This window comes from Vibrio mytili (assembly GCF_049563345.1).
Classification (GTDB): Bacteria; Pseudomonadota; Gammaproteobacteria; order Enterobacterales; family Vibrionaceae; genus Vibrio; species Vibrio mytili.
Genome location: NZ_CP110481.1, coordinates 2,420,584 through 2,651,269 on the forward strand (window position 1 = coordinate 2,420,584; position 230,686 = coordinate 2,651,269).

191 protein-coding genes, 23 tRNA genes, 10 rRNA genes, 2 pseudogenes and 1 riboswitch (1 of these 227 cut by a window edge) are annotated in these 230,686 nt (G+C 45.0%); of the genes and pseudogenes, 87 read left to right on the plus strand and 139 right to left on the minus strand.

The annotated features are described in order from the left end of the window. The first annotated feature begins 131 nt into the window (after positions 1-131). Positions 132-761 (plus strand): LysE/ArgO family amino acid transporter, encoded by a 630-nt coding sequence (locus ONE56_RS11080; RefSeq protein ID WP_423839867.1) that lies wholly within the window; start codon positions 132-134, stop codon positions 759-761. Between the two features lie 27 nt (positions 762-788). Further along, positions 789-1,271, plus strand: coding sequence for a YbaK/EbsC family protein (locus ONE56_RS11085; protein ID WP_423839868.1), 483 nt, complete (start codon positions 789-791; stop codon positions 1,269-1,271). A gap of 47 nt (positions 1,272-1,318) precedes the next feature. Here ONE56_RS11085 and mscS read toward each other — a convergent pair whose 3' ends face one another. The 5 genes from mscS to tkt all read right to left on the minus strand — a co-directional run bounded on the left by mscS (position 1,319) and on the right by tkt (position 8,379). Then, complete coding sequence (gene mscS, locus ONE56_RS11090) at positions 1,319-2,185, minus strand: small-conductance mechanosensitive channel MscS (protein ID WP_041153824.1); 867 nt, start codon at positions 2,183-2,185, stop codon at positions 1,319-1,321. Positions 2,186-2,636: 451 nt separating this feature from the next. Next, positions 2,637-3,713, minus strand: a complete 1,077-nt coding sequence (fbaA, locus tag ONE56_RS11095) for a class II fructose-bisphosphate aldolase (protein WP_041153823.1) — start codon at positions 3,711-3,713, stop codon at positions 2,637-2,639. A 155-nt stretch (positions 3,714-3,868) separates the two neighbouring features. Then, positions 3,869-5,029 (minus strand): phosphoglycerate kinase, encoded by a 1,161-nt coding sequence (locus ONE56_RS11100; protein WP_041153822.1) that lies wholly within the window; start codon positions 5,027-5,029, stop codon positions 3,869-3,871. Between the two features lie 162 nt (positions 5,030-5,191). Then, positions 5,192-6,232 carry an erythrose-4-phosphate dehydrogenase gene (gene epd / locus ONE56_RS11105; protein WP_041153821.1) on the minus strand — a complete coding sequence of 347 codons (1,041 nt, stop codon included), beginning with the start codon at positions 6,230-6,232 and terminating at the stop codon, positions 5,192-5,194. A gap of 152 nt (positions 6,233-6,384) precedes the next feature. After that, on the minus strand, positions 6,385-8,379 hold the full coding sequence (gene tkt / locus ONE56_RS11110; RefSeq protein WP_423839869.1) for a transketolase: 1,995 nt from the start codon (positions 8,377-8,379) through the stop codon (positions 6,385-6,387). A 344-nt stretch (positions 8,380-8,723) separates the two neighbouring features. Between tkt and metK the strand changes: the two genes are divergently transcribed. The 8 genes from metK to ruvX all read left to right on the plus strand — a co-directional run bounded on the left by metK (position 8,724) and on the right by ruvX (position 15,415). Next, positions 8,724-9,878 carry a methionine adenosyltransferase gene (gene metK, locus ONE56_RS11115; RefSeq protein ID WP_331439253.1) on the plus strand — a complete coding sequence of 385 codons (1,155 nt, stop codon included), beginning with the start codon at positions 8,724-8,726 and terminating at the stop codon, positions 9,876-9,878. Positions 9,879-10,215: 337 nt separating this feature from the next. Next, complete coding sequence (locus ONE56_RS11120) at positions 10,216-11,013, plus strand: DUF2189 domain-containing protein (RefSeq protein ID WP_041155305.1); 798 nt, start codon at positions 10,216-10,218, stop codon at positions 11,011-11,013. Between the two features lie 77 nt (positions 11,014-11,090). Continuing rightward, positions 11,091-11,588 carry a SprT family zinc-dependent metalloprotease gene (locus ONE56_RS11125; protein WP_041155306.1) on the plus strand — a complete coding sequence of 166 codons (498 nt, stop codon included), beginning with the start codon at positions 11,091-11,093 and terminating at the stop codon, positions 11,586-11,588. 161 nt (positions 11,589-11,749) lie between these two features. Further along, the gene (gene endA, locus ONE56_RS11130) at positions 11,750-12,445 is read left to right on the plus strand and encodes a deoxyribonuclease I (RefSeq protein ID WP_041155307.1); all 696 of its coding nucleotides are present in this window, start codon (positions 11,750-11,752) and stop codon (positions 12,443-12,445) included. Positions 12,446-12,569: 124 nt separating this feature from the next. Then, entirely contained in the window at positions 12,570-13,301 is a 732-nt protein-coding gene (gene rsmE / locus ONE56_RS11135) for a 16S rRNA (uracil(1498)-N(3))-methyltransferase (RefSeq protein ID WP_041155308.1), read from the plus strand. A gap of 13 nt (positions 13,302-13,314) precedes the next feature. After that, entirely contained in the window at positions 13,315-14,271 is a 957-nt protein-coding gene (gshB, locus tag ONE56_RS11140; protein WP_041155309.1) for a glutathione synthase, read from the plus strand. A 114-nt stretch (positions 14,272-14,385) separates the two neighbouring features. Continuing rightward, complete coding sequence (locus tag ONE56_RS11145) at positions 14,386-14,949, plus strand: YqgE/AlgH family protein (RefSeq protein ID WP_041155310.1); 564 nt, start codon at positions 14,386-14,388, stop codon at positions 14,947-14,949. 40 nt (positions 14,950-14,989) lie between these two features. Further along, on the plus strand, positions 14,990-15,415 hold the full coding sequence (gene ruvX, locus ONE56_RS11150) for a Holliday junction resolvase RuvX (RefSeq protein WP_041155311.1): 426 nt from the start codon (positions 14,990-14,992) through the stop codon (positions 15,413-15,415). Positions 15,416-15,485: 70 nt separating this feature from the next. On the opposite strand, the gene ONE56_RS11155 is transcribed toward ruvX, so the two are convergent. Together ONE56_RS11155 and ONE56_RS11160 are read right to left on the minus strand one after the other, a co-directional pair. After that, positions 15,486-16,592, minus strand: coding sequence for a PilT/PilU family type 4a pilus ATPase (locus ONE56_RS11155; RefSeq protein WP_041155312.1), 1,107 nt, complete (start codon positions 16,590-16,592; stop codon positions 15,486-15,488). A gap of 30 nt (positions 16,593-16,622) precedes the next feature. Further along, entirely contained in the window at positions 16,623-17,663 is a 1,041-nt protein-coding gene (locus ONE56_RS11160; RefSeq protein ID WP_041155313.1) for a type IV pilus twitching motility protein PilT, read from the minus strand. A gap of 28 nt (positions 17,664-17,691) precedes the next feature. Here ONE56_RS11160 and ONE56_RS11165 point away from each other — a divergent pair, with 28 nt between their 5' ends. The 7 genes from ONE56_RS11165 (at position 17,692) to hemW (ending at position 22,759) form a co-directional block, all read left to right on the plus strand. Then, the gene (locus ONE56_RS11165) at positions 17,692-18,399 is read left to right on the plus strand and encodes a YggS family pyridoxal phosphate-dependent enzyme (protein ID WP_423839870.1); all 708 of its coding nucleotides are present in this window, start codon (positions 17,692-17,694) and stop codon (positions 18,397-18,399) included. Positions 18,400-18,559: 160 nt separating this feature from the next. Then, positions 18,560-19,378 (plus strand): pyrroline-5-carboxylate reductase, encoded by an 819-nt coding sequence (gene proC, locus ONE56_RS11170; protein WP_331439248.1) that lies wholly within the window; start codon positions 18,560-18,562, stop codon positions 19,376-19,378. 49 nt (positions 19,379-19,427) lie between these two features. Then, a complete protein-coding gene (locus ONE56_RS11175) occupies positions 19,428-19,985 on the plus strand; it encodes a YggT family protein (protein ID WP_041155315.1) in 558 nt (185 codons plus the stop codon). After that, complete coding sequence (gene yggU, locus ONE56_RS11180) at positions 19,985-20,275, plus strand: DUF167 family protein YggU (RefSeq protein WP_041155316.1); 291 nt, start codon at positions 19,985-19,987, stop codon at positions 20,273-20,275. The genes ONE56_RS11175 and yggU overlap by 1 nt, the downstream gene beginning before the upstream one ends. Positions 20,276-20,397: 122 nt before the next feature. Continuing rightward, positions 20,398-20,829: a DUF4426 domain-containing protein gene (locus tag ONE56_RS11185; RefSeq protein WP_041155317.1), complete on the plus strand. Its 432-nt coding sequence runs from the start codon at positions 20,398-20,400 to the stop codon at positions 20,827-20,829. Positions 20,830-20,946: 117 nt separating this feature from the next. Then, complete coding sequence (locus tag ONE56_RS11190) at positions 20,947-21,549, plus strand: XTP/dITP diphosphatase (RefSeq protein WP_331439247.1); 603 nt, start codon at positions 20,947-20,949, stop codon at positions 21,547-21,549. Between the two features lie 34 nt (positions 21,550-21,583). Next, on the plus strand, positions 21,584-22,759 hold the full coding sequence (gene hemW, locus ONE56_RS11195) for a radical SAM family heme chaperone HemW (RefSeq protein WP_423839871.1): 1,176 nt from the start codon (positions 21,584-21,586) through the stop codon (positions 22,757-22,759). A gap of 87 nt (positions 22,760-22,846) precedes the next feature. Here hemW and glsB read toward each other — a convergent pair whose 3' ends face one another. The 3 genes from glsB to trmB form a co-directional block, all read right to left on the minus strand. Next, complete coding sequence (glsB, locus tag ONE56_RS11200; RefSeq protein WP_423839872.1) at positions 22,847-23,767, minus strand: glutaminase B; 921 nt, start codon at positions 23,765-23,767, stop codon at positions 22,847-22,849. 108 nt (positions 23,768-23,875) lie between these two features. Beyond that, complete coding sequence (locus tag ONE56_RS11205; RefSeq protein WP_331439254.1) at positions 23,876-24,904, minus strand: DNA methylase; 1,029 nt, start codon at positions 24,902-24,904, stop codon at positions 23,876-23,878. An 11-nt stretch (positions 24,905-24,915) separates the two neighbouring features. Beyond that, a complete protein-coding gene (gene trmB / locus ONE56_RS11210; protein WP_423839873.1) occupies positions 24,916-25,635 on the minus strand; it encodes a tRNA (guanosine(46)-N7)-methyltransferase TrmB in 720 nt (239 codons plus the stop codon). Between the two features lie 210 nt (positions 25,636-25,845). Here trmB and mutY point away from each other — a divergent pair, with 210 nt between their 5' ends. From mutY to ONE56_RS11290, 16 genes are all read left to right on the plus strand, one after another. Continuing rightward, positions 25,846-26,922 (plus strand): A/G-specific adenine glycosylase, encoded by a 1,077-nt coding sequence (gene mutY, locus ONE56_RS11215; RefSeq protein WP_041155322.1) that lies wholly within the window; start codon positions 25,846-25,848, stop codon positions 26,920-26,922. Positions 26,923-26,941: 19 nt separating this feature from the next. Next, positions 26,942-27,214, plus strand: a complete 273-nt coding sequence (locus tag ONE56_RS11220; protein ID WP_041155323.1) for an oxidative damage protection protein — start codon at positions 26,942-26,944, stop codon at positions 27,212-27,214. 106 nt (positions 27,215-27,320) lie between these two features. Beyond that, positions 27,321-28,460 carry a membrane-bound lytic murein transglycosylase MltC gene (gene mltC, locus ONE56_RS11225; protein ID WP_423839874.1) on the plus strand — a complete coding sequence of 380 codons (1,140 nt, stop codon included), beginning with the start codon at positions 27,321-27,323 and terminating at the stop codon, positions 28,458-28,460. Between the two features lie 100 nt (positions 28,461-28,560). Beyond that, positions 28,561-28,636 (plus strand) — tRNA-Phe (locus ONE56_RS11230). Positions 28,637-28,703: 67 nt separating this feature from the next. Continuing rightward, positions 28,704-28,779 (plus strand) — tRNA-Thr (locus tag ONE56_RS11235). Between the two features lie 7 nt (positions 28,780-28,786). Continuing rightward, a tRNA-Phe gene (locus tag ONE56_RS11240) sits at positions 28,787-28,862 on the plus strand. A 55-nt stretch (positions 28,863-28,917) separates the two neighbouring features. After that, positions 28,918-28,993, plus strand: a tRNA-Asn gene (locus ONE56_RS11245). 70 nt (positions 28,994-29,063) lie between these two features. Continuing rightward, a tRNA-Thr gene (locus ONE56_RS11250) sits at positions 29,064-29,139 on the plus strand. Between the two features lie 8 nt (positions 29,140-29,147). After that, positions 29,148-29,223, plus strand: a tRNA-Phe gene (locus ONE56_RS11255). Between the two features lie 71 nt (positions 29,224-29,294). After that, a tRNA-Asn gene (locus tag ONE56_RS11260) sits at positions 29,295-29,370 on the plus strand. A 253-nt stretch (positions 29,371-29,623) separates the two neighbouring features. Continuing rightward, positions 29,624-31,249 carry a methyl-accepting chemotaxis protein gene (locus tag ONE56_RS11265; protein ID WP_423839875.1) on the plus strand — a complete coding sequence of 542 codons (1,626 nt, stop codon included), beginning with the start codon at positions 29,624-29,626 and terminating at the stop codon, positions 31,247-31,249. Positions 31,250-31,482: 233 nt separating this feature from the next. Beyond that, positions 31,483-31,558 (plus strand) — tRNA-Phe (locus ONE56_RS11270). A gap of 66 nt (positions 31,559-31,624) precedes the next feature. Further along, positions 31,625-31,700, plus strand: a tRNA-Thr gene (locus ONE56_RS11275). A 36-nt stretch (positions 31,701-31,736) separates the two neighbouring features. Then, a tRNA-Asn gene (locus ONE56_RS11280) sits at positions 31,737-31,812 on the plus strand. Between the two features lie 37 nt (positions 31,813-31,849). Next, positions 31,850-31,925: transfer RNA gene (locus ONE56_RS11285), tRNA-Thr, on the plus strand. Positions 31,926-31,959: 34 nt separating this feature from the next. Further along, positions 31,960-32,035, plus strand: a tRNA-Asn gene (locus tag ONE56_RS11290). A gap of 1,231 nt (positions 32,036-33,266) precedes the next feature. Here ONE56_RS11290 and ONE56_RS11295 read toward each other — a convergent pair. From ONE56_RS11295 to ONE56_RS11330, 8 genes are all read right to left on the minus strand, one after another. Beyond that, positions 33,267-33,343 (minus strand) — tRNA-Asp (locus tag ONE56_RS11295). Between the two features lie 30 nt (positions 33,344-33,373). Next, positions 33,374-33,490, minus strand: a 5S ribosomal RNA gene (rrf, locus tag ONE56_RS11300). A gap of 19 nt (positions 33,491-33,509) precedes the next feature. Then, a tRNA-Thr gene (locus tag ONE56_RS11305) sits at positions 33,510-33,585 on the minus strand. 128 nt (positions 33,586-33,713) lie between these two features. Further along, positions 33,714-33,829, minus strand: a 5S ribosomal RNA gene (gene rrf / locus ONE56_RS11310). A gap of 120 nt (positions 33,830-33,949) precedes the next feature. Continuing rightward, positions 33,950-36,839, minus strand: a 23S ribosomal RNA gene (locus tag ONE56_RS11315). A gap of 305 nt (positions 36,840-37,144) precedes the next feature. Further along, positions 37,145-37,220 (minus strand) — tRNA-Glu (locus ONE56_RS11320). A 127-nt stretch (positions 37,221-37,347) separates the two neighbouring features. Continuing rightward, positions 37,348-38,900, minus strand: a 16S ribosomal RNA gene (locus ONE56_RS11325). Together the 16S, 23S and 5S rRNA genes with 3 tRNA genes alongside form the textbook arrangement of a ribosomal RNA operon. Positions 38,901-39,420: 520 nt before the next feature. Beyond that, positions 39,421-40,674, minus strand: a complete 1,254-nt coding sequence (locus ONE56_RS11330) for an HD-GYP domain-containing protein (RefSeq protein WP_041156635.1) — start codon at positions 40,672-40,674, stop codon at positions 39,421-39,423. Between the two features lie 223 nt (positions 40,675-40,897). On the opposite strand from ONE56_RS11330, the gene ONE56_RS11335 reads away from it, so the two are divergent. Further along, positions 40,898-41,572, plus strand: coding sequence for an SDR family oxidoreductase (locus tag ONE56_RS11335; protein ID WP_423839876.1), 675 nt, complete (start codon positions 40,898-40,900; stop codon positions 41,570-41,572). A gap of 1,202 nt (positions 41,573-42,774) precedes the next feature. Here the strand turns inward: ONE56_RS11335 and ONE56_RS11340 are convergent. The 5 genes from ONE56_RS11340 to ONE56_RS11360 all read right to left on the minus strand — a co-directional run bounded on the left by ONE56_RS11340 (position 42,775) and on the right by ONE56_RS11360 (position 49,995). Beyond that, positions 42,775-43,719 (minus strand): bile acid:sodium symporter family protein, encoded by a 945-nt coding sequence (locus ONE56_RS11340; RefSeq protein ID WP_423839877.1) that lies wholly within the window; start codon positions 43,717-43,719, stop codon positions 42,775-42,777. Between the two features lie 1,100 nt (positions 43,720-44,819). Beyond that, on the minus strand, positions 44,820-46,106 hold the full coding sequence (locus tag ONE56_RS11345) for an LlaJI family restriction endonuclease (RefSeq protein WP_186437905.1): 1,287 nt from the start codon (positions 46,104-46,106) through the stop codon (positions 44,820-44,822). Between the two features lies 1 nt (position 46,107). Continuing rightward, entirely contained in the window at positions 46,108-47,580 is a 1,473-nt protein-coding gene (locus tag ONE56_RS11350; protein ID WP_053809393.1) for an AAA family ATPase, read from the minus strand. A 50-nt stretch (positions 47,581-47,630) separates the two neighbouring features. Beyond that, entirely contained in the window at positions 47,631-48,674 is a 1,044-nt protein-coding gene (locus ONE56_RS11355) for a DNA cytosine methyltransferase (protein ID WP_145533564.1), read from the minus strand. After that, entirely contained in the window at positions 48,661-49,995 is a 1,335-nt protein-coding gene (locus tag ONE56_RS11360) for a DNA cytosine methyltransferase (RefSeq protein WP_145533562.1), read from the minus strand. Before ONE56_RS11360 ends, ONE56_RS11355 begins: the two co-directional genes overlap by 14 nt. Positions 49,996-50,654: 659 nt before the next feature. On the opposite strand from ONE56_RS11360, the gene ONE56_RS11365 reads away from it, so the two are divergent. The 4 genes from ONE56_RS11365 to ONE56_RS11380 all read left to right on the plus strand — a co-directional run bounded on the left by ONE56_RS11365 (position 50,655) and on the right by ONE56_RS11380 (position 55,611). Beyond that, a complete protein-coding gene (locus ONE56_RS11365; RefSeq protein WP_423839878.1) occupies positions 50,655-53,531 on the plus strand; it encodes a DNA polymerase in 2,877 nt (958 codons plus the stop codon). A gap of 645 nt (positions 53,532-54,176) precedes the next feature. Continuing rightward, positions 54,177-54,776 carry a hypothetical protein gene (locus tag ONE56_RS11370; protein ID WP_423839879.1) on the plus strand — a complete coding sequence of 200 codons (600 nt, stop codon included), beginning with the start codon at positions 54,177-54,179 and terminating at the stop codon, positions 54,774-54,776. 60 nt (positions 54,777-54,836) lie between these two features. Further along, positions 54,837-55,307, plus strand: coding sequence for a hypothetical protein (locus tag ONE56_RS11375; protein WP_423839880.1), 471 nt, complete (start codon positions 54,837-54,839; stop codon positions 55,305-55,307). A 34-nt stretch (positions 55,308-55,341) separates the two neighbouring features. Next, positions 55,342-55,611, plus strand: a complete 270-nt coding sequence (locus ONE56_RS11380) for a hypothetical protein (RefSeq protein ID WP_423839881.1) — start codon at positions 55,342-55,344, stop codon at positions 55,609-55,611. A 236-nt stretch (positions 55,612-55,847) separates the two neighbouring features. On the opposite strand, the gene ONE56_RS11385 is transcribed toward ONE56_RS11380, so the two are convergent. Both ONE56_RS11385 and ONE56_RS11390 read right to left on the minus strand, forming a co-directional pair. Beyond that, positions 55,848-56,048 carry a hypothetical protein gene (locus ONE56_RS11385; protein WP_423839882.1) on the minus strand — a complete coding sequence of 67 codons (201 nt, stop codon included), beginning with the start codon at positions 56,046-56,048 and terminating at the stop codon, positions 55,848-55,850. A 90-nt stretch (positions 56,049-56,138) separates the two neighbouring features. Then, the gene (locus tag ONE56_RS11390; protein WP_023585706.1) at positions 56,139-56,276 is read right to left on the minus strand and encodes a hypothetical protein; all 138 of its coding nucleotides are present in this window, start codon (positions 56,274-56,276) and stop codon (positions 56,139-56,141) included. A gap of 361 nt (positions 56,277-56,637) precedes the next feature. Between ONE56_RS11390 and ONE56_RS11395 the strand changes: the two genes are divergently transcribed. The 3 genes from ONE56_RS11395 (at position 56,638) to ONE56_RS11405 (ending at position 58,606) form a co-directional block, all read left to right on the plus strand. Continuing rightward, positions 56,638-57,498 (plus strand): helix-turn-helix transcriptional regulator, encoded by an 861-nt coding sequence (locus tag ONE56_RS11395; protein WP_423839883.1) that lies wholly within the window; start codon positions 56,638-56,640, stop codon positions 57,496-57,498. Positions 57,499-57,791: 293 nt separating this feature from the next. Then, a complete protein-coding gene (locus ONE56_RS11400; RefSeq protein WP_423839884.1) occupies positions 57,792-57,917 on the plus strand; it encodes a hypothetical protein in 126 nt (41 codons plus the stop codon). Between the two features lie 230 nt (positions 57,918-58,147). Beyond that, positions 58,148-58,606 carry a hypothetical protein gene (locus ONE56_RS11405; RefSeq protein WP_423839885.1) on the plus strand — a complete coding sequence of 153 codons (459 nt, stop codon included), beginning with the start codon at positions 58,148-58,150 and terminating at the stop codon, positions 58,604-58,606. A 322-nt stretch (positions 58,607-58,928) separates the two neighbouring features. Here ONE56_RS11405 and ONE56_RS11410 read toward each other — a convergent pair whose 3' ends face one another. From ONE56_RS11410 to ONE56_RS11440, 7 genes are all read right to left on the minus strand, one after another. Further along, positions 58,929-59,360 carry a DUF2787 domain-containing protein gene (locus ONE56_RS11410; protein ID WP_423839886.1) on the minus strand — a complete coding sequence of 144 codons (432 nt, stop codon included), beginning with the start codon at positions 59,358-59,360 and terminating at the stop codon, positions 58,929-58,931. Positions 59,361-59,460: 100 nt separating this feature from the next. Beyond that, positions 59,461-59,961 carry a hypothetical protein gene (locus tag ONE56_RS11415; protein WP_423839887.1) on the minus strand — a complete coding sequence of 167 codons (501 nt, stop codon included), beginning with the start codon at positions 59,959-59,961 and terminating at the stop codon, positions 59,461-59,463. 44 nt (positions 59,962-60,005) lie between these two features. Next, a complete protein-coding gene (locus tag ONE56_RS11420) occupies positions 60,006-60,389 on the minus strand; it encodes a hypothetical protein (protein WP_423839888.1) in 384 nt (127 codons plus the stop codon). Positions 60,390-60,491: 102 nt separating this feature from the next. Continuing rightward, a complete protein-coding gene (locus ONE56_RS11425; protein WP_423839889.1) occupies positions 60,492-61,727 on the minus strand; it encodes a tyrosine-type recombinase/integrase in 1,236 nt (411 codons plus the stop codon). Between the two features lie 195 nt (positions 61,728-61,922). Beyond that, on the minus strand, positions 61,923-62,522 hold the full coding sequence (locus tag ONE56_RS11430) for a hypothetical protein (RefSeq protein WP_423839890.1): 600 nt from the start codon (positions 62,520-62,522) through the stop codon (positions 61,923-61,925). A gap of 56 nt (positions 62,523-62,578) precedes the next feature. Continuing rightward, complete coding sequence (locus tag ONE56_RS11435; RefSeq protein WP_423839891.1) at positions 62,579-62,713, minus strand: hypothetical protein; 135 nt, start codon at positions 62,711-62,713, stop codon at positions 62,579-62,581. 217 nt (positions 62,714-62,930) lie between these two features. Continuing rightward, a tRNA-Leu gene (locus tag ONE56_RS11440) sits at positions 62,931-63,015 on the minus strand. A 380-nt stretch (positions 63,016-63,395) separates the two neighbouring features. On the opposite strand from ONE56_RS11440, the gene ONE56_RS11445 reads away from it, so the two are divergent. Both ONE56_RS11445 and ONE56_RS11450 read left to right on the plus strand, forming a co-directional pair. Next, a complete protein-coding gene (locus ONE56_RS11445) occupies positions 63,396-64,664 on the plus strand; it encodes a DUF2254 domain-containing protein (RefSeq protein WP_423839892.1) in 1,269 nt (422 codons plus the stop codon). A gap of 202 nt (positions 64,665-64,866) precedes the next feature. Continuing rightward, positions 64,867-65,346: an RDD family protein gene (locus ONE56_RS11450; RefSeq protein ID WP_423839893.1), complete on the plus strand. Its 480-nt coding sequence runs from the start codon at positions 64,867-64,869 to the stop codon at positions 65,344-65,346. Positions 65,347-65,448: 102 nt separating this feature from the next. On the opposite strand, the gene lptG is transcribed toward ONE56_RS11450, so the two are convergent. Beyond that, the gene (lptG, locus tag ONE56_RS11455; protein WP_041156655.1) at positions 65,449-66,519 is read right to left on the minus strand and encodes an LPS export ABC transporter permease LptG; all 1,071 of its coding nucleotides are present in this window, start codon (positions 66,517-66,519) and stop codon (positions 65,449-65,451) included. A gap of 3 nt (positions 66,520-66,522) precedes the next feature. Further along, on the minus strand, positions 66,523-67,623 hold the full coding sequence (gene lptF / locus ONE56_RS11460) for an LPS export ABC transporter permease LptF (RefSeq protein ID WP_331438885.1): 1,101 nt from the start codon (positions 67,621-67,623) through the stop codon (positions 66,523-66,525). Positions 67,624-67,822: 199 nt separating this feature from the next. On the opposite strand from lptF, the gene pepA reads away from it, so the two are divergent. The 5 genes and pseudogenes from pepA to ONE56_RS11485 all read left to right on the plus strand — a co-directional run. Beyond that, positions 67,823-69,331 carry a leucyl aminopeptidase gene (gene pepA / locus ONE56_RS11465; RefSeq protein ID WP_041156657.1) on the plus strand — a complete coding sequence of 503 codons (1,509 nt, stop codon included), beginning with the start codon at positions 67,823-67,825 and terminating at the stop codon, positions 69,329-69,331. Between the two features lie 102 nt (positions 69,332-69,433). After that, on the plus strand, positions 69,434-69,883 hold the full coding sequence (locus tag ONE56_RS11470) for a DNA polymerase III subunit chi (RefSeq protein WP_041156658.1): 450 nt from the start codon (positions 69,434-69,436) through the stop codon (positions 69,881-69,883). Between the two features lie 96 nt (positions 69,884-69,979). Continuing rightward, positions 69,980-72,838 (plus strand): valine--tRNA ligase, encoded by a 2,859-nt coding sequence (locus tag ONE56_RS11475; protein ID WP_423839894.1) that lies wholly within the window; start codon positions 69,980-69,982, stop codon positions 72,836-72,838. 260 nt (positions 72,839-73,098) lie between these two features. Next, positions 73,099-73,503, plus strand: a complete 405-nt coding sequence (locus ONE56_RS11480; RefSeq protein WP_331438888.1) for a DUF2061 domain-containing protein — start codon at positions 73,099-73,101, stop codon at positions 73,501-73,503. A gap of 66 nt (positions 73,504-73,569) precedes the next feature. Beyond that, positions 73,570-74,043: pseudogene (locus ONE56_RS11485) on the plus strand (GNAT family N-acetyltransferase); the annotation flags it as partial. 16 nt (positions 74,044-74,059) lie between these two features. On the opposite strand, the gene ONE56_RS11490 reads toward ONE56_RS11485, so the two are convergent. Both ONE56_RS11490 and rraB read right to left on the minus strand, forming a co-directional pair. Then, complete coding sequence (locus tag ONE56_RS11490) at positions 74,060-74,860, minus strand: glycosyl hydrolase 2 galactose-binding domain-containing protein (RefSeq protein WP_415679522.1); 801 nt, start codon at positions 74,858-74,860, stop codon at positions 74,060-74,062. Positions 74,861-74,996: 136 nt separating this feature from the next. Continuing rightward, entirely contained in the window at positions 74,997-75,410 is a 414-nt protein-coding gene (gene rraB, locus ONE56_RS11495) for a ribonuclease E inhibitor RraB (RefSeq protein WP_331438890.1), read from the minus strand. A gap of 546 nt (positions 75,411-75,956) precedes the next feature. Here rraB and arcA point away from each other — a divergent pair. The 5 genes from arcA (at position 75,957) to ONE56_RS11520 (ending at position 80,531) form a co-directional block, all read left to right on the plus strand. Beyond that, positions 75,957-77,180 carry an arginine deiminase gene (gene arcA / locus ONE56_RS11500; protein WP_331438891.1) on the plus strand — a complete coding sequence of 408 codons (1,224 nt, stop codon included), beginning with the start codon at positions 75,957-75,959 and terminating at the stop codon, positions 77,178-77,180. A 145-nt stretch (positions 77,181-77,325) separates the two neighbouring features. Continuing rightward, complete coding sequence (locus ONE56_RS11505; protein ID WP_423839895.1) at positions 77,326-78,330, plus strand: ornithine carbamoyltransferase; 1,005 nt, start codon at positions 77,326-77,328, stop codon at positions 78,328-78,330. Positions 78,331-78,602: 272 nt separating this feature from the next. Beyond that, a complete protein-coding gene (gene pyrB / locus ONE56_RS11510; protein WP_331438904.1) occupies positions 78,603-79,532 on the plus strand; it encodes an aspartate carbamoyltransferase in 930 nt (309 codons plus the stop codon). 17 nt (positions 79,533-79,549) lie between these two features. After that, positions 79,550-80,011, plus strand: a complete 462-nt coding sequence (gene pyrI, locus ONE56_RS11515; protein ID WP_423839896.1) for an aspartate carbamoyltransferase regulatory subunit — start codon at positions 79,550-79,552, stop codon at positions 80,009-80,011. A 130-nt stretch (positions 80,012-80,141) separates the two neighbouring features. After that, a complete protein-coding gene (locus ONE56_RS11520; protein WP_041156668.1) occupies positions 80,142-80,531 on the plus strand; it encodes a RidA family protein in 390 nt (129 codons plus the stop codon). A gap of 118 nt (positions 80,532-80,649) precedes the next feature. Here the strand turns inward: ONE56_RS11520 and ONE56_RS11525 are convergent, their stop codons facing one another. The 8 genes from ONE56_RS11525 to mlaF all read right to left on the minus strand — a co-directional run bounded on the left by ONE56_RS11525 (position 80,650) and on the right by mlaF (position 86,076). Beyond that, complete coding sequence (locus ONE56_RS11525) at positions 80,650-81,378, minus strand: 1-acylglycerol-3-phosphate O-acyltransferase (RefSeq protein ID WP_041156669.1); 729 nt, start codon at positions 81,376-81,378, stop codon at positions 80,650-80,652. Between the two features lie 125 nt (positions 81,379-81,503). Beyond that, the gene (murA, locus tag ONE56_RS11530) at positions 81,504-82,769 is read right to left on the minus strand and encodes a UDP-N-acetylglucosamine 1-carboxyvinyltransferase (RefSeq protein WP_041156670.1); all 1,266 of its coding nucleotides are present in this window, start codon (positions 82,767-82,769) and stop codon (positions 81,504-81,506) included. Positions 82,770-82,778: 9 nt separating this feature from the next. After that, complete coding sequence (gene ibaG / locus ONE56_RS11535; RefSeq protein ID WP_041156671.1) at positions 82,779-83,033, minus strand: BolA family iron metabolism protein IbaG; 255 nt, start codon at positions 83,031-83,033, stop codon at positions 82,779-82,781. 3 nt (positions 83,034-83,036) lie between these two features. Next, the gene (locus tag ONE56_RS11540; RefSeq protein ID WP_041156672.1) at positions 83,037-83,357 is read right to left on the minus strand and encodes an STAS domain-containing protein; all 321 of its coding nucleotides are present in this window, start codon (positions 83,355-83,357) and stop codon (positions 83,037-83,039) included. Next, a complete protein-coding gene (mlaC, locus tag ONE56_RS11545; protein ID WP_041156673.1) occupies positions 83,357-83,995 on the minus strand; it encodes a phospholipid-binding protein MlaC in 639 nt (212 codons plus the stop codon). Before mlaC ends, ONE56_RS11540 begins: the two co-directional genes overlap by 1 nt. Positions 83,996-83,997: 2 nt before the next feature. Beyond that, complete coding sequence (gene mlaD / locus ONE56_RS11550; RefSeq protein ID WP_041156674.1) at positions 83,998-84,489, minus strand: outer membrane lipid asymmetry maintenance protein MlaD; 492 nt, start codon at positions 84,487-84,489, stop codon at positions 83,998-84,000. A gap of 2 nt (positions 84,490-84,491) precedes the next feature. Then, the gene (gene mlaE, locus ONE56_RS11555; protein WP_041156675.1) at positions 84,492-85,283 is read right to left on the minus strand and encodes a lipid asymmetry maintenance ABC transporter permease subunit MlaE; all 792 of its coding nucleotides are present in this window, start codon (positions 85,281-85,283) and stop codon (positions 84,492-84,494) included. Next, complete coding sequence (mlaF, locus tag ONE56_RS11560; RefSeq protein ID WP_423839897.1) at positions 85,273-86,076, minus strand: phospholipid ABC transporter ATP-binding protein MlaF; 804 nt, start codon at positions 86,074-86,076, stop codon at positions 85,273-85,275. The genes mlaE and mlaF overlap by 11 nt, the downstream gene beginning before the upstream one ends. 378 nt (positions 86,077-86,454) lie before the next feature. On the opposite strand from mlaF, the gene ONE56_RS11565 reads away from it, so the two are divergent. The 11 genes from ONE56_RS11565 to mgtE all read left to right on the plus strand — a co-directional run bounded on the left by ONE56_RS11565 (position 86,455) and on the right by mgtE (position 95,585). Further along, complete coding sequence (locus ONE56_RS11565) at positions 86,455-87,420, plus strand: calcium/sodium antiporter (protein ID WP_423839898.1); 966 nt, start codon at positions 86,455-86,457, stop codon at positions 87,418-87,420. Between the two features lie 44 nt (positions 87,421-87,464). Further along, the gene (kdsD, locus tag ONE56_RS11570) at positions 87,465-88,436 is read left to right on the plus strand and encodes an arabinose-5-phosphate isomerase KdsD (RefSeq protein WP_041156677.1); all 972 of its coding nucleotides are present in this window, start codon (positions 87,465-87,467) and stop codon (positions 88,434-88,436) included. 85 nt (positions 88,437-88,521) lie between these two features. Next, a complete protein-coding gene (gene lptC, locus ONE56_RS11575) occupies positions 88,522-89,085 on the plus strand; it encodes an LPS export ABC transporter periplasmic protein LptC (protein WP_041156678.1) in 564 nt (187 codons plus the stop codon). Next, the gene (lptA, locus tag ONE56_RS11580; RefSeq protein ID WP_041156679.1) at positions 89,066-89,560 is read left to right on the plus strand and encodes a lipopolysaccharide transport periplasmic protein LptA; all 495 of its coding nucleotides are present in this window, start codon (positions 89,066-89,068) and stop codon (positions 89,558-89,560) included. Before lptC ends, lptA begins: the two co-directional genes overlap by 20 nt. A gap of 1 nt (position 89,561) precedes the next feature. Beyond that, the gene (gene lptB, locus ONE56_RS11585; RefSeq protein ID WP_041156680.1) at positions 89,562-90,287 is read left to right on the plus strand and encodes an LPS export ABC transporter ATP-binding protein; all 726 of its coding nucleotides are present in this window, start codon (positions 89,562-89,564) and stop codon (positions 90,285-90,287) included. Between the two features lie 50 nt (positions 90,288-90,337). Continuing rightward, on the plus strand, positions 90,338-91,807 hold the full coding sequence (locus ONE56_RS11590) for an RNA polymerase factor sigma-54 (RefSeq protein ID WP_331438895.1): 1,470 nt from the start codon (positions 90,338-90,340) through the stop codon (positions 91,805-91,807). A gap of 23 nt (positions 91,808-91,830) precedes the next feature. Beyond that, positions 91,831-92,118, plus strand: a complete 288-nt coding sequence (gene hpf, locus ONE56_RS11595) for a ribosome hibernation promoting factor (RefSeq protein ID WP_331438896.1) — start codon at positions 91,831-91,833, stop codon at positions 92,116-92,118. A gap of 2 nt (positions 92,119-92,120) precedes the next feature. Next, positions 92,121-92,567 carry a PTS IIA-like nitrogen regulatory protein PtsN gene (gene ptsN, locus ONE56_RS11600; protein ID WP_041156682.1) on the plus strand — a complete coding sequence of 149 codons (447 nt, stop codon included), beginning with the start codon at positions 92,121-92,123 and terminating at the stop codon, positions 92,565-92,567. 15 nt (positions 92,568-92,582) lie between these two features. Further along, positions 92,583-93,446, plus strand: a complete 864-nt coding sequence (rapZ, locus tag ONE56_RS11605) for an RNase adapter RapZ (RefSeq protein WP_331438897.1) — start codon at positions 92,583-92,585, stop codon at positions 93,444-93,446. Positions 93,447-93,448: 2 nt separating this feature from the next. Beyond that, positions 93,449-93,724 carry an HPr family phosphocarrier protein gene (locus ONE56_RS11610; protein WP_041156684.1) on the plus strand — a complete coding sequence of 92 codons (276 nt, stop codon included), beginning with the start codon at positions 93,449-93,451 and terminating at the stop codon, positions 93,722-93,724. A gap of 505 nt (positions 93,725-94,229) precedes the next feature. Then, a complete protein-coding gene (mgtE, locus tag ONE56_RS11615) occupies positions 94,230-95,585 on the plus strand; it encodes a magnesium transporter (RefSeq protein WP_331438898.1) in 1,356 nt (451 codons plus the stop codon). Between the two features lie 309 nt (positions 95,586-95,894). On the opposite strand, the gene pmbA is transcribed toward mgtE, so the two are convergent. Beyond that, positions 95,895-97,238, minus strand: coding sequence for a metalloprotease PmbA (pmbA, locus tag ONE56_RS11620; RefSeq protein WP_423839899.1), 1,344 nt, complete (start codon positions 97,236-97,238; stop codon positions 95,895-95,897). A gap of 110 nt (positions 97,239-97,348) precedes the next feature. Here pmbA and yjgA point away from each other — a divergent pair, with 110 nt between their 5' ends. Beyond that, a complete protein-coding gene (gene yjgA, locus ONE56_RS11625; RefSeq protein WP_041156697.1) occupies positions 97,349-97,876 on the plus strand; it encodes a ribosome biogenesis factor YjgA in 528 nt (175 codons plus the stop codon). Positions 97,877-97,963: 87 nt separating this feature from the next. On the opposite strand, the gene ONE56_RS11630 is transcribed toward yjgA, so the two are convergent. After that, the gene (locus tag ONE56_RS11630; RefSeq protein ID WP_331438899.1) at positions 97,964-98,926 is read right to left on the minus strand and encodes a D-2-hydroxyacid dehydrogenase; all 963 of its coding nucleotides are present in this window, start codon (positions 98,924-98,926) and stop codon (positions 97,964-97,966) included. Positions 98,927-98,965: 39 nt separating this feature from the next. Further along, positions 98,966-99,718: a bifunctional tRNA pseudouridine(32) synthase/23S rRNA pseudouridine(746) synthase RluA gene (rluA, locus tag ONE56_RS11635; protein WP_331438900.1), complete on the minus strand. Its 753-nt coding sequence runs from the start codon at positions 99,716-99,718 to the stop codon at positions 98,966-98,968. Between the two features lie 375 nt (positions 99,719-100,093). Here rluA and ONE56_RS11640 point away from each other — a divergent pair, with 375 nt between their 5' ends. Then, positions 100,094-101,365 (plus strand): divalent metal cation transporter, encoded by a 1,272-nt coding sequence (locus tag ONE56_RS11640; protein WP_331438901.1) that lies wholly within the window; start codon positions 100,094-100,096, stop codon positions 101,363-101,365. Positions 101,366-101,452: 87 nt separating this feature from the next. Here ONE56_RS11640 and rapA read toward each other — a convergent pair whose 3' ends face one another. Then, positions 101,453-104,362 (minus strand): RNA polymerase-associated protein RapA, encoded by a 2,910-nt coding sequence (rapA, locus tag ONE56_RS11645; RefSeq protein WP_423839900.1) that lies wholly within the window; start codon positions 104,360-104,362, stop codon positions 101,453-101,455. A 577-nt stretch (positions 104,363-104,939) separates the two neighbouring features. Between rapA and ONE56_RS11650 the strand changes: the two genes are divergently transcribed. Beyond that, the gene (locus ONE56_RS11650) at positions 104,940-106,316 is read left to right on the plus strand and encodes a PhoH family protein (RefSeq protein ID WP_041156693.1); all 1,377 of its coding nucleotides are present in this window, start codon (positions 104,940-104,942) and stop codon (positions 106,314-106,316) included. A 91-nt stretch (positions 106,317-106,407) separates the two neighbouring features. Here ONE56_RS11650 and ONE56_RS11655 read toward each other — a convergent pair whose 3' ends face one another. From ONE56_RS11655 to ONE56_RS11785, 27 genes are all read right to left on the minus strand, one after another. Next, complete coding sequence (locus ONE56_RS11655; RefSeq protein WP_423839901.1) at positions 106,408-106,710, minus strand: hypothetical protein; 303 nt, start codon at positions 106,708-106,710, stop codon at positions 106,408-106,410. 126 nt (positions 106,711-106,836) lie between these two features. Beyond that, positions 106,837-108,282, minus strand: a complete 1,446-nt coding sequence (tldD, locus tag ONE56_RS11660) for a metalloprotease TldD (protein WP_331439106.1) — start codon at positions 108,280-108,282, stop codon at positions 106,837-106,839. An 11-nt stretch (positions 108,283-108,293) separates the two neighbouring features. Then, complete coding sequence (locus tag ONE56_RS11665) at positions 108,294-109,115, minus strand: carbon-nitrogen hydrolase family protein (RefSeq protein WP_331439105.1); 822 nt, start codon at positions 109,113-109,115, stop codon at positions 108,294-108,296. A 38-nt stretch (positions 109,116-109,153) separates the two neighbouring features. After that, entirely contained in the window at positions 109,154-113,035 is a 3,882-nt protein-coding gene (locus ONE56_RS11670; protein ID WP_423839902.1) for a YhdP family protein, read from the minus strand. 11 nt (positions 113,036-113,046) lie between these two features. Beyond that, complete coding sequence (rng, locus tag ONE56_RS11675) at positions 113,047-114,516, minus strand: ribonuclease G (protein ID WP_041157211.1); 1,470 nt, start codon at positions 114,514-114,516, stop codon at positions 113,047-113,049. A gap of 19 nt (positions 114,517-114,535) precedes the next feature. Continuing rightward, positions 114,536-115,105: a Maf family protein gene (locus ONE56_RS11680; RefSeq protein ID WP_423839903.1), complete on the minus strand. Its 570-nt coding sequence runs from the start codon at positions 115,103-115,105 to the stop codon at positions 114,536-114,538. Positions 115,106-115,109: 4 nt separating this feature from the next. Further along, on the minus strand, positions 115,110-115,598 hold the full coding sequence (mreD, locus tag ONE56_RS11685) for a rod shape-determining protein MreD (RefSeq protein WP_041157210.1): 489 nt from the start codon (positions 115,596-115,598) through the stop codon (positions 115,110-115,112). Then, on the minus strand, positions 115,588-116,490 hold the full coding sequence (mreC, locus tag ONE56_RS11690; protein WP_041157209.1) for a rod shape-determining protein MreC: 903 nt from the start codon (positions 116,488-116,490) through the stop codon (positions 115,588-115,590). Before mreC ends, mreD begins: the two co-directional genes overlap by 11 nt. A gap of 155 nt (positions 116,491-116,645) precedes the next feature. Next, entirely contained in the window at positions 116,646-117,689 is a 1,044-nt protein-coding gene (locus ONE56_RS11695) for a rod shape-determining protein (RefSeq protein ID WP_041157208.1), read from the minus strand. Between the two features lie 152 nt (positions 117,690-117,841). Next, entirely contained in the window at positions 117,842-122,407 is a 4,566-nt protein-coding gene (locus tag ONE56_RS11700; RefSeq protein ID WP_423839904.1) for a DUF6701 domain-containing protein, read from the minus strand. An 8-nt stretch (positions 122,408-122,415) separates the two neighbouring features. Beyond that, positions 122,416-122,850, minus strand: a complete 435-nt coding sequence (locus ONE56_RS11705; protein ID WP_423839905.1) for an MSHA biogenesis protein MshP — start codon at positions 122,848-122,850, stop codon at positions 122,416-122,418. Then, positions 122,840-123,547: a PilW family protein gene (locus ONE56_RS11710; RefSeq protein ID WP_423839906.1), complete on the minus strand. Its 708-nt coding sequence runs from the start codon at positions 123,545-123,547 to the stop codon at positions 122,840-122,842. The genes ONE56_RS11705 and ONE56_RS11710 overlap by 11 nt, the downstream gene beginning before the upstream one ends. Beyond that, the gene (locus ONE56_RS11715) at positions 123,547-124,128 is read right to left on the minus strand and encodes a type IV pilus modification PilV family protein (protein ID WP_423839907.1); all 582 of its coding nucleotides are present in this window, start codon (positions 124,126-124,128) and stop codon (positions 123,547-123,549) included. The genes ONE56_RS11710 and ONE56_RS11715 overlap by 1 nt, the downstream gene beginning before the upstream one ends. After that, on the minus strand, positions 124,125-124,607 hold the full coding sequence (locus tag ONE56_RS11720; RefSeq protein WP_423839908.1) for a type II secretion system protein: 483 nt from the start codon (positions 124,605-124,607) through the stop codon (positions 124,125-124,127). The genes ONE56_RS11715 and ONE56_RS11720 overlap by 4 nt, the downstream gene beginning before the upstream one ends. A 111-nt stretch (positions 124,608-124,718) precedes the next feature. Next, complete coding sequence (locus tag ONE56_RS11725) at positions 124,719-124,955, minus strand: pilus assembly FimT family protein (RefSeq protein ID WP_423839909.1); 237 nt, start codon at positions 124,953-124,955, stop codon at positions 124,719-124,721. Positions 124,956-125,022: 67 nt separating this feature from the next. Then, entirely contained in the window at positions 125,023-125,505 is a 483-nt protein-coding gene (locus ONE56_RS11730; protein WP_258692357.1) for a type II secretion system protein, read from the minus strand. Positions 125,506-125,796: 291 nt separating this feature from the next. Continuing rightward, positions 125,797-126,258: an MSHA biogenesis protein MshF gene (locus tag ONE56_RS11735; protein ID WP_423839910.1), complete on the minus strand. Its 462-nt coding sequence runs from the start codon at positions 126,256-126,258 to the stop codon at positions 125,797-125,799. 3 nt (positions 126,259-126,261) lie between these two features. Then, the gene (locus tag ONE56_RS11740) at positions 126,262-127,485 is read right to left on the minus strand and encodes a type II secretion system F family protein (RefSeq protein WP_041157199.1); all 1,224 of its coding nucleotides are present in this window, start codon (positions 127,483-127,485) and stop codon (positions 126,262-126,264) included. An 8-nt stretch (positions 127,486-127,493) separates the two neighbouring features. After that, positions 127,494-129,218, minus strand: coding sequence for a GspE/PulE family protein (locus ONE56_RS11745; protein ID WP_423839911.1), 1,725 nt, complete (start codon positions 129,216-129,218; stop codon positions 127,494-127,496). Beyond that, positions 129,215-130,369: a tetratricopeptide repeat protein gene (locus tag ONE56_RS11750; RefSeq protein WP_423839912.1), complete on the minus strand. Its 1,155-nt coding sequence runs from the start codon at positions 130,367-130,369 to the stop codon at positions 129,215-129,217. The genes ONE56_RS11745 and ONE56_RS11750 overlap by 4 nt, the downstream gene beginning before the upstream one ends. Then, a complete protein-coding gene (locus ONE56_RS11755; protein WP_041157196.1) occupies positions 130,366-131,211 on the minus strand; it encodes an ExeA family protein in 846 nt (281 codons plus the stop codon). Before ONE56_RS11755 ends, ONE56_RS11750 begins: the two co-directional genes overlap by 4 nt. 43 nt (positions 131,212-131,254) lie before the next feature. Continuing rightward, positions 131,255-132,892: a pilus (MSHA type) biogenesis protein MshL gene (mshL, locus tag ONE56_RS11760; protein WP_331439091.1), complete on the minus strand. Its 1,638-nt coding sequence runs from the start codon at positions 132,890-132,892 to the stop codon at positions 131,255-131,257. Positions 132,893-132,912: 20 nt separating this feature from the next. Continuing rightward, positions 132,913-133,245: an MSHA biogenesis protein MshK gene (locus tag ONE56_RS11765; protein ID WP_423839913.1), complete on the minus strand. Its 333-nt coding sequence runs from the start codon at positions 133,243-133,245 to the stop codon at positions 132,913-132,915. Further along, on the minus strand, positions 133,238-133,888 hold the full coding sequence (gspM, locus tag ONE56_RS11770; RefSeq protein WP_331439089.1) for a type II secretion system protein GspM: 651 nt from the start codon (positions 133,886-133,888) through the stop codon (positions 133,238-133,240). Before gspM ends, ONE56_RS11765 begins: the two co-directional genes overlap by 8 nt. Continuing rightward, positions 133,885-135,330 (minus strand): MSHA biogenesis protein MshI, encoded by a 1,446-nt coding sequence (locus ONE56_RS11775; protein WP_423839914.1) that lies wholly within the window; start codon positions 135,328-135,330, stop codon positions 133,885-133,887. Before ONE56_RS11775 ends, gspM begins: the two co-directional genes overlap by 4 nt. A gap of 11 nt (positions 135,331-135,341) precedes the next feature. After that, complete coding sequence (csrD, locus tag ONE56_RS11780; RefSeq protein ID WP_423839915.1) at positions 135,342-137,351, minus strand: RNase E specificity factor CsrD; 2,010 nt, start codon at positions 137,349-137,351, stop codon at positions 135,342-135,344. Between the two features lie 358 nt (positions 137,352-137,709). After that, positions 137,710-138,249, minus strand: a complete 540-nt coding sequence (locus ONE56_RS11785; protein ID WP_041157192.1) for a single-stranded DNA-binding protein — start codon at positions 138,247-138,249, stop codon at positions 137,710-137,712. A gap of 277 nt (positions 138,250-138,526) precedes the next feature. Between ONE56_RS11785 and ONE56_RS11790 the strand changes: the two genes are divergently transcribed. The 4 genes from ONE56_RS11790 to ONE56_RS11805 all read left to right on the plus strand — a co-directional run bounded on the left by ONE56_RS11790 (position 138,527) and on the right by ONE56_RS11805 (position 145,051). Continuing rightward, on the plus strand, positions 138,527-139,171 hold the full coding sequence (locus ONE56_RS11790; protein ID WP_331439158.1) for a LuxR C-terminal-related transcriptional regulator: 645 nt from the start codon (positions 138,527-138,529) through the stop codon (positions 139,169-139,171). 162 nt (positions 139,172-139,333) lie between these two features. Further along, on the plus strand, positions 139,334-140,209 hold the full coding sequence (gene galU / locus ONE56_RS11795; protein ID WP_423839916.1) for a UTP--glucose-1-phosphate uridylyltransferase GalU: 876 nt from the start codon (positions 139,334-139,336) through the stop codon (positions 140,207-140,209). 144 nt (positions 140,210-140,353) lie between these two features. Beyond that, complete coding sequence (gene uvrA / locus ONE56_RS11800; RefSeq protein WP_423839917.1) at positions 140,354-143,176, plus strand: excinuclease ABC subunit UvrA; 2,823 nt, start codon at positions 140,354-140,356, stop codon at positions 143,174-143,176. An 84-nt stretch (positions 143,177-143,260) separates the two neighbouring features. Beyond that, positions 143,261-145,051, plus strand: a complete 1,791-nt coding sequence (locus ONE56_RS11805; RefSeq protein WP_415679528.1) for a PglL family O-oligosaccharyltransferase — start codon at positions 143,261-143,263, stop codon at positions 145,049-145,051. Positions 145,052-145,127: 76 nt separating this feature from the next. Here the strand turns inward: ONE56_RS11805 and ONE56_RS11810 are convergent, their stop codons facing one another. Then, complete coding sequence (locus ONE56_RS11810; RefSeq protein ID WP_423839918.1) at positions 145,128-146,249, minus strand: pyridoxal-phosphate-dependent aminotransferase family protein; 1,122 nt, start codon at positions 146,247-146,249, stop codon at positions 145,128-145,130. A gap of 229 nt (positions 146,250-146,478) precedes the next feature. After that, a riboswitch (Lysine riboswitch) is annotated at positions 146,479-146,656 on the plus strand. A gap of 106 nt (positions 146,657-146,762) precedes the next feature. On the opposite strand from ONE56_RS11810, the gene lysC reads away from it, so the two are divergent. Continuing rightward, entirely contained in the window at positions 146,763-148,115 is a 1,353-nt protein-coding gene (gene lysC, locus ONE56_RS11815; protein WP_041157188.1) for a lysine-sensitive aspartokinase 3, read from the plus strand. A gap of 69 nt (positions 148,116-148,184) precedes the next feature. Here the strand turns inward: lysC and metH are convergent, their stop codons facing one another. Then, the gene (gene metH, locus ONE56_RS11820) at positions 148,185-151,865 is read right to left on the minus strand and encodes a methionine synthase (RefSeq protein WP_423839919.1); all 3,681 of its coding nucleotides are present in this window, start codon (positions 151,863-151,865) and stop codon (positions 148,185-148,187) included. Positions 151,866-152,057: 192 nt separating this feature from the next. On the opposite strand from metH, the gene ONE56_RS11825 reads away from it, so the two are divergent. Continuing rightward, positions 152,058-153,389, plus strand: coding sequence for a cation:proton antiporter (locus ONE56_RS11825; RefSeq protein WP_331439152.1), 1,332 nt, complete (start codon positions 152,058-152,060; stop codon positions 153,387-153,389). Positions 153,390-154,164: 775 nt separating this feature from the next. Here the strand turns inward: ONE56_RS11825 and ONE56_RS11830 are convergent. The 20 genes and pseudogenes from ONE56_RS11830 to dusA all read right to left on the minus strand — a co-directional run bounded on the left by ONE56_RS11830 (position 154,165) and on the right by dusA (position 173,110). Beyond that, positions 154,165-154,241: transfer RNA gene (locus ONE56_RS11830), tRNA-Asp, on the minus strand. Positions 154,242-154,334: 93 nt separating this feature from the next. Continuing rightward, positions 154,335-154,450 (minus strand): 5S ribosomal RNA (gene rrf / locus ONE56_RS11835). 121 nt (positions 154,451-154,571) lie between these two features. Next, positions 154,572-157,461 (minus strand): 23S ribosomal RNA (locus tag ONE56_RS11840). 360 nt (positions 157,462-157,821) lie between these two features. After that, positions 157,822-157,897: transfer RNA gene (locus ONE56_RS11845), tRNA-Val, on the minus strand. 14 nt (positions 157,898-157,911) lie between these two features. Next, a tRNA-Ala gene (locus ONE56_RS11850) sits at positions 157,912-157,987 on the minus strand. Between the two features lie 32 nt (positions 157,988-158,019). Beyond that, positions 158,020-158,095, minus strand: a tRNA-Lys gene (locus tag ONE56_RS11855). A gap of 2 nt (positions 158,096-158,097) precedes the next feature. Then, positions 158,098-158,173 (minus strand) — tRNA-Glu (locus ONE56_RS11860). Between the two features lie 127 nt (positions 158,174-158,300). Then, a 16S ribosomal RNA gene (locus ONE56_RS11865) occupies positions 158,301-159,853 on the minus strand. A 386-nt stretch (positions 159,854-160,239) separates the two neighbouring features. Beyond that, positions 160,240-160,355: ribosomal RNA gene (gene rrf, locus ONE56_RS11870) — 5S ribosomal RNA — on the minus strand. A gap of 121 nt (positions 160,356-160,476) precedes the next feature. After that, positions 160,477-163,366, minus strand: a 23S ribosomal RNA gene (locus ONE56_RS11875). Between the two features lie 288 nt (positions 163,367-163,654). Then, positions 163,655-163,730 (minus strand) — tRNA-Ala (locus ONE56_RS11880). A gap of 39 nt (positions 163,731-163,769) precedes the next feature. Next, positions 163,770-163,846: transfer RNA gene (locus tag ONE56_RS11885), tRNA-Ile, on the minus strand. Between the two features lie 67 nt (positions 163,847-163,913). Continuing rightward, a 16S ribosomal RNA gene (locus ONE56_RS11890) occupies positions 163,914-165,466 on the minus strand. A gap of 595 nt (positions 165,467-166,061) precedes the next feature. Beyond that, positions 166,062-166,841, minus strand: a complete 780-nt coding sequence (locus ONE56_RS11895; protein WP_331439026.1) for a phosphoadenylyl-sulfate reductase — start codon at positions 166,839-166,841, stop codon at positions 166,062-166,064. After that, positions 166,834-168,570 carry an assimilatory sulfite reductase (NADPH) hemoprotein subunit gene (cysI, locus tag ONE56_RS11900; protein WP_415679545.1) on the minus strand — a complete coding sequence of 579 codons (1,737 nt, stop codon included), beginning with the start codon at positions 168,568-168,570 and terminating at the stop codon, positions 166,834-166,836. The genes ONE56_RS11895 and cysI overlap by 8 nt, the downstream gene beginning before the upstream one ends. After that, positions 168,570-170,440: pseudogene (locus ONE56_RS11905) on the minus strand (assimilatory sulfite reductase (NADPH) flavoprotein subunit). The gene cysI and the pseudogene ONE56_RS11905 overlap by 1 nt, the downstream one beginning before the upstream one ends. A gap of 117 nt (positions 170,441-170,557) precedes the next feature. Further along, a complete protein-coding gene (locus ONE56_RS11910) occupies positions 170,558-170,788 on the minus strand; it encodes a hypothetical protein (protein ID WP_041154732.1) in 231 nt (76 codons plus the stop codon). Positions 170,789-170,961: 173 nt separating this feature from the next. Next, positions 170,962-171,618, minus strand: coding sequence for a TIGR04219 family outer membrane beta-barrel protein (locus tag ONE56_RS11915; protein WP_041154696.1), 657 nt, complete (start codon positions 171,616-171,618; stop codon positions 170,962-170,964). A 132-nt stretch (positions 171,619-171,750) separates the two neighbouring features. Then, entirely contained in the window at positions 171,751-171,966 is a 216-nt protein-coding gene (pspG, locus tag ONE56_RS11920) for an envelope stress response protein PspG (RefSeq protein ID WP_041154733.1), read from the minus strand. Between the two features lie 163 nt (positions 171,967-172,129). Next, on the minus strand, positions 172,130-173,110 hold the full coding sequence (dusA, locus tag ONE56_RS11925; protein ID WP_423839920.1) for a tRNA dihydrouridine(20/20a) synthase DusA: 981 nt from the start codon (positions 173,108-173,110) through the stop codon (positions 172,130-172,132). Positions 173,111-173,414: 304 nt separating this feature from the next. Between dusA and zur the strand changes: the two genes are divergently transcribed. Next, complete coding sequence (zur, locus tag ONE56_RS11930) at positions 173,415-173,879, plus strand: zinc uptake transcriptional repressor Zur (RefSeq protein ID WP_041154698.1); 465 nt, start codon at positions 173,415-173,417, stop codon at positions 173,877-173,879. A gap of 8 nt (positions 173,880-173,887) precedes the next feature. After that, positions 173,888-174,349 carry a chemotaxis protein CheX gene (locus ONE56_RS11935; protein WP_041154699.1) on the plus strand — a complete coding sequence of 154 codons (462 nt, stop codon included), beginning with the start codon at positions 173,888-173,890 and terminating at the stop codon, positions 174,347-174,349. A gap of 85 nt (positions 174,350-174,434) precedes the next feature. On the opposite strand, the gene pgi is transcribed toward ONE56_RS11935, so the two are convergent. Further along, the gene (gene pgi, locus ONE56_RS11940; protein ID WP_423839921.1) at positions 174,435-176,087 is read right to left on the minus strand and encodes a glucose-6-phosphate isomerase; all 1,653 of its coding nucleotides are present in this window, start codon (positions 176,085-176,087) and stop codon (positions 174,435-174,437) included. Between the two features lie 298 nt (positions 176,088-176,385). On the opposite strand from pgi, the gene ONE56_RS11945 reads away from it, so the two are divergent. Next, entirely contained in the window at positions 176,386-176,805 is a 420-nt protein-coding gene (locus tag ONE56_RS11945) for a secondary thiamine-phosphate synthase enzyme YjbQ (RefSeq protein ID WP_423839922.1), read from the plus strand. Between the two features lie 90 nt (positions 176,806-176,895). Here the strand turns inward: ONE56_RS11945 and alr are convergent, their stop codons facing one another. Beyond that, a complete protein-coding gene (gene alr / locus ONE56_RS11950) occupies positions 176,896-177,981 on the minus strand; it encodes an alanine racemase (RefSeq protein ID WP_423839923.1) in 1,086 nt (361 codons plus the stop codon). A gap of 4 nt (positions 177,982-177,985) precedes the next feature. Beyond that, positions 177,986-179,386, minus strand: coding sequence for a replicative DNA helicase (locus ONE56_RS11955; RefSeq protein ID WP_041154701.1), 1,401 nt, complete (start codon positions 179,384-179,386; stop codon positions 177,986-177,988). A 318-nt stretch (positions 179,387-179,704) separates the two neighbouring features. On the opposite strand from ONE56_RS11955, the gene ONE56_RS11960 reads away from it, so the two are divergent. Continuing rightward, positions 179,705-180,469, plus strand: a complete 765-nt coding sequence (locus tag ONE56_RS11960; protein ID WP_331439019.1) for a DUF481 domain-containing protein — start codon at positions 179,705-179,707, stop codon at positions 180,467-180,469. A gap of 95 nt (positions 180,470-180,564) precedes the next feature. Here the strand turns inward: ONE56_RS11960 and rplI are convergent, their stop codons facing one another. The 14 genes from rplI to pilM all read right to left on the minus strand — a co-directional run bounded on the left by rplI (position 180,565) and on the right by pilM (position 191,776). Next, positions 180,565-181,017, minus strand: a complete 453-nt coding sequence (rplI, locus tag ONE56_RS11965) for a 50S ribosomal protein L9 (protein ID WP_041154703.1) — start codon at positions 181,015-181,017, stop codon at positions 180,565-180,567. Between the two features lie 33 nt (positions 181,018-181,050). After that, on the minus strand, positions 181,051-181,278 hold the full coding sequence (gene rpsR / locus ONE56_RS11970) for a 30S ribosomal protein S18 (RefSeq protein WP_000090472.1): 228 nt from the start codon (positions 181,276-181,278) through the stop codon (positions 181,051-181,053). A gap of 16 nt (positions 181,279-181,294) precedes the next feature. Continuing rightward, positions 181,295-181,597: a primosomal replication protein N gene (gene priB, locus ONE56_RS11975; RefSeq protein WP_041154704.1), complete on the minus strand. Its 303-nt coding sequence runs from the start codon at positions 181,595-181,597 to the stop codon at positions 181,295-181,297. An 8-nt stretch (positions 181,598-181,605) separates the two neighbouring features. After that, positions 181,606-181,995 (minus strand): 30S ribosomal protein S6, encoded by a 390-nt coding sequence (rpsF, locus tag ONE56_RS11980; protein WP_041154705.1) that lies wholly within the window; start codon positions 181,993-181,995, stop codon positions 181,606-181,608. 232 nt (positions 181,996-182,227) lie between these two features. Next, positions 182,228-182,899: a ribulose-phosphate 3-epimerase gene (gene rpe, locus ONE56_RS11985; RefSeq protein ID WP_041154706.1), complete on the minus strand. Its 672-nt coding sequence runs from the start codon at positions 182,897-182,899 to the stop codon at positions 182,228-182,230. Positions 182,900-183,001: 102 nt separating this feature from the next. Beyond that, the gene (locus ONE56_RS11990; protein ID WP_041154707.1) at positions 183,002-183,841 is read right to left on the minus strand and encodes a Dam family site-specific DNA-(adenine-N6)-methyltransferase; all 840 of its coding nucleotides are present in this window, start codon (positions 183,839-183,841) and stop codon (positions 183,002-183,004) included. A 69-nt stretch (positions 183,842-183,910) separates the two neighbouring features. After that, positions 183,911-185,437, minus strand: coding sequence for an AAA family ATPase (locus ONE56_RS11995; protein ID WP_423839924.1), 1,527 nt, complete (start codon positions 185,435-185,437; stop codon positions 183,911-183,913). Between the two features lie 54 nt (positions 185,438-185,491). Next, entirely contained in the window at positions 185,492-186,592 is a 1,101-nt protein-coding gene (gene aroB, locus ONE56_RS12000) for a 3-dehydroquinate synthase (RefSeq protein WP_423839925.1), read from the minus strand. Between the two features lie 31 nt (positions 186,593-186,623). Then, positions 186,624-187,142, minus strand: coding sequence for a shikimate kinase AroK (gene aroK, locus ONE56_RS12005; protein ID WP_041154710.1), 519 nt, complete (start codon positions 187,140-187,142; stop codon positions 186,624-186,626). Positions 187,143-187,330: 188 nt separating this feature from the next. Further along, on the minus strand, positions 187,331-189,076 hold the full coding sequence (locus ONE56_RS12010) for a type IV pilus secretin PilQ (protein ID WP_423839926.1): 1,746 nt from the start codon (positions 189,074-189,076) through the stop codon (positions 187,331-187,333). Between the two features lie 27 nt (positions 189,077-189,103). Next, positions 189,104-189,619 carry a pilus assembly protein PilP gene (locus ONE56_RS12015; RefSeq protein ID WP_423839927.1) on the minus strand — a complete coding sequence of 172 codons (516 nt, stop codon included), beginning with the start codon at positions 189,617-189,619 and terminating at the stop codon, positions 189,104-189,106. Continuing rightward, positions 189,609-190,202 carry a type 4a pilus biogenesis protein PilO gene (locus ONE56_RS12020; RefSeq protein WP_041154713.1) on the minus strand — a complete coding sequence of 198 codons (594 nt, stop codon included), beginning with the start codon at positions 190,200-190,202 and terminating at the stop codon, positions 189,609-189,611. The genes ONE56_RS12015 and ONE56_RS12020 overlap by 11 nt, the downstream gene beginning before the upstream one ends. Beyond that, the gene (locus tag ONE56_RS12025) at positions 190,195-190,770 is read right to left on the minus strand and encodes a PilN domain-containing protein (protein WP_041154714.1); all 576 of its coding nucleotides are present in this window, start codon (positions 190,768-190,770) and stop codon (positions 190,195-190,197) included. Before ONE56_RS12025 ends, ONE56_RS12020 begins: the two co-directional genes overlap by 8 nt. Beyond that, positions 190,760-191,776 (minus strand): type IV pilus assembly protein PilM, encoded by a 1,017-nt coding sequence (gene pilM, locus ONE56_RS12030; protein ID WP_331439016.1) that lies wholly within the window; start codon positions 191,774-191,776, stop codon positions 190,760-190,762. Before pilM ends, ONE56_RS12025 begins: the two co-directional genes overlap by 11 nt. A 142-nt stretch (positions 191,777-191,918) precedes the next feature. Here pilM and ONE56_RS12035 point away from each other — a divergent pair, with 142 nt between their 5' ends. Next, positions 191,919-194,489: a penicillin-binding protein 1A gene (locus tag ONE56_RS12035; protein WP_423839928.1), complete on the plus strand. Its 2,571-nt coding sequence runs from the start codon at positions 191,919-191,921 to the stop codon at positions 194,487-194,489. A 93-nt stretch (positions 194,490-194,582) separates the two neighbouring features. Here the strand turns inward: ONE56_RS12035 and oxyR are convergent, their stop codons facing one another. The 5 genes from oxyR to argC all read right to left on the minus strand — a co-directional run bounded on the left by oxyR (position 194,583) and on the right by argC (position 201,113). Further along, complete coding sequence (oxyR, locus tag ONE56_RS12040) at positions 194,583-195,491, minus strand: DNA-binding transcriptional regulator OxyR (protein WP_041154717.1); 909 nt, start codon at positions 195,489-195,491, stop codon at positions 194,583-194,585. A 367-nt stretch (positions 195,492-195,858) separates the two neighbouring features. Beyond that, positions 195,859-197,733, minus strand: coding sequence for an argininosuccinate lyase (gene argH / locus ONE56_RS12045; protein WP_041154718.1), 1,875 nt, complete (start codon positions 197,731-197,733; stop codon positions 195,859-195,861). A gap of 239 nt (positions 197,734-197,972) precedes the next feature. After that, a complete protein-coding gene (locus ONE56_RS12050) occupies positions 197,973-199,187 on the minus strand; it encodes an argininosuccinate synthase (RefSeq protein WP_041154719.1) in 1,215 nt (404 codons plus the stop codon). Positions 199,188-199,295: 108 nt separating this feature from the next. Further along, positions 199,296-200,087, minus strand: coding sequence for an acetylglutamate kinase (gene argB, locus ONE56_RS12055; protein ID WP_423839929.1), 792 nt, complete (start codon positions 200,085-200,087; stop codon positions 199,296-199,298). Between the two features lie 21 nt (positions 200,088-200,108). After that, positions 200,109-201,113 carry an N-acetyl-gamma-glutamyl-phosphate reductase gene (argC, locus tag ONE56_RS12060; protein ID WP_041154721.1) on the minus strand — a complete coding sequence of 335 codons (1,005 nt, stop codon included), beginning with the start codon at positions 201,111-201,113 and terminating at the stop codon, positions 200,109-200,111. Positions 201,114-201,258: 145 nt separating this feature from the next. Here argC and argE point away from each other — a divergent pair, with 145 nt between their 5' ends. From argE to ONE56_RS12075, 3 genes are all read left to right on the plus strand, one after another. Then, positions 201,259-202,395 carry an acetylornithine deacetylase gene (argE, locus tag ONE56_RS12065; RefSeq protein WP_041154722.1) on the plus strand — a complete coding sequence of 379 codons (1,137 nt, stop codon included), beginning with the start codon at positions 201,259-201,261 and terminating at the stop codon, positions 202,393-202,395. Between the two features lie 306 nt (positions 202,396-202,701). Next, positions 202,702-205,335 (plus strand): phosphoenolpyruvate carboxylase, encoded by a 2,634-nt coding sequence (gene ppc, locus ONE56_RS12070; RefSeq protein ID WP_423839930.1) that lies wholly within the window; start codon positions 202,702-202,704, stop codon positions 205,333-205,335. Between the two features lie 416 nt (positions 205,336-205,751). Next, positions 205,752-206,291: a PadR family transcriptional regulator gene (locus ONE56_RS12075; RefSeq protein WP_041154724.1), complete on the plus strand. Its 540-nt coding sequence runs from the start codon at positions 205,752-205,754 to the stop codon at positions 206,289-206,291. Positions 206,292-206,362: 71 nt separating this feature from the next. Here the strand turns inward: ONE56_RS12075 and metF are convergent, their stop codons facing one another. The 3 genes from metF to ONE56_RS12090 all read right to left on the minus strand — a co-directional run bounded on the left by metF (position 206,363) and on the right by ONE56_RS12090 (position 211,083). Next, a complete protein-coding gene (metF, locus tag ONE56_RS12080) occupies positions 206,363-207,259 on the minus strand; it encodes a methylenetetrahydrofolate reductase (RefSeq protein WP_041154725.1) in 897 nt (298 codons plus the stop codon). Between the two features lie 239 nt (positions 207,260-207,498). After that, positions 207,499-209,907: a bifunctional aspartate kinase/homoserine dehydrogenase II gene (locus tag ONE56_RS12085; RefSeq protein WP_423839931.1), complete on the minus strand. Its 2,409-nt coding sequence runs from the start codon at positions 209,905-209,907 to the stop codon at positions 207,499-207,501. A 12-nt stretch (positions 209,908-209,919) separates the two neighbouring features. Beyond that, positions 209,920-211,083 (minus strand): O-succinylhomoserine (thiol)-lyase, encoded by a 1,164-nt coding sequence (locus ONE56_RS12090; protein WP_041154727.1) that lies wholly within the window; start codon positions 211,081-211,083, stop codon positions 209,920-209,922. A 225-nt stretch (positions 211,084-211,308) separates the two neighbouring features. On the opposite strand from ONE56_RS12090, the gene metJ reads away from it, so the two are divergent. Then, on the plus strand, positions 211,309-211,626 hold the full coding sequence (metJ, locus tag ONE56_RS12095; protein WP_041154728.1) for a met regulon transcriptional regulator MetJ: 318 nt from the start codon (positions 211,309-211,311) through the stop codon (positions 211,624-211,626). A 119-nt stretch (positions 211,627-211,745) separates the two neighbouring features. On the opposite strand, the gene ONE56_RS12100 is transcribed toward metJ, so the two are convergent. The 12 genes from ONE56_RS12100 to fkpA form a co-directional block, all read right to left on the minus strand. Beyond that, positions 211,746-213,023 carry a malic enzyme-like NAD(P)-binding protein gene (locus tag ONE56_RS12100; protein ID WP_423839932.1) on the minus strand — a complete coding sequence of 426 codons (1,278 nt, stop codon included), beginning with the start codon at positions 213,021-213,023 and terminating at the stop codon, positions 211,746-211,748. 190 nt (positions 213,024-213,213) lie between these two features. Continuing rightward, positions 213,214-213,690, minus strand: a complete 477-nt coding sequence (bfr, locus tag ONE56_RS12105) for a bacterioferritin (RefSeq protein ID WP_423839933.1) — start codon at positions 213,688-213,690, stop codon at positions 213,214-213,216. Positions 213,691-213,787: 97 nt separating this feature from the next. After that, a complete protein-coding gene (locus tag ONE56_RS12110; protein ID WP_041154731.1) occupies positions 213,788-213,973 on the minus strand; it encodes a (2Fe-2S)-binding protein in 186 nt (61 codons plus the stop codon). A gap of 336 nt (positions 213,974-214,309) precedes the next feature. Then, a complete protein-coding gene (gene tuf / locus ONE56_RS12115) occupies positions 214,310-215,494 on the minus strand; it encodes an elongation factor Tu (RefSeq protein WP_423839934.1) in 1,185 nt (394 codons plus the stop codon). 153 nt (positions 215,495-215,647) lie between these two features. Further along, positions 215,648-217,747, minus strand: a complete 2,100-nt coding sequence (gene fusA / locus ONE56_RS12120; RefSeq protein WP_041155024.1) for an elongation factor G — start codon at positions 217,745-217,747, stop codon at positions 215,648-215,650. Between the two features lie 75 nt (positions 217,748-217,822). Then, positions 217,823-218,293, minus strand: a complete 471-nt coding sequence (gene rpsG, locus ONE56_RS12125; RefSeq protein WP_005382796.1) for a 30S ribosomal protein S7 — start codon at positions 218,291-218,293, stop codon at positions 217,823-217,825. A 117-nt stretch (positions 218,294-218,410) separates the two neighbouring features. Next, positions 218,411-218,785 (minus strand): 30S ribosomal protein S12, encoded by a 375-nt coding sequence (gene rpsL / locus ONE56_RS12130; RefSeq protein WP_004399892.1) that lies wholly within the window; start codon positions 218,783-218,785, stop codon positions 218,411-218,413. Positions 218,786-218,964: 179 nt separating this feature from the next. Beyond that, the gene (gene tusB / locus ONE56_RS12135) at positions 218,965-219,240 is read right to left on the minus strand and encodes a sulfurtransferase complex subunit TusB (protein ID WP_423839935.1); all 276 of its coding nucleotides are present in this window, start codon (positions 219,238-219,240) and stop codon (positions 218,965-218,967) included. A 7-nt stretch (positions 219,241-219,247) separates the two neighbouring features. Continuing rightward, a complete protein-coding gene (tusC, locus tag ONE56_RS12140; RefSeq protein ID WP_423839936.1) occupies positions 219,248-219,604 on the minus strand; it encodes a sulfurtransferase complex subunit TusC in 357 nt (118 codons plus the stop codon). Further along, positions 219,601-219,996 (minus strand): sulfurtransferase complex subunit TusD, encoded by a 396-nt coding sequence (gene tusD, locus ONE56_RS12145; protein WP_423839937.1) that lies wholly within the window; start codon positions 219,994-219,996, stop codon positions 219,601-219,603. Before tusD ends, tusC begins: the two co-directional genes overlap by 4 nt. A gap of 2 nt (positions 219,997-219,998) precedes the next feature. Further along, on the minus strand, positions 219,999-220,715 hold the full coding sequence (locus ONE56_RS12150; protein ID WP_041155020.1) for a helix-turn-helix transcriptional regulator: 717 nt from the start codon (positions 220,713-220,715) through the stop codon (positions 219,999-220,001). A gap of 146 nt (positions 220,716-220,861) precedes the next feature. Then, positions 220,862-221,650 carry an FKBP-type peptidyl-prolyl cis-trans isomerase gene (gene fkpA, locus ONE56_RS12155; RefSeq protein ID WP_041155019.1) on the minus strand — a complete coding sequence of 263 codons (789 nt, stop codon included), beginning with the start codon at positions 221,648-221,650 and terminating at the stop codon, positions 220,862-220,864. Positions 221,651-221,775: 125 nt separating this feature from the next. Here fkpA and ONE56_RS12160 point away from each other — a divergent pair, with 125 nt between their 5' ends. Then, positions 221,776-222,771, plus strand: coding sequence for a WD40 repeat domain-containing protein (locus ONE56_RS12160; RefSeq protein ID WP_423840510.1), 996 nt, complete (start codon positions 221,776-221,778; stop codon positions 222,769-222,771). Between the two features lie 254 nt (positions 222,772-223,025). After that, entirely contained in the window at positions 223,026-223,253 is a 228-nt protein-coding gene (locus ONE56_RS12165; protein ID WP_041155018.1) for a SlyX family protein, read from the plus strand. Positions 223,254-223,318: 65 nt separating this feature from the next. Here the strand turns inward: ONE56_RS12165 and ONE56_RS12170 are convergent, their stop codons facing one another. The 5 genes from ONE56_RS12170 to kefG form a co-directional block, all read right to left on the minus strand. Then, complete coding sequence (locus ONE56_RS12170) at positions 223,319-224,260, minus strand: isoaspartyl peptidase/L-asparaginase family protein (protein WP_423839938.1); 942 nt, start codon at positions 224,258-224,260, stop codon at positions 223,319-223,321. 308 nt (positions 224,261-224,568) lie between these two features. Next, positions 224,569-225,144, minus strand: a complete 576-nt coding sequence (slyD, locus tag ONE56_RS12175; RefSeq protein ID WP_041155016.1) for a peptidylprolyl isomerase — start codon at positions 225,142-225,144, stop codon at positions 224,569-224,571. A gap of 91 nt (positions 225,145-225,235) precedes the next feature. After that, positions 225,236-225,436: a YheV family putative zinc ribbon protein gene (locus tag ONE56_RS12180; protein ID WP_041155015.1), complete on the minus strand. Its 201-nt coding sequence runs from the start codon at positions 225,434-225,436 to the stop codon at positions 225,236-225,238. Positions 225,437-225,469: 33 nt separating this feature from the next. Further along, a complete protein-coding gene (gene kefB, locus ONE56_RS12185; RefSeq protein WP_331438940.1) occupies positions 225,470-227,266 on the minus strand; it encodes a glutathione-regulated potassium-efflux system protein KefB in 1,797 nt (598 codons plus the stop codon). Continuing rightward, entirely contained in the window at positions 227,250-227,843 is a 594-nt protein-coding gene (gene kefG / locus ONE56_RS12190) for a glutathione-regulated potassium-efflux system ancillary protein KefG (RefSeq protein ID WP_423839939.1), read from the minus strand. The genes kefB and kefG overlap by 17 nt, the downstream gene beginning before the upstream one ends. A 207-nt stretch (positions 227,844-228,050) precedes the next feature. Between kefG and ONE56_RS12195 the strand changes: the two genes are divergently transcribed. The 3 genes from ONE56_RS12195 to ONE56_RS12205 all read left to right on the plus strand — a co-directional run. Further along, on the plus strand, positions 228,051-229,970 hold the full coding sequence (locus ONE56_RS12195; protein WP_331438938.1) for an ABC transporter ATP-binding protein: 1,920 nt from the start codon (positions 228,051-228,053) through the stop codon (positions 229,968-229,970). After that, positions 229,967-230,455, plus strand: a complete 489-nt coding sequence (locus ONE56_RS12200) for a TIGR02444 family protein (RefSeq protein ID WP_423839940.1) — start codon at positions 229,967-229,969, stop codon at positions 230,453-230,455. The genes ONE56_RS12195 and ONE56_RS12200 overlap by 4 nt, the downstream gene beginning before the upstream one ends. Before the next feature lie 78 nt (positions 230,456-230,533). Next, positions 230,534-230,686: the 5' portion of a hydrolase gene (locus ONE56_RS12205; RefSeq protein WP_331438936.1), read on the plus strand. It continues 855 nt past the right edge of the window; the window shows 153 of its 1,008 coding nt (coding positions 1-153); its start codon is at positions 230,534-230,536; the stop codon falls past the right edge of the window.

The window sequence follows — 230,686 nt, forward strand, 5'->3', positions numbered from 1 at the left end:
AGCACGACTCCAAACTCAAACCGAAATAAGTATTGCTAATAATATATTAAAATCATTAATTATACTTATTTAAGCAAAAGATTTATCTTCCAAACCTCGTTCGTTACATTATTATTTTTTTGAGGTGAGTTGTGAGTTTTTGGGTGTTATTACAAGGGTTTGGTCTAGGTGCATCAATGATAATTCCGATCGGAGCACAAAATGCTTATGTCTTGAATCAAGGAATAAAACGTAATCACCATTTAACGACAGCGACCATTTGTAGCATATTGGATATGTTATTTATTTCGTTGGGTATTTTTGGAGGTGGTGCGCTACTATCCCAAAATGAACTCTTACTTACTTTAGTAACAGTAGGAGGCATCGCCTTTTTAAGTGTTTATGGCTACCTCTCACTTAGAAGTGCACTAAAGCCCACTAAACAGTCTGAGTCGACACATGAAGTGACCGCTCGTGGACGACGCACGGTGATTTTAGGTGCGCTCGCAGTGACCGTACTTAACCCACACCTTTATTTAGATACCGTGGTTATTCTCGGCTCGATTGGAGGGCAGTTTGAAGGTAGTGACCGCTTTGCGTTTGCTATCGGCACCATCATGGCCTCATTTGTCTGGTTTTACGCACTGTCTCTCGGTGCGGCTAAACTCGGCCCTACGTTGTCGAAGCCAAAAGTAAAAAAAGGTATCGACGTTGCAGTAGCCATGATGATGTTCACCATAGCCTGCGTCTTGGCTAACGAGTTGATTGAGAAGTATTGGTAATCACTAGATCTAGAGGACCGTCAATACATGAAGTCGTTAAAACAAATTTATCACCTTAATAGAGAATGGCTTAGTGCGCTTTCTATTCCTTTTAGAGAGTGGCAGCACGAGGCAATTTTAGATTTCGACACGGACGTAAGAATCGCCGAAGAACTCGGTTGGACAGGTACTCACACCAAGAGTTTGTTCATCAAATTAAAAGGAGGGGGATATGCCGTTTATCTGACAGATAAAGACTCTCGTCTCGATGCCAAGCAGATAAAGCGTGTGACAGGAAAACGCCCTTCGATATGCCACGATGAGGAAATGACAGATGTGCTAGGGTGCATTCCCGGTGCAGTATGTCCGATTGGCTTGCCAGAACATGTCTCGATTATTGTAGATACGGCTCTCTACCAACATGAAGAGTTACTTTATACTCCAGGCCTGCCAGAGTTTACTTTTGGTCTTGCTGGGAAAGACTTGCAGCGCCTATTAGCTGCCAGAAACAACGTTCTTTACGAAATATAAAAAAGCGAGGCTTAACGCCTCGCTTTCTAAACACTCAATGCCGTAAATTAAGCATCGACTTTGTTCAGATGAACATCCATTTGCGGGAATGGAATTTCGATACCGTTTTCATCGAGCGCTTCTTTAATGCCTTGCATTGCATCAAAATACACACCCCAGTAGTCCGCAGTTTTAACCCAAGGACGAACAACAAAATTCACTGAAGAATCGGCAAGAGCGAGCACACCGATTGTTATATCTGGATCTTTCAAGATGCGCGGATCTTTTTCCAACGTTTCACGAATCACTTTTTTGGTAAGTTTAAGATCAGCCTTGTATGAGACACCAATCACGAGATCAACACGGCGCGTAGCGTGACGTGAGTAGTTGGTGATTGCACCACCAATCACGCCAGAGTTAGGCACAACAACCATTTTGTTGTCTGGCGTTTTTAGTACGGTTTGGAAAATTTGGATGGCTTCTACACTACCCGCCACACCGCCAATCTCTACGTAATCACCTGATTTAAATGGACGGAATGCAACAATCAGCACACCAGCTGCAAAGTTTGAAAGAGAACCTTGTAGAGCAAGGCCAACAGCCAAACCTGCCGCACCGATAACAGCAACTACTGATGCAGTTTGAACACCAAGGCGACCAAGCGCTGCAATCAACACGATAACGAATAGTAAGTAACGAACAAGACCGTGAACGAACTCCACGACCGCCTTATCCATGTTTTTCTTTTCAAGTACTTTAGAAACGCTTCCTGCCACTGCTTTTACGATCATGTTACCGATAAACAGAATAATCAGTGCGGAAATAATGTTTACACCATACTGAACCAGTAAGTCTGAGTTGTTTGAAAGCCAGCTCTCAGCCTTACTCAAGCCGTCAGTTAAAGTGGTATCGATACCCATCGATTCACCTGCCATAATTCTTATCCTCAAATATAAAGATAGTTCAATCCAATTGCCGCCAACGAATGAGTCCGTTTTTTAAATGACTCTTATCTATAACAACGTTCTATTGTTCTACTGAGCTGTGTCAGATTTTTGTGAACGATATCTCAACTCTGACTTGTTGCATAGACTTAGTTGAGCAAAGACATGCAAAACAAGGTGTTATCAGAAAATTCCTACATCGAACTGTTATAGGTTACGCAAAGTCAATACATTTCGCCACTTCTATTACTCACATTCTCACAAAGCGTTTAAAAAAGAATCTCAAACGCACAAATTTTAATCTTATTCATATGAGTGCATTTACTTGCTAACAACCAAAGCAACATCACTTATACCAGTCACAGCAAATAAGTACTTAGAAATAGAACAAAAAAAAGCCCGCTCAATGAGCGGGCTTTATAAAAACGTTAATTCTTAAGAATTAAAGTACGTCAACAGCGTTAAGGTCGGCAAATGCTTTCTCTAGACGAGCAACCATTGAAGCTTGACCTGCACGTAGCCAAACGCGTGGATCGTAGTACTTCTTGTTTGGTGCATCTTCGCCAGTAGGGTTACCGATTTGACCTTGTAGGTAATCGTGGTTTTCCGCTTCGTACTGACGGATACCATCCCAAGTTGCCCACTGTGTATCAGTATCGATGTTCATTTTGATAACACCGTAACCGATAGACTCTTGGATTTCTTCTTGAGAAGAACCTGAACCACCGTGGAATACGAAGTTTAGAGAGTTAGCAGGAAGACCGAACTTCTCAGAAACGTACGCTTGAGAGTCACGCAGGATAGTTGGAGTTAGAACAACGTTACCTGGCTTGTAAACACCGTGTACGTTACCGAAAGATGCTGCGATAGTGAAACGCGGGCTAACTGCGCTTAGTTTTTCGTAAGCGTATGCAACGTCTTCTGGAGAAGTGTATAGCTCAGACGCGTCCATATCAGAGTTGTCAACGCCATCTTCTTCACCGCCAGTACAACCTAGTTCGATCTCTAGAGTCATGTTCATCTTAGCCATACGCTCTAGGTATTTAGCACAGATTTCGATGTTCTCTTCTAGAGACTCTTCAGAAAGGTCGATCATGTGAGAAGAGAATAGAGGCTTACCAGTTTCAGCAAAGTGTGCTTCACCAGCATCTAGAAGACCGTCAATCCATGGAAGAAGTTTCTTAGCTGCGTGGTCAGTATGAAGAATTACTGGCACACCGTAAGCTTCAGCTACAGTATGAACGTATTTCGCACCAGCTACAGCACCAAGGATTTGAGGACCTTGACCTTCAAGTTTAACGCCTTTACCAGCGAAGAAAGCAGCACCGCCGTTAGAGAACTGAACAACAACTGGAGCTTTCACTTTTGCTGCTGCTTCAAGTACTGCGTTTACAGAATCAGTACCTACAACGTTTACCGCTGGAAGTGCGAAGTTGTTTTCTTTTGCAACTTCAAATACTTTCTGAACGTCATCGCCAGAGATAACACCTGGTTTTACGAAGTCGAAGATCTTAGACATGGATGTAATCCTATTTATCTGTCGTTTTTTAAACAAAACTTGTTAAGTTGAAAATCTTGCAAACGTTTGCTCACAACTAAGGCTATTCTAGCAGAGTTCCTTATGCGTTGCAGCAAACAAGAAAGCGGGTGAATCATTCCCCCGCTTTCTATTAATTATTTAGCGCGTGCTTCTAGCATTTCTACAGCTGGAAGTACTTTACCTTCTACAAACTCAAGGAAAGCACCGCCACCAGTTGAGATGTAAGATACGTCTGCTTTGATGCCGAATTTATCGATAGCAGCTAGCGTGTCACCGCCACCAGCAACAGAGAAACCTTCAGAAGCAGCAATAGCTTCAGAAATTCCTTTAGTACCCGCTTCGAAGTTCTTGAATTCGAACACGCCTACAGGACCGTTCCATAGGATAGTCTTAGCGTTCTTAAGAATTTCAGCCAATGCTGCTGTTGAATCTGGACCAAGGTCGAAGATCATGTCGTCGTCTTGTACTTCAGAAACGTCTTTGATTTCAGCTTCAGCGTTCTCGTCGAATGCTTTTGCACATGCAACGTCAGTCGCAACAGGAATTGCACACTCGTCCATAAGCTTCTTCGCTGTATCAACTAGGTCTGCTTCGTATAGAGATTTACCAACGTTGTGGCCAGCAGCCGCAATGAATGTGTTGGCGATACCACCACCAACAACAAGTTGGTCAGCGATTTTAGATAGAGATTCAAGAACAGTCAGTTTAGTAGAAACTTTTGAACCGCCTACGATAGCAACCATTGGACGAGCTGGCTTGTCCATTGCTTTACCTAGTGCTTCTAGTTCATTTGCTAGTAGAGGACCAGCACACGCAACAGGCGCGTGCATGCCTACACCGTGAGTAGAGGCTTGTGCACGGTGAGCAGTACCGAATGCATCCATTACGAATACATCACATAGTGCTGCGTATTTCTTAGATAGCTCTTCTTCGTTTTTCTTTTCGCCTTTGTTAAAGCGAACGTTTTCAAGAACAACAAGCTCACCAGCATTTAGCTCAAGGCCATCTAGGTAATCTTTTGCTAGCTTAACTTCGCAATCTAGTGCGTCGTTTAGGTAGTTAACAACAGGTTGTAGAGAGAACTCTTCAGCGTATTCACCTTCAGTTGGACGACCTAGGTGAGAAGTAACCATTACTTTAGCGCCAGCTTCTAGGCAGTGCTTGATAGTAGGAAGAGATGCAAGGATACGTGCATCTGAAGTTACTTTGCCGTCTTTAACTGGCACGTTTAGGTCAGCACGGATGAATACACGTTTACCCGCAAGATCCAGGTCAGTCATCTTGATCACAGACATGATTTGTCCTCTCAAATATTTAATAATTAAAGTTTTTGAAAACTCGGCAACCCTGCCAAGCCTGTTAATTCGTTAAACTGGTTATTGATATGGAGATACATCTGATTTATTTCAAGCCTTAAAATAAAAATTCTCCATCACTTTTTCATCATGACGCAAAGCTTATGAAAAAGCGTCCATTGCTAATGCGGTATCCAGCATCCGGTTAGCAAAGCCCCATTCGTTATCACACCAAACAAGCATTTTTACCAATTGCCCGTTACTCACTCTGGTTTGGGTTCCATCAACAATCGCACTATGAGGATCGTGGTTGAAGTCTATGGAAACGAGTGGCGATTCAGTATAGTCAACAATGTCACGTAATGTACACTGAGATGCCTTAACAATGGTTTGATTTACGTCATTAACTTTCACATTTGTACTTATTGTGACGCTTAAATCCATTGCAGTCACGTTAACTGTCGGTACTCGGACAGAAATCGCTTCAAATTTGTTGGAAAATTTCGGGAAGATTCTTTCAATTCCTTTATGCAACTTGGTGTCAACTGGAATAATTGACTGGCTTGCGGCCCGAGTTCGCCGCAGATCACTGTGGTAAGCATCAATGACTTGTTGATCATTCATGGAAGAGTGAATGGTTGTTATCGTGCCAGATTCAATCCCGAAAGCTTCATCCAAAACCTTAATAATAGGAACAATGCAGTTGGTCGTACAAGAACCATTTGAAACCACTTTGTGTTCAGCTTTGAGTGTATCGTGGTTCACACCATAGATAATGGTGTTATCGATATCGGCAGAAGCTGGGTGAGAAAATAGTACTTTTTTAGCACCTGCAGCTATGTGAGCAAGCCCGTCAGATTTTGAACCGTAGACGCCGGTACAATCCAATACAATGTCTACGTCAAGATCTCGCCATGGAAGTAGTTCAATTTCAGCGAGATGAAGAATTCGAATAGAATCATATTCACCCGAGTTCTGCTTTGAGCAGCCATGGTGAATATGTAAATGCTCTTGGTCATGGGTGACTTTCTTGCCAAAACGACCATGACTGGTGTCGTATTGAAGTAAATGGACCATGGCCTCGGGCTGAGCCAACTCGTTTACCGCGACAACCTTTATTTGCTGATGCTTCCCGCTCTCATATACAGCTCGCAGAACATTACGACCTATACGTCCAAATCCATTGATCGCAACCTTTAGCATTTATCCTTCGCTCTAGCAGAAATTTCGTGTCACAAATAGTACCCGATGAGAAACGAAAACGCATTAAGTAAGTGACGTTTACCTTCTCTTCAAACACAAAAAACCGAGCACATGTGCTCGGTTTTTTCATTGCGTTTTTATCACGCTAAAAATTATGCCAGAAGTTCTTTGGCTGTGTTTACAACATTGTCAGTCGTGAAACCAAACATCTTGAATAGTTCGCCTGCTGGAGCAGATTCACCGAAGGTTGTCATACCGATGATACGGCCGTCAAAGCCAACATACTTGTACCAGAAGTCTGCAATACCTGCTTCGATAGCGATGCGTGCTGTAACGTCTGACGGAAGTACTGCTTCACGGTAAGCGGCGTCTTGCTTATCGAACGCATCGGTTGATGGCATTGATACAACACGTACTTTCTTACCTTCTGCCGATAGCTGCGCAGCCGCTTCTACTGCAAGTTCAACTTCAGAGCCTGTTGCAATCAGGATAAGCTCTGGTTTGCCTTCGCAATCTTTCAGGATGTAAGCCCCTTTTGCGATATCAGCAACTTGCTCAGCGGTACGCTCTTGTTGTGCTAGGTTCTGACGAGAGAAGATAAGCGCGGTTGGCGCATCTTTACGTTCGATAGCCAGTTTCCAAGCCACTGCAGACTCAACCTGGTCACATGGACGCCAAGTGCTCATATTTGGCGTAAGACGTAGAGAAGCCATTTGCTCAACCGGTTGGTGAGTTGGACCATCTTCGCCAAGGCCGATAGAGTCGTGCGTGTAGACTTGGATGTTCTGAATTTTCATCAGAGCCGCCATACGCATTGCGTTACGTGCGTACTCCATGAACATTAGGAATGTTGCGCCGTAAGGAACAAAACCACCGTGCAATGCGATACCGTTCATGATCGCAGTCATACCGAATTCACGTACACCGTAGTGGATGTAGTTACCAGAAAAATCTCCGGCTTCTAACGATTTCGAGCCAGACCACATAGTGAGGTTAGAAGGCGCTAAGTCAGCAGAGCCGCCCATGAACTCAGGCATGATGGCGCCAAATGCTTCTAGTGCATTTTGAGACGCTTTACGTGAGGCAATATTCGCAGGGTTTGCTTGAAGGTCAGCAATGATTTGGCTTGCTTTTTCTTCCCACTGTGCAGGTAGCTCACCATTTAAACGACGCTTAAGTTCAGCAGCTTCCGCAGGATAAGCCGCAGCGTAAGCGTCAAATTTCTCGTTCCACGCGGCTTCTTTCGCTGCGCCTGCTTCTTTTGCATCCCACTGCGCATATACGTCAGAAGGAACTTCAAACGGCGCGTAATCCCAACCAAGGTACTCACGTGCTTCTTTGATTTCATCGTGGCCAAGTGGCGCACCATGACAATCGTGTGAACCAGACTTGTTAGGAGAACCAAAACCGATAATGGTTTTAGTACAGATCAGCGTTGGACGTGGGTCTGCTTTTGCGGCTTCAATTGCAGAGTTAATCGCATCAGAGTCGTGACCGTCTACTGCAGGGATAACATGCCAGCCATACGCTTCAAAACGCTTAGGTGTATCATCAGAGAACCAACCATCAACATGACCATCGATAGAGATGCCATTATCGTCCCAGAATGCGATCAGTTTACCTAGACCTAAAGTACCCGCCAGAGAACATGCTTCATGCGAAATGCCTTCCATCAAACAGCCGTCACCGAGGAACACATAAGTAAAGTGATCAACGATGTCGTGGTCTTCTTTGTTAAACTGAGCGGCAAGCGCTTTTTCAGCTAATGCCATACCAACCGCGTTTGTGATGCCCTGACCTAATGGACCTGTAGTGGTTTCAATACCTGGCGCATAGCCATATTCTGGGTGGCCTGGCGTTTTTGAGTGCAGTTGACGGAAGCTTTTCAGATCGTCGATAGACAGCTCATAACCAGAAAGGTGAAGCAAAGAGTAAATCAGCATTGAACCATGACCGTTAGATAATACAAAACGGTCGCGATCCGCCCATTCTGGATTAGCGGGATTATGGTTTAGGTGAGAACGCCAAAGAACTTCAGCGATATCAGCCATACCCATTGGTGCGCCTGGATGGCCTGAGTTAGCTTGTTGAACACCATCCATGCTTAGAGCACGGATTGCATTGGCGAGATGTTTACGAGACGACATGTCTGCTCCTGAGTACATTAAGCGAAACGATAAAATAGAACATAATTCTCTCAAAGCACAGTAGGCTCTGCAAACGTTTTCCTCGCAGAAACTTCACAAATATCGTCGCTTGAGCACCAAATTAACGGAAGTTGCTTAATTTAATAAGAATGGCAGCAAACGTTTGGTTATAACAAAAATCAAAAAAGAGCTTGTAATTAGACCAATCAAATTTAGAATAGCCGTCTAGATGTAGATACACCTGCATATGCCCAGTCATTCTCATGAAGTTTGGGCTTATAAGTATTATTTTCGTTGAAGCATTGATGATGTTTCAGCTTTAAACCAGATAGAGTGGAGCTAACATGGCTAAGCACCTGTTTACTTCTGAGTCAGTATCAGAAGGTCATCCAGATAAAATTGCAGACCAGATTTCTGATGCGGTTCTTGACGCGATTCTAGAGCAAGATCCAAAGGCTCGTGTTGCATGTGAGACTTACGTTAAAACCGGTATGGTTATGGTAGGTGGTGAAATCACGACTTCAGCATGGGTAGACATCGAAGAGTTAACTCGTGAAACCGTTCGTGAAATCGGCTACGTACATTCAGATATGGGGTTTGATGCAGACTCTTGTGCGGTACTAAACACAATCGGTAAACAGTCGCCAGATATCAACCAAGGTGTTGATAAAGCTGACCCTAAAGAACAAGGTGCAGGCGACCAAGGCATCATGTTTGGTTACGCTTGTAACGAAACTGAAGTCCTAATGCCAGCGCCAATTACTTACTCTCATCGCCTTGTGCAAAAACAAGCGGAAGTTCGTAAAAACGGCACCCTACCTTGGTTACGTCCTGATGCAAAATCTCAGGTCACATTCCAATACGACCAAGGTAACATCGTTGGTATTGATGCGGTTGTTCTCTCAACTCAACACTGTGATTCAATCTCGACTTCAGACCTGCGTGAAGCGGTAATGGAAGAGATCATCAAGCCAGTACTGCCTTCAGAGTGGATCAACAAAGAGACTAACTTCTTCATCAACCCAACAGGCCGTTTCGTAATCGGTGGTCCAATGGGTGACTGTGGTCTAACTGGTCGTAAGATCATCGTTGACACCTACGGCGGCGCAGCTCGTCACGGTGGTGGTGCGTTCTCTGGTAAAGATCCATCAAAAGTAGACCGCTCTGCGGCATACGCAGCACGTTACGTAGCGAAAAACATCGTTGCAGCAGGTCTTGCTGATCGTTGTGAAATCCAACTTTCTTACGCGATCGGTGTTGCTGATCCAACATCAATCATGGTGGAAACGTTCGGTACAGAGAAAGTATCTCACGACATCATCATCGAGGCCGTACGCCAGTTCTTCGATCTACGTCCATACGGCTTGCAAGAAATGTTGAACCTTCTTCAACCTATCTACAAAAAGACAGCAGCATATGGTCACTTCGGGCGCGAAGAGTTCCCATGGGAAGCGACTGATAAAGCAGCACTTCTTCGCGATTTCGCTGGCATCAAGTAATCAAGCTCGTTGATAACGCTCCAAGCCCTCGCCTAATGCGAGGGCTTTTCTTTTGTCACTCTCCATCTTCCTATCTCTTTATCATTTCAAACTCAAACGAACAAATTTCCAACAAATAGTTGTAAATTGCCTCAACTCAGCCAATAGTTAAAATAGTGTTAAAACAATATTAACCAAACAAACTGGATGCGAGCTAGTGTCGCGACGATCAAGTGTAAAAGCGACGATAACAATATTGTGGGGAAAACGTTAGTCAGACATCCATCTTTAATGAGATTAAACCCATCTGGGTTAGTCGATGTTTACGAAATACGTAGGAATAAACCAAGGAGGAGTTATGCCTCGAACCGTCAATCCATCCGACTTCCACGGTAAACGAAAGGAAGTCCCGGATAACGAATACGCTCGAACCATTCCGTGTAATACGGTGAACTTGAGTGCCCCATTCCATTGGCTAGCGTTAGGACTGCATGATTTTGTTAAGATGCCCCTCATCAGTGCATTTTACGGCATATGCTTCATGGCGGCAGCCATCGGTATCGTTCTGCTTGTACAATGGCAGGGAACACACCTTGTCGTGATGCCAAGTTTGATCGTCTACATGTTAATTGGACCATTTTTAGCGCTGGGCTTATATGATGCCAGCTGGGAAAGAGAACGTGGGCACAAACCACGACTTTTCCACTCGATGAAAGCGATCGGTCGTAACTCAAGCTCTCAATGGGCTTTTGCCGTACTGCTTGCAGTGTTCATGATTTTTTGGATGCGGATCGCAGCCCTTCTACACGTGCTTTATCCTTCTGTGCAAGGTGCACCTCTCACTGATTTCTTGCCATTCTTAGTGATTGGTTCTCTAATTGGCTTTATCCTCGCAAGCGTCGTGTTCAGTATTTCAGCGTTCTCCATTCCTCTAATGATGGAACGTAGAGTCGATATGATGAGCGCCATTTTTACTAGCTTTAACGCGGTAAAATCCAATATTCCGGCGATGATCGTTTGGGCTGCTATCATCTGCGGAGGCATCCTAATTGGCTTTGCTACTTACGGTATCGGCATGTTATTTACGATGCCGATACTTGGTTACGGGACATGGCACGCTTACCAAGCAATCATTAAGAAAAAGCATACTCCTTAAAGGACTAATGCTATGATCCAAGCCCTCGTTCATACGAGGGCTTTTTATTTGATCTGATTTTATTTATCGGGGGGACCGTGGATATAGAGCTGAGCTATAAAGCCAAGCAAGTACTGGCACATTGCATCGCGTTATCTGAAGAGGCTTTTAAACGCCCATTTCCCATCCCTAACATAACCTTTAATGTGCGTGGCAAAGCGGCTGGAAAAGCCTACCTTCAGCTTAACGAGATTCGCCTGAATCCCGTCCTGTTCAAAGAAAACCCACAAGCTTTTTTGCAAGAAGTCATCCCGCACGAAGTGGCTCACCTAATTACTTTCCAAGTGTATGGCCGGGTTCGTCCTCATGGTAAAGAGTGGCAAGGCGTGATGGAGTCTGTCTTTAAACTCCCAGCCAAAACCACCCATAGTTTTGCAGTCACATCGGTTCAAGGTAAAACCTTTGAGTATCGATGTCATTGTTCAACCTATCCGCTTTCCATTCGTCGCCACAATAAAGTCGTTCGCAAAGAGGCCGTTTACTCCTGTCAAAAATGCCGACAACCACTCTCATTCACTGGGAATCAACTCTCGTAATCTCACCAGAGCAAGCCAGCACCAGTATAATCTCAATAGTTAGATAACCAAACGATAGAGCCTAATTGTACTCACACAATGTAATTATTAACTTACTCATTACTTAAGCTAATATTTGAGTGCTATCATGCATAAAGTCATACTTTTTAAAGACTTTAACCATGAAATACCTTATCTCTTTATTGCTTATTGCACTCTCTGGAGCATCGTTTGCTGCTCCGCCTAGTTCATTTTCTGCTGCCAAACGACAAGCAGTTAAAATCTACCAAGATCACCCAACCAGCTTTTATTGTGGCTGCAGCATTCAATGGCAAGGAAAAAAAGGCCACCCTGATCTCGCATCCTGTGGCTACCAAGTAAGAAAACAAGAAAAACGAGCGTCACGTATCGAATGGGAGCATATCGTCCCTGCCTGGCAATTTGGCCACCAGCGACAATGTTGGCAAACGGGCGGGCGTAAAAACTGCTCACGCAATGATAAAACTTTCCGTTCAATGGAAGCCGATCTGCACAACCTCACGCCTGCAGTAGGCGAGGTAAATGGTGACCGTTCTAACTATAATTTCAGTCAATGGAATGGCATGGACGGCGTCAGCTATGGTCGTTGTGAAATGCAGGTCAACTTCAAACAGCGCAAAGTGATGCCACCGGATCGAGCGCGCGGTTCGATTGCAAGAACCTACTTGTATATGAGTAAAGAGTACGGTTTCAAACTGTCTAAACAACAAACTCAGCTGATGACAGCCTGGAACAAGACCTACCCTGCTGACAAATGGGAATGTGAACGTGATAAGCGTATTGCCAAAATTCAGGGCAATCATAATCCATTTGTTCAACAAGCGTGTCGCGCGCAGTAACGCTCTCTGTCACTATCCGCTTTTTGACGAGGCGTTTCATACATTGAAACGCCTCTTGCCCCTTGTTTTTTCATTAGAATGCATCCATGTTAGGGATTAAGTTTATTCTCTTGCTGGAAATCCCATGCGTATCCCTCGAATTTATCATCCAGAAACCATCTCACAACTTGGAACCCTTGCACTCAGCGAAGATGCTGCCGGTCATATTGGACGTGTACTGCGAATGAAAGAAGGGCAACAAGTTTTGCTCTTTGATGGCAGTGGTGCAGAATTTCCAGCCGTGATTAGCGAAGTCAGCAAAAAGAACGTGATGGTTAGCGTGGCTGAGCGTGTCGATAGCAGTGTAGAGTCACCTTTGGACTTACATCTCGGTCAGGTTATTTCTCGCGGTGATAAAATGGAATTTACCATCCAGAAATCTGTTGAGTTAGGGGTTAATACCATCACTCCGCTCATTTCTGAACGTTGTGGCGTCAAACTAGACCAAAAACGTTTTGAAAAGAAACTTGCTCAATGGCAAAAAGTCGCAATCAGTGCTTGTGAACAATGTGGACGTAATGTCATCCCAGAAATTCGTCCCATTATGAGTTTGGAACAGTGGTGTCAAGAAGAGTACGATGGATTAAAGCTCAACCTTCACCCTCGGGCGAAATACTCGATCAACACCCTACCAACACCTGTTGAAAAAGTTCGTTTGCTGATCGGCCCAGAAGGTGGATTGTCGTCTGAAGAGATCGACATGACACGTGAATATCAATTTGAAGAGACGCTACTCGGCCCACGTGTACTGCGTACTGAAACAGCGGCTCTAACAGCAATTACAGCTTTACAAGTTCGTTTCGGCGATCTTGGTTAAACGGAGAAAAAGAATGATCAAACTCGGTATTGTGATGGACCCAATCTCGTCCATCAACATCAAAAAAGACTCTAGCTTTGCCATGATGCTTGAAGCGCAACGACGCGGCTACGAAATTCATTATATGGAGATGAACGATCTGCATCTTGAACAAGGCGTTGCGATAGCGGATACCAAGGTGGTTGAGTTAAAAGAAGATCCTAGTGGCTGGTACGAGTTTAAATCAGAGCAAAGCATAGAACTTTCAGAGCTTGATGCCGTTTTGATGCGTAAAGATCCTCCATTCGACACAGAATACATTTACGCCACGTACATTCTTGAGCGTGCAGAAGAACAAGGCACACTGATCGTTAATAAACCGCAAAGCCTGCGCGACTGTAACGAAAAACTGTTTACGGCATGGTTCCCAGAATTAACACCAACCACCATCGTTACACGTAAAGCGGAAAAAATTAAAGCATTTCGTGAACAACATGGCGACGTGATCTTAAAACCGCTCGACGGTATGGGCGGAGCATCAATCTTCCGTGTAAAAGAGAACGATCCAAACGTCTCCGTGATCATCGAAACATTGACCAACCATGGGCAAAACTACGCGATGGCGCAGACCTTTGTTCCAGATATCAGCAATGGTGACAAACGCATCTTAATCGTCGATGGTGAACCAATGCCTTACTGCTTGGCTCGCATTCCTGCTAAAGGGGAAACACGAGGTAATCTTGCCGCTGGCGGTACAGGTGAAGCTCGTCCGCTAAGCGAAACAGACTTAAAGATCGCAGAAACCGTTGCGCCAACGCTCAAAGAAAAAGGCTTGGTGTTTGTCGGATTGGATATCATTGGCGACAAACTCACTGAGATTAACGTCACCAGCCCAACGTGTATTCGAGAAATCGAAGCGGCATTTGATATTTCGATTACAGGAAAGCTGATGGATGCCATTGAGCGGCGAGTAAAATGCCTAAAACTGTAGTAGAGTTACTATAGTTAGACCTATCATTAAACGAAGCAAACTCATGCAGATATAACGTACGTCATTAACTGAGTTTGCTTACGTTTTCTACTAGTCTTAAGGATGCCTATGAGTATGAACCTCACAAACCACTTTTTAGTCGCTATGCCAGGGATGAAAGATCCCTATTTCCAGCATAGTGTTGTTTATATTTGTGAGCATAATGAAGACGGCGCTATGGGATTGATCATCAACGCTCCTGTCGATATCACGGTGGGAAAGATGCTCAATCAGGTTGAAGTTCAGCCGGTTCACCCACGCCTCCTTGAGGCAAGTCTTGATAGACCAGTCTACAATGGTGGACCAATTTCAGAAGACCGCGGCTTTATCTTACATAAACCAAAAGACTACTACGAATCGAGTATTAATATGACGGACGATCTTGCCGTCACGACGTCACGCGATATTTTAACCGTATTAGGAACAGAAGCGGAACCCAGCGATTACTTGGTTGCACTTGGCTACTCTGGTTGGAGTGCAGGTCAATTAGAAAACGAGTTAGTTGAAAACTCTTGGCTGACTATCGAAGCAACCCCTGAGATCATATTCAATACTCCTATTCGCGAACGCTGGAAAAAAGCCGTCGAGAAACTCGGCATTGACCCTAGCCACCTATCTGCTGACGCAGGACACGCTTAGGGTCTAAGCATCAAATAGAATTCTTATTAGAGACACTCTTATGTCACGTACAATCATGGCTTTCGACTTCGGCACCAAGAGCATCGGCAGTGCGATCGGGCAAGAAATTACTGGCACCGCTTCGCCACTAAAGGCATTTAAAGCGAATGACGGTATTCCAAATTGGGATGATATCGAAAAGCAACTTAAAGAATGGCAACCCGATCTATTGGTTGTGGGCCTTCCGACGGATCTCCATGGCAAAGATTTGGAAACCATTACTCCTCGTGCAAAAAAGTTTGCTAACCGCTTGCATGGTCGTTTTGGCTTCCCAGTGGAACTACATGATGAGCGGCTCTCCACCACAGAAGCGCGTTCAGAATTATTCAGCATGGGAGGCTATAAAGCCTTATCAAAGGGCAATGTTGATTGTCAGTCTGCGGTAGTGATACTAGAAAGCTGGTTTGAAGCACAATATGGTGACTAGTTGATTTGACTACCCGATAGAATAAAAAGGTTGGCTTCTGCCAACCTTTTCAGTTTTAACGTTTCAACCTCTAATCCATATCTATCTTCACGTTCGCCAGAGAACCTGAAGTCGAAGGTTCACCGCGTTGAGTTTTGAGCATCAAACGTAAATCATTGGCAGAATCCGCACTATGCAGTGCATCCTCTTCACTGATTTTACCTTGCATAACTAGCTTGTAGAGGGATTGGTCGAAGGTCAACATGCCAAATTCATTCGAACGGGACATCGTCGTTTTAAGTTCATGTAAGTCACCACGGCGAATCAAATCGGATACTCGTGGGCTGTTTAATAGTACTTCAAACACTCCATGGCGCCCTTTTCCATTCTTATCTCGAATCAATTGCTGACCAATGACACCTTTTAAGTTCATGGATAGATCAAAGAGAAATTGCTCTTTTTGATCTTTAGGGACCAAATGAAGAATACGCTCTAATGCCTGGTTAGCGTTGTTCGCATGCAAGGTTGCCATACATAAATGCCCAGTTTCGGCAAAGGTCATGGCATACTCCATCGTCTCTCGGCTTCTGATCTCGCCAATCAAGATCATATCCGGAGCCTGACGCAGCGAGTTCTTCAGTGCAATTTCATAACTCTCCGTATCCAACCCAACTTCCCGTTGCGTCACGATACAGCGCTTGTGTTCATGGACAAACTCGATGGGGTCTTCGACGGTTAATATGTGTCCGGTTTTATGCGTATTTCGATAGCCTGTCATTGCTGCCATCGTCGTCGATTTACCTGACCCCGTCGCACCGACAACAAGCACAAGGCCCCGCTTAGCGATAGCCAAATCTTGCAAGACAAGTGGCAACTTTAACTGCTCAAAGGTAGGAATATTCGTCTCAATCCGGCGTATAACAGCACCAGGCAACTCGCGTTGAAAAAAAGCACTAACACGGAAGCGACCAAAGTCTCTGACTATCGCGAAGTTCGATTCTCTTTGCTTACAAAATTCCTGACGGCGATCTGGATCCATGGCGCAATCGAGTAGCTTCTCCACATCATGCTCAGTGAGCTTGTCACCTTGTGGACGCAACTCCCCATCCACACGAAACAAAATCGGAGCCCCTACTGTGATGTAGAGATCCGATGCTTTTAGCGTCAGCATACCTTCAAGAAATTTATTTAGATCCATCTTCCGTGCCTACCATTATCTTTATGAGTATTACGAGAATTGCTGTACTTCGAGCCCGACCTTACTGTCTGCTTCTTCGTGAGACACAATACCTTGAGCCATCAACTGACGAGCATTCTGTTCCATTGTCTGCATGCCGTGTGCCGCACCGGTCTGAATAATCGAGTACATTTGGGCCACTTTATCTTCACGAATCAAGTTACGAATTGCAGGCGTAGCCATCATGATCTCGTGACAGGCAACACGCCCACCACCATTACGCTTTAACAGTTTTTGCGCAATCACCGAGCGCAAAGATTCCGACAGCATGGAACGAACCATATCTTTGTCACTCCCAGGAAAAACATCGATGATACGGTCAATCGTCTTCGCCGCTGAACTGGTATGCAAAGTACCAAACACTAAGTGGCCCGTTTCTGCTGCTGTCAGAGCCAAACTGATGGTTTCTTTGTCACGCATCTCCCCCACTAAAATGACGTCTGGGTCTTCACGAAGTGCACTGCGCAACGCACTTTGGAAGCTATGCGTATCGCGGTGTACCTCTCGCTGGTTGATCAAACATTTATTGTTGCTATGTACAAATTCAATTGGATCTTCAATTGTTAAGATATGCTTATTGTGATTACGATTGATGTAGTCGACAATGGCAGCTAAAGTCGTCGATTTACCAGAGCCCGTCGGTCCCGTAATTAATACCAAACCTTTTTCGGCATTGGCTATCTTAGTAAAGATGTCCGGAGCTTCAAGCCCATCCAAAGTAGGGATGGCGGTTGGGATAGTACGAAATACCGCAGCGCAACCACGAGATTGATTAAATGCGTTGACACGAAAGCGGCCAACATTTTGCAGTTCAAATGAGAAATCGACTTCGAGTTTTTCTTCGAATTCACTTCGTTGTGCATCGTTCATGATTTCAAAAACCAAGCGATGTACTTCTTGGTGTGTAAATGCTGGAATGCCAAGCTTTCTTACATCGCCATCGATACGAACCATTGGCGGAACACCAGCAGAAAGATGTAGATCCGAGGCATTATGTTTTACACTAAAATCGAGTAACTCAGTGATATCCATTTAAAATCCTTAAGTCTAAAGTACAGCTATGAGTAGTATTCAACAAAACATTGAACATATCACCTTTAAGATCCGGAGCGACGAGCAAAAATGCGGCCGTTCTCCTGAGTCCGTGCAACTTCTAGCAGTCAGTAAAACGAAACCTGTCGAGGCTATTCTCGAAGCTCACCAGGCTGGTCAACTGGCTTTTGGTGAGAACTACGTTCAAGAGGGCGTCAGTAAAGTTCAGCACTTTGCACAGTATTATCCAGATAATCGAATAGAATGGCACTTCATCGGCCCTATTCAATCTAATAAATCGCGACCTGTTGCTGAACATTTCGATTGGGTTCACACCATTGATCGCGCTAAAATTGCTCAACGACTAAATGATCAACGTCCAAGCGAACTCAAACCGCTTCAAGTTCTCATTCAAGTCAATACCAGTAATGAATCGTCTAAATCCGGTGTAAACGACAACGAAATATTCGAGTTAGCCGAGTTGATTTCTCGCTTACCCAACCTCACGTTAAGAGGGTTAATGTCAATTCCAGCCAACGTATCAGACTATCAATCACAGTTGGAGGAATTCCGTAAGTTGGAGAAACTCAAGCAAACACTTGCATTGCGTTATCCACACATCGACACATTATCTATGGGCATGAGTGGTGATATGGATGCCGCTATCGAAGCTGGCAGTACAATGGTTCGCATCGGCACCGCTATTTTCGGGGCGCGGGATTATAGCACTCAGTAACACATCGCTCAGTAAGATGTCGTTATGTCGTTTTTAGCAGCTAAATAAAGAGCCCAGTAACCTACATCACTCGGTTCAGCCTTTTACTTAATGTAGGCGATATGCTTTAAAGCGCTATTATGCACAATAATCAGTAAAAATCATGATGGAAATCAGGTAAATGGAACATAAGAAAATCGCCTTCATCGGTGCTGGAAACATGGTAAAAGCCATCGTTTCTGGCTTAGTGAACAATGGATACCCTGCTCAGAATATCGTTGCGACTGCCCCTTCAGAGACTCGTCGCCAGCCATTAGAACAAGAGTTTGGTATTCAAACCTCAAGTGATAATCAACTTGCCGCATCACAAGCCGATGTCGTGGTATTGTCGGTAAAGCCGCAAATGATGGCAGAGGTATGTAAACCGCTTCAATCTATCGACTTTAGCAATAAATTGGTCATTTCTATTGCTGCTGGCATTAATTGTTCACGTTTAGATGAAATGCTAGCGACCAAACTGAATCTGGTTCGTGTGATGCCGAATACCCCTTCCCAACTGGGTTTAGGTATGAGTGGCCTTTATGCACCTCAACATGTTACAGAACAGGACAAAAACTTTGCGGCGGAGCTAATGCAAGCGGTTGGTGAAGTATGTTGGGTAAAGCAAGAGTCTGGTATAAACAACGTGATTGCAGCAGCAGGAAGTGCACCAGCGTACTTCTTTTTGTTTATGGAAGCGATGCAAGCAGAAGCTATTGCGCAAGGATTTGATAAAAAAACGGCCCGCCTTTTAGTTCAGCAAGCTGCTTTAGGCGCCGCAAGTATGGTTGTGCATAACCCAGAGACCGAGCTGTCCACTTTGCGAGAAAACGTGACCTCAAAAGGTGGCACAACCGCAGAAGCGCTGCACACATTCAACGAACACCAACTTTCTGATATCGTAGCGAAAGCCATGCAGGCAGCGGTGGCTCGCGCCGAAGAAATGGAAAAATTATTTTAATTATCTGGAGCGCGTCTAGCGCTTATCCATCACTTATTAAGGGTCCCTTATGAATTCAGTGAGTTTTCTCATCTCAACCCTGTTTGACCTGTATATTATGGTCGTCATTTTACGAATATGGTTGCAGGCTGCCCGCGCAGACTTCTACAACCCATTCTCACAATTTATCGTGAAAGCGACACAGCCTGTGATTGGCCCACTGCGTCGTGTTATTCCTTCGGTTGGTAACATCGATCTCGCCACCGTGTTATTCGCGTACGTCCTGTGTATCCTTAAGTTTGTTGCTTTAATTCTTATTGCGTCAAACGGTTCGGTTTCTTTTAGTGTCGAATTTCTGTTCCTTGGTTTACTGTCTTTAATCAAAGCGGCGGGCGGTTTGCTATTCTGGGTGCTTTTGCTTCGAGCAATTCTAAGCTGGGTTAGTCAAGGTCGTAGCCCTATTGAGTATGTATTCCACCAGCTGACAGAGCCTTTGTGCGCTCCTATTCGTCGCATTATTCCAGCCATTGGCGGTCTCGACCTTAGCGTTTTAGTTCTGTTTATTGGTCTCCAATTTGCTAACTTCTTAATGGGCGATATTGTGGGTCCAATCTGGTTCCAGCTTTAATGTCAGCAGCAGTTTGGCATGAGGGAGAGGACATCGTACTCAAACTCTATATCCAACCCAAAGCAAGCCGTGACAAACTGGTCGGCTTGCATGGTGATGAGCTTAAAATAGCGATAACCGCACCGCCAGTAGATGGCAAAGCCAATACGCACTTGACTAAGTTTTTGGCTAAGCAATTTAAAGTGGCTAAAGGTGGGGTTCACATAGAAAAAGGCGAATTGGGACGGCACAAACAAATTAGGATAGAATCCCCAACTCAGATACCAGCAGAAGTAAAAGCCATCTTATGATGGCTTTTTATTTATAAATTAAACTTACATATACTTAAGTGACCTCAAGATGCAGGATTCAGAGTTGCATCTTGAAGCTGCTTGAATCTTGAATATAGACGCGTCTCTATGAGGAATTCACAATGAGCAAATGGATTACCGCATTAATGATCAGCCTGTTGTCACTACCAAGCTTTGCTGATCAGTTCAAAAATATGAAAGATATCGAAGTTCATTATGTGGCTTTTAATTCGACCTTTTTAACGCCTAAGGTCGCTCGAAGTTATGATATTAAACGAAATGGCTACAACGCGGTCATCAATATTAGTGTTCTAGACAGAGCCTCGCTAGGCAAACCAGCCCTAGAAGCCAAGGTTGGTGGACACGCAAAAAACCTGATTGGCCAAACACAAAAGTTAACCTTTCGTGAAGTCAAAGAAGGCGATGCGATTTACTACTTGGCAGAACTCCCCATTACACATGAAGAAACCTTCGCCTTCGATATTGATGTAAAATCAGGAAACAAAGGCGCGGGCAAACTTAAATTCACTCAGAAGTTTTATGTTGAAGAGTAATTGGGTTGTGATGTTCCAAACGCATTTAGATCTAAGTAAACCAAAAGCTCCGGTAACTTAAAAAATATCAGGAGGAGAACCCGTAACGCTCCTCTATCACTATCAAAAGAGATCCCCATGAAAAAAATTGTGCTAGCAACCGGCAACCAAGGTAAAGTGCGCGAAATGGCAGACTTACTGTCTGACTTCGGTTTTGAAGTATTAGCGCAAAGTGAGTTCAACGTCTCTGAAGTTGCAGAAACGGGCACAACGTTTATTGAAAACGCCATCATCAAAGCTCGCCACGCCGCTCAGGAAACAGGCTTACCGGCCATTGCAGATGATTCGGGGCTAGAAGTCGACTTCCTTCAAGGTGCACCAGGCATCTACTCGGCACGTTATGCAGGCGAGGGAGCTTCTGACCAAGAGAATCTAGACAAGTTACTTAAAGCAATGGAAGGCGTACCAGAAGCAGAACGCACCGCTCGCTTTCACTGTGTCTTAGTATTAATGCGCCACAAAGACGATCCAACACCGACCGTTTGCCACGGAGTGTGGGAGGGGCGTATCCTAACGAAAGCACAAGGTGAAAACGGCTTTGGTTACGATCCAATCTTCTTCGTACCAGAAGACGACTGTGCATCCGCCGAATTAGAGCCTGCGCGCAAAAAGCAGCTATCGCATCGTGGTAAAGCGCTTAAATCGCTGTTTGCTCAACTGTCAGCTAAAGCAGCTCAGTAAGCTCACTGCATAGTCACTATAAACGAGTATATCCATGTTAACTCCCCCAGCACTCAGTCTGTATGTCCACATCCCTTGGTGTGTACAAAAGTGCCCCTATTGCGACTTCAACTCACACGCGCTCAAAGCGGAGATCCCAGAAGAGGAATACATTCGCGCCCTTCTTGAAGATCTGGATAGCGACATTGAGAAATACGATTTGAACGTTACGCCACGTCCGCTACACTCGATCTTCATTGGTGGCGGAACACCAAGCTTGATTTCCGCTCCAGGGATCGCAAGTCTACTCTCAGGCATCGAAGCGCGCATACCATTCAAACCAGATATTGAAATCACCATGGAAGCGAATCCTGGTACCATTGAAGCGGAACGGTTTGCAGGTTATCGCAAAGCAGGCGTTACACGTATTTCCATTGGTGTACAGAGTTTTGAGCAACAAAAGCTTGAGCGCTTGGGGCGCATTCACGGTCAAGACGAAGCCATCAACGCAGCCAAGCTTGCCCATCAGATTGGATTAAATAGTTTTAACCTTGACTTAATGCATGGGCTGCCAGAGCAAAGTATTGAGCAAGCACTCGCAGACTTGGATAAAGCAATAGAATTAGCGCCACCCCACTTGTCTTGGTATCAGCTTACAATTGAGCCCAACACCATGTTCTACTACAAGCCGCCAACGTTGCCCGATGACGATGATTTGTGGGATATTTTCGAACAAGGACATAAAAAACTTGCCGCTGCTGGATATGTACAGTACGAAATTTCTGGTTATAGCAAACCTGGGTATCAATGCCAACACAATCTCAATTACTGGCGCTTTGGCGACTATTTAGGCATCGGTTGCGGCGCCCATGGTAAGCTTAGCTTCAGTGATGGCCGCATCATTCGTACTACCAAAGTAAAACACCCTCGTGGTTATTTGGCTGCTTATCAAAATATGGTTAAACCTTACTTACATACGGAACAATTTGTCGAAGACGAAGACCGTCCGTTTGAGTTCTTTATGAATCGATTTCGTTTAATCGAAGCCTGCCCCAAGCAGGACTTTATCGATACCACAGGGTTACCACTGAGTAGTATTCAAGACACCATAAGCTGGGCGTTAGAGATGGATTATCTGAATGAGACCGAGACACACTGGCAGATCACCGAAAAAGGGAAGCTGTTTTTGAACGACTTACTCGAAGCCTTTATGGCAGAGGAAGACGAATAACGTCGCCAGAACACCAATAGATACGCCATAAAAAATGCCTCTCGATGGTGAGAGGCATTTTTGTTTGTTCTGAGGTTAAGAGCAAGTTTAGAAAATCGACCGACCAATTCGCTCCGACAGTAGCTCAAGAGCCTTTGTACCCGCTAGTGAGTTACCAGCAGCGTTGAGTTCTGGAGACCAGACGGCAATGGTCATCTCTCCTGGCACGACCGCTATAATGCCACCGCCTACGCCTGATTTCCCCGGCATACCAACACGGTATGCAAACTCACCTGCCCCATCATAAAGACCGCAGGTCGCAAGCAACGCATTCAGTTGTTTGGTTTGAACGGGAGAAACGATCGGTTTACCTGTGTGTACAGACGTGCCTTTATTGGCTAAATAACTAAAGGTTTTCGCCAAATCCACACAACTCATCTTTAAGGCGCAAGCGTGAAAATAGTTTTGTAGGACCGGAATGACATCATTTTCGAAGTTGCCAAACGAGCGCATGAGGTAAGCGATCGCGGCATTACGATCACCGTGCATCATTTCCGATGCAGCGACGACTTTATCATACACAATATGGGTATCTCCCGATAACTGGCGAACAAATTCAAGCAATCGCTGACGCGGTGCAGATAAACGACTTTGCAATAGATCTGCCACTATAATCGCACCAGCATTAATGAACGGATTCCGTGGGATGCCCTGCTCCATTTCCAACTGAATGAGGGAGTTGAATGCCTGACCTGATGGTTCTTTACCAACTCGTGCCCAGATTTCCTCTTGCTTATACAAACACATCGCCAGCGTGAGACTCAGCGCTTTAGAAATGGATTGGATAGAGAAAGATTCATCGGCATCCCCGGCTTTAATCACTTCACCTTCGTTAGTGTATACCGCCAGACCTAGCTTATTATTGGGCACTTTTGCCAAAGCTGGAATATAATCGGCGACTTTTCCTTGGCCGATCAACGGACGAACTTCCGCAAGAATTTCTGTCAAAATTTCCGCTGTTGGTTTCATTGTCTACCTTATTCTTATAAGCGCGTTCTTGTTATAAGCGCGTTAGTTCAGAGGTAAAAAAAGCCAACGGAGCGTTGGCTTTTCAAAGAGTCTATATTGAAAAATCGATTACTGTTTCACTGCCACTATAATGTTGCGGTTGATGGATTGATCGACACGGTGAAGATAACCGATATAAGGTTCTTCCGAAAGTACCTTCCAGCCTTGTTCTTCAAACAGTGCCGCGATGTCTTTCCATTTCAACGTAAACTCATTGAAAGACAACACCACAGAGCCCTGTTTTTTCAATACCACTTTCCATGCAGGCAGGGCTTCTTTCAAAAGTTCTAGAGGACTGCGGTTGAGCTTACTGTCTTTGGCATTTTTGCTGCCGTGCTGCACACCATATGGTAAATCGGATACCATCACATCCACTGAGTTTTTCTTTACCACTTGGTCTGCTATGCGGGTATCAGCCGAATACAGCTTCATCGTCTGAAGGTGACCTTGGTTGTAATCTTCTTTTTTCGCTGCGGCTTCAACCACGAAACCATCGGCCACTTTTTTACCACCAGAAGTGCGCTTTTCTTTGCTCACTTTATGCTTAAAGCGACCGTTCTTCATAAACTTAACGACGAAGGTTTGGATCTCTTGAACCCATTTCTGGTTGATCTCAACACCCACCACGCTAAAGCCATGGATCAAACCTTCAAATAGTGTTGTACCCTTACCACACATCGGATCCATTAACGTCAGTTGCGCGCTATCTGTGTTAGCGGCACTCACACCAAGGTTTACCATCAAACGCGTAAACTGTTCGTTTGTTTTTCCGGTATAACGCAGGATCTGACTCATGCTCTCAGGGAAAGTGTTGAACGCAGGCGCCTGAATTGGACGTAGCAAACCGTCTTCACGCACTTCAAACAGCGCGTAATAAATCGAAGATGCCGCGATTTTACGAGCTTGTGCCTCGTTGAGAGCGTCTGCACACGAGAACACCAATGCTGCAGGTAAGCCGACATCTTTACTGCCAATTTCAGTCACTTCAACACCTTCAGAAGCCAGCATTGCTTTTAGCTCTGAACATGCGATGGTCATAGCGCTATCAAAATAAATACGGTTGTGACCCGGATTCGCTAATATCGCATAGTGGTACATCACCAGACTCCTTAAGCAGTACGCTTGAATTTGATGTCCCACACACCGTGACCAAGACGCTGACCGCGAGCTTCAAATTTAGTCAATGGTCGATCTTCAGGACGAGGAACAAAGTCACCGTCTTTAGCAATGTTTTCGTAGCCAGGCGCTTGATTCATAACTTCAACCATATGTTCCGCGTAGTTTTCCCAGTCTGTAGCCATATGGAAAACCCCTTCGTTAGGGATCAGTTTTTGACGTACCATTTCCGCGAACTCTAGCTGAACGATGCGACGTTTGTGGTGACGCTTTTTATGCCAAGGGTCAGGGAAGAACAGTTGCAACGTGGTTAGGCTGTCATTTGGGATCATGTGCTCAAACACTTCAACCGCATCGTGACACATTACACGTAGGTTGGTGATACCCGCTTCTCGAGCATCTGAAAGGCAAGCACCAACACCAGGGCTATGAACCTCGATACCAATAAAGTTTTTCTCGGGTGCATTTTTTGCCATTTCAACCAATGAAGCCCCCATACCAAAACCGATTTCTAGTACAACTGGATTATCGTTGCCAAACACTTCTTTCCAATTAAGAAGTTCTGCTTTGTAATCGATGCCCATTGTTGGCCAGCACTCATTCATCGCGCTCTCTTGGCCTTTGGTTAAACGGCCTTCACGACGAACGAAGCTGCGGATTTTACGGATCAGCTTGCCGTCTTCGTTGTATTCGTTGGTGGTTACTTCACTCATTGATTTTGCCTGCACATTGATTAATCAAAGCGGGGATTATCCAAAGAATTAACTCGGGTGCAAGTTTTTGTTTAACTCCCTCCCATGTCGACGCTCTAAATCCAACATCTTGAGACTATTTGGCAATATCCCCACGGTTTACCAGTTGTACTTATCACCTATTCATGGTGCAATTTTGCTCCTAAACAATAATAGAATATAGAGCAAGTCGTGACCCCTTTCGCCAGCGCCATCTTAGAATGGTATGACGCCTATGGAAGAAAAGATCTTCCATGGCAACAGAACAAAACCGCTTACAGTGTCTGGTTATCTGAAATAATGCTTCAGCAAACTCAGGTCACTACCGTCATTCCATATTATCAGCGCTTCTTGGAACGATTTCCTACCGTGGTCGATCTCGCCAATGCAGAACAAGATGAAGTGCTGCATCTATGGACAGGGCTTGGTTACTATGCGCGTGCTCGCAACCTACATAAAGCAGCTAAAGAAGTGGCGCAAAAATATCATGGTGAATTTCCAGTTAATCTCGAAGAAATGAATGCATTACCAGGTATTGGCCGCTCTACTGCCGCCGCCGTGCTCTCATCAGTTCATAAGCAACCTCATGCGATTCTCGATGGTAATGTAAAACGCACCCTTGCTCGCTGCTTCGCCATAGAGGGTTGGCCCGGACAGAAAAAAGTAGAAAACCAACTGTGGGATATTGCCGAGACACATACGCCACAAACGGACGTAGACAAGTACAACCAAGCCATGATGGACATGGGAGCCATGGTCTGTACACGCAGTAAACCCAAGTGTACTCTATGCCCCGTTGCCGATTTATGCGTAGCAAAAAAACAAGGTAACGTCCTCAGCTATCCTGGCAAAAAACCGAAAAAAGACAAACCAATCAAGCAAACTCGGTTTGTCATGCTTCACCACAGTAACGGTAAAGAGCATGAAGTTTGGTTAGAACAAAGGCCTCAAACTGGCATTTGGGGAGGACTCTTTTGTTTTCCTCAAACCGAACATGTGGATACCGAAAGCGATATAGATTTACTGCTAGAGCAACGCGGAATCCGAGCTAATGACATTAAAGATCAGCAAACGTTGATTACTTTCCGCCACACATTCAGTCACTACCATCTCGATATCACACCGATTTTGATTGACCTGTCAAAGCAACCCAACGTGATAATGGAAGACAACAAAGGTCTTTGGTATAACTTATCTAAACCTGAAGAAGTGGGCTTAGCTGCGCCAGTAAAACTGTTATTGGAAGCACTACCTCATGAACTTCGTTAATTGAATACAAGGAGTCATTATGAGCCGCACTGTGTTTTGTGCTCGACTAAACAAAGAAGCTGAAGGTCTAGACTTTCAACTGTACCCAGGTGAACTAGGCAAACGTATTTTCGATAACATTTCGAAAGAAGCTTGGGCTCAGTGGCAACACAAACAAACCATGTTGATCAATGAAAAGAAGCTCAACATGATGGATCCTGAGCACCGTAAGCTGATCGAAACTGAGATGGTGAACTTCCTCTTTGAAGGTAAAGATGTTCATATCGAAGGTTACACACCACCAAGCGAATAAATAGATTAGCTCCACAGCTAAACTTGTTCAAAAGCATGACATCACAAATCGCTTTGTGATGTCATTTGTCCAATTAGTGCCCACCGTCCCTTAACTATCACTGCTTATGAAAAAAATTGTCTTTATTGCAGCCTCACTTTTCATTGCGGGTTGCAGCCGTGAGTTTGTCGAAAATATCTATGACGTTAATTACGAGCCCACTAACCGTTTTGCTAACCACTTAGCTGAGTTACCGGGACAATTTGAAAAAGACACGGCTGCCCTAGACTCATTAATGAACAGCTTTTCAGGTAATATTCAAAAACGGTGGGGCAAGCGAGAAGTCAAGCTCGCGGGTAAAAGCAATTACGTTAAATATATCGACAACTACCTCAGCCGCGCCGAAGTCGATTTCCAAAAGGGTGTCATCACCATAGAAACCGTTTCATCTACCGAGCCACAAAAACACTTAAAAAACGCCATCACAACCACTTTGCTGACTCCAGACGACCCAGCCAACGTTGATCTCTTTTCTTCCAAAGCCATTAAGCTACAAGGACAACCGTTTTTATATAAACAGGTCGTTGATCAAGATAAGCAACCGATTCAGTGGTCATGGCGGGCTAATCGATTTGCTGACTACCTGATCGCTAATAAAATCAAGACAAAAGACGTCGACTTTAAGAAAGCGTACTACGTAGAGATACCAATGGTGGAAGACCATCTTTCTCAACGCAGTTACCAATACGCTGATATTGTGCGCCGTGCATCGACAAAATACGATATTCCAGAAGATTTGATCTACGCCATTATCAAAACTGAAAGCAGCTTTAACCCGTATGCAGTGAGCTGGGCTAATGCATATGGTCTGATGCAAGTAGTACCTAAAACCGCAGGTCGCGACGTATTTTCTTTGGTAAAAAAACGCTCGGGTCAACCTAGCCCTGAGTACTTGTTTAATCCAGAAAACAATATTGATACCGGAACCGCATACTTCTACATATTGAAAAATCGCTATTTAAAGGATGTGAGTCACCCAACATCTCTGGAGTACAGTATGATTTCCGCCTACAACGGAGGCACGGGGGGCGTACTAAACACATTTAATCGCAATGACCGGAAACGTGCGATGAATGATTTAAATTCACTCCAACCAAATCAAGTTTACTGGGCCTTAACTAAAAAACATCCCAATGCAGAAGCTCGTCGTTACTTAGAAAAAGTTACAAATTTCAAAAAGGAATTTAACTCAGAGCAAACTTTGTAAAGCCATTTGGATAAAAAGCGTTCGAACAGCCACTTTTTTGAAATTATTTATAAAAAGTGGTTGACGCAAAGCGGGAAAATCCGTTTAATAGCGCTCCGTTGCCCGGATAGCTCAGTCGGTAGAGCAGAGGATTGAAAATCCTCGTGTCGGTGGTTCGATTCCGCCTCCGGGCACCACGAATTTAATTTGTTGGTGTCTTAGCAAAACGTTATCACACGAACAAAAGCACAAAGAATAAAGTGTGCCGACTTAGCTCAGTAGGTAGAGCAACTGACTTGTAATCAGTAGGTCACCAGTTCGATTCCGGTAGTCGGCACCATTCTTTTGCCTCGATAGCTCAGTCGGTAGAGCAGAGGATTGAAAATCCTCGTGTCGGTGGTTCGATTCCGCCTCGAGGCACCATTATTTGGTGCGCTTGTTTGATTTTAAATCATTAACAAGACACAAGCAGAATAGTTCCTCCTTAGCTCAGTTGGTAGAGCGACGGACTGTTAATCCGCAGGTCGCTGGTTCGAGCCCAGCAGGAGGAGCCACTTTCTAGAATTTCATTCAGTTGGGATTCTAAAAAAGAAGAGTTCTACTCTTCTAAAAAGAATAAAGTGTGCCGACTTAGCTCAGTAGGTAGAGCAACTGACTTGTAATCAGTAGGTCACCAGTTCGATTCCGGTAGTCGGCACCATTCTTTTTGCCTCGATAGCTCAGTCGGTAGAGCAGAGGATTGAAAATCCTCGTGTCGGTGGTTCGATTCCGCCTCGAGGCACCATTATTTGGTGCTCATGCTCGATTTGAAATAATTGGCAAGACACAAACAACTTTTGTTGTTAAAAGAATAATTCCTCCTTAGCTCAGTTGGTAGAGCGACGGACTGTTAATCCGCAGGTCGCTGGTTCGAGCCCAGCAGGAGGAGCCACTTTTAAAAGCCGTATCATCTGATACGGCTTTTTTATTCACTTCTATTAGCCCCTTACTTCGACTCACTTTTCAGACTATTTCATTCCTTTCTATCATCTCCGAATATAAAACCCGTTTCGGCAAAATACTTATTTTGCGATAAAAATTTAATCCATCTCATACTTTGAGTACGTGTTTGTAGGCGTAACTCTTCTTCTTCAATAAGATGACCTTGTCTATTTTATTATCAATAAATATTTTATGAGCCTTATATGAAATTAAAAACTCAAGCCTACGTCCTGTCTGCGATCATACTCTTCGCCTTGCTAGCCTTGACCGCTACAGGTTTATGGACGTTAAGGGTAGCAAGTAATATCGATAACAAATCTCGTGTTACCGAACTATTCAACAGTGCATATAGCATACTCACTGAAGTGGAAAAGATGGCAGCAGATGGTGAGATGCCTGAAGATGAAGCCAAAGCGTTAGCCACGCGTTTACTTCGCAATAATATTTATAAAGACAATGAGTATGTTTATGTTGCTGATGAAAACATGATGTTTATCGCCGCCCCTCTCGACCCTCAATTGCATGGCACTAGCTTCCATGACTTTAAAGACAGCAATGGCAATAGTGTCGGACAATTAATACTCGATATTTTGGGCGGAAAAACAGGTCAAATTGTTGAGTATACATGGAGTCAAACACAAGCTGATGGAAGCGCTGAAGAAAAACTGTCAATAGCATCTAAGACCCCTCACTGGAATTGGGTCGTTGGCACGGGAATTGGATTTAATGAAGTCAATGCTCGCTTTTGGGCTACCGCGCAGTGGCAACTCGCGCTTTGTTTGATCATAGCAGGCGCTATCCTAGCAAGCCTCATCATCGCCATACGGAAAATGCTGAACATATTAGGTGGAGAGCCTAATGATGTTCGTAACGCGGTCCAAGCCGTCGCTGCGGGCAATATTCAAACCAGCTTTGACACTATCGCCGTAAAAGGCAGCATCTATGAAGCTGTGCAAAACATGAGTCAATCCTTGGCAACAATGGTGAGCAACCTTGACCAGTCTATGCATGCTTTACGTTCCGAACTGACCGCAGTAGAGTCTCGGTCAAAAAGCATTGCTGATTTAACTCACTCTCAGCAGCAATCTACTGCGATGATAGCAACAGCAATGACTGAAATGGCCTCCTCAGCTAATCAAGTCGCGAACTCTGCAAATGATACAGCACAAAATACAGAGGAGGCCGACAAACAAAGTCAGCAGACTCAATCTCTGATCCATAGCACGGTAAGTAATATCCAGGGGCTTGCTTCTCAACTTAATACGGCGAGCAAAGCAGTTTCAGATTTAGACCAAGACGTACATAACATCGTGAAAGTGTTAGATGTGATTGGAGATATTGCAGAGCAAACCAACTTGCTAGCACTGAATGCCGCGATTGAAGCTGCAAGAGCCGGAGAGCAAGGAAGAGGTTTCGCTGTGGTAGCGGATGAAGTAAGGAGCCTTGCGGGGCGAACTCAAGATAGTACCAAAGAAATCCAGAATATGATTGCCAACCTCCAGGAAGGCTCTCGTAATGCGATACAAACAATGGAGGTCTGTGCACAAACCAGTGAGAGTACAGTTTCTGAGTCAATAAGTGCTTCAGAATCACTAGAACAGATAGTCACCTCCTTGGCATCAATTACCGCCATGAGCCAACAGATCGCAACAGCAGCAGCGGAGCAGACACAAGTGAGTGACGATATAGCACACCGTATCAATCTCATAGAAGAGAGCGGATGTCAGTTGAACTCAGTCGTCACAGAAAGTCAATCAAGTACAACAAGTTTAGGCACACTAGCAAACGAACTGGAGGACTGGGTAAATAAGTTTTCCGTAAAGCACTAGTTTAAAGCTAATTGGACAACCTAGAGCACGTTTTCAAGTGTGCTTTAGGTTTACTTTGCATTTATTGAGCAACCAAACTCATCATACAAGTACCTAGAAAGCTCGACTTAACTTACATTAAGATCATAAATGCATAAAAACAGCCCACTCCGACCACAATTTCATCAAACGATATTTTTATTTAAATTTTATTATTGACCTAAGGCACGAAAAACCGTTTAATACACCTCGTCGCCCGGATAGCTCAGTCGGTAGAGCAGAGGATTGAAAATCCTCGTGTCGGTGGTTCGATTCCGCCTCCGGGCACCACAATTAATTCATTGTTGGTGCCTAGCACGAACAATAAAAATGCTCTTGTAGCAAAGAATACAGTGTGCCGACTTAGCTCAGTAGGTAGAGCAACTGACTTGTAATCAGTAGGTCACCAGTTCGATTCCGGTAGTCGGCACCATTTTTTCTTTAAATAGAAAAATCTTAAAAGAATAATTCCTCCTTAGCTCAGTTGGTAGAGCGACGGACTGTTAATCCGCAGGTCGCTGGTTCGAGCCCAGCAGGAGGAGCCACTTTCAATTAACAAGTTAAGACTTGTTAGTGAAACGTGCCGACTTAGCTCAGTAGGTAGAGCAACTGACTTGTAATCAGTAGGTCACCAGTTCGATTCCGGTAGTCGGCACCACTTTCTTTTTGAAGAAGAACATTAAAAGAACAATTCCTCCTTAGCTCAGTTGGTAGAGCGACGGACTGTTAATCCGCAGGTCGCTGGTTCGAGCCCAGCAGGAGGAGCCACTTTTAGAAAGCCGCATCACTTGATGCGGCTTTTTTTATATCTAACTTTTATACCATCTACCGTAAATACGCGTTCAGAAATAGCAAAGATAAAAATGGCTGAGAGTGAGGCAAATATTTTCAATGACTCCTAACTCCACTTCACCTTTTTGCGAACTAAAAGCGGCGCAACTGCCTAGGCTCTGTTGACCAGAGATGATGAATAATGTCCGGTCATTTGCTCCAATTGGTATGGAGATTAGACCACCTTACCTAGTTATTAACACTCAACACAGCGCCTTATAAGCGACCCTCCCTTCCTCACACATCGATACAGCCAAGATCAGCCCCTATCAGTAAAAATTAAATTATGTTTGCTTGCGAAGTGACGATCGTATTTTTCAAAGCAATGAAGATCTAGAATGGATAGGAAGTAATGCTGGTCACAATAACCAATTGTATATAGCCCCTGAATAATCCAACAAAGCGTTTCGTGCTTTTTGATTAGGAGAAGTCAGTATTTGACTTCAAAATCAACAAGAGTGACATTAGCGATGTTTGCCCAAATAGTGAAGATAAGGCTGAAGATTGATATAAGCCGCAGACTGTCTGGGATTGCACACGACCGGGACTTATTCGTCCGAAGGGCGAAACATGCTCACATGAACGTAAAAAGCCCCAGTCTTTCGACTGAGCCTTCGTATAAGTGGCGGAGTGGCTGGGGTTGCACACAACCGGGACTCATTCGTCCAAAGGACGAAACATGCTCACATGAACGTAAAAAGCCCCAGTCTTTCGACTGAGGCTTCGTATAAGTGGCGGAGTGGCTGGGGTTGCACGCAACCGGGACTCATTCGCCCGAAAGGCGAAACATGCTCACATGAACGTAAAAAGCCCCAGTCTTTCGACTGAGGCTTCGTATAAGTGGCGGAGTGGCTGGGGTTGCACGCAACCGGGACTCATTCGTCCAAAGGACGAAACATGCTCACATGAACGTAAAAAGCCCCAGTCTTTCGACTGAGGCTTCGTATAAGTGGCGGAGTGGCTGGGGTTGCACGCAACCGGGACTCATTCGTCCAAAGGACGAAACATGCTCACATGAACGTAAAAAGCCCCAGTCTTTCGACTGAGGCTTCGTATAAGTGGCGGAGTGGCTGGGGTTGCACGCAACCGGGACTCATTCGTCCAAAGGACGAAACATGCTCACATGAACGTAAAAAGCCCCAGTCTTTCGACTGAGGCTTCGTATAAGTGGCGGAGCGGACGGGACTCGAACCCGCGACCCCCGGCGTGACAGGCCGGTATTCTAACCAACTGAACTACCGCTCCGCATTGGTTAAACTTTTGAGTCTAATAAGAACCTGGCGATGTTCTACTCTCACATGGGGAAACCCCACACTACCATCGACGCTACTTCGTTTCACTTCTGAGTTCGGGATGGAAATCAGGTGGGTCCAAAGCGCTATGGTCGCCAAGTAAAATTCTTTTTTGTAAATGGTGCTGATACCCAGACTCGAACTGGGGACCTCATCCTTACCAAGGATGCGCTCTACCACCTGAGCTATATCAGCATTGTGGTATCCCTTAGGACCAAAAAAGCCCGCTTTCTTTACAAACGGACTCTTTAATCGTTGCTCACCTTGTTAAAGGTAAAGACAACTTTATTTCAGGTTTTGAAACCTAAAAATATTAATTTAAAGCCTGGCGATGTCCTACTCTCACATGGGGAAACCCCACACTACCATCGGCGCTACTTTGTTTCACTTCTGAGTTCGGAATGGAGTCAGGTGGGTCCAAAACGCTATGGTCGCCAAGCAAATTCGGGTTAAACTCGCTGCTTAAGCAAGTTTAATAATCTGGAAAGCTGTTTTTATTTCTCATTATCACACATTCAATGTTCTTTCATTGAGTCCATCAAAACCCCTTGGGTGTTGTATGGTTAAGCCTCACGGGCAATTAGTATCAGTTAGCTCAACGCCTCACAACGCTTACACACCTGACCTATCAACGTCGTAGTCTACGACAACCCTTTAGGATACTTAAAGTATCAGGGAGAACTCATCTCAAGGCTCGCTTCCCGCTTAGATGCTTTCAGCGGTTATCAATTCCGAACTTAGCTACCGGGCAATGCGTCTGGCGACACAACCCGAACACCAGAGGTTCGTCCACTCCGGTCCTCTCGTACTAGGAGCAGCCCCTTTCAATTCTCCAACGCCCACGGCAGATAGGGACCGAACTGTCTCACGACGTTCTAAACCCAGCTCGCGTACCACTTTAAATGGCGAACAGCCATACCCTTGGGACCGACTTCAGCCCCAGGATGTGATGAGCCGACATCGAGGTGCCAAACACCGCCGTCGATATGAACTCTTGGGCGGTATCAGCCTGTTATCCCCGGAGTACCTTTTATCCGTTGAGCGATGGCCCTTCCATTCAGAACCACCGGATCACTATGACCTGCTTTCGCACCTGCTCGAATTGTCATTCTCGCAGTCAAGCGGGCTTATGCCATTGCACTAACCTCACGATGTCCAACCGTGATTAGCCCACCTTCGTGCTCCTCCGTTACTCTTTGGGAGGAGACCGCCCCAGTCAAACTACCCACCAGGCACTGTCCTCATCCCCGATGAGGGGACCAAGTTAGAACATCAACACTACAAGGGTGGTATTTCAAGGTCGGCTCCACCAACACTGGCGTGCTGGTTTCAAAGCCTCCCACCTATCCTACACATGTAGGGTCAATGTTCAGTGCCAAGCTGTAGTAAAGGTTCACGGGGTCTTTCCGTCTAGCCGCGGGTACACTGCATCTTCACAGCGATTTCAATTTCACTGAGTCTCGGGTGGAGACAGCGTGGCCATCATTACGCCATTCGTGCAGGTCGGAACTTACCCGACAAGGAATTTCGCTACCTTAGGACCGTTATAGTTACGGCCGCCGTTTACCGGGGCTTCGATCAAGAGCTTCGACCAAAGTCTAACCCCATCAATTAACCTTCCGGCACCGGGCAGGCGTCACACCGTATACGTCATCTTACGATTTTGCACAGTGCTGTGTTTTTAATAAACAGTTGCAGCCACCTGGTATCTGCGACTCCTAGTAGCTCCATCCGCAAGGGACTTCACCGCCAGGAGCGTACCTTCTCCCGAAGTTACGGTACCATTTTGCCTAGTTCCTTCACCCGAGTTCTCTCAAGCGCCTTGGTATTCTCTACCCGACCACCTGTGTCGGTTTGGGGTACGATTCCAACTTATCTGAAGCTTAGAGGCTTTTCCTGGAAGCATGGCATCAATGACTTCACATCCGTAGATGCTCGACGTCGTGTCTCAGCCTTAGAAAGAGCCGGATTTACCTAACTCTTAAGCCTACGCACTTGAACCTGGACAACCGTCGCCAGGCCCACCTAGCCTTCTCCGTCCCCCCATCGCAATAAGTTGAAGTACGGGAATATTAACCCGTTTCCCATCGACTACGCCTTTCGGCCTCGCCTTAGGGGTCGACTTACCCTGCCCCGATTAACGTTGGACAGGAACCCTTGGTCTTCCGGCGAGGGGGTTTTTCACCCCCTTTATCGTTACTCATGTCAGCATTCGCACTTCTGATACGTCCAGCATGCGTTACCACACACCTTCAACCGCTTACAGAACGCTCCCCTACCCAATATACAAAAGTATATTGCCGCAGCTTCGGTTTACTACTTAGCCCCGTTACATCTTCCGCGCAGGCCGACTCGACCAGTGAGCTATTACGCTTTCTTTAAATGATGGCTGCTTCTAAGCCAACATCCTGGCTGTCTGAGCCTTCCCACATCGTTTCCCACTTAGTAGTAATTTGGGACCTTAGCTGGCGGTCTGGGTTGTTTCCCTCTCCACGACGGACGTTAGCACCCGCCGTGTGTCTCCCGGATAGTACTTACTGGTATTCGGAGTTTGCAAAGGGTTGGTAAGTCGGGATGACCCCCTAGCCTTAACAGTGCTCTACCCCCAGTAGTATTCGTCCGAGGCGCTACCTAAATAGCTTTCGGGGAGAACCAGCTATCTCCAGGTTTGATTGGCCTTTCACCCCTAGCCACAAGTCATCCGCTAATTTTTCAACATTAGTCGGTTCGGTCCTCCAGTTGATGTTACTCAACCTTCAACCTGCCCATGGCTAGATCACCTGGTTTCGGGTCTATATCCAGAGACTGAACGCCCAGTTAAGACTCGGTTTCCCTACGGCTCCCCTAGATGGTTAACCTTGCCACTGAATATAAGTCGCTGACCCATTATACAAAAGGTACGCAGTCACACCACGAAGGTGCTCCTACTGCTTGTACGTACACGGTTTCAGGTTCTATTTCACTCCCCTCACAGGGGTTCTTTTCGCCTTTCCCTCACGGTACTGGTTCACTATCGGTCAGTCAGTAGTATTTAGCCTTGGAGGATGGTCCCCCCATATTCAGACAGGATATCACGTGTCCCGCCCTACTCGATTTCACTGAATGTGCGTTGTCAACTACGGGGCTATCACCCTGTATCGCCGGACTTTCCAGACCGTTCGTCTAACGCATATAAAGCTTAAGGGCTAGTCCAATTTCGCTCGCCGCTACTTTCGGAATCTCGGTTGATTTCTTTTCCTCGGGGTACTTAGATGTTTCAGTTCCCCCGGTTCGCCTCGCTACGCTATGTATTCACGCAGCGATACTTACTTATGTAAGTGGGTTTCCCCATTCGGAAATCCCAGACTCAAGTGGCTTTTACTGCCTAATCTGGGCTTATCGCAAGTTAATACGTCCTTCATCGCCTCTGACTGCCAAGGCATCCACCGTGTACGCTTAGTCACTTAACCATACAACCCGAAGAAGTTTCGAATTGACGTTAAACAACCAAAGTTGTCTCTCATTATTTGAATGAGCGAGAGACATTTCGATTTTGCCGGACTCAAATATGAACAACATCTAAAGATGTTATTCCCAAGAACACTTGAATGTGTTTTTAGTTGTATTCCCTTAGGAATACTTTGAGAACTTTACAAACAACAATAAATTGTTGTTTTGTCAGCTTTCCAAATTGTTAAAGAGCTAATCACTTCTACTGAAGTCACCATTTTTAAGAACACTTAAGATTTTCTTTTTGAAGAAATGTGCTTAAAGATGGTATCCCGTAGGGGAGTCGAACCCCTGTTACCGCCGTGAAAGGGCGGTGTCCTAGGCCTCTAGACGAACGGGACACTAAGTCGAACATCTTGGGGGATGTTCTATCTCTTAAACTTTATAAACCATATCAATCTGTGTGGACACTCATCACGACTCATTTGTCTTCACTTTAAAAAGTGAAAGCAAACTATCCATCGTATATAAGGAGGTGATCCAGCGCCAGGTTCCCCTAGCGCTACCTTGTTACGACTTCACCCCAGTCATGAACCACAAAGTGGTAAGCGTCCCCCCGAAGGTTAAACTACCTACTTCTTTTGCAGCCCACTCCCATGGTGTGACGGGCGGTGTGTACAAGGCCCGGGAACGTATTCACCGTGGCATTCTGATCCACGATTACTAGCGATTCCGACTTCATGGAGTCGAGTTGCAGACTCCAATCCGGACTACGACGCACTTTTTGGGATTCGCTCACTCTCGCAAGTTGGCTGCCCTCTGTATGCGCCATTGTAGCACGTGTGTAGCCCTACTCGTAAGGGCCATGATGACTTGACGTCGTCCCCACCTTCCTCCGGTTTATCACCGGCAGTCTCCCTGGAGTTCCCGACATGACTCGCTGGCAAACAAGGATAAGGGTTGCGCTCGTTGCGGGACTTAACCCAACATTTCACAACACGAGCTGACGACAGCCATGCAGCACCTGTCTCAGAGTTCCCGAAGGCACCAATCCATCTCTGGAAAGTTCTCTGGATGTCAAGAGTAGGTAAGGTTCTTCGCGTTGCATCGAATTAAACCACATGCTCCACCGCTTGTGCGGGCCCCCGTCAATTCATTTGAGTTTTAATCTTGCGACCGTACTCCCCAGGCGGTCTACTTAACGCGTTAGCTCCGAAAGCCACGGCTCAAGGCCACAACCTCCAAGTAGACATCGTTTACGGCGTGGACTACCAGGGTATCTAATCCTGTTTGCTCCCCACGCTTTCGCATCTGAGTGTCAGTATCTGTCCAGGGGGCCGCCTTCGCCACCGGTATTCCTTCAGATCTCTACGCATTTCACCGCTACACCTGAAATTCTACCCCCCTCTACAGTACTCTAGTCTGCCAGTTTCAAATGCTATTCCGAGGTTGAGCCCCGGGCTTTCACATCTGACTTAACAAACCACCTGCATGCGCTTTACGCCCAGTAATTCCGATTAACGCTCGCACCCTCCGTATTACCGCGGCTGCTGGCACGGAGTTAGCCGGTGCTTCTTCTGCAGCTAACGTCAAAGATGTGCGCTATTAACACACACCCCTTCCTCACTGCTGAAAGTACTTTACAACCCGAAGGCCTTCTTCATACACGCGGCATGGCTGCATCAGGCTTGCGCCCATTGTGCAATATTCCCCACTGCTGCCTCCCGTAGGAGTCTGGACCGTGTCTCAGTTCCAGTGTGGCTGATCATCCTCTCAGACCAGCTAGGGATCGTCGCCTTGGTGAGCCCTTACCTCACCAACTAGCTAATCCCACCTAGGCATATCCTGACGCGAGAGGCCCGAAGGTCCCCCTCTTTGGCCCGAAGGCATCATGCGGTATTAGCCATCGTTTCCAATGGTTATCCCCCACATCAGGGCAATTTCCTAGGCATTACTCACCCGTCCGCCGCTCGACGCCGTTCACGTCCCCCGAAGGTTCAGTTAACTCGTTTCCGCTCGACTTGCATGTGTTAGGCCTGCCGCCAGCGTTCAATCTGAGCCATGATCAAACTCTTCAATTTAAAGTTTTGTTCGGCTCAATGAATACTGACTTCAAAACTACTAATGTAATTTTAAAGCTATTATCGTTCCAACAGAACGATAATGAATTGACTGTGCTGAATCCGAAGATTCAATGGTCACTTCGTATCATTGAAACCTAATTTGAAACCGAAGTTTCTAATTGGATTATCATCAACGAGTGCCCACACAGATTGATAGGTCTATATTGTTAAAGAGCTTCGCTTTTCGAGATAACTCTCTACAAAGCGGAGGTGAATTCTAGCGAGATAACTGAAAGTGTCAAACACTTTTTTCAACTAATTTTTCTAGAAGATTTTCACCTTATCCAACATTGCTGAAGCCTTATGACGTCTGCCGTGTCGGTGGATGCGCATTATAGGGAGCAGAATTGTTTTAGCAATAAAAAAATCGATTTTTTTCGTAAAAAGAACTCAACCGAACACTTTATGTACAAATTAAAAAATACCCCTATATAACCCTCAGCATTTATACAACTTACCCACAAATACCTGTGGATAATTAGTCATCACTATCAAAAAAGTAGGAAATTCTAGAGCGCGGGTTAAGATACTCTTTTATCTGCTCAGGCAATTTGGCCGGATGAATAGCATTAACTATTTTCAGGCCCTTCTCTGCTAAATTAATAATTGGGGCTTGTGTCCTTGGAACCGATGGGTCATAGACCAACACATTCGGGAATAATAAATTAGAAGCATTAACAGATATGACTAAACCAATCATTTTGTTCGACAGTTGTACAACCGTCCCCGGAGGGAAAACCCCCATAAACTTAATTAAGATATTGAGGTTCTCTTCTTTATATAGGTGTTTACAGTTCTTGTACAAATGAGAAAGTGCAGTGTAAGGAATCTTTTGTTCGGCTAAAACCGAGGTATGACACAAGTTATCGAACGCATTAGCAACGATAATAACTTGTGCAAGCTCATCGATTTCATCCCCTCGGAGTCCCACAGGATAACCAGAGCCATCTCGAAGTTCATGATGCTGAGCGATGACAGTTTTTGCCTCTTCTGGAAACCCTTCAATTTGATTGGCAAGATCCAAACCATACTTTGTATGTAGCTTTAGATAGTTTTCTTCAGGCGTGGTTAGTGCAACTTGTTTTCTTAAAATGGCTGTTGGGATCTTGATCTTACCCATATCATGAAAAAGCGCGGCAAAAGACAGTGCTTTTAACCGTTCTGAGGAATATCCCTTTGCTCGGCCAACCATCATCGCAATGACTGCAACGTTCAACGAATGAAAGTAGATGTCTTCAAATTCATTGTTGCCATTCATTAGATGGAGTGTGACGTTATCATCACTCATTAACTTTTCAACAATATCATCGACCAGCATTTTTGCTTCTTCCACCGCGGCTGCTGGACGATTACGAATTTTAGTCATTACAGCTCGCATACGAGCAAGTGAACGCTCAAACTCCTTTTCACATTGAATAACTCTACGTCGATAGGCACTCAAGCTTTCAATCCGCTTCTGTTTTTCGTTCCACAGCTTCTGAGCCTCCAAATTCAAAGACTCTTCGCTTTTAGAGTGAGTCTCAGACGAACCTTTGGCAGGCAGAGGCTGCGCATCACTTTGCTCTGGGTTGAAGTAGACAAACTTAATACCTAGATGCTTGATTATATCGATCTGAGTTTGATCTTTAATCTTAAAGCTATTAAGTAAGAACGGGTGATCGTTCCACTTTAACGGAAGGCGAATGTGTAGTCCGGGCTGAATACGATCCACTGTAAGTTTAATTGCTGCCACTGTTTTATTACATATAAAGTCATCACTGTAAGTCACGCATAGTAGTCGATTTTAAATGCAAATTCATCAGTAAACTTGGTGCATAAAGACACACTCATTGACCGAATAACCCGTTTGGAAAACATCGTACGCGTATAGAAAAATATACATAGTTCCTTTTCGAGTTCGAAAACCTAGGCATAATGATATGACAGTGTGTTTAAGATCATCATGGAGTAAAGAAATGAAAGTTCTTGTTACAGGGGCAACAAGCGGTATCGGGTTTGAACTAGTAAAACAGTTGCGAGCAGAACAACACGAAGTATTTGCTACGGGTAGAACAACAGAAAAGTTAATTGAACTTCAAGACATTACAGGATGCCACATTGGCGCTTACGATCTTTCTGATTCACAACATGTCATTGATATGTTTAATGATGCCACAAACACCTTGGGCGGATTAGATGTACTCGTCAACAACGCAGGCATGAACAGTGCTAAACGTGCAATTGATGAGATCTCAGTAGAAGAGATCGATTTACAGTACGCGATTAACTTGAAAGCACCGATGATACTTTGCAGAGAAGCGCTTTCACTCATGAAAACTCAGCAGTCCGGTTATATCATTAATGTCACCAGTACCGTTGCAAAACGAGCCAGTGAAACAATGTCGGTTTACACTTCAATGAAACAAGGCCTGTCAGGGTTCACTGGTGTACTGATGAAGGAAGCCCAACCACACGGCATAAAAGTCACCAACTTACTGCCTGGAGGAACAGATACGAACTTCAGAGAAGCAAGCCGTCCACAATACATGAAGCCGGAGAGCGTTGCTCGAACAGTTATTGGACTACTAAAATTACCAGACGATGTCATCGTGCATGAAATGGTATTTAGACCGCAAGTCGAACTTGAGTAATGATAGTGTAGCTACTCTTTATAGAAATGACAGACTAAGTATAAAAAAATGGAGGGCAATAACATGCCCTCCACATATATTCTAAGACTGCAACATTAACCATGTCTGTGATGATTATGATGGCTGTTATGATGTTTGTTATGATATCCATGATTCTTATGAACATGATGGTGTTTATTAGTTTTAACAGCGTGGTGTTTGTTGTGATGATGAAGTGATTTACAACCAGTCAAACTTGCCATCGTCACTAGTAGCGCTGCCATTAATAATTTCTTCATGATGTTTCCTATTAATAAAGTTAGTAAATTAGTTCGCGTGTTTAATCTTTCGTAGTTGTTTATTCAGATCACTTTTTTAGCCGAATGATAAGCACGCATTTAAGCCATTTATTCGTTCAACACATAGCCTGTATTGACGGTTAGAGAATCCATTTATGATTAGATTACTAATATTGCAGTTACATTTAGCCTGTTAAGTAAATGACATGGCGATATCAGACAAAATTCATTTAGCAATACTCGACTCATTAAGATTCGTCATCGCTAACCTCTGAGCTCCATTAAAGATTGCTTCCTTTCTTTTACCCAAGTGCAACCGGATAACTCTTCGGAACAGCAACAACGATACGCACTCACATCACGTTTTAGAAATTATTAAAATTAATCAACAGGAAAAATCAAAGATAAAAAATAAAAACCTTTAAAATCAACATCAAATGACAGCTATAGACTTAAATTTAAAATAGCACTCACCAGTCATTACATAGACTTGCGCTTTAAATTTACATTTTCAACACAGTCAAATTTCCAGTGATGTGCTAGGGTCTGTTCATGTTTTGAGATGATTTTTGCAGAGTAACGTCAACAGACTCTGAGAGTAACTGCGATACACTGTATTAGTGAACTCACAACGGAGAATATTTAGAAAAAATGGATGGTAAGTAAAAAATAAGAAATAGAACTATATTTCAGAAGATCAAATCAATCTCTTTCTTATCGAAAGATAATGTATGATTTAAATACCGTAATATTTTATACCAATCTGGATAGGTAAGTTGTCATTAAAAATAAGGTTAAAGTGATTAATTCTGGTAGAAGAAAGCAACAGAAACGTTGTTATCACCTCCTGATAATTCTATATTGACCAGGAGGTGATATATCTTGAATCGATAAGAAAAATATCAATTCATTACTTACTGGAACTTAGCTAAGCTCGCTGTGACAAATAGCCTCATTTTTTTGAGCCTTTTTACTGGCCCAGAATCCAGCCAGAATTGATCCTGAAATATTATGCCAAACCGAAAATATCGTGCCCGCGACGGCTGAAGCGGGTGAAAAAAACTTCATTGCTAACGCAGTAGCCAATCCCGAGTTTTGTAGTCCGACTTCAAAAGCGATAGTTCGACAAGTCGACTCATTAAAACCCAGGACTCTGCATGCGTAGTAACCCGCGATAAGCCCAAATCCATTGTGCAAGATCACCGCCAATGCAACTAACGGGCCAATAGTATTTAGATTGTCAGCATTTAAGGCGACAACCGTTGCAATAATTAGAACAATCGCAACCATCGAAATTAACGGCAGAACAGCATTGACCTTAGCAACAGCTTGGGGCATGAATGTATTGATAATCACACCAGCCGCCACAGGAAGTAATACGATTTTAATTAAGCTCATCAACATCCCTGAAACGGGCACATCAACACTTTGACCTATCAACCCTTCGACAAGAAGAGGTGTGAGTACGACACCTAATAATGTCGATATCGCGGTCATTGAAATAGAAAGCGCAACGTCACCCTTAGCCAAAAAGACCATAACATTAGATGATGTACCACCCGCTACGCTACCTACAAGCACCATCCCCACAGTAAGCTCGGTACTAAACCCTAATAAAAAACTGATAGTTAGGGCGGCAAGAGGCATAATCAAGAACTGCAAAAGTACGCCGACACCGACGGCTTTTTTATGCTTTAACACATTGAGAAAATCACTCGCAGACAAGCTAATTCCCATTGCTAGCATAATCACTGTCAGTAAAGGAATGATTTGAGATTTCAAATCAATAAAAAGGTGAGGTAAAAAGTACGCAGTTAAAGCGAAAATAACAGCCCAAACGGGAAACAGCTGAGTTAATCTCCCTATCATTTAGATAATCCTTATCTTGTCATTACATAAGTGCCCCGGACTATGCTGTTTGTGAGCGATAAACCGAATGGGACGTGGATATGAGAAGAGAATTTTTTCATATATCCCACTGACAAAAAAGACAGCAAGAGCAATACGGCTTGATATTTCACGCTAAACTCAGAGAGTCAATCATTGCACCATAATGGCGCCCTGTAGCAGTGCAAAGTGTGACAATCCCTGAAAACACCAGTGAATGATACTTATCACCAAATCACTTACACGACCTAAAGGCTGAAGCACCTGTCCTCGCCAAGCTATCTACTCGAAGTAAATGACCGTCCCCAATGCTCTGTTGACGTTTCGCGGTAAAATTTTGTTCGGATGGGACCGCCTAAGCAAAGGCGTTTTAGACAAGGTCCTGATTTGAATACATAGTAATTTGAATACATAGTAATTTGAATACATAGTAAAAAGCAGTAACACTCAGATAATCATGTTGCGCCAAAACGACGAAAGGCCGCTATAAAAGCGACCTTTCTATGTATGGTACCGGTGGGCGACTTGACTGGGCTTGCATCCAACTGGGCAGGCACTCCTGACGCCACGCTGGATTTGAATTCACAAACACCAGAAACAACAAAGCCCCGACTTTCGTCGAGGCTTTGTCATATAGATTATGGTACCGGTGGGCGGACTTGAACCGCCACGCCCGAAGGCAACGGATTTTGAATACAAAATCAGCAAGGCTGATCCGTGTATAAACAATCACTTAAAGTCATTTTCACACCAGAATCCATGGTAACTTATCGGCATGAAATGCACTGTTAGATAACGCAAGTAGAAACCCATCTAACCATCGCGTTTGCCCATAGTTCGCCAAGGAGCTCTCAACAGACTACGGTTCAAAAGCCGGTTTAATCAATCGATATAAATATAGCATTACGTCATAACGGATACAGACTTTAATTCCTACACATGTAAGAATAAATAGTAAGATTTAGTTAGCTATGAACCGCAATCTATATAAACTTAAATAATTCTAATTGGATCTATAAAAGTACATAGAACATTTTAAATCTAGTCGTATTTATACAAACCTTTATTACCTTCCAATTGAGTTAGAAAATTGATCTTTGAATATCATATCCATTCGTTACATCCAATTGACCAAAGTTAATATAACTTTTGATTAAAAGCATCGGATCACAGTAATGGCAGATAATTTCACCGTAATGGTCAATCGAACTCATATCACTAGCAAGTACTTTTCCTTGACCACGATTTCCGACCTTAGCTTTAAGTAAGTTTTGTTCTACTCCTGGAAATATAAAATGTAAAGTGACTGTAACATCGCAACCAGCAACTCCTTCCACGCACGCACTTTTAGCAGCAGTTTTATAAAAAAACTGCTTTACTAAATCTGACCATCCAGGTCCATCAGATGGAAATGAAGCTTTGTAGTATTTTGCATCGATAATTGCCCATCGAGTGTGTTCTTCATTTTTTATGACCGTATCTGTTCTTTGACCTTTTCTTGCAACCTCATGAAAGTAATCGTCTTGAAGGTAATATGGAACTGGTAATTCCTTATTTAAGTTAATTTTATTCGGTAAACATGCATCCAACATACCTTCCCAAACATGGTGAAACTTTCTTGTTCCCACTAATAGCAGCTCACCTTCTACCTCTGAACGACGCTCAATATAATTTTTCAACATTCCTATTAGCCGTATATCCCTCTCTGAGTAACTATTAGTTAATTCACGCTCAAGGTGAGAAAGTTGTACTTCATCATCACCTAAAGGTTCTGCAAAGTGACTTAGACGCTCGTTGAAAAGAGTGTCCTCTCCAAATAGTAGAGCCCCATATATTCGTTGAACTTCTCGGATTATATTGGCATGAATATTTGAAGTTTCGCATTCAGACACATAACTCATACTAGTAGTTTCAAGATCTAAATAAACACCGGACTTCCTTGAAGGAAAAGGAATATGTCGAGAGATAGTTTTGTTCCAATCAACTCTCCCTTGATTAGAGGTATACTGTTTCTTTTTTCGAACATATATACCGTTACTAAAGTAATCTTCAATAAGTTCTGAAGCTAGGGATAAAGAAACACTTCCAATCAACTCACCTTCATTACCCTCATTTACAGAAGATAATTTACCATTATAGTATTGAGTCAGACTATGAAGAAGAGAGCATGCTCCTTCTACACTTTTCCCTCGCTCACCGCTATTCTTAGGTAGAAAAACACTTATCATTCCGTTTTGTGATATAAAACCACAGTATCGGATACTCATATGATCAGGGGCGATTAAACCTCTTTGTTGCATCAACTTTCTAAGAGAAATAGGAAGTTCGGAAATAAGGCCCCCATCGTAATAATACTCAAATGTGGCCATATTAATCCTCTTTTCTCGTACCATTTCCTATAATTAGTTTATCGACCTCATCAGAGAATATACTAATGCTTTCTTCCATAAATAGAGAATGTAACTCACCAAAGGTTTTTACTTTTGGACTGAACAAGCGATTTCTATCTTGTTTTTTATGCCGAAGAACATCGTCCCACAAGTAAACGAATAGTTTGCCACATAAGGCGGAACGTGCGGAACTCCAATCCTCTCCCAAATCAACCTTGTTAAGGAAGAACGGACCAATTAAACGGTCCTCAGCAACGTTAAAGGACTTTAATTGGAAATTGATGACGTCATCTGCAAATTTTCGCCATGAAATATTATATACCCCATCATTAGTTAAAATTTCTAACTGTTTATCGGGTGAATTTATGAAATCTATAGGCAGATACTCAAAAGACCAACGACGCTTAAATGCAGTATCAAGAGGCATAACAGCTTGATCGCTACTGTTCATAGTAGCCAGTATCGATAGGTTTGATGGAATGGACAACTGATTTATTTCATCAAATTCATAATCTCTTAATTGTTGATTAATGTAACTAAGCATATCAGGATCGGCTGCATCTATTTGGTAACAACTATTCCCGGCGTCATCCCGATCCAATAACTGGAATAACTCACCAAATACAGCAGCTGCAGGGGCTCGATTAATCTCCTCAATAACTAAATAAACTTTTTCAGTCGGTTTTATTATTGCTTTGATAAGAGATTTTGTAAATGGTCCAGCTCTATACTGATAGGTTATATCTCTGCCTTCCATTTTTGGCTTTAGAGCACCTACAAAATCACTGTATTGAGTATCTGGATGAAAAACCGTTTTTATACAATGTGCACCAGCAGTTTCAGCTCCAATTTTATAGCTTTTACCTGTACCAGGCGCACCGTAATAAATCTTATTAATACCCTTATCAAGAGTTGTTCGTAAATAGACTCCTGGTTTTTTAGCATTACTTGATCCATTAACACAAAAAACACCTTGATATAGAGGTGTGCTAGTATTCAAAACCAAAGAGTAAATTATATCCCTTTCTCTTTGATGTCGAATAATAATCACCTCATGGCCAGTCTCCCAATCTTGACGTACTTGTGCAACACCATTTCCAAATGAGAGCTGTATATAAGGATACTCGCCTTGTTGATTTGTTACTATTTTTCTACGGTAATTAATATCACCTTCACCAAATACAAGCTCCCCTTTCTTAATATAAAGAGCGTCAACAAAAGCTCGAGTATGAGTGAAGTTTTCTGAGTTTTCTAGAATAGGGAAAAATTTTCTAATCTCACCATTACTATTATCTAAATTCAATTGAACATTAGAGCTACTGGAGTCCCCTGTATAACCCCGATTCACAGGAAATGCTAGAACTCCATAAACCTCATTTTCATCAATACCTAAGGCTTCACACTCATTTGAAAACGAGGATTTTACACGGGTAAACGCTTGAGATAATGTCATAGAAAACTCTCTAAATATTAATCACATTAAAGAGACTATAACTTAAAAAATCAACTAGTTAAATGATTTAAAAGTAGATGATGAATCACAGCTTTAGCTAATGGTACTGGCACAGCATTCCCAATCAGCTTATAGGCTGCACTGTAAGATATTTTTAGACGCTTTCGAGTTTCCTCAAAACGATCATCAAAACCCTGTAGTCTAAAGCCCTCCAAAGGTGTGATTCGGCGAATAGGCTCACTAGTTAGATCAACATCAGGTCTTACGAACGGATCTGAAGAGTTAATATAAGAATCACTAAAGTAGTTATCTTGATTGGCTCTGTGCCACTTAGCCATTGAAGCAGTAATTGGCCTTGCAAGAGCATTATCAATATTAACATCACCTTGCCATTTAGGATTTTTATAAAGAACTGTTTGTCGAGTTTTTTTCGGTATGTAATGTTTACTGTCTACATTGTTTTTTTCCAACAAATGCCAAGCTGTAGGGTACTTTGTCTTAGACAAATCTACTTTAGGTGGGACATTAAGTGCCTTTTTTCTATGATAATTCTTAACTCCAGCAAAAAAAATCCTTCTCCTTTTTTGTGGAACCCCATAGTCAGAGGCTACTAAATCCCAAAGGTAAACATGATACCCACAATCCTCTAGGGCACTCTTCATCTCTTCTAATACACTTCCCTTTTTTAAGGTTGCAATTTTCTGCACATTTTCTAAAACAAAAAACTCAGGCTCATATTCATCTAATAAATGAAGAATATTGTAAAATAATTTACCTCTTTCATCCTCTAGACCTTTTCGATAGCCTACGTTAGAAAAAGACTGACAAGGAAAGCCACCTAATAGCAAATCAAATTTATTTAATTTAAAACCTAAAGGATTTATTACTGTTTTGATATCTTCAACATTATTGACAAATTCAATATCCTTTAAATCTCCATCAAAATAATGCTCAGAATAAAATTTTGATGCACTTTTTTCAATTTCACAAAACCCGGAATGTTCAAATTTGGCAGGTAAGTCATTAATCGCATCTACTGCGGATTTAAAACCACCAATTCCAGAAAAAAAGTCAAAGTACTTAATTTTTTTCATTGTTATTCTCAAATATGTTCTCTAACACCATAAAGCTAGCTAACCCCAAAGCTCTTGAGACTAATGGACTAACTGCATTGCCGATTTGGCGATACCATTCATTAGGCGTGCCTAAAAACAGATAATCATCACTAAAACCTTGAACACGCGCAGCTTCTCTTGGAGTCAACCCCCTTGCACTGTTTGGGTGTATATACATATGGCAATCATAGTACATGTGTGCAGTAATCGTTTTACATGGCTTGTTGAATGGTAATTTGTAAAATTTATCTTTGAAAATATTGTCTCTATTTTTATATGGATTTATATGTTCTATTTTGGGACTATCTGATTTATCACCTTCAGATAAAAGGCTATATATTTCAATATCTCTATCATTGTTATATTTTGATTTATGGTTGAAAACCATTCCAGAATCAGGAGAAAAATTTATTATATTTTTATATTCTGTAGGTTTCCCACTATCTTTCATAAAGGTGCCACCCCACTCATCTATTTCGGAATAGGTAGCATTTCTTTTAGTTTTAGCTTTTATATCAGGCAAATCAAAAATAGCATCCCATAAAGTAAATCTTTTACTAACTTTACTAGATTCTACACTAGTTCTAAATATGTCAAATAATTTATGTGATTTTAAATAAATACTCTTTTGCCCGAAAATGAAAAGCCTTTTCCTTGTTTGAGCTGCACCAAACTCAATAGAATCTAGTATCATAACATCGATTGAGTAACCGATTTCATAAAAATCAGATGATATTTCATCTAAGTGATTTGCAATTCCTACAACGTTTTCCATTATAAATATTTCAGGTTGTACAGAGTTTACTTTTTTAACGAAGTATTTATAAAGAATGTTTCGACTATCATTTTCTTTTTTCTGCTTATTAGCATTACTAAAGCCTTGACATGGGGGACCGCCAATAATCAGAGGAGCATACTCAAACCCATTAGCATCATCATGCTTTGTAATATCATCATTAATAATATCTCTTACGCTTAAGTGAGGTCTATTAAAATGATATGTTTTTATTGCTGAGAGATCTTTTTCAACGGCCTTTACAACAGAAAAACCATTGCTCTCAAATCCGATAGACATACCACCCGCTCCACAAAACAAATCATAAAATCCATATTTAGAATTCGTTATTGGCGCTTTTTTCTTGTTAAAAAAATCCTTTACAGCCTCTAAATCCATAAGTAATTTATTTGACTTATTTAGATATTTAATTTTCGAAAGTAATTCATCAATGTAACCAGCTAACAAATTTTCCGTTGCAACATTACTGGTTCTTTGATGTACTTGCTCGTATTTTTGATACATAACCAAACTTCTAGGTAAATTTTAGAGTATTTTACCATGCTATGTTCTACATGGTAACAACTCAAATGCGTGCTCTTTTATAAGTAAACAAATAGAGCCTGACTCAGAAATGCATGCTGTTGAATAGCTAACCGCCCACCTTCCGAATACTACAATACTTCCTCTACACAGATGCTTGCTTTTATCCGGTTCATAAGCGTACTTTACACCAGCAGCTTGGCGCATACATAGATAAGTAGACCAGCATTACGATCATATAATCAAACAGTAACAAAGACCCGATCCCACTAAAGGATCAGGCTCTCTATACCGCACATACAGTCAGACCAAATCGTTCACCACTTACTATCAGGGTAATACCATATTAAATCGGACCTCCTAGCGGAGTTATTTATATGTTTAGTTACACTCGATGAAAAACAGCACCGTTTTGAGAGTTCCCATGCCCGGCATGGGTTTCTACTTTCATCAATTGCCTCACTCTCCATACCACACATCAAAATCTCAAAATTCACCGTTCTGCCCATCCCACTTTCTACACAACCGTACTGCTCATACACCAAACCAAGACAAAGCCACATTCATCAGTGGATGAGCTCTGTGGTATAAAGAGGGACGCATCACCCACCAACAATGCACTTGGTTTTAAGAGAACAACGATGAACAATGAAAACAAACCTAACCATGTTGAAGCCATAGATAAAGAACTCGACGAATACTTCCAAGCAGAAACCACCGACCAAACCACAGAATCAACCAGCATTGAACTCGACACTTTTCTAGCGCAAGAGCAAACCGATGAATATTCAAGTAAAGCTGTCGATGATGAGCTCGATATCTACTTCGAGAATGAAAAACAATCACCGTGGCAGGCACTTAAAGGTGATGATGAAGCGGTTCACATTGGTATAGACAGTGAGTACGTCTACAACGCCGAGGAAAATCGAAACGACATTCTGTCCTATCAGTATTATCTAATCGCAGGTGAGCATTATATGAGTGATGTCGTGCTTACCCCCGTTGCTGATGTTATCAAGAAGTCCAGAGCCGCTAACAAAAGCCGTGAAGATGAACTCAAGGCGATTAATCGAATCAAGAAACCTCGTAAGAAATTTGAACAGTTCTTGGTTGAAGTACTCCAAACTGCAATGGGGCGCGGATTCATCACAGGATGGCCAAAGAAAATCTACATCTATGCCCACTACCTTAGAGCTGACATGGTGTCATTCGAAGCGTTCTGGGATACCAGTCAGAAAGCGAAACTGGAAGTCGTCAGAAGCACATTAACCTCCACGCGTGGCGCATACGGCATCGACCTCGACGCAGTGGGTAGAACCAAGCAAGCTTCAGAACCCGTCCACTTTACAGACAAGAATGGAAAGAAACGTGAGAGTCGCGTACGCTTTGTAGATACTTTACTTCTAAGTCCAGGACAAAGTGGACTTGATAGTGCGGGAGAACTCATCGGCATACCAAAAGAAGTGATCCCAGCTCCATATCGCAAAGACCGAATGGATGAACTACTAGTAGAAAATGAGCCACTCTTCCTTAGTTACGCATTGAGAGACGCCGAAATCACCGTTAAGTACGGATTGGAAATGCAACGCTTCGCCCTTAACGACATCAAAGAATCATTAAAGGGTAAAATTCCAGAAGAACGGTTAGATAAACTTCAGTTTAAGCACCTACCATCAACACTGGGTAACTTCTCAGTATCACTCTTCAAAGCACTCACGGGTGATAAAGACGCATTAAACCAAGCACTCGGCATGGAAACCAAAACGATTCAATACTGGAATCAAACTCAAGGTCGTGTGATGCAGAAGAAAGAAACTGTCATCACTGCTGGTCGTCGTATCTTCGAACAATTGGCAATAGACTGCTTCCATGGAGGTAGAAACGAATGTTACGTGTTTGGTGGTGCAAACTTAGGCGATTACAACGATTTCGATCTTGCTACAGCGTATGTCAATGCCTTAATGGATATTAAACCTGTTTCATTCGAGAAAAGCTTCACCTCAACAGACATCAATGACTACCTTGGTCATAAAATGGGGTTTGCTTACGTTAAGTTTAAATTCCCAGAGCATACAAAGTTTCCATCTCTGCCAGTAAGAACGGACTTATACGGTCTGTACTACCCATTAGAGGGCTACTCTTACTGCACCGCACCTGAAATAGAAGTCGCATATAACATGGGATGTGATATTGAAATTCAGTTCGGAGTGATCGTTCCATGGATTGAAGATAAAGAGCCACTTTTCAAAGGCTTTACGGAACTCATCAGAGAACAAAGACAAAAATACACGGATGAAGGCGATAAATTCAGAGAGAAGCTCTGGAAGGAGATTGGCAATACGTTATACGGTAAACTAGGGCAAGGGCTGAAGGGAAAGCGGGGCTTCAACTCATCAGATGGATTAAGTAAAAACATACCTCATTCTCCTATCACCAATCCATATTTTGCTGCCAGCGCTACAGGGTTCGTTAGAGCGGTTCTCTCAGAGCAATTAGCAGGGTTATCGACACAGGATGATAAAGGTAATCACGACGACGTTACCGTTGTAAGTGCCACAACAGATGGGTATCTCGTAGACTGTACTGAAGAACAACTCCACGTTTCAGGAACCATTAGCCAACGGTTCTGTAAGATCTGCGAGCAAACGGGTGACGGTAAGATGATTAAGCATAAGCACCATGCTAAACAAATCATCGCAATGAAAACCCGTGGACAAATTACTGGTGAATATGGCGATACCGAACCTGTCATAGCAAAAGCAGGCGTTAAGCCACCGGAATCAGCCTTATCATCGGCAAAGGATGAAAATGCTTATATGGTCGAACTGTTCTTAGACCGTTACCCCGGACAGAAGATCCCAAACAACTCATTGATTTCACCTCGTGACATGTACCTTAAAGACATGGACTTGATAGAAATTCAACGGGAAAAGACGCTCAACTTGGAGTTCGACTTTAAGCGTAAACCCGTTAATCCTCGCATGACTAAAATACGCCACCCTAAAGGTCACATCGTCGAGCATATCTACTTCGATACCGTACCGTGGAAGAACGAGCAAGAGGGACAACAGACCCGCGCATTGTTTGATGGATGGCGACGCGATAACTGTCTTAAAACAATGGAAGATTGGGAGAACTGGATCGACTACAGCAAAACTAAACCACTATTGAAGGGGTCACACATTAAGTATGAAGAAGACGGTTCACACGGTGTCCTGCTAAAACTCGCGTTACGTGCCCTATCTAAAGAGAGCTACGGACTCACCAAAACCATTAGCGGTAAGAAACTTACTATCAAACAGCTCACTGAACTGTTTAACAATGCAGGGTTTGAAATCGCCCCTAATGCTATCAGTAACTCTAGACAAGCAACTTTCCGTCCTAGCGTACTCGCTGCAACCCCAAGACTAATCCCACTATTACGTTGGTTAATTGCAACGTTCCCTGACATGGAGATAGAACACTTTTTCCATAAAGACGAACTGGATGAAGTAAAAATGATGCTGAAGAACTCGTGATAGTGAGTAACGATAGCGAAAAACGTGAAGGGAACTGCTCACATAAAAACATGTAACCAATTGATTTTATAGAATTATATCGATATAAATGGATGTTACATCTTGATAGGAGATTAGGTTAACGATTTCGTGATGGGATTACTGCCGTAATCTGAGGGGAATTGCGTAACCTAATTACACTATCAAGATACAACATCCATCTTTTCTCATAACATGATGATTTAAATATCATTATTCGTTCCTAACCGAGTTAACCATCCTGATCTCTTGCCTTTATCCAATCTTAAAAAGGGGGTCAGTGCTTCAACTTTTTCTAAACCCACATTTTGTGATACACATCACAAAATAAAAGGTAAGAATATTGTTCCAATTTGCTCTTGAAAAATCCGATACATGCCTAGCAGGCTCTTAAACCAATTCTCCCGAGTGGATTAATATCCCTTTTTAGTAACAAGCAATTCGGTAATACCCTCGTTACACGCCTTTTAAACAACGATACGCCCCCTTGTAATCCGCTTTTCATTTTTTCACTACAAAACTCTCAAATCCATAATTAAGTGGTTGTTTTAAAAGAAATTTAACTATTGACCAAAAACTTAAAAGGGGCTTAAATGGAGCTCTTTTTTAAATATGGAGACAAGAAAAATGACTGAAGCAAACAAAGTATTAGAACTTACTAATAGCCGTCTAAAAGAGTTAGCCGATACAGTAATAAACGAGTTGTCGAACGCTGGTGCTGGTCGTGTTGTTGATAAGGAACAGTGTGAGCAAGCTCAGTACGATATTGGTGCTGCAATGCATGAAGCTAGACAGATCTTCCAAGGGAACAAGAATAAGTTCGGTAAATGGCGTGATGTAAATATTATCGGCAACGGTAAACGTACGGTAGATAAGCGCACGCTTACACGTTGGACTAGCTTATGTGAATTCGGAACGCTAGATGAATGTCGTAAAGTAGGATTCACCAAAGTTTACAAGTTATCGAGTAAGCGCTATGCCCCTTTGCGTGAGCAAATTAAGCAACACCTAGAACAACACCCCGATGTTGATTCTGACGCTATCAATGCAATGCTGAAGGATTTTGACTCTCAGTTAAAGTCAGAGAAGAAACAGACCACCCCCGTTGTGAATGATGACTTGGTTAACAAAGTTTCGGATCTGGAAGCTCGCCTCAAAGAGCTAGAGCAGGAAAATGCCAACCTACGTCAACAGTTAGAAGGTCACCCCACTCTTGAAGCTGCGTAACTTGTTGCCGAAACGACATTATGACGTTTCGGTTTTGCTATCGACTATTAAGGAGCATCCATGGCAACCGAAGTAAAAAAGAACACGGTGGCTCTATTCAGTGACAAGCAACAACTGTCAACGACCATCCTGGCATCAATAAACAAGATCAAAAACCACGTAAGTGTCAGAGCAGCGAGTGGTAAACAGCTAGCTCATTTGACTCTTAAAGATGAAAAGAGTGAGCAAAAGTTCGATGCGCTATTTGCTGACCTTGAGAAGCTTTGTATCCGAGACGCGAATTACTGGATAACCCTCCCAACAGGTAGTTGGGTGCGTAAAAATGCCATTCTAGGATATGAATGTCACCTTAGTGAAAAATATCAAGGACTTATCCTGAGAACTCAAGGTAACCGGATTCTTTCATTTATTCCCTGTGATGATCTAGATACACAGTTAATGATTAAACAGGAAATTCTGAAGGCTACAGCAGCCTCATCACCGTCCCGTCGTTACAAACCGACTTGGGATTTTTATCAAACCGCAGTTTAACTGCATCTTTTACTTAACTATTGGAGTATCCATCATGAACATGTCTATCTACGATTTAATCGTTAATGCTTTCACCGCCGAAGCAAATCGCAATAACCAGAACCGTCAAGCTCGCCTTCGTGAGGTTCGTCAAGTTGGTCAGAATATCGAGTCGAAAGGCGGGAAAATTCTGCACTGGGATCAAATCCTTGAGGAGCTTGAAACCGCGCTTGTGCATCCCTATGACCCTAAACGTGATTCTTTCGGTTACAAGGAGACAGCGAAGCGCTTGAAGCAGGTCATTAGCGAAGTCACTGGTCACTAACGTGTTACACCTTACTCTCACTACTTAATAGTTTTTAATAGTACGTTTTTATCAAATAAATTACCCAGACCTTAGCGATTATTTCATGCAAGAATTTCCATATCCTATCTGAAAGGTGTTTGTTGACGGATGTTAGCAAGCATCTTTCAACCTTCTGCTTTCCATTCTTGAAACGACATAATGTCGTTACGAAACTACCAATAAAAAAGAAGCAGGTTCCCCTACTTCTTCCTTTGCTAGGTAACGTCTTTCTCCTCCATGACCCCACCAATCACTGCTCCTGCCAAAAATCCAACCGCACCAAATGCGACCATCCCTCTAGCCCCGGCGATGCGCTGTCCTAGAACGCTGCCATAATGAGCACCTCGAATCCCCGTCGATAGACTCGGCTTAAACCAGCGCTGTTGAGGGTTAGAGTGAAAATGTGTTTTCGCCATAATGTTTTTCCTTTCTCTAGATACATATATGAAAAAGGGCGATAACTTTCGATATCGCCCTTGTTGATAAGCCTAATTTAGTGATGGGACTTAATCATCGTCATCATCAGCCATGAAGTCGCCGCCAAGCCAACCATCGTCGCCCGGCTCCATGTCGAAGTCCTGACTGAAGCCAGAATCTTCTGTACCATCATCATAGTCACCTTGGTCTTCTGTCCAACCGCCCATAACGAATACTCCTTCTTAACTGTAATCCATTGCGCCACACGTATCACATGATCCGCCCTTGCTGACCCAACCGGGGCAACCTAAAAAACGACATGAATAACCTGATGTCATAAGTGGCTTAATGAATGTCACTTGCATTACTTGTTTCCTTTAATTGACGTTGTAGTAAATCTACGTTGTGTAGTATCCCACTGCGCTCGGACAGGATATGTCCAAGACCGCAGAATGAGTGTAAAAATAGTCATCACCATTGCCCTGCCTTATCCGATGAAAGCTATGCCAAATCTAAGTGCGTGACGGTTAGAAACATTTAAAAATGTTTTGCCCTCAACCTGTCCAAGGGAAACCGTACGCTAGTAGCATGAGCGATAAGAGTGAAAAGCTAGCTTTAAGGCTAGGTGACATATTGACGAGATTGTTTATGGGAGAAATGCTCTCCCCTGAGCAGTTGGTAGCGGACTATCAGGTAAGCGAGAAAACCCTGAGACGCGATTTCAATGAAAGGCTAGTCAACGCTCCAATTATCCGCACCAATGAGGGTTATCGGTTAGATCCAGTAACTCGAAATAATGGTAATGCGAATACCCACAAGGTACTGCACGATACGGGTTTGTCTGCGCTACTACCGAATCACTACAAGTTCAACGGTCACACTCCCGTTCTGTTTAAGAATCCACGCTCAGAGCCCATCGAGAAGTTCGATACGCTGTTTAGACAGTTGACCGAAGTTATCACCACTCACTCTGTTATTGACCTTATCTACAATGGCAAAACGTTTGAATCTGTCTATCCCTATCGCTTGGTTAACGATTACGGTCTCTGGTATTTATCGGCGACCTACTGTGACCAGCTACATTCGTACCGACTGCCGAATATTTCACGGATTCACCGCCGGGAAGATAAATACAAACCGAGTCAAAAAGTCCACGAGGAGATATATAAACAAGGAATGGAGTGGCTAACTCCGGATGATGCTGAAGTGCTTGTACAGGTTGATAGGGAAGCAGCTCCGCACTTTCTTGAAAGTATGATTCTTCCCCACCAGCAGCTATTGAAAGAACTGAGCGACGGTAGTTTGTTGGTTAGCAGTCGAGTATCAAGATTGAGCGATATCTTGCCCTTGTTGAAGTCTTGGATACTTCAAGTCGAGGTTCTCTCCCCTGTCAGTCTCAAGCTTGAACTTATACGCGACCTTCACGCTACATTGGATCGTTACAAGTAGTTGCTACGTTAATAAATGACGCCCTAGCGTTCCCTCTAGAAGCACAGCTCCAAACAACAAAGAACCCCGACATAATGTCGTTTCACTACGCCGAGACCGACCGTCCTAACTATCAACTTGCCACTATGTACCAATTTTGAACTTACCTATGCCGGATAAGGGAAAGAGGTGATTTGACGAAACCTCAAACCGATACCGCGCAAGGGAAAACTCAAAATGATGCCGTTTTTGGTCGGATTGAGACTAACTAATAAATAACTCCGCTAGGAGGTTGCTATTAAAGGGGTATTACCATGATGTCTGATGCACGAACTCTGCTCCAAATCACTCAGTCCAGTCCGTATATCTATCTAGTTGATATCGCTAACTTGTTAAGCTTCACCGCCGTTGGCTATCTACTGGGTATGATGACTGGATAAACAGAGCCATGAATTGAACTTGTCACTATAGATCACGGTGACAAGTTCCTTTTTATCACACCTAGTGAGTTCTAGTTGCTCTCTAAAAATAGGCGAAAAGTTAGATTAGAAGTTCATTTGTGACCATCAACTCACGAATATCGTTATAAATCTATCAGTTAGTCTAGTGTTTTATAAATGAAACATGTTTAATCCGCGTATCGAAACTAAAACAAAACAGGTACAAGAACATGTCTATTTCATTCAACAAAGAAGATTGGTTACATAACGGTTGCACGAGTGAAAAGCTAGCTAAATGCAACGCAGCAGCACATGCTCATGAGGCAATTATGGGAATGTGTACGATGGTGGTCGATGCAGATCACTATACGATTGAAGCGGGTTCCGAGTTCCTATCGAGCGTTGATGGTCAAGAAGTTCTGCACTTGGAATTCAAAGCATATAGTGATGATGAAAACTCTCGCTCTATCGCTCTGATTTACGAGAAAGAAGATCTTGTAATGTACTGCTCTGAGTTTTCATTTCCTGGGGAGGAAGAAGTGTACTTTGAGCCTGTTCAGCCAATGACAACTAAAGCTTTCTTCCAGTACTTAAACACTCTGCCAAACATCAAAAAATTCGCTGTACCATCTAGTCTTGATGCAAAACAGCAGCAAGCACTTCAGCTTTTAAAAGAGTTAGCAGAATAAGCTATATATGGCTCCCATTGCTTCGACATAGCAATGGGAGCTTTTAATAACAAAACACCAGTGTAAACCAGACAAACTCGTTAAAATTAAGACTCCCTTCTTTGGTGTTTCCACCGTCCATTGCAATCCAGCAACTTCATCCCCTCTGAATTCCGAAGGCAACGGATTGGGTAAACGTTGCTAAAACTTGCCCCAATGAAAAAGGCTTCCCATCACACCATGATTAACATGGAGCAATGGGAAGCCTTAGTTTCACTAGGAAGTGAGTCGACTATTTTATGGTACATACATGGTGCTTTCTACTTGGTTTGTTGCCGATGGACTAATCCACAGTGACTTTTATCTCATCGAACACGCCCATTTCGACGTAGCTGAGAAAGTTGGATTCCCACATCGAGTAGAACTCCATTACCTCACTACTTGTTATCGGCAGCTCCGGAACATAGGAAAAACTAGCTGTTCCAGATGAGAAGTTAAAATCCACCTCTTTAATCAATTCAGGATAAGGACCACCGCAATACGCAAAGTCAGTGATGTAATCAAAGATCCACTGGTCGTAGAGGCGAACAAGCCTAATTTCAACTGGGTGCCAACCGCCGTTTTCCGAACTGTAGGATGAATCTCGGAAGTTGATCACAACCGATTGGATCATGGGTGTCCATTTGCCTGATTCGCTGATCACTCGGTTTAAAGTATCTTGAAGATCGACACTGACAGGCAGCAGTAATCGCTCAACGTCAAAAGTTAAGTTCATAATAAAATCTCGTTTAGTTTGTTAGGAAAGCACTCTTGTTAAGTACTCGGTATGAAAGCCAGTGTTGGCTTAGTGAGTACGGATTGATGTGGATTTGGGGTTATTCAGCTTTGGCTTCAGAATCCACTAGAGACAGCAACTCATCACGACGTTGCTCGTAGTCTGGCGCAAGAACGTGAAGAAACACTGATTTCTCCGACTGGATGATAAGACCAAGCCCCCTGCAACAAGCAGCCATAAAACCAGCGTTATTCGCTGACTGTCCGGAAAAGACACACTTCATCACAGAGCTCTTGAACGGCTTATCACCCTGCACATCTAGTACAGCGGTGATATCTTTAAGCGGGATCCATTCCTTGCTGTGCAGACCTCCACCTTCATTACCCGACATGCGGATATAGAGCTCGGCTTCCGCATCATTTAAGTCGATTTGATAGAACACGTGGTTCTCCGTTTTCGGACTTAACTTTTTCGCTTTGCCCTCGCGCACGATATGAGTGAAATGGTCTACTGGTTGATCGTCAGTGACCGTGACTTGTTCATTGTCTTCTACAACTTCTGGTAGAACGGCTGCTTGTTTGCTGCTTGGTTTACGTGCCATGAGACACCTCCTTTAAGATGGAATAATTTAGGTTTAGTTTGGTTTTAAGATTCAGCTTGATCAGCTAACTTGGCGACAGGGAACGTTGGACTGTTCATTGGAGCGCAGCAGTAAACACCACCACCTTCCATGGTCACTATGGCGACTGCTAGAAGCCAAGGACAGTCATCGTCGTTTAGTAAAAGAACCCATTCTGGGTAGTTAGTGACAAAGCGTAGGAAGTGCTGTTCTTCCTCAGATTCTTCACTCAAGGTTTCGTCGGTATCGGACTCCTCAATCAAGTACAAGGTCGTACCAACTTCATCCCAAAACGTTTTTGTGATTTCTTCATCACCGAATGGCTCTATCAGGTGCTCTAGCAGTTTTGCTTTCACACCATCCGGCATTGACAGTGATTGAATGTCTTCAAACCTGTTTACTGTTTTCATTTCTAATCTCCGTTTAATAATGAAAAAGCCCCTGTTTAGCTCATCGCTAAACAGGGGCTTTTCTAATGTCATTTCTAAATTAATTGGTTAAACATAACTTCTTCATTCCCAACGTATCTCTGGCTTCGCAGTCACCATATCCGATAAACGAGAGCCAATCTCCCTACGACGCCCTACAGTCAATTTTGAGTAGCGCCTTGTTGATGACAGGTCAGCGTGATTCAGCTGTTTGGCTATGTCGTGTAACGAGACTCCTTGGCTAGCTAACAAACTTCCAACCGTATGACGAGCAGAATGCAGGGTTAGATTCGCTTTATCACCGGGTATGTCAGGCAGTCCCATCTTGGCTTTGATAGCCTTGAAAGCATGCCTAGGTTGCCCTACTGGTTTACCCTTTTTGCGTCCAGGAAAGAGATACGGATTATTCGCCACATGAGGCACCGACCTCAAAATATCAAGCATGTAATCACTTAGGAATAAAACGTGACTACTACCGTTTTTCGTATGTGGAATAGTGAGTGTTTTCTCCTCCCAATTCACATCGGATTTCAAGCGCAAACGCAGTTCCTTATCCCTCGCGCCAGTCAAAAACAGCAAAGCTAGGTACGCGCCAATACTCTTATCCTCATGGTTCAGAGCGTGACCTATGAACTCCTTTAGCTGTGATTCGGACAAGTAACCAGTGCGCACGTTATCTTCTTTCAACAAGCTCACCTTGTCAGCAATAAGTGGCGCGTCCATCAACTTGTATGCTTGACGATTGATCGTTTTCAATAGAGCCAAAACGCGATTAATCGAAGCAGAAGCATACGGTTTACCCTTAATCGTAACGGCGTTTTGCATCTCCATTTGGACTTTGATGATATCGGCGGCGGTTAGGTCGTGAATCGAGATATGGTGTATCGACTTTGCTAAACGAAACCGAGCGACATCATCCTTCCAACTGCGTTTCTGTTTAGCCAGTGGCAGGTACACTTCATCAAAGAACCGTTCTAGAGTCATCGTCTTCTCGGTAGCCTGATTGTCACGCTCAACCTTGGGATCAACACCTTCTATAATTTGCTGGCGATACTCTTTGGCTGTTTTGCGCAATGTGGAAAGATCGGTTTCAGGGTGCTTACCAAGACCAATGCTTGCCTTCTTACCTGTTACCGGACTGGTATAACGCAGCAGGAATCGTTTTCCGCCAGACTTACCCACTAAGCAGCGAACGCCAGTAGGTAAGCCACTATCTTTCATAGCAGATAAATTGACTTCGTAATCGGTGGATTTAGCGTTAGCCGGATTGGGTTTAAGGTTGTTGAGGAAAGTGGTGGTGAGCCGTTGTGATTTACTCATTCAAACCTCCATTAACTAGATATTCAATTAGTTAATATATGTTTGAATGGATTATTGTTACGGCTTTACGCTAATCATCATGGGTGGGACTCCACCAGAGAATCACCACACGGTGTAAATCTGGATAGTCTCAAGCAGTAATGACGCATCACTACTACCATAATCCAGGTTTGAAATTTTCTCAGATTGGGGCGTTTATTGTCCTCGAAAAGGTAGCATCAGGATTTCTACCAACTTCATGACATAAACTGTCACGTTCAAGCTGAAGTCAACGAGCATATTTTTTAGTTCGGGTATAGAAAACACAAAAAGTGCGAACCATGCTAAAGAGAAGGTTAGAGAAAGCAGTGTCATGTTATAGCTAACCGAAGGCTTATATTTTAAAGCTCTAGATTCTATAAGACGGTGCAACCACCCTTTGTCCGAGCTAGGGTTTATACTCTCAGCAACATCGTTATCAGTGATTTCTCTAGTTGTATTAAAAAACTTCAGGTCTTTATCCAGCTTTCTTTCAACTTGTTTTAAACGATGCTCCCATCTAGCTTGCCAGTATTTGCTACCTAAGTTGACTCTGTACCACAAGTGGGAAACGAACAGCCCTAGCAAAGCTAGTAACGTCGCATACAGGCTTTCCTTATCACTAATCCCTCTAAAATATCCAATGATCAAAGCTGAATTGAGCAACAAAAAGTAATTCGAGCGTTGCCAGAATAGACCAATCTCTAAATTTCTAGTTTCTAACGCTATTTTGTATGCTTCAAACTGATCTATTTTTGATGTTTTTCGCCTAAACACAGCTCATTTACCAACTTTGACTTAACCATCTGATACATATGGTAATAAATGGGTGGTTATTTATCCATCGAAAACAGTCTTTCACTCAAGCCAAAACCGCATAGCACCGTAAAGTGACCATGGTCGTACCATGGTTCTGGTAACTCGAAGCCCTTGACGATACTGGCTTGCGCGACGGCTGCTTTTAGCATTTGTTGGATTTACTGGGATTCCCTTGCGCACAGAATCGTCATGCGATGAACCATATATGGACCATGGGAGAAATTTTAAGACGGATAAAGGGAGTAAAATGGAGCGAGAAAAGCGTTGATAACAAGAAAGGAAAACTGAGGTAAGCGCCTGAAAAGTCGAACATTTTCAAACACCTAAAACGACGAAAGGCCGCTATAAAAGCGACCTTTCTATGTATGGTACCGGTGGGCGGACTTGAACCGCCACTCCCGAAGGAAACGGATTTTGAATCCGTCGTGTATACCAATTTCACCACACCGGCATCTTTAGGCTATTGCCTTTTGATGATTGGCATTATACGGAAGCTTTTGACCTGCGCAAGCAGAAAAACCTTAAATAACTATCGTTTGCTGATAATTTCGCCACAAAATGTGATATTTAGGTATTATCCGTTTTAACCTAGGGACCCGTCGACTCCGAAATAGCCATCAGCTTAAAAACGCAGAGCCATAATTGCGGCTAAGATCCTTACCAATACGTAAAAGTTAAGTAAACTTCATCTATGCTTTAACCATTCGACTGTACGCTTTCAGCAAGCCTAGCCAGGTGCTAAGGCGAACTGAAGACATACCTCACAATAGAAGCAACACAGTAAACGCTTTCCAATGTTGACTCGGAAACCGTACAGATAGGAGTACAACAATGACAGGTTCCAAGTGGCAATGGTTATTAACGCGAATAGCACGAAAACTATGGGTTCGCACCTCACTTTTCGCCTTACTTGCTGTCGTTACCGCGTTAATCTCTGTCGTTCTAAACAAGTTTATTATTTTACCTCCCACCATTAACGTCAGCTATGAACTCCTGAACAACATTTTAAATATTCTTGCAACATCAATGCTGGCCGTCACCACTTTTTCTTTGAACATCATGGTATCAGCGTACAGTGCAGCCAGCGCAGGCGTTACCCCCAGAGCGACGCAATTATTAATGGAAGACAGCACAACCCAAAACGCACTGGCGACTTTCCTCGGCTCGTTTTTGTTTAGCTTAGTCGGCATTATCGCTCTGGGCATTGACGCTTATCACGATCAAGCTCGTATCTATCTATTCGTTGTCACTATCGTTGTGGTCGTGATGATCATAATGACTCTACTGCGCTGGATTCAGCACCTATCTGTACTTGGAAGAGTGTGTGAAACGACAGCAAAAGTCGAACAAGCATTGCAGAATGCTATCCAAAAGCGAGGCAATGAACCTTGGCTTGGCGCTCGCCCTTGGAGTAACCCGAAACACAAACCCAAGGACAGTAAGCCTATATACAGCAGAGAGATTGGTTACTTACAACATATCGACATGCAACACCTTGATAGCTGTGCTGAATCAAGCCAGTGCACAATATACATTGAGCGGCAACCAGGCAGTTTTGTGTACCATAACCAACCCTTAGCCTGGATTTGTGGTGAGTTGAACGATGAAAGTGACATAACCGTTGCTTTCACTATTCGCGCCGAACGCACATACGATCAAGACCCTCGCTTTGGCTTCGTGGTACTGGCAGAGATAGCCTCAAGAGCACTTTCTCCAGCCGTCAATGATAGTGGAACAGCGATTGATGTGATTGGACGTTCTATACGAGCACTCTCTTTATGGGGTGAACTCACTAATCAAAGACCAATAAAAACTCGATTTCCAAGGTTATTTGTTCCCTCATTAAGCTGCTACGATTTGTTTGATGATGTGTTTCTACCGATAGCTCACGATGGTGCGGCACACCTATCCGTTCAAATTCGCTTGCAAAAAGCGTTGTTGGCATTGTCTACCATGCATCCGACATTATTTGCTACCCCGGCAACTAAACTCTCTGAGAAGGCATTGCAACTAGCATTAACACAACACTTTACTGAAGAAGAAAAACACCAACTCTCACAGCTATCTAATCAAGTTACCGCTCAAAAAGCACGCTATTGAAAAAGCTAAAATCAGCGAAACTCTTTTGAGCTTGGTTTCTTGTATACTCTTACCGTCAACCGATTAGGCTGCTAGCCATAGCTGTTAGCGGAGAAATCATTTAGATTTCATCATAATTAGGCACTCTGTGCGTTGCGTCTCTTTTCACATTTAAAGGGAATCTATATTCTGAGCAACAATTTTAAAGGTAAGTACAGGTATTATGGCGACTTCTACAACTCTTCCACCCGCAGGTTTATTTCGTCGATTAGCGGCTTTGGTCTATGACACATTGATTATTCTGGCTATAGAAATGATGGCCGCAGGGATCGTGATAGCGATTGTGTTTGCCTTAAACGCGGCTGGCGTATTGAGCTACGGTGAATATGTGGATGCAGCGGACATGCTAAGTAAACATCCGGTCATGAGCCCACTCTTCACACTGTATTTAGCCGTAGTATGGATATATTTCTTTGTCTTTTTCTGGACACGGGCGGGTCAAACTTTGGGGATGCGTGCTTGGAAACTTCAGGTTCGTGATGCAAAAAATGGCGCCCCCATAACCGTAACACAAGCGTTAATTCGTTTAGCAACGTCTGGATTTGGCTTGGCAAACCTAACCGTGCCGATTGATCCGAAGAAGCGAGGCTTTCACGACATGTGGGCCAAAACGGAAGTCATCGTTTTACCCAAGGCGAGATGACGACATTTAGAGTCTAATATAAAAAAGAGGAAGGCTCCGAGCCTTCCTCTTGCTTTATCAACTGACATTCGTTAGAAAACACTTGTCTACGTATTTTTCACGCTAGAGCTTTCTTCTCAATAATCCGACCGCTATCGCTAAAAAGACCAAACTTGGCGCTAAAGCACCGAAGACTGGCGGTATGCCATAAACCAAAGTTAACGGTCCAAAAAACTCGCTGGAGATATAAAAAGTGAATCCGGCCACAACGCCCGATAAAACTCGAGCTCCCATGGTCACACTTCTTAATGGACCAAAGACAAATGACAACGCCATCAGCATCATAACGGCTATTGACAGCGGTTGACTGAGCTTACGCCAGAAAGCAAGTTCATAGCGTGATGCATCTTGTTCTGAAGCTTTAAGATAGGTGACATAATCGTATAAGCCACTTAGTGACAGCTCTTCTGGCTTCACAGTCACAACGGCAAGTTTATCCGGAGCCAATGTTGTATCCCACTCCATCTGATCAACCTCTTGCTTGGCTATCACATTTTCATTTTCCATATCGGTAATCTGAACATCACGCATTACCCAAGTATTGTCTTGACGGTAATCCACTTCCTCAGCAAAAATGACTTTCTTCAAGTTCTTATCTTCATCGAAACGCCACATATTCAGTGCGTACAGCTTGTCGTCTTCCACTTTTCCAATAAAGATAAAGTCATTCGCATCACGCGCCCATACCCCAGAACGCACCGAAACAATATTACCGCCAGAAATAGCAAACGTACGCAAATCACGAGCCATTTTCTGCGCTTCTGGTGCTCCCCATTGACCCAACGCCATGACGATAAGCATCAAAGGTACAGCAGTTTTAAGCACAGATAGACCAATATCCAGTTTGGAAAAACCAGCCGCTTGCATTACCACCAGCTCAGAACTTGACGCCAACATTCCTAATCCAATCAAAGCACCAAGTAGCGCCGCCATTGGAAAGAACATCTCAATATCACGCGGAACACTCAGCAAAACAAAATAGAGTGCATGGCTAAGATCATAAATGCCTCGACCGACTTTTCGTAGCTGTTCGACGTATTTAATGATGCCCGATAAACCAACAAACGTTGCCAACACTAAGGCCGAAGTAGAGATTATGGTTCTACCTATATACAGGTCTAAGATTCTAAACACAGCTTACGCTAACCTCTTCTTGCGGAACTTTTCTTTCATTTTTCTTACTGGGACACTATCCATCATATTCGCAAGTACAGCGACGATGAGTAACATCGCATTGATCGGCCACAAACCGATCTCAACTGGGATGGCACCATCTTCTAAGGCTGACTTCGTTGCACTAATGGCTAAGAAGTATGCCAAATAAATTAGAATGGCAGGTCCCATTTTAGCAAAACGCCCTTGTCGCGGATTTACTGCAGAAAGAGGAATCACCAACATCGTTAATAAAGGAATACAAACAAACAACGAGATACGCCATTGTAACTCCGCTTGCGCTTCTCTATCTGGATGGCCGATTAACTCTCTGGTTGGGTAAGCTTCCCAGTCTCGCCCTTTCTTTTTAACTTCTCGTTGGCCAATCACGCCCTCGTATTCATCAAACTTAGTGATCATGTACTCAACGCGGGTTGGAACACCTTCATAACGCGTGCCTTTTTGCATGGTAATGATCTGTCGACCATCTGACAGCTCTTTGACTTCGCCTGAGGAAGAGAACATAACACTAGGTAAAACAGAATCTCTTGGACGCATTTGGGCGACAAACACATTACTTAATGTACTGTCTTTTATGTCATCAATGAAAACCACAGACGATCCATCAGGTGTCCCTTGGAACTGCCCTTTTTTCAGCAGATCGACACTATTTTCCGATGCGACTTGTTCATACAACCCTTCAACACGATCTTGAGACCACGGGGACAACCACAACGCATTAAAAGCCGCAACCCCTGATGTGATCAACGCCAAGTACAATGCCGCTTGTACAAGAAACTTATTGCCTATACCTGTCGCATTCATGACAACTATTTCACTTTCGGCATACAAGCGACCAAAAGTAATCAATATGCCAATATATAAACTTAATGGCAGCATTAAGAGCCCCATTGCTGGCATGTTTAGTCCAACAATTGAGAAAATCAGCCCGGCAGGTATGTCACCATCGGATGCGTCAGCTAAGACGCTGATGAACTTCTGACTCAAAAACACTAAAAAAAGCACGAAAAAAATCGCAAATTGGCTCTTCAATGTTTCGCGGATCAAATATCTAACAATAATCACGCTGAAATTACCTATACAAAACTTGTTTTTTTGGTCGAATCACTATAGTTTCCCGTTGAACCATTTATTTTTTAAAAATTATAAACTAGATGTTAGTCGCTTAATCAGCTCCGCATGTAAGACTGGAGCCAAAATTCAACAAGTCAGCGATCATTATCTAACATTTAGAACTATTTGTCTTCAGGATGTAGGAGTACGCATGGAGTTCAGTGTAAAAAGTGGCAGTCCAGAGAAACAACGTAGCGCATGTATCGTTGTTGGTGTGTTTGAACCACGTCGCCTTTCTCCAGTAGCCGAACAACTTGATAAAATCAGTGACGGTTACATCAGTTCACTACTTCGCCGTGGTGATCTAGAAGGTAAACCAGGTCAGATGCTACTACTGCATCAAGTACCAGGTGTGTTGTCGGAGCGCGTTTTGCTTGTCGGTTGTGGCAAAGAACGTGAACTTGGCGAACGCCAGTACAAAGAGATCATTCAAAAGACGATCAGCACACTTAACGAAACTGGCTCAATGGAAGCCGTTTGTTTCTTAACAGAACTTCACGTTAAAGGCCGCGATACATACTGGAAAGTACGTCAAGCAGTAGAAGCAACTAAAGATGGTCTGTATACGTTTAACCAATTTAAAAGCGTAAAACCAGAGACGCGTCGTCCTCTACGTAAGCTTGTTTTCAACGTGCCAACTCGTCGCGAACTTAGCCTAGGTGAGAAAGCCATCTCTCACGGTTTAGCGATATCCTCGGGCGTAAAAGCATCGAAAGATCTAGGTAACATGCCACCGAATGTTGCCAACCCAGCTTATCTTGCTTCGCAAGCTCGCCGCCTCGCCGACGATTACGAGACGGTCACCACCAAAATCATTGGTGAAGAAGAGATGGAAAAACTGGGCATGACATCATACCTAGCAGTAGGTCGCGGTTCGAAAAACGAATCCATGATGTCTGTTATCGAATATAAAGGCAACCCTGATTCAGACGCAAAGCCTATTGTACTCGTGGGTAAAGGTCTTACCTTCGATTCAGGCGGTATCTCACTGAAACCTGGTGAAGGTATGGATGAGATGAAGTACGACATGTGTGGTGCAGCATCCGTATTCGGCACAATGAAAGCCCTCGCAAAGCTGAACCTACCAATCAATGTGATTGGTGTGCTAGCTGGTTGTGAAAACATGCCGGGTAGCAACGCTTACCGTCCAGGGGATATTCTGACAACCATGTCTGGTCAAACCGTTGAAGTACTGAATACTGATGCGGAAGGCCGTTTGGTATTGTGTGATGCGCTGACTTACGTAGAACGTTTCGAACCAGACTGTGTGGTTGACGTTGCAACACTAACGGGGGCTTGTGTGATTGCACTCGGCCACCACATTAGCGGCGTTATCTCTAACCATAACCCTCTTTCTCACGAATTAGTGAATGCCTCTGAGCAAGCCAGTGACCGAGCATGGCGCCTACCAATGGCAGATGAGTACCACGAACAGTTGAAGAGTCCATTTGCTGATATGCAAAACATCGGTGGACGTCCTGCTGGTACTATCACTGCAGGTTGCTTCTTGTCTAAGTTTGCGAAAAAGTACAACTGGGCACACATTGATATCGCAGGTACCGCTTGGAAATCAGGCGCAGCAAAAGGCTCTACAGGCCGCCCTGTCTCGATGCTCGTCCAATTCCTTTTGAACCGCAGCGGCCAAGAGACAGAAGAGTAATTTCTGAATCAAATAAAAAGGGCCGCAAGGCCCTTTTTTATTGTCGCCATATTCTCTATAACATGAATGGTAGACAGAGGTCAGAACAGAGCGAGAGAAACGATGCAAACTGCGACTTTCTACATCATTAAACAAGATAGCCCACAAGCACACACCGTAGGCTTTGAAGAATACGTTGTGTTTTTAGCTCAGCACTTTGCCCGTCAAGGCGCTAAAGTCTACCTGAACTGTCAAGACAAAACGCACGCAGAGCAACTGGCAGAAGTCTTCTGGCAAATTGATGCAGATAAGTTCATGGCACACAACCTCGTTGGTGAAGGGCCTAAATACGCGACCAACATCGAAATCGGCCACCAAAACGTAAAACCATCGTGGAATCGCCAATTAGTAATAAATTTGGCGGAAAATGAGACAACCTTTGCGAACAAGTTTGCTCAAGTGGTAGACTTCGTGCCCTGCGAAGAAAAAGCTAAGCAACTCGCAAGAGAAAGATATAAAATTTACCGACAAGCAGGTTACCAACTGCAAACGTTCGAAATTCAATATCCTTAACGGTCAATCCTTATAGTTAAGGCGATCTTGTTAAGATCCCTCACTTATAAAGATTGACTAAGATTCAACCATCAACGTATCCATTTAAAGAGCGCTATGGAAAAGACATACAACCCAACTTCAATCGAACAAGCTCTGTATCAGACTTGGGAAGAGAAAGGCTACTTTAAGCCACACGGTGACACCACTAAAGAATCATACAGCATCATGATCCCGCCACCGAACGTCACTGGTAGCTTGCACATGGGCCACGCGTTCCAAGATTCGATCATGGATACGCTGATCCGCTGTGAGCGTATGAAGGGTAAAAACACCCTTTGGCAAGTCGGTACTGACCACGCGGGTATCGCCACTCAAATGGTTGTAGAGCGTAAGATCGCGGCAGAAGAAGGCAAAACCAAGAACGATTATGGTCGTGAAGCTTTCATCGACAAGATCTGGGAATGGAAAGGTCAATCCGGTGGAACAATCACAAAACAGCTACGTCGTCTTGGTGCATCTGTAGACTGGGAGCGTGAGCGCTTTACAATGGATGACGGCCTATCCAACGCTGTTCAAGAAGTGTTCGTTCGTCTCTACGAAGATGACCTTATCTACCGTGGCAAACGTCTTGTTAACTGGGATCCAAAGCTGCATACAGCGATTTCAGATCTAGAAGTAGAAAACAAAGACACCAAAGGCAACATGTGGCACTTCCGCTATCCACTCGCAGATGGTGCTAAAACAGCAGATGGCAAAGACTACATCGTTGTTGCAACCACACGTCCTGAAACCATGCTAGGCGATACTGGTGTAGCGGTTAACCCAGAAGACCCACGCTACCAAGATCTGATCGGCAAAGAAATTATCCTTCCTATCGTTGATCGTCGCATCCCAATCGTGGGCGATGAGCACGCCGATATGGAAAAAGGGACTGGTTGTGTGAAAATCACACCGGCGCACGACTTCAATGACTACGAAGTGGGCAAGCGCCACCAGCTACCAATGATCAACATTCTGACTTTTGACGCGAACATCCGTGACGCAGCGGAAGTCTTCAATACAAACGGTGAAGCAAGCGACGCATACTCGACAGAGCTTCCTGCTAAATACCGTGGTATGGAGCGCTTTGCTGCACGTAAAGCTATGGTTGCCGACTTCGATGAACTTGGTTTACTTGAAGAAGTAAAAGATCACGATCTACAAGTACCTTACGGCGACCGTGGCGGAGTGGTTATCGAACCAATGCTGACTGACCAATGGTACGTCCGTACGGCTCCCCTTGCGAAAACAGCAGTAGAAGCCGTTGAAAACGGTGACATTCAGTTTGTTCCTAAGCAGTACGAAAACATGTACTTCTCTTGGATGCGTGACGTTCAAGACTGGTGTATCTCTCGTCAGCTATGGTGGGGCCACCGTATCCCAGCTTGGTACGATAACCAAGGCAATGTTTACGTAGGTCGCACTGAAGAAGAAGTTCGTCAGAACAACAACCTAGAATCTGTAATTGAACTACACCAAGACGAAGACGTACTGGATACTTGGTTCTCTTCTGCACTATGGACGTTCGGTACTCAAGGTTGGCCAGAGCAAACCGACGATCTGAAAGTATTCCATCCTTCAGACGTACTAGTCACTGGTTTCGATATTATCTTCTTCTGGGTTGCGCGCATGATCATGATGACCATGCACTTCGTGAAAGACGAAGACGGCAAGCCACAAGTCCCATTTAAAACCGTTTACGTGACCGGTCTGATCCGTGACGAAAACGGCGACAAGATGTCGAAGTCGAAAGGCAACGTACTTGACCCAATCGACATGATTGATGGTATCGACCTTGAGTCTCTCGTTGAGAAGCGTACTGGCAACATGATGCAGCCTCAACTGGCGAAGAAAATCGAGAAGAACACACGCAAGACGTTTGAAAACGGCATCGAAGCCTACGGTACCGACGCGCTGCGTTTCACGCTTGCAGCCATGGCATCAACAGGTCGCGATATCAACTGGGATATGAAGCGTCTTGAAGGCTACCGTAACTTCTGTAACAAACTATGGAACGCGAGCCGTTACGTAATGATGAACACAGAAGAGCAAGATTGTGGCTTTGGTGAAGGTGACATCGAGTTTTCCCTTGCTGACAAGTGGATCGAATCTCAGTTCGAACTCGCTGCGAAAGCGTTCAACAACCATATCGACAACTTCCGTCTAGATATGGCGGCGAACACGCTATACGAATTCATCTGGAACCAATTCTGTGACTGGTACCTAGAGCTAACTAAACCGGTTCTATGGAAAGGTACTGAAGCACAGCAACGTGGTACACGTCGTACGCTCATCACCGTTCTTGAGAAGACACTACGTCTAGCTCACCCTGTAATTCCTTACATCACTGAGACTATCTGGCAAAGTATCAAGCCGCTGGTTGACGGTGTTGAAGGTGAGACCATTATGCTACAGGCCCTGCCTCAATACGACGAAGCGAACTTCCACCAAGAAGCGCTGGACGACATTGAATGGGTGAAAGCCTTCATCACAAGTATCCGTAACTTACGTGCTGAATACGACATCAACCCAGGTAAGCCTTTGGATGTGATGCTAAAAGCAGCAAACGAAAAAGATGCCGCTCGTCTAGAAGCAAGCAAACAAGTCCTCATGTCTCTAGCCAAACTAGAAGCGGTACGTGTGCTTGAAGCGGGCGAACAAACACCAGCGTGTGCAACGGCACTAGTTGGTAAGTCTGAGCTGATGATCCCAATGGCAGGTTTGATCGACAAAGACGCGGAACTTGCTCGTCTAGATGGCGAAATCAAGAAAACACACGGAGAGATCAAGCGTATCGAAGGCAAACTAGGTAACGAAGGCTTCGTGGCGAAAGCACCTGAAGCGGTGGTTGCCAAAGAGCGTGAGAAACTAGAAGGCTATAAAGAGACGCTGACTAAGTTAGAAGAGCAGAAAACAACCATCGCTGCACTTTAATACGAATTTAGTTAATGCGTTAATTCGCTAATACATCAAAGCCACTTCAATTGAAGTGGCTTTTTTATCCACATCAGTAAGTGATACCAACACTACACACCGAGATATTCGATTTTACCAACCGTTATAAGTCCTTCTGTCACGTCTTAACTCATCGATACCGCCTATCACAACCATTGCAAAAACTTAATTGAAAATCATTATCATTTGCAATATAGTTAAATCATCAAAATAAAGGCAATCCTAGAAAGGGGTTCATTATGAAAAAGACACTAACTTTCGCAGCGCTACATTTCACTATCGCATTTAGTGTGGCTTATATACTAACTGGCGACATCTTAATTGGTAGTCTAATCGCAATGATCGAACCTTCAGTAAATACGGTAGCTTTTTACTTTCATGAAAAAGCATGGTCAAAGGTACCTGCCCTGAAAGCTCGACAGTTTATGACCAAACTGAAAACGGCAAGCTTTGCAAGCGTGCACTTTAGTGTTGCGTTTACCGTTGTTTACTTATTAACTGGTGATGCCTTTATCGGTGGGGTTATGGCGATGATAGAGCCAAGCTTGAATACGGTCGCTTACTACTTCCACGAGAAAGTATGGATGCGTAAATCATCAGCAAAAACTCCAACACCGCAGTTTTGTTTGCATCGACATGCTTAAACGCCATATATTGAGTCCAACAGGGCTCAATACTTTAGGCACAACATGGAACAAATCGCTGATTTTCTACTTCGTCCACTCACCCCGCAAGACAACACCGGAATTGCCAACGTCATTCGCCAAGTTTCAGCAGAATATGGCTTAACTGCAGACAAAGGTTATGGCGTGGCAGATCCGACGCTTGATGATATGTACTCGGTTTACAATCAAAAAGGGGCTGCCTACTGGATTATTGAACATCACGGAGAGATCGTTGGTGGCGGTGGCTTTGCTCCTTTAGTAGGAGAATCGAATGTGTGTGAACTACAAAAGATGTACTTCTTACCACAAACACGAGGACACGGTTTAGCCAAACGTATTGTTGCATTGAGTTTACAACTGGCGAAACAGTTTGGGTATCAGCAATGCTATTTGGAAACGACGGAATGTCTAAGAGAAGCCGTAGGATTATACGAAAAGCTTGGTTTTAAACATCTTGATGCCCCGCTTGGACAAACAGGGCACGATGCGTGCGAAGTCGTGATGCTCAAACAGCTTTAATAACTGGAGAGCAACACTAAAGAACCATATGGGTAACGCAAAGCTCTTGGCTTAGTGCAACAGTAAAGTTTTGCCGCTGCCCATCCAGTTCAACTGACAACTGATAGAGATCATTAGGATCGGGATCATTAAGATCGGCGTACTTTGGCGCTTCAACCTGAAAGAGTGCACTGGCATGTTCAGCTCGAACATCAATCGGAATGTGGTAAGTCATACCGTTAAACTTAACAGCGGCGGACACCAACCCCGGTGCGAATGTCTGATAGTAGAGATCTACCTTAAACTCACAGCCGCCACCATGGTGCCAAATCTGCTCTGTTGCAACTCGCTCTAAGCGTACGTTACGAATGAACTGTAAGTATGGTTCTTGCCACACACCGAGTCGGTCGTCGCTTTTTTTATACTGATGCTCAGAAAGCGGACACAACTCAGGTTTATCCTCATCGAATAAAAGATCTTCATCTTCTTCTAGAAACAAAAGTTCAAAGCGGTTACGTCCCATTTGCATGAAGGGGCGAATGTCTTTCTTATATACATTTTGCGTCCCATCACAATCAAACACGGCAATCCCGTTTAGACGCACTTCAGCATGGTAATCAACCCCAGCTAATATCAACTCCACGGCTGGAAACGCCAACATAGATTCATCGACTTCGATGTCATGCATCAAGTGCCACTCTTGCTGGCGAATCTCGTCTTCGCTTAACTCATCAGGTAACACTTGACTCAAAGGAGCCGGTAATAGGATGTCATCCTGAGGAATCGTAAGGTCAGTAAGTGGAGAGACTTGCCATAAGCCGGCGAGAGAGAGTTGCATATGCACCTTGAGCTAGATCAATTTTATGCATTATAAAGAAAAAAGCCTAATAAACTCAATGTGAATCGAAAGCTCATACCAGAGGCCAAAAAAAACCAGCGATCAACGCTGGCTTTTCAACGATTAGTCAAAGACTTTACTCGTCGTCTTCATCTTCGTCAGGGTAAAGTGCATCTTCGCCTTCGTAATAAGTGCCCCAACCATCATAGATGATGTCGTACTTTTCGGCTAAGTGGACCAATTTTTCTACTTGAGCATCAATCGCTTCTGCATCCAGAGCCGACTCCATGGTCGCGTCACAGCAAAGTAGTTTGTTGCCGTCTTCGTCTTCTGTTTCCTCAGCTTCCAAAACTTCAAAGCCCATTTTAAATGCTTCAACGACCGCTTTCTCCAGCGTGCTAAAGTCTTCAGCAAACAGATGATGCTCAATCTCATAGAGTGAATCTGGATCACTGCCATCTTCCAATAACGCAGCAATGATATCGCGAGTCTCTTCCTTTTGAATCTCAATTAATTCTTCTACTGATAGATATTCATCTTCATGAGACATGTTTTAGCTCCAGATTAGTGACTTAGGTATTCTGATCCGTGAAATATGGCATGGATTGCGACGAAAAGCCACAAGCAAACGCCAAACCATCGCGCTATTCCTCAATCAATATTGAAACCCGCTCACAAGTAAACAAAAACTTAACAAGGATTCGAATTTTTTAATATTCAGAACATCCTAATCTGGCAAAGCTTGCACCACATCGGAAGTTCATGCGTGTTTATGAGGTTTTATTGAATAACTGCATGTCAGCATCTCGCTTAATAACGAATAAAGAAGAGCTCAAAGTGAACCCATTCGAATATTAATGTCTATTTTCTATACTAAACATGTAATCTCTACTCATACTTCGAAAAGAATAAAAACGCACTTTAACAAAACACATTGAATAAAAATAAAACTCCAAAATAATCAATAAAACAATAAAAAAAAGAACAACAAACCACAAATATAATAATTTATAGAATATAAATAAGAAAACAACACTTGCATCTTTGCTCCTTGCTTGTCATAACTGATCGTTGGAAAAATCAGTAAGGATACAAAATGAGTAAGCTGTACGTTGGATCTGAAGTGGGTCAGCTTAGGCGAGTGCTATTAAATCGCCCAGAACGCGCCCTCACCCACCTGACCCCTTCTAATTGCCATGAACTGTTGTTTGATGATGTTCTAGCCGTAGAAGCTGCAGGCAAAGAACATGATGCATTTGCTCGCACTCTGCGCGAGCAAGATGTGGAAGTGTTACTGCTTCACGATTTGCTGGTTGAAACACTTGCCGTTCCAGATGCGAAGCTGTGGCTATTAAACACTCAGATATCAGATTTCCGTTATGGCCCTACGTTTGCGCGTGATTTACGTCAGTATTTCTCTGAAATGGACAATGAACACCTCGCAACGATCTTATTAGGTGGCTTGGCTTACTCAGAGCTACCAATTCAGTCTCCTTCGATGCTACCGAAGATGAGACGACCGCTGGATTTTGTCATCGAGCCGTTGCCCAACCATCTATTTACCCGAGATACCTCATGTTGGGTATACGGTGGTGTCTCTCTCAATCCAATGATGATGCCCGCGCGTCAAAGAGAAACCAATCACCTACGCGCGATCTACCGCTGGCACCCTATCTTTGCTGGACAAGACTTCATTAAATACTTTGGTGACGAAGACCTTCATTACGATAACGCCAATGTTGAAGGGGGAGATGTTTTGGTCATTGGGAATGGGGCGGTACTCATTGGTATGTCTGAAAGAACCACGGCTCAAGGTGTAGAGAACCTGGCAGCTAACCTGTTTAGAGCAGGGCAAGCCACTGAAGTGATTGCTATTGATCTGCCTAAGCATCGCTCTTGCATGCATTTAGACACTGTCATGACCCACATGGATGTTGATACGTTCTCCGTCTACCCTGAAATCATGCGTAAAGATTTAGACACTTGGCGCCTAACACCAAAAGGTAATGAGGGCGAGATGAATGTTGAAGCGTCACACAACTACCTGCATGCGATTGAAACCGCGTTGGGTGTCGAGCAACTGAAAATCATTACCACAGGCGGTGACAGTTATGAAGCAGAACGTGAGCAATGGAACGATGCGAACAATGTATTAACCGTCAAACCCGGGGTCGTCATTGGTTACGAGCGAAATGTATACACCAATGAGAAATACGATAAAGCGGGCATTGAAGTTCTGACCATTCCAGGCAATGAACTCGGACGTGGCCGAGGCGGCGCACGTTGTATGAGTTGTCCGATTGAACGTGACGGTATTTAATCCCAATCGCACTAAACCAAGCACACGGGCCAATGTGAATACATTGGCCTTTTTTATTGCCAAATAATAAATACTTATTCACAAATACAGCATTTATATGTTTTAATGTCTTAAGTTATTCGATCACACATTTAAAGGACGAGCTATGGCTTTCAATCTACGAAATCGCAACTTTTTGAAGCTATTGGACTTCTCAACCAAAGAGATCCAGTTCTTGCTCGAACTGTCTGCTGAGCTTAAAAAAGCCAAATACGCAGGAACAGAGCAAAAGAAACTTCAAGATAAAAATATTGCACTGATTTTCGAGAAATCTTCTACCCGAACTCGATGTGCGTTTGAAGTTGCCGCCTTCGACCAAGGTGCTCAAGTCTCTTATATCGGCCCTTCTGGCTCCCAAATTGGTCACAAAGAGTCGATGAAAGATACCGCTCGAGTATTAGGCCGTATGTATGATGGTATCGAATACCGTGGCTTTGGTCAGGCAATCGTAGAAGAGCTAGGTGAGCATGCGGGCGTCCCAGTTTGGAACGGATTAACTGATGAATTTCACCCGACGCAAATTCTTGCTGATTTCTTAACGATGCAAGAGCACGGACGAGGCAAACCTTTACACGAGATAACATTTGCTTACCTCGGTGACGCGCGCAACAACATGGGGAACTCTTTGATGGTTGGCGCTGCAAAACTAGGGATGGATATTCGCCTTGTCGCTCCCAAAGCATTCTGGCCAGAAGAAGAGCTCGTAGCTACTTGCCAAGAAATCGCAAAGCAAACAGGGGCTAAAATCAACCTAACTGAAAGCGTTGCCGAAGGGGTCAAAGGCTGTGACTTTTTATATACCGACGTTTGGGTGTCTATGGGTGAATCAAAAGAAGCATGGGATGAACGAGTGGCATTAATGACACCATACCAAGTTAACATGGATGTTATTAAACAAACGGGTAACCCACATGTGAAATTTATGCACTGCCTGCCCGCTTTCCATAACGATGAAACCACGGTAGGTAAAGAAGTGGCTGAGAAGTATGGCATGAAAGGCTTGGAAGTCACTGAAGATGTGTTTGAATCAGAGTATTCCATTGTCTTTGATGAAGCTGAAAACCGAATGCATACCATCAAAGCCGTCATGGTCGCAACCTTAGGCAGTTAACGCATTTTCGAGACGAAACGCATGATGTAATCGCTTGCACTGAGCAAAGTTAGGCGTATAATGCTCGGCAATTTGTCCGAGGATTACGAAATGACCATGCTAATTGCCGACGTAAAAATGCGATTTGCGCTAACTAAGCGACTACGCTTACGTGGTATTGTTTTCGTTAATTTTATTGATTTTTAAACCTCCCCATTTGGGGAGGTTTTTTTATGTCCAAAGTCCACTACGGTTACTTGGGTATAATCATCACAGTTATAGGGAAGAAGATCATGGCGAACTCACTTTACCAGAAGCACATCATCTCTATTCCAGAGCTTTCTCGTGAAGAGCTGGAACTTATCGTCGAAACAGCGGGGAGTCTGAAAAAGACACCACAACCAGAGCTGATCAAGAATAAGGTTGTTGCTAGCTGCTTTTTTGAACCATCAACACGTACCCGTTTGTCTTTTGAAACGGCCATTCAGCGTGTCGGTGGCGATGTTATTGGCTTCGATAACGGTGGTAACACCTCGTTAGCCAAAAAAGGAGAAACACTGGCTGATTCGGTACAAGTGATCTCCTCTTACGTTGACGCGTTTGTCATGCGTCACCCTCAAGAAGGGGCTGCACGTCTGGCTTCTGAGTTTTCAAACGGCGTGCCGGTGATTAATGCTGGAGACGGCGCAAACCAACACCCAACTCAAACCTTGCTTGATCTGTACACCATAGCAGAGACGCAAGGCCGCCTAGATAACTTAAACGTCGCCTTTGTTGGGGACTTAAAATACGGCCGTACGGTACATTCACTGACTCAAGCTCTGGCAAAATTCAATAATATTCGCTTCTTTTTCATCGCGCCAGAAGCACTCGCAATGCCAGATTACTTGTGTGAAGAGTTAGACGAAGCAGGCATTGAATATAGCCTGCACACCGATATGGAAGCCGTTATTCCTGAACTGGATATTTTATACATGACCCGAGTGCAAAAAGAACGTTTTGATGAGTCTGAATACGCGCACATTAAGTCAGCGTACATTCTAACCGCCGCACTACTGAAAGACGCGCGTGAAAACCTCAAAGTTCTACACCCATTACCTCGTGTAGATGAAATCACCACTGACGTTGATAAAACACCACATGCGTATTATTTCGAGCAAGCACAGAACGGCGTTTACGCTCGACAAGCTTTGCTGGCATTGGTTTTAAACGAAACACTGTAATCGAGGGAGAGATAAACATGGCTAAAGAAACTCAATTGCAGGTAGAAGCAATTAAAAACGGCACCGTCATAGACCACATTCCCGCTCAAATTGGCATCAAGGTGCTAAAACTGTTCGATATGCATAATTCTTCTCAGCGTGTCACCGTAGGCCTCAACCTACCGTCATCCGCGCTGGGCCATAAAGATTTGCTCAAAATTGAAAATATCTTCATCAATGAAGAACAGGCCAACAAATTAGCCTTATATGCACCGCACGCGACAGTGAACCAGATCGAAAACTACGAAGTGGTAAAAAAGCTCGCCTTAGCGTTGCCAGAAAAAATCAATGATGTATTCGAGTGCCCGAATTCAAATTGTATTTCTCATGATGAGCCCGTAGAAAGCAGCTTTAGCGTATTGGAAAAGAAAGATGAGATCCGTCTCAAGTGTAAATACTGTGAAAAAGTATTCTCTCGCGAGATCGTTACAGAACGCTAATCGCGCAAACGATTAATACAGAATATCTGTTCAAATGCCCTGTCTTTACAGGGTATTTTGCTCTTTACCTGCTGCCGGTTTAAAGGCACACTGAGGTTCTTTATTCGCTATAAGAAATGGAACAAATACAATGACAAAAGTACTTCACACTGAGTCTGCACCCGCAGCAATCGGTCCTTACGTTCAAGGCGTCGATCTAGGTAATATGGTTCTGACTTCTGGCCAAATTCCAGTCAACCCTGCGACTGGTGAAGTGTCTGCAGACATTGCAGAACAAGCGCGTCAATCTCTAGAAAACGTAAAAGCGGTTGTTGAGTCTTCTGGTCTAACAGTTGCAGATATCGTTAAACTCACTGTTTTCGTTAAAGATCTGAACGACTTCGGCACAGTCAACGAAGTATACGGTAAATTCTTCGATGAACACCAAGTAGCAAACTACCCTGCTCGTTCTTGTGTTGAAGTGGCTCGCTTACCTAAAGATGTCGGTATCGAGATTGAAGCCATTGCCGTTCGTAAATAATGGTTAATCGTTCGTAAATAATGGTTAATATAGTTAAAAAAATGGGCAGCCTAAGCTACCCATTTTTTTATTGTTCTTTCGCCGCTATAAGCCCTCAAGCCCTCAAGCTCTCAAGCTCTTACTTTGCAGCGTTGCGCTGTTTAACTTCTTCGTCTAACGCTTCCAGCTTAGTTTTCATTTGCTCTCGACACATATTGGCAAGCTCACGAACTTTATCTTTGCCATAGCCTTCTGTGCTAATTGGCGGCAACATCTCAACAATCACATGGCCGTTATTCCAACGATTAAATTTTAGATCCCCTGTTGAGCTGCAAACAATCGGGATAATAGGAACTCCTGCGCCAATCGCAGCATGAAATGCTCCCGTTTTAAAAGGCAATAAACCTCGACCACGTGAACGCGTCCCTTCAGGAAACATCCATACTGATACATCGCTCTGCTTTATATTATTGACCACCTGATCAATCGTGCCTTTAGCTTTAGAGCGATTTGCTCGATCAATCAAAATATTACCCGTTAGCCAGTAAAGCTGACCAAACACAGGCATCCAAACTAAGCTTTTTTTACCCACGGTCACGACTTTTGGCGTAACCCCGGCAGAAACGGTGCACAAATCCCAATTATTTTGATGGTTGGCAATGTAAACATGCTGACCACGAGAATAGGCATCTTCAGGGATACGCAGCTCAAGTTTAATACCAAACACGCGCGACATTTTGGCAAACAGACGGCCAAAAGTGAAAACATGCTTTGGGTTTCGAGGGCTTAACAGGCAGTAACCGCACCCACCAATCAACATCACAATGGCAAAAATTAGGACGGCAAATACACGTAACAGTGCAATCATTCTTGTTCTCCAGGAACTCCAAGTACAAATATTAATTTCTCTCATTTCAACAAGAGAAGAAAGTGATATAAAAAAGCCGAAACCTGAGTTTCGGCTCTTTGTGATCCAAATTACTGCTGTGCAGTTTAACTTGATGCACTCACTCGCTCAATATTTGCGCCAAGTGCAGACAATTTATTTTCAATTTTGTCATAGCCACGATCGATGTGATAGATACGGTCAACGATGGTTTCGCCTTTTGCTATACAACCCGCAATCACCAAGCTTGCTGATGCACGCAAATCGGTCGCCATCACTTGGGCACCACTTAATGACTCAACATCACCACAGATAACGGTGTTACCTTCAATCTCTGCTTTGGCTCCCATGCGCATCAGTTCAGGCACATGCATAAAGCGGTTTTCAAAGATGGTTTCTGTAATAACACCACCACCTTTCGCCATCATGTTTAATAGCGTGAATTGCGCTTGCATATCGGTTGGGAAGCCTGGATGAGGCGCAGTGCGAACACTAACCGCTTTCAACTCTCGGCCTGTCATATCGACAGAAATCCAATCTTCACCCGTTTCAACTAATGCGCCCGCTTCTTCCAGTTTAGATAAAACGGCTTCAAGTAAATGCCCATTGGTATTGCGACAAACCACCTTACCACCAGAGACAGCAGCAGCGACCAAGAAGGTTCCGGTTTCAATGCGATCAGCAACCACACTGTGTTTGCCCCCACCAAGACGCTCAACGCCTTCAATGGTAATGGTGTCGGTACCCGCGCCAGAAATTTTTGCACCCAGCTTATTTAAGAAATCAGCAGTATCGACGATTTCCGGCTCACGCGCGGCATTGTCTAACGTCGTGGTTCCTTCTGCGAGTGCGGCTGCACACATGACCGTGATCGTCGCTCCGACACTCACTTTATCCATTACAATGTGGGCGCCTTTCAGACGGCCATCCACTTCTGCTTTAACATAACCATCTTCTAGGGTGATGGTTGCGCCTAGCTGTTCTAAACCAGTAATGTGCAGATCGACAGGACGAGCACCAATGGCACACCCGCCTGGTAATGACACTTGGCCTTGACCGAAACGCGCCACCAATGGACCTAGCGCCCAAATAGAAGCACGCATTGTTTTCACCAAGTCATAAGGGGCACAATACTCATTGATGCGGCTTGAATCGACGTAGACAGAACCATTACGGCTCACTTCTGCGCCCAAACGTTTCAGCAATTCCATTGTTGTATCAATATCACGAAGGCGTGGCACATTCGCCACTTCTACTGGCTCTTCAGCCAAAATAGACGCAAATAAAATCGGCAGTGCTGCGTTTTTTGCACCGGAAATGGTCACCTCACCAACAAGTGGTTTGTCTGACCCAATAACTCGAAACTTTTCCATCAATAAACCTTAAAGTGACATTAATTTCTTATCGCGAGCCCACTCAGCAGGGGTGAACGCTTTAATTGATAACGCATGAATGTCATTACGCTGGATGTACTCCATCAGAGGAGCATAAATTAACTGCTGCTTCTTAACGCGGCTCATTCCATCAAAGCAAGCATCAACAGCCACCACTTCGTAATGGCTACCTTCACCTTTAACATGCACTTCTTCAAGGTTTAGTGCTTCTTCTAATAACTGTTGTACTTTTGCGCTATCCACAAATTACCCCTGATTATTCTGTATGTGTTTTGCCACTAAAGATTCAACGTTGCTCAGTTGAAACAAAGTGCGCAGTTGTGCTGGCACGAAACTGAGCATTATATGACAGTTTTGTTTTTTTGCATGCTCTATTAAGTGAATTAACATCACCATTCCTGCAGAGTCAATGCGTTCTATCCCTTCTAGTGAACATTCAAGCTCTGATTGAGAAGGCTTCCAACGCTGTGCATATGTCCATAATGAAGGCACAGAGTCTCGGTCTAAGGGGCCTGTCAGTTCGAGCTTTGTGTCGTTTAATTGCCACTGAGCATGAGACTGCGCCATCAGTTTTTCGCCTCAAAGCGAATCGGTTCAGCGGCCAGTTTCTCAAGATCCTTGGCAACAGACAAAATACCATCTTGGCGAATTTTCGCGCTCCACTCAGACTGTTTGCTCGATAGTAAGCTAATGCCTTCAGCGACCATATCAAACGCTTCCCATTCGCCCGTTTTGTTATCCTTGCGAAGCTTAAATTCAAGCTTGATATTCGGTCGTGGCGCGTCAACAATTTCAACTCTGATGCTGGTAATGCGATTTGAATCAGAGATTTGTGGCTCTGGGCCAAACTCTATCTGCTGGTCACTGTATTGAGTCAATACCTGTGCGTAAGATGCCACTAAATAGGCACGAAACGCATCAATAAACTCCAACACATCCTCACGCTTAGCACCTTTAAGGTTTGGTCCTAGCAGCTTCAACCCTGCATAACGTTCATTGACATAAGGCATCAGTTCTTCTTCAACAATGCCTTTTAGCATATTAGGATTCTTTTTGATTTCAGACTGTTCTGATTTCAAGCGCTCAAATGTAGTTTCGGCAACTTGCTTCATCATCTGATAAGGCTGAGTTTTATCAACCTCTGATGCATTGACACCAAAGGCAGTCAATACGGCGCAAATCGAAAGTAATAATCTTGCTAGCATTTTTATTCCTTACTTGAGTCGTCTGAACCACCGCCAACGCTATACAGTACTTGACCGATTAGGTTTTCGAGTACTAAGGCTGACTTGGTGTCTTCAATCATATCACCGTCGGTTAACATCACTTCGTCGTCAAAAACAAACCCTGGTACTAAGCCGACATACTGTTCACCAATCAAACCCGATGTCAGAATCTGTACGCTGGACGTTTCTGGGAACTGATTGTACTGGCTGTTAATCGATAAGCTGACAACCGGTAATAAGTTATCTGGGTTAAGGCTAATGTCGCTAACACGACCAATTACCACACCACCCACCTTGACTGGTGAGCGCACTTTTAGACTACCAATATTATCGAACTCTGCTTTTAGGGTATAAGTATCCCCAGAACCCATACTTTTTACGTCAGCAACTTGAAAAATCATCACAAGAATCGCGCAAATTCCTGCTAATACAAAGCTGCCAACCCATAATTCAGTTTTACGTGTTTGTTGCATGATTAATTCCCAAACATCAATGCGGTCAGTACAAAGTCTAAGCCTAGTACTGCTAAAGAAGAATGCACAACAGTGCGCGTAGTGGCTCGGCTAATGCCTTCCGAAGTAGGAATAGCATCATAACCGTTAAAGAGAGCGACCCAAGTCACCGTAATAGCAAAGACAAAACATTTGATCATACTATTACCGATGTCTCTACCAAGTTCGACCGAAGACTGCATCGCCGACCAGAAACTCCCGTGATCAACGCCTTTCCAGTCGACACCGACAATCTGAGCGCCCCAGATCCCGACTGCCATAAAGATCATCGCCAATAACGGCATTGAAATCGCCCCGGCCCAAAAACGTGGCGCAATAACACGCTTCAGCGGATCCACAGCCATCATTTCCAAGCTTGAAATTTGTTCCGTTGCTTTCATTAAGCCGATTTCAGCCGTCAGTGCTGACCCTGCTCGACCAGCGAACAACAACGCAGTTACCACAGGACCTAACTCTCTAAGTAGAGAGAGCGCAACCATCTGACCAAGACTGCCTTCTGCTCCATAATCTATCAGAACAACATAACCTTGTAGGCTCAACACCATGCCGATAAACAAACCGGACACAATGATGATCGCTAAAGATTGAACGCCAACCGAATAGAGCTGTTTAATTAACAGCGGAAAACCTTTAACGGGTTCGGGTTTGCTGAATATCGCCCCCATCAGCATGAACGTCGCCCGGCCAAAAGCTTCACAAATGGATAATGTGCGCCTGCCCAGCGAGGCGACAAACTGAATAAAGCTATCGACCATCAAATAAATCCTTTTCGATACTTTGAGAAGGGAAACGGAATGGAACGGGTCCATCTGCGGTTCCTTGAAGAAATTGCTGTACCCTAGGATCCGTATTTTGCTCCAGCTCTTCCGGTGTGCCAAAGGCAATAATTTTACCATCGGCAAGTAAGTATACCCAATCAGCAATACTCATGACTTCAGGAACGTCGTGTGACACCACGACAGACGTTAGGCCCAGTGCTTTATTCAAACTGCTGATCAGCTTTACTAACACTCCCATCGTGATCGGGTCTTGTCCAACAAAAGGCTCATCATACATGATCAGATCAGGGTCAAGAGCGATAGCACGGGCCAAAGCAGCTCGACGTGCCATACCACCTGACAACTCGCTCGGCATCAGTTGCGCTGCGCCACGCAAGCCAACTGCCTCCAGCTTAAGGAGTACCATGGTACGAATAATGTCTTCTGAAAGCTGAGTGTGTTCACGCAGTGGAAAAGCAACATTATCAAAGACATTCAAATCCGTGAATAACGCACCAGATTGAAACAACATGCTCATTTTCTTGCGAGCATGATACAGTTTCTTACGTGAAAGTGATGGTATGTTATCACCATCAAACCAAATTTCTCCTTTTTCGGGATACAACTGTCCGCCAATCAGGCGCAACAGTGTGGTTTTCCCAATTCCCGATGGTCCCATAATAGCCGTCACTTTACCTTCAGGAACTTGTAGATCAATACCATCAAAGATCTTACGCTCTCCACGCCAAAAAGTGAGGTTTTTCACGGTGACTAAATCGTTGTTCGACATATCATCTCTTCTACTTTATGTAGCACTAACGCTCATAGGGTCGTCCAGCCAACTTACACTAGTTGGTATTCTTGATGACTTTATTAAGAATCCTAAAACCGACGTCGGTACAATAATTAGGCTGCAATCATAAGCACATTAGCATTCAATTTAAAGCACTGTTCGATTTTATGAAACCAAAGATTGTGCACAAACTCCCTACTGAGACTAAACGGGACTTAAAAACACCATCGATAGTCCCCCACAATTAAACTGACATTAGTCTGCTCAAATTCGTTACTAGCCATTAATTTATTTGTTGTTTATCTTCCATTTTCAGCAACAACAGGTCAAAATTAGCGGTTACTCATTTTACTTATCTACTATGTGGGATTTATCATGCTCGAAGCCGTAGCGCTGCTCATCGTTGGTCTTGTCTTACTCGTTTGGAGTGCCGATAAACTGGTTTTCGGCTCAGCAGCAATCGCCCGGAACGTCGGCATTTCTCCTCTTGTGATCGGCATGACGATTCTAGCTATGGGTTCGTCTGCGCCTGAAATGATGGTGTCAGCGACCGCAGCATTGGATGGAAAAACCGATACCGCAGTCGGTAATGTTTTAGGGTCAAATATCGCTAACATCGCACTCATTTTAGGCATTACAGCGTTAATAAAACCGCTCTCTATTAACTCGGGGGTCATTCGTCGTGAGCTCCCTTTGATGATCGCTGTTACGTTATTGGCAGGCGCTCTATTATGGAACAATCATTTAGGCTTTTATGAAGGCATTTTATTGTTTGTTCTGTTTGGCTTGTTTTTGTTTGCAATGTTGCATATTAGCCGTAAAGAGCAACAGTCTGGGGACAATTTCCTTAATGAGCAGGAATCTGAAATTCCTGAAGGCGTAAGCAACTCAAAAGCCGCGATGTGGGTCGTATTGGGTTTGGTCCTACTTCCTTTAGCCGCCAATATGCTGGTAGATAATGCCGTAATCATTGCCAAGTTTTTCGGGATGAGCGATCTGGTGATCGGCTTAACCATCATTGCGATCGGTACCAGCTTACCTGAACTTGCCGCCTCTCTTGCTGGGGTTTTAAAAGGCGAAGATGACATGGCCGTCGGTAATATTATCGGCTCGAATGTGTTCAACATCCTAGCCGTGATGGGGATTCCTGGCATTATCAATCCATCAATGCTGAGTGAACACGCGATGGGACGTGACTTTTGGGTGATGTTAGGCGTGTCGTTATTGCTCGTCGTAATGTGCCTTGGCAAGTCCCGCAGTATCAACAGAATTGAAGGTGCAGTGCTGTTTATGTGCTTTTTGGCCTATCAAGTGTACTTATTCACTAATATGGCGGCTTAATAAAGCCTAATATCAATAACAAAAAAATAAATTGGAGCACGATTATGTCTCGTCAATTTGATTTCCGCGCTGCAGCTAAACAAGTTCTTGATATAGAAGTTGCTGCCCTGCAAGGGTTAGATACTTATTTCAATGATGAGTTCGAGCAAGCTTGCGAATTGATCCTAGCCAACAACGGAAAAGTCGTTGTGATGGGCATGGGCAAATCAGGTCATATTGGCAATAAAATTGCTGCCACACTCGCAAGTACGGGCACTTCCGCGTTTTTTGTTCATCCTGGAGAGGCAGCCCATGGCGATCTCGGAATGATCAGTGATGGTGATATTGTGATTGCGATTTCGAACTCTGGTGAATCACATGAGATTTTATCTCTGTTTCCAGTATTGAAGCGATTGAACATCAAGATCATCAGCATGACAGGGAAGCCCGACTCAAACATGGCAAAACTGTCGGATATACACTTACAAATTACCGTGCCGCAAGAAGCTTGTCCGCTTGGGTTAGCTCCTACCAGTAGCACAACGGCAACCTTGGTTATGGGTGATGCACTCGCGGTATCTCTGCTCCAAGCGCGTGGGTTCTCAGCAGAAGACTTTGCACTTTCCCACCCTGGCGGCGCTTTAGGAAGAAAATTGCTGCTTAAGTTGTCTGATATAATGCACTTTGGTCATGCATTGCCAAAAGTATCGCCAGACGCACTGATTCGCGATGCACTGTTGGAAATTTCTGAAAAAGGCTTGGGCATGACCGCTGTAGTAGATGAACACGATGCTATGCTTGGTATATTCACCGACGGAGACTTACGCCGAGCACTTGATAAACGCATTGACATTCATACGACTGCGATTAAAGAAGTCATGACGAAAAACCCAACCACAGCACATCCAGATATGCTTGCAGTGGAAGGTCTGAACTTGATGCAGAATAAAAACATCAATGCTCTGATTTTGTGTAAAGACGATACGATTGTTGGTGCATTGAACATGCATGACTTATTAAAAGCTGGCGTGATGTAATATCAGCGGCACATTGAATCGTTTAACGACGCAGATTAAGGCAATAGTCAGAAAAGTACTGAGCTAAACAATAGGCATTTATGATATGAGTTTTACTCGCCTTATTAATTTGCTATTGATCTTCATCGTTGCATGGTGTGGCTACTATCTAATCACACCAAGAAATGACGATACCGTTCAAGTAGCGCCAGATACTGAACTACCGATGTTCAGTGGGACTGGGTTAGAAAACATTACCTATGGTGAAGATGGTGTTCGCAGTTACATCATCCGCTCCACCAACTTAGATTATTATGCTAAAAGTGGAGAAACCATATTTAATGCTCCCACACTTATGGTTTATCGTGAAGGTAAAACCGTAGAATGGAAAATAACAGCGACAAGAGCTGTGTTAGATGAAGATCAAATACTGACGTTGTATGACAAGGTCCTAATGCAAAACCTGTTACCTGACGCAAGCTTTGATACCATGGCTACCGACAAATTGGTCATTAATCTAACCAACCGTGATTTTACAGCCAATCAGCAAGTAATGTTGGTTGGGCCACAATTTGAAACTACCGGAGGCGCAATGGAAGGCAATTTAAAGCAACACACTGCGACTCTGACTGATAACGTTCAAGGCCGATATGAAATCGTTACACCTTAGCCTTTTTGCACTGGTGCTGGCTGCACCTCATGCGCTGGCACTTAAATCGGATACCCAACAGCCTGTTTACATCAATTCAGATACACAACAGGTAGATATGAAAAGTAACCAGGTTATTTTTCAAGGTGATGTATCACTTAAGCAAGGCAGCATCAATATTGATGCGAGTAAAATCGTAGTCACTCGCGATCCCAAAACGGAAACCATCCGCCAGATCCAAGCATTTGGCCAACCCGCGACGTTCTCACAGTTGATGGACGATGGTAAAACACTAAGCGGTCAAGCGGACGAACTCGACTACCGAATTTCTAGCGACGAACTCACGATGAAGGGTCACGCGCAACTCGCGCAAGATGGAAACACCATTAAAGGCTCGTCGATTCGCTACCAAATTGGTCAGCAGAAACTCGTGGCAGATAGTTCGAAGAACGAGCGAGTCACCACCATTTTGCAACCCAACCAATTAGAGGACTAAAATGGCAGTCCTAAGTGCAAAAAACTTAGCGAAAAGCTATAAAAAACGTAAAGTTGTCACGGATGTAAGCTTAGAAGTTGAATCTGGACAAATCGTTGGGCTACTCGGCCCTAACGGTGCAGGAAAAACCACGTCGTTTTACATGATCGTGGGCTTAGTGCCTCGCGATGAAGGCACAATTACTATTGACAACAAAGACATCAGTATATTACCAATGCACAGTCGCTCTCGTCTGGGCATTGGTTATCTTCCTCAAGAGGCATCGATTTTTCGTAAGCTCTCAGTAGAAGACAACATCATGGCGGTTCTGCAGACTCGCCAAGAAATGACACGTGAAGAACGCCAAGACAAACTGGAAGATTTGCTAGAGGAGTTTCATATACAGCACATTCGCACCAGTGCTGGTATGGCTTTATCAGGTGGTGAGCGACGTCGGGTAGAAATTGCGCGCGCGCTCGCTGCAAACCCACAATTTATTTTATTGGATGAGCCGTTCGCGGGTGTTGACCCAATTTCAGTCAATGACATCAAAAAAATCATTGAGCACTTGCGGGATCGTGGTCTAGGCGTGTTGATTACAGACCATAACGTACGAGAAACACTGGACGTATGTGAAAAAGCCTATATCGTAAGCCAAGGACACCTTATTGCATCGGGAACACCGGAACAAGTTCTCAACAATGACCAGGTGAAACAAGTTTATCTCGGCGAACAATTCCGTCTATGATTATATTAGGAACGGTAAGATTCTGAGCATTACAAGGTAAGTAACACTGAATGAAACCTTCATTACAACTTAAGTTAGGCCAACAGTTAGCCATGACGCCGCAGCTGCAACAGGCGATTCGTTTGCTGCAGTTGTCGACTCTCGATCTTCAACAAGAAATTCAAGAAGCATTAGACTCAAACCCGCTTCTTGAAGTCGAAGAAGGACAAGAAGAGCCGTTAGCCAATGGTGAAGATAAGTCGGAGCTCGCGCCCGACGCTAACAACAGTGACAACGAACCTACTGACATTGACGTACCAGACAGCTCTGACGTGATTGAAAAATCGGAAATCAGCTCCGAACTCGAAATCGATACCACATGGGACGATGTTTATAGTGCAAATACCGGCAGCACTGGGTTAGCACTTGATGACGACATGCCGGTTTATCAAGGAGAAACCACCGAGTCACTGCATGATTACCTTATGTGGCAACTGGATCTCACGCCGTTCAGTGAAACCGACCGAACTATCGCACTTGCGATCATTGATGCCATCGATGACTACGGTTACTTAACCCTCTCGCCAGAAGATATCCACGAAAGCTTTGACAACGAAGACATCGAATTAGACGAAGTCGAAGCGGTTCGTAAGCGTATTCAACAATTCGATCCTCTTGGTGTTGCCTCTCGCAACCTGCAAGACTGCTTATTGCTTCAGCTGTCGACTTTTCCCGACGAAACGCCGTGGTTAGAAGAAGCCAAAACCATATTGCAAGATCACATTGATCACTTGGGTAACCGCGATTACAAATTGGTCATTAAAGAGACCAAGTTAAAAGAAACGGAACTTCGAGAGGTATTGAAGCTCATTCAACAACTCGACCCTCGCCCGGGTAGCCGTATCACTCCTGATGACACCGAATACGTAATTCCAGATGTCTCAGTGTTCAAAGATAATGGCAAATGGACGGTTTCGATTAATCCGGATAGCATCCCAAAATTAAAAGTAAATCAACAATATGCTCAGCTCGGTAAAGGCAACAGCGCAGATAGCCAGTATATTCGTAGTAATTTGCAAGAGGCAAAATGGTTAATTAAGAGCTTGGAGAGCAGAAACGAGACCCTACTCAAAGTTGCACGATGTATTGTTGAACACCAGCAAGATTTCTTCGAGTATGGTGAAGAAGCAATGAAGCCAATGGTACTAAATGATGTGGCTCTGGCGGTAGACATGCATGAATCAACCATTTCTCGTGTCACAACACAAAAGTTTATGCATACGCCAAGAGGCATTTTTGAACTGAAATACTTCTTCTCCAGTCATGTAAGTACTGACAATGGCGGAGAATGTTCGTCTACGGCAATCCGAGCACTGATTAAAAAGTTGGTCGCGGCAGAGAATACTGCTAAACCACTGAGTGATAGTAAGATTGCTGCTCTTCTGGCTGATCAAGGGATTCAAGTGGCGAGACGTACGATAGCTAAATATCGAGAATCCTTGGGTATCTCCCCTTCAAGTCAGCGTAAACGCCTACTTTAGGCACCAACTGAAAAGGAAAGTCTATGCAAATCAATATTCAAGGCCATCACGTTGATCTTACCGATTCAATGCAAGACTACGTTCAAACGAAATTTCAGAAGTTAGACCGTTTTTTTGAACACATAAATCAAGTGCATGTTGTACTAAAAGTTGAAAAAGTCACTCAAATCGCGGAAGCTACGCTCCACGTAAACCAAGGCGAAATTCATGCGTCAGCAGATGATGAGAACATGTACGCCGCAATTGATTCGCTGGTGGATAAACTTGTTCGCCAACTTAATAAGCATAAAGAAAAACTAAACAGTCATTAATCATGCAACTGAGCGAAATACTGTCATTGGACTGCACGAGAAGTGCAGTCCACTGTACGAGTAAAAAACGAGCCCTAGAAATGATCAGCCACATCGTCGCTGAGCAAACGGGCCAAGATTCTACAGAACTGTTTGAGTGTATGCTCAACAGAGAGAAAATGGGCAGTACCGGCATCGGAAACGGTATTGCTATCCCGCACGCAAGAATGCAATCGAGTGATAAGGCTATCGCAGTGCTTCTTCAATGTGATGAAGCCATTGAATTTGATGCGATTGACAATCGACCGGTTGACCTTCTATTTGCCCTATTAGTTCCAGAAGAGCAATGCAAAGAGCACCTAAAAACTCTGTCATCGATGGCGGAACGCTTGAGCGACAAACAGGTACTGAAGTTGCTCCGTAACGCTCAAAGCGATGAAGAGCTCTACAACATTATGATTCATCAGTAAGCGGGATATTTAACCATGCGATTAATCGTTGTTAGCGGGCATTCTGGTGCAGGCAAGAGCGTGGCACTGCGTGTACTAGAAGATTTAGGTTACTACTGTGTGGATAATCTACCGGTTAATCTTCTTGATGCCTTTGTCCAGTCCGTCGCTGATAGCAAGCAGAATGTTGCGGTCAGTATCGACATCCGCAATATACCGAAAAAGCTCAAAGAGTTGACCGGTACGCTGGAAAAGCTAAAGGCCGAGCATGATCTCACGATGCTTTTCTTAGATGCCGATAAGGAAACGCTGCTCAAACGTTACAGTGAAACCCGTCGAATCCACCCTTTGTCTATTGGTAGTCAATCACTTTCTCTTGATCAAGCAATCGAGCGAGAAAAAGAAATTTTGCGTCCTCTAAAATCTCATGCAGACTTACTGCTCAATAGCAGTGGGCAATCACTACATGAATTGAGTGAAACGGTACGCGTGCGAGTTGAAGGAAGAGACCGTAAAGAACTGGTCATGGTTTTTGAATCTTTTGGTTTTAAGTACGGGTTACCCTCTGATGCTGACTATGTGTTTGATGTGCGCTTTTTACCAAATCCTCATTGGGAACCAGGACTACGTCCTATGACAGGACTTGATGGCCCAGTTGCTGCGTTTTTAGAGCAACATCAATCGGTACTGAGCCTTAAGTATCAAATCGAAAGCTTTATCGAAACCTGGCTACCAATGCTAGAAAAGAACAATCGCAGTTATCTGACGGTTGCCATTGGTTGCACTGGTGGTAAACACCGCTCTGTCTACCTTACACAAAAAATTGGTGAATACTTCGCAACGAAAGGGCATCAAGTTCAAGTCCGCCACACATCGCTAGAAAAAAATCCCAAGGAGTAAACGTGGAAGTCAGTCGTAAAGTTCTTATTCAAAATCGTCTCGGCCTACATGCTCGTGCAGCGGTGAAACTTGTCGAACTGGCTCAAAGTTTTGATGCGATCATTACGATTGACAATGAAGAAGACAAAACCGCTACAGCCGACAGTGTCATGGGTTTATTGATGTTAGAATCCGCGCAAGGTGAATACGTGACGATCCATGCTAATGGGTCGCAAGCGGAGCAAGCCTTAGATGCCGTTTGTCACCTTATTGAAGATAAGTTTGATGAAGGGGAATAAAACAAGGTCCTAGGTTGAAAACAAGGTCCTAGGAAAACACAGGTTCTAGGTCCTAGAAAAACAAGGAATACGGGACGCTGCGCTTACAGATTACAGAAAAATCAGATTAATATTCATTAAAATCAGCAACTTCAGTCATTCCAGCGGGCTCAAGCGAGACTAGGAATCTACTCACGACTAGGGCGCTGCTGAAACTAACACCGCAAACACCTACATACTCGAAGGCTAGATTCTGAATCACTCTCCTTCGTCGCTGTTCAGAAAGACGAATTTCAGCCATAGTGCTCAGTAATCTGTATTCCCAAACTGCAAACACAAATGCCAACAAAGGAGCACCGAAGCCTCGAGTAATACACCTAGGAACTAGGACCTGCTTTTTACCTAGGACCTTTCCCCTCCCCTTTCTGAAATTAATTTTCCCTACTTTCACAAGTTGTTATTAAAAGGCTCCTAGAATTAAGTTATTATTCAACCCATTGTAACTATCAGGAAGTAGGAGGAAAAAGTGGAAGAGCAAATTGAATTCGACCAAGCTCACCAAGCCCTCCAAGAAGTCACAGAAGCACTGGAAAATGGTCGCTTCGTTCATGTTCGTCGTCAATTACAGGACATGGAACCTGAGGATATCGCTCACCTTTTAGAAGCCTCGCCGCGTAAAAGTCGTGAAGTGCTTTGGCAACTTACCGATCCAGAAGACTACGGTGAAATTCTTGACGAGCTCAACGAAGACGTTAAAGACAGTCTCGTGTCCAAAATGGCCCCTGAAGCGCTTGCAGAAGCGACGGAAGGTATGGACACCGATGATGTTGCTTACGTGCTGCGTAGCTTGCCCGATGACCTGTCCCGTGAAGTTCTTTCTCAGATGGACTCTTCTGACCGATTACGTGTCGAAACCGCGCTATCATACCCAGAGGATACCGCTGGTGGGCTAATGAACACCGACGTTATCACCATACGTGGTGACGTTGATGTCGACGTTGTCTTGCGTTATTTACGAATGAAAGGCGAGCTGCCAGAAGCCACCGATGCTTTATATGTTATTGATGAAGAAAGTAAACTGATTGGTGAACTGCCCATTACTCTGCTAATCACCACTCAGCCAGATGTGAAGATTGTCGATATCATGGAAGACGCAGATGAAGCCATCACCGTCGATACCAGCGATTCCGACGTTGCTAGCTTATTCGAACGTCGAAACTGGGTATCAGCTCCGGTCGTAGATGAGAATCAGCACCTCGTGGGTCGTATTACTATCGATGACGTGGTCGACGTTATCCGAGAAGATGCTGAGCACTCCATGATGAGCATGGCGGGTATGGATGACGACGAGGATACCTTCGCACCTGTCGTTAAATCAGCACGTAAGCGTAGCATTTGGTTAGGCGCAAATGTTCTGGCTGCCCTAGCGGCCGCTTCTGTTTCTAACATGTTTGAAGCAACGCTAGATCAAATGGCTGCCATCGCAGTTTTAATGACTATCGTGCCATCGATGGGAGGCGTTGCGGGTAATCAAACAGTTGCACTGGTTATTCGTGGTCTTGCGCTCGGCCATATCGGTGATTCCAACAAACGTGAACTGTTAATGAAGGAAGCCGCAATCGGTTTTCTTAACGGTATCATGTGGGCGCTTATCATTGGCGGTATCGTTGTCGCATGGAAAGGAAACTGGATGTTGGGCGGTATTATTTCTGCAGCCATGATGACCAACTTGTTGGTCGCTGGTATTGCAGGGGTTACTATTCCGATTCTACTGAAAAAGATGAATATAGACCCAGCTCTAGCGGGAGGAATGGCGTTAACCACCGTCACCGATGTGATTGGTCTGTCGGTGTTCCTTGGACTGGCAACGATTATGATTTAAAAGATTTGAGGGCCTAGGAATTAGAGGAGCTAGGATCCTAGGTTCTAGGCCCTAGAGGTGGTATCCGAAGCTTCGGTATATCTTTGTTAACATTGGTATTTGTTGTTTGGAAATGCAGATTACGGAATACAGATGACAACCTCACCTAGAATCTAGGACCTTTCTTTTCCCTAGGACCTTTTCTGTATTCCGTAAGCGCAGCGCTCGGTAACCCAAAACCAAAAGTGCCAAACATCTCCGTTTGGCACAATAGTTTCAACAACCTCACCTAGAACCTAGGACCTTTGTTTATCCCTAGGACCTAATCATCTACTCTCCTGCCACCTTCATCTTATCAAGCAAGATAGAACCGGTTTGGATTTGCGAACGTGTTTCTACATCGCTGCCGACTGCAACGATCTTATTGAACATATCCTTCAGGTTTCCAGCAATGGTGATCTCAGACACTGGGTATTGAATTTCACCGTTTTCAACCCAGAAACCAGCGGCGCCGCGTGAGTAATCACCAGTCACAACGTTCACGCCTTGTCCCATCACCTCAGTCACTAATAGACCAGTACCCAGCTCTTTCAGCATTTGCTCAAAATTCTGACCTGTCGTTTTGACGTACCAGTTATGAATACCGCCAGCATGACCCGTTGGTTGCATATTCATTTTACGTGCTGCGTAGCTGGTCAGCAGGTAAGTCGCAAGCACGCCGTCGGTGATAATCTCACGATCTTGAGTGTAGACACCTTCACTGTCGAACGGGCTAGATGCTAAACCACGCAAGACATGTGGACGCTCAGAAATGTTGAACCACTCGGGTAAAATTTGTTTGTTCAGATGATCGAGAAGGAAGGAAGATTGACGGTATAAATTTCCCCCACTGATCGCCATGACTAAGTGACCAATTAACCCGGTTGCGACATCCGCAGCAAACATAATTGGATAATGGCCTGTTTTTAGACGCTGCGCATCCAAGCGGTTAATTGTGTTTTCCGCAGCTTTACGTCCGACTATCTCTGGTGTCCATAAATCATCACGATGGCGCGCCACTGTGTAGCTGTAATCACGCTCCATCTCACCATTTTGTCCAACGCCAATCACACAACAACTCGTACTGTGGCGGCTAGAAGCATAACTGGCGAGTAAACCATGGCTATTACCGTAGACTTTCACGCCGTAATGACTATCGTAACTGGCGCCATCACTTTGCTTGATCGCACTGTTATAGCTCAATGCTTCTTTTTCAGCCGCAATCGCGACTTCAGCGGCGTAGTCAGGATCTGGAGAGTCAGGGTGAAATAAATCCAAATCAGGAATATTATCAACCATGAACTCTTTTGCAGCAGGGCCAGCGAAAGGATCTTCAGATGTGTAATGTGCTATATCCAGCGCGGCTTTTACGGTTTGCTCAATCGCTTGTTCACTCAAGTCTGACGTAGAAGCACTGCCCTTACATTGACCTCGGTAAACGGTGATGCCAAGCGCGCCATCACTGTTGAATTCGACATTTTCGACATCCCCCATTCGGGTAGAAACACTAAGCCCAGTACTCTTAGTAATTGCGACTTCTGCGGCATCCGACTTTGCTGAAGCCAGCTTTAAGGCTTGTGCGACGGCGTGTTCTAGCTCGGTACGTTGCTCAGCAACCTGCTGTTTAATATCCATTGTCTTTCACATCTTGTCTTCAATGCACAATAGGATAACAAGAATTTCGCTTTCTCCCCACGATTCTTGTTAAAATAGTCATAATATTAATCAAAACACAGGCAACTGAAATGGCACGTAAGAATCAAAAAGCGCCATGGGAACCAGAAGAAGAAATCATCTGGGTAAGTAAATCCGAGATGAAGCGCGACATGGAAGAGCTGCAAAAGCTGGGCGAAGAGCTTGTTGGCCTAAAACCATCCGTTCTAGAAAAGTTTCCATTGAGTGAAGACCTGCGAGAAGCAATTGCCGATGCGCAACGCTTTAAAAATGAAGCGCGTCGTCGCCAACTGCAACGTATCGGTAAACTGATGCGCTATGAAGACCCAGAACCTATCCAAGCCGCATTGGATAAGATTCGTAACAAACACTCTCAGTTGACTGCGGTATTCCACAAGCTGGAAGCGCTGCGTGACCGTGTGGTTGAAGAAGGGGATAAAGCGATTGATGACGTTATGGAAATGTACCCAGAAGCAGACCGTCAACGCCTACGTCAACTCGCTCGCCAAGCGGCAAAAGAGAAACAAGCTGGTAAGCCTGCAAAAGCATACCGTGAAATCTTCCAGATCCTTAAAGGGCTCAACGAAGAAGAGTTTTAATTCGACGCTTCGATTTTAATAAAAACTCGCTCTTAACAAAAAAGCAGACATCAATGTCTGCTTTTTTATCTGACCTGTCTTAACGCTTTACACTAGCCGATTAAGCGCTTCTCCACGTTCAAACGCGTTAATATTTTCAATCAAGATATTCGCTAAGTTCTGAATCGACGAATCACTGCCCCACGCCACATGCGGTGTGAGCAGTAAGTTAGGCAAATTCATATTGGCAATCAACGGATTACTTTCATCCGCAGGCTCTTGAGTAAAGACATCAAACCCTGCCCCCGCAATAGTGCCAGATTTTAGCGCATCAATCGTTGCCTGCTCATTAACCAAACCACCACGCCCTGTATTAATCAGAATCGCTGTCGCTTTCATCATCTGGAACTCAGTTTCTCCAATCGCATTGCGCGTATGTTCGTTCAAAGGACAATGTAACGTAATCGCATCAGAACGTTTGAGTACCTCGTCAAACGGCACATAGTTTTCCCGACACTCAGACGCGCCTTTTCGCTCAGCAAATAATACCTGCATACCCAATGCCTTCGCTAGCTGCGCGGTTGCTTGGCCCAAAGCGCCACTGCCAATGATACCTAAAGTGCTACCACCAATGTCGCCAATAGGGTGCGTAAAAAAACAAAATTGCTTGTTGCGTTGCCACTCACCTGCAGCGATATCTTGATGATAACCAAACAGGTTTCGACGTAAAGCGAATAACATAGCAATCACATGTTCAGGAACCGAACGAGTGGCATACCCTTGTACATTCGCCACCGCAATATTGTGATTTGCGCAATAATCCACATCCACGTTATTAAACCCTGTGGCCGCGACAGCAATCATACGCAACTTAGGAAGCTGTTCCAGCACATGTTGGTCAATTACAGCTTTATTCGTGATGACAATATCCGCTTCGAGAAGCCGTTCAACGACTTGCTCTGGCGATGTGAGATCGTATTCGATCCAATGATGCTCAAAGCTAGGGCGTGGCACCTGAATGTGTTCAGGGATAGTAGCGCGGTCGAGAAAAACAACATTCGGCAATGACATAACAACTCCTTGTTCACTGCCCAGGAAAAACGAAGATAACTATGGATGAGGCAGTGTTTTGTAATCTGGTAATGTACGCTCTGGTGTGAAATAGTCAAAGATCATCGTTTCGGCTTGAGGATAAAAGTCACACGGCACAAATACTTGGCTTAAGTCGTGTGATTCAGGGTGATAGAAACTCAGTTCCGCAGCATGCAGTTCCAAACGGCTTGAGAACGCGAGGGCCTCTGCACTTGCATAAAACTCATCGCCAACAATCGGATAGCCTAGCGCTTGCATGTGCACTCTCAGTTGATGAGAGCGCCCGGTGATGGGTAACAAACGGACAATCGTTGTTTCTTCTCCCGTCGTGTGCACCTCTCGTTTTACTGTCTGAAATACGGTTTGAGAAGGTTTACCATCTTGAAAACACACCTTCTGCCTCGGTCGATTAGGCCAGTCACAAATTAATGGAAGATCGATTTCACCTTGTTGTTGTTCAATATGTCCCCACACTCGTGCGTAATAAACTTTATGGGTCAAACGGTACTGGAACTGCTTTTTGAGTGCCCGCTCAGCCGTTTTATTTTTGGCGAGTAACATCAATCCAGAAGTCGACATATCCAAACGATGTACTACTTGAATATCTGGGTATGACGCTTTTAAACGGCTCCACATGCTATCGTAATGCTCCGCTAATCGTCCCGGTACGGATAGCAAGCCCGAAGGTTTATTCACGGCAAGGATATCTTCATCTTCAAAAACGATATCAATCCAAGGGTCTGTAGGAGGCGTATATTCAAGCATTGCCATCGGTGAAGTCTCATCAAAATAAAATCGACGCGATTATAACGACCTCGGTTCCAGAACGCATTGCATTTGAACGCAACACTACAAAAGTCTGGCAGAAATTAAAAAGTCAATAAGCAAAAAGAAAATAAAATAGTTTGCTATGTAAAATTAGTTTGACAATGTAAGCGATAAATTTATAGAGTGCAGAAGTAAGCCTGCAACACCAGCAGTACCACACTCTGGATGTGCCAACATAAAGTCTAACCAGGTTCAAACACATCATTTAAAACATTACCGTCGCGCTCGCACCATGACTTCCGCCGTTCATTTGAAATCATCCGGTGCAGTGCCTACCAAGACCTCTTGGATACAATTAAAATAACAAGGAAATGAAGCATGGATTCCGCAATACCAACACAAAAGCCACCCCAATCTAAACTCTCCTTATTTTTTCGCTCGCTAGGTCCTGGCATTCTTATGGCCTCAGCAGCCGTCGGTGGCTCTCACCTCGTGGCGTCTACAAAAGCCGGCGCTATCTATGGCTGGCAACTTGCTGGACTGATTCTGCTGGTCAACTTTTTCAAATACCCTTTTTTCCGAGCAGGCGTGCAGTACACCATGGGCACAGGCAATACACTCGTAGAAGGCTATGCCAAAATGGGGCGGTCTTACTTGTGGGTATTTCTCTTTTTAAGCGCGGTATCCGGCGTCATTAATACCGCTGCGTTATTAATGTTCAGTGCCAGCTTACTTGGTTATTTCGTTCCTTTTTCTTTATCCATGGCCTCGTTGAGTTGCATCGTGATTGTGACTTGCTTGTTGATCCTGTTAGCAGGTCACTACAAAGCATTAGATACTCTCTCTAAAGTGATCATGTCGGTACTCACAATCTCGACGTTACTTGCCGTCGCTATAGCATTCGGAAGCCCGGTTGAGCAAGTTGCGAACTTCGAGCCACCTTCACCTTGGTCGATTGCAGCCATTGGCTTTATTGTCGTCACCATGGGCTGGATGCCTGCACCTATCGAAATTTCATGCCTAACTTCAGCTTGGTTAAAGCGTCAAGCCAGTGAGCAAGAAGTGACGCCCCGTTCTGCGTTGTTTGATTTTAACGTTGGTTACATTGGTACAGCATTGCTTGCCATTGTGTTTGTATCGCTCGGTTCATTAATGTTGTATGGCTCAGGTGTTGAACTGCAAAGTTCTGGTGTCGGCTTCTCCCACCAGCTTGTAGGTTTATACGCCTCAACCATTGGTGAGTGGTCTCGATACCTGATTGCAGTGATTGCGTTCTTCTGCATTTTCGGCAGTACCATTACCGTTATTGATGGTTACTCGCGCGTTGTTTCAGACGCTCAACGTTTGCTGCGTTCACAGCCAGACACCAATCCTAAAACAACGTCAACGATCATGATCGTTATCTCGGCACTGGCATTAGGCATTGTCATTTTTTGGGCATCAGCATTGTTGCCAATGCTGAACTTCGCCATGATCCTGGCCTTTATGACCACGCCATTCTTTGCGCTGTTGAACTACATACTGGTGAGTAAAACCGATTTGCCGAAAACGTTAGCCGTAGGACGCAAACTGAAGTGGCTATCAATGGCGGGGCTAGTTTACCTTTTCGGCTTCTTAGCGGTATTTATTTGGTGGAAATGGTTGATGTAATTACACCACATCAACCAATAAAAAAGCGTAGAAAAAAGGCCTTCAAAATGAAGGCCTTTTGCTTGGTTTGTGCCAATGAATTCAAGTTTAGTTATGGCTGACCACAATCAAACGCAGAGAATCCAGTTGAACCTGAGCTTGGTTGATGTAACCCGTCAATGCTTTTATTTGCTCTTCTATCGCTTCAAGCTCTTCATCTCGTATGTTCGGGTTGACCGCTTTCAGAGCTTGTAAACGCTCCAACTCCGCATTCAGACTTTGCTGCATATCGTGATGTGCTTGTTTACGCACCTCTTCGACTTTTTGCTCAATCAGTTCATCCCCCGCTTCAATCAAGCGATGCACATCTTTTTGCACGGAGGTGACTAACTTGCTTCCTAGGTGACGATTGACGGGACTTAGCTGACGGTTGAAGCTTTCAAATTCAACTTGCGCAGACAAATCATTGCCACGCGCATCCATCATCAGGCGGATAGGTGTCTTCGGCAAGAAGCGAGCAATACCGCTGCGTTTTGGTGCTTGTGCATCAACCGCATAAATAAGTTCAACTAGAATCGTCCCCACTGGCAACGCTTTATTTTTTAATAAAGAAACGGCAGATGCCCCAACACCTTCACTCATCAGGAGATCAATCCCTCCTTGAATCATCGGGTGCTCCCAACTAATAAAGTGCATATCTTCACGCGATAACGCAGTTTCACGATCAAAAGTGATCGTCGCCCCTTCATATGGCAGACCTGGATAGCTTGGTACCATCATGTGCTCTGACGGAGTTACAACAAGCGCATTTTCACCTTTGTCGTCTTGGTTCAAACCGATGGTATCAAACAGGGACAACGCGAATGTCACCAAGTTGGTATCACCATCGGTAGACTCAATTTTCTCAACGATTTTCTGCGCTTTTTCTCCACCATTGGAGTGCATTTCGAGCAGACGATCACGGCCGTGCTCCAATTGCGATTTAAGCTCTTTATTCATTTTGGCGGACGCTTCAATAATGTCCTCAAGCGGAGTCGCATCCCCCGAGGCCAGCATTTCAATCAGAGCTTCCGAATACTCATCGTAAACGGCTCGGCCTGTTGGACAGGTTTCCGCAAAAGCATTCAAACCTTCATCAAACCAACGCGCGAGAATCGCTTGTGATGTTCCTTTTAGGTAAGGAACATGGATGTCGATGTCGCGGTTTTGACCAATACGATCCAAGCGACCAATACGTTGCTCAAGCAAGTCTGGATTAAAAGGCAAATCGAACATGACAAGCTGGTTCGCAAACTGGAAGTTACGACCTTCTGAGCCTATTTCACTACAGATAAGCACCTGTGCTCCGCCTTCTTCCTGAGCAAAATACGCCGCTGCTTTGTCACGCTCAAGAATAGACATGCCTTCATGAAAAACCGTAGCGCGGATGCCTTCACGCTCACGTAACGCTTGCTCTAGCTGTAAAGCGGTACTCGCACGTGATGCGATCACCAGAATCTTTTCGCTGCGTTTTTCTTTTACTTTGTCTAACAACCAGTTCACTCGAGAGTCGAACTGCCACCAGCTTGACTCATCCCCTTCGAACTCTTGGAAGACTTCTTCTGGGTAAAGGTTCTTCATTGCACGAGCTTCAGGGCTAATCTTGCCACCGATCATCCCGGCAACACGCATAGAGGTCGTGTATTGTGGTGGAATGTCCATTGGCATCAAATGCACGTTTCGCTTCGGAAAGCCTTTGACAGCTGCGCGCGTGTTACGGAAAAGAACGCGTCCCGTACCGTGACGGTCCATCAGGTTGTCGATCAGTTCCTGACGTGCAGCCGCTTTGGACTCTTCATCTGTGTTGCTTTCAATGATCCGGAAAAGCGGTTCCACATCTTGTTCAGACAACAACTCAGTGATCTGATTTTTTGCCTCATTCGGCAACTTCCCTTCAGAGAAGAGAGAGGTAATCGCGTCGGCAACTGGGGCGTATTGCTCCTCTTCCTCAACAAAGGCTGCGTAATCGTAAAAACGATCTGGATCCAGAAGACGCAGGCGGGCGAAATGACTTTCACGACCCAATTGTTCTGGTGTGGCTGTTAGCAGTAGCACACCAGGCGTACGCTCAGCTAAGCCTTCCACCACTTGATATTCCCGACTTGGTTTGTCTTGGCTCCACTCTAGGTGATGCGCCTCGTCAACGACCAACAGGTCCCACTCACCGTCAAGCGCTTGCTCAAAACGCTTACGGCTTTTACGCAGGAAGTCGAGCGAACACAGCACATATTGTTGGGTATCGAATGGGTTTTCCGCATCGGCAAATGCTTCGATACAACGCTCTTCGTCGAAGATAGAGAAATGCAAATTGAAACGGCGCATCATCTCAACAAGCCATTGGTGCTGAAGGGTTTCCGGTACCACAATTAGAATACGCTCAGCACGACCAGACAGGACCTGCTGGTGAATGATCATCCCCGCTTCGATGGTTTTACCGAGGCCTACTTCATCCGCAAGCAGAACACGCGGCGCGTGACGACGACCGACTTCATGAGCAATAAAAAGCTGGTGAGGGATAAGACCCGCACGCATACCACACAGACCACGCATTGGACTTTTGTGCTGCTCAAATTGATTGGTTAACGCTCGGTAACGCAGAACAAAGTTATCCATGCGATCAATTTGACCCGCGTACAATTTATCTTGAGGCTTATTGAAACGGATTTGGTTGCTGAGGAAAATTTCACGTAAGACAACCGCAGTTTCTTGAGTGTCTTCGCGCGTACCGAAGTAGGTGTATAACCCCTCGTCTTCCAGCACTTCTTCTACTTTTAGTGACCAACCTTCTTGGCAATCGATAACATCACCGACATTAAAGGTGACTCGGGTAACGGGTGCATCAGTTCGTGCGTAAACTCGGTTTTCTTCTGATGCTGCGAACATTAATGTCACGGTACGAGCATCCATTGCTACTACGGTACCTAAACCTAAATCGCTTTCCGTATCGCTAATCCAGCGCTGCCCCAAAGCAAATGTCATGAATGACTACCTCGTTGTTATTTCTTGATTCGTGTTTTGTTGGTCTTCACACGCCCCTTTCAAGGCATGGATAATAGTTTAGATCCGATTCTGGCTTCTGCTATATCGATTGAACTTACCGTACGTTGAATACAGAACCTAGTTTAGCCAATTCAGTATGATAAAACGGCCATAGCTTGCGCACAGAAAAAGGTCGCTAATCTTACTTGAAGCTGTGATTTAGGTCACGTCCAAACCGCTCTATGCACAAACTTTTTTTACGAAACTAGGAATGCAATCAAATTGTAAAAAACACATGACAATTATTAAGCTGCACCAAGAAATTATTACGTATACTTAGTTAGGAGCGCTTAAAATCATTGCATATCCCATCGCATGTAATTTAAACGCATTGGTACACGTTTAGGATCAACCCGGGTTTGCATACGTTGTCTTGCTACTCAGTTGCGCACTAAGCGACAAACGGTACAGTAGCTCGAAAACCTCTATTGCAAGCAATTAGAGTTAGGTCGTTTCTTCTATTTTTTGCGACTTAACCACTCGTAAGCAAAGCCATATTTGTTGGCAAGGAGACGCTATGGGCGATACGGATCGGAAACTGTTTGTACTCGACACCAATATCCTACTTCACGAACCCTTCGCAATTTACTCTTTTCAAGAACATGATGTCGTCATCCCGATGACCGTACTGGAAGAACTCGATAGAATCAAAGATAGCAAGCGGGACGTTGCGCGCGATGCACGTGTTGCCATTCGAGCTTTGGAAGATTTATTCAGAGACGCAACTCCGGATGAAATTTCGGAAGGCATTCCCGTCAACAAAGAAAACCCTAACCAAGGCACTATCTCTATTTTGGCGGATTTTGAATTGCAGGAAACCGTCAAAGCTTTCGCCGACAAAGCCGGTGACAATCGCATTCTCAATGCGGTGCTTTATCTGCAAAACAAACGGGCGCCACGTGAAGTTGTGCTTATCACTAAAGACATCAACATGCGTCTGCGCGCCAAAGGGGCAGGTGTACGCTTTGTAGAAGACTACCGCACCGATCAACTTATTGATGACATTCAATACCTGACCAAAGGCTTCCAACAACGAGAAGGCGAATTTTGGAGTGGTATTGAAGAGGTAGAAAGTTACTCCTTGGGTGGAAAAACTTATCATAAGCTTAGCCGAGAGCCTTTCGACCCGACTTTTATTAACCAATATATTATTGATGAAGATAGCGACTTTGCCGGCCGGGTGGAAACCATCAACGAAGACAAACTGACCCTGCTGGACCTCAGCCGCGAGCGCATGATGCATCGCCGTGCTTGGGACATCACGCCAAAGAATATTTATCAAGCGATGGCATTAGACTCGTTACTTGATCCTGAGATTGACTTAGTCATTCTGACAGGAGCTGCCGGTAGTGGTAAGACCCTACTCGCTATGGCAGCCGCTCTTGAACAAACCATTGAGAAAAAGATGTTCGACAAAATCATCGTCACGCGTAACACGCCTGATATTGGTGAATCGATAGGCTTCTTACCCGGTTCCGAAGAGGAAAAAATGATGCCATGGTTGGCAGCCGTGACTGACACATTAGAAGCGCTGCATAAGCATGATCACTGTACCGAAGGTTCAATGAAATACATCTGTGATAAGGCGAATATTCAGTTTAAATCAATAAACTTCATGCGAGGCCGTTCAATTCAAAATGCGTTTGTCTTGCTTGATGAATGCCAGAACTTAACGGCATCACAGATAAAAACTATCATTACCCGTTGTGGTGAAGGGACTAAAATTGTCTGTTCCGGTAACTTGGCTCAGATTGATTCCCACTACCTCACTCCGGTGACATCAGGTTTGACCTACATGGTTGAACGCTTTAAAAACTTTGAAGGCAGTTCGAACATTCACCTCAACGGCGTAGTACGCAGTCGCTTAGCAGAGTTTGCGGAAGAGAATATGTAACAAGAAAAGGGGCTAGGATCCTAGGTGAAAAGAAGGTTATAGGGTCCTAGGTCCTAGGTCCTAGGTCCTAGGAATACATGGAACGCTTCGCTTACGGAATACGGAATACGGAATACGGAATACGGAATACGGAATACGGAATACGGAATACGGAATACGGAATACGGAATACGGAATACGGAATACGGAATACGGAATACGGAATACGGAATACGGAATACGGAATACGGAATACGGAATACGGAATACGGAATACGGAATACGGAATACGGAATACGGAATACGGAATACGGAATACGGAATACGGAATACGGAATACGGAATACGGAATACGGAATACGGAATATTTTCGGTCACTGACATTCAGTGTCAAGCTCTTCCGTAATCTGGACACGAAGCGCTCCGTAACCCAAAACAACAAGCGTCAAACTCACCATTAAACACAGCAGTTTCAACAACCTCATCTAGGACCTAGGGCCTTTCTTTTACCTAGAACCTAACATCCCTAGGTCCTATATTCCTATTCCGTTCCACCTACCGTCAACGAGTCTAGCTTCAACGTTGGCTGGCCTACGCCAACAGGGACACTTTGCCCTGCTTTGCCACACACTCCGACGCCTTTATCAATGCTGAGGTCATTGCCGACCATAGAGACTTGCTGCATCGCTTCAATACCCGAGCCTATCAGTGTTGCACCTTTGACTGGGCGGGTGATTTTGCCATTTTCAATCAAGTAAGCTTCTGAAGCCGAAAACACAAACTTGCCTGAAGTGATATCCACCTGACCACCACCGAAGTTTGGCGCATACAACCCCTTTTCAACCGTAGAAATGATCTCTTCTGGCGTATGCTCACCCGGAAGCATGTAGGTATTGGTCATACGCGGCATCGGCAAGTGTGCGTAAGATTCACGACGACCGTTACCGGTTGGGTTAACGCCCATTAAACGCGCGTTCAGCTTATCTTGCATGTACCCTTTCAGCACACCATTTTCGATAAGCGTGTTGTATTGACCGTTCACACCTTCGTCGTCCACGTTAAGTGAGCCACGAAGATCTTTTAATGTACCATCATCGACGATCGTACATAGTGAAGACGTAACTTGTTGACCCATTTTGCCAGAAAAAACAGATGACTCCTTACGATTGAAGTCCCCCTCCAGGCCATGACCAACAGCCTCATGCAGCAACACACCAGGCCAGCCTGAACCTAGCACCACGGGCATCATACCCGCAGGAGCAGCTTCGGCTTGTAAGTTCACTAACGCCATACGAATCGCTTCATCAGCGTAATGAAACGCTTGCTTCACACCTTCCGTTTCAGACAAGAAAAAGTCGTAGCCAAAGCGGCCACCGCCACCAGCGCTACCGCGCTCACGACGTTCGCCTTTTTGTGCAAGCACACTAATAGACAAACGCACCAGAGGACGAACATCACCCGCATAGGTACCATCGGTTGCTGCAACTAGCATTTGTTCATATACGCCGCTGATACTGATCGAGACTTCTTTGACAAGTGGCTCTTTGGTACGAATATACGCATCAAGAGACTTAAGTAATTCGGTTTTTTGCTGCTTTTCCCACTCTGCTAACGGGTTAACATCAGCGTAGTAAGCTTGGTTGTCGGTGCGCTTAAACGCTTGAACTTTGCCACTTTGCCCTTTTTGAGCAATACCACGCGCAGCCATTGCACTCTGCTTCAGGCCTTCCGGCTGGATTTGATCAGAGTAAGCGAAACCTGTTTTCTCACCAGTTATCGCACGTACACCAACACCACAATCAATGTTAAAAGAGCCATCTTTGATGATGCTGTCTTCTAGAACCAGAGACTCGTGCCAGCTGGACTGAAAGTAAATGTCCGCATAATCGATCTGGCGTGTCGCGATGCTGGCAAGAGTGTCAGCAATATCTTGTTCTGTCAGACCATTGGGGGCAAGGAGTGCCTGTTCTATTTGGTTTGTGCTCATAGTTAGCTCTTTTATTTCCGTCTCATTTCGTTGTGAAAGCGACTGTGTTGAGTCAGCGGCATATTCTGCCTTACTTGCTGGCATTGTGACAAATCTATATCAGCAACCAACAAACCCGTTTGGTCTGCCAACTGGCTGTGGATTCGTCCCCATGGGTCAATCACCATCGAATGTCCCCAGGTTTTGCGACCACAAGGATGAGTGCCAGTTTGATTACTGGCCAGCACCCAACACTGGGTTTCAATTGCACGGGCACGCAGCAGGACTTCCCAGTGTGCTTCACCAGTAACAGCAGTAAACGCGGCGGGTACTACAATGATGGTCGCCCCCTCCAAACGCAGTTGTTTGTATAATTCAGGAAAACGCAGGTCATAGCAAATACTCAATCCCACACTGCCGATATCGGTTTCGGTCACCACCATTTGATTCCCTGGCGTAAACGTATCAGACTCTCGGTAGCTACCATGTCCATCAGCAACCTCAACGTCAAACATATGCAGTTTTTCATAGTGGGCAATGCACTTACCATGGGGGGATAACACCAACGTCGTTGTCGTCACGCCTCGCGCGGTTTGGATCGGCATGCTACCGACAATCAGCGTGATTTGATACTGTTTGGCAATCTTGGCTAAACGCTGCTGAATCGCGCCACTCCCTAACGGCTCTGCATAGTGATGATACGCGTCACGGTCGGCAAACAGCACCGAGTTTTCAGGGGTCAAAACTAGCTTCACGCCTTGCTGCGCAGCTTGGGCACACTGTTTATCGATAAACTCCAGGTTCGTTTCAACATCCGGACCCGATGTCATTTGAATAATGCCAACACGCTCCATGTGTTTCTCCTTTATTCTGTTGTCGCTGATAGAGTGAATTATTTCGCCTGTTCACGCAGCTTTTCTGGCAACTTATACTCGCCTTTGCTTCGTGAAATTTCTTTGACCGTTGGGGCATCTAATGGGCCTTTCACTTCATAGTTAACTTGCGTAAAGACCTCAACCACAGGAGAAATCACCGTCGAAATCGCTAGCACATACAATGCGGCTTGCGGAGCAACCGCGAATGCTGTCAACATGGGCAACCCAGAGGTAATATCTGGTGTGAATCGCACCTCAGCATCCACGAGTCGCGTATTAATATTGGCGATACCACGTAAACGCATTTCCCCAGCTAACGCATCCATAACGATGTCATTGGTAATGAATACGCCATCTTGAATCTTGCCCGTTCCCTTAATCGAGTTAAAGGCCATACCTTTGTCAAATACGTCGGTAAAATCGAGCTGCATTTTACGAATGATCGAGTCCAAGCTGAACAAACCTAACAATCGAGCAGCACCACTCACTTGACTGACGACGCCTTTGCCAAACTCAGTGGAGAGCTCACCTTGAAGTGTGTGAGTTTTCATAGACCAAGGTGCACCATCCCACTCTGCGCTGGTGTTAATTTCAAATGGTGCCTGCTGAATACCTGATGTAACACCAAAACGCTCCATCAAGTCAGTGTTGTTCTCACCGCTCATTTTTATGCTGACTGCAGAATGACTGCGTTCTTTTGTCAACGCCCACCATCCGCTCATATTAATACGGTTTTTTCCGCTGCTGAAGGTAACGTCATCCCATACCAGTCGGTTATCTTGCCGCTGCAGATCAACGTTGACCTTACCCACTTTGTAACCTTGCAACCAAAAATCGTCGATATTGAGTATTAAGTTTGGCATCTGTGCGTGAAGCTGACGATCAAAGTCGGTGATCAATGGTGCACTTTGATCATCACGAATGAACAGTGAGCTACGCTGGTCTGGGGCTTGTTCTAAGTCTGGAAGATAAAGATGCAGATTGTCCAGTGAGATCGATAAGCGATCTGGCTGAGCATAGGTGGCCTTACCCTTCGCCTCCTGGCTATTGATGTCAACTTGCCAGCTACGCGCTTTTTTATTCACTTTCACATCAACATCATGAAACTCGATATTTCCGAGTTTGAGCGTTTGTGCCCCCACGTCAACCTTAGTAGGCAGTGGGACGCTTGGTACTTTCATTCCTGCAAGTGCTGATGACTTGTCATCACTTGGCGGCACTTTGATCAAGTCAATCCAGCGCCCAATATCAAATTCATCAAGTCGAATCGATGCATCATGACCAACGATAGGACTCATTTTGAATCCTCCCGACCCCACCACCAAATGAGTAGCACTTAATACAGGAATATCTCCAGAGATATCGATTTCAGCTTGATATTTAGCATTGGGGATTTGGAGTTGCGCGGAGATACTCTCCTGGTTTCCTGAAGCCTGCAACTTCGCTTGTCCTGCTTCACCCACTTTTTTATCTAACGGGTAAGGATACTGACTCTCAACGCGATTTAACTGAGCTAAAACGTCGACTTGGTAGGTAAAGCCCACATCATTAAGTTGCAGATCAATGTCCATCTGCCACGGCGCATGTCCGGATAATAGCCCTAACCAACGTTCGCCAACATAAGGTTTGAGTGGCTCTACGTCCCAATCGCCTAACGTATCAATGGTCACGTTGTAGCCTTGTTCGGCACTTTCCCCACGAAAGTCGAGCGAAATGGGTTGGCCTAACAATTCTGCGGCAAGCCCAGATGTTGCCACCACATCGTTATCAAACGTAATCCGCCCCGTGGCTTTTTCCAACGTCATCGGCGGAGCTTCAATATCAACACGGTTATCGTTTAAGTCCGCATATCCCCATGCTCGCGATGTTTTGTCTGAGTCGAATGGGATAGTAAGCTGGAACTCAGAATACACTGGACCACTGACCTGAAGCGCAGTCAATGCGGCGCCAACAGAGTCAACTAACGGAGTCGACATCATATAATCACGCACTTCATTACCTGGCGCGCTGGCTTTGGCTTCAATTTCGATGTGTCCATCTTCTGCCAGTTGAGGAATTCGTCCCGTTATGCGCTCCGCTTTTACGCCATTGAGAATGGCGGATTTAGAGTCCAAGTACATGGCGTCATTTTCAAATAGGAGATCAAGCTGTAGATCAGTAATGGTTGGCCAAGAGGTTTCAAAGCTAAATTTAGCGTCTTTTAATCCCACCCATGCTTGGAACATGCCGTTGTTTTGTTGGTAAGGAAAGTCATTTAATGCGCCATACCAAAGCAATTTCGCGGTATTGACTTTACCGCCTTGAATTGCAGCAGAAAGATAGTCGGTCAGGTCTTGCCCTAACGCCAGTGTCGGCAAATATCGCCACGTTTCGCCTGCGTTGTAGAGATCCGCTTCGGCATAAAAGGACAAGAATGGGCTTTGGTTTTTAGGAAAATCTAAACGAAATGCACCTAACACTTGTAGATCAGGCGTTGCAACCGTCACTTTATCAGCCCACAAACGCCAGCCGAGTTCGTCTTGCTGCCAGACAATATCGACTTCACCTTGCTTGATGTTCAATGGCGCTTGAAAGACATCACCGTAAGGAAGAATCTCGTCAATGACTGTTACTTTGGCTTTCGCTTGGTGGATATTGCCAGAAACGCGCCCTTGAACATGTTGGAAGCCGGGCAAAAGTTGCCATTGCGTTAATCCCAATTCAGTCAATTCCGCTGAATAACGTAGAGATTCCCACTCACCGTTCATCGACAAGCGCATGTCTTCGATTCGACCTTGCGGTTCAAGCTTAGTAAGCAACTCCGTCGTGTTTTCGGACTCCGGAGCCAATTTGATTAAGGGAATTAACGCTGCGATATCTAGCTGAGAAAGGTTCAACCGCCATCCAGAGTCTTGCCAATCTAAGGCAACATCCAGTTCAGGCCAGAGCTGATTATCAGTACGAACAGTCAGTGAGTGACCATTTACTTTCCAGCCTTGATTATCTGGTTGTAACTTCAAAATGCCCGACTCAATAAACAGTGTATGACGGCCCTCTTCATTCCACACGAGTTCAGAAGGCTGAAGCTGTACATAAGCCTCATCTGGCCGGCTGTGTTCCAGGTTTAGCCAGGTGTTTACGCTCACTTTCCCTGATTCAATCCCCGACTCTCTTTTGATATCAGCGGTAAGCCAAGGGGCAACAGAGACGTCTTGAGCACTGACATAAAATTCTCCTGATACATCTCGCAGAGAGCCGTGGTCAATAAAGTCAGCGCTTACTAACAATGAGTTGAGGCTAGCATCGGCAATACTGACTGTGCCTTGCGCTAAATGTCGTTGACCTTGATTACTCCAACGCAGTTGCTCGATGTCGAGTCGACGAGTTTCACCGGATACCGATTTATACCAGATACGTGAGTTGCTAATCGTGAAGTCTTCAAACTGGCGTAGGAACAATGAGTCCAACTGGTCAATCAGTTCAACTTCATTGCTTTCTGCTCGAGGGGCATGTTCTTCACTACTGGACGTCGGCATCAGATCCAAAGAACGCATATCCAGTGCTAGATTGTGGATTGTGAGGTCCGCGACGACCGGTTTGAACTGGAGAATAGACTGGATTAAATCAAATTCAATTTGCAGCTTTTCGACCGCAAATCGCACGTCCTGGTTGTTGGGTAAGTTTGCCTCTAACCCTGTTAAATCTATGGATGGATGACTGTTACGCCATGCTCCAGCAACGCTGGTAATAGAAAAATCAAAACCTGTGTCTTGTTTAACCCAAGTTTTGATTTCATCTTGGAAGTGGTCAAGTTGTGGCAATGTGATGCGTAAAGTCGTGACCATGATGGCGACAACCACCAATACAATCGCTAAGCTCCACGCACAACAACGCCAAAAACGGTTAAAACCTGAAATCACAAATGTTCCACTTACATCATCACAACGTCAAACTGCTCCTGAATATATAGGGGCTCAGCCTGAATACGCACTTGCTTACCAATAAAGACTTCGAGTTCCGCCATCGCATGCGACTCATCGTCTAACAATGCAGCCGCGACAAACGGTGATGCATAAACGACGAAGTTATCGGCATCGTAGGCGCGGTTCACTCGAGTGATCTCACGCAGAATCTCAAAGCACACCGTTTCGACCGTTTTCACTGTGCCTCGTCCTTCACAGGTAGGACAGCTAGAACAAAGAATATGCTCAATGCTCTCTCGAGTACGCTTACGAGTCATCTCAACTAAGCCCAACTGGGTGAAGCCGTTGATGTTGGTTTTCACTCGATCTTTTGACAACGCACCTTCTAGTGACGTGAGTACTCGCTTACGATGTTCTTCAGACGACATATCGATAAAGTCGATAATGATAATCCCACCTAAATTACGTAAGCGAAGCTGGCGAGCAATCGCTTGTGTCGCTTCCACGTTGGTATTAAAGATCGTCTCTTCTAAATTACGACGGCCAACAAACGCTCCCGTGTTAATGTCGATCGTCGTCATCGCTTCGGTTTGGTCGATAATCAGATAACCACCAGACTTGAGTTCGACCTTACGCTCCAAAGAACGTTGAATTTCGTTCTCCGTGTCGTACATATCAAAGATCGGTTTGTCGCCTTCATAAAGCTCAAGTTTGTCCGTCAATTCAGGAACAAATTCAGAAGTAAACTCATGCAAAGTATCGAACACGAGGCGCGAGTCGACCATAATTTTATCCAACTCAGTACCAACAAAATCACGCAGAATACGCTGTGCAAGCCCCAGCTCACCATACAGCGTAGAGCGCGTTTTATACTTACTGCGACGCTCCATGATTTTTATCCACAAACGCTTCAGAAACGCAGCGTCTTGAGCCAGTTCTTTCTCATCCGCCCCTTCTGCGGCAGTACGAATGATAAAGCCACCATTTTCGTCACAGTATTGATTGACGACTTTTTTTAGTCGATCGCGTTCGCATTCACTCTCGATACGTTGAGAAACGCCGACATGGCTTGCGCCAGGCATAAAAACTAAGTATCGAGAAGGAAGGGTAATATCGGTCGTTAAGCGTGCGCCTTTTGTACCCAGCGGGTCTTTAACGACTTGAACAACAATGTCTTGCCCCTGGCGAACCAGTTCAGAAATATCACGTACCTGAAATTGCTGCTTCTCGTTTTCCGCAACACACTCGGTATGCGGAACAATATCAGACGCATGCAGGAATGCCGCTTTGTCCAAACCGATGTCAACAAAAGCCGCTTGCATGCCGGGTAGCACACGACTCACTTTACCTTTGTATATGTTACCTACAATCCCACGACGGGACTCACGTTCTATATGGACTTCTTGTAGTACTCCACCTTCAATCATGGCCACACGAGTTTCACTCGGGGTCACGTTTAACAGCAACTCTGCACTCATGTGCGCACCTCAAAACAAATTATAAGAATTCTTGAATTAGCTGATCGGTTTCGAACAAAGGTAAGCCTACAACGGCGTGATAACTGCCTTCGATTCGGGTGACGAAACGCCCTCCGAGTCCTTGAATACCATAACTTCCAGCTTTATCGCATGGCTCTCCTGAATGCCAGTATTGCTCGATTTCCTCGAGAGTCAGTTGCTTGAACCAGACGTCGGTAGTCACCACAATTGAGCGCTGCTTCTGCGATGACACAACACTGACCGCGGTCATCACTTGATGGCGACGACTAGATAACTTGGTCAACATGCGCTTGGAATCTTCAAAACAGAGTGGCTTTTCTAGCACCTGTTCATCGCAAACAACGACTGTGTCAGAGCCCAATACAACGGAATCAGGCTTAGCCATTGCTAAGCCTGCCTGAGCTTTTTCCAAAGAAAGGCGCAACACATAATCTTGCGCGCGCTCATGATCTTGCTTGGCTTCTTCAATATCGGGTAAAACAATATCAAAACGATAGCCAAGCTGGGTCAGCAACTCTTTTCTTCTCGGTGAACCCGAGGCCAGAACGAGCGGTAAGTTTTGATTCATCCGCTTACCTGACGTGCCATGCGCGACGTATTCGTCGCATCAGTAAAAACATCCATGGCCAAAGTATACAGTTTATTGCCGCCGTCCACAGGGATAATGGATTAAATACTACGTCTTGGTTCAAATATTCCCCACAGAATATCAAAAGCTCCAATAACACGGTAAAAAAGGCAATTAAAATCGCCTGTTGCCACAAGGCCATATTACGAATTAACAAAAAGTTCAACGCAACGAGATAAATCACAATCGACATCATCATTCCGCGGATCCCCAGCGTCGAGCCAATCAGAATATCCCATATCAAGCCCAGAATTAACGCCGAGCCAACATTAACTCGATTCGGTAGCGCCAACACCCAGTAACACGTTACCAAGAACAGCCAAGACGGACGAAACAACTCTAAAACACCTGGCCACGGAATGGTTTGCAATACCAGCGCGACAAAGAATGTCACGGCGATTACCATTCTGCTGCGCAATACACTACTGGCCATCCGCTACCTCTTGTTCCTGTTGCACCTCTATTCCTTCTTCAGAATTAGACTGTTGTACTTTTTGTTGGCGATCTTCATTCGGCCAAATTAACAACAAGTATCGTAAACGCTCAAACTCCACCACAGGCTCTGCTTTGATGGCGGCAAACTCCTGGTGAGTGTCGTGCTCAACTGACGTGACATTCGCCACCGGATAGCCTTCTGGGTAGATACCACCAAGCCCTGATGTCACCAGTAGATCACCGACAACAATATCAGTGCTGGTTGGGATGTACTCGAGCTGGATTTCATCCATTTCACCATTTCCAGAAGCAATAACGCGGATATCATTACGGATAACCTGAACGGGAATGGCATTTTTAGCGTCGGTAAGCAGCAGCACACGAGCATTATGAGCGGCCACGAAGGTGACTTGACCCACGATACCTTTCTCGTTAATCACTGGCTGCCCCACATACACACCATCGATTTTGCCTTTATCGATGACAACTTGGTGACGATACGGCGACGTATCCACTGCCATGACTTCCGTCACGACTTTTTTCTCGTCACGGACAAAAGATGACCCCAAGAGCTTACGTAAGCGTTGGTTTTCTTCTTTGTATTGATCGAGCAAGATCATTTCGCTTTTTAAGCGCAGGACTTCTCGCTTTAAATTACGATTTCCCTCAACTAAAGTTTGATGAGTATTAAAACGCTCAAAGGCGTCATCAAACAAGCTGCGGGGTAAGTTAGCTGCGTACTGAATCGGCGCAACCATACTGTTTAAAAGATATCGGACGTTGGAAAACGTATCTAGACGACTATCAGCCAGCATCAAGCTCGCTGATACAATGACAGCAAAAAACAGACGTAATTGCAGAGATGGGCCTCTGCCAAAAATCGGATTCATCTTGTTTTTGACCTGATTGCTTCCATGATTGTTACCCTTACTTGGCAACCTGCCATCTGTCCAGAGAGCAGATTCAGATATGGAGCATAATTTGAAATTACAGAGAGAGCAGAAATGAAGGTGAAGCTCAACTTGAGCCTCACCTTACGCAACGTTTATTCTTCAGAGAAGAGATCGCCACCGTGCATGTCGATCATCTCGAGTGCTTTACCACCACCACGAGCCACACAAGTCAGCGGATCTTCAGCGATGACAACCGGGATGCCCGTTTCTTCCATCAATAGACGATCAAGATCTTTCAGTAGTGCACCACCGCCTGTCAGTACCATGCCGTTTTCAGAAATGTCTGAAGCAAGCTCTGGCGGACACTGCTCAAGCGCAACCATAACCGCAGATACGATGCCTGATAGCGGTTCTTGCAACGCTTCTAGGATTTCATTGGAGTTTAAACTAAAGCTGCGCGGCACGCCTTCGGCAAGGTTACGACCACGAACTTCAATTTCCATCACCTCGTCACCTGGGTAAGCAGAGCCGATTTCGTGTTTGATTTTTTCAGCCGTCGCTTCACCGATCAAGCTGCCGTAGTTACGACGCACATAATTAATGACCGCTTCATCAAAACGGTCACCACCAATGCGGACAGACGATGAGTAAACCACGCCGTTTAGTGAGATAACCGCCACTTCCGTCGTACCACCACCGATATCGACCACCATTGAACCGGTAGGCTCTGAAACGCGCAGACCTGCACCGATTGCCGCCGCCATCGGCTCATCAATCAGATACACTTCACGTGCGCCAGCACCCAGTGCCGATTCACGAATCGCGCGGCGCTCAACTTGCGTTGAACCACAAGGTACGCAAACCAATACACGAGGGCTTGGTTTTAAGATGCTGTTATCGTGCACTTGCTTAATAAAGTGCTGAAGCATTTTTTCGGTGACGTAAAAGTCAGCAATCACGCCGTCTTTCATCGGACGAATCGCAGAGATATTCCCCGGTGTACGACCAAGCATTTGCTTTGCTGCGTGACCGACGGCAGCAACGCTTTTTGCAGAACCTACACGATCTTGACGAATAGCAACTACAGAAGGTTCATCAAGGACAATGCCTTGCCCTTTTACGTAAATTAGTGTGTTGGCAGTACCCAAATCGATAGATAGGTCATTAGAAAACATGCCACGAAGTTTTTTAAACATATTCTTCGTTCATCCTGCAAAAATATAGAAGACAAAAATTGTCCTAAATGTACCAACGCCTCGCGGTCACAGCAAGCTATTGGTACATAAACATGGGCGGAAAGCCCCAATTTCTTGCAGTTTCTTAACTTAAGCCCAAAAACCGACGACAGTTACTGCCCAGTAAGTCCCGGCTCACCGCGATAAATCACCCGATCGTTACCACGATGAATACCAAAGGTAACCACAGAAGATGGGTTTTCTTCCGAACCATCATTGTCCCAATCGTATTTGAGCCAAGGAAGTGCATTCTCTGCATTGTCTAAATCTAACCACACACGTGTTTGTTGGCGTCCACAGTCCGAGCGTTCTTGCTTAGCAATAAGTGCACGCATGGCACCATCGTTAACCGTCGTTCTGACTCCTTCAAGTAAAATGTCACAGTCGGAGCCATCATCAGGCCAAACTGGCTCTTGTCTTTCAAGAGTTGGGGATACAGTTGTCCCATTATCCTTACTGTTTAAAACGAATCGGTTATCTATCCAATACTCCACTCTAAGGGGGATATTGACTGATTTACCCTGACTCACTCCCACGTCATCCAGAGCTATGCGACCAAACCTGACATCAGGTTGCGATAGTAGCTGTTGCGAAACCACTCTATCTTCAGTGCCATTGGCCTGTTCATCTAAGAACATAGTAGGGTCAACATAACCAGATATTTTCGTTCCATCATTATTTAATGAAAGCGAAATAAACGTTTCGGTGGAGCTATCTTTGTCTGACGGTACTTTTGAATTAAATGGACCATCGGGTCTCGGCAAAGACAAATCTTTACGCCAATAAACTGAGTTATCCCAAGTTTTACTCCATACAGCTCCCGACCAGTTGTCAATCGTCAAATCGGAATCTGAAATGCTAAGTCTATCTGAGTAACTCCCCGCCAAGTGCAAGTTTGCTTTCAATTGTTCCGAAAAATCGCCATAGTTTTGAGTTGCCCCGCCTACCGCGTTATATGCTGTTACTTCAAAGTTAACAGACTTAAAATTCTGTCCCATGTACACTGAATTATTTTGATTATCAGGGTAGAGCCATTCAGTACCCGTTACTTTAAAATAATCAGGATAAAAACGGCCAACCGTCAGGTTACCATCTTGGATCTTAAACGCGCTGCTACCAAGGTACACAGATGTACCTAAATCACCGCCATTCGCGTCCGTTGCAATCGGTGCTAGCGCCTTAAATTCGAAAGCTCCCACTTCAGATACTGACTGCTTGAATTCAACACGACCACTAGACCAATGACTCGAATCAGGTAACTCATCATTCAAAAGTTGGGCTGATGCTCCAGTTGATGGGTACTTAACCTTGTTGCTGATTGCAATCGTCTCTTCTTGGTAGTTTTTCGCTACAGAACCATCATCTTGATAAGCGGTAATGGTCATATCAAACTCTTCACCGGCAGCAACAAATCCTACTGAACAGCCATCATCACTGTTGGTGCAGTCTCCACTTTTGTTACCACTCTTTGCAGTCACTTCAAGGTAAGCCGGGAAGCTAACGAAACTATCGTCACCAACAGATCCAGCCACATTAGCTTTTAACGTCACTTGCCCAACTTCTTCGTATTTCAGTTTGAAATACGCTTTACCTTCGTCGTCAAAAAACATACTTGGTAAATCTTGCTCAGTCGTAGTCACATCAATAGCAGAAGAACTCCACTCTGGATCATTATCTCCAACCTTTTTCTTGTAAGTGATCGAAACTGGTTGAGAGTCGTCTACAGGTGCGAAGTCGTAATCAATAGACATTTTGACATCACGAGACTCACCTTGATTTTTAGTAAGATTTGCACAGAATGAGAGGTAATCCTCACCTTTAGTTTCACGACTAGCCACAACATCGTTAACATTTACTGCAAGTCCATCTGTTTCAAAAGTGATCGTACAGTCCGAAATCGAACCATCACTATTGTAACAACGATCCTCTTCAAAACCAGACCGTGACACTGGTTTACTACTCTCAACCTTTAAGGTGACTGTTCCTTTACTTAAGCCCTGTAATTCAAGTTTTTTCTCATTTCGAAGCAGAATATTTGCACCACCAACCCAAGTAGCAATATCTTTAAAGCCAGATGTACTTAAAGTTACAGATAAAGGCTTTGAAGAGGTGCTATCATCCGCATCTCTAGGATACTGTTTAGAGCAACTTTCATTCATACACGCTCTAAGCATTACATCAGAAGCCTGACAAGTACTACCGGAAATTGAGTGATCAAACTCAAAGTGGTGAATACCGTTAGTGATTTTTTGATATTTGTCCGCACAGACTTGGAAGTTATCAATATCATGCGTATTGGTAAGCATACCTGTGGATGCCGTTACCGACAGACGGAAGTTCTCTGGAATATAGTTAAAACCACCTTTTTCCAAAACGTTAAACTCTTCGATAACAGGATCCCATCCGCCATTTTTTCCGACTTTTCGAAATACAGCCAGTGTTATCGTATCGGCGTTACGCGAATTTAAAACTACTTTATAACGATGCAGTCTCTCTTTACCTTTTCGATTATCCAACGAGCTGCTGTATTTTTTGCCAGTGATATACGGATAACCTTTCAACCACTTACCATTCGCATCTTTGACGCCCTGTCCACGCACCCCAACATTATCAGCAACACTATTTGAAACGATTTTCTCGCTCCCTTCACGAATGTAGTTACCAAACTCATCAATACCAATACCTAGCCAACCACCAGCAAAGCCTTCTACATCTTTGGAGACTTCAGGGTAGTGATTCTTTAGAAGCTTCATCCCGTAACCAAGCGGACCACCAAATGCCCCGGTTTGAGGAGGGACACTCGCATCAGAAATCACCAGCGCAACACCGTCAGCACCATTCCCACCATATGCATTGTGATCAAACTCAATCTCTAAATAGTTCTGATCTGACGGAAAAATATAGTTATATGCAGAGGCTGTTGCCTGCTCTGGTTTATTTGAGTTTAAGATGAAACGTCCATCAGAGATATGTGGCGCGTCACTGGAACCAAAGCCCATCACCGACCAGTTTGTGAGAGAGTCTGAGTCAAAGTTTTCAGGTTGCAACAAATCACATTGAACAGGCTCTGGGTCAGGGCCTGGTGGCGTCATACCACAATAGTCGTAGAAATCTCTGTATTCTGAGCTACTAACTAAATCAACAGGACATTTCCCTTTCGATTCTTGTGCATTACAGCTTGGATCATTTAGTCCACAATACGCAACAAGATTTTCTTTATAGGAATATGAAGAATTCGCAGTACCACACAGAGTAGAGTCATTTGAAATAGTTATGTAATTTTTGTCTGGGAAACTGATCGCTTTATCATCCGCAAAAATTGCAGCTGATGATAACTCCATACCGGCATCATTTACATTGGCAGTACCGAAGATCGAAGAATTAGTTACCTTTAAGTAACCTTCGGTGGAGACTTTATCACCTATATAAGAGCTGCTAATTTCTGCACCACCATTCGAGCTTGATGCAACCCCACAAACGTAAGAGCTTTCGCTTATAGCAAGGTGTTTTTTTACGTCAACACTTCCTTTGATTTTTGAGTCATTGACTGCCCCAGCCCCATTAAGACTAGAAACCCTACCAGATACTTGTGAGGAATTGATCTCTACATATTCACCAGCAGAGATAAACTCATTAACTTTATAATTGGTCACCTTAACCGCACCTTTAGCGCTTATATAACCCTCTATTAGTTTGTTGGTATCAACTGATGTTGTAATTTCTACACCACCATTAGAGGACAATACATACCCTCCTATGGAACCATCTGTAACTTTAACTTGATTGATAGCCTCGACATATGAACCAACATCAACGTCACTAATTTCGACACCACCAGTAGAAGACAATACATGCCCTACTATGGAACCACCTGTAACTTTAACTTGATTGTTAGCCTCGACATATGAACCAACATCAACGTCACTAATTTCTACACCATCAGTAGAAGACAATACATGCCCTACTATGGAACCACCTGTAACTTTAACTTGATTGTTAGCCTCGACATATGAACCAACATCAACGTCACTAATTTCGACACCACCAGTAGAAGACAATACATGCCCTACTATGGAACCACCTGTAACTTTAACTTGATTGTTAGCCTCGACATATGAACCAACATCAACGTCACTAATTTCGACACCACCAGTAGAAGACAATACATGCCCTACTATGGAACCACCTGTAACTTTAACTTGATTGTTAGCCTCGACATATGAACCAACATCAACGTCACTAATTTCTACACCACCAGTAGAACTTCTCAATGAACCTAATATCGTTGATTCAGCCAGCTTGATATCACTGCCATTATCAACGTGACCATAAACGTATAGTCCATTGGCACTGAAAGATTTCCCCCCAAGATTGAGAGAAAGGTTCCTACCAGCACTACCAATCGTATTATTCCCGTTAAACGCAGAGTAACCTTCCAAATATAACTGTGATGTACGCCCGCCAGTAATAATACTGTCGCCATCATTCAACGTAACATTACTTGAACATTTATAAGAAGACCACCAGTCAGTATAAGAACCACTATTTGGACACGGACTATTAGTAGCGATCCACTCCAAATCTTCCCAGCTCCATTTCCGCGTAAGATCATATTCTTTAGCTAAGACGCTCACCGAACTCATCATCCATATCAAGGCTAAGAAAATCAGTTTTTTCATTCTTGTTATTACTCCCTCACCCAAACCTCTTGCTGGCGCTCAACTTGTGATAAACCCGAACCACAAACGGCCGTAGCTTGCACCCTAAATAATGACTCTGCTGCAGACGTTCCTGCGTTCAGAGTTCCTAAATCTACACAACTCATTGAGTTAAGCGTGCATCCTGTCCCTTGTGTGACATTAGGCATTTTACCGTTCACCTGATTTGTACAGAGTGTCGAAACGCTATCACTCGAACCGTTGAGTGGATATAACTTGGTCAGTGCCCATTCATTCGCTGATTGGGCCATAAACCAAGCTTGTATGCCCAAAAATTCGCGGGTGACGCCACTTTGGTTGGACCAAGTCACACGCATTAGTGACGCAGCTAAATACCCCATCACAATGATGACAAACAACACGATGATTAAAACGTTTCCTTGTTGATGTTTTTTACGGAACATTCAGCACCTGCACGTCTTGTTGGTAAGCACTGCGCTCTCCATCTTGTTCAAACACCAAGTCTAAATACACAATGCCACCTCGCTGTAGCGTTGGCTCGACGTAATGCATGTTACTTTCAGCGGTTAGCACATTCTCAGACACAATCACATTATTGCGCAGCACCTGATCGTTCTTAAAACAATAACTAATTTCAGAGCCTTCTCGATAAATATAGTGACGGCTGGAAACAGAAGTCGCCCCGAGTGAACTGGCTGTGCCACTGATGGTAAATGCATCACCATTTTTATTAAGACCACCGACCTCAATACTTTGCGATGAGGAAGACAACAAATCTTTATAGCGAGTGGGGTTGATGACCATTCGACTGTTATTGGGGATGTCGGTAAGGCTGGAATCATTACCAATCAGAAACTGGATATCATTCTCTGCAAGCGCATAAAAACCAGAGTATTGTATCGGCACAAACTCCAGGCATCCCGTTTCTGGTTCGTGAAAGCTGTTCGGTACCGCATGACGGATCTCTCGCGACATTTTCTCTAACACAAACTGAGCCTGAGTTTGCAGTCTCTGCCTATCTATACTGTCCGAATATCCTTTCATACCCAAACGAGCGTAACCCGCAATACCAAGCATGATGAAGCTGCCGATTACAATCGTTACGATCATTTCCATTAAGGTGAAACCACGAATTTTCATCAGTAGTTACCTCGTATTGCTGTTAGTGTCAGAGGTTGAGCGTTACTAGCAAAAATCGTAATCGTGACTTTTTTATATTCAGTGATTCCTGTCGGTGGTGTGTCAGTCAGATTGTCATATGTCACGCCAACTTCAACTCGGAAGTTTCGGTACTTATCTTCACTACTTGTGCCCAAAATATCTGAGATATTGCCACGGTTGGTCCCTTGGCATTGACTCACTGTCGTTGGTGTACTCCAACAACCGATATAATCATCTATATCGTTAAAGTCACTAGGTGTTGCTTCCCGAGAGCCATCTGGCTTTTCATCCACACCTAACTTGTTAACCTCAGTACAACTTACCCCATTCTCACCACAACGAATCAAGCCACCAGCCAAATCACTATTTTCATCAAAGCCACGCGCAAGGATTTGCGACATAAAGCTTTGGCTCAGTGCTGCGGCACGGGTTTGGTAGTGAGACGTTGCTGAATCTCTTAACTGTGGGACTAAAAAAGAGGTGAAAGCGACCATCGCAATCCCCATCAAGACGATCGCGATGATCATTTCTATTAAGGTCATGCCTCGGATCTTGTTCATGAGCACGATCCTTTGGAAACATAGCCTTGGTTGTTGATCGCTACTCGGCATTGGCTTTGACCACTAACGTCTTGAATCAATATAGAAACGCCTGAGGAGACCGCATCTTTGGGGTTACCCAGCAGATCAAAACTTATTGGGCTGGTTACTCCGACGACACTGAAGATGGCAGAAGAATCAACAACACGATCACTTCGAGTACTATCGCTTAAGGCGCATGCTGCCACTGAGCCAATACAATCGTCAGAAACTTGCAAACGAAAATCATCACCTAAATTTGCTTCATCAATGTTCGATTGCATGCGGTTAACCTGCACCTGGCGAATCACAGAAATCACTTGGTCTTGAAGGACGTAGGCAGAGAAGCTGCTCTTACCGATAAATCGGCTGGCGGCAAACAGAGAGAGAATGGAAAGGAGAACAATCACCAGGATCAGCTCCATTAACGTGAATCCTAATGCAGAGCTGCGAATTTTCATAACCCAACCTTAGGCTTCTGTAAGCAAAACAAAAACATGATGTAATGATGAGAATAATGATAGAGTTATCGCGCTAATTAGCCAACCAAAAGTAGCAGACCATATGCAAACTTATTGACGATCTTCGCCTTTTGAACGTTCTAGTTCTTCTTCAATCCGATCGTAGGTGGCTTTGTTGCTCAGCGACTCAGAAACATGCTCCGCTTTCTGCTTGGTTTCTTGCCACGTGGCTTCGTAGGTTTCTGGCTCAAAGCTGATAAATCTTGGTAATACCACATAACCGATCACACCTAAGATAATCAGCACAACGACAAACTCAATTGCACTAAGACCCGATGATTTACGCATATATACTATTCCGAGATTCATCAAAATAAAGAGGTAAAGGCCAGACTAGCTGGCCTTTGAATTAGTATTATTTTTGACAGCCATTAGTGATAGCCGAATCTTTGTTTGCTACAACTTTAATGACAGCTGGGGTATTAGCATTAGCAGCAGCTGTGTATTGAACACATTTCTCTTCATAGTTATCAAAACCATAAGTGATCGTGCCTGGAGCTGTCGTATCAACTTTTTTAACTTGCCAGTCTTCAGTCAGGCCATCTACAACAAGTGCAAGAGCTGCAGATGTAGCATCCGGGTAACCGTAAGTAAGACCTAGAGTTGATGAACCAATGCTAATTGCACCGTCAGCGGCTGCTTCTTGACCTTCAATTGCTGCTTTACCGTAAGTAATGCCAGCCGCACCAGTCATAGCACCTTTCAAGCCATCAAGTGCTGAATCACGAGCATCATCTTGCAGGTTAAGGAAACGTGGTGCTGCCGTTACGGCTAGAATGCCTAGAATAACAATAACCACAACCAATTCGATAAGGGTGAAGCCACCTTGTCTTTTCATTATTAACTCTCTCTATTGTAAATATGCAGCCGTACTGCACGGTTTCATTTGGCACACGGCCATTGTATTTTAGCTAAGCGATAGAAGACGATAACCCAACAAAAATATAGTGTGTCATGGTGATCGCATCAAACGTTTCAGTGGAATAGTGATTAGCCAGTATGGGTTTGGGCTGTATTAGTAATAGCATGAATATGCTTACGTTTTTTTACAACCTTTGGCCTATGATATTGTACGCATTATACTGACTTTTCATTATATATGTAATAGTTGGTGTCAAATATTTTTGTGTCACTTTGTCGAGAATTTGACGATAATTTCAGTCTGCTCTGCCGTCATATTAACAACAATTTCCTGCCCATTTTTATAGATGTAGTGGCATATTCTATGTTTAGCTTGCATCGTACCATCTATATCGATCAATGCACTGCCCATGATATTTCGCTGCGGATAGTGCACCGCCAGCCAGTAACCGCAATCCAGTTGGCCATGCGAGTTAAACGGGGAGACTAAGCCTCCCTGCGTCATCCTAAGATCAAACCCATCCATGGTGATGTGTTCTGGCTCACCATGGGTTAGCCAAACTTGTCGATAGCGTTGCACACTGTCAAGCATCCACACCTTCGCAAGTTTAGCGCCTGTTGTTTGCGCCTCTTCACTTACGGGCTGCAGTGAAATGGCCAAGGCAATACACACAATAATAGCCACAAGGCCAACAAGAATAAGCCGTGCAACGCTTTGATTTTCAACCACGAGTTAGCCGCCTTTGATGATATCCAGCATGCCCCACATTGGCAGGAAAATACCAAGGGCAAGCACCATCACCATACCCGCAACAATGACCAACAATAACGGTTCAATTCTCGCTGTCAGCGTTTTTAAATCGTAATCCACTTCGCGGTCATAGAAATCAGAGACTTCCAACAACAGTTCGTCAATTCGACCGGTCTCTTCACCTACCGCGATCATTTGTATGACCAACGGGGTAAAAATCTTACTGTTAATCGCGGTGACAGAAATGGTACTCCCCGCTTCGATGGCCGACTTCATCTCTATGATCCGGTTTTCCAAAAACCGATTTCCCAAGGCTTCGCCCGCCAGTGCCAATGATTGGTTAAGCGGCACACCCGACTTAAGCATCAGAGAAAACGTTCTGGCAAAACGGGACAACTGAGCACGGTTAACGATATCACCGACGATAGGTAACCTTAATCGAAACTTGTCGAATTTCTCTCGACCATCGGCTGTGGCCACCCACGCTCTAAAGGCAAAGAAGGCGCCAATCATCGCGACGATCAACAATACCCAATAATTGACAAAGAAATTCGACGTGGCGATCAATATACGAGTTGGCAACGGCAGCTCCACCCCAAAGCGCGTGAACATCGAAGCGAACTCTGGGATCACCAACACATTCAGAATAAACATGGCAATCGTGATAAAAACGATAACAAACGTCGGATAACGCATAGCCGCTTTGATGCGCTTGCGCGTTTCCAACTCTTGCTCGTAATAATTGGCCAATTGCAGCAACGCCTGATCAAGACGACCCGTGTTCTCGCCCACACTAATCATAGAAACGAACAGCGGACTAAACACCTTGGAATGTTGCTGCATTGCAGAGGATAGACCTCGACCATTACTCAACTCCGCTACCACATCTTCCAGCGCGTCTCTGAGTTGCTTGTTCTCACAGTTTTGCAGCAAGCCACGCATTGAGCGCAACAACGGTACACCCGCTTTGGTTAAACTAAACAGCTGACGAGAAAAAAGAATAATGACTTCGAGAGGGATAGCCGGAACCAACAACTTAGTGAGACTAAATTGATTTTTTACCCCTTCTTTTTCTAGACGAATATTAAGCGGGATCACCCCTTTATTCATCAGCGCTTCCGCAGCCGACTCTGAGTTAACCGCTTCGATTTTGCCGCTGGTGGAGGAACCTTCTAACGTTCGCCCTTGATAACGAAAAGTTGGCATTCACTTACCTACATAAAAATTGGATCAGCTTTTCCAGAAGCATCGCCCTCTCCAAGCGCCATCACTTCATCTAAGCTTACTGTGCCGTGCAGTGCGAGTTCCATCGCAGACGCAAGCAGTGGCTTATAATTGTCGGAACGTCGAGCGGCTTGTGCGAAACCAACGGCGTCATTAGCACGCAGTTTGTCCATCATCTCATCCTCTAGTTCCAGCATTTCAAACACACCAACTCGGCCGCGATATCCGGTTAAATTGCAGGTCTGACAGCCTGTGCCTTTATAAAAAGTGGCGCTAACTTGATTCGGGAAACGTCCTGCCAACCACTGTCGAGTCGATTCATCCAACGTATGTTCCGTTTTGCACTCTGGGCAGATTCGTCGTACAAGGCGCTGCGCCACCACAGCTCGCACCGCACTGGCAACCAAATAACCCGGTGCGCCCATATCAATCATGCGCAACGCACTATCAACGGCATCGTTGGTGTGTAACGTACTAAGAACCAAGTGACCAGTGAGAGCAGCCCGCAAACCTATTTCTACGGTTTCTTGGTCACGCATCTCCCCGACTAGAATGATATCCGGGTCTTGACGCAAAAACGTCCGTAAAACTCGAGCAAACGTCAGGTCTATTCGGCTGTTGATTTGCACCTGGGTAATACGAGGCAGGCGGTACTCGACCGGATCTTCTGCGGTAATGATCTTTTTACTCGAGTCGTTCAGCTCACTCAATGCGCCGTATAGCGTGGTGGTTTTACCCGAACCCGTTGGTCCCGTCACCAAAATCATGCCATGTGGCCGCGAAAGCTGACGACGTAAACGGGCAAGCAGCTCAGGCGGTAAACCAGACTCTTCCAACGGGCGCAAACCAGCTGATTGGTTGAGCAAGCGCATCACGACGGACTCACCGTATTGGGTCGGTAACGTCGACATACGAATATCAATCGATTGACCACGTACTTTGATATTAAAACGACCATCCTGCGGGAGACGTTTTTCAGAAATATCCAGTTGCGCCATAAGCTTAAGACGCAACACCAGCGCGGAGGCAATATTGACTTCATTTAACAGCGTTTCATGCAACACACCATCAATACGCTGGCGCAAACGTAAAACTTTGTCATCCGGCTCAATATGGATGTCGGATGCGTTAACTTGTACCGCATCTTCAAACATCGAGTTAATCAGTTTGACTACCGTCACTTCTTCGCTGTCGGCTTCGTCAATGCCGTATTCGAAGCTTTGCACGTCCTGGTGTTCCGCCTGTAGCTGCTCAGCAAAAGAAGCGATTTCTTTGGTACGTCGGTAATAGCGGTCAAAGCTTTCGATCAACTGACGCTCAGAAGCAATGATGAACTCTAGATTGTATTCACCAAGCAAGTTCATCAGCGACTCTTGCGTGAATAAGTCGGCGGGATCACTCATTGCTACACGTAATGTATCACCACTTCTCGCAACGACCATCGCACGCAAGCGACGCGCATGCACCTCTGGAAGAATTTGCACCGCGTCAGCATCGACAGGCGCTCGACCCAGATCAATCAAAGGCAACCCAAGCTGATGAGATAAGAATTCCAGCATTTGCTTCTCGGTAATGAAGCCGAGATCGATCAGCGCATCTCCGAGTTTTTGACCGGTATTACGCTGTGTATTCAACGCCTGTTGAATTTGCTCTTCCGATACGATCCCCTCTTCAACGAGTAGATCCCCAAGACGTTTTCTTAATTTAATTTTCATTGCGCTTCCTCCAGTTGCTCAAGAAGCGTTAGACGATCGCGAATAAAGGCCTGAGATTGATTCGAGATACCCACTTTGCTTGATGCGTTTTGGTAAGAACGGATCGCGGCGGTAAAATTCAGTGCGCGTTCTTGCTGAATCGCCAAACCTAACCACCAGCGCGCATTTTCCGGATCGCGCTGCGTCAACAGCTGATAACTTTCTAAAGCAATGTCATTCTGTTTTTGCTTTTGTGCCAAAGCGGCTCGCATCGCCAAATACTCACGACTTGGCATCGGCGGTAAATGCACCAGCGGACTTAATGCTGCGTTCGGTTGTTCAGCTTTCACCAGCAACTTCGATAATGCCAAGCGCAAAGTTTGATTATTGGTATCAAGACTAATCCCTTCTTGAATAATCTCGTACGCTTTTCGGGTATCCCCTTTACCAAAATACAATGCCGCCAGTTTTTGGCGAGTTTCGGTATTTCTTGAGTCATAGCGCAATGCTTCACGATAAGCGGACAGTGCACGTTCAATATCGTTCGCTTCAATCGCCTTTTCAGCACGGCTTATTGCTTTGCCAGCGAGCTGCTGGTGAGTCAACTCGACCTGCTCGACTCGCATGGAGCTCTCTGACTCCAAAGCACTCAATGGTTGATTTTGCGCGCTTGTCACTTGTGCAATCAGAATGGGTTCATCCGTCATTGAGTCAGGTTCTGCTGACTCTACCACCCGACGCAGTTGTCTTGCTGTTGTACTCACCATCTCCGTGTTCACTTCACCAACGTTATCAGCATGAACTTGGCCAACCAGCAAAGACGTTTGGCTTTGTTGTGAACCTGCATTCTCTGTAGGGTTCTTGATAGCAGGCTTGGTATAAACCACTCGATGGGTTTCTGGTGTCGTTTTATTGGTCGGAGAGTGAACGACTTGCCCCTCACTTTTCTTAGCGACAAGCGTGTTAACGTTGGATAAGGCTTGTCCGGTTTCTTCCGGCAATGCTGGTGCCTGAGAGACAGCCCACCCTCCGACAGCAAGGCTCAATGAGAATCCCGTCATTAACCATAACCAAGGCTTACTGCGAGAAACGTGGGGCACCTCCGCCTTGGTTAATTCACTAGGCGAGTTTTTTTTAGCAATGTCTGATAATGCTTTATTGATGGCACTCAAGCTTGACTCCATCCCCAGAAAACGGGCGTTTTAAATTTTGGTTTACGGGCATCAAATGTGTCGTGAATGGCCACATAAACATGATGATTTTTCAGTATGGTGCAACGGTCATTAAATGCGGCTAACAGTGCTTTATGGCTGATTTGATTGATTAACCTTGGGATACCCATCGCAGATCGCCAAATGGCTTTTTTCTGCTCAACCGAAAAGATATGTTCGCCATTTCCGGCTTTATTCAAACGATTGTTGATGTAGGCAACCCCTTCATCCATTGACAATGGTCGCAGTGCACAATTGAACGTAACTCGCTGACGAAACTGTCTTAATTCATGGCTGGCTAGGCGTTCATCCAACTCAGGCTGACCAAAAAGAACCAGTTGAATCAGCTTACTCTGCTCGGTTTCTAAATTACCGAACAAGCGCAAGGTTTCGAGAGCGGGAAGAGAAAGCGCCTGAGCTTCATCGACAATCAATACGGTTTGTTTACCAGTGGCATGCACTTGGATTAAATGTTCTTGGATCAGAGAGACGATACTGAGCGGATCATCACTTTGAATACCAAGCTCTCGCGCAACCGCTAACTGCAATTGTTCGCCATTTAGGATTGGATTGGGCAAATAAACCAACTCGACCTGTGATTCGATTTGTTCAATCAGCTTTCGACATACCATGGTTTTTCCGGTACCGACTTCGCCCGTCACCTTGATCACGCCCTCTCCCATTTGAATTGCGGCCAAAATGGTTTGAATCGCTTCATAATGGGGAACTAACCCCAAAAACATATCGGTGTTTGGGGTCAGTGAAAAGGGTTGAACTCGAAATCCAAAATGTGACAAATACATATCGAATCACAAACTCTCTGAGAAACTCATACTCTCCCAGATATTATTGCTCATCTGGGAACCACTCTTGCAGGAGATCACGAGAACGCTCGAGCTCTTTCTGCCAAGAGTTTACGCCAACAACCGTCGGCTTCAATAGAATCACCAATTCCGTTTTTTGCGTTACGTTGTTCACATTACGGAATAAGTGTCCAAGCGCCGGGATGTCACCTAGAAATGGAACTTTTGACACCTGCTCGGAGTTTTGCTGTTTCATCAAGCCGCCAATCACAACTACATCGCCGTCTCGAGCACGAATGACCGAATCAGACTCACGAATTGAGCTTTTCGCCAATGGCAGCGCTACATCTTCAAAATCACCGCCCAGATTGAGTTGCTTAATTTCTTCTTCCACTTCAATCACTGCTGGATGAACGTGAAGGAACACATTGCCGGTGTTATCAATTTGCGGTGTTACGTCAAGTGAGATGCCGGAGAAGAAAGGCGTCAATTCGACTTCTGGTACCGCATTGGAATTGTCACTACTGCCGACATTACTTGAAAGCTCGGTAACAAAATACTGATCAGTACCTACTTTAATCACGGACTTTTGGTTATTCGCAGCGGTAATCCGTGGACTCGATAACACATTAAGGTCGCCCTGTGTCGACATAAAGTTTAACACGGCATCAAAGTTACCATCCGAGATCGTCACATTCGTCTGACCGCCCAATAAGGTGCCAATGGCATCAAGGGCTGGTAGGCTTGATCCGGGACGGTTAACAACAACACTGCCAGAGTTACCAATCGATGCGGTTAAATTCGACCAATTAATGCCCTGCTGATAACCATCGCTCAGTGTGACTTCGAGAATTTTCGCTTCTAAGATAACCTGACGCTGCATACGCTCTTGGGATGTACCTAAAAACTCTCTCACTTCACGAATATCATCCGGGAATGCGCGAACGGTAATCACGCCGGCTTGTGGCGTCACCACAACGCTTTGTCCCTGACCTGAGCCAATTAAGCTGGTTACCGCCTGTTGTAACAACGGCCAAAAGTCGCTTTCTGTCACCGTCTCAATACGCGTGCCTCCCGTTGAAGAGGTCGCGCTGTTTTCATTGTCACGGTTATTGCTTCTAGAATCAGAATCGTTAGACGAGCCGCCAGAGTTAGACGGTCCCGCCGCCGTGACAGAGCCAGTGCTAATGCTGGTCAAAGAGCGACCGGTTCGTTTGAACTGCAAATAGTCGACTGGGATGGTAACCGTGCGCATACCAGCCGGATATACCTGAATGACCTTGCCGGATTTCGTCACATCATAGCCATACATATCCTGCACGACGTTGAGTACTTCATCTAAGGTTACGTCCGATAAATTCACCGTAATATTACCTTGTACCGCTGGGTGAATCGCGACGCTATACTCCGTTCCTTTCACTAACGAGGCAAAAAAGCTTCTTGCTTCAACTTCGTTGGCTTGTATACGGAAACGCTTCGATGTGGCTTGCTCTGACGACACACTTGTATTGAGATCCGGCATCAAGTCTTCTTCAACGGACAATGGAATCTCTTCCAACGTACGGCTATTCGCTTGATTGATAGATTCATTAAGTGCTTGTTTCACTTCAACAGGATCACGATGCCCCATGGAGCACCCCATTAATGAAGCGATGGTTATTCCTACAACTAATTTGCGCATATCTGATCAGGCTCTGACTATTATTTTTTTACATTCAAACCAAAAAGCTCCAGCTCCCACACACGGTTACCACGCTTTAACGTTACAAAATCACTGGTTATTCTAGCGACACGATACCCTTCTACCCGCTCACCCTGCTCAACAATGTGATTGTTCAAGATTGCGATACATCGAGCATTAGGCTTGCAGATAATGCTATTCAGAGTCGGCACTGGATATTGCTTCACTTGTGGTGTAGCACTCGAATCTGTTGCGGGTGCTTGCCAATCAAATGGGGCAGTCGGATCTTGATTGGCCCAAGCCGTTCCTGCCGCTACCACTAAAAACATTGAGATAATGAGTTGCTTAACCACCAATAAACTCCTCTCGAGATCCCAAGGTGTACACTTCCAACACCAAGTGTGCTTTTGGGTAGTCTTCAACTTTGTAGCTAAAGCTACGCCAGTAATAGCTTGCCGGCAAGCTTTCTAATTTATTCAAGTAGTTAGCAATAGAGAAGTAGTCTCCCGTTAGCTCCATTCGGACAGGGTGCACATAATATCCCGAGTACTGAGATGCATCTTTGTTCTCTGTAATGGGTTCCGAAGGCAACGTTTGCATCGATAGCAAATGAATACCGTCTTGCTGCGCTAACACACTCTCCAATAGTTCCGCCATTTGTGAAGGGCTAATCAGGTGCTCAATGATCTCGGATAACTGTGTAGAAAGGTGCTGACTTTCCGCTAAAAGGTTAGAAATCTCCGAGTCAATTTGAGCGTTAGGATCTTTATTCAATTGCGCTTGAATACGTAAAATACTGGCTTCAGTTTTCTGGTTCTCTAACTTTAAGTTAGTGAGTTGCTTTTCGTTGCGAGCTATCTCATTAAACTTAGGTTCAAGAACTAAGGTAAAGAGCAGCATCACAATTGTCACCAATCCACATACAGCAACGAGCACCTTTTCACGTGCACTCATTTCGCCAAAACGCTCTTCTAATGAAAGCCAAAACTCATTCATTTATCTTTACCCTCGTGCGTTTTTAGTTCAAACGTCACAATACCTGCCTCATTACGACCGATTTTGACTTCATCAAAGGTTCGCCCAACCAAACTGACCTCATGCTTAAATTGGTTTACCCAACTCGGCACGGCACTCGGTGTTTTTGCTAACCCTTTTAAATCCAACGTATTTTGGTTGATACGAATTTCAGATAACGCGATCTGTTTATTACTCAACTTAGCCAGTGACTGCATCACACCTGAATAACCTGCTTGCTGAGAGGCATCATACTTTCCAACCGCTCTTAATGAATCACGCTTGGCTTTGACTTCACGCTCTAGACGCGCTTTTGCGGCGATCTTATTGTTGTCCGGTTGATGTTTACGCAACTGGACTTGGTAACGGTCAAGCTCAGACTTCATAATACTGCCTTTGCTTTTTAAAATAGCGACATCATTTTCTATTCCTTCACTTTGCCAAGTTTCATACCCATACAGCAACATAAGTGCCGCGGCGGCAACGCCCCAAGATATGACGACATTTTTTAAGCTAAGATGCTCTTTTTTTGGCTTTAAATGATCGGGATAGAGATTGATCTTTCGCTCGTTTAACGCCGCAGCGCTATCCGCTAACACATGCCCCGACAGCTCTCGCTCAGTATCGAACAATGGAGAAACTTTGGTGCTCAATCGGTAGTTAAGTGATTGAACTAGCTCGTTTTCGTCTTCTTCATCACAGCACACCTTAAGTTGGTGCAGCTGAACATTTCGTAACTGAGAAGAGAGGTAGTCTATCGAGCGCTGCAACTCCAAAGACAAACTGTCCATTTGAAGTTCTGTGGATGGCACACCCGTTAACGGTGGCGTTACGCTACGAATAGAGCGGTGAAAAGCGACGGTATGCCCAACAAATGCACTGATACGGAAATGTCCGCGTACACTACGCTGCAAGAGTAAAAAGTTGCCAAGCTCTCCGGCCGTATAACCCCAAACATCGTCTTCTGGAATGATGCTCTCTAACGTCAGTTGAGCTCGATTGGCCAACTGTAAGATTTTATCAAGCACTTTTCTTGATAAAACATAAGCTTGCACTTTGTTTGAATTGGGTAGCTCTACTGCATCTGCGACAATATCGATGGCTCGCTCAGAAATCAGCTCTTTTAACAAAAATGGCAATGCAGCTGGCCACTCCTGACGAGGCATTGCGGGTTTGTCAATTTGATACATCTGATAGTAGTTATGTGACAGCACAACTGTCAGCGAGTCACTTGAACTCGCAGCAACACCTAAAGCTTGTTCTAAGGCTTTTTCCCAGTTTGATTCAGAGATTTCAAACTGCGCAGGGCGCCCATTCTTTGTTGAAGAGGACAAGTAAACAGCATCTGGCTGAACCACCAAGAAGCAAGTGCGACCACCATTTTTAGATGGCATAAACTTGTCAAACAATGTTTTTAAATCCATGTTTATTATCTTTATTTTTTCCGCCATCGATTCCGCTTGCCCAGTTTTACTTGAGGCTCTTGACGAGGGCTTTTGACGCTCTGAGGACGAGGGAGATATTGCCTCTCGGGAGAGAAGAAACGCCCCTGCCCACCATACACACCTAATTCAGTTAATGTGTTTAACTCATGTCGGTTCTCAATGCCCACTGCGATGACTTGGGTTTTGCTGTTTTCCGCAGCACCGAGCATGCTACGAATAAATAACTGGTTCTCAGGTCGCTGGTCTATTTTGGTGACCAAACTGCGATGAAGCTTAAGATAACGAATATCTACCTCTTTCAAGTAGTGAGTACTGACGATCGTACGCCCCGCTTGCGCGATCATGATATGGCACCCTAAACCAGTCAGCATCTTAGCGACAGGCCGCATAAAGTCTAAATGTTTGACAAATTGCGCTTCTACAAACTCAAAACTCAGACTGGCTCTTTGCGCATGTGACAATTGTAGAAGTTCATAACGAAACCATTTGAAGTAGTCTCGATTAGAGAATGGCACCACGTTCAAGTTTAACGCATAACATACCGATGGCTTATTTTCGCCTTTAAAAAACGTTAAGAATTTATTAACAACCGCTCTGTCCATTTGCGCTTCATAACCGACTTGGCGGATAGCAGAAATGAACCGAGAAGCTTTCACAATGCCATTTTCAGGATCGCGAATACGACACATCAATTCTTGGTACAAAGGCTTATCATTGGTAAAGTTTGCAATGACATACACCGACTGTGCGTAGAGTATCACATTTTCAGATGTCAGCACTTTGTCAAATAATGTGCGCCACCTCACACTTCCTCGAGATTCTTCATCATGATTCCATTTTTTGAAACGACTCCAGTTATTGTTGCCCTGTAATTGAGCACTTCTCAACGCGGTTTCTGCTTCATCAATAATTTGACTGTGCCGTTCGCCTTCTTTATACATGGTAATGCCAATGTGGCACCAATCTTCTGGATCCAAAGGTTCTGGCGGCATGAGCTTTTCAAGTTGACGAATACATTGAGAAGCAAGATTTGCCACATCTTTTGAACTTTGGTGCGGTAAAAACAGCGCAAAATCTGCATCATAATAACGAGAAAAAACCACATCAGGGTAACGTTGCACTAAGTTGGAAAGTAAACTCCCAACCTCAACGATAAACTCGTCACACGACTGCTTGTCTTGAACCTCTTCAACTGACTTCCAGTCGTGAATACGTACCAATAGCACCGCACCACGCGATCCACTTTCCAGAAGCGCCGATTCCAGTTTGCTGTCAAACAGCACTCGGTTTGCCGTTCCGGTCAGTTTATCAAGAAAGGTTTGCGTGCGAATGAACGTGTCGAACCGGCTTCGTTCTTGGCGCGCATCCTGTAATTCTTCAATCAGCACATCGAGCGCTTCACTTGCTGTATATGGCCACTCTTTTTCATCACCTTTCGCGTATTGTTCAACACGCCCTGCAAGGATCATCCGCCCCCGCTCTTCCAGCATTTCAGATCCGAGTAATTGCTCTTTTAACCAAGCAACACCTCGCATTAAGCAAAAAATAATCAAAATAACCGCAAGCGTGATCGACCAAAGAGCATGCAACGAGTAGCTATAACCTAAATAAGGCGGCAATGCTTTAAAGTGAATGACATAGTCTTGGTTGTGCGCCAGAGGATATTCTTTTTCAAATAAAAGCGACGCATCCAACTTATGTGAAGTATCTTTGAAACGATAAACAACCGCATTGTCGGTCGATAGGGTCATTTCAACAATATTACTGGCCTGGAGCATCTTAGGCATCCAACGTTGCATTGAATACGCAGCGTCTGGGTCGACCATTTCCTTGTCGACGACTTCTACAATTCCCTCTAAATAATGGTTGAGATACTCCTGCCCAAGCCGTTTAAAGGAAAGAGTGCCACCGACAAACAAGATAAACATCGCACAGATGACGATCATAGTGACAAAAGCCACCAGCCGTGTGCTCAGTTTCAAGGTTGGGGTATACCTCATGAATACTAAATCCTTTTTCTATTCACTATATCCAAATGATTCAAAATGCGAGGGGCTGAGATCATACTAATCACACGAAGAAAAACCGTGCGTAATACACAACTTGATTAACGTAACTGCACGTCAAATAGCATGGTGACGTCATACAAAAGAGCGAGATAAAACCAGCATTTCAAGGTTATTTGGGCATATACCTTATTGGAGTACTTATACTGGATTAGTTCGCGCTAAACAATCGTATTAGCTTGATAGTGAGAGGCTTCGGCATATATCTCTTGCCACAAATTGGAAGAAATAAAAAAGCCGCGAGTTCTCGCGGCTTCTTAAACGACTATACAACTAAAGTGCGACCTTGAGATCAGAACGGAATGTCGTCGTCAAAATCCATCGGTGGCTCATTGTATTGCTGCTGAGGTTGCTGCGGAGCCTGTTGTTGAGGTTGCTGTTGCTGAGGCGCGTTGTATTGTTGCTGCTGGGCCGGTTGTTGAGGTTGTCCCCAGCCACCTTGTTGCTGTTGACCACCTGTAGCAGGTGCGCCACCTTGCGAACGACCACCAAGCATTTGCATCACGCCATTGAAGCCTTGTACCACAACTTCCGTTGAGTAACGGTCTTGACCACTTTGGTCTTGCCATTTACGGGTTTGTAGTTGACCTTCAATGTAAACTTGTGAGCCTTTACGTAGATACTCACCAGCCACTTCCGCAAGCTTGCCGAACAACACTACACGATGCCATTCTGTCTTTTCGCGCTGCTCGCCAGTCGCTTTATCACGCCATGAATCAGAGGTTGCAATAGTAATGTTTGCTACTGCACCGCCATTCGGCATGTAACGAATTTCAGGGTCGTTACCTAAATTTCCCACCAAAATAACTTTGTTAATTCCACGGCTGGCCATGATGTGCTCCGTTTCACTCTGGATATATAAAATTTTAGCGCACTAGAATAGCACGCTTTAATCGTTGGATTAAACCCTAAGCCAAAATAACGTCAAGATGCTTGATTTGAGAAGCGCAATCTCGTCGCAAGTTAAACGTGTAGCATTTTTGATTCTATTTGCAGAAAATTTATCGCGTTCCTTTGAATCTGAACGCATTTATTCGCTAAAGCGGTAGCTCTTGCTGATCTTTAATGCCAGTTTACGGCCTTGGTTGAACATAAGGAGGTAGGCACACGTGAAAAAGTCAGCTTATGCCAGAAAGCTGTTTCTTATCAGTATGAAAGAGAACACAGGCCAAACAGTTGCTGATTTGGAAAAGTTAGCCGACATGAATATTCCGGTTATCTCAACAGAGGATTTAATGGAAGCGAAGCCGGAGTACCGTAATAAAATTCTGCTCCTTGATTTTAATGAGCACAAATGTCTCGTCCAATCGATCAAGAATTTACCACTCGTATGGAAAAACTTTGAGACGATCATTTTCAACGTTCCTAAGCGCCTGACCACGGATGAGCTGCTCTCATTTGGTCAACTCAAAGGCGTGTTCTACCAAGATGACTCCGCGGAACAAATTGCTGAAGGACTAAAGGGAATTGTTAATGGGCAGAACTGGCTGCCACGCAACGTAACAAGCCAGCTTTTGCATTACTACCGCAATGTCATCAATACTCACACAGCACCGGCCACCGTAGATCTTACAATTAGAGAATTACAAGTCTTACGCTGCCTACAAGCAGGCGCATCGAATAGCCAAATGGCAGAAGAATTATTTGTCAGTGAGTTTACGATCAAATCGCACTTGTACCAGATCTTTAAGAAGCTCTCGGTGAAAAACCGCGTACAAGCAATCGCTTGGGCAGATCAGAACCTAATATCATAAAGAAGCCTATTAATGGTTCTCGGTACCCAATTCGGCATCGCTCATGCTTTTTCCGTTTATTTCTCACCTTTTTTCCTACTTTATTCATGATTCGTTCGCACCTCTCATGTTAAAGTGTTGAGCAAATTCTTGATAATAACGACGAGAAAGGATAATCCCCCAATGATTAAGAAATGTCTGTTCCCTGCTGCAGGCTATGGTACACGCTTCCTACCTGCGACCAAGTCTATGCCTAAAGAGATGATGCCAGTAGTGAACAAACCGTTGATTGAATACGGTGTAGAAGAGGCAATCCAAGCTGGTATGGACGGCATGTGTATTGTTACTGGCCGTGGCAAACACTCAATCATGGATCACTTCGACAAAAACTATGAACTTGAACATCAAATCAGTGGCACAAACAAAGAAGAGCTGCTGGTAGATATTCGTGAAATCATCGACTCTGCAAACTTTACTTACATTCGCCAACGCGAAATGAAAGGTTTAGGTCACGCGATTCTAACTGGCCGTGAACTGGTTGGTGACGAACCTTTCGCCGTAGTATTGGCCGATGACTTGTGCGTGAATGAAGAAGGGGATGGCGTACTGGCTCAAATGGTTGCGCTCTTTAAACAATTCCGTTGTTCAATCGTTGCAGTACAAGAAGTGCCAGAAGAAGAAACGCACAAATACGGTGTGATTGCTGGTGAGATGATTAAAGATGACATCTTCCGCGTTGATAACATGGTGGAAAAGCCAGAACAAGGCACGGCACCAAGTAACCTAGCGATCATCGGACGGTATATTCTAACTCCAGATATTTTTGACCTTATTGAAAGCACAGAACCTGGCAAAGGTGGTGAGATTCAAATCACCGATGCGTTGCTAAAACAAGCTAAAGCAGGTTGTGTTCTGGCGTATAAATTTAAAGGTCAACGTTTTGACTGCGGTAGTGTCGAGGGCTATATCGAAGCGACTAACTACTGTTTCGAAAATCTATACCTAAAAGATGAGAAAAAATCAGAACTCGGTAAACACTCAACGCAACGTTCTGCGTAAGCTTGTTAAGCCACTCCTATTATAAGCTATGAAGCCCAGCACTTTGCTGGGCTTTTCTTTACTGTTTTTTTGTCCAGTATTTCTTTGCACATTTCTCACACTATGTAATACTTGCCCCACTTGGTTATACATAGAGCAAATACGATGGATAAAATAGAAGTTCGCGGTGCCCGAACCCATAACCTCAAAGATATTAACCTTACCATTCCTCGCGATAAGCTGACTGTTATCACCGGGTTAAGTGGCTCTGGTAAGTCTTCTCTCGCATTCGATACCTTATATGCAGAAGGACAACGACGCTATGTAGAATCACTTTCTGCTTACGCTCGTCAGTTTTTGTCTCTGATGGAAAAGCCCGATGTCGATCATATCGAAGGGCTATCACCCGCTATTTCTATTGAACAAAAATCCACTTCTCATAACCCGCGCTCGACGGTCGGCACAATTACTGAAGTTTACGATTACTTACGCCTGCTATATGCCCGTGTAGGTGAGCCGAGATGTCCAACCCATCACGTTCCGCTTGCGGCTCAGACCATTAGCCAAATGGTAGACAAAGTCTTGGAACTGCCTGAGGGAAGCAAGATGATGTTGCTCGCCCCCATTGTTAAAGAACGTAAAGGCGAGCACGTCAAAACCTTAGAAAACCTCGCTGCACAGGGTTTTATCCGTGCCCGTATTGACGGTGAAACCTGCGATTTATCCGATCCCCCAACGTTAGAGCTACATAAAAAACATACGATTGAAGTGGTGGTAGATCGCTTCAAAGTACGCCCAGATTTACAGCAACGTTTAGCGGAATCTTTCGAAACAACCTTGGAGCTGTCTGGTGGTATCGCTGTTGTCGCGCCAATGGACGGAGAAGACGAAGAAATCATCTTCTCTGCCAACTTCGCTTGCCCTAAATGTGGTTACAGTATGCAAGAGCTGGAACCAAGATTGTTCTCATTTAATAACCCTGCTGGGGCTTGCGGCACGTGTGATGGTTTAGGTGTTCAACAGTATTTCGATCCTAGTCGTGTCATTCAGGATGATTCGCTCAGCCTGGCGCAAGGTGCGATTCGTGGCTGGGACCAAAAGAACTATTACTATTTCCAAATGTTGACCTCTCTTGCGGATCACTATGGATTTGACTTACACGCGCCGTTCAACTCATTGTCGAAAAAAATACAAGATGTGATTTTAAAAGGCTCTGGCCGCACCGAAGTTGAGTTTAAGTACATCAATGATCGTGGTGACATCCGTGTAAAACGTCACCCATTCGAAGGAATTCTCAATACCCTTGAGCGACGCTATCGCGATACAGAATCTAACTCGGTACGAGAAGATCTCGCAAAGTATATCTCCACTAAATCATGCTCAAGCTGTTGCGGTACACGCCTTCGCTTAGAAGCCAGAAACGTCTTTATTGCCGATACCACATTGCCTGAAATTGTTGAACTAAGCATCGCTGATGCGTTAGCTTTTTTTGAAACGTTGAAATTGGAAGGCCAACGAGCGCAAATTGCCGAAAAGGTCATGAAAGAGATAAATGATCGTTTGCAGTTTTTAGTCAACGTTGGCTTGAATTATCTCAACCTATCGAGAAGTGCTGAAACCTTATCTGGCGGTGAAGCACAGCGTATCCGTTTGGCAAGCCAAATTGGAGCAGGGCTCGTTGGTGTAATGTATGTACTGGATGAGCCCTCAATAGGTCTCCACCAGCGTGATAATGAGCGACTGCTAAAGACCCTGACTCACCTACGTGATTTAGGTAATACCGTTTTGGTTGTTGAGCATGATGAAGATGCCATTCGTTGTGCTGACCACGTGATTGATATTGGCCCTGGTGCAGGGGTTCATGGTGGTAATGTGGTCGCAGAAGGAACCATGGCAGAGATTATTGCTAACCCTAACTCACTGACCGGACAATATTTAAGTGGTGCGAAAGAAATCGCCGTGCCAAAAGAACGCACCCCTCGCGATCCTAAAAAGACGGTGGAGCTGATTGGCGCAACGGGTAACAACCTGAATAACGTCAATTTATCATTACCTGTTGGTTTATTTAGCTGTATCACTGGTGTATCTGGCTCAGGCAAATCGACGTTGATTAACGATACGTTCTTTAAAATTGCTCATACTCAATTGAATGGGGCAACAACGGCTCATCCATCGCCTTACAAGTCGATCAAGGGTCTGGAACACTTTGATAAAGTGATCGACATTGATCAAAGCCCTATTGGTCGAACCCCTCGTTCTAACCCTGCAACCTACACTGGCATCTTTACTCCGATCCGTGAACTGTTTGCAGGTACTCAGGAATCACGCTCACGAGGCTATAAGCCAGGTCGCTTCAGTTTTAATGTGCGCGGTGGTCGCTGTGAAGCTTGTCAGGGCGATGGCGTGATCAAGGTAGAAATGCACTTCCTACCCGATGTTTACGTCCCATGTGATGTCTGTAAAGGAAAACGCTATAACCGCGAAACCTTAGAAGTTCGCTACAAAGGCAAAACCATTGATGAAGTGCTCGAAATGACGGTCGAAGATGCACACGTGTTCTTTAAGCCCGTTCCTGCAATAGCACGTAAACTCCAAACCTTAATGGATGTCGGCTTGTCCTACATTCGCCTTGGGCAAGCCGCCACCACGTTATCTGGTGGTGAAGCGCAACGAGTAAAGCTGGCAAGAGAGTTGTCCAAGCGAGACACAGGGAAAACGCTCTACATTTTGGATGAACCAACCACTGGCTTGCATTTCCATGATATTCAACAATTGTTATCGGTTCTCCACCGACTACGTGACCATGGCAATACGGTAGTGGTGATTGAACACAATCTTGATGTCATAAAAACGGCGGACTGGATTGTCGACTTAGGCCCAGAAGGAGGTCAAGGCGGTGGTGAAATTATCGCTCAAGGAACACCTGAAGATGTGTCCCAGATCGAAGGTTCGCACACAGCCCACTTCCTTAAGCCTATGTTGAAATAAAAAAAACAGGTAAAGTACAAAGACCAGTAGATACTGGTCTTTTTTAATTCAAATCATGCAAATATTAAAAGCAATGCAATATCTATGGCCACTATACACGTAAGTGGAACCAAACTTTCGCCTAAGAAAGCTCAGGTCCCTCTCAATCGCAAGTTTCTCATCGCTTTGGCAGTTCTGTTTATACTGGCGATGCACTTTTTTATGCCTAACCCTGGAGGTGCAGGGCTAGCCTTATCATTCAATGCGACCACTTGGATTGTATTTAGTTTTGCACTGGGTATCGGCTTTTATCATCTTGCCCGCAATCAGACTTTAAGGTTTTCTAAATTAACCATAGGCTTGTTTATCAGTGCTGGCATTATGACGGTGCCCATACTGTATCCAAACGCAAATATTGAGTTAGCAACAAATAAACTCATTGGCCTTTGGTGTGGCTTCTTGTTTTTTGTGGTTTTGCAACAATTCCATTTTAGTAATAAGCATCGACAACGATTGCTGTGGTTTATCGTGTTAGCGGTGATCATCGAAGCCATTTTTGGTCTGATACAGTACCTATACCTCAAGCCTGGTAACCCGTTCGGCTATAACACCGTGGCGAATAGACCGTATGGTATTTTTCAACAGCCAAACGTTATGGCTAGCTTTCTTGCGACCGGTTTGGTCATCGCGAGCTACTTACTCGCCCGACAGCCGTATAAATACTCACGCAAACTTAGCGATATTTACTTACTGTATGCCGTGCCAGTTTTAACGCTCCCCTTGCTTGTTGCTTTGGCGTCAAGGACAGGCTGGTTAGCGTCTATAATTGCAGTGTTGCTGGTCATTCCATACATGTACCGCTACACGACCAAAAAGCGATTTACACATTGGGTTAGCTCCATCGTCGCAGGACTAATGCTATCTGTTGTTGTGATGTATATTGCTTTCCCCGATGGTGGTGGCTTAGCGGCAGAAAAAGTGAATATGGAGTCAGCTCGCACTTATACTTTTCCACAAACTTTGGATATGGTCATCGAAAAGCCGTTTACAGGTTATGGTTATGGTAAGTTTGAGTCTGCCTATATGCTTTACACCGCTAGACAGCATGCACTCAATACTAACTACCCTGCTGGCTTACCTTCGATGGATCATCCCCACAATGAGTTGCTTTATTGGGGGGTTGAGGGTGGTTTATTACCAATACTCGGCATCTTTTTAGCCATGGCACTGGTGCTGCACCGCATTTATCAAGCTAAACGAGGGACTCGTCTGGCATTGCTCGGACTCTTTATTCCAATAGTGTTGCACTCGCAATTGGAATACCCGTTTTATCACTCGCTGGCGCACTGGCTGACTTTCATTATTCTACTTTACTGGGTTGATCAGCGAGTCTCTCGCTATCGGCAAGTAGGATTTACGAACATCACCAAAGCGTTATTGCGCGTCTTAAGCTTGATCTTTCCAATTATATTGACGTTCTACATGGTCAGTGCGCTACACACTAACTATATTCTGACTAAGTTCGAATCCACGCGCCCAACCAACCCAGACATTTTAAATCAAGTGAGTAATCCGGTGGTGTGGAAAGATAGGTTTGACTGGGATGTGTATAGCACCTTCCTCAATATTGGTTTATACAAGCAAGATCCAAGCTTAATTCAACCATATATCGATTGGTCGCTTAAGATCATCAAAGACAAACCACGGCCTGCTTTTTATAATAACTTGATTCTTGCTTACCAAGGATTGGATGACAGCAGCAAAGCAGAACAAATACGCGCTGAGGCACAATTCTTATTCCCTAACATTGATTTTAGTGACGTCAATTACCAACCGCCGTCACATGCGCAGCCAGCTTCGCCAGCACAATCAATGACACAACCAACAACGAAGTAAAAACAAAAAAGCGAAGAGCACCGCCTTCGCTTTTTTGTACAACCGACCTTATAGAATTGCTCGGTATAACATGCAGTTATTGAGTCAGGGACTCTTCCAACGCTTTTAGACATAAAGCCACATTTTCAGCACGTGCCCCGTAGCCCATCAACCCAATTCGCCATGCTTTCCCAGCCAAGGTGCCTAGTCCTGCGCCAATCTCTAGGTTATACGTTGCTAACAAATGCGTGCGAACTTTCGCTTCATCAATACCTTCTGGCACATAAATCGCGTTCAGTTGAGGTAAACGGTACGCTTCTTCAACGACGAACTCAAAGCCCAGTTTTTGTAAACCTGTTTTAAGCTTTTCATGCATTTTCTGATGACGTGCCCATGCATTTTCAAGCCCCTCATTTTTTAGTATCAATAGAGCTTCATGTAAAGCATAAAGGCTGTTAACAGGCGCAGTATGGTGATAGCTGCGCTTTCCTTCACCGCTCCAGTAACCTAGTACCAAACTTTGATCGAGGAACCAACTTTGTACTGGTGTGGTTCTCGATTGAATTTTCTCTATTGCAGCCGCCGAGAAAGTCACAGGGGATAAACCTGGCACACATGACAAACACTTCTGGCTCCCCGAGTAAACGGCATCCAACTGCCACTCATCCACTTTTAGTGGCACACCACCCAATGACGTAACTGCATCAACAATGGATAGAGCGTTGTACTGCTTCGCTAGTTGGCCAAGAGCTTGTGCATCACTGACGGCCCCTGTTGACGTTTCTGCATGAACAAATGCTAAGATTTTGGTATCAGGATGCTGCTGAAGGGCTTGATCGACTTTATCGACTGAAACGGGATTCCCCCACTCGTCGTCAACCACTACCACTTCACCTCCCGCACGAATGACGTTTTCACGCATACGATCACCAAACACACCATTGCGGCATACGATGACCTTATCACCTTTTTCAATCAAGTTAACGAAGCACGCTTCCATCCCGGCACTACCAGGGGCAGAAACTGCAATGGTAAAATCATTTTCTGTTTGAAATGCGTATTTTAATAACTGCTTGAGCTCATCCATCATGGCAATAAAGAGTGGGTCTAAATGTCCCACCGTTGGCCGACTTAAAGCTTGCAGAACCTGCGGGTAGATATCGGAAGGACCTGGTCCCATTAAGATACGGTGAGGGGGAATAAAGCTTTGGATCGTCATAGCAGCTCCTTGTTTGACGTCATTTGGGCCCGAACGAGAACAATTATTTTTTAGAATTTAGATGAGGTATCGGGCATTAAAACTCACACTAATGGATTTTTCAGAACTCGGCAATTAGCCGTAAGTATAGAAGTCGGACCAGCATCACAGATTCATAAACAAAAAAACACTAGGAAAGGGCGAAATAGTGATTGACATTGAACACCTAAAACCGTTCAATGTTTGAGCTTTATGTAGAAGAGGAGCACTACCCAGGTAGATGATTTGTGGAACCGCAATTCCCATACCAATCATTCAGGGGGAGTAGTGCCGAGGTAAGCCAAAGTTGTGGTTTTGGCTTGTCGGTTGACTTGGGTTGAATCCCATCAACTGTCATCAGTGCCGTCTGGTGAAGAGCTTCTGAGGGTACATTTTTTATATACCATTCTAAATTCCTCTCTTTTTGCTCTGTTCCTTTCCTCACATACATTGGACGTGTGTATTATTTTTATTAGGAAGTCGTGGGAGAACATAGTGAGCGCATTTAATGTAGCTAAATTTGGTGGAACCAGTGTTGCTAATTTCGAAGCAATGAGCCGTTGTGCCGCCGTTATTGAAAACAATCCAGATACTCGCCTTGTCGTTAGCAGTGCTTGCTCTGGTGTCACTAACTTGCTTGTAGCGTTAGCGAATGGTGTTCAAGATCAAGAGAAGCGCACAGAGTTGCTACAACAACTTGCAAGCATTCATGACGCGATTCTTTCACAACTAAAAGACTCTGCACAGACCTCTTCTGAGGTGTATGCCATTTTAGATACGGTCACTAGCCTTGCGGAAGCTGCTTCAATTCAAGCAAGCAACAAATTAACGGATCACTTAGTGGCATGTGGGGAGCTGATGTCAACGCACATTCTTGCTCAACTAATGCGTGAGCGCGGCATTAATGCTGTGCGTTTTGACATACGCGATGTGTTAAGAACAGATGATAACTTTGGCCGAGCTGAGCCCGATGTAGAATCTATTGCTCAGTTAGCGCAAGAAAAACTTGTCCCACTATGTCAGCAGTCAGTTGTGGTTACACAAGGCTTTATCGGTTCCGATGTATCAGGAAACACGACAACCTTGGGACGTGGTGGCAGTGATTATAGTGCCGCACTGATTGCAGAAGGTGTGAAAGCTTCAGGTCTGGAAATTTGGACGGATGTTCCGGGTATCTATACTACCGATCCTCGCATTGCACCCAAAGCATCCCCCATCCCAGAAATCAGCTTTAGCGAAGCGTCAGAAATGGCGAACTTTGGTGCGAAGATCCTGCATCCTTCGACATTGGTGCCTGCACTTCGTCACGATATTCCGGTCTTTGTGGGCTCTTCAAAAGAACCCGAAAAAGGTGGTACCTGGATACGTCATGAAGTAGAAAGTTCACCATTATTTCGTGCTTTGGCTTTACGTTGTAATCAAACCATGGTGACATTGCGCAGTGCAAATATGTTCCAAGCGTACGGCTTTTTGGCCAAAGTCTTCGAAATTTTGGCAAAATACAAAATCTCTGTGGATCTGATTACGACATCAGAAATCAGTGTTTCTTTAACATTAGATCAAACCGATACTGCAGGCGGAGCACCGCAATTACCTCAAGCAGCAAGAGAAGAGCTAGAAACGTTGTGTACGGTTAAAGTCGAACATGATCTTTGCCTTGTCGCTCTAATCGGCAATAACATGAGCGATACTAAAGGTTACGCGAAACAAGTATTCAGCACCTTAGATGACTTTAATCTACGTATGATTTGTTACGGAGCGAGCCACCACAACCTATGCTTCTTGGTCAGCAGTTCAGATTCAAAACAAGTCATTCAAAAATTACATTCTGAGCTATTTGAGCAATAATTTAGATAAACAAAGGGCTGCACATTGGCAGCCCATTTCATTCCGATCGCTTGTTTACAGTGATTGAGATTAGCCGTTGATGTTCGGCCCCAACCATTTTTCTGCTTCAAGCCTATCCCAACCTTTTCGCTCTGCGTAGCTTTCCAGTTGATCTTCTTGGATCTGGGCGATCGCAAAGTAACGCGAGTCAGGATGAGAGAAATACCACCCAGAGACAGAAGCACCTGGATACATGGCATAGCTTGATGTAAGAGACATACCAATACTCTCTTCTACATTAAGCAGTTCCCATAAAGGGCCTTTTTCGGTATGTTCGGGACAAGCAGGGTAACCCGGAGCAGGACGTATGCCTTGGTATTTTTCACGAATTAGCTCTTCATTTGACAAGCTTTCATCCACTGCATAGCCCCAAATCTCTTTACGCACTCGCTCATGCAGGTATTCAGCAAAGGCTTCCGCTAAACGATCGGCAACGGCTTGGATCATGATCGCATTGTAATCATCACCTTTTGCTTTAAATTCGTCGGCCAATTCACGTTCACCAATTCCACCAGTAACGGCAAACGCACCGATCCAGTCTTTCTTACCAGACGCTTTTGGCGCGATGTAATCTGAAAGGCAGTAGTTAAACCCTTTCGGTTTCTCGGTTTGCTGACGAAGGTTACGTAGAACTTTTGCTACTTTCGAACGAGACTCATCCGTATAGACTTCAATATCGTCGTCTACGCTAGCGGCAGGGAAAAGGCCACACATCCCTCTTGCTTTCATTAAGCCTTCTCGCTCAACACGATCAAGGAGCTCATTGGCATCATGGAAAAGACGCTTCGCTTCTTCTCCGACCTCTTCATGCTCGAAGATAGTTGGGTATTTGCCCACAAGCGACCAGGTCATAAAAAATGGTGTCCAATCGATGTAGCTACGTAACGTTGCCACATCGAAATCATCAAATACATGAATACCTGGTTTTGCGGGAGCAGGAGGTGTATACGCATCCCAATCGATAGCGACTTTGTTTGCTCGTGCTTGTTCAAGCGTGACGGGCTTCGTTCTAGGCTTTTTACGGCTATGCTGGTCACGCACGCGGTCATAATCCGCCTCCAGCTTTTCGACAAACGCAGGACGGCGCTCATCTGATAACAGTGAAGTACATACACCAACAGCCCGAGAGGCATTGTTAACATAAACCACTGGGTGCTTGTAATTCTGTTCTATCTTAACCGCAGTATGTGCTTTGGATGTCGTCGCGCCACCAATCAAAAGCGGCAGGTTGAAATCCAGCCGTTCCATTTCTTTAGCCACATGGACCATTTCATCAAGTGAAGGGGTGATCAGGCCGGAAAGACCAATAATGTCGACGTTTTCTTCCTGCGCAACTTTCAGAATCTTTTCACATGGAACCATGACACCAAGGTCGATGATTTCGTAGTTGTTACATTGGAGTACAACACCAACGATATTTTTACCGATATCGTGTACGTCACCTTTCACGGTAGCTAATAGGATTTTACCGTTTGTCTGACCAACTTGCTTTTCAGCATTAATATAAGGTTCTAAGTGAGCAACGGCTTGTTTCATAACTCGCGCTGATTTGACTACCTGTGGCAGGAACATCTTACCTTCACCAAACAAGTCACCAACCACATTCATACCGTCCATGAGCGGGCCTTCAATCACTTCCAATGGCTTGGAAGCTTTAACGCGAGCTTCTTCTGTATCATCAACAATAAACTCGGTTATCCCCTTAACTAAGGCGTGCTCCAAACGCTTTTCTACAGGCCATGTACGCCATTCTAACGCGGAGGCATCTTCTTCTTTTCCAACACCTTTATCGGCATATTCAGAAGCGATATCCAACAATCTTTCAGTGGCATCATTACGACGGTTTAGAACCACATCCTCTACCGCCTCTCGAAGCTTTTCAGGAACGTTGTCGTAGATTTCTAACTGACCTGCGTTGACGATCCCCATATCCATGCCGTTCTTGAAACAGTGATAGAGAAATACAGCATGGATCGCTTCTCGTACATAGTTATTGCCACGGAAGGAGAATGATACGTTGGAAACGCCACCAGAAATCATCGCGTGAGGTAAATCTCGCTTGATATCCGCTACCGCGTTAATAAAGTCAACAGCATAGTTATTGTGCTCGTCAATACCTGTCGCGACAGCGAAGATATTTGGATCAAAAATCACGTCTTCCGGCGGGAAACCTACCTCATCAACCAATATTCGGTAAGCATTGGTACAAATTTCTAATTTGCGTTCTCGCGTATCCGCCTGGCCCACTTCATCAAACGCCATAACTATCACTGCAGCGCCATAACGACGGATCAGCTTCGCTTGCTGAATGAATTTCTCTTTTCCTTCTTTAAGCGAGATAGAGTTAACAATGCCTTTACCCTGGATACACTTCAGGCCAGCCTCGATAACTTCCCACTTGGATGAGTCAACCATGATTGGCACTTTGGATATTTCTGGCTCAGACGCGCACAAGTTCAAGAACCGAACCATACATGCCTCTGCATCAAGCATCCCCTCATCCATGTTGATATCGATGATTTGCGCACCATTCTCAACTTGCTGACGGGCAACATCCAGCGCCTCGTCGTACAGTTCTTCTTTAATCAATCGCTTAAAGCGAGCAGAACCTGTTACATTGGTACGCTCACCAACGTTAATAAACAGTGATTCCTTTTCGATAGTCAGAGGTTCTAAGCCAGAAAGGCGACATGCAACGGGCAGTTCTGGTAGTCGACGAGGAGTAACACCTTCAACTGCTTCAGCCATGTGTCGAATGTGCTCTGGCGTTGTACCACAACAGCCACCAATTAAGTTGAGGAAGCCACTTTCAGCCCACTCTTTTACATGTACGGCCATATCTTCTGGAGACAGATCGTATTCACCAAAAGCATTAGGTAGGCCCGCATTAGGGTGAGTAGAAATAAAAGATTCAGAGATACGAGACAACTCTTCTACGTATGGTCGAAGCTCATCGGGACCGAGTGCACAGTTCAAGCCAAAGGATATCGGCTTGACGTGTCTTAACGAGTTGTAAAAGGCCTCGGTGGTTTGTCCGGATAATGTACGTCCAGAAGCGTCAGTGATCGTGCCAGAGATCATGACTGGCAATGTCATACCAAGCTCTTCGAATACACTTTCAACGGCAAAAGAACACGCTTTCGCGTTCAACGTATCAAAGATGGTTTCGATTAGGATGAGATCGCAGCCACCTTTAATTAACGCGCGAGTCGACTCTGAGTACGCTTCAACTAGCTCATCGAAGGATACATTACGGTAACCGGGATCATTAACATCAGGGGAGATAGAACATGTGCGGTTAGTAGGCCCAAGCACCCCAGCAACATAACGCGGTTTATTTGGCGTTTTTGCCGTCCATTCATCCGCCACTTCACGAGCTAACTGAGCAGCAGTAAAGTTAATTTCTTCACTAATGCTCTCCATTTCATAGTCAGCCATCGCAATCGTGGTTGCGTTAAATGTATTGGTTTCAAGGATATCGGCGCCTGCTTCTAGATAAGCGCTATGAATCTCCATAATCAACTGAGGTTGAGTCAGAACCAACAAATCGTTGTTACCCTTTAAATCACATTGCCAGTCAGCAAAACGTTCTCCGCGATAGTCTTGCTCTTCAAGCTTATGACCCTGAATCATGGTGCCCATGCCGCCATCGATCAGAAGAATACGTTGCTTTAATTGCGCTTCAATCTGTTGTCTTAAATTACTTCCCACAGTACAACCTCGTTCCTTTAGTTATGTCCACATCCTATCACACAAACTAAAGGAGTCTAGACGTCTAAATATCGAATTATCGATTATTTTATCCCCAGCCTTACTAATGAAAATAATCAACAAAAAATGTTTGCTATTTAATCAACATCAACCGAAAATTCCATTCACAAATTATTACAAATAGAGAGCTCTATGTCGGTATACCATACTTTATGTTTTCTCTCCGCAGCAGCGATGCTGATTGCTTTTGTAAATAGCAAGATAGGAAAGATGCAAACGACCATCGCCATTACTGCTGGCTCAATGGTACTTTCGCTCCTGATTCTGATAGCAGGTCAAAACAACTGGTTTCACCTCACCGAAATTGCAACGGAGACGGTAACTAGAATCAACTTTGAAGATTTTCTACTTAAAGGGATACTCGGCTTTTTACTTTTTGCTGGTGGCTTGGGCATTAAACTCCCTCACCTAAAAGATCAAAAGTGGGAAATCACAACATTAGCGTTAGGTGCGACCCTATTCTCGACCTTCTTTATAGGTTTTGCATTATATGGACTCTGTCAGCTAATAGGCATACAGTTTGATTTAGTTTACTGCTTACTCTTTGGTGCCTTAATCTCTCCCACAGACCCGATCGCCGTTCTTGCAATTGTCAAAAAACTAGATGCACCAGAGCGCATTTCTACTCAAATCGAGGGTGAGTCATTATTTAATGATGGTTTTGGTCTGGTTATTTTTGTCACTCTTTTTACTATTGCTTTTGGTACCGAAACACCGACAGTGGGAAGTGTCACACTTCTGTTTATCCAAGAAGCGATGGGCGGAATTATCTATGGCCTCTTACTCGGCTTACTTTTCCATTATTTGATCAGCGCGACAAATGATCACTCAATGGAGTTGTTATTAACTATCGGTGTTCCTACAGCCGGATATGCGTTTGCAGAATACATTCATGTCTCAGGCCCATTAGCGATGGTGGTCTCAGGGATTATGATTGGTAACTGGACTCGTTTTATCGGGTTTTCGAAAGAAAGCGAAGATCACCTTGATCACTTCTGGGAACTCGTCGATGAATTCTTAAACGGCGTCCTGTTCTTGCTCATCGGTATGTCAATGCTGCTATTTGAATTCCATGAGGAAGACTGGATCATGATGGCCATTGCGGTACCTCTTGTACTAGCAGCTCGCTATCTAAGTGTATTCTTCTCCTATATTGGTTTTAAACGCTACCGTAGATACAACTCATGGTCAGTAAAAATACTAACTTGGGGTGGATTACGTGGTGGTCTTGCGCTAGCGATGGCACTTTCAATTCCATCAGGGATATGGGTTATCCAAGATAAATTGATTGACGTAAAAGAAATTATTCTAGTGATGACATACGCTGTCGTGGTCTTTTCTATCCTGATTCAAGGCTCTACCATCACTCCAATGATTGAAAAAGCCAAAACCGAGGAAAAGAAATTAAAGCAAGAGCGAGAAGTTTCATTGAATGACGCTCAAAAAGAGCAAGTCGAATCGTAATAAATTAACGACTCTTTTATATTGAAAGCAGCCTGATGGCTGCTTTTTTTATGCGAATGACCCAAATGAAGTTGTAGACACAGGGTACAGTACTGATGACTATGCAAGCTCAAACCCAAAGGAAGAACTCAGCGAAGTAGCGAGCCTTTTCAAAGTTAACTGACGCTAAAATAGGGATAAGGAATACATACTGAAAAAGGTGGGATGGCCTAGCTCACTTTCCTAGTGGGCATTAAGGTTACAAGCCAGTTCTGCTAAATCAAGTACCTTGATAAAAATTGGATATTGAGTGAACTATCCTTCTATAACATCAAATAGAATAAGATAACACTAGCACAGCGAGCGATATGGGCCACAGATATGGGCCACAATAGTGCAACTCGGATATCAGTAGCTTTAACCATAAAGAATGAACAAGCGCTTAAATGTTTATACCAATCACAGTAAATAAGTGATCAGAAATAGCGTAGGAAAAATGCTTGAGAACAAGGCGTAATTTTTCGATAAGTAGTTATTCTACAATCAACCTACTTTATAAACGAAAAGGCAACGAAGTTATCGAGTATTTTAGCAAGCTAGAATGACCAGTTATTTACTACGATTGGTATTAGATTATCCTTTTAACGCAAAAAAGCCCCAGTCTTTCGACAGAGGCTTCATATAAGTGGCGGAGTGGCTGGGGTTGCACACAACCGAGACTCATTCGCCCGAAAGGCGAAACATGCTCATATAAACGCAAAAAAGCCTCAGTCTTTCGACTGAGGCTTCGTATAAGTGGCGGAGTGGACGGGACTCGAACCCGCGACCCCCGGCGTGACAGGCCGGTATTCTAACCAACTGAACTACCACTCCGCAGTGGTATTTTTACTAAATAAAGTCTTATGGTTAGCTCGCTTTATTTAGTTTTGCCTTTAGATTTTTCAAAATCTAAAAACAAGGAAGTAAGCCTGGCGATGTCCTACTCTCACATGGGGAAACCCCACACTACCATCGGCGCTATTTTGTTTCACTTCTGAGTTCGGAATGGAGTCAGGTGGGTCCAAAACGCTATGGTCGCCAAGCAAATTCGGTTTAAACTCGCTGCTTAAGCAAGTTTAATAATCTGGAAAGCTGTTTTATATTTCTCATTATCACACATTCAATGTTCTTTCATTGAGTCCATCAAAACCCCTTGGGTGTTGTATGGTTAAGCCTCACGGGCAATTAGTATCAGTTAGCTCAACGCCTCACAACGCTTACACACCTGACCTATCAACGTCGTAGTCTACGACAACCCTTTAGGATACTTAAAGTATCAGGGAGAACTCATCTCAAGGCTCGCTTCCCGCTTAGATGCTTTCAGCGGTTATCAATTCCGAACTTAGCTACCGGGCAATGCGTCTGGCGACACAACCCGAACACCAGAGGTTCGTCCACTCCGGTCCTCTCGTACTAGGAGCAGCCCCTTTCAATTCTCCAACGCCCACGGCAGATAGGGACCGAACTGTCTCACGACGTTCTAAACCCAGCTCGCGTACCACTTTAAATGGCGAACAGCCATACCCTTGGGACCGACTTCAGCCCCAGGATGTGATGAGCCGACATCGAGGTGCCAAACACCGCCGTCGATATGAACTCTTGGGCGGTATCAGCCTGTTATCCCCGGAGTACCTTTTATCCGTTGAGCGATGGCCCTTCCATTCAGAACCACCGGATCACTATGACCTGCTTTCGCACCTGCTCGAATTGTCATTCTCGCAGTCAAGCGGGCTTATGCCATTGCACTAACCTCACGATGTCCAACCGTGATTAGCCCACCTTCGTGCTCCTCCGTTACTCTTTGGGAGGAGACCGCCCCAGTCAAACTACCCACCAGGCACTGTCCTCATCCCCGATAAGGGGACCAAGTTAGAACATCAACACTACAAGGGTGGTATTTCAAGGTCGGCTCCACCAACACTGGCGTGCTGGTTTCAAAGCCTCCCACCTATCCTACACATGTAGGGTCAATGTTCACTGCCAAGCTGTAGTAAAGGTTCACGGGGTCTTTCCGTCTAGCCGCGGGTACACTGCATCTTCACAGCGATTTCAATTTCACTGAGTCTCGGGTGGAGACAGCGTGGCCATCATTACGCCATTCGTGCAGGTCGGAACTTACCCGACAAGGAATTTCGCTACCTTAGGACCGTTATAGTTACGGCCGCCGTTTACCGGGGCTTCGATCAAGAGCTTCGACCAAAGTCTAACCCCATCAATTAACCTTCCGGCACCGGGCAGGCGTCACACCGTATACGTCATCTTACGATTTTGCACAGTGCTGTGTTTTTAATAAACAGTTGCAGCCACCTGGTATCTGCGACTCCTAGTAGCTCCATCCGCAAGGGACTTCACCGCCAGGAGCGTACCTTCTCCCGAAGTTACGGTACCATTTTGCCTAGTTCCTTCACCCGAGTTCTCTCAAGCGCCTTGGTATTCTCTACCCGACCACCTGTGTCGGTTTGGGGTACGATTCCAACTTATCTGAAGCTTAGAGGCTTTTCCTGGAAGCATGGCATCAATGACTTCACATCCGTAGATGCTCGACGTCGTGTCTCAGCCTTAAAAAGAGCCGGATTTACCTAACTCTTAAGCCTACGCACTTGAACCTGGACAACCGTCGCCAGGCCCACCTAGCCTTCTCCGTCCCCCCATCGCAATAAGTTGAAGTACGGGAATATTAACCCGTTTCCCATCGACTACGCCTTTCGGCCTCGCCTTAGGGGTCGACTTACCCTGCCCCGATTAACGTTGGACAGGAACCCTTGGTCTTCCGGCGAGGGGGTTTTTCACCCCCTTTATCGTTACTCATGTCAGCATTCGCACTTCTGATACGTCCAGCATGCGTTACCACACACCTTCAACCGCTTACAGAACGCTCCCCTACCCAATATACAAAAGTATATTGCCGCAGCTTCGGTTTACTACTTAGCCCCGTTACATCTTCCGCGCAGGCCGACTCGACCAGTGAGCTATTACGCTTTCTTTAAATGATGGCTGCTTCTAAGCCAACATCCTGGCTGTCTGAGCCTTCCCACATCGTTTCCCACTTAGTAGTAATTTGGGACCTTAGCTGGCGGTCTGGGTTGTTTCCCTCTCCACGACGGACGTTAGCACCCGCCGTGTGTCTCCCGGATAGTACTTACTGGTATTCGGAGTTTGCAAAGGGTTGGTAAGTCGGGATGACCCCCTAGCCTTAACAGTGCTCTACCCCCAGTAGTATTCGTCCGAGGCGCTACCTAAATAGCTTTCGGGGAGAACCAGCTATCTCCAGGTTTGATTGGCCTTTCACCCCTAGCCACAAGTCATCCGCTAATTTTTCAACATTAGTCGGTTCGGTCCTCCAGTTGATGTTACTCAACCTTCAACCTGCCCATGGCTAGATCACCTGGTTTCGGGTCTATATCCAGAGACTGAACGCCCAGTTAAGACTCGGTTTCCCTACGGCTCCCCTAGATGGTTAACCTTGCCACTGAATATAAGTCGCTGACCCATTATACAAAAGGTACGCAGTCACACCACGAAGGTGCTCCTACTGCTTGTACGTACACGGTTTCAGGTTCTATTTCACTCCCCTCACAGGGGTTCTTTTCGCCTTTCCCTCACGGTACTGGTTCACTATCGGTCAGTCAGTAGTATTTAGCCTTGGAGGATGGTCCCCCCATATTCAGACAGGATATCACGTGTCCCGCCCTACTCGATTTCACTGAATGTGCGTTGTCAACTACGGGGCTATCACCCTGTATCGCCGGACTTTCCAGACCGTTCGTCTAACGCATATAAAGCTTAAGGGCTAGTCCAATTTCGCTCGCCGCTACTTTCGGAATCTCGGTTGATTTCTTTTCCTCGGGGTACTTAGATGTTTCAGTTCCCCCGGTTCGCCTCGTTATGCTATGTATTCACATAACGATACTTACTTATGTAAGTGGGTTTCCCCATTCGGAAATCCCAGACTCAAGTGGCTTTTACTGCCTAATCTGGGCTTATCGCAAGTTAATACGTCCTTCATCGCCTCTGACTGCCAAGGCATCCACCGTGTACGCTTAGTCACTTAACCATACAACCCGAAGAAGTTTCGAATTGACGTTAAACAACCAAAGTTGTCTCTCATTATTTGAATGAGCGAGAGACATTTCGATTTTGCCGGACTCAAATATGAACAACATCTAAAGATGTTATTCCCAAGAACACTTGAATGTGTTTTTAGTTGTATTCCCTTAGGAATACTTTGAGAACTTTACAAACAACAATAAATTGTTGTTTTGTCAGCTTTCCAAATTGTTAAAGAGCTATGTTTCTTCACAAGGAAGTACATTTTCTAAAGACTTTCAGCCGCGCCGCGCAGGCGTCAAAAATGCCAACCAGTATCAATAAATTGTTCTGGTTTGGACGTTTTATTCCAAAAATACTTAGAGAATGGTGGGCGATACCGGGCTCGAACCAGTGACCCCCTGCTTGTAAGGCAGGTGCTCTCCCAACTGAGCTAATCGCCCATTATTTCAAAATATGGTGGAGCTATGCGGGATCGAACCGCAGACCTCCTGCGTGCAAGGCAGGCGCTCTCCCAGCTGAGCTATAGCCCCATACTTTGAGTTTTAATTCCTAATGGTAGGAATGGTGGGTCGTGCAGGATTCGAACCTGCGACCAATTGATTAAAAGTCAACTGCTCTACCAACTGAGCTAACGACCCAATGGTATCCCGTAGGGGAGTCGAACCCCTGTTACCGCCGTGAAAGGGCGGTGTCCTAGGCCTCTAGACGAACGGGACACTAAGTCGAACATCTTGGGGGATGTCCTATCTCTTGAACTTTATAAACCGTATCAATCTGTGTGGACACTCATCGTGACTCATTTGTCTTCACTTTAAAAAGTGAAAGCAAACTATCCATCGTATATAAGGAGGTGATCCAGCGCCAGGTTCCCCTAGCGCTACCTTGTTACGACTTCACCCCAGTCATGAACCACAAAGTGGTAAGCGTCCCCCCGAAGGTTAAACTACCTACTTCTTTTGCAGCCCACTCCCATGGTGTGACGGGCGGTGTGTACAAGGCCCGGGAACGTATTCACCGTGGCATTCTGATCCACGATTACTAGCGATTCCGACTTCATGGAGTCGAGTTGCAGACTCCAATCCGGACTACGACGCACTTTTTGGGATTCGCTCACTCTCGCAAGTTGGCCGCCCTCTGTATGCGCCATTGTAGCACGTGTGTAGCCCTACTCGTAAGGGCCATGATGACTTGACGTCGTCCCCACCTTCCTCCGGTTTATCACCGGCAGTCTCCCTGGAGTTCCCGACATTACTCGCTGGCAAACAAGGATAAGGGTTGCGCTCGTTGCGGGACTTAACCCAACATTTCACAACACGAGCTGACGACAGCCATGCAGCACCTGTCTCAGAGTTCCCGAAGGCACCAATCCATCTCTGGAAAGTTCTCTGGATGTCAAGAGTAGGTAAGGTTCTTCGCGTTGCATCGAATTAAACCACATGCTCCACCGCTTGTGCGGGCCCCCGTCAATTCATTTGAGTTTTAATCTTGCGACCGTACTCCCCAGGCGGTCTACTTAACGCGTTAGCTCCGAAAGCCACGGCTCAAGGCCACAACCTCCAAGTAGACATCGTTTACGGCGTGGACTACCAGGGTATCTAATCCTGTTTGCTCCCCACGCTTTCGCATCTGAGTGTCAGTATCTGTCCAGGGGGCCGCCTTCGCCACCGGTATTCCTTCAGATCTCTACGCATTTCACCGCTACACCTGAAATTCTACCCCCCTCTACAGTACTCTAGTCTGCCAGTTTCAAATGCTATTCCGAGGTTGAGCCCCGGGCTTTCACATCTGACTTAACAAACCACCTGCATGCGCTTTACGCCCAGTAATTCCGATTAACGCTCGCACCCTCCGTATTACCGCGGCTGCTGGCACGGAGTTAGCCGGTGCTTCTTCTGCAGCTAACGTCAAAGATGTGCGCTATTAACACACACCCCTTCCTCACTGCTGAAAGTACTTTACAACCCGAAGGCCTTCTTCATACACGCGGCATGGCTGCATCAGGCTTGCGCCCATTGTGCAATATTCCCCACTGCTGCCTCCCGTAGGAGTCTGGACCGTGTCTCAGTTCCAGTGTGGCTGATCATCCTCTCAGACCAGCTAGGGATCGTCGCCTTGGTGAGCCCTTACCTCACCAACTAGCTAATCCCACCTAGGCATATCCTGACGCGAGAGGCCCGAAGGTCCCCCTCTTTGGCCCGAAGGCATCATGCGGTATTAGCCATCGTTTCCAATGGTTATCCCCCACATCAGGGCAATTTCCTAGGCATTACTCACCCGTCCGCCGCTCGACGCCGTTCACGTCCCCCGAAGGTTCAGTTAACTCGTTTCCGCTCGACTTGCATGTGTTAGGCCTGCCGCCAGCGTTCAATCTGAGCCATGATCAAACTCTTCAATTTAAAGTTTTGTTCGGCTCAATGAATACTGACTTCAAAACTACTAATGTAATTTTAAAGCTATTATCGTTCCAACAGAACGATAATGAATTGACTGTGCTGAATCCGAAGATTCAATGGTCACTTCGTATCATTGAAACCTAATTTGAAACCGAAGTTTCTAATTGGATTATCATCAACGAGTGCCCACACAGATTGATAGGTCTATATTGTTAAAGAGCTTGGCTTTCAGTGCCTTAGCACTTAAGCGAGGTGCGTATAATACGCTGTACACTTTGAAAGTCAACATAAAATTCTAACTTTATTTAGAACCTTATGGTGACTTGCTTACATTGTAAGCAAGTGCGCTATTTTGTCTTCACTTTTTAAAAAAGTGAAAATAAATAAGAGCCTGGCGATGTCCTACTCTCACATGGGGAAACCCCACACTACCATCGGCGCTATTTTGTTTCACTTCTGAGTTCGGAATGGAATCAGGTGGGTCCAAAACGCTATGGTCGCCAAGCAAATTCGGTTTAAACTCACTGCTTAAGCAAGTTTAATAATCTGGAAAGCTGTTTTGTATTTCTCGTTATCACACATTCAATGTTCTTTCATTGAGTCCATCAAAACCCCTTGGGTGTTGTATGGTTAAGCCTCACGGGCAATTAGTATCAGTTAGCTCAACGCCTCACAACGCTTACACACCTGACCTATCAACGTCGTAGTCTACGACAACCCTTTAGGATACTTAAAGTATCAGGGAGAACTCATCTCAAGGCTCGCTTCCCGCTTAGATGCTTTCAGCGGTTATCAATTCCGAACTTAGCTACCGGGCAATGCGTCTGGCGACACAACCCGAACACCAGAGGTTCGTCCACTCCGGTCCTCTCGTACTAGGAGCAGCCCCTTTCAATTCTCCAACGCCCACGGCAGATAGGGACCGAACTGTCTCACGACGTTCTAAACCCAGCTCGCGTACCACTTTAAATGGCGAACAGCCATACCCTTGGGACCGACTTCAGCCCCAGGATGTGATGAGCCGACATCGAGGTGCCAAACACCGCCGTCGATATGAACTCTTGGGCGGTATCAGCCTGTTATCCCCGGAGTACCTTTTATCCGTTGAGCGATGGCCCTTCCATTCAGAACCACCGGATCACTATGACCTGCTTTCGCACCTGCTCGAATTGTCATTCTCGCAGTCAAGCGGGCTTATGCCATTGCACTAACCTCACGATGTCCAACCGTGATTAGCCCACCTTCGTGCTCCTCCGTTACTCTTTGGGAGGAGACCGCCCCAGTCAAACTACCCACCAGGCACTGTCCTCATCCCCGATAAGGGGACCAAGTTAGAACATCAACACTACAAGGGTGGTATTTCAAGGTCGGCTCCACCAACACTGGCGTGCTGGTTTCAAAGCCTCCCACCTATCCTACACATGTAGGGTCAATGTTCAGTGCCAAGCTGTAGTAAAGGTTCACGGGGTCTTTCCGTCTAGCCGCGGGTACACTGCATCTTCACAGCGATTTCAATTTCACTGAGTCTCGGGTGGAGACAGCGTGGCCATCATTACGCCATTCGTGCAGGTCGGAACTTACCCGACAAGGAATTTCGCTACCTTAGGACCGTTATAGTTACGGCCGCCGTTTACCGGGGCTTCGATCAAGAGCTTCGACCGAAGTCTAACCCCATCAATTAACCTTCCGGCACCGGGCAGGCGTCACACCGTATACGTCATCTTACGATTTTGCACAGTGCTGTGTTTTTAATAAACAGTTGCAGCCACCTGGTATCTGCGACTCCTAGTAGCTCCATCCGCAAGGGACTTCACCGCCAGGAGCGTACCTTCTCCCGAAGTTACGGTACCATTTTGCCTAGTTCCTTCACCCGAGTTCTCTCAAGCGCCTTGGTATTCTCTACCCGACCACCTGTGTCGGTTTGGGGTACGATTCCAACTTATCTGAAGCTTAGAGGCTTTTCCTGGAAGCATGGCATCAATGACTTCACATCCGTAGATGCTCGACGTCGTGTCTCAGCCTTAAAAAGAGCCGGATTTACCTAACTCTTAAGCCTACGCACTTGAACCTGGACAACCGTCGCCAGGCCCACCTAGCCTTCTCCGTCCCCCCATCGCAATAAGTTGAAGTACGGGAATATTAACCCGTTTCCCATCGACTACGCCTTTCGGCCTCGCCTTAGGGGTCGACTTACCCTGCCCCGATTAACGTTGGACAGGAACCCTTGGTCTTCCGGCGAGGGGGTTTTTCACCCCCTTTATCGTTACTCATGTCAGCATTCGCACTTCTGATACGTCCAGCATGCGTTACCACACACCTTCAACCGCTTACAGAACGCTCCCCTACCCAATATACAAAAGTATATTGCCGCAGCTTCGGTTTACTACTTAGCCCCGTTACATCTTCCGCGCAGGCCGACTCGACCAGTGAGCTATTACGCTTTCTTTAAATGATGGCTGCTTCTAAGCCAACATCCTGGCTGTCTGAGCCTTCCCACATCGTTTCCCACTTAGTAGTAATTTGGGACCTTAGCTGGCGGTCTGGGTTGTTTCCCTCTCCACGACGGACGTTAGCACCCGCCGTGTGTCTCCCGGATAGTACTTACTGGTATTCGGAGTTTGCAAAGGGTTGGTAAGTCGGGATGACCCCCTAGCCTTAACAGTGCTCTACCCCCAGTAGTATTCGTCCGAGGCGCTACCTAAATAGCTTTCGGGGAGAACCAGCTATCTCCAGGTTTGATTGGCCTTTCACCCCTAGCCACAAGTCATCCGCTAATTTTTCAACATTAGTCGGTTCGGTCCTCCAGTTGATGTTACTCAACCTTCAACCTGCCCATGGCTAGATCACCTGGTTTCGGGTCTATATCCAGAGACTGAACGCCCAGTTAAGACTCGGTTTCCCTACGGCTCCCCTAGATGGTTAACCTTGCCACTGAATATAAGTCGCTGACCCATTATACAAAAGGTACGCAGTCACACCATGAAGGTGCTCCTACTGCTTGTACGTACACGGTTTCAGGTTCTATTTCACTCCCCTCACAGGGGTTCTTTTCGCCTTTCCCTCACGGTACTGGTTCACTATCGGTCAGTCAGTAGTATTTAGCCTTGGAGGATGGTCCCCCCATATTCAGACAGGATATCACGTGTCCCGCCCTACTCGATTTCACTGAATGTGCGTTGTCAACTACGGGGCTATCACCCTGTATCGCCGGACTTTCCAGACCGTTCGTCTAACGCATATAAAGCTTAAGGGCTAGTCCAATTTCGCTCGCCGCTACTTTCGGAATCTCGGTTGATTTCTTTTCCTCGGGGTACTTAGATGTTTCAGTTCCCCCGGTTCGCCTCGCTGCGCTATGTATTCACGCAGCGATACTAGCTTATGCTAGTGGGTTTCCCCATTCGGAAATCCCAGACTCAAGTGGCTTTTACTGCCTAATCTGGGCTTATCGCAAGTTAATACGTCCTTCATCGCCTCTGACTGCCAAGGCATCCACCGTGTACGCTTAGTCACTTAACCATACAACCCGAAGAAGTTTCGAATTGACGTTAAACAACCAAAGTTGTCTCTCATTATTTGAATGAGCGAGAGACATTTCGATTTTGCCGGACTCAAATATGAACAACATCTAAAGATGTTATTCCCAAGAACACTTGAATGTGTTTTTAGTTGTATTCCCTTAGGAATACTTTGAGAACTTTACAAACAACAATAAATTGTTGTTTTGTCAGCTTTCCAAATTGTTAAAGAGCGAGATTTTCTGATGAAAACCATTTTTAAAAGCACTATCACTAATGCGCTTAAAGATGGTGGAGCTATGCGGGATCGAACCGCAGACCTCCTGCGTGCAAGGCAGGCGCTCTCCCAGCTGAGCTATAGCCCCATCAGGTGTCGATACTGTCGCCAACCCTTTAAAAGGAATTGGTGGGTCTGAGTGGACTCGAACCACCGACCTCTCGCTTATCAGGCGAACGCTCTAACCACCTGAGCTACAGACCCAGTATCGTCTCTTAAACTTTATAAACCATATCAATCTGTGTGGACACTCATCACGATAATCATCGTATAAGGAGGTGATCCAGCGCCAGGTTCCCCTAGCGCTACCTTGTTACGACTTCACCCCAGTCATGAACCACAAAGTGGTAAGCGTCCCCCCGAAGGTTAAACTACCTACTTCTTTTGCAGCCCACTCCCATGGTGTGACGGGCGGTGTGTACAAGGCCCGGGAACGTATTCACCGTGGCATTCTGATCCACGATTACTAGCGATTCCGACTTCATGGAGTCGAGTTGCAGACTCCAATCCGGACTACGACGCACTTTTTGGGATTCGCTCACTCTCGCAAGTTGGCCGCCCTCTGTATGCGCCATTGTAGCACGTGTGTAGCCCTACTCGTAAGGGCCATGATGACTTGACGTCGTCCCCACCTTCCTCCGGTTTATCACCGGCAGTCTCCCTGGAGTTCCCGACATTACTCGCTGGCAAACAAGGATAAGGGTTGCGCTCGTTGCGGGACTTAACCCAACATTTCACAACACGAGCTGACGACAGCCATGCAGCACCTGTCTCAGAGTTCCCGAAGGCACCAATCCATCTCTGGAAAGTTCTCTGGATGTCAAGAGTAGGTAAGGTTCTTCGCGTTGCATCGAATTAAACCACATGCTCCACCGCTTGTGCGGGCCCCCGTCAATTCATTTGAGTTTTAATCTTGCGACCGTACTCCCCAGGCGGTCTACTTAACGCGTTAGCTCCGAAAGCCACGGCTCAAGGCCACAACCTCCAAGTAGACATCGTTTACGGCGTGGACTACCAGGGTATCTAATCCTGTTTGCTCCCCACGCTTTCGCATCTGAGTGTCAGTATCTGTCCAGGGGGCCGCCTTCGCCACCGGTATTCCTTCAGATCTCTACGCATTTCACCGCTACACCTGAAATTCTACCCCCCTCTACAGTACTCTAGTCTGCCAGTTTCAAATGCTATTCCGAGGTTGAGCCCCGGGCTTTCACATCTGACTTAACAAACCACCTGCATGCGCTTTACGCCCAGTAATTCCGATTAACGCTCGCACCCTCCGTATTACCGCGGCTGCTGGCACGGAGTTAGCCGGTGCTTCTTCTGCAGCTAACGTCAAAGATGTGCGCTATTAACACACACCCCTTCCTCACTGCTGAAAGTACTTTACAACCCGAAGGCCTTCTTCATACACGCGGCATGGCTGCATCAGGCTTGCGCCCATTGTGCAATATTCCCCACTGCTGCCTCCCGTAGGAGTCTGGACCGTGTCTCAGTTCCAGTGTGGCTGATCATCCTCTCAGACCAGCTAGGGATCGTCGCCTTGGTGAGCCCTTACCTCACCAACTAGCTAATCCCACCTAGGCATATCCTGACGCGAGAGGCCCGAAGGTCCCCCTCTTTGGCCCGAAGGCATCATGCGGTATTAGCCATCGTTTCCAATGGTTATCCCCCACATCAGGGCAATTTCCTAGGCATTACTCACCCGTCCGCCGCTCGACGCCGTTCACGTCCCCCGAAGGTTCAGTTAACTCGTTTCCGCTCGACTTGCATGTGTTAGGCCTGCCGCCAGCGTTCAATCTGAGCCATGATCAAACTCTTCAATTTAAAGTTTTGTTCGGCTCAATGAATACTGACTTCAAAACTACTAATGTAATTTTAAAGCTATTATCGTTCCAACAGAACGATAATGAATTGACTGTGCTGAATCCGAAGATTCAATGGTCACTTCGTATCATTGAAACCTAATTTGAAACCTAAGTTTCTAATTGGATTATCATCAACGAGTGCCCACACAGATTGATAGGTCTATATTGTTAAAGAGCGCTCTTCTTTGTGACTCACACCACTTCGGAAGAGGCGGCCATTCTAGCGAGATAATTTTTAGTGTCAAACACTTTTTCAAATTATTTCGTTTTACTTATTGGCCTTGTCAACTTTGCTTGAACCCTTGTGAGCCCTTGCCCTGTCGACGAGGTGGCATTATAGAGATCGCGCTCACATTGGCAAGCGTTATTTTTCAAAAATTGCAAAAATAATGGTTAAACGATGAGTTTTCGCTCAAACCCTTATTTATCCAACTTTACCCCAAAGCAATAAACAAGTTATCCACAAAACTATCCCAAACATGTGCTTTTATCCCCTATTCATAAAGAAAGCTGCTTAACAGCAGCTTTCTTTATGAATAGGGGGCGCTCTGAAGTTATATACCAGAACCATCCTGTTCAGAACCATCATCTTCGTGGAGGCCACACTCTCGTTTCAAACCAAAGAAACGAGTTTCTTCTTCTGACATTCCGGGCTCCCACTTACGAGTTGTATGTGTATCGCCTACAGAAAGATATCCTTCATCCCATAAAGGGTGATATGAGAGTCCGTGCTGCTCTAAATAGTAATGAACGTCTTTATTTGTCCAATCGATAACGGGTAAGAACTTAAACACACCATTTTGGATAGACAATATTGGCAGTCCTGAACGAGACTTACTTTGCTCCCTGCGTAAACCGGAAAGCCAAGTGCTGACATTCAGCTCTTTTAACGCTCGGCGCATTGGCTCAACTTTATTGAGCTTATTATATTTTTCGATCCCTTCTACACCCTGCTCCCAAAGTTTTCCATAGCGAGCTTCCTGCCATTGAGCACTTTCCTTCGCTCGGAATACTTTTAGATTGAGGTTAAGCTGTTCGGTTAACTCGTCAATAAAGCGATATGTTTCCGCAAATAAATACCCCGTATCAGTTAAGATCACAGGCATATCTGGTTTTACTTGGGTGACAAGATGGAGCATAACTGCCGCTTGGATACCGAAGCTTGAAGAGACCGCAAACTCTCCAGCTAAGTTTTCCAACGCCCATTTTACTCGCTCTTGTGCCGAAAGCTGTTCGAGTTCGACATTGATTTGAGCAAGACGGAGGATTTGCTCCGTCTTTGTTAATGTCAGCAACTCTGCCAGCTCCGGTTTGGAAGCTACAGAATCAAGCATGCAAATCCCTCTTAGATACTTTGACTTCTTGAATGATGCCAGCGCGAATTGCAAAATCACCAAATCCTTCGCCAGCCTCACGCTCAGCGGCCCAACGGCCTACGAGCTGATCAATCTCTTCTAGTATCTGTTTGTCAGTGATGTTCTCTTTATACATCTTCGGAATACGTGTACCCGCTCGGTTACCACCTAGGTGAAGGTTATAACGACCTGGAGCTTTACCGACTAAACCAATTTCAGCCAGCATTGCACGGCCACAGCCATTTGGACAGCCAGTAACACGCAGGATGATGTTGTCGCCTTCAGGTAAACCATGTTTTTCTAGGATACCTTCTACATCAGTTACAAACTGAGGTAGGAAACGTTCGGCTTCAGCCATGGCAAGCGGGCAGGTCGGGAACGCCACACACGCCATTGAGTTTTTACGCTGTTCACTGACGCTATCATCCACTAAGCCATGCTCACGAGCGATCTTCTCGATCAGCTCTTTTTGATCAGCAGGCACCCCAGCAACAATCAGGTTTTGGTTAGCTGTCATGCGGAAATCACCTTTGTGAATTTTCGCGATTTCAGCGACACCCGTTTTTAGTGGCTTACCTGGGTAGTCCAATAAGCGACCATTTTCGATAAACATTGCTAGGTGGAACTTGCCATCAATACCTTCTACCCAACCAATGCGGTCGCCCCGTTCAGTAAACTCATAAGGACGACTTGCTTCAAACTGAATACCAGCACGCTTTTCTACTTCGGCTTTAAAAACATCAATACCGACACGATCTAGCGTGTACTTAGTTTTGGCGTTCTTACGGTTTGAACGGTTACCCCAATCACGCTGAGTTGTTACAACTGCTGCTGCAACATCGAGTGTCTTGTCTAGAGAAACAAAACCGAAATCATCCGCACGACGAGCGTAAGTGGACGTATCGCCATGCGTCATTGCCAGACCACCCCCAACGAGCACGTTGAAACCAACTAATTTTCCATTATCAGCAATAGCGACAAAGTTCAGGTCGTTCGCATGCACATCCACATCATTTTGTGGAGGGATGACAACGGTTGTCTTAAACTTGCGTGGTAAGTAGTTTTTACCAAGAATTGGCTCGTCTTCTTCTGTTGATTCAACTTTCTCGCCGTCTAACCAAATTTCAGCATAAGCGCGCGTTTTTGGTAGAAGATGCTCACTGATCTTCTTCGCCCATTCATACGCTTCTTGGTGAAGCTCAGATTCTACAGGGTTAGTGGTGCACAACACATTACGGTTAACGTCACCCGCCGTTGCAATAGAGTCAATACCAATACTGTTCAGCGTTTGGTGCATCAACTTGATGTTTGGCTTCAGTACACCGTGGAACTGGAACGTTTGGCGTGTAGTCAGACGGATACTTCCATATAGAGAGTGCTCCGTCGCAAACTTATCAATCGCTAACCACTGTTTTGGAGTAATAATACCGCCAGGCATACGAGCACGAAGCATCACATTATGAAGCGGTTCCAGTTTTTGCTTGGTTCGCTCATTACGAATATCACGATCATCTTGTTGATACATACCATGGAAGCGAATCAGCTGGAAGTTATCTGCCGTAAACCCACCCGTTATGCGATCCTGTAAATCTTGCTCTATGGTTCCCCGTAGTAAGTTACTTTGACCTTTAAGGCGCTCGTTATCTGACAGTGTTCCTAACTCTTCGCCTAATACAACCTGCTTATTATTTTCAATAGAAAAAGTCATTAGTACACATCCCTTTGATAACGTTTCGCTTTACGTAAGTCATTAATAAATTGTTCAGCATCGTCGCGAGGCATTTTACCTTCCTGCTCAGCAACGATAATAAGTGCGTCATGGACATCTTTAGCCATACGTGTTGCATCTCCACACACGTAGATATATGCACCGTCCTGAATCCATTGCCATACTTGTGCAGCATTTTCTAAAATGCGGTGCTGTACGTACACCTTTTCCGCCTGGTCACGGCTAAAAGCAACATCCAATCGGCTTAACGCGCCCGATTTTAGATACTTCTGCCACTCCACCTGGTACAAGAAATCTTGTGTGAAAGTGCGATCGCCAAAAAACAACCAGCTCTTACCTTCCGCATCTCGGTTTTCACGCTCTTGAATAAAACTGCGGAACGGCGCAATACCGGTACCAGGACCAATCATTAGAATAGGTGTATTATTATCTTCTGGAAGTTTGAAGTTATTATTATGCTCAATAAAGACTTTTACTTCTCCGCCCTCTTCTAGTCGTTGAGTCAGGAAGCTAGAGGCTCCACCGTAACGTTTTTCTTCGTTGTGATCGTACTCAACCAGGCCTACCGTCAAATGTACTTCTTCATCGACTTCTGTTTGGCTTGATGCAATTGAATACAGACGCGGTGTCAAGCGACGAAGTAACCCTACCAGCTCATCGGCAGTGAGCTTGGTTTTCTTCTCTGAAAGAACGTCAACAATCTGAGTGGTAGCGGCGTATTCACGGAGCTTATCTTTATCTTCAACGAGCTTTTGTAATTTTTTGCTACCCGATAACTCGGCAAACTTAGTTACCAGTTGAGGGTTTGATGTCGTAATTTCATATTTACCAACTAGGGCGCTGTGAACCGATAAGCTTTCACCATCAACGTCAACGGTTTCCACACCAGACAATCCAACTTTACCAAGAATGGCGTTTGCCAATTCGGAGCTGTTTTCGAACCATACACCTAGCGCATCACCTGGCTGATATGTGAGACCTGAGCCCTCTAAGTCGATCTCAACGTGACGGACATCTTTACCTGAATCACGACCGGTGATTTTTTGACTGGTCAGTAATGTCGCGGTGTACGGGTTTTGCTTGTTGTATTGAGAATGCGCTGTCGCAGCTTGACCCACAGGGAGTTGCACAACGTCCGCTTCATTGCCAGTCGACAGTGTCTCTTTCACTTTTGCTAAAGCATTTTTTCGCCACTCTGAAGCCTCGGCTTCATAATCAACATCACAATCAATACGATCAATAAAAGGTTTTGCACCTAATTTTGACAAATAAGCATCAAAGTCTTTACCTGTCTGGCAGAAAAACTCATAACTCGAATCACCAAGCGCAACCACGCCATATTGTAGATTTTCCAGCTTTGGTGCTTTTTAGATTGCAAAAACTCATGCAACTCAATTGCGTTGTCTGGGGCTTCACCTTCACCATTCGTCGAAGCGACGATGATTACATGCGTCTCTTTAGCGAGATTCTTACCTTTGTAATCACTGGCATCAAACAATTCAACGGCAATCCCTTCTGCTTTTGCTTCTTGCTCCAACGCTTCGGCAACCCCTTTGGCATTACCGGTTTGAGAAGCAAAAATGATACTCAGCTTACCTGCTGGCTGAGCAGATACTGCTAATCCAGCTTGAGCAACGGGCGTCGCTGCGGCACTCGTTTGATGTTGCGCTAACCCCCAAAAATATCCACTCACCCAAGCAAGTTGTTGTGAAGACAGTTCTGAGACAGTTTGTTGAAGTGAGTTGATTTGTTGGTCATTCAGCGGGCTTAAAATTGGAGAGGCTCCAGTTTGCCCGTTGTTATTTTCAGACATATTATTTCGAGAATACTCATTCTTTTGGAAAGACATTGTCACGACATCCCTATTCATTGCGTGACGATAGAGTACCCACTCTCTTTAATAACAAGAAAGAATAGAAGTGAATGTTTTATAACTTTTTGGAAGTAAGCATGGCCTATGATTTGCTCAACGGTCTTCAATTCGGACCTGCTGAAAGCCCACCGCCATCGCAGATTTTGAAGCCGTGTCTAAGTCTTCATAAAGACATTCTTCACCATGACTGTCGGTTAAAAGCACGAAACCACCTCGTGCATGCCTGAACTCCACAACCCATCCTCCTTCTTGAATAGATGGCTCAATAATCGCCTCGACAAGCTGGTTTTCACGAAATAGATGTCTTAATTCATTTACGGTCATCGCCATCCCTGCTCTAACTTTCATATTGATCCTAGATAAGCATGGTCTAACTGAAGAAAAGAGGGAAAAAAATTGAGGAGATATAATAAAGTGGTATAAAAAAACGTCGCTTATAATGCGACGTTTTAAAATACCCGACAGGCAGCACTTTCATCCGCTTTGGAGAATAGACTTTAGAACTGATACTCAGCACCGAAAAAGAAGCCATCGGCAAAAATATACTCTTTCCCTAAATCGGATATAAACGTTTCTGATTCGAGGTCAATGACACGATACCCACCTTTGAAAGCAAGCTGAGAGGCGTTTAAGGGGAGCCGATACTGCACACCCGCAATGAAATCTGTACTCTTGATACCATGGTTATCACCAAAGCTTACTTCACCAATCACGTCAAAGTGAGTATCGGGAACATTAATCTCAGCGTAGCCATACCATGCCCAAACAAACTTATCGAAATCTGAGTTGCTATCGTCAGCGGCATTAATGTACTTTGTGTCACTTAAATCACTGAAACTAATCCCCGCATCAAAATGCAGCAAGTCATGCTCTAATAATTGGTAATACAACGTAAGATCCAATTTATCGAACCCCATGTAGTCGGCATCGATACTAGAGTAGCGCAGGCGAGCATTCGGAACGTATTTTACACCGTGTTCAATTGATGCATAGAAAGATCCTGTAGTATGGCGCTCTCTTCTTACTTCATTTACTTTTGTGTCTGCCAACCACACTTCTGCACCAGCTTTTGTGGTTACAGAATTCCCCGCAAAAGTAGGAAGAGACGCGGCTAACGATAGTGCTGTTAAAGCGATGGTCGCTTTATTTGTCATTGTCGTATTTACTCCGAGATAACTGGGGGTTTACCCATTTAAACAAGCGACTTCAAGATGCTTGCATATCGTTATTGTACGTAAATAGTATCATATTCTTAGTCAGCCCTATCAAATAAATCCAAGATCTCGTTACTTGTAGCGTGGTTGAGCGACAACACTTTTAAAAAACCAAATACCTAAGGCTATTACGATCAACCAAGGCAATAACTTAAAAACCATACCAAGCATGCCCAGCAAGAACATGACGACCAAAGCGATACCTGTAGCAACAAAAACCGTCATCATAGTGATACCTGTAACAAGTAAAGTTGCGATAAAAACTAAAATAAAGATCAGCTCTAACATAATCATTTCTCCAATCATTTTCTAATCATTTAGAGCAGTTTCCGTACCAACTATTATAAAACATCCAACCTACTGATCTTAATATAAAAATAAAGCTAGAGTGAATAACACACTCTAGCTTTACTTTTATATATTGGTGATTGTGACCAATCTATGGTGAATTTTACACATTCAGCTCTTTGGGGATTTTTGCCAATGCGGCTTGTAATACTTCTAGTCCCGAGCCTGGTTTATGAGCATTTTCACTGATGTAGCGACGCCACTGACGAGCACCTGGCATACTTTGAAACAACCCCAGCATATGACGTGTAATATGACCAAGGTATGCACCCTTTGCCAATTGAGCCTCAATATACGGATACATTTCTTCGACAATTTCACTGCGCTTCTTAATCGGTGAGTCACAGCCAAACAGTTCTTGGTCCACTGACGCAAGTATATAAGGGCTTTGATATGCTTCACGTCCGATCATGACGCCATCCAGATGTTGAAGATGCTCCTTTGCTTCTTCTAATGACTTGACGCCACCATTAATGGCGATGGTCAAATGCGAAAAGTCTTTCTTCAATTGATAAGCGCGAGGGTAATCCAGAGGTGGAATCTCACGGTTCTCTTTCGGACTCAGGCCACTCAACCAAGCTTTGCGTGCGTGAATAGTAAATTGCTCACAACCACCTTTCTCGGACACGATTGAGATAAAGTCCGTCAAGAATTGATAAGAATCTTGCTCATCAATACCAATTCGCGTTTTAACAGTGACGGGGATATCAACCACATCTTTCATTGACGCAACGCAATCTGCGACCAATTGTGGTTCTGCCATCAAACAAGCACCAAAGCGGCCATTTTGTACTCTGTCTGAAGGGCAACCGACATTTAAGTTAACCTCATCATAGCCACGCTCTTGCGCGAGCTTTGCACATTTGGCTAAATCCTCCGGATTCGAACCACCTAACTGAAGGGCAATGGGATGCTCCTCTTCGTTATAAGCAAGGAAATCTCCTTTTCCATGAATGATCGCCCCTGTGGTCACCATCTCAGTGTACAGTAGGGTTTCTTTAGTCATTAAGCGATGGAAGTAGCGACAATGACGGTCAGTCCAGTCAAGCATCGGAGCTACTGAGAGCCTGCACGAATGAGTCATGATTTAAACACCCTTTTTATATTGCCAAGGTTGAGCGTAACGGCTCGCTCAAAAAATAAGTCGGGTATTGTATACCCAGTCACTTCAAGGTGCCAGTATCCGAGACAATGCCTCACATTTCCTCACGCGTAGCCAGTTCAGAGTCGCTACATATCACTATCGTTATGTTATTTTGTGACACCACTTACCTTGCCAATTGCTTTCAACTAACTTTATCTCATGATTTTCGATCTGATAGCAGGTAAAATGAGTTTTTCTAAGCGAATATCATCTTCGTATATAGAAATATATTACTCGGATAATTATGGTGGAAGGTTTGAGTCCAACAATCATTGAACAAGTTGAACATATTTGCGCAGAGCGTGGGGTTAGATTGACTCCGCAACGCCGACGAGTTTTTGAACTCATCTGCTCGAGCCGCAGTGCCTCAAGTGCGTATGAGTTGTTAGAACAATTAAAAGTCAGTGAGCCTCAGGCTAAGCCGCCGACGGTGTATAGAGCGTTAGATTTTCTTCTTGAACAAGGCTTCATTCACAGAGTAGAGTCCACCAACAGTTTTATCACTTGTTGTTCATTTAATAACCAGCAACACTTTTTCCAACTGCTTATTTGTGATAAATGTGGTGATGTCGTTGAACTCGAAGATGAGACATTGATATCCTTACTCGCAGAAAATGCAGAAAAGCTTGGATTCAAACTAACTAATCAAGTTATTGAAACCCATGGCGAGTGCCAAGCGTGTTCGTCTAAGACGAAAGAAAAAGTATAGAAGAAATTATGCGTGCTGAATTTGTAAATCCGTTTTTAGCTTCTTTAATGAATGTTCTAAAAACCATGGCTTCTCTTGAGCTGAAGCCACAAAAACCTCGAATCAAAAAAGATGAGATCGCACGTGGTGACGTTTCTGGTCTTATTGGCATGGTTGGTCCACAAACACGTGGTTCCATGTCGATTACCTTTGATGAAGCGCTAGCACTTGAAATCATGCATAATATGCTTGGTGAGCGACCAAATGGGCTCAATGAAGAAGTCACTGACATGGTAGGTGAAATCACCAACATGGTTACAGGTGGGGCGAAACGTATTCTGGCAGAGAGCGGTTTCGATTTTGATATGGCGACACCTGTCGTGGTATCAGGCAAAGGTCATACAATCCGTCACAAGTGTGAGGGTTCTATCATCATCATGCCGTTTACCTCTCAATGGGGCAACGCTTTTATCGAAATCTGCTTCGAATAGCCCGGTTCCAAGCCTAAAAGCGCAATAAATATCAACAAAAAGACCAGCCATAGGCTGGTCTTTTTAGTAGTAACTCAATCAAACATTATGCTTTATAAGCTTTGAATGCATTGATCAAACCGTTGGTTGAACTATCGTGTGAGCTGATTTGAGCGTCATCAGCTAGCTCTGGCAAGATCTGGTTAGCGAGCTGCTTGCCTAGCTCAACGCCCCATTGGTCAAAACTGAAGATATTCCAGATTACCCCTTGTACAAAAATCTTGTGTTCGTACATCGCGATCAGGTTACCTAAAGTACGAGGTGTGATTTGCTTAACCAAGATAGAGTTAGTCGGGCGGTTACCTTCAAATACTTTGAACGGCGCAATAGCCGCAACTTCTTCCGCACCTTTACCTGCAAGAACCAACTCTTCTTTTACTGTTTCTTCACTCTTACCAAACGCAAGGGCTTCTGTTTGTGCAAAGAAGTTCGACATCAATTTCTGATGATGATCGCTGGTTGGGTTGTGACTAATAGCCGGTGCAATAAAATCACATGGAATCAGCTTAGTACCCTGGTGGATAAGCTGGTAGAACGCGTGCTGGCCGTTAGTGCCTGGCTCACCCCAGATGATAGGGCCAGTTTGGTAAGTCACTGCGTTGCCATCTCGGTCAACGTACTTACCGTTTGATTCCATATTGCCTTGCTGGAAGTACGCCGCGAAACGGTGCATGTACTGGTCATAAGGTAGGATAGCTTCCGACTCTGCGCCATGGAAGTTGTTGTACCAAATACCGATAAGCGCAAGAATTACTGGGATATTGCTTTCTAGCTCTGTTGATACGAAGTGCTTATCCATCTCGTGTGCGCCATCAAGTAGCTCAACAAAGTTGTCGTAACCTACTGCAAGTGCAATTGAAAGACCGATAGCAGACCAAAGCGAGTAGCGACCGCCAACCCAATCCCAGAACTCAAACATGTTATCGGTATCGATACCGAATTCAGAAACTGCAGTCGCGTTAGTTGAAAGCGCGGCAAAGTGCTTCGCCACATGAGCTTGATCGCCTGCTGTTTCAAGGAACCAATCACGAGCAGAGTGTGCGTTCGTCATGGTTTCTTGCGTCGTAAATGTTTTAGATGCAATCAAGAACAACGTGGTTTCTGGATCAACCTTCTTTAAGGTTTCAACGATGTGTGTACCATCAACGTTCGAAACAAAGTGTAGGTTTAGGTGGTTTTTGTATGGCGCCAAAGCTTCTGTCACCATGTAAGGACCTAGGTCAGAACCGCCGATACCAATGTTAACGATGTCCGTGATCGCTTTACCTGTGTAACCTTTCCATTCACCACCGATAACACGCTCAGTGAACAATTTTATTTTCTCTAGAACTGCGTTCACTGCTGGCATCACATCTTCGCCATCAACAAGAACTGGCGTATTGGAACGGTTACGCAAAGCAGTATGAAGAACCGCGCGACCTTCCGTTTGGTTGATAGCGTCACCACTGAACATCGCTTCAATTGCAGATTTGAGCTCAGTTTCTTTCGCAAGCGCGAATAGATGCTTAAGTGTTTCCTCATTGATGAGGTTTTTTGAATAGTCGACCAGAATATCAGCGCCAAAATGGACTGAATAGTTGTCAAAACGAGCAGCGTCTTGAGCAAATAGCGCTTTAAGGTCCATATCTTGCGCAGATTCAAAATGCGCAGTAAGCGCTTTCCACGCTTGTGTTTGCGTTGGATTGATGTTTTTCAACATGGTATTTATCCCGATGTTACAGTAGGTTCCATTCCTTACAGTCTAGCGAAACTGCGGAATCCCCGATTTAGCAAAAAAGTGAATATTATTGAGATGTTTGGGCATTTGGCCACAAAACAAGTCTTTGTAATTTATTTTCAGTCGCCAATTATGACCGAGAGCGCATACCCTCGCATTGAGTTAGGTCACGTTAGCTAGCCTGTTTTCTACCATTCGCCTATGATAAATGTTCTACATTTTAACAGGCTCTAATTGGAATAGGATAGACGCCAAATTAGAAATGTCCAAAGGAAGACTTATGTGGGCGCAAAAAACATTACATTTAAAAGCAAAACATCGCGGGTTTCACTTAATTACTGATGAAATTGAACAACAACTGCCACAAATCAACTCACTTTCAGTAGGTTTGTTACACCTATTTATTCAACATACTTCCGCTAGTTTGACCCTAAATGAAAATGCGGATCCAACCGTGCGTACCGATATGGAATCCCATTTCAATAAATTCGTCCCTGAGCGAGCGCCGTATTATCAGCATACTTATGAAGGGGATGACGATATGCCCGCACACATTAAAGCATCAACACTTGGCAGCAGTGTGACAATTCCGATCCAAAATGGCCAGTTAGCACTAGGAACCTGGCAAGGAATTTACTTGGGAGAGCATCGCGACTTTGGCGGCAGTCGCCGTATTATTGCGACCATCAATGGTGAGTAACGAGTAAAAAGATAAATTTAAGGCTAATCCCGATAAGTTTTTTAACTGGATTAGCCTAATGAAAGTTGCTTCTACTTCGGTTCTGATTATTTATTTGGAATATTCCATATCAACGCGAGGCGTGAGTTTGGTGACCAACTCATAGGCAATGGTGCCAATGTAGTTCGCGACTTCTTCTACGGGTAACTCGTTACCCCAAAGTATCGCTTCATCACCGACTTTGTCCGTGGCATCAGGTCCTAAATCAACGGTAAGCATATCCATTGAAACTCGCCCTGCGATTGGAACCTTGCGTCCGTTGACCCAAACGGGTGTACCATTCGGGGCGGTTCTAGGGTAACCATCGCCATAGCCAATCGCAATAACCCCCACTTGGGTGTCTCGCTCACTGGTCCACAGACCACCATAACCGACGCTCTCTCCCTTTTTCACTTCGCGAACGGCGATAAGGTGAGATTTCAGAGTCATCACCGGTCGATAACCTAGCTCTTGAGCGGTTTTATCATCAAACGGAGAAACACCGTACATGATGATTCCCGGACGAACCCAATCTAATTGACTTTGTGGCCATGCGAGTAACCCTGATGATGCAGCCAGTGAGCGTTCCCCTTCACAGCCCGCAGTTAAAGAATTAAACAACTCAATTTGTTGTAAGGTAATATCACTTTCCAACTCGTCAGCACAGCCAAAATGACTGATGTAACGCAGCGGTTTGGCAACATTCACACATTCATTCAGTCGCGATGTCAGCTGTTCAAATTGTTCAGGGCGCACACCTAAACGATGCATCCCACTGTCGATCTTGAGCCAAACGACCACCGGATTGTCTAATTCAGCCTGCTCAAGTGCGATGACTTGCTCCTCACAGTGCACTACGGTCTGAATGTTATTCGTCACTAAAACTGGTAAATCGCCTGATGAATAAAAACCTTCGAGCAACAAGATCGGTTTCACGACGCCACAGGCTCTTAACTGCAGTGCCTCTTCGATTCGTGCCACACCATAGCCATCCGCAGCCATGGCGCTATTTGCCACATGACGCAATCCATGCCCATAACCATTGGCTTTCACTACCGCCATCACTTTGCTATCTGGTGCTTGAGCTTTAACTCTTTGTAAGTTGTGCTGCAGCGCCGATAAATCAATGCATGCCCTAGCTGCTTTCATATAACTCATTGCATTACTCATCATCAATATCAAACGCAGGACCAGCGTAATTATCAAAACGCGAGTGCTGTCCTTGGAATGTCAAGCGTACCGAGCCAATAGGACCATTACGCTGTTTACCCAAAATGATTTCAGCCGTACCTTTATATGGACTATCTGGATGGTAAACCTCATCACGATAGATAAACATGATTAAGTCCGCGTCCTGCTCGATAGAGCCTGATTCACGCAAATCTGAGTTCACTGGTCGTTTATCCGATCGTTGCTCTAGGGAACGGTTTAGCTGGGATAGTGCAACAACGGGTACATTCAATTCTTTCGCGAGCGCCTTAAGCGAGCGAGATATTTCTGCGATTTCCAGAGTACGGTTATCCGTTAACGCAGGGACTCGCATCAATTGTAGGTAATCGACCATTATCATGGATAAACCGCCATGTTCACGTGCAACACGACGGGCACGCGAACGAACTTCAGTTGGTGTTAAACCTGAGCTGTCATCGATGTACATATTCTTCTTCTGCATGAGAATCCCCATACTAGAAGATATCCTTGCCCAATCTTCATCATCAAGCTGACCTGTACGAATTTTGGTTTGGTCAACACGAGAAAGGGAAGCCAACATACGCATCATCAACTGTTCTGCAGGCATCTCTAGTGAAAAGATCAGTACCGGTTTGTCTTGTTGCATGGCTGCATTTTCACACAAGTTCATCGCAAAAGTGGTTTTACCCATCGAAGGACGTGCGGCAACGATAACCAAGTCAGAGCCTTGTAAACCAGCGGTTTTCTTGTTGAGGTCGGTAAATCCGGTGTCAACACCAGTGACGCCATCTTGTGGCGTTTTATACAACAACTCGATCCGTTCTAAGGTTTTCTCCAAGATGTTGTCGACATTTTGCGGCCCTTCGTTCTCGCTAGTTCGAGACTCAGCGATAGCAAATACTTTACTCTCCGCTAGGTCAATCAAATCTTCAGAGCTCCGCCCTTGAGGATCATAACCCGCATCCGCGATCTCATTGGCGACGCCAATTAAACCACGTACGATTGCTCGCTCAGCAACAATATCCGCATACGCATTAATGTTTGCCGCACTTGGCGTATTTTTAGCTAAGTCGGCAAGGTATGCAAAACCGCCAACATCGTCTAACTGCTCATGACGCTCGAGGTATTCCGACAACGTGATCAGGTCAAGCGGCTTACCTTGTTCGAGGATGGTTTTTACCCCCTCGAAAATAAGACGGTGTGGGCGACTGTAGAAATCACTGCTGACAACGCGCTCTGCGACGGTATCCCAACGTTCATTGTCGAGTAAGAGACCACCGATCACTGATTGCTCTGCTTCTAATGAGTGAGGCGGCACCTTGAGTGCTTCGACCTGACTGTCTGAAGGTTTGCGATTTCTATTTTCCGCCATGATTTTGCTCTATAACTACTGATAACAGGGGATTATAACCTTAACCCATCTGAGATGCTTGTTTGAAGAGAAAATTAGTTGTTAAGAATCAGAGTAACAATAACCAAAAAGTGTCGATATTTCTCACCTCCCCCACAGAGGAAAAACAACACTGTAAACGGCGACTTTCAAATGTATTTCCCGCAAAATATCACCGAAAAACGGATTTTTATGATGGGTTAGAGGTCACCAGATCTAATAAAATTTAACCAACCATTGACCAAAGTCAGTATCTGTATCAGTATCATGCCCTTTCTGTTAATAACGTTCGAGGTTTATGTGTCCCGATACTGGCTACTTAGCTTTAGCGCACTATGCATGGGAGCATCGTATGCTAATGAATCAGTACAGCCAGAGCAAAATATTGATACGCCTAATCCACTCAGCACCGAGGTTGAGTTTGGCTATCAAGCTCACACAGGTAACACGGACTCTCGTTCCCTGAATGCTCGTTTGAGTGCTGAATATACATCTGGTCGACACCGTTCTTATGGGGAGTGGAAATACTACAACCTGTATAAAGACGGCGAGGAAGATAAGCGTTCCTCTACTTACTCAATGCAAAGCGATTACAAGTTAGGCCCCAAAACCTACTTGTATGGCAGCTTTAAAGGCGTTGATTCTCGCTATAGTGCGTATTACAAAGACTATACTTTATCCGGTGGTTTGGGTTATCAGTTTGCTTACACGCAAAACTTCACATTAGAAGTTGAGGTCGGTCCTGGTTTTCGCTACCAAGAGCCAAATTTGGATGAGATCGATGACGACGACATTATCTTCCCTGATATCGTTCGTGAAGGGATTTTTCGGGGTAATGTCAGCGCTTCATGGCAAGCATTAGATAACTTAAGCTTTACAACCAACATCACTATGATTACGGGTAAAAGTAACCTCAATGTAGATAGTGAAATCAGTGCAATTAATGAAATCACTGAAGATATCGCTTTGAAACTGACTCATTCACGTCAATACCACGATAAAGTGCCGGAAGGTTTGAGCAAGGCGGACAGTATCTTTTCTGTTAACCTGTTGTTTGCGTTCTAATATCCAACACAGTAATCTCCTCTAAATATCAGATCCCAGACATAAAAAAAGCACCTCCTAGGAGGTGCTTTTTACTATTTCGTCTTGATACTGAATTACTCAGCAGCAACAACCTGTACTTTCGCAGTAGCGAAAACTTCAGAGTGAAGTTGAACGCTGATTTCGAATTCACCAGTTGTACGTAGAGCACCTTCAGGAAGGCGAACTTCGCTCTTAGCAACTTCAACGCCTGCCGCTGTAATAGCGTCAGCGATGTCACGAGTACCGATAGAACCGAATAGTTTGCCTTCGTCACCAGCTTTAGAAGCGATAACAACAGCTTCTAGAGCGTTAACTTTCTCAGCGCGAGCTTCAGCAGCAGCTAGTTGCTCAGCAACTTTAGCTTCTAGTTCAGCACGACGTGCTTCGAACATTTCAACGTTGCCTTTAGTCGCCATAACTGCTTTACCCTGTGGGATAAGGAAGTTACGCGCGTAACCAGATTTAACGTTAACTGTATCGCCAAGACCACCTAGGTTACCGATTTTATCAAGTAGAATAACTTGCATTGCTTAATCCTCTTTCTTAATAAACGGAACCGATTACTGATGCTTGTCAGTGTACGGTAGTAGAGCTAGGTAGCGTGAACGCTTGATAGCACGTGCTAGTTGACGCTGGTACTTAGCGCTTGTACCAGTGATACGGCTAGGTACGATTTTACCAGCTTCAGTGATGTAGTTTTTAAGAGTTGCTACGTCTTTGTAATCAATCTCTTGTACGCCTTCTGCAGTAAAACGGCAGAATTTACGACGACGGAAGAAACGAGCCATGGGCTATCTCCTGATCTTAAATTTGAGTAATGTTGTCGGCATGTAACACTAATTTTCCTACGCCATTTCGGCCAGTTTGATAAGCAACAAAACCACTTACCTTAATGTTACTGCCTGGTACTAAATTCTGAGTTAGTGCTTGTGACCCCACCCCGCTGACAACTACCGGCATACGACAATAAACTTGTCTCGGTAAATCAGCCTCGATAACAGTAGAGCGATGCTCTAGCCAAAACCGACAGTGTTCAATTCCACTTGGGCTTTTACTACGAATGGGCGGCTTGGCAATGGTGCCACTCAGCTCCATTCGATTGGTCATAACAGAACTTACTCAGCAGCTTCTGACTTAGCTTCAGGCTTAGCTTCAGAACGCTCTTCACGACGTGGAGCACGCTCTTCTTTTTGCTTAAGCATGATAGATTGCTCAGTGATCGCTGCTTTAGTACGCATGATCATGTTACGTAGAACTGCATCGTTGAAACGGAAAGCAGTTTCTAGCTCATCAATTACAGCTTGGTCAGCTTCAACGTTCATTAGAACGTAGTGAGCTTTGTGAAGCTTGTTGATTGGGTAAGCCAGTTGACGACGACCCCAATCTTCTAGACGGTGGATAGTACCGCCAGCTTCAGTGATAGAACCAGTGTAACGCTCGATCATGCCAGCAACTTGCTCGCTTTGATCTGGGTGCACCATGAATACGATTTCGTAATGACGCATGGGTTGCTCCTTACGGATTATTCAGCTTCCACAATTGGCTCAGTCGTCCAGAGGAAGCAAGGAACTAAAGATAATTGACTGAGTTTTAAGGAGCACGAATAGTACAGAAAGGGCGCAAATTAGGCAAGTGATTATTTGCTCAGCGTTATGGATATTTTATTTCTTGCCGGCGCCAGAAACGACAAAGGCCGCCAAACGAGTCGCGACCTTGTGAATCAACAAGTTAAATGGCTTATTTTACTTCTTCCAGTTGCGCACGCATTTGATCGATCACCGCTTTATAATCTGGCTGACCAAAAATCGCAGAGCCCGCGACAAACATATCCGCACCTGCCTCAGCGATTTCACGGATGTTATCAACTTTTACGCCACCATCAATTTCTAAACGAATATCGCGGCCCGACTCATCAATCATTTTACGTACAGCACGTAGCTTATCCAACGTATGAGGAATAAACGACTGCCCGCCAAAACCAGGGTTCACTGACATAAGAAGAATCATATCAACTTTATCCATGATGAACTCAAGACTTGCCAGTGGTGTAGCTGGGTTTAGCACAACACCCGCTTTACAGCCATGCTCTTTGATAAGTTGCAGTGTACGATCAACATGCTCAGACGCTTCAATATGGAAGGTGATCATAGAGGCACCGGCTTTAGCAAAATCAGGGATAATGCGGTCTACGGGCTTAACCATCAAATGGACATCGATGGGTGCGGTAATCCCATAATCGCGCAGCGCTTTACATATAGGCGCACCAAAAGTCAGGTTTGGCACGTAGTGGTTATCCATAACATCGAAATGCACCACATCCGCCCCCGCCGCAAGTACTTTTTCGACGTCTTCACCAAGACGTGCAAAATCCGCAGACAAAATGGATGGAGCAATAAGAAAATCTTTCATACCTGACCTCAGTAGTGATGAGCAAAAACAGCAAACCAATTTTCGCGCAATTCTACCGAAGCCAGTGGGGAGATCCACTATTTAGATGAAATAGTGTGAGAGCTAAGATGTCGGGTGGTATGAATCGGGGACCTGAAACAGAGCCAATAGCTCATCGACTTTATTACGTCCGTTGCCATTGCGGCTAATGGTACGTTTCACCTTGACCACACTCAGATCCGCACCGTGATACAAACGACGCGTTAATGTGGTGTCATGGTTGGAGATCAGAACAGGAATCCCCCGCTCGGTTGCGGTTCGTTCAGCAACATCAGCCAACGCCGCTTGATCATCTAGTGTAAAACCATTACCTGCATACGAAGTGAAGTTTGCCGTATTCGAAAGTGGCGCATACGGTGGATCACAGTAAACCACACTGCCTTTGCGAGCACGACGGAACGTTTCAGGATAGCCTTCACAAACAAAGGTGGCTTTTTTAGCTTTTTCTGCAAAAAACTCTAATTCCGCTTCAGGAAAGTAAGGCTTTTTATACGAACCAAACGGGACGTTAAAGCCACCTTTTTTGTTGTAGCGGCATAAACCATTAAACCCAAAACGGTTCATGTAAAGGAAGGCCAGTGAACGATACATCACGTCATCGGTATTATTAAACTCAGCACGCACGCTCAGATAGGCTTCCTTACGATTATTCTCGGCAATAAACCAACGCTTAGCTTCGGTGATATATTCTTCAGGGCGCTCTTTGAGTAGGTTATAGAGATTAATCAAATCTGGATTGATATCAGCAAGCAGATACTGATCATAATCCGTATTCAAAAAAATAGAGCCCGCACCAACAAAAGGTTCAACTAGCTTTCGAGCTGGCGGTAAATGACGTTGAATGTCTTCAACCAGTCCGTATTTTCCTCCAGCCCACTTGAGAAAGGCACGTTGCTTTTTCATCTACTGCTCTATCTATCGACCAAAAATTAAGGTTGCGGAATGTAACATATTTTTTTGCGAAGCTCAGGATTATTTCGCGCGTTCAATTTCGCGCTGAACTTGTCCTAATGATTTTGCCCATGGACTCACTGACTTAAGAGAATCAGGTAACGCTTCCACCGCATCTCGTGCCTGCTGAATGGTTGGATAATCTTTATACGTAATGATGTACCAGTCCTTCCCACTACGAATCGTTGGATAAACACGAACCTGATTATTCAATTGGTGCTTATCGAGAAATGCCTGTACATCCTGCATTCTTGTCATTGCCCCGAGTTGCAAAGTATAAGCTCGTGGAGAAAGCGCGTTTAACTCCTCTCGGGCAAACGAAAATTTAACCGCTGGACTGCTAGTATTGGATGTTGCTTGCGCGTTATTTGACGGTGTTGAGCTCGCTTCTTTTGCTGCTTCTTCACCCGTTTTCACCACTTTTATCAACGAGGATCCAGAGCTACTTTGAGCTTGAGAGTTCGACTCTGTTACGGCTTGTTTAATATTATCTGTATCCGCTTGCTCTGCTTTACCCTCAAGCAAGGCATCCACGACGTCAGATTCAATCACCACACGTTGATGTCTGTCTTCGCTTCCCACACTGGCAACCTCATCGGTAACCGCTGGAGGAAGAGCATCAGAGTCATCCGTCGCTTCATCAATTGTTGAGTCTGTATCGTCTTCCGCCAATGACGCTACCGCACCACTACTCTGAGCGGTGGGTTCGGATAGGGTTGGAATAGCGGTTTGTTCTAGATTTCCGGTAATTTGTTGCATTTTATCATTAGGGCTTGGCTGGCTAAACATCCACCAATATCCTCCCACAGCCAATAACAACAACAGCAAGACCACCAGCACGATGTTACGCGGTGAACCAACGATTGAACGAATAACGACGCGTTTTTCCACTTTCATCTCTCCCAATGCCATGATGTCTCCCGGTATAGGGTCGACCTTCTTAAATGCATCCCGAACTCGTTTTTCAGAATCATCATCGACATACCGAACAACTAAAGACTCAAAGAAGTGCCTAGCTTCCACTTCGGATAGCAAGTCGATGTCGAGCTCTACTGGTTTCATTTCTTGCCCGTAACTAAGACGAGAAAGCACACCTTCCAAACGCCCCAACTGCGTAAACAGCAAAACGTTAATCGTCCAGTTAGGCTTGTGTTGAGCTTGTAGCACCAGCATCCATAGTTCTGAGATCAGGACGTCACTCAATCGATGCGCATCGTCCACAACAATAACGATATCACAATGATCTTCAGCGACAATTCGCTCTAAACTATCAAGCAAAGGCTCCTGTTGATTAAACAATGCACCTGATACTAACTGGTTTAAGATAAGTATACGATGTTGTTCATCATCTTGATTATTATGACAAAGTAGCAAACATTGATTCTTGTTACTGGCACGTACTTCAAGGTATCGTTGCGCTAACCAAGATTTCCCATAGCCATCATGACCATTGATCACGACAAAACTAGAGCCAAAATTGGTAAGCAACCCCAACCGATCGAGTAACTCGGTTTGAGATTCTAATTCCAGAACGTGGGCACCACTCATCTAACAACCTGCATAAACAACAAAAAATGACGCCAAATCGGCGCCATTACAAAGTTAAATATTCCGACCAAAATCGATGGCTTGCTGTAGCACTTCCTGTGTCGTATCAGCGATAACCTCAGCACAACCAATACCTGTCGGTAGTACTAATCTCAATTGACCAGAGAGAACTTTTTTATCACGCATCATGTGCTTAATAAAATCATCGAAGCTCATGCTATCCGGCGTATGTACTGGTAATTTAGCTCGGCGTAGGATGGCAATGATTCGTTCGAGCTGATCGTCGGAGATGAGCCCTCGGAGTTGAGACGCTTTTGCTGCCATCACGGTACCGGATGACACCGCTTCACCGTGAAGCCAATTACCATAACCCAGCTCGGCCTCAATCGCATGGCCAAACGTATGGCCTAAATTCAATAGCGCTCGAACTCCCGACTCTTTCTCATCTTGAGCAACGACTTCCGCTTTAATCTGACAACAACGCGCAATCGCGTAGGTTAACGCTGCTTCATCAAGTGCGTACAAACGTTCTAAGTTTTCTTCAAGCCAAGCAAAAAAGTCTGCGTCATAGATAATGCCGTACTTAATCACTTCGGCCATACCAGCTGCGAACTCTCGCTCAGGAAGTGTCGATAAGCAATTGGTATCTATAACCACTGCTTTCGGTTGGTAAAACGCACCAATCATGTTTTTACCTAGTGGATGATTGACCGCTGTTTTTCCACCTACCGATGAGTCGACTTGAGACAGTAACGTGGTTGGTATTTGAATGAAGTCGACACCACGTTGATAACATGCAGAGGCAAAACCGACTAAATCGCCGATCACACCACCACCAAGTGCGATGATGACAACATCTCGAGCATAGTTACCTTCTAACAAGAAATTCATCACTTGGTTAAACACATCCAAGTTTTTGTATTGCTCACCATCAGGCAGCTCTAACAAGGACGCATTGCAGCCAAGTTGTTCGAGTTGGCGCAGAATTTTCTCTGCATACAAAGGCGCGACTGTGACATTACTTATCACAACGACTTTTTGCTTTGCATTCTTATTCGAGATAACTTGAGAAAAGTACGCCGGGTCCTCAAATAACCCGGCGCCTATAGAGATTGGGTAGCTACGCTCTGCTAGATTGACCGTAATCCGTTCCATCGGTGTGCTCCAATTTGAAAAAGATAAAGACTTATCTCTCTTCTAGCATTTTTACGATCTGATTGGCTACCACTTTTGCACTTTGATCATCAGTGCGAACAGTATAATCAGCCACTTCTTCGTAGAGAGGATTGCGTTCCTCAGCAAGTTGCTCCAATACTTCACGTGGTTTATCGGTTTGCAATAGAGGACGCTTCTTGTCACGGTTAGTACGTGCCAATTGCTTCTCTATCGTCGTTTCTAAATAAACAACAACACCACGAGCAGAAAGACGATTGCGGTTCTCTTTGCTCTTTACAGAACCACCACCTGTCGCAAGTACGATGCCTTGCTCTTGAGTCAGGTCTTCAAGCACGTTTTCTTCGCGCTTGCGGAAGCCTTCTTCGCCTTCTACATCAAAAACCCAAGCGATGTCTGCACCAGTACGTTCTTCGATCACTGTATCAGAGTCAACGAACTCCATATGCAGTTGCTGTGCTAGGTGTCTACCAATTGTACTTTTGCCGGCGCCCATAGGGCCAACAAGGAAAATATTACGTTTTTCAGCCATGTTTAGCAGTAATTTACAACATTGATTCAATAAGATCGCCACAAGAAAATACAGCTAAGTCGCTGTTCTACCAAGCTTGTGGCACCAATTCCTCACAGATAATTCGTGATAAGACCCGAAATTATCCAAGCATGGTGCCACTAATGCAACTTTATTTTTTATCTAATCGCCTTTTTTACTTAAAACCACTATTGAATTACGACTTTAGGCGTCACAAAAATCAGCAGTTCACTCTTACCTACATTTTCATAACTTCGGCGAAATAACGCCCCCAATAAAGGGATATCACCGAGTAATGGTACTTTGTCGACAGAGTTGGTAATGCTGTGCTGGAAAATACCACCCAGTACGACAGTTTCACCGTTGTTAACCAGCACTTGCGTACCAATTCTTTGTGTATCAATCGCGACCGCTTCACCCGTCCCGGTTTTCACCACCTGACCAGGTCTATCCTGCGTCACGCTTAAATCTAATACCAGACGGTTATCAGGCGTAATTTGTGGCGTGACTTTCAAGCTGAGAACGGCTTTTTTAAAGGTAACCGAGGTTGCACCGCTCGATGATGACTCCAAGTAAGGAATTTCCGTCCCCTGCTCAATATAGGCAGGCTTTTTGTTAGTCGTAATCAAGCGTGGACTAGAAATAATCTCGGCTTTCGACTCTTGCTGTAACGCGGATAATTCCAAGTCGAGTAACGTATCAGTCCCCAGTTTGGCGACTTGGAATGCAATACTGGCTGCATTTGGGTTAGTGGCTGCTAAATTCACGTTCAGGAAGTCATCAATTCCAACACTACTGCCCCCATCTCCGCCATCACCATCACCACCATCGTATAAGCCAATGGTGGCTAAGTTATTTTCAATAGAGCCACCGACCGTGTTGTTACCATTAATAGAACTAAAGCCCCAACGAATACCTAATTCATCCATATTGCCCTCATTAATTGTGACAATACGAGCTTCAATCTGCACCTGCTTCACTGGAATATCCAAAGATTCAATGATTTCACGGATAACTGAAATATTTTCAGGCAATTCGCGGATCAATAATGAGTTGGTTCGCTCATCGATAGTCATGCTACCGCGACCTGAAAGCATACTGATATTACCATTCCCATTAATCATTTCCGCAATATCTGACGCTTTAGCAAAATTCACCTTGATGATTTCAGATGATAGCTCACCCATTTCCTCTTCAAGCTTTTGTTTTTCCAATTGCATCTTTTCACGCTGATCAAGCTCATCGGTCGGCGCAACAAGAATCACATTCCCGTCAACACGCTTATCCAACCCTTTTACTTGCAGAATAATATCGAGAACCTGTTGCCAAGGCACGCCGTCAAGTCTCAGCGTTAGATTGCCTACAACCGAATCCGATACCACCAAATTGAATTGGTTGTAATCCGCAATGAGCTGCAATACGTTTCGTACTGGAATATCTTGGAAGTTAATAGAAATCAGCTTGCCCTCTTTTTCTAAGATACTTTCATCAGGCACTTTTTCATTGGGTTTCAACTTGCTAACTTTGATTTCTAGATAACGCCCGCTCAGACGATAATCATGGGTATACTCTTCATTGATATGTGCAACGAGACGAGTGGTTGCTACCTCTCGAAACACTTCCACATCATCGACCACCGTGGCAAAGTCTTTCACGTCAAGCAGGTAAAGTTGATCATCTTTTACTGAAGTATTCAGTAAATCGATGCTCAATCCTTCCTGTACACGTTTAATATCAACGATAGCCGCAGGTGAAGCCAACTCTACAACAATAACTGCATCTTTATCTTTGTTAGTGCGAAAGTCGATACTCTTTAGCGCGTTCGATGGCGCATTTTCGGCTACTGCTATCGGGGCAAAAAATAATAACAACCAAAAGGAGAAGAGCCCGGTTAGCATCCTTGGTGTACGTATAAATCCTTGTCTCATGTTCATCACTCAATATCAAAAAAATAAATGCAGCTATCTCAAAGCCAACTTAACTTTACGCTTTTGCCAGCAGCCCAAACCATCCGGCAACGTTTCATTGATCAGTAAATAGTTATGGCTAACGTGGGTAACCTTGCCGTTGTTACGTCCAAGGTATTGACCGGGTTTTACTTTATAAACCGTGCCATTTGGCGCTTGGACAAGTCCAGACACCGTATTGCCCATGCCCATCACACCTTTTAGACGTAATTGGTTTAATGGAAATTTTTCTAACTTACCCGTTCGCTTCCTCGAAGGTGGCTGCCAACAATCTTCTCTGGCGACAGGTTGAGTAGCGATAGTTGCCTCTTGTGGAAGCTCGAAAGGTTCACGTAGTACTTTCGGGTCGTAGGCAACAGCGACATACTGCTCTGCAGGTTTCAGCTTTTCGACGTCACGTCGAGCCTGATTCTCTACATTATTGATATAGTCAGTCAGTGAGTCATCATTGGCTTGGCATCCAATAAGTAGCGCAGCTGTCAGAGCCATCAGCAAAGATCTATTTTTCATCTTTCTTTTCCTCTGGCTTGAACTGGTAAGTATTCGCTCGCACCCGGAAATGCAGAGTTTCACTTTCCTGACTCACCCTCTGCCAAGTCACATCTTTGAATGTGATAATACGAGGCAATGTAGCAATAGCCTGTGAAAATCGACCAATATCGTGAAAGCTTCCAGTTAGCTCGATATTCAAGGGCAGACGATATAAAAACTGCTCAGACTGTTTTTCCCCCCAATCAATACGGGTGAACGTTAGTTTGTTGTCGATACCTAACTCATTGACTGAAGCCAGCATAGTCGCAAGCTCTTTCTGTGCGGGGAGTTGCTGTAACAACAATTCATAGCGTGTCGTCAGCTCATCTAACTGAGATTGAAGTTGAGGCAAGGCGGCGACTTTATTGGCTTTTATTCGTAATGCGACTTTTAGGGTTTCTTCTTGCTGAATTAGATGGTTCAGGCGATCGTCCTTGGGTTGCAAATAAAACCAGTACCCAGCACCTTGCAATATCGCAAACAGTAAGAACACCACCATAAGCTGAGGGACCAAGGGCCACTCCGCCATTTCATCCATTTCTAGCTCTTGCCAATCAGCCATGATGTGCCTCCTTTGCTTGCGTTGTATCTTTAAACATGAAGGACACCTTGAAAGTCTGGAACTCTTTACCAAAGCGGGCTTTACCGTGAACAATAGAGTGCATCTCTACATCCATTAGCTTGGCCGAACGCTCCATATTATCAAGCATGGTGGCCAAGCGAGGTGTGCTGTCCGATATACCTGCAATTTCTATTTCAAGATCGTTCATTTTGATCTTGTCGACATATACACCTGCAGGGATAACCGACGGCATAAGGTTCATAAATTCCGTGGTTTTATTACGACCGTTTTGCAACCCTTCTACCACTTTTAAGCGCGCTAAGATTTTGCTGTGCTCTTGCTCTGCGATTTTCATGGCTTCAATTCGTTGGTCGAGTTCCGCAATGTACTGCGTAAGATAATCGAGACGACTTTGTTGTTGTTCTTGCTGGTACTCATAAAACTTGCCAACGCCCCATTGAACAGCGACGGCACAAAATAGACCTAAGATCACCATTCCAACAAAACGACGTCGGTGTGCTTCCCTTTTGTTGTCTCTCCAGGGCAGCAAGTTAATGTTATAAAGCACGTTCACCTCCTAACCAGCGAATGCCTCTTATGGCCAAACCTGCCGCTGCAGAAAAATGGTGCCAATCCACGGCTTTGCGCTTACGCTTGGACACTTTCATCTCAAACAGTCCAAGTGGATTGAGCAGTTCACACTCGATCGCCAGTTGATGTGATAACTCTTCTGCTAACATTGGGGTCGCCGCCCCTTCTCCTGATAGCCAGATTCCTTTAATGTTTTGTTCCCCATTCATGGAGGTGTACAACTGGATCTGACGCTTAACACGCTCAGCCATCTGGCGATTGAACCGCTCGGTTTGCAGTTGTTCATTTTCATCAAGCGGCTCGCTTGGAATAACGGACTGTAAATTGTTCGCAGAGCTAGAGCAGGCAAACTCTTTGTGGAACAGCTCGCCTTTTTTAGTAAACATGGTGAAAGAGCTGGCCGTTGTTCCGACATCCAGCAAAGCATATTGCCTTTTGTCAGGAAAACGCTCAGACACTAATTGCCAGATATTTCCTAAGCTTTGAGAGTGCACGTCTACCAATACCGGGTTTAGACCTGACTTTTGTAAAACATGAATTCGGTCCTCGACCACTTCTTTGCGAGTTGCAAAGACTTGATAACTGTTTGACCCACGCAACCCTTCCTCTCCGGTTAGGAGGATAAAATCCAAGCTCAGTTCTTCGACAGGGAAAGGGGACTGGTGCGAAAACGCCTGCACAACAGCAAACTCAATTTCATGCTCTTCAAGCTTTTGATCAATTTGTAATTTCTTACTGATAACCGAACTATCAGGTACCGATACCGCCACTTTTGTTGCTAAAAAAGGAAGCTCTTTTTTCAATTGCTTGAGGGTCTTTACAATTTCTTGATGATTTATGGTGTTCTTTTCAGCGACAATACCCTCTTTAAGTAATATTTCTTTGTAGCCCAACAAGGCATAATTGTCCTCGTTTGGGCTAAGTACGACGGCTTTGATGCTGTTATGACTGATGTCTAAGCCGGTAACGATTAATCTATTCATCTCTACTCTCGCTCCGAAATTTCTTCGTGCAAAGGTTGTTATTAGCACCCAAATAAGAGTTAATATCTCTATGTGCTAAATTTTTAATCTAAGAGTACAAGGGTTTGCCGTTACACAGCCTCAACCAATCAGGGATTCTCCGGTGAAGTTCATAAAGCGTTTATTATTATTAACATTGATTTGCATAATTCTTGGAGTCACCACTATTTTTGGCTTCTACCAATATGTGAAGACAGAATTGCCAGATGTTGCAACTCTAAAAGACGTTGAATTACAAACACCTATGACGGTGTACAGTCAAGATGGGAAGCTGATCGCACAGTTCGGCGAAAAGCGTCGTATTCCTGTTGCTTACGAAGAAATTCCTCAAGACTTAATTCACGCTCTGATCGCAACCGAAGATAGTCGTTTTTACGAACATCCAGGTATCGATCCGATTGGTATTACGCGAGCGGCTGTCGTCGTTGCGCTGTCCGGCTCCGCAAAGCAAGGGGCAAGTACCATCACGCAGCAGTTAGCGCGTAACTTTTTCTTGTCCAACGAGAAAAAGCTGATGCGTAAAATTAAAGAGATATTTATTGCTATCCGTATTGAACAACTGCTTACCAAGCAAGAAATCATGGAGCTCTATGTCAATAAAATCTTCCTTGGTTATCGCTCTTATGGATTCGGTGCTGCTGCTCAAGTCTACTTTGGTAAACAAATTGACGAATTGACTTTGAGTGAGATTGCGACATTGGCTGGTATGCCAAAGGCGCCATCAACCATGAACCCTATCTATTCTCTTGAGCGAGCTACCGCGCGTCGCAACGTGGTGCTCATGCGTATGCTTGATGAAAACTACATTACGCAAGAGCAGTACGAAGAAGCTCGTAGTGAAACGATAGAGGCGCATTACCACAGTGCAAAGATTGAACTGTCTGCACCTTATGTGGCTGAGCTCGCTCGTTCTTGGGCGGTGAAGGAATACGGTGAAGAGCATGCCTATACCTCAGGTTTGAATATCTACATGACAGTAGACTCTAGGCTGCAAGACGCCGCGAACAACTCGGCCGTCAACAACTTATTGGCCTATGATGAGCGCCACGGCTTCCGCGGTCCAGAAAGCGTATTGTGGAAATCAGGTGAAACCGCTTGGGATACCGAGCAAATAGAAAAGCACCTTAAAAAACAACCAACCTATGGTCGCCTATTGCCAGCAGTAGTCACAAAAGTAGACGGTAAAACTGCACAGGTTTGGGTGAAAAATCATCAAGAGCAAACCATACCGTGGTCAGGACTCAACTGGGCACGTAAATACATCAGTTCCGAGCGTCAAGGTTATGCGCCAAAATCAGCGCAAGAAATTATTGCAGCCGGTGAGCAAGTTTGGGTTCGTCAACTGAGTAGTTCTGATAAAGATGGAAATACGACCCAAGAGTGGAAATTAAGCCAAGTACCAACTGCAAACACAGCATTTGTTGCTATGGACCCTGAAAATGGTGCCATTCTGTCTCTCGTCGGTGGTTTTAACTTTGTTCACAGTAAATTTAACCGTGCAACCATGGCGGTGCGCCAAGTCGGATCCAGTATCAAACCGTTCATTTACTCAGCGGCTCTGGATAAAGGTCTGACATTAGCGTCGCTGATAAACGACGCACCAATTAACAAATGGGATCCAGGTTCAGGTTCTGCATGGCGACCAAAGAACTCACCACCAACCTATGGCGGTCCAACTCGTGTGCGCATTGGCTTGGCTCAATCGAAAAACGTGATGGCTGTTCGTACTTTACGTGAAGTAGGGTTAGATGAAACTCGACAATACTTAACGCGCTTTGGCTTTGACATCAATCACGTACCTCGCTCAGAAACCATCGCGCTTGGTGCCGGGAGCTTAACACCTCTTAAAGTTGCTCAAGGCTACTCAGTGTTTGCAAATGGTGGCTATTATGTCGAGCCGTTCTACATTGCTCGAGTTGAAAATAGTTTTGGTGACGTATTGTTTGAAGCGAACCCTAAAACCATCTGCCAACAAAACTGTCCGCAAATGGCGAAGAAATATGAAGGAAATCGCTTTGCTGATGAATTTGGAGAGCACGATGTCGCTATCCAGCGCCCTGCGACAGACAACGCGGTTGAGAACCAAGAAAATCACTACGCACCACAAGTCATTTCCGAAGCCAATGCATTCTTAATGCGCGAAATGATGTACAGCAACGTATGGGGAGGCGGTAGTTGGCGTGACGGTACAGGCTGGAACGGAACAGGCTGGCGAGCACAAAAACTTGAACGTCGTGATATCGGTGGTAAAACCGGCACCACCAATGACTCAAGAGATACTTGGTACAATGGCTACGGACCGGGCATCGTGGCTATTGCATGGGTTGGCTTTGATGACCACTCCCGCACGCTTGGTCGCAGCTCAGTGAACACGAATTTAGGTAAAGGGCAAATCTCTGGCGCTGAATCTGGCGCTAAAACCGCGCAACCAGCTTGGATTGATTTCATGAAAGTCGCGCTAGCAGACAAGCCAGAACAACCCAAACACATACCAGACAACATCGTGCAAGTTCGTATTGATCGTGATAGCGGGATGTTAACGAACAAGTCTGATGGTTCGTCCATGTTGGAATACTTCGAGGAAGGCACTGAGCCAACCGAATACTCAGGCAGCTTCCTAGAGGATACGATTTACTCCAATGGCACAGGAGGCGCATCAGAAGAGCTCTTCTAAGCGACTAACTAAGCAAAACATAAACAAGACAAGGGGAGCCTAAATGGCTCCCCTTATTTATGATTGATATATGCTTAGATAAAACCTTTATCTTTAGTTTGCCACAGTCACTGACGACGACGCCAAAATAGCCTTAATTGTTTCTGCCAAGGATTCAAACCTTTTACGTAGTGGTGAACCAGGACGGTAAACAAGTACAATTCGACGCGAAGGTGTTGGATTTACCGCAGGAATATAGCAAACACCGTCCTTTTGTTTCTCAAGTGGCAATGAGAGCTGTGGTAGCAACGTAATTCCGCCACCTGCTGCGACCATATTACGCAGTGTTTCCAAACTTGTGGCTTTAAAACGTTCATCATCTTTTGCGCCAGCAGCAAAGCAAAAGCCTAACGCTTGATCACGCAAACAGTGTCCGTCGCCCAAAGCCAGCACCGTCTTACCTTTTAACGCCTGCATGTCGACTTGCTCGAATGATGCCCACTCGTGATCACATGGTACCGCCACACTTAACGGTTCGTTATACACATCAATTTCTTTAAATGGCTCAGTTTCTGCGACAGAGGCCAACACCAAACAATCCAATTTCCCTTCTTCCAATTGACTCACTAACTGATGAGTTTGAGCCTCATGCAGAAAGAGTTCGAGTTCCGGAAACTCTTGCTTTAGCTTTGGTAGAATCTTAGGCAGAAGGTAAGGACCAACGGTAGGAATAAAACCGATATGCAGTGGTCCTGTCATTGCGCCATTCTGCCCACTGGCCATATCTTTAAATATTTTCACTTCACTCAAAATGCGTTTTGCTTGCTCGACCAACTGCAACCCCGAGTCAGTAAACAATACGCGACGACTATTACGCTCGAGTAGCGCAGTTCCCAGCTCATCTTCTAACTTACGAATTTGCCCACTGAGCGTCGGCTGACTAACAAAGCAGGCTTCTGCTGCCTTACGAAAATGTTTGTGTTCAGCAAGTGATACCAAGTACTCAAAGTCCCGAATATTCATAACTCATAGTTCACTTATGTTGGTGATAGTTAAGTTCTATCAAAACAATAACACTATACGATTACAGCTATCAAAATTATTTACAATTCAGCAAGTACCGATGAAAACATATCAACGACTATACCAATCACAGTAATTCGGCAAACTGGCGGGAAGCGGGGGAACAAGTGAGAAGAAGTAGAAAAACGACAGAAAGAAAAAAGCCCCAAAAACAACTTTGTTTTGGGGCTCTCTTAGATTCATCTAAGAAAAAGCAGTGGTACTTAAATAGACCCTGCTTCCTCTGAAAGGTTCCAAATTTTTTCGTTCTTTTTAGCAAACGCTGATATACGTAAATATCTCATTGAAAGCGAATAAGAACACTTAACTAGGCAACATTGCTTTTTTGGATCAAGGTTTCCATCAAGTTGATCTCGAGCGCTACCTCATCACACGCATGTTGACGAGGACACTGGTCGCAATCTTTAAGTACTTTCTCCGGCAGTAATGACTTCGATGTCGGTAAGAAACTTTGCTTCATAAAGAACTCTGGTGTACGAGTCAATACAAAGACTTTTTTAATTGCCATTTGACGCGCTTTATCAACTAAGTAGTTAACGATAGCGCTGCCTTGACCTTGACCTTGCCACCCCGCCTCTATGCCGAGAGATCGAATTTCAGCCAATCCAGAATCATACACGTATAACGAAGCGCAACCCGTTACCTCTCCATGATGCTCTGCAACGGCAAATGAGCCAATGTCTCGAACGAGCTCATTGCGAGAACGCGGCAAGTTTTCACCTAAGTTGGCCCAGTAAGCAACCATGCCTTCGAGTGTTTCGATATCCGTCAACCGTGCTGGGCGCACCTTCACGGCAGAACTGTCACGCTGAATGAGACGTTTATCCGCTTGGTCAACAGCATACGCTACCTGTTGAGGAGACACGCCCCCTAACGCACAGCGTTTTTCGAGACAAGACTCGATGGTCAGAATCTCATACACATCGTCTTCAATAACATCTGAAAAGACTTTTAACTCTTGTAGAGAAAGCTCTTCCAACGCGCAACCTTTATCAATTGCACCGACAACTGCGACACCAACAATATGGTGCGCTTCACGGAATGGAATGCCTTTCGCCACTAGGTAATCCGCCAACTCAGTTGCGTTTGCATACCCCTGCTTCGCTGCTTCTAGTGTACGCTCGCTGTTGACTTTAATACCATCAAAGCAGAGTGCAGCCATCTCCATGCAGTCGTTCCAAGTATCTAATGCGTCAAACAAGCCTTCTTTGTCTTCTTGCATGTCTTTGTTGTAGGCAAGTGGTAACGCTTTGACTGTCATCATCATCGCCGATAGCGCACCGTAAACACGGCCTGTTTTACCACGGATCAATTCAAGCGCATCCGGGTTTTTCTTTTGAGGCATTAACGAAGAGCCTGACGTCACCGTATCTGCCAGTTCAATGAAATTGGACTCTCCTGAGTTGTAGAAAATCATGTCTTCTGCCAAACGGGATAAATGCAGCATTGAAATGGATGCTATCGACATGAGCTCCATGACATGATCACGATCCGACACCGAATCAAGAGAGTTGCGTGTCGCGCGGTGGAAACCAAGGTTATGCGCTAGCTTCTCACGATCCATTGGATAGGCAGTACCTGCAAGCGCACCTGATCCCAAAGGACAAGTATCTAGACGTTGCAGCGCATCGCTCAAGCGAGAATGGTCACGCTCAAACATTTCAACGTAAGCCAAGCACCAGTGTGCGAAGGTCACTGGTTGAGCACGCTGCAAGTGAGTATAACCAGGTAATACTGTGGTTTGGTGTTGCTTGGCGACATGAACCATTTGCGATTGCAGACGGTCTAAAGCAATCAATAACTGCTGACCTTGCTGACGACACCAAAGCTTAAGGTCAGTCGCCACTTGGTCGTTACGTGAACGGCCAGTGTGAAGCTTTTTACCTAAATCGCCTACTTTACCAATCAATTGTTGCTCAACCCAAGAGTGGATATCCTCTGCATCAGAGCGCAGGATCTGATGTGGGTCTTCCATCACTTCAAGTTTCAGCTCATTTAAGGCAAGCTCAAGCTTTTGCTGCTCTTCTGATGTTAATACATCCACTGAAAGCAGTGCTTTAGACCACGCAATTGAGCCAACGATATCTTGCTCAGCCAATCGGTAATCGAAACGCAACGAATCGTTGAATTCTTTGAATCTGGTATCTGCCGCTTGGGTAAATCTTCCGCCCCATAATGCCATTGCGTTTCTCCTGGTGACTATTGCTTACTCTAAAGTGCTTCAATTAGTGACAACTAAATTAATAGTAATTTACTTTATAAGCCAACATTACGGTAACTTGAGATAAAAATAAAGTATAAATTCAATTTTTTTACATATTTATTCACGAAAATATCATCTTCAATTCGACTTCATGCCTTAAAAACAAAAAGGCCTGCCACTATGAATGGCAGACCTTGCTTAAATGCGTCGAAATCGATTTATTTCTTTTGGCTATTCAAAGCACGGATGCGGCTTGATAGCGAGTAAAGGCGAATGAAACCACCAGCATGGCTTTGGTCGTAAACTTCATCTTCACCAAAGGTAGCAAACTCTTCAGAGTAAAGGCTGTTATCAGAACGTTTTTGCGTCACTGTTGCTTGACCTTTGTACAGTTTAACCACAACTTCACCATTCACGTCCTGAGCCAGCTCTTCAGAAGCCGCTAAGATAGATTTACATAGTGGTGTGAACCAACGACCGTCGTATACAAGGTGAGAAGCTTTTAGGCCCAACTCTTCACGGAACTCAAATGACGCTTTATCCAGTACCAATTGCTCAACAGCACGCAGGGCTTCCATCATGATAGTGCCTCCCGGAGTTTCATAACAACCACGAGACTTCATACCGACTAAACGGTTCTCAACGATGTCGATACGACCAACGCCGTGTTTAACACCTTTCTCGTTCAGCGTTACCAACGCATCATAAGGAGACAACGCTTCACCATCAACCTCGACAATCGCGCCTTTCTCGACTTTTAACGTCACGTACTCAGCTTCGTTTGGTGCTTGCTCAGGATCGACAGTCCATGCCCAGCAATCTTCGTTTGGAGCATTCCAAGTGTCTTCTAGCACGCCACCCTCTGTAGAGATATGCCATGCGTTTGCATCACGTGAATAAATTTTAGTAAGAGAAGCCGTACAAGGGATATTACGCTCAGCAAGATAATCTAGGCATTGCTCACGGCTCACTAGGTCCCATTCACGCCAAGGTGCAATCACGTGTAGGTCCGGTGCAAGTGCAGCAAACGCACCTTCGAAACGTACTTGGTCATTACCTTTACCCGTACAGCCATGGCAAAGCGCGTCCGCGCCGACTTGACGAGCGACTTCAACCTGCGCTTTCGCAATGATTGGACGCGCCATAGAAGTACCTAGTAAGTATTTACCTTCGTAGTACGCTCCAGTTTTTAACGTTGGGTAAATGTATTCCGCGACCATCTCTTCTTTCAGGTCAGCGATATAACATTCAGATGCACCTGATGCTTTCGCTTTCTCTTCAATCCCTTCTAGCTCTTCAGCGCCCTGACCTACATCGGCGACGAATGCAACAACTTCACAGTCATAGTTTTCTTTTAACCACGGGATAATAACTGAAGTATCTAGACCGCCAGAGTATGCGACTACCACTTTATTTACGTTCACTTTGCTCATTTTCTTTCTCCAAACTTAACTGGCTCTGCTCTTGGCGGTCAGTGCCAACTACTTTAAATATTTAATTCTTAGACGGTTTTTGCGATTCGTTTCGTTTTTCAATTCGGTTTATTTCGGCAAAAACTGTGTTCCAATACTTTGACCAGCAAATAGCTGTACCAGCTTTTCTGGGTAGCGCCAGGTTGCCACCTCGATAGGACGACCAAGATCATTGGCAGCCTCCAACGCAGCTTTAACTTTGACGATCATGCCGTCAGTAATCACGTGCCCTTCGATCAGTGCGTTCGCTTCTTTTTCTGACAAACTTTTGAGCAGATGACCTTTGCCATCTAACACGCCACTCACATCAGACAACAAGACCAGTTCCGCATTCAATGCTCCCGCGACCGCCACAGCGGCTTGGTCCGCATTGACATTCATCATCTGGCCTTCGTTAGTCAAACCGATAGAACTGATGATAGGAAGTGCACCAGTGTTCAATATCGCTTGCAATAGTGTCGCATCACCTGGTGAGGCTTTGCCGACCGCACCCAGTTCAGGGTCCAGCTCCTCAACTTGGCAAAGGCCACCATCAGCCAAGCTCAAGCCGACTGCATTTAACCCGTTAGCAATCGCTTGTCCTTGCAGTAATTTGTTCGCCGTACCCGCTAATGCACCAGCAATAACAGGGATTTGGTCGTACGGTGTAACTCGCAGACCATGTTTCTTTACGGTTTTGAGCTGTAACTTCGTCATCAACTCATCAACCAAATAGCCACCGCCATGCACGATGGCGATTTGTCGCTGCGCAGAGTCTTGATAGGCCACGATGGCACTAAATAACTGGCTCAAGGTTTTTGTGCAAGATAAAGCTGCACCGCCTAGCTTAATGACTAATGGAGCTTGATTGGTTTGCGTCATTGCTTATCCCTCTATCAACGACTACAGCAACGCTGTCAGTTCTGGGTAACCGTAATGAATATTTAAACATTGCATCGCTTGACTCGATGCCCCTTTAAGTAAGTTATCAATGGCTGAAATCACGATGATGTGCTCGCCCTGAACCTTCCAGCCGATATCGCAGAAAGGCGTATTCTCAACATCTTGAATGCGTGGGATACCTGCGCCTTTTAAGCGCACCGCAGGCTTATCTTGGTATGCTTGTTCAAACGCTTGATAGACTTGCTCTTCCGTCGCACCCGGCGCCAACTTCATCGTGATCGTCGCAAGAATGCCACGTTTGAAGTTGCCTAGATGCGGCGTAAAAATCACATCACAACCTAAGTGTTGTGCAATTTCTGGCTGGTGACGGTGAGTAAATACACCATAAGGCTGCAAACTCACTTCACAAAAGCTGTTGGTCATAGACGCTTTTCTGCCCGCGCCCGACACACCGCTGGTGGCGTTAATCACTGGCCACTGATTGTTATCCACTAACCCGGCTTCTAATAAAGGCTTGATTGCCAGTTGGGATGCGGTTGGGTAGCACCCTGCAACAGCAACGAGTGGGGTTGTTTTAATCGCTTCTGCATTCCACTCAGCTAAGCCATATACAGCTTTATCCAGCCATTGACTAAACTGGTGCTTGAAGCCATAAAATGTGTCATAGAATCCTTCACTTTGAACGCGGAATGCACCCGATAGGTCGAATACCTGACAACCAGCCTCTAGAAAAATAGGCGCAAGATCATGGCTAACTTCATGTGCGGTCGCCAAAAATACGACGTCTGATTCCTGAGCTACTTTCTTAGGGTCAGTTAACGGGCTGACTGGCATGTCAATGATGCTAGCGAGCTTACCGTGTAGCTGAGCGATATCTTTTCCAGCATCGACACTGTTGGCGGAAACGTATAAACCTGCTAGCGTAAGGTTTGGGTGTTTGTTAACCATTAACGCTAACTCTGCTCCGGTGTAACCGCTGGCTCCGATAATCGTGGTTTTTAGCATGCTATGACATCCATCTTTTTTAGTGCTCAAAATGACTATTAATATTTAATTTACGCTTTATTTTGATTTTTTATTCATTAAATATGAGTTAATATGTGTTTTACAGTTTTGTGCTCGGTCTGTCAACAGGAGATTTGAAGATTCCATGCAATTACCAACGTTTCTAGAAGTCTATGAAGGGCTCATTAGCACTTCATCCATCAGCTCTACTGATCCAAGCTGGGATCAAGGCAACGCAAAAGTTATCGAGAAATTGGCGTCTTGGTTTAAAGATCTGGGTTTCACTGTTGACGTAATAGAAGTTGAACCCGGAAAGCACAATATGATCGCCCGAATGGGAGAAGGAGAAGGTGGCCTATTATTGTCAGGTCATAGTGATACAGTACCTTTCGACCAAGGGCGATGGAACTTTGATCCGCATAAACTAACCGAGAAGGACAATCGCTTTTACGGTCTGGGTACTGCTGATATGAAAGGGTTCTTTGCCTTTATATATGAAGCCGTAAAAAAAGTGGATTGGAGCAAACAAACCAAGCCGCTTTATGTACTTGCAACCTGCGATGAAGAAACCACAATGTTGGGTGCTAAGCACTTCACCGAAAATACGCCATTCAAACCGGATTACTGCATCATTGGCGAACCCACCAGCTTGGTGCCCATTCGCGGACATAAGGGCCACGTGGCGAATGCCATTCGAGTCACGGGCAAATCCGGGCACTCTTCGGATCCAGCACTTGGCGTCAACGCCATTGAAATCATGTATGAAGTCATGTTCGCGATGATGAAACTGCGCGACAAGTTGGTAAAAGATTATCACCATCCAGGATTTGCTATTCCAAATCCAACGATGAACTTGGGCCATATTCATGGTGGTGACAGTGCTAACCGAATTTGTGGGTGTTGCGAATTGCACTATGACGTACGTCCGTTGCCAGGCATTAGCTTAGATGGATTAGAGAACATGTTGCGCGCTGCGCTAAAAGAAGTAGAAGCCAAATGGCCAGGTCGTATTGAAGTGGTTCCGTTGCATGATTCCGTTCCGGGTTATGAGTGCCAACATGATCATCCATTCATTGGTGACGTAGAAACGATCTGTCAAACCCCTTCAAATACCGTGAACTACTGTACAGAGGCGCCATTTTTACAACAACTGTGTCCAACCTTAGTTCTTGGTCCAGGCTCAATTGACCAAGCCCATCAACCCGACGAATTCCTTGCTTTTGATTTTATTGACCCGACCATAGATATTTTATCGAAAGCAATGGTCAAATACTGTTGTTAGCGGCAAGGTTGCTGTTGTGAGCCTCAGGTGATGACCAGTAACGACAATATTAGTGCAGCTCCGATGAGCTGCACTGGTGTAAATGACAACATCTGTTTACTCATGCTTAACACCACTTTAACTCGCTATTTTGTAATAAATTTTCACTTCTGACACCAATTACGTCGAATTTTTGTTCTAAGTCAGTTGATAGTTGGAATAATGACAAAGTTAGTGTTCTTTATTTGACTATAACTAGTGCTTTTCGCTAGATTGGTATCTTAACAAGGAAAATGGATGTAGTTTTTTTACGAGGCAGGACGACAAATGAACGAGAAATACGCCGCACTGAAAAGCAATGTGCGCATGTTAGGCCACTTACTGGGTAATACCATCCGTGATGCCCACGGCGAAGAAATCTTCGAGAAAGTGGAAACAATTCGTAAACTATCCAAATCAGCCCAGGCAGGGAATCAAGCAGACAAAGACAGCTTGATAGAAGAAATAAAACATTTACCTGATGAGCAATTAACGCCAGTCACCCGCGCGTTTAACCAATTTCTAAACTTGACTAATATCGCAGAGCAATACCATACCATTTCACGCCACTGTGAAGAGCACATCTGTGAACCGGATGCAATCAGCTCGTTGTTCTCTAAATTAGTACAAAACGATGTCAGCAAGTTAGACACCGCACAAGCGGTACGCGATCTCAATATCGAATTGGTACTGACTGCTCATCCAACAGAAATCACTCGACGCACAATGATCAATAAACTGGTCAAAATCAACGAGTGTTTGTCAAAACTTGAACTAAGCGACTTGTCCTCTAAAGAGCGCAAGAAAACAGAACGTCGCTTAGAACAACTTATCGCACAGAGCTGGCATTCCGATGTCATTCGTCAGCAACGACCAACCCCGCTTGATGAAGCAAAATGGGGATTTGCAGTTGTAGAAAACTCGCTATGGGAAGCCGTACCTGAATTTCTGCGTGAAATGAACGATCGCCTGGAATCATACCTCGGTGAAGGTTTACCCATTGACGCTCGCCCAGTCCACTTCTCTTCGTGGATGGGTGGTGACCGCGATGGTAACCCGTTTGTCACTCATTCAATTACACGTGAAGTATTACTACTATCTCGCTGGAAAGCAGCCGACCTATATCTGAATGATATCAACGATCTTATCAGCGAATTGTCGATGACCGTGTGTAACGATGACGTTCGTGCGCTTGCCGGTGAAGACCAACATGAACCATATCGCGCGATTCTAAAACAGCTGCGTACCCTTCTGACCGATACCAAAGATATTCTAGATGCTAAGATCAACGGTCAAAAACTGGCAGTAAAAGCACCTCTGCAAAAAGCAGAACAATTGTGGGATCCACTCTTAGCCTGTTACCAATCGTTGCATGAGTGCGGTATGGGCGTGATTGCTGATGGTTCATTATTAGATACACTGCGCCGAGTAAAAGCATTCGGTGTGCACCTTGTTCGCCTAGACATCCGTCAAGAAAGTACCCGCCATGCCGACGTACTGTCCGAGTTAACTCGATACCTTGGCATTGGTGACTACGAGCAATGGAGTGAACAAGACAAAATTGCATTTTTAACTAACGAATTGGCCTCAAAGCGCCCGTTATTACCACGAGACTGGGAGCCTTCAGAACCCGTTCAAGAAGTACTCGATACCTGTAAGATCATTGCCGCGCAATCTCGTGATGCATTTGGCGCTTACGTTATTTCGATGGCACGTACGGCATCCGATGTCCTTGCGGTACACTTGCTACTGCAAGAAGCCGGGTGTCCATATCGCATGGATGTATGTCCACTGTTTGAAACCCTAGAAGATTTAAATAACGCTGAATCCGTCATCAAGCAGTTGATGGATATCGACTTGTATCGTGGTTTCATCCAAAACCATCAAATGGTCATGATTGGCTACTCTGATTCAGCCAAAGATGCTGGCGTTATGTCTGCAGGCTGGGCTCAATACCATGCAATGGAATCGTTAGTTAAGGTTGCGGAAGCAGAAGGCGTCGAATTAACGCTATTCCACGGCCGTGGGGGAACGGTAGGCCGCGGGGGAGCACCGGCACATGCTGCGCTACTGTCTCAGCCACCGCAAAGCCTAAAAGGTGGATTACGCGTAACTGAGCAAGGCGAAATGATTCGCTTTAAACTCGGGCTGCCAGAGGTTGCCGTAAACAGCTTTAACTTGTACGCCAGTGCAATCCTTGAAGCAAACCTCCTACCGCCACCGGAACCTAAGCAAGAATGGCGCGATCTAATGGAAGTGCTTTCTGAAGTAAGCTGTGAAGCATACCGCAATGTAGTACGCGGTGAGCCGGATTTTGTCCCTTACTTCCGCCAAGCGACACCAGAACTCGAGCTAGGCAAACTGCCACTAGGCTCTCGTCCTGCGAAACGTAACCCTAAAGGTGGGGTAGAAAGCTTACGAGCGATTCCTTGGATTTTCTCATGGAGCCAAAACCGATTGGTATTACCCGCTTGGTTAGGTGCCGGTGAAGCAATCCAGTTTTCTATCGACAAAGGTCACCAAGCGCTACTCGAAGAGATGTGTCGTGAATGGCCATTCTTCTCTACTCGCCTTGGCATGTTAGAGATGGTTTACTCGAAATGTAATATAGATATCGCTCGTTACTACGACTTGCGTCTTGTGGACGAATCCCTTCGTCCGCTTGGTGAAAGACTGCGTGCTCAACTACAGCAAGATATCAAAGCCGTTCTAAACGTAGAAAACAATGAGAACCTTATGCAGCACGACCCGTGGGGCATGGAGTCGATTCGCCTACGTAATATCTACGTAGAGCCATTGAATATGCTGCAAGCGGAGTTATTGTACCGTACTCGTCAAACGGAAGAGGCTTCAGCAACACTAGAAGAAGCACTGATGGTAACCATTGCTGGTATCGCGGCAGGTATGCGTAATACAGGTTAATACGTATTACCGAAGTGATACTTTGAACACAAGGCCGAGCAACTGCTCGGCTTTTTTATCCATCACAAAAAGACAAACCAACTAGAATAAAACAAAAAGCAACAAAAAATCAGCATAAACCACTACAACCAAACACTAATGAGTATTATGTTAGTTTTTTAGCGGAATTTGTTCCCACTATTCCACTTCATGCTTATTATTTATATACTACTCGCTTGTTGAGAGCGCATTAAACCAATCATATTTGCTCCAACATTGATGGGACTCTCCCATCTCTAGGTGATAAACGGCTTTAAGGTGACAGGACCAACATTGTTGGTGCTACTTGTACAACTAAAAAACGCAAGTGCCAGCAAGAGCACAGCTGAAAGTATAAGTAGCTTGTTTACAAGTTTATTGACCATTGGATTAAAGACATGTCATTACCACACGTAATCTTAACTGTTCTTAGCACTCGCGACGCAACTGGTTACGATATCACTAAAGAATTCTCAGCCAGCATCGGTTACTTCTGGAAAGCTAGCCACCAGCAAGTTTATCGTGAACTCAATAAAATGGCTGAGAAGGAACTGGTTACTTGCGTATTAGAACCGCAAGAAGGCAAACCAGATCGTAAGGTGTACTCCATCACTGACGCTGGCCGTAGCGCGCTAGGAGAATGGTTTGACCAACCAACTGCACACCCAACCGTTCGTGATGAATTCTCGGCGAAGTTGATGGCCTGCTCTGTTCAGCCTGCAGCACCGTTCCGTGAGCAACTGGCTGAGCTTGTAGAAGAGTCTCGCAAATTGGTTTCTCACTACAAAGAAATTGAAGCAGCCTACTACGCTACGCCTTCAACACTGGATAAACAAGCACGTCTGGAACGCCTAACACTGCGCCGTAACCTACTGTTGCGTGAAACGTGGATTACCTGGGCAGAAGAAGTGCTGACTGAACTTGAAGTCATCGGTTAATTATTGACGACTTTCAATATAACGAAAAAAGCTTGCCGAATGGCAAGCTTTTTTATTCGCTCTTATTAGGATTACACAGCAGATTGAGGACGCACACCCAGTGTGTGACATAACGCATAGGTCATTTCAGCACGGTTCAATGTGTAAAAATGGAAGTCTTTTACCCCTTCGCGACTTAACACTCGTACCATATCAATCGCTTGACTTGCACCGACAAGCTGACGCGTAACCGGATCATCATCTAAGCCTTCAAACTGACGACTCATCCAGCCAGGAACTTTGACATGGTTTTGCGCAGCAAATCGAGACGCTTGTTTAAAGTTCGACACTGGGAGTATTCCCGGAACAATTTCGACATCAATGCCCGCTGCAACACAACGGTCACGAAAACGCAGGTAAGACTCTACATCAAAGAAAAACTGGGTAATCGCACGGTTTGCACCAGCATCAACTTTACGTTTCAGGTTGAGCAAATCAGCTTGTGCACTTTTCGCTTCTGGGTGAACTTCAGGAAATGCGGCAACAGAGATATCGAAATCATGGCGGGACTTCAGCAACTCAACCAGATCTGAGGCATACATCTCAGGCGCACCGCCACCTGGTGGAATGTCACCACGAAGTGCAACGATGTTTTCGATGCCATTGTTCCAGTAATCATCAGCAATATTAATCAACTCTTCACGCGAAGCGTCAATGCACGTTAAATGTGGCGCGGCGACCAAACCTGTTTTAGTTTTGATCTCTTTAATAATGGAGTGAGTTCTGTCTCGCTCACCAGAGTTTGCACCATAAGTGACGGAAACAAACTTAGGCTGTAGGGTTTTAAGACGCTGTACTGAGTTCCACAGAGTTTCTTCCATCTTTTCACTGCTAGGCGGAAAAAACTCGAATGAAACATTAATGTTATCTGACAACTCAGCAATATTCTGGTTTAGAGCGTCAATATGACCTGCGTGCGTGTAACCCATCTTACTCTCCATGTGGCACTGCGCCACCAAATCAAATTTCAAAATCGACGTTTAGACGTCTATATGTCCACAGAATGTATTGAATACGATTTAATGTCAACCTTGTAAATATGAATATTTTTCATACTGACGATGAGGATAACTCAAGTTCAAACTTAAACCATCATCGGTATTAACAATGACACAACCACATAAAAAAACCTCAGAACATGTCCGAGGTTTTAGCTAGTACAAAAAAGTTATAACAACCCTGCAAGTCGATTTAAATCCGATTGAATCGCCCCTGCTGTCACTTCCCGCCCTGCACCAGGACCACGAATAACCAGCGGGTTATCTTTATACCATTTACTCTCAATGGCGAAGATATTGTCACACGGCAACAAGTTAGCAAGCGCATGCTCACGTGGTAATGCTTCTATCCCGACGGTCGCTTTGCCACCTTTTTGCAGACGAGCTACATAGCGGAGTACCTGATCGTTCTTTTGTGCTTTGGTTAAACGCTCTTGCAGCGTTTCACTCAATAACACACCATTGTCGAAGAACTCATCCACCCCCAGTGTTCGCAGCTCCTCTGGCACAAGCGACTCGACCTTGACACTCTCAGGTTCAATGGACAGTCCTGACTCTCGAGCCAAGATCACCAATTTACGCATCACATCAGAACCATCTAGATCAGAGCGAGGATCTGGCTCCGTTAAGCCTTGTTGCCATGCTAAATCGACCAATTCGTTAAATGGTACTGAACCATCAAATTGTTGGAACAACCAAGAAAGCGTGCCAGAGAAAATACCTGACAACGCCACAATTTCATCACCACTTTCACGCAGATCACGTACTGTATGGTTAATAGGTAACCCTGCGCCGACGGTTGCGTTGTATAACCAATGACGGCCGATTTTAGCAAACGCATCCTGTACCTGATGGTAGTAATGACTGTCGGCAGACCCCGCGACTTTATTTGCAGAAATCAAATGGATGCCCTGCTGAGCAATCTCGACGTAGCTATTCGCCAGTTCTTTACTCGCAGTGACATCAAGAACTACCGCTTCATCGTAATTCTGTAAACCACCCAGACGAGTCAGCCAAGCACCATCATTGGTAATCCCCTCTTCGTCGAATCGTTCCGAGACAGTCGCAGCATCGATGCCTTGGTCATCAAACCAATAAGTCTGACTATCAATCACAGCGACCAACTCAAAGCTCAATCCATAACGTCTTTCAAGCTCGCCCTTTTGTGTCGCAAACAAACTTAACCAGCTCGAACCAATATTGCCCTTACCACACAGTGCGACGGCAACTCGCTTTTGGGCTTGGAATAACTGACTATGGATAGAGTGAACTAACGGTTCGGTATCTGCACGGCGCAATACCGCAACCAGACTAAGACCCGATTCGGTCTCAGATATAAACTCTATCGGTGCATGCTTCAATTTCTGATAAAAACCAAAACAGTGATTAGCATTCTTCGTCACACCAGCGCCAACCGCAGCGACTAAGGAGTAACCTTCCTTCAACTTAATTTCAGCTTCAATGGCCAATTCTTGTAGGTACTTTAACGCACCACCGGCGATTTCTGCGGTGTACGCTAGGCGTAATGTGTGTTGATCTGATTGCGCTTCAAAAGCCAAAGGTTCTAATTGAGCACGCTGCAAAGCACTAAGCACATGACTTTGCGTCTTTTCAAAATCGTGGCCTTGAACAAACGACAGCTGCACCAACAGCACTTCATCCAAAGAGGTAATGATCTTGGCCCCGCGTCCAGAGGCTAACACTCGCTCAATACGTGTCGAGCCAGATTCTGGTTGATAACTACACTTCAGGTTCAGATCCATGGTGCTCTGAGCCACGGGTTGAAGGGTTCGACTGTGCAAAACAGGAGCGGCCAAGCGAGCAAGCTCACTTGCTTCATCTAATCGTAGCAATGGTAACAAGCACGCATCTGCGACCAATCGAGGATCAGCACTATATACCCCTGCCACGTCACTCCATATAGTGACGGTCGTCACTTCCGCTAAAGCACCAATGACGGTCGCCGAGTAATCGGACCCATTACGACCAAGCAGAACCGTTTCGCCTGCATCATTTTGCGCCATAAAGCCGGTGATAATAACTCGTTTTTGACTATGCTGAGCCAAGGCCTCTTTGAGCAATGGGTAAGAGCTGGCACGATCCACTTCAGGTTGCGTACCCGTTTCGGCACGTAAGAATGCGCGCGCATCTTGCGCGACTGCTGGCAATTGATGCTGAGACAATAACGCGGCCAATAAGCGAGAAGACCACACCTCTCCGTGCCCCAACACCGCAGCTTGCTCTGCAGCAGTCAATGGCGCAGTTAACTCTGCCAAAGTACTGAATTCATCTTGAAGTAATGCCAATAACTGAGTTTGGACCTCACCCTCAAGTAGTGACTCAATTAATCCGGTTTGGAACTGTCTGAGGGCTTGAAGCGCTTCATGCGCTATACGACCATCTTTGTTTAAACCGTCTAAGAACTCGATCAATCGATTGGTGGTTTTTCCTGCTGCTGAGACCACAACCAGATCGTTTTCTGCTGAATATTCTCTAAGAATCCCGACTACACGCAGATAGCATTCCGGATCGGCAAGGCTGCTACCGCCAAACTTGTGTAGCTGACGTTGTACGGTCATGAATGTCGTCTCCTAAGGTTGTAACGCTTTATTGAAGGCTTGTTCTAAATCGTTAATCAGATCTTGCGCGTCTTCAAGTCCGACAGAGAGTCGCAGTAGTTGCTGAGATACACCGGCTTCTTCCAGAGCGGCTTCACCCATTGCACGGTGTGTCATTGACGCAGGATGACAAATTAAACTCTCAACACCACCAAGTGACTCAGCAAGAGAGAATAATTGTAGCTCTTTAACAAAAACTTTGAGTTGCTCAAACGAACCGCCAAACTCAAAGCTCAACATAGAGCCGAAACCTGATTGCTGCTTCTTGGCAATTTCATGGCCCGGGTGATCCGGCAAGCTTGGGTGATAAATTTTTGCCACTAATGCCTGTTTTTGCAAGTAATCAAGGATTTGCTGAGAGCTCTCTTCGTGCACTCGCATACGAGCGCCCAGTGTACGTAATCCTCTAAGGGTCATATAACTATCGAATGGTGTCCCCGTAGCACCAATACAGTTCCCCCACCACGCTAATTCCTCTGCATGCTCTTGCGTTTTAGTAATGATCACCCCACCAATCACATCCGAGTGGCCGTTGATGTATTTTGTTGTAGAGTGGATGACAAAGTCGGCGCCGAGCTCTAACGGCTTCTGGTACACAGGAGTCAAAAACGTATTATCAACCGCGACTAAGGCTCCAACTTGTTTGGCTTTTTCGCAGACTAAAGCAATATCAACCACGCGAACCAATGGGTTCGATGGTGTTTCTAACAAAATAAGCTTAGGTTTTTGCTGCAGTGCAGCATCAAGTGCTTGTTCGTCCGTTTGATCGACAAACAACACGTTGAAATCGCCTTTGTTAGCACGAGTATTAAACAACCGGTAAGTGCCGCCATAGCAATCATTCGGCGCAACAATAAGATCATCAGGGCCAACAAAGGCTGAAACCCATAAATTCAAAGCAGATGTACCACAATTGGTGATCACTGCTCCTTTACCCGACTCTAATTCAGACAGAGCCGTTTCCAGCAAACCACGGTTCGGGTTCCCAGAGCGGGTGTAATCATACTTTGGTACTTCACCAAATGCGGGGAAGCCGTAATTCGTCGAGAGGTAGATTGGTGGAACAACAGCACGATATTGGCTGTCAGATTCGATACCAGTGCGTACAGCAATGGTCGACGGCTTTCGGGTGCTCATGGAGATATCCTTTCACAGGTGATGACTTATGCATAGGAATGCGCTATATCTAACTAATCGAATATAACCAAATGATACGCTTTCCTTACTATCCTCTCACTTTACTCGTCAAAAAATAGGACGTCAACACTTCTAGACGTCTATATGTCTTTGCTTATGGCAGTAAATGCAGCTAAAATCAGCTCCTCTATTATTTTTAATCGATTATTAAAACGAAGGTACGCAATGGCTGACTGGAATGGCGAATACATTAGCCCTTATGCTGAGCATGGAAAGAAAAGCGAGCAAGTAAAAAAAATTACTGTGTCTATCCCGCTAAAAGTGTTAAAAGTGCTAACTGATGAGCGCACCCGCCGTCAGATCAATAACTTACGCCATGCGACGAATAGCGAATTGCTCTGCGAAGCATTCCTCCATGCGTATACAGGTCAGCCACTTCCAACCGATGAAGACCTTCGTAAAGATCGCCCAGACGATATCCCAGCAGAAGTAAAAGCGCTAATGACAGAAATGGGGATAGAATTTGAGTCATTTGACGACTGAGTAATTTGAGAGCCAACTGAATCCAAACATGATGATTTCGTTGATAGTGCTGAAAGAATGACATAAAAAATGGGACACCGCGGTGTCCCATTTTTTGTACATCAATTTATCAAGGATAGTTACTCTGCCATGTAATTTTCTGGCATTTCAATACGAGCTACCCCAGAATCCACCGCGGCTTGAGCAACAGCTTTAGCCACACGCGGCAACAGTCGAGCATCCATTGGTTTAGGAATGATGTAATCTGAGCCAAATACCAGTTTGTCGACCCCCGCGGCTTTGAGCACTGAGTCTGGTACTGGCTCTTTGGCTAATTGACGAATCGCTTCGACCGCCGCTAACTTCATTTCATCATTGATTTCACTTGCACGGACGTCCAAAGCACCACGGAAAATAAACGGGAAGCACAGTACATTGTTGACTTGGTTAGGGTAATCACTACGTCCAGTACCCATAATCAAGTCACCACGCACTTCATGAGCAAGCTCCGGCTTAATTTCAGGATCTGGGTTTGAACAAGCAAAGACAATCGGCTTATCCGCCATCAACTTAAGGGCATCCGCTGGTAACAAGTTAGGTCCAGATACGCCTAAGAACAAATCTGCACCTTCGATAACATCTTCTAACGTACGCTTATCCGTGTTGTTGGCAAATAGCTGTTTATATTCATTTAAGTCATCACGTCGCGTGTGAATGACGCCTTTACGGTCGAGCATGTAGATTTTTTCACGCATCGCGCCACATTTAATCAACAGCTCCATACAAGCGACTGCCGCTGCCCCAGCTCCCAAGCAAACGATCACGGAATCTTCTAATTTCTTTCCTTGTAACTCGATCGCATTCAGCATACCTGCTGCAGTAACAATGGCCGTGCCATGTTGATCATCATGAAATACAGGCACGTCACAACGCTCTATAAGGCGCTTTTCAATCTCAAAACAGTCCGGTGCTTTAATGTCTTCTAGATTGATACCACCAAAAGTATCCGCGATACTCGCAACGGTATTCACAAATTCGTCCGTCGTACGGTGTTTCACTTCGATATCAATCGAATCTAAACCCGCAAAACGTTTAAACAATAAAGCTTTACCTTCCATCACTGGCTTGGAAGCCAGTGGGCCAAGATTGCCCAGTCCAAGAATTGCTGTACCATTAGAAATCACGGCAACCATATTACCTTTCGCAGTGTACTTATAGACATTCTCAGGGTTTTGTGCGATTTCTCGTACTGGCTCTGCGACTCCAGGACTATAAGCCAACGCAAGATCACCGGCTGTCTCGGCGGGTTTAGTCAGCTCGACAGCAATTTTCCCTGGGGTCGGGTATGCATGGTAATCCAGCGCGTCTTGGCGTTGTTGTTCTTCTGATGTTAATGCGGGGCTATTGTCTTCGGACATGGAGGGTTCTCTTTTTTCTTTTTAGGGTAAGGGGGAAATGAATTCTATAAGATAGCGATAAATCTTCAAAGATAAGATTGTAGGTAAAATTAATAAACTTTTGACACTCAAATCAGAAACACCCAACGAGTTACGTCAAGTATTTCTGAAACCTTTCGTATGTATTTCAATCTAGCCCAAAGACTCGAGGTTATTCTTCGTCAACGTATTGTGCTTGTAGATAGTTTTCGATCCCCGTCATTTGAATTAAGCCCAATTGAGTTTCAAGCCAATCGACATGTTCTTCTTCGTCTGCAAGAATCGTTTGAAATAAATCACGTGATACATAATCCCGAATATCTTCAGAGTAAGCGATGGCATCTTTGAGATCCGGAATCGCCGCCATCTCTAACTTCAAATCACACTCCAACATCTCTTTGGTGTCTTCTCCAATCATCAGCTTGCCGAGATCTTGCAGGTTAGGTAACCCCTCTAAAAAAAGAATGCGTTCGATGAGGTGATCAGCGTGTTTCATTTCATCTATCGACTCATGATACTCCTTGTCCGCAAGGTGCTTTAAACCCCAATCTTTATACATACGGGCATGAAGAAAATACTGGTTTATCGCGACGAGCTCGTTACCGAGCACTTTGTTAAGATGTTGAATAATGATTGGATCGCCTTTCATGGGCAACTGCCTCCTCTTTTGGACTTCATATAAATGTAGAAGCAAATGAGAAGGTGTCAAAAGGCGCAGCCGTGATAGTACCTTATTGTTACGTTACTCAGCTGGCTTGTTTTAGTTCGATGCTGTGTTCAGCTAAAATTTCTTTGGCTTGTTTAATGCACTTACCACACTGACTACCCAGCGCAGTACATCGCTTTATTCCTCGAATATCCGTGATGCCTTCATCTATCGCTAGCTTCTTAATCTTCTTGTCAGAAACACCATGACAAAGACATACAAACATAACCCAAACCCCATAAGATTGAACGTTGACACACAATATAAACAGGAATAGTTCTCGTTACCAGTCGTATTGCAAGATCAAGTAAGAACATTTAGTTATATTAATTTTTAATCGACAGAGAATGATCAATCACTTAGAAATAAGAGAGTCAATGAGGTGAGGAAAAGGCTATTAATAGATTGTTTTATAAAACAAACATTTCACGCTCTTTATTTTTGCTTATAACAAAATAAAACCGTTAAACAGAAGATACAAAAAAGGGAAGCCTAAGCTTCCCTTTCTAATGTGTGCTTTCTTCATAAAGAAGAGTGCAGACTTCGTTTAATTCGCTATGAATTAGTCGAAGATCTTAGCAACAACACCAGCACCTACTGTACGGCCACCTTCACGGATCGCGAAACGTAGACCTTCGTCCATTGCGATTGGTGCGATTAGCTCAACAGTCATCTGTACGTTGTCACCAGGCATTACCATTTCTACACCGTCTGGTAGCTGGATGTCACCAGTTACGTCAGTTGTACGGAAGTAGAATTGTGGACGGTAGCCTTTGAAGAATGGAGTGTGACGACCACCTTCATCTTTAGACAGTACGTATACTTCTGATTCGAACTTAGTGTGTGGAGTGATTGAACCAGGCTTCGCTAGTACTTGACCACGTTCAACTTCATCACGCTTAGTACCACGTAGAAGTGCACCAACGTTCTCACCCGCACGACCTTCGTCTAGAAGCTTACGGAACATCTCAACACCAGTACATGTAGTCGTTGTAGTATCTTTGATACCTACGATTGCTACTTCATCACCTACTGATAGGATACCACGCTCGATACGGCCAGTTACTACTGTACCACGACCTTGGATTGAGAATACGTCTTCGATTGGCATCAGGAATGGTTGATCAACTGCACGCTCTGGCTCTGGGATGTAAGTATCTAGAGCTTCAGCTAGTTCAACAATTTTCGCTTCCCACTGCTCTTCGCCGTTTAGTGCGCCTAGTGCAGAACCTTGGATAACTGGTAGGTCATCACCTGGGAAGTCGTATTCAGAAAGAAGTTCACGAACTTCCATTTCTACTAGTTCTAGTAGTTCTTCATCATCAACCATGTCACATTTGTTCATGAATACGATGATGTATGGGATACCAACCTGACGGCCTAGTAGGATGTGCTCACGAGTTTGTGGCATTGGGCCATCTGTCGCAGCAACAACTAGGATACCACCGTCCATCTGTGCAGCACCAGTGATCATGTTCTTAACGTAGTCCGCGTGTCCTGGACAGTCAACGTGTGCGTAGTGACGAGATGGAGTATCGTACTCAACGTGAGAAGTTGCGATTGTGATACCGCGCTCACGCTCTTCTGGAGCGTTATCGATAGAAGCAAAGTCTTTTGCAACACCGCCGTACACTTTAGCTAGAGTAGTACAGATTGCAGCAGTTAGAGTTGTTTTACCGTGGTCAACGTGGCCGATAGTACCAACGTTAACGTGCGGTTTCGTACGTTCAAATTTTTCTTTAGACACGATCGTGTTCCTTCCTAGTTATGATTCGCCGTGATCATTATTGATCGACGACGCGCCAGAAATTGTTATTTTATGCGCCAACGCCCGTTAGCGCAATATTTGGACGGTATGATCTCGCAAAAAGTCGTAAACTTTTTGCAATTCAATCGTCAATTAGTAACCACGCTCTGCAATAATTTTATCTGCGAAGTTTTTCGGCACTTCAGCGTACTCGTGAAACTCCATAGAGTAAGACGCACGGCCTTGAGTTGCAGAACGTAAGTCAGTTGCGTAACCAAACATCTCAGATAGTGGCACTTGAGCACGGATGATCTTCAGACCAGCCACACCTTCGTCCATACCTTCAATGATACCGCGACGACGGTTTAGGTCACCAACAACGTCACCCATCCAATCTTCCGGAGTGGTTACTTCGACATTCATCATTGGCTCTAGAATCACAGGTTGAGCTTCTAGTGCACCTTTCTTGAACGCCATTGAGCCAGCGATCTTAAACGCCATCTCACTTGAGTCTACATCGTGGTAAGAACCATCAAACAATGTTGCTTTGATATCCAATACAGGATAACCCGCTAGAACACCACTATTCATTTGTTCTTCGATACCTTTCGATACCGAGTTGATGTATTCCTTAGGAACAACACCACCCACGATTTCGTCGACGAATACGAAACCTTCACCAGGCTCTGAAGGCTCAAGCTTGATCCACACATGACCGTATTGACCACGACCACCTGATTGACGAACAAACTTACCTTCTACTTCCGCTTTGCCACGAATGGTTTCACGGTAAGCAACCTGAGGTTTACCAACGTTACAATCAACGCTGAATTCACGCTTCATACGATCGACGATGATATCTAGATGAAGTTCACCCATACCAGAGATCAGAGTTTGACCCGTTTCGTCGTCGGTTTCCACGCGGAAAGATGGATCTTCCGCTGCCAGTTTACCTAGCGCGATACCCATTTTTTCTTGGTCTGCCTTAGAACGAGGCTCTACAGCAATCTGAATAACCGGTTGTGGGAACTCCATGCGTTCCAGAATCACTTTGTGGTTCTGGTCACACAAGGTATCACCTGTGGTTACGTCTTTCAGACCGATGGCTGCAGCGATATCACCAGCACGAACTTCTTTAACTTCTTCACGCTTATTCGCATGCATCTGCACGATACGACCAAAACGCTCTTTCTTCTCTTTGACAGAGTTGTAAACCCCATCACCTGAGTTTACTACACCAGAGTAAACTCGCATGAAAGTTAGCGTGCCCACGAATGGGTCAGTCGCGATCTTAAACGCTAGCGCTGAGAAAGGTTCATTGTCGTCGGCATGACGTTCAACTTGATTGTCTCTTTCATCGACACCTTTAATAGCAGGAACGTCGATAGGCGATGGCAAGAATTCGATCACAGCATCGAGTACCGCTTGAACACCTTTATTCTTAAACGCACTACCACAAGTGGCTAGAACGATTTCGTTGTTTAGTGTGCGAGTACGAAGTGCTTGCTTGATCTCAGCTTCAGTCAGCTCACCTTCTTCAAGGTATTTGTCCATCAGCTCTTCGCTAGCTTCTGCGGCAGACTCAACCATATGGTTGCGCCACTCTTCAGCAAGCTCGATCATGTCAGCTGGAATGTCTTCGTAAGTAAACGAAGTACCTTGATCGGCTTCATTCCAGTTGATCATTTTCATCTTGATAAGGTCGATGACACCTTTGAAGTCCTCTTCGGCACCAACGTTAAGCTGGATTGGAACAGGGTTCGCACCAAGACGATTTTTAATTTGGTCCACAACGCGTAGGAAGTCTGCACCCGCACGGTCCATCTTGTTCACGAATACCATACGTGGAACGTGGTATTTGTCAGCTTGACGCCATACTGTTTCAGACTGAGGTTCAACACCAGATGAGCCACAGAACACAACCACAGCACCATCAAGTACACGAAGAGAACGCTCTACTTCGATAGTAAAGTCAACGTGTCCAGGGGTATCAATGATGTTTACGCGATGCTCTGGGAATTGTGCTTCCATACCACGCCAGAAAGTAGTAGTCGCAGCGGATGTGATAGTGATACCACGTTCCTGCTCCTGCTCCATCCAGTCCATGGTTGCAGCACCATCGTGAACTTCGCCGATTTTGTGAGAAAGGCCAGTGTAGAACAGAATACGCTCAGTTGTGGTTGTTTTTCCTGCATCTACGTGAGCACAGATACCGATATTGCGGTAGCGCTCAATAGGAGTTTTACGAGCCACGATTGTATCCTCTTACTAAGGTGTACCTTAGAGTATAGAAAAGTGCTGCGAGAGGACCTCGCAGCACAGAAGGTATTACCAGCGGTAATGTGCGAACGCTTTGTTCGCGTCTGCCATACGGTGAACGTCTTCACGTTTCTTAACAGCAGTACCTTTGTTCTCAGACGCGTCTAGCATTTCAGCAGCTAGGCGTTGAGCCATAGATTTTTCACCACGCTTGCGCGCAGCTTCAACCAACCAACGCATAGCAAGTGCGTTACGGCGAACCGGACGTACTTCTACAGGTACTTGGTAAGTTGAACCACCAACACGGCGAGATTTAACCTCTACCGCAGGGCGTACGTTTTCAAGAGCTTCTTCAAAAATAGCTAAGTGGTCTTTACCAGACTTTTCAGCCATAGCATCTAGTGCAGTGTAAACAATTTTCTCTGCAGTAGATTTTTTACCGTCAACCATTAGGATGTTAACGAATTTTGCCAGCAATTCAGATTTGAATTTCGGATCTGGAAGGATCTTACGCTGACCAATGACGCGACGACGTGGCATGGATTTTCTCCGTTGTCTTCTTCAGGTTTTATCCAAAACTTTTCAGTTTTTTCAAAAAAATAAAATTGAAAATAAGTGTTTGGCCTTACTTAACGCTTTCTTTTTAAAAGAGAGCAATTAAGACTTAGGACGCTTCACACCGTACTTAGAACGACCTTGTTTACGGTCGTTTACGCCAGCACAGTCAAGTGCGCCGCGAACTGTGTGGTAACGCACACCTGGAAGGTCTTTAACACGACCGCCACGGATTAGAACAACTGAGTGCTCTTGAAGGTTGTGGCCTTCACCGCCGATGTACGAAGTCACTTCGAAACCGTTTGTCAGACGTACACGACAAACTTTACGAAGTGCTGAGTTAGGTTTTTTAGGTGTTGTAGTGTAAACACGAGTACATACACCACGTTTTTGTGGGCACGCTTCTAGTGCAGGCACGTTGCTTTTAACAACTTGCTTTGCACGTGGCTTACGTACCAACTGGTTAATAGTTGCCATTAACTAGCTCCTGAATTTACTTGAAAGTAAGCTTTGTGAAAAATCTAGCCCTAACTGCCATTGGCAATTAGGGACGCAAAATTCTATGCAGCAGTGGGAGGTGTGTCAAGAAATATACGAATCTTTTTTGTTCAATGCTATGAACCCAGCTGTAAAGTATGCTCGACAAGAAAGACGATTCAGTCCCAAGTTAGCGATTTGTCTTGATTTGCGGTTAGCTCAACAAAGCCAGAATAGTTTACGATTTGGATTGAGGGGCTGATACGATTGACCATGCCACGCGCCTGAATGTCACTCTCCAACACAAAGGTTGAGGCTTTTTTTAGGTAATGAAATGCTGGGTGCTGAGGGTTTGCACTGTATATCGCATCTTCGATCAGGAGAATATCATCCTGTTCGCTGTACATCGCCATCGCATCCTGTATGGCTGGCACGGATTTTATGATATGTAACATGACTTCCTCAGAATGACAGTAATTTGCCAGCTTGCTGCAGCTTGTCTTTGACTTGCTCGGTATTTAGTGTCTGAGCATCAATCACGAGGTCCGCTTGAGCTAACCCTCGCTGTGCAAGTGACTCGGCACAGACAAACACCTGCTCGATATCATAGAGATCGAACAACTTCAGCATAGGTGCGTAATCCTTACTTAAAATACCACTCGGGTCTTGTCCCAGTAAAAGCTGATACACACCATCACCCGCGAAGATCACACTGATGTTTTCACAGTATGCAGAAGCCGCCAATAGAGCGTCTACGCCTTCACGCCCAGCGGTACGACCATGAGGTGCACTACGAAATAGATACGTTAACTGACTCAAAATTGGACCACTCTATCTTGGGTGAGCATCGCTTCTGCTAAGCTGCCTAATCCCGCTTGCTCAAAACCCACCGCTAAGTTGTTTTGCGTTAAGCCGTGTTGGGTTGCCTCGCCTTCACTGATGATACCACGACGCAAAGCGGCAGCCACACAGGTTTCAAGCCGTACATGATGCTCTTTAGCTAACGCTTGCCACGCGCTACTTAGATCAAATTCATCATTAGCAGGTACGCTCAGTGCCGTGCCGTTAGTGACCCCGTCTTGATAGAAAAAGACACTGACCAGTGTGTGGCCCTTCTCAATCACCGCTTGGGCAAATTGATAGGCACTGCGAGCCGATTGGCTACCGTAAACCGGACCATTGACGACCAGAGTGTAGGTTAATCCACTCACGCCTATTCATCCTCAGTTTTGCGCTGACGAATATACAAATACACCGTATGCTTGGAAATGTTCAGGCGGTCAGCAACACGGTTAATCGCGTCTTTGATGTCGAAGATACCTTTATCGTACAGTTCCATCACGATTTGACGGTTCTTGGTATTGTTGGATACCGATTTATCTGCGTTAATCTCTTCAATAGTACGCTCAACGGTTTGGTCGACGAGCTCTTCAACATCACTGGCAAAGTTCACTGATGAAGCTGCTTCCTCCGCTTCCTGTGTTGGCATGAACGAATGCAAAACTTGAGAAAATGGCGCGTCGAGATTGACGTTAATACACAGCAAACCAATCACACGGTTTTCACCGTTACGGATCGCGACTGTAATCGACTTCATCAATACGCCGCCTTTAGCGCGGGTAAAGTAAGAGCGTGAGAAGTTACGCTCTGAGCCTTCAATGTCTTTCAACATCTTAAGTGCCAAATCCGTAATAGGAGAACCGACTTGACGCCCGGTATTTTCGCCGTTGGCGATTTTAATTGCAGACGTATTTAAGTCTTCTAGAGAATGAAGAACAATCTCGCAGAATGGGCCAATTAAGCTGGCAATACCGTCGACGACCGCTTCATAAGATCTCAAGATGATTTTATCGTGCTCAGTAAACGGCATCACGTTAACGGATTCCATTTCGAGCAACATCTCTGCGTTTATTGTTTCTGTAGTTGTCATAAGCCTTCGAGCGAAAAATCAACAAATTGATGTAAGTTTATCAGAAAATTTGAAAAGCAGCCTAGCAAACTCACCAACTAGTGACCTAGAACAAAAAAGGCCCGCTAAGCGGACCTTTTTCAATAGCTTAGCTCGAAAAGTTCGAATTACTCAGCCTTGTCACCGTCATTCTCAATTTTTAGCAACTCAACCTCAAAAACAAGCGTTGAGTTTGCTGGAATGCTTGGTGTATCTTGCTCACCGTAAGCGAGCTCTGGCGGGATAACAAATTTGAATTTAGAGCCCACAGGCATGAGCTGAACGCCTTCTGTCCAACCTGGGATAACACGGTTTAATGGGAAGGTAGCTGGCTCACCACGATCGTATGAACTGTCAAATTGAGTGCCATCGATCAATGTACCTTTGTAGTGTACTTGTACCGTATCGGTATCTTTCGGCATCTCACCTTCAGCAGGTGTTAGCACTTGGTATAGTAGACCAGACTCAGTCTTCTTCACACCATCTTGCTTTTCAAACTCTGCACGGAATTCATCACCTGCTTTCTTAGAAGCGGCTGCTTTCTCTGCGGCTTGCTTTTCCATCTTCTCTGCGACACGCTTGTCTAAAGATTCTAGTGCAGCACGAGTATCTTCTTCGTTAAGCTCGGCACTGCCGTTAAAGACATCTTCGATTCCTTTAAGAACTAGGTCTTTGTTTAGGTCGATACCAATCTCACTTGGCTTTTCGATGCTAGTGCTTAGGTAGTTAGCAAACGAAACACCGATTGCGTAAGCCGCCTTATCATCGTCGGTTTTAAAGTGAACGGCTTTGCCGGTTTCAGCCTGAACTTGCTCCGCTTGAGGTGCTGCTGTTTCTTCTTTTGTTTCTTCTTTCTGACAACCTACCGCTAGCATAACTGTGGCAGCAAGTAGCGACACTTTTAAAACTGATTTCATTCATTTCTCCCAATAATGGCTTTGCCATTGTTTTTTACACAAATCTTCTTAAGACTAGTGAAGATAATCGTTCTACCAATATACTAGCTATATGTCTTAAGACACAAACCGGATTATTAGATGTGATACAAAGAATTTCTCATTTATTCCTATATTTAGTTGTCATCACAACGTTAAATGGCTGTTTTTTCATCGAGCAGGAAGTACAACGTTGGCCAATTGAACCCCAAGGCTCAACCAGTTTCGCACTGAGTAGGGATGGTCGGTTTGGTTTGCTCTATTCGCAACAACACCATCTGATGTTATGGGATTTAGAACAAAATGAACCACTCGCTCAACTCGGAGAACTGGATGCAGACAAAAATACGGTCTCCCATATTCGCTTTTCTGACAACGGTCGCTATGCGGTTACCGCGAGTCAAATGAACTTTGCAGTCTGGGATCTCGGCTGGAGTCAGTCTAAAGGACTTTGGTCTATTTCAGACGCACTAATCCGAGACATTGACATCACCAACAATGGCGAACAAGTCCTACTTGGGCTTTCAAACGGTAAAGCCATTTACGTCAATTTAGTCACCGGACGGCGCTTGGAGTTCCTTGCCCACCGAGAAAAAGTGAACTCTGTTGCGATTTCGCCTAACGGCCGCTTCGCGCTCACCGGCGGAAATGACTACAAAGCCTACTTATGGGACACGGAATCAGGTCAGATTTTACGTACCTTTGAACATGAACAAAGAGTTGTGCGTGTGGCATTGCAACGGGATGGAAAACTGGCGATGAGTTCTGATGGGGGTAATCAAGCGATTATCTGGAACTTAGAAACGGGAGAGCAACTATCCCAACTGCGCAGTTGGTCGCGCCAATTGATTTTCTCTACCGCTCGTTTTTCCGATGATGGGCATCAACTGGTTACTGGAACCCCTTCGGGTCGAGTCTCGGTGTGGGAGACGAAAACAGGTAAGCGCGTTGCTAGATTTGAAGTGGAACCGAAAAAAGATACTCGCCCTCCACGTGCGGTCGTGTATGATGCAGCCTTTGATTCCAAACAACGTGTAATTACTGCCACTTCCGCAGGCATCGCCCAAGCTTGGCAGTTAGGGCCTGTTGACCTTTCGAAATGATTTTTGCAGCTGTTTGTGGGGGTTTTATACTAGGCAGAGGCTTTGAAATGTAGTTATTCTACCTGATAAGCTGATAACGCAGTAGAAAGGCCCCACAAACGCTGCCCGAAGGGTTCGGTTAAAAGCGCTTTACTCTTTGTTGAGAGGTGTTTTGCTTAGAATAACTAGGCTACAAACCTCTCGCCGCGATTAAAACGCTTTTACCTCGAACAAAAATTAACCGCGAAAGAACAACAGACCCTAAAGAACGGATCATGACAGAAAAACTAATTCAGCAACTGGAAGCGCGCATTAATGACCTTGAGTGTCAGGCCGCCTTTCAAGAACAGACGATTGAAGATCTGAACGAAGCGCTGGCTCAACAGCAGCTTTTGATCTCTAAGATGCAAGATCAAATGAAGTACGTGGTGGGGAAAGTGAAAAACATAGATTCATCTGAAATGAGCGATCCAGCCAATGAGCCACCACCGCCACATTACTAATGTTGAAATTGCTCGATGATATCAATAAAGCCCAGCCCTGACTGGGCTTTATACTGTTATCACACTTACTCATCAGCGTAGATTTTGATATTTAATTCACCTTGCGTGTTTATCCCCGCACGGTACATACCAGAACTGTTCATCGCAAAATGCAGCTCACCTTGCGCATCAATGGCAATTAAACCGCCTTCTCCGCCCATGGTTTTGAGTTCACCTTGAATCACCGCTTCGCTGGCGGTATGAACATCTTCTTGCAAATAGCGCATACGTGCCGCCACATCTTCTGCCACACGTTTACGAATAAAAAACTCACCTACGCCGGTTGTAGACACAGCAACGACGCCATTTTCCGCAACGGTCCCACAACCAATGAGAGCAGAATCCCCTACTCGTCCATACTTTTTATTGGTCACACCACCAGTGCTCGTCGCAGCAGCTAAGTTACCATGCTGGTCCAACGCCACCGCGCCTACCGTGCCGTGTTTACGATCATCTGGGTACTGCGATTCAGAAAGCGCAAACAGCCCCTTTTCTCGCATCGACAATAATTGTTCATAACGGCGATCGGTGAAAAAGTAATCCTGTTCGGTGTATTGATGTCCCTGCTCGAAAGCAAATGCTTCCGCACCTTCTCCGATCAGCAGAACATGATGGCTGTTTAGCATCACATCTCTTGCTAGCTCAATCGGATTTTTAACATGCTTGATGCCAGCAATAGCGCCTGCAGCTAAGCCATTGCCGTCCATAATCGAAGCGTCCATCTCAACCATTTCTTTGTGAGTGAGCACCGAACCTTTGCCAGCATTAAAATGAGCAGAGTCCTCAAGTACTTTAACTGCTGCAACAACTGCATCAATGGCTGTACCGCCATGTGCGATAACATGATGCCCTGTTGTTACCGCCGTCTCTAAATCCGCCCTGATGGCTTGTTGCAATTCATCACTCATGTGCTCACGCAAAATCGTGCCAGCGCCGCCGTGAATCGCGATAGAAAATGGTTTACTCATACGTCGTCCGATAGGTTAGTTTCAGGGTTATACCAATCACAGTGAATAAGTGCTCAGAAATAGCGTAGGAAAAATGCTTGAGAACAAGGCGCAATTTTGCGGTAAGTAGTTATTCTACAATCAACCTACTTTATAAACGAGAAAGGCTACGAAGTTATCGAGTATTTTAACAAGCTAGAATGACCCGTTATTTACTACGATTGGTATTCTTAGCACGACACCGCAGATAAATAAAAAGCGCGAGTTGAAACCTCAACTTGCGCTTTTTAAAGCTTTATTAGATGCGTTTATCTAAATGAGTGCTGCGATTAGTGAGAACCACAACCGCCACCGCCACAACATTCGTGGTCGTCGCCTTTATCTTCGCCACCACAGCAGCCACCTTCATGATCGTGGTCATGGTCATGGCCACAGCCGCCCGCTTGATGAACATGACCGTGTTCGATCTCTTCCGCAGTCGCTTCACGAGTCGCCATCACTTCAACTTCAAACGTCAGTGTTTGACCAGCAAGCATGTGGTTGCCATCAACCACAACTTCTTCTCCGTCAACTTCCGTCACTTCGACCGGGATTGGACCTTGATCGGTATCAGCAAGAAAACGCATGCCAACTTCGATTTGATCAACGCCTTGGAAAACGTCAGCAGGAACACGCTGTACTAGCGCATCACTGTGCTCACCGTAAGCTTCTTCAGGAGCCACCGTTGCAGAGAACTTGTCGCCAGCCACTTTACCGTCAAGCTCTTTCTCAAGCCCTGTAATTAGGTTGTTGTGACCATGTAGGTAATCGAGAGGCGCTTCAGCTGTAGATTGATCCACAACGACACCATCTTCCAACATTACTTTGTATGCGAGGCTTGCAACAACGTTCTTTTCAATTTTCATACTAACTCCAGAGAGGTTCATTGACTTAACCTGAACGGGGTTAAGTACTGGGGTAACAGGGGTATTATGGGGATCAATTATCGAAGTTCAATTATTCCGGCTTAAAAATTCCGATCATTTCCTGCTCTGAGTGTTTATTTTTCTCTACAGATTGCGGTTTACGCTGTTCGCTAAAGCCACACTCGACACACTCGACTAATTCAATGTTATTTTCAATCCACCAGCGTAAAGTATCTTGCTGACTGCAGTGTGGACAACTCGCGCCCGCAATAAAACGTTTTTTAGCTTTCACTATTCTTCCTTTCTCGCGCATTTTCTACGCGTATTACTTCCAATGATTTGGCGACTGTCGGTCACTTTCCATCTCACGACCAAAGATCTCTTCAAGCTCTTTACGGGCTTCTTTAGCTCGCTGAGCGAGCTTCTTGTCTTCGTTATGTTGAGGTAATAAGTCTTCTAGCATAGCATTATCTAATTTACGAAAATGTGCTTCTGCCCGCTTTGCTTGGTATGGATGCATACCAAGTTCAATCAGTGTTTGACGGCCAAGGTCAAGCGCACCCAAAAAGGTCTCACGCGAATAATTAGGTACGTCGTGACTGATCAATTGATAAGCCTCGACACGGCTGCGTGCGCGGGCGAGCAATTTAAGGTTAGGAAAATGATCTCGGCATATCGCCACAATCGCCATCACCTCATCCGGAGAGTCAGTACAAATCACCAAGGCTTCCGCTTTGTCTGCACCAGCGGCGCGTAACAGATCAATCTGAGTCGCATCACCATAAAACACTTTGTAACCATACCTACGCAACAGATTGATCTGGCTAGCATCGCTTTCTAAAACCGTCACTTTGATTTTATTGGCATACATGAGTCGTCCAACTACCTGACCAAAGCGACCAAACCCAGCAATGATGACGCGCGGACTGCGATCAATGACTTTCGTACTTACTTTTTCTTGTTCCTGATTTAACGTATGCGCAAACCACTTTTTCTGCCCCATCAGGATCAACGGTGTGGTCACCATAGACATACTAACCACCACCAATAAAAACGCGACTTGCTCCTTCGTTAAAATGCCCTCTTGATTGGCTGCGGTGAAAATGACAAAAGCAAATTCTCCTCCTTGGCTTAATATCGCGGCCATTCGGCTACGCGCCTTTGAACTCACTCCCGCCACTCGAGCCAATCCATATAGCACCAACCCTTTTACGACGACCAACGCAACAACCGCAGACAAAATTTGCAGCGGATACAACGCCAGCAATCCTAGGTTCACCGCCATACCCACAGCAATAAAAAACAAACCAAGCAGTAAACCTTTAAATGGCTCAATTGCAATTTCCAGCTCGTGGCGGTATTCACTTTCCGCCAATAAGACTCCGGCCAAAAAGGTTCCCAATGCCATGGACAGACCGAGTTTTTGCATCACCACGGAAATGCCCAGAACCACCAGCAAAGCCGCGACCGTAAATAGCTCTCGAACCCCACTCATGACCACAAAACGAAACAAAGGACGCAGTAAAAAGTGCCCCCCGATCAACAACGCAATGACACTCCCCAGCACCGTCAATACATCAATCCAGCTCCCTGAACTTTGCCCTCCGGCTAACAGGGGTAACACCGCAAGCATCGGAATCACCGCAATATCTTGAAACAGCAGAACGGCAAAACCAGATTGCCCCGTTTCAGTACCATTAAGCCCTTGCTCCTCAATGACTTTCAGTGCGATTGCAGTGGAAGACAACGCAAGTCCCATCCCAACCACCAGACTGACTTGCATGCTCAAACCAAACAGATTGATAACGCTGCCCAATACCACGGTAGTGACCACCACCTGAGCCCCACCCAGGCCTAGAATCGGCCCTCTCATCTGCCATAATTTTTTCGGATTCAGCTCCAGACCAATCAGAAAGAGCAGTAATACGACCCCGAGTTCAGCAAAATGCAGAATCGCATCGACATCACTGATCAATCTGAGTCCCCATGGACCAATTAGTACGCCGGCAAGCAGATACCCTAGTACCGAACCAAGTCCAAACCGTTGCGCTATTGGTACTGCAATCACCGCTGCAGAGAGAAAAACCACGCTACTTTGTAGAAACTCACTGGTCATCGCCATGTTCACCTCCCAATTCGTTTAACGGCCAACCTTGAAGCGGATTGGTTAACCATTGACGATAACACTCGGCATGCTCATAACGTTCAGCATCGGAGACATTCCGCGACCAGTACAAGACTAAGGGCTCGATCCAATTCATTTGACATAATGCTGCTGACAATTCAAAGGGTTGTAAAATCTGTTCTAACGGGTATTTGTTATACCCCTTGGTACTAAATGCCTCCTCTTTGCCACCTGTGGTAATCACACTGCGCCAATATTTACCTTTGAGCGCACACCCCTCACCAAAGGCAAACCCTTTACCCAGAACACGGTCTAACCATTCTTTTAACAGCGCAGGGCAGGAATACATATAAAGAGGGTGATGAAACACAATCACATCATGCTCTAACAGCAGATTATGCTCATGTTTGATATCAATAAAGAAGTCCGGATAAGCCCCATATAAATCGTGCACCATTACATGTTCAAGTGATTGGATTTTCTTAATCATCACTTGATTTGCAATGGAGTTATGTGGCTCTGGATGGGCATAAATGACCAGAACTCTTGGGAGATTAGGCGATGCTGCAGCCAAGTGATCATCCTTGTGGTTGTTTTTATCCGTTATCAAATTGTTATACGTTTTTGTGCCGCATAATGCAATTAAAGCGAATCCATCGACTTTTACCGCCAATACCCCTACTATTCACCGCAAGATATCCAAAGCATAAAAATCGTACGCCAGACACCATTTTGGTAGACGAGCAAGCAACGCGCACTGCGCAAAGTGAACGAAAACCTTATGATTACCTTCTCTGACATTCAGCTACTGCGTGGCGGTAAACCTCTACTAGATCACGCCTCAGCCACCATCCACCCTGGAGATAAAGTGGGTTTGGTTGGCAAAAATGGCTGCGGCAAATCGACTCTATTTGCTTTACTAAAAGATGAACTATCGATTGATGCAGGTTCATTCAGCCAACCCCAACAGTGGGAACTTGCTTGGGTCGCACAGGAAACTCCGGCCCTAGACCGCAGTGCACTAGAATATGTCATTGATGGGGATCGTGAGTATCGCGATCTTGAAAAACAACTCGCCGATGCAGAAGAAAAAGACCAAGGTACGTTGGTCGCAGAATTGCATGGCAAAATCGAAACTATCGGTGGCTACAGCATTCGTGCCCGCGCTGCGGAATTATTAGATGGATTAGGCTTTAGCCAAGAGCAGATGAGCTGGAGTCTTACTCAGTTTTCTGGTGGTTGGCGTATGCGCCTTAACCTAGCACAGGCACTACTGTGTCGCTCTGATTTGCTATTGCTCGATGAGCCAACCAACCACTTAGACTTAGATGCAGTCATGTGGCTAGAACGCTGGCTGCAAAACTACCCTGGCACGTTGATCTTAATCTCCCATGACCGAGATTTTTTGGATCCAATCGTCGGTCGCATCATTCATATCGAGAACCAACAATTGAATGAGTACACGGGCAACTACTCGTCATTCGAAAACCAACGTGCGCAGAAAATGGTGCTACAGCAAGCCATGTTCGAAAAGCAGCAAAAGCAAATGTCGCACATGCAAAGTTATATTGATCGTTTCCGTTACAAAGCCTCCAAAGCGCGTCAGGCTCAGAGCCGGATTAAAGCACTGGAACGGATGGAAAAAGTATTGCCTGCACAGTTTGATAATCCATTTAGTTTTCAGTTCCGTGAGCCTGCCGCATTACCGAACCCTATCATGATGATGGATGAGGTTTCGGCAGGTTACGGTGACCATTTAATTCTGGAAAAAATACGCCTTAATCTGGTACCAGGCAGTCGTATCGGCCTACTGGGTCGTAACGGTGCGGGTAAATCAACCTTGATCAAATTGCTCTCTGGTGAACTCAGCGCCCAAGGTGGTGACCTGACCTACTCGCAAGGGGTCAAAATCGGCTACTTCGCCCAGCATCAATTAGAGACCCTACATCCAGAAGAAACCCCGCTGCAACATATGATGCAGATCGCACCGGATCAAACCGAACAGCAACTGCGCGATTACTTAGGCAGCTTCGGTTTTCAAGGCGATAAGGCACTGGAGAAGGTTGCCCCTTTCTCCGGCGGTGAAAAAGCACGCCTTGTTTTAGCACTGGTTGTTTGGCAAAAGCCGAATCTACTGTTGCTCGATGAGCCGACCAACCACTTGGATTTAGACATGCGTCAAGCGCTGACGATGGCCCTGCAAACCTTTGAAGGCGCCATGGTAATCGTCTCGCACGACCGCTACCTGTTGCGAGCGACAACCGATGATTTATACCTAGTGCATGATCGCCAAGTGGCTCCGTTCGATGGAGACCTGAACGACTATTACAAGTGGCTAACAGAACAACAAAGGGCAGAACGCAAAGAAGCGCAGGCGTCACAACCTGCTAAAGACAGCACCAACAGTGCAGCGGCCAAAAAAGAACAAAAACGCCGCGAAGCAGAGTTTCGTAAACAGACCGCGCCAATTCGCAAAACCCTGACACAGTTAGAAAACAAAATGGATAAGTTAGGTGCTGCACTGGCAGAAGTAGAAGCGCTATTAGCAGATAACACGCTGTATGACGCCGAAAATAAGTCTAAACTAAATGATGCGCTGGCACGTCAAGCATCCAGTAAGTCGGAGCTTGAAGAAGTCGAAATGGAATGGATGTCTGCACAGGAACAGCTGGAGCAGATGGAGGTTGAGTTTAATCAATGACCAATAAACACGCAGAATACACCTTGACTCTGGAACATTTATGGCAGTTTAGTCTGCAATTTTATGGTGTGCGAGAAGTCAAAGAAGCGTGCTTATCTTTACAAAACAACTATCACGGCAACGTGAATCTGCTGCTGCTGCTCAGATGGCTGGACGAGCAGCAGCTTATATTTCAGGAAAAAGACTGGCACCTGGTGCAAAGCTGCCTTGGCCGCAGCGAAGCATTACTCCACTCATTTCGCGACTTACGACGCCATCTCAAGTCGCAAGTCAACGACACCTTGTATCGGGAATCATTGCAATTTGAACTGCAACTCGAAAAACAGCAACAAGCGGACTTAGTGGAATGCATCAACTCACTCCGTTTAATAAAAAACGATGGTGACCCACTCACACTGCGTTACTGCCGACAGTTGGGAGGTGAGCATTTGCAGCACGCTTTTGCTATTCCGGTACCAAACATTCACCCACAGAGACACCCATAAACCTGTAGAATACCTATAATATAGTTATATCAATAAGCCCTCCCATGGATGCTGGAGGATAAATGAGAGCAGTTAGGTATGACACAATTTATCGCAGCCGCTGGGATTAAAAACCCGCACCTTCAGACGTTATTGCCTCGCTTCATTAGGAAAAAGGCGTTGTTTTCGCCTGCCTGGCAAACTTTGGACACCCTTGATGGCGACTTTCTTGATCTGGCCTGGAGCGAGGAC

What these genes read in the sequence shown, in the direction of transcription:
- ONE56_RS11085 (WP_423839868.1), top strand. Translation starts at nt 789, where the DNA reads ATGAAGTCGTTAAAACAAATTTATCACCTTAATAGAGAATGGCTTAGT.
- mscS (WP_041153824.1), bottom strand. Translation starts at nt 2,185, where the DNA reads ATGGCAGGTGAATCGATGGGTATCGATACCACTTTAACTGACGGCTTG.
- fbaA (WP_041153823.1), bottom strand. Translation starts at nt 3,713, where the DNA reads ATGTCTAAGATCTTCGACTTCGTAAAACCAGGTGTTATCTCTGGCGAT.
- ONE56_RS11100 (WP_041153822.1), bottom strand. Translation starts at nt 5,029, where the DNA reads ATGTCTGTGATCAAGATGACTGACCTGGATCTTGCGGGTAAACGTGTA.
- epd (WP_041153821.1), bottom strand. Translation starts at nt 6,232, where the DNA reads ATGCTAAAGGTTGCGATCAATGGATTTGGACGTATAGGTCGTAATGTT.
- tkt (WP_423839869.1), bottom strand. Translation starts at nt 8,379, where the DNA reads ATGTCGTCTCGTAAACATCTCGCCAATGCAATCCGTGCTCTAAGCATG.
- metK (WP_331439253.1), top strand. Translation starts at nt 8,724, where the DNA reads ATGGCTAAGCACCTGTTTACTTCTGAGTCAGTATCAGAAGGTCATCCA.
- ONE56_RS11120 (WP_041155305.1), top strand. Translation starts at nt 10,216, where the DNA reads ATGCCTCGAACCGTCAATCCATCCGACTTCCACGGTAAACGAAAGGAA.
- endA (WP_041155307.1), top strand. Translation starts at nt 11,750, where the DNA reads ATGAAATACCTTATCTCTTTATTGCTTATTGCACTCTCTGGAGCATCG.
- rsmE (WP_041155308.1), top strand. Translation starts at nt 12,570, where the DNA reads ATGCGTATCCCTCGAATTTATCATCCAGAAACCATCTCACAACTTGGA.
- gshB (WP_041155309.1), top strand. Translation starts at nt 13,315, where the DNA reads ATGATCAAACTCGGTATTGTGATGGACCCAATCTCGTCCATCAACATC.
- ONE56_RS11145 (WP_041155310.1), top strand. Translation starts at nt 14,386, where the DNA reads ATGAACCTCACAAACCACTTTTTAGTCGCTATGCCAGGGATGAAAGAT.
- ruvX (WP_041155311.1), top strand. Translation starts at nt 14,990, where the DNA reads ATGTCACGTACAATCATGGCTTTCGACTTCGGCACCAAGAGCATCGGC.
- ONE56_RS11155 (WP_041155312.1), bottom strand. Translation starts at nt 16,592, where the DNA reads ATGGATCTAAATAAATTTCTTGAAGGTATGCTGACGCTAAAAGCATCG.
- ONE56_RS11160 (WP_041155313.1), bottom strand. Translation starts at nt 17,663, where the DNA reads ATGGATATCACTGAGTTACTCGATTTTAGTGTAAAACATAATGCCTCG.
- ONE56_RS11165 (WP_423839870.1), top strand. Translation starts at nt 17,692, where the DNA reads ATGAGTAGTATTCAACAAAACATTGAACATATCACCTTTAAGATCCGG.
- proC (WP_331439248.1), top strand. Translation starts at nt 18,560, where the DNA reads ATGGAACATAAGAAAATCGCCTTCATCGGTGCTGGAAACATGGTAAAA.
- ONE56_RS11175 (WP_041155315.1), top strand. Translation starts at nt 19,428, where the DNA reads ATGAATTCAGTGAGTTTTCTCATCTCAACCCTGTTTGACCTGTATATT.
- yggU (WP_041155316.1), top strand. Translation starts at nt 19,985, where the DNA reads ATGTCAGCAGCAGTTTGGCATGAGGGAGAGGACATCGTACTCAAACTC.
- ONE56_RS11185 (WP_041155317.1), top strand. Translation starts at nt 20,398, where the DNA reads ATGAGCAAATGGATTACCGCATTAATGATCAGCCTGTTGTCACTACCA.
- ONE56_RS11190 (WP_331439247.1), top strand. Translation starts at nt 20,947, where the DNA reads ATGAAAAAAATTGTGCTAGCAACCGGCAACCAAGGTAAAGTGCGCGAA.
- hemW (WP_423839871.1), top strand. Translation starts at nt 21,584, where the DNA reads ATGTTAACTCCCCCAGCACTCAGTCTGTATGTCCACATCCCTTGGTGT.
- glsB (WP_423839872.1), bottom strand. Translation starts at nt 23,767, where the DNA reads ATGAAACCAACAGCGGAAATTTTGACAGAAATTCTTGCGGAAGTTCGT.
- ONE56_RS11205 (WP_331439254.1), bottom strand. Translation starts at nt 24,904, where the DNA reads ATGTACCACTATGCGATATTAGCGAATCCGGGTCACAACCGTATTTAT.
- trmB (WP_423839873.1), bottom strand. Translation starts at nt 25,635, where the DNA reads ATGAGTGAAGTAACCACCAACGAATACAACGAAGACGGCAAGCTGATC.
- ONE56_RS11220 (WP_041155323.1), top strand. Translation starts at nt 26,942, where the DNA reads ATGAGCCGCACTGTGTTTTGTGCTCGACTAAACAAAGAAGCTGAAGGT.
- mltC (WP_423839874.1), top strand. Translation starts at nt 27,321, where the DNA reads ATGAAAAAAATTGTCTTTATTGCAGCCTCACTTTTCATTGCGGGTTGC.
- ONE56_RS11265 (WP_423839875.1), top strand. Translation starts at nt 29,624, where the DNA reads ATGAAATTAAAAACTCAAGCCTACGTCCTGTCTGCGATCATACTCTTC.
- ONE56_RS11335 (WP_423839876.1), top strand. Translation starts at nt 40,898, where the DNA reads ATGAAAGTTCTTGTTACAGGGGCAACAAGCGGTATCGGGTTTGAACTA.
- ONE56_RS11340 (WP_423839877.1), bottom strand. Translation starts at nt 43,719, where the DNA reads ATGATAGGGAGATTAACTCAGCTGTTTCCCGTTTGGGCTGTTATTTTC.
- ONE56_RS11345 (WP_186437905.1), bottom strand. Translation starts at nt 46,106, where the DNA reads ATGGCCACATTTGAGTATTATTACGATGGGGGCCTTATTTCCGAACTT.
- ONE56_RS11350 (WP_053809393.1), bottom strand. Translation starts at nt 47,580, where the DNA reads ATGACATTATCTCAAGCGTTTACCCGTGTAAAATCCTCGTTTTCAAAT.
- ONE56_RS11355 (WP_145533564.1), bottom strand. Translation starts at nt 48,674, where the DNA reads ATGAAAAAAATTAAGTACTTTGACTTTTTTTCTGGAATTGGTGGTTTT.
- ONE56_RS11360 (WP_145533562.1), bottom strand. Translation starts at nt 49,995, where the DNA reads ATGTATCAAAAATACGAGCAAGTACATCAAAGAACCAGTAATGTTGCA.
- ONE56_RS11365 (WP_423839878.1), top strand. Translation starts at nt 50,655, where the DNA reads ATGAACAATGAAAACAAACCTAACCATGTTGAAGCCATAGATAAAGAA.
- ONE56_RS11370 (WP_423839879.1), top strand. Translation starts at nt 54,177, where the DNA reads ATGACTGAAGCAAACAAAGTATTAGAACTTACTAATAGCCGTCTAAAA.
- ONE56_RS11375 (WP_423839880.1), top strand. Translation starts at nt 54,837, where the DNA reads ATGGCAACCGAAGTAAAAAAGAACACGGTGGCTCTATTCAGTGACAAG.
- ONE56_RS11380 (WP_423839881.1), top strand. Translation starts at nt 55,342, where the DNA reads ATGAACATGTCTATCTACGATTTAATCGTTAATGCTTTCACCGCCGAA.
- ONE56_RS11385 (WP_423839882.1), bottom strand. Translation starts at nt 56,048, where the DNA reads ATGGCGAAAACACATTTTCACTCTAACCCTCAACAGCGCTGGTTTAAG.
- ONE56_RS11390 (WP_023585706.1), bottom strand. Translation starts at nt 56,276, where the DNA reads ATGGGCGGTTGGACAGAAGACCAAGGTGACTATGATGATGGTACAGAA.
- ONE56_RS11395 (WP_423839883.1), top strand. Translation starts at nt 56,638, where the DNA reads ATGAGCGATAAGAGTGAAAAGCTAGCTTTAAGGCTAGGTGACATATTG.
- ONE56_RS11400 (WP_423839884.1), top strand. Translation starts at nt 57,792, where the DNA reads ATGATGTCTGATGCACGAACTCTGCTCCAAATCACTCAGTCCAGTCCG.
- ONE56_RS11405 (WP_423839885.1), top strand. Translation starts at nt 58,148, where the DNA reads ATGTCTATTTCATTCAACAAAGAAGATTGGTTACATAACGGTTGCACG.
- ONE56_RS11410 (WP_423839886.1), bottom strand. Translation starts at nt 59,360, where the DNA reads ATGAACTTAACTTTTGACGTTGAGCGATTACTGCTGCCTGTCAGTGTC.
- ONE56_RS11415 (WP_423839887.1), bottom strand. Translation starts at nt 59,961, where the DNA reads ATGGCACGTAAACCAAGCAGCAAACAAGCAGCCGTTCTACCAGAAGTT.
- ONE56_RS11420 (WP_423839888.1), bottom strand. Translation starts at nt 60,389, where the DNA reads ATGAAAACAGTAAACAGGTTTGAAGACATTCAATCACTGTCAATGCCG.
- ONE56_RS11425 (WP_423839889.1), bottom strand. Translation starts at nt 61,727, where the DNA reads ATGAGTAAATCACAACGGCTCACCACCACTTTCCTCAACAACCTTAAA.
- ONE56_RS11435 (WP_423839891.1), bottom strand. Translation starts at nt 62,713, where the DNA reads ATGCTAAAAGCAGCCGTCGCGCAAGCCAGTATCGTCAAGGGCTTCGAG.
- ONE56_RS11445 (WP_423839892.1), top strand. Translation starts at nt 63,396, where the DNA reads ATGACAGGTTCCAAGTGGCAATGGTTATTAACGCGAATAGCACGAAAA.
- ONE56_RS11450 (WP_423839893.1), top strand. Translation starts at nt 64,867, where the DNA reads ATGGCGACTTCTACAACTCTTCCACCCGCAGGTTTATTTCGTCGATTA.
- pepA (WP_041156657.1), top strand. Translation starts at nt 67,823, where the DNA reads ATGGAGTTCAGTGTAAAAAGTGGCAGTCCAGAGAAACAACGTAGCGCA.
- ONE56_RS11470 (WP_041156658.1), top strand. Translation starts at nt 69,434, where the DNA reads ATGCAAACTGCGACTTTCTACATCATTAAACAAGATAGCCCACAAGCA.
- ONE56_RS11475 (WP_423839894.1), top strand. Translation starts at nt 69,980, where the DNA reads ATGGAAAAGACATACAACCCAACTTCAATCGAACAAGCTCTGTATCAG.
- ONE56_RS11480 (WP_331438888.1), top strand. Translation starts at nt 73,099, where the DNA reads ATGAAAAAGACACTAACTTTCGCAGCGCTACATTTCACTATCGCATTT.
- ONE56_RS11490 (WP_415679522.1), bottom strand. Translation starts at nt 74,860, where the DNA reads ATGCAACTCTCTCTCGCCGGCTTATGGCAAGTCTCTCCACTTACTGAC.
- rraB (WP_331438890.1), bottom strand. Translation starts at nt 75,410, where the DNA reads ATGTCTCATGAAGATGAATATCTATCAGTAGAAGAATTAATTGAGATT.
- arcA (WP_331438891.1), top strand. Translation starts at nt 75,957, where the DNA reads ATGAGTAAGCTGTACGTTGGATCTGAAGTGGGTCAGCTTAGGCGAGTG.
- ONE56_RS11505 (WP_423839895.1), top strand. Translation starts at nt 77,326, where the DNA reads ATGGCTTTCAATCTACGAAATCGCAACTTTTTGAAGCTATTGGACTTC.
- pyrB (WP_331438904.1), top strand. Translation starts at nt 78,603, where the DNA reads ATGGCGAACTCACTTTACCAGAAGCACATCATCTCTATTCCAGAGCTT.
- pyrI (WP_423839896.1), top strand. Translation starts at nt 79,550, where the DNA reads ATGGCTAAAGAAACTCAATTGCAGGTAGAAGCAATTAAAAACGGCACC.
- ONE56_RS11520 (WP_041156668.1), top strand. Translation starts at nt 80,142, where the DNA reads ATGACAAAAGTACTTCACACTGAGTCTGCACCCGCAGCAATCGGTCCT.
- ONE56_RS11525 (WP_041156669.1), bottom strand. Translation starts at nt 81,378, where the DNA reads ATGATTGCACTGTTACGTGTATTTGCCGTCCTAATTTTTGCCATTGTG.
- murA (WP_041156670.1), bottom strand. Translation starts at nt 82,769, where the DNA reads ATGGAAAAGTTTCGAGTTATTGGGTCAGACAAACCACTTGTTGGTGAG.
- ONE56_RS11540 (WP_041156672.1), bottom strand. Translation starts at nt 83,357, where the DNA reads ATGGCGCAGTCTCATGCTCAGTGGCAATTAAACGACACAAAGCTCGAA.
- mlaC (WP_041156673.1), bottom strand. Translation starts at nt 83,995, where the DNA reads ATGCTAGCAAGATTATTACTTTCGATTTGCGCCGTATTGACTGCCTTT.
- mlaD (WP_041156674.1), bottom strand. Translation starts at nt 84,489, where the DNA reads ATGCAACAAACACGTAAAACTGAATTATGGGTTGGCAGCTTTGTATTA.
- mlaE (WP_041156675.1), bottom strand. Translation starts at nt 85,283, where the DNA reads ATGGTCGATAGCTTTATTCAGTTTGTCGCCTCGCTGGGCAGGCGCACA.
- mlaF (WP_423839897.1), bottom strand. Translation starts at nt 86,076, where the DNA reads ATGTCGAACAACGATTTAGTCACCGTGAAAAACCTCACTTTTTGGCGT.
- ONE56_RS11565 (WP_423839898.1), top strand. Translation starts at nt 86,455, where the DNA reads ATGCTCGAAGCCGTAGCGCTGCTCATCGTTGGTCTTGTCTTACTCGTT.
- kdsD (WP_041156677.1), top strand. Translation starts at nt 87,465, where the DNA reads ATGTCTCGTCAATTTGATTTCCGCGCTGCAGCTAAACAAGTTCTTGAT.
- lptC (WP_041156678.1), top strand. Translation starts at nt 88,522, where the DNA reads ATGAGTTTTACTCGCCTTATTAATTTGCTATTGATCTTCATCGTTGCA.
- lptA (WP_041156679.1), top strand. Translation starts at nt 89,066, where the DNA reads ATGAAATCGTTACACCTTAGCCTTTTTGCACTGGTGCTGGCTGCACCT.
- lptB (WP_041156680.1), top strand. Translation starts at nt 89,562, where the DNA reads ATGGCAGTCCTAAGTGCAAAAAACTTAGCGAAAAGCTATAAAAAACGT.
- ONE56_RS11590 (WP_331438895.1), top strand. Translation starts at nt 90,338, where the DNA reads ATGAAACCTTCATTACAACTTAAGTTAGGCCAACAGTTAGCCATGACG.
- hpf (WP_331438896.1), top strand. Translation starts at nt 91,831, where the DNA reads ATGCAAATCAATATTCAAGGCCATCACGTTGATCTTACCGATTCAATG.
- ptsN (WP_041156682.1), top strand. Translation starts at nt 92,121, where the DNA reads ATGCAACTGAGCGAAATACTGTCATTGGACTGCACGAGAAGTGCAGTC.
- rapZ (WP_331438897.1), top strand. Translation starts at nt 92,583, where the DNA reads ATGCGATTAATCGTTGTTAGCGGGCATTCTGGTGCAGGCAAGAGCGTG.
- pmbA (WP_423839899.1), bottom strand. Translation starts at nt 97,238, where the DNA reads ATGGATATTAAACAGCAGGTTGCTGAGCAACGTACCGAGCTAGAACAC.
- yjgA (WP_041156697.1), top strand. Translation starts at nt 97,349, where the DNA reads ATGGCACGTAAGAATCAAAAAGCGCCATGGGAACCAGAAGAAGAAATC.
- ONE56_RS11630 (WP_331438899.1), bottom strand. Translation starts at nt 98,926, where the DNA reads ATGTCATTGCCGAATGTTGTTTTTCTCGACCGCGCTACTATCCCTGAA.
- rluA (WP_331438900.1), bottom strand. Translation starts at nt 99,718, where the DNA reads ATGGCAATGCTTGAATATACGCCTCCTACAGACCCTTGGATTGATATC.
- ONE56_RS11640 (WP_331438901.1), top strand. Translation starts at nt 100,094, where the DNA reads ATGGATTCCGCAATACCAACACAAAAGCCACCCCAATCTAAACTCTCC.
- rapA (WP_423839900.1), bottom strand. Translation starts at nt 104,362, where the DNA reads ATGACATTTGCTTTGGGGCAGCGCTGGATTAGCGATACGGAAAGCGAT.
- ONE56_RS11650 (WP_041156693.1), top strand. Translation starts at nt 104,940, where the DNA reads ATGGGCGATACGGATCGGAAACTGTTTGTACTCGACACCAATATCCTA.
- tldD (WP_331439106.1), bottom strand. Translation starts at nt 108,282, where the DNA reads ATGAGCACAAACCAAATAGAACAGGCACTCCTTGCCCCCAATGGTCTG.
- ONE56_RS11665 (WP_331439105.1), bottom strand. Translation starts at nt 109,115, where the DNA reads ATGGAGCGTGTTGGCATTATTCAAATGACATCGGGTCCGGATGTTGAA.
- rng (WP_041157211.1), bottom strand. Translation starts at nt 114,516, where the DNA reads ATGAGTGCAGAGTTGCTGTTAAACGTGACCCCGAGTGAAACTCGTGTG.
- ONE56_RS11680 (WP_423839903.1), bottom strand. Translation starts at nt 115,105, where the DNA reads ATGAATCAAAACTTACCGCTCGTTCTGGCCTCGGGTTCACCGAGAAGA.
- mreD (WP_041157210.1), bottom strand. Translation starts at nt 115,598, where the DNA reads ATGGCCAGTAGTGTATTGCGCAGCAGAATGGTAATCGCCGTGACATTC.
- mreC (WP_041157209.1), bottom strand. Translation starts at nt 116,490, where the DNA reads ATGAATCCGATTTTTGGCAGAGGCCCATCTCTGCAATTACGTCTGTTT.
- ONE56_RS11695 (WP_041157208.1), bottom strand. Translation starts at nt 117,689, where the DNA reads ATGTTTAAAAAACTTCGTGGCATGTTTTCTAATGACCTATCTATCGAT.
- ONE56_RS11700 (WP_423839904.1), bottom strand. Translation starts at nt 122,407, where the DNA reads ATGAAAAAACTGATTTTCTTAGCCTTGATATGGATGATGAGTTCGGTG.
- ONE56_RS11705 (WP_423839905.1), bottom strand. Translation starts at nt 122,850, where the DNA reads ATGTTCCGTAAAAAACATCAACAAGGAAACGTTTTAATCATCGTGTTG.
- ONE56_RS11710 (WP_423839906.1), bottom strand. Translation starts at nt 123,547, where the DNA reads ATGAAAATTCGTGGTTTCACCTTAATGGAAATGATCGTAACGATTGTA.
- ONE56_RS11715 (WP_423839907.1), bottom strand. Translation starts at nt 124,128, where the DNA reads ATGAACAAGATCCGAGGCATGACCTTAATAGAAATGATCATCGCGATC.
- ONE56_RS11720 (WP_423839908.1), bottom strand. Translation starts at nt 124,607, where the DNA reads ATGAAAATTCGCAGCTCTGCATTAGGATTCACGTTAATGGAGCTGATC.
- ONE56_RS11725 (WP_423839909.1), bottom strand. Translation starts at nt 124,955, where the DNA reads ATGCGTAAATCATCGGGTCTTAGTGCAATTGAGTTTGTCGTTGTGCTG.
- ONE56_RS11730 (WP_258692357.1), bottom strand. Translation starts at nt 125,505, where the DNA reads ATGAAAAGACAAGGTGGCTTCACCCTTATCGAATTGGTTGTGGTTATT.
- ONE56_RS11740 (WP_041157199.1), bottom strand. Translation starts at nt 127,485, where the DNA reads ATGCCAACTTTTCGTTATCAAGGGCGAACGTTAGAAGGTTCCTCCACC.
- ONE56_RS11745 (WP_423839911.1), bottom strand. Translation starts at nt 129,218, where the DNA reads ATGAAAATTAAATTAAGAAAACGTCTTGGGGATCTACTCGTTGAAGAG.
- ONE56_RS11755 (WP_041157196.1), bottom strand. Translation starts at nt 131,211, where the DNA reads ATGTATTTGTCACATTTTGGATTTCGAGTTCAACCCTTTTCACTGACC.
- mshL (WP_331439091.1), bottom strand. Translation starts at nt 132,892, where the DNA reads ATGCGCAAATTAGTTGTAGGAATAACCATCGCTTCATTAATGGGGTGC.
- gspM (WP_331439089.1), bottom strand. Translation starts at nt 133,888, where the DNA reads ATGAATGAGTTTTGGCTTTCATTAGAAGAGCGTTTTGGCGAAATGAGT.
- ONE56_RS11775 (WP_423839914.1), bottom strand. Translation starts at nt 135,330, where the DNA reads ATGGATTTAAAAACATTGTTTGACAAGTTTATGCCATCTAAAAATGGT.
- csrD (WP_423839915.1), bottom strand. Translation starts at nt 137,351, where the DNA reads ATGAGGTATACCCCAACCTTGAAACTGAGCACACGGCTGGTGGCTTTT.
- ONE56_RS11785 (WP_041157192.1), bottom strand. Translation starts at nt 138,249, where the DNA reads ATGGCCAGCCGTGGAATTAACAAAGTTATTTTGGTGGGAAATTTAGGT.
- galU (WP_423839916.1), top strand. Translation starts at nt 139,334, where the DNA reads ATGATTAAGAAATGTCTGTTCCCTGCTGCAGGCTATGGTACACGCTTC.
- uvrA (WP_423839917.1), top strand. Translation starts at nt 140,354, where the DNA reads ATGGATAAAATAGAAGTTCGCGGTGCCCGAACCCATAACCTCAAAGAT.
- ONE56_RS11805 (WP_415679528.1), top strand. Translation starts at nt 143,261, where the DNA reads ATGGCCACTATACACGTAAGTGGAACCAAACTTTCGCCTAAGAAAGCT.
- ONE56_RS11810 (WP_423839918.1), bottom strand. Translation starts at nt 146,249, where the DNA reads ATGACGATCCAAAGCTTTATTCCCCCTCACCGTATCTTAATGGGACCA.
- ONE56_RS11825 (WP_331439152.1), top strand. Translation starts at nt 152,058, where the DNA reads ATGTCGGTATACCATACTTTATGTTTTCTCTCCGCAGCAGCGATGCTG.
- ONE56_RS11895 (WP_331439026.1), bottom strand. Translation starts at nt 166,841, where the DNA reads ATGCTTGATTCTGTAGCTTCCAAACCGGAGCTGGCAGAGTTGCTGACA.
- cysI (WP_415679545.1), bottom strand. Translation starts at nt 168,570, where the DNA reads ATGACTTTTTCTATTGAAAATAATAAGCAGGTTGTATTAGGCGAAGAG.
- ONE56_RS11910 (WP_041154732.1), bottom strand. Translation starts at nt 170,788, where the DNA reads ATGACCGTAAATGAATTAAGACATCTATTTCGTGAAAACCAGCTTGTC.
- ONE56_RS11915 (WP_041154696.1), bottom strand. Translation starts at nt 171,618, where the DNA reads ATGACAAATAAAGCGACCATCGCTTTAACAGCACTATCGTTAGCCGCG.
- pspG (WP_041154733.1), bottom strand. Translation starts at nt 171,966, where the DNA reads ATGTTAGAGCTGATCTTTATTTTAGTTTTTATCGCAACTTTACTTGTT.
- dusA (WP_423839920.1), bottom strand. Translation starts at nt 173,110, where the DNA reads ATGACTCATTCGTGCAGGCTCTCAGTAGCTCCGATGCTTGACTGGACT.
- zur (WP_041154698.1), top strand. Translation starts at nt 173,415, where the DNA reads ATGGTGGAAGGTTTGAGTCCAACAATCATTGAACAAGTTGAACATATT.
- ONE56_RS11935 (WP_041154699.1), top strand. Translation starts at nt 173,888, where the DNA reads ATGCGTGCTGAATTTGTAAATCCGTTTTTAGCTTCTTTAATGAATGTT.
- pgi (WP_423839921.1), bottom strand. Translation starts at nt 176,087, where the DNA reads ATGTTGAAAAACATCAATCCAACGCAAACACAAGCGTGGAAAGCGCTT.
- ONE56_RS11945 (WP_423839922.1), top strand. Translation starts at nt 176,386, where the DNA reads ATGTGGGCGCAAAAAACATTACATTTAAAAGCAAAACATCGCGGGTTT.
- alr (WP_423839923.1), bottom strand. Translation starts at nt 177,981, where the DNA reads ATGAGTTATATGAAAGCAGCTAGGGCATGCATTGATTTATCGGCGCTG.
- ONE56_RS11955 (WP_041154701.1), bottom strand. Translation starts at nt 179,386, where the DNA reads ATGGCGGAAAATAGAAATCGCAAACCTTCAGACAGTCAGGTCGAAGCA.
- rplI (WP_041154703.1), bottom strand. Translation starts at nt 181,017, where the DNA reads ATGCAAGTTATTCTACTTGATAAAATCGGTAACCTAGGTGGTCTTGGC.
- rpsR (WP_000090472.1), bottom strand. Translation starts at nt 181,278, where the DNA reads ATGGCTCGTTTCTTCCGTCGTCGTAAATTCTGCCGTTTTACTGCAGAA.
- priB (WP_041154704.1), bottom strand. Translation starts at nt 181,597, where the DNA reads ATGACCAATCGAATGGAGCTGAGTGGCACCATTGCCAAGCCGCCCATT.
- rpsF (WP_041154705.1), bottom strand. Translation starts at nt 181,995, where the DNA reads ATGCGTCATTACGAAATCGTATTCATGGTGCACCCAGATCAAAGCGAG.
- rpe (WP_041154706.1), bottom strand. Translation starts at nt 182,899, where the DNA reads ATGAAAGATTTTCTTATTGCTCCATCCATTTTGTCTGCGGATTTTGCA.
- ONE56_RS11990 (WP_041154707.1), bottom strand. Translation starts at nt 183,841, where the DNA reads ATGAAAAAGCAACGTGCCTTTCTCAAGTGGGCTGGAGGAAAATACGGA.
- ONE56_RS11995 (WP_423839924.1), bottom strand. Translation starts at nt 185,437, where the DNA reads ATGAGTGGTGCCCACGTTCTGGAATTAGAATCTCAAACCGAGTTACTC.
- aroB (WP_423839925.1), bottom strand. Translation starts at nt 186,592, where the DNA reads ATGGAACGGATTACGGTCAATCTAGCAGAGCGTAGCTACCCAATCTCT.
- aroK (WP_041154710.1), bottom strand. Translation starts at nt 187,142, where the DNA reads ATGGCTGAAAAACGTAATATTTTCCTTGTTGGCCCTATGGGCGCCGGC.
- ONE56_RS12010 (WP_423839926.1), bottom strand. Translation starts at nt 189,076, where the DNA reads ATGAACATGAGACAAGGATTTATACGTACACCAAGGATGCTAACCGGG.
- ONE56_RS12015 (WP_423839927.1), bottom strand. Translation starts at nt 189,619, where the DNA reads ATGAAAAATAGATCTTTGCTGATGGCTCTGACAGCTGCGCTACTTATT.
- ONE56_RS12020 (WP_041154713.1), bottom strand. Translation starts at nt 190,202, where the DNA reads ATGGCTGATTGGCAAGAGCTAGAAATGGATGAAATGGCGGAGTGGCCC.
- pilM (WP_331439016.1), bottom strand. Translation starts at nt 191,776, where the DNA reads ATGAATAGATTAATCGTTACCGGCTTAGACATCAGTCATAACAGCATC.
- oxyR (WP_041154717.1), bottom strand. Translation starts at nt 195,491, where the DNA reads ATGAATATTCGGGACTTTGAGTACTTGGTATCACTTGCTGAACACAAA.
- argH (WP_041154718.1), bottom strand. Translation starts at nt 197,733, where the DNA reads ATGGCATTATGGGGCGGAAGATTTACCCAAGCGGCAGATACCAGATTC.
- ONE56_RS12050 (WP_041154719.1), bottom strand. Translation starts at nt 199,187, where the DNA reads ATGAGCAAAGTGAACGTAAATAAAGTGGTAGTCGCATACTCTGGCGGT.
- argB (WP_423839929.1), bottom strand. Translation starts at nt 200,087, where the DNA reads ATGACGCAAACCAATCAAGCTCCATTAGTCATTAAGCTAGGCGGTGCA.
- argC (WP_041154721.1), bottom strand. Translation starts at nt 201,113, where the DNA reads ATGCTAAAAACCACGATTATCGGAGCCAGCGGTTACACCGGAGCAGAG.
- argE (WP_041154722.1), top strand. Translation starts at nt 201,259, where the DNA reads ATGCAATTACCAACGTTTCTAGAAGTCTATGAAGGGCTCATTAGCACT.
- ppc (WP_423839930.1), top strand. Translation starts at nt 202,702, where the DNA reads ATGAACGAGAAATACGCCGCACTGAAAAGCAATGTGCGCATGTTAGGC.
- ONE56_RS12075 (WP_041154724.1), top strand. Translation starts at nt 205,752, where the DNA reads ATGTCATTACCACACGTAATCTTAACTGTTCTTAGCACTCGCGACGCA.
- metF (WP_041154725.1), bottom strand. Translation starts at nt 207,259, where the DNA reads ATGGGTTACACGCACGCAGGTCATATTGACGCTCTAAACCAGAATATT.
- ONE56_RS12085 (WP_423839931.1), bottom strand. Translation starts at nt 209,907, where the DNA reads ATGACCGTACAACGTCAGCTACACAAGTTTGGCGGTAGCAGCCTTGCC.
- ONE56_RS12090 (WP_041154727.1), bottom strand. Translation starts at nt 211,083, where the DNA reads ATGAGCACCCGAAAGCCGTCGACCATTGCTGTACGCACTGGTATCGAA.
- metJ (WP_041154728.1), top strand. Translation starts at nt 211,309, where the DNA reads ATGGCTGACTGGAATGGCGAATACATTAGCCCTTATGCTGAGCATGGA.
- ONE56_RS12100 (WP_423839932.1), bottom strand. Translation starts at nt 213,023, where the DNA reads ATGTCCGAAGACAATAGCCCCGCATTAACATCAGAAGAACAACAACGC.
- bfr (WP_423839933.1), bottom strand. Translation starts at nt 213,690, where the DNA reads ATGAAAGGCGATCCAATCATTATTCAACATCTTAACAAAGTGCTCGGT.
- ONE56_RS12110 (WP_041154731.1), bottom strand. Translation starts at nt 213,973, where the DNA reads ATGTTTGTATGTCTTTGTCATGGTGTTTCTGACAAGAAGATTAAGAAG.
- rpsG (WP_005382796.1), bottom strand. Translation starts at nt 218,293, where the DNA reads ATGCCACGTCGTCGCGTCATTGGTCAGCGTAAGATCCTTCCAGATCCG.
- rpsL (WP_004399892.1), bottom strand. Translation starts at nt 218,785, where the DNA reads ATGGCAACTATTAACCAGTTGGTACGTAAGCCACGTGCAAAGCAAGTT.
- tusB (WP_423839935.1), bottom strand. Translation starts at nt 219,240, where the DNA reads ATGTTACATATCATAAAATCCGTGCCAGCCATACAGGATGCGATGGCG.
- ONE56_RS12150 (WP_041155020.1), bottom strand. Translation starts at nt 220,715, where the DNA reads ATGACAACTACAGAAACAATAAACGCAGAGATGTTGCTCGAAATGGAA.
- fkpA (WP_041155019.1), bottom strand. Translation starts at nt 221,650, where the DNA reads ATGAAATCAGTTTTAAAAGTGTCGCTACTTGCTGCCACAGTTATGCTA.
- ONE56_RS12165 (WP_041155018.1), top strand. Translation starts at nt 223,026, where the DNA reads ATGACAGAAAAACTAATTCAGCAACTGGAAGCGCGCATTAATGACCTT.
- ONE56_RS12170 (WP_423839938.1), bottom strand. Translation starts at nt 224,260, where the DNA reads ATGAGTAAACCATTTTCTATCGCGATTCACGGCGGCGCTGGCACGATT.
- slyD (WP_041155016.1), bottom strand. Translation starts at nt 225,144, where the DNA reads ATGAAAATTGAAAAGAACGTTGTTGCAAGCCTCGCATACAAAGTAATG.
- kefB (WP_331438940.1), bottom strand. Translation starts at nt 227,266, where the DNA reads ATGGCGATGACCAGTGAGTTTCTACAAAGTAGCGTGGTTTTTCTCTCT.
- ONE56_RS12195 (WP_331438938.1), top strand. Translation starts at nt 228,051, where the DNA reads ATGATTACCTTCTCTGACATTCAGCTACTGCGTGGCGGTAAACCTCTA.
- ONE56_RS12200 (WP_423839940.1), top strand. Translation starts at nt 229,967, where the DNA reads ATGACCAATAAACACGCAGAATACACCTTGACTCTGGAACATTTATGG.